Annotated in this window: 206 protein-coding genes and 4 pseudogenes (2 of these 210 cut by a window edge); 134 read left to right on the top strand and 76 right to left on the bottom strand. The window is 66.8% G+C overall.

Going from position 1 to position 225419, the window contains the following annotated elements:
- From ACUZUJ_RS12670 to ACUZUJ_RS12495, 36 genes are all read left to right on the top strand, one after another.
- Window positions 1–283: the 3' portion of a Mor transcription activator family protein gene (locus ACUZUJ_RS12670; protein ID WP_197586733.1), read on the top strand. 134 nt of this gene lie to the left of the window's left edge; the window shows 283 of its 417 coding nt (coding positions 135–417); its start codon lies beyond the left edge, outside the window; it ends in the stop codon at window positions 281–283.
- Between the two features lie 9 nt (window positions 284–292).
- Window positions 293–637 (top strand): hypothetical protein, encoded by a 345-nt coding sequence (locus tag ACUZUJ_RS12665; RefSeq protein WP_197586734.1) that lies wholly within the window; start codon window positions 293–295, stop codon window positions 635–637.
- 168 nt (window positions 638–805) lie between these two features.
- On the top strand, window positions 806–1126 hold the full coding sequence (locus ACUZUJ_RS12660) for a hypothetical protein (RefSeq protein ID WP_197586735.1): 321 nt from the start codon (window positions 806–808) through the stop codon (window positions 1124–1126).
- The gene (locus ACUZUJ_RS12655) at window positions 1123–1809 is read left to right on the top strand and encodes a transglycosylase SLT domain-containing protein (protein WP_458220550.1); all 687 of its coding nucleotides are present in this window, start codon (window positions 1123–1125) and stop codon (window positions 1807–1809) included. Before ACUZUJ_RS12660 ends, ACUZUJ_RS12655 begins: the two co-directional genes overlap by 4 nt.
- Before the next feature lie 270 nt (window positions 1810–2079).
- Entirely contained in the window at window positions 2080–2493 is a 414-nt protein-coding gene (locus ACUZUJ_RS12650) for a hypothetical protein (RefSeq protein WP_201016761.1), read from the top strand.
- Between the two features lie 263 nt (window positions 2494–2756).
- Entirely contained in the window at window positions 2757–2870 is a 114-nt protein-coding gene (locus ACUZUJ_RS12645) for a TraR/DksA C4-type zinc finger protein (protein ID WP_429000180.1), read from the top strand.
- Window positions 2867–3142 carry a hypothetical protein gene (locus ACUZUJ_RS12640; protein WP_197586740.1) on the top strand — a complete coding sequence of 92 codons (276 nt, stop codon included), beginning with the start codon at window positions 2867–2869 and terminating at the stop codon, window positions 3140–3142. Before ACUZUJ_RS12645 ends, ACUZUJ_RS12640 begins: the two co-directional genes overlap by 4 nt.
- Window positions 3142–3447, top strand: coding sequence for a VpaChn25_0724 family phage protein (locus ACUZUJ_RS12635; RefSeq protein WP_049436663.1), 306 nt, complete (start codon window positions 3142–3144; stop codon window positions 3445–3447). Before ACUZUJ_RS12640 ends, ACUZUJ_RS12635 begins: the two co-directional genes overlap by 1 nt.
- A gap of 5 nt (window positions 3448–3452) precedes the next feature.
- Window positions 3453–4031: a phage protein Gp27 family protein gene (locus ACUZUJ_RS12630; RefSeq protein ID WP_197586741.1), complete on the top strand. Its 579-nt coding sequence runs from the start codon at window positions 3453–3455 to the stop codon at window positions 4029–4031.
- On the top strand, window positions 4028–5596 hold the full coding sequence (locus tag ACUZUJ_RS12625; RefSeq protein WP_197586742.1) for a hypothetical protein: 1569 nt from the start codon (window positions 4028–4030) through the stop codon (window positions 5594–5596). Before ACUZUJ_RS12630 ends, ACUZUJ_RS12625 begins: the two co-directional genes overlap by 4 nt.
- On the top strand, window positions 5590–7173 hold the full coding sequence (locus ACUZUJ_RS12620) for a DUF935 domain-containing protein (protein ID WP_197586743.1): 1584 nt from the start codon (window positions 5590–5592) through the stop codon (window positions 7171–7173). The genes ACUZUJ_RS12625 and ACUZUJ_RS12620 overlap by 7 nt, the downstream gene beginning before the upstream one ends.
- On the top strand, window positions 7166–8365 hold the full coding sequence (locus ACUZUJ_RS12615) for a PBECR2 nuclease fold domain-containing protein (RefSeq protein ID WP_458220551.1): 1200 nt from the start codon (window positions 7166–7168) through the stop codon (window positions 8363–8365). Before ACUZUJ_RS12620 ends, ACUZUJ_RS12615 begins: the two co-directional genes overlap by 8 nt.
- 138 nt (window positions 8366–8503) lie before the next feature.
- Window positions 8504–9055 carry a phage virion morphogenesis protein gene (locus tag ACUZUJ_RS12610; protein WP_197586745.1) on the top strand — a complete coding sequence of 184 codons (552 nt, stop codon included), beginning with the start codon at window positions 8504–8506 and terminating at the stop codon, window positions 9053–9055.
- 258 nt (window positions 9056–9313) lie between these two features.
- Complete coding sequence (locus tag ACUZUJ_RS12605; RefSeq protein WP_197586746.1) at window positions 9314–10441, top strand: phage protease; 1128 nt, start codon at window positions 9314–9316, stop codon at window positions 10439–10441.
- Window positions 10442–10472: 31 nt separating this feature from the next.
- Window positions 10473–10880, top strand: a complete 408-nt coding sequence (locus tag ACUZUJ_RS12600) for a hypothetical protein (RefSeq protein WP_197586747.1) — start codon at window positions 10473–10475, stop codon at window positions 10878–10880.
- A gap of 37 nt (window positions 10881–10917) precedes the next feature.
- On the top strand, window positions 10918–11811 hold the full coding sequence (locus ACUZUJ_RS12595; protein WP_197586748.1) for a Mu-like prophage major head subunit gpT family protein: 894 nt from the start codon (window positions 10918–10920) through the stop codon (window positions 11809–11811).
- A 65-nt stretch (window positions 11812–11876) separates the two neighbouring features.
- A complete protein-coding gene (locus ACUZUJ_RS12590; protein WP_197586749.1) occupies window positions 11877–12233 on the top strand; it encodes an HI1506-related protein in 357 nt (118 codons plus the stop codon).
- Complete coding sequence (locus ACUZUJ_RS12585) at window positions 12233–12739, top strand: gp436 family protein (RefSeq protein ID WP_197586750.1); 507 nt, start codon at window positions 12233–12235, stop codon at window positions 12737–12739. Before ACUZUJ_RS12590 ends, ACUZUJ_RS12585 begins: the two co-directional genes overlap by 1 nt.
- Entirely contained in the window at window positions 12736–13188 is a 453-nt protein-coding gene (locus ACUZUJ_RS12580) for a phage tail terminator protein (protein ID WP_197586751.1), read from the top strand. Before ACUZUJ_RS12585 ends, ACUZUJ_RS12580 begins: the two co-directional genes overlap by 4 nt.
- A gap of 172 nt (window positions 13189–13360) precedes the next feature.
- Window positions 13361–14338 (top strand): hypothetical protein, encoded by a 978-nt coding sequence (locus ACUZUJ_RS12575; RefSeq protein WP_197586752.1) that lies wholly within the window; start codon window positions 13361–13363, stop codon window positions 14336–14338.
- 160 nt (window positions 14339–14498) lie between these two features.
- Window positions 14499–14858, top strand: coding sequence for a hypothetical protein (locus ACUZUJ_RS12570; RefSeq protein WP_197586753.1), 360 nt, complete (start codon window positions 14499–14501; stop codon window positions 14856–14858).
- Window positions 14859–15043: 185 nt separating this feature from the next.
- Window positions 15044–15205, top strand: a complete 162-nt coding sequence (locus ACUZUJ_RS12565) for a hypothetical protein (RefSeq protein WP_429000179.1) — start codon at window positions 15044–15046, stop codon at window positions 15203–15205.
- A complete protein-coding gene (locus ACUZUJ_RS12560) occupies window positions 15202–20172 on the top strand; it encodes a tape measure protein (protein WP_197586754.1) in 4971 nt (1656 codons plus the stop codon). Before ACUZUJ_RS12565 ends, ACUZUJ_RS12560 begins: the two co-directional genes overlap by 4 nt.
- 255 nt (window positions 20173–20427) lie before the next feature.
- Entirely contained in the window at window positions 20428–23127 is a 2700-nt protein-coding gene (locus ACUZUJ_RS12555) for a spectrin repeat-containing protein (protein ID WP_197586755.1), read from the top strand.
- Between the two features lie 43 nt (window positions 23128–23170).
- Window positions 23171–24421: a hypothetical protein gene (locus ACUZUJ_RS12550; RefSeq protein WP_197586756.1), complete on the top strand. Its 1251-nt coding sequence runs from the start codon at window positions 23171–23173 to the stop codon at window positions 24419–24421.
- Window positions 24418–24897, top strand: a complete 480-nt coding sequence (locus tag ACUZUJ_RS12545; protein WP_197586757.1) for a hypothetical protein — start codon at window positions 24418–24420, stop codon at window positions 24895–24897. Before ACUZUJ_RS12550 ends, ACUZUJ_RS12545 begins: the two co-directional genes overlap by 4 nt.
- A gap of 98 nt (window positions 24898–24995) precedes the next feature.
- Window positions 24996–26894, top strand: a complete 1899-nt coding sequence (locus tag ACUZUJ_RS12540) for a hypothetical protein (RefSeq protein WP_197586758.1) — start codon at window positions 24996–24998, stop codon at window positions 26892–26894.
- Complete coding sequence (locus tag ACUZUJ_RS12535; protein ID WP_197586759.1) at window positions 26894–27688, top strand: hypothetical protein; 795 nt, start codon at window positions 26894–26896, stop codon at window positions 27686–27688. The genes ACUZUJ_RS12540 and ACUZUJ_RS12535 overlap by 1 nt, the downstream gene beginning before the upstream one ends.
- A 294-nt stretch (window positions 27689–27982) precedes the next feature.
- Complete coding sequence (locus ACUZUJ_RS12530; protein ID WP_049444613.1) at window positions 27983–29179, top strand: MFS transporter; 1197 nt, start codon at window positions 27983–27985, stop codon at window positions 29177–29179.
- Window positions 29176–30369, top strand: a complete 1194-nt coding sequence (locus ACUZUJ_RS12525; protein ID WP_049444614.1) for an isochorismate synthase — start codon at window positions 29176–29178, stop codon at window positions 30367–30369. Before ACUZUJ_RS12530 ends, ACUZUJ_RS12525 begins: the two co-directional genes overlap by 4 nt.
- On the top strand, window positions 30366–32018 hold the full coding sequence (locus ACUZUJ_RS12520; protein WP_458220552.1) for a (2,3-dihydroxybenzoyl)adenylate synthase: 1653 nt from the start codon (window positions 30366–30368) through the stop codon (window positions 32016–32018). The genes ACUZUJ_RS12525 and ACUZUJ_RS12520 overlap by 4 nt, the downstream gene beginning before the upstream one ends.
- Window positions 32018–32650, top strand: a complete 633-nt coding sequence (locus ACUZUJ_RS12515) for an isochorismatase family protein (protein ID WP_049444619.1) — start codon at window positions 32018–32020, stop codon at window positions 32648–32650. The genes ACUZUJ_RS12520 and ACUZUJ_RS12515 overlap by 1 nt, the downstream gene beginning before the upstream one ends.
- Entirely contained in the window at window positions 32650–32907 is a 258-nt protein-coding gene (locus ACUZUJ_RS12510; protein WP_049444621.1) for a phosphopantetheine-binding protein, read from the top strand. The genes ACUZUJ_RS12515 and ACUZUJ_RS12510 overlap by 1 nt, the downstream gene beginning before the upstream one ends.
- Complete coding sequence (locus tag ACUZUJ_RS12505) at window positions 32904–36794, top strand: enterobactin synthase subunit F (RefSeq protein ID WP_458220553.1); 3891 nt, start codon at window positions 32904–32906, stop codon at window positions 36792–36794. Before ACUZUJ_RS12510 ends, ACUZUJ_RS12505 begins: the two co-directional genes overlap by 4 nt.
- Window positions 36785–37543, top strand: coding sequence for a 2,3-dihydro-2,3-dihydroxybenzoate dehydrogenase (locus ACUZUJ_RS12500; RefSeq protein WP_101765618.1), 759 nt, complete (start codon window positions 36785–36787; stop codon window positions 37541–37543). Before ACUZUJ_RS12505 ends, ACUZUJ_RS12500 begins: the two co-directional genes overlap by 10 nt.
- 179 nt (window positions 37544–37722) lie before the next feature.
- A complete protein-coding gene (locus tag ACUZUJ_RS12495; protein WP_458220554.1) occupies window positions 37723–38169 on the top strand; it encodes an REP-associated tyrosine transposase in 447 nt (148 codons plus the stop codon).
- 508 nt (window positions 38170–38677) lie between these two features.
- Here ACUZUJ_RS12495 and ACUZUJ_RS12490 read toward each other — a convergent pair.
- The 6 genes from ACUZUJ_RS12490 to ACUZUJ_RS12465 form a co-directional block, all read right to left on the bottom strand.
- Complete coding sequence (locus ACUZUJ_RS12490) at window positions 38678–40138, bottom strand: esterase-like activity of phytase family protein (protein ID WP_458220922.1); 1461 nt, start codon at window positions 40136–40138, stop codon at window positions 38678–38680.
- Between the two features lie 21 nt (window positions 40139–40159).
- The gene (locus ACUZUJ_RS12485; protein ID WP_458220923.1) at window positions 40160–42478 is read right to left on the bottom strand and encodes a TonB-dependent receptor; all 2319 of its coding nucleotides are present in this window, start codon (window positions 42476–42478) and stop codon (window positions 40160–40162) included.
- Between the two features lie 313 nt (window positions 42479–42791).
- Entirely contained in the window at window positions 42792–43241 is a 450-nt protein-coding gene (locus ACUZUJ_RS12480) for a DUF2894 domain-containing protein (RefSeq protein ID WP_458220924.1), read from the bottom strand.
- Window positions 43159–43797, bottom strand: a complete 639-nt coding sequence (locus ACUZUJ_RS12475) for an OmpA family protein (protein ID WP_458220925.1) — start codon at window positions 43795–43797, stop codon at window positions 43159–43161. Before ACUZUJ_RS12475 ends, ACUZUJ_RS12480 begins: the two co-directional genes overlap by 83 nt.
- Window positions 43794–46058 (bottom strand): DUF802 domain-containing protein, encoded by a 2265-nt coding sequence (locus ACUZUJ_RS12470; RefSeq protein WP_458220926.1) that lies wholly within the window; start codon window positions 46056–46058, stop codon window positions 43794–43796. Before ACUZUJ_RS12470 ends, ACUZUJ_RS12475 begins: the two co-directional genes overlap by 4 nt.
- Before the next feature lie 10 nt (window positions 46059–46068).
- A complete protein-coding gene (locus ACUZUJ_RS12465; protein ID WP_458220927.1) occupies window positions 46069–46722 on the bottom strand; it encodes a DUF3348 family protein in 654 nt (217 codons plus the stop codon).
- A gap of 144 nt (window positions 46723–46866) precedes the next feature.
- Here ACUZUJ_RS12465 and ACUZUJ_RS12460 point away from each other — a divergent pair, with 144 nt between their 5' ends.
- Window positions 46867–47787 (top strand): M14 family metallopeptidase, encoded by a 921-nt coding sequence (locus ACUZUJ_RS12460; protein WP_006371858.1) that lies wholly within the window; start codon window positions 46867–46869, stop codon window positions 47785–47787.
- Window positions 47788–47837: 50 nt separating this feature from the next.
- On the opposite strand, the gene ACUZUJ_RS12455 is transcribed toward ACUZUJ_RS12460, so the two are convergent.
- The 5 genes from ACUZUJ_RS12455 to ACUZUJ_RS12435 all read right to left on the bottom strand — a co-directional run bounded on the left by ACUZUJ_RS12455 (window position 47838) and on the right by ACUZUJ_RS12435 (window position 50189).
- Window positions 47838–48230 (bottom strand): diacylglycerol kinase, encoded by a 393-nt coding sequence (locus ACUZUJ_RS12455; protein ID WP_012511296.1) that lies wholly within the window; start codon window positions 48228–48230, stop codon window positions 47838–47840.
- Window positions 48231–48312: 82 nt separating this feature from the next.
- Window positions 48313–48993: a hypothetical protein gene (locus ACUZUJ_RS12450; protein ID WP_259337391.1), complete on the bottom strand. Its 681-nt coding sequence runs from the start codon at window positions 48991–48993 to the stop codon at window positions 48313–48315.
- On the bottom strand, window positions 48990–49520 hold the full coding sequence (locus ACUZUJ_RS12445; RefSeq protein WP_101765611.1) for a nuclear transport factor 2 family protein: 531 nt from the start codon (window positions 49518–49520) through the stop codon (window positions 48990–48992). The genes ACUZUJ_RS12450 and ACUZUJ_RS12445 overlap by 4 nt, the downstream gene beginning before the upstream one ends.
- A gap of 35 nt (window positions 49521–49555) precedes the next feature.
- The gene (locus ACUZUJ_RS12440) at window positions 49556–50002 is read right to left on the bottom strand and encodes a YbbD-related protein (protein WP_101765610.1); all 447 of its coding nucleotides are present in this window, start codon (window positions 50000–50002) and stop codon (window positions 49556–49558) included.
- Window positions 49995–50189 (bottom strand): hypothetical protein, encoded by a 195-nt coding sequence (locus ACUZUJ_RS12435; protein ID WP_101765609.1) that lies wholly within the window; start codon window positions 50187–50189, stop codon window positions 49995–49997. Before ACUZUJ_RS12435 ends, ACUZUJ_RS12440 begins: the two co-directional genes overlap by 8 nt.
- Before the next feature lie 95 nt (window positions 50190–50284).
- On the opposite strand from ACUZUJ_RS12435, the gene ACUZUJ_RS12430 reads away from it, so the two are divergent.
- Window positions 50285–50665, top strand: coding sequence for a hypothetical protein (locus ACUZUJ_RS12430; RefSeq protein ID WP_510468045.1), 381 nt, complete (start codon window positions 50285–50287; stop codon window positions 50663–50665).
- 17 nt (window positions 50666–50682) lie between these two features.
- A complete protein-coding gene (locus ACUZUJ_RS12425) occupies window positions 50683–51000 on the top strand; it encodes a hypothetical protein (protein WP_101765607.1) in 318 nt (105 codons plus the stop codon).
- 50 nt (window positions 51001–51050) lie between these two features.
- Here ACUZUJ_RS12425 and ACUZUJ_RS12420 read toward each other — a convergent pair whose 3' ends face one another.
- The 4 genes from ACUZUJ_RS12420 to ACUZUJ_RS12405 all read right to left on the bottom strand — a co-directional run bounded on the left by ACUZUJ_RS12420 (window position 51051) and on the right by ACUZUJ_RS12405 (window position 53454).
- Window positions 51051–51398, bottom strand: coding sequence for an RcnB family protein (locus ACUZUJ_RS12420; protein WP_032129966.1), 348 nt, complete (start codon window positions 51396–51398; stop codon window positions 51051–51053).
- 161 nt (window positions 51399–51559) lie between these two features.
- Entirely contained in the window at window positions 51560–52591 is a 1032-nt protein-coding gene (gene arsB / locus ACUZUJ_RS12415) for an ACR3 family arsenite efflux transporter (RefSeq protein WP_458220932.1), read from the bottom strand.
- 14 nt (window positions 52592–52605) lie between these two features.
- On the bottom strand, window positions 52606–53109 hold the full coding sequence (locus ACUZUJ_RS12410) for an arsenate reductase ArsC (protein ID WP_197588457.1): 504 nt from the start codon (window positions 53107–53109) through the stop codon (window positions 52606–52608).
- A 15-nt stretch (window positions 53110–53124) separates the two neighbouring features.
- Complete coding sequence (locus ACUZUJ_RS12405; protein WP_458220929.1) at window positions 53125–53454, bottom strand: ArsR/SmtB family transcription factor; 330 nt, start codon at window positions 53452–53454, stop codon at window positions 53125–53127.
- A 17-nt stretch (window positions 53455–53471) separates the two neighbouring features.
- On the opposite strand from ACUZUJ_RS12405, the gene arsH reads away from it, so the two are divergent.
- Window positions 53472–54200, top strand: coding sequence for an arsenical resistance protein ArsH (arsH, locus tag ACUZUJ_RS12400; RefSeq protein WP_101765603.1), 729 nt, complete (start codon window positions 53472–53474; stop codon window positions 54198–54200).
- Between the two features lie 30 nt (window positions 54201–54230).
- On the opposite strand, the gene ACUZUJ_RS12395 is transcribed toward arsH, so the two are convergent.
- Entirely contained in the window at window positions 54231–54641 is a 411-nt protein-coding gene (locus ACUZUJ_RS12395; RefSeq protein WP_101765602.1) for a MerR family transcriptional regulator, read from the bottom strand.
- Between the two features lie 83 nt (window positions 54642–54724).
- Here ACUZUJ_RS12395 and ACUZUJ_RS12390 point away from each other — a divergent pair, with 83 nt between their 5' ends.
- The gene (locus tag ACUZUJ_RS12390) at window positions 54725–55354 is read left to right on the top strand and encodes a cation efflux transmembrane domain-containing protein (protein WP_101765601.1); all 630 of its coding nucleotides are present in this window, start codon (window positions 54725–54727) and stop codon (window positions 55352–55354) included.
- 1 nt (window position 55355) lies between these two features.
- Here ACUZUJ_RS12390 and ACUZUJ_RS12385 read toward each other — a convergent pair whose 3' ends face one another.
- On the bottom strand, window positions 55356–56297 hold the full coding sequence (locus ACUZUJ_RS12385) for an aspartyl protease family protein (RefSeq protein ID WP_458220930.1): 942 nt from the start codon (window positions 56295–56297) through the stop codon (window positions 55356–55358).
- Window positions 56298–56605: 308 nt separating this feature from the next.
- Between ACUZUJ_RS12385 and ACUZUJ_RS12380 the strand changes: the two genes are divergently transcribed.
- The 4 genes and pseudogenes from ACUZUJ_RS12380 (at window position 56606) to ACUZUJ_RS12365 (ending at window position 63600) form a co-directional block, all read left to right on the top strand.
- Window positions 56606–61285 carry an RHS repeat-associated core domain-containing protein gene (locus ACUZUJ_RS12380; RefSeq protein ID WP_510468044.1) on the top strand — a complete coding sequence of 1560 codons (4680 nt, stop codon included), beginning with the start codon at window positions 56606–56608 and terminating at the stop codon, window positions 61283–61285.
- A 518-nt stretch (window positions 61286–61803) separates the two neighbouring features.
- Window positions 61804–62238, top strand: a pseudogene (locus tag ACUZUJ_RS12375) (RHS repeat-associated core domain-containing protein); the annotation flags it as partial.
- A 440-nt stretch (window positions 62239–62678) separates the two neighbouring features.
- Window positions 62679–63056, top strand: coding sequence for a hypothetical protein (locus tag ACUZUJ_RS12370; protein WP_158298001.1), 378 nt, complete (start codon window positions 62679–62681; stop codon window positions 63054–63056).
- Between the two features lie 208 nt (window positions 63057–63264).
- Complete coding sequence (locus ACUZUJ_RS12365; protein WP_101765599.1) at window positions 63265–63600, top strand: DUF6984 family protein; 336 nt, start codon at window positions 63265–63267, stop codon at window positions 63598–63600.
- Between the two features lie 45 nt (window positions 63601–63645).
- Here ACUZUJ_RS12365 and ACUZUJ_RS12360 read toward each other — a convergent pair whose 3' ends face one another.
- Window positions 63646–64020, bottom strand: coding sequence for a hypothetical protein (locus ACUZUJ_RS12360; RefSeq protein WP_101765598.1), 375 nt, complete (start codon window positions 64018–64020; stop codon window positions 63646–63648).
- A gap of 568 nt (window positions 64021–64588) precedes the next feature.
- Between ACUZUJ_RS12360 and ACUZUJ_RS12355 the strand changes: the two genes are divergently transcribed.
- A complete protein-coding gene (locus ACUZUJ_RS12355) occupies window positions 64589–64918 on the top strand; it encodes a hypothetical protein (protein WP_101765597.1) in 330 nt (109 codons plus the stop codon).
- On the opposite strand, the gene ACUZUJ_RS12350 is transcribed toward ACUZUJ_RS12355, so the two are convergent.
- Complete coding sequence (locus ACUZUJ_RS12350) at window positions 64912–65316, bottom strand: ribonucleotide reductase subunit alpha (protein ID WP_101765596.1); 405 nt, start codon at window positions 65314–65316, stop codon at window positions 64912–64914. The genes ACUZUJ_RS12355 and ACUZUJ_RS12350 overlap by 7 nt on opposite strands.
- A 194-nt stretch (window positions 65317–65510) precedes the next feature.
- On the opposite strand from ACUZUJ_RS12350, the gene moaA reads away from it, so the two are divergent.
- From moaA to ACUZUJ_RS12255, 19 genes are all read left to right on the top strand, one after another.
- Complete coding sequence (moaA, locus tag ACUZUJ_RS12345; protein ID WP_049444670.1) at window positions 65511–66491, top strand: GTP 3',8-cyclase MoaA; 981 nt, start codon at window positions 65511–65513, stop codon at window positions 66489–66491.
- Between the two features lie 8 nt (window positions 66492–66499).
- Entirely contained in the window at window positions 66500–67495 is a 996-nt protein-coding gene (gene moaCB / locus ACUZUJ_RS12340) for a bifunctional molybdenum cofactor biosynthesis protein MoaC/MoaB (RefSeq protein ID WP_135968044.1), read from the top strand.
- Complete coding sequence (locus tag ACUZUJ_RS12335; protein WP_458220830.1) at window positions 67495–68748, top strand: molybdopterin molybdotransferase MoeA; 1254 nt, start codon at window positions 67495–67497, stop codon at window positions 68746–68748. Before moaCB ends, ACUZUJ_RS12335 begins: the two co-directional genes overlap by 1 nt.
- The gene (locus tag ACUZUJ_RS12330; RefSeq protein WP_049444672.1) at window positions 68748–69008 is read left to right on the top strand and encodes a MoaD/ThiS family protein; all 261 of its coding nucleotides are present in this window, start codon (window positions 68748–68750) and stop codon (window positions 69006–69008) included. Before ACUZUJ_RS12335 ends, ACUZUJ_RS12330 begins: the two co-directional genes overlap by 1 nt.
- A gap of 3 nt (window positions 69009–69011) precedes the next feature.
- Complete coding sequence (locus tag ACUZUJ_RS12325) at window positions 69012–69512, top strand: molybdenum cofactor biosynthesis protein MoaE (RefSeq protein ID WP_101765593.1); 501 nt, start codon at window positions 69012–69014, stop codon at window positions 69510–69512.
- Between the two features lie 222 nt (window positions 69513–69734).
- Window positions 69735–70277 carry a molybdenum cofactor guanylyltransferase gene (gene mobA, locus ACUZUJ_RS12320; RefSeq protein ID WP_458220829.1) on the top strand — a complete coding sequence of 181 codons (543 nt, stop codon included), beginning with the start codon at window positions 69735–69737 and terminating at the stop codon, window positions 70275–70277.
- On the top strand, window positions 70274–70639 hold the full coding sequence (locus ACUZUJ_RS12315) for a DUF7009 family protein (RefSeq protein ID WP_458220828.1): 366 nt from the start codon (window positions 70274–70276) through the stop codon (window positions 70637–70639). The genes mobA and ACUZUJ_RS12315 overlap by 4 nt, the downstream gene beginning before the upstream one ends.
- Window positions 70640–70784: 145 nt before the next feature.
- On the top strand, window positions 70785–72203 hold the full coding sequence (locus tag ACUZUJ_RS12310; RefSeq protein ID WP_458220827.1) for a NarK family nitrate/nitrite MFS transporter: 1419 nt from the start codon (window positions 70785–70787) through the stop codon (window positions 72201–72203).
- Between the two features lie 72 nt (window positions 72204–72275).
- Window positions 72276–76031 (top strand): nitrate reductase subunit alpha, encoded by a 3756-nt coding sequence (locus ACUZUJ_RS12305; protein WP_458220826.1) that lies wholly within the window; start codon window positions 72276–72278, stop codon window positions 76029–76031.
- Window positions 76031–77575 carry a nitrate reductase subunit beta gene (narH, locus tag ACUZUJ_RS12300; protein ID WP_012511273.1) on the top strand — a complete coding sequence of 515 codons (1545 nt, stop codon included), beginning with the start codon at window positions 76031–76033 and terminating at the stop codon, window positions 77573–77575. The genes ACUZUJ_RS12305 and narH overlap by 1 nt, the downstream gene beginning before the upstream one ends.
- Window positions 77575–78255 (top strand): nitrate reductase molybdenum cofactor assembly chaperone, encoded by a 681-nt coding sequence (gene narJ, locus ACUZUJ_RS12295; RefSeq protein ID WP_049444677.1) that lies wholly within the window; start codon window positions 77575–77577, stop codon window positions 78253–78255. The genes narH and narJ overlap by 1 nt, the downstream gene beginning before the upstream one ends.
- Complete coding sequence (narI, locus tag ACUZUJ_RS12290) at window positions 78252–78959, top strand: respiratory nitrate reductase subunit gamma (protein WP_010485313.1); 708 nt, start codon at window positions 78252–78254, stop codon at window positions 78957–78959. Before narJ ends, narI begins: the two co-directional genes overlap by 4 nt.
- 3 nt (window positions 78960–78962) lie before the next feature.
- Window positions 78963–79862, top strand: coding sequence for a peptidylprolyl isomerase (locus ACUZUJ_RS12285; protein ID WP_049444679.1), 900 nt, complete (start codon window positions 78963–78965; stop codon window positions 79860–79862).
- Between the two features lie 23 nt (window positions 79863–79885).
- Entirely contained in the window at window positions 79886–81217 is a 1332-nt protein-coding gene (locus tag ACUZUJ_RS12280) for an MFS transporter (RefSeq protein WP_014037437.1), read from the top strand.
- Window positions 81218–81358: 141 nt separating this feature from the next.
- Entirely contained in the window at window positions 81359–82573 is a 1215-nt protein-coding gene (locus ACUZUJ_RS12275; protein ID WP_049444747.1) for an oxygen-independent coproporphyrinogen III oxidase, read from the top strand.
- 11 nt (window positions 82574–82584) lie between these two features.
- Window positions 82585–83361, top strand: coding sequence for a helix-turn-helix domain-containing protein (locus ACUZUJ_RS12270; protein WP_049444749.1), 777 nt, complete (start codon window positions 82585–82587; stop codon window positions 83359–83361).
- Between the two features lie 19 nt (window positions 83362–83380).
- On the top strand, window positions 83381–84124 hold the full coding sequence (gene modA / locus ACUZUJ_RS12265) for a molybdate ABC transporter substrate-binding protein (RefSeq protein WP_049444681.1): 744 nt from the start codon (window positions 83381–83383) through the stop codon (window positions 84122–84124).
- Window positions 84125–84127: 3 nt separating this feature from the next.
- Entirely contained in the window at window positions 84128–84811 is a 684-nt protein-coding gene (gene modB, locus ACUZUJ_RS12260; RefSeq protein ID WP_458220825.1) for a molybdate ABC transporter permease subunit, read from the top strand.
- Window positions 84801–85469 (top strand): sulfate/molybdate ABC transporter ATP-binding protein, encoded by a 669-nt coding sequence (locus ACUZUJ_RS12255; RefSeq protein WP_458220824.1) that lies wholly within the window; start codon window positions 84801–84803, stop codon window positions 85467–85469. The genes modB and ACUZUJ_RS12255 overlap by 11 nt, the downstream gene beginning before the upstream one ends.
- 250 nt (window positions 85470–85719) lie before the next feature.
- Here the strand turns inward: ACUZUJ_RS12255 and ACUZUJ_RS12250 are convergent, their stop codons facing one another.
- The 6 genes from ACUZUJ_RS12250 to ACUZUJ_RS12225 all read right to left on the bottom strand — a co-directional run bounded on the left by ACUZUJ_RS12250 (window position 85720) and on the right by ACUZUJ_RS12225 (window position 90509).
- Window positions 85720–87249, bottom strand: coding sequence for a diflavin oxidoreductase (locus ACUZUJ_RS12250; RefSeq protein WP_458220823.1), 1530 nt, complete (start codon window positions 87247–87249; stop codon window positions 85720–85722).
- The gene (locus ACUZUJ_RS12245; RefSeq protein WP_032128130.1) at window positions 87246–87674 is read right to left on the bottom strand and encodes a PAS domain-containing protein; all 429 of its coding nucleotides are present in this window, start codon (window positions 87672–87674) and stop codon (window positions 87246–87248) included. Before ACUZUJ_RS12245 ends, ACUZUJ_RS12250 begins: the two co-directional genes overlap by 4 nt.
- A gap of 136 nt (window positions 87675–87810) precedes the next feature.
- Entirely contained in the window at window positions 87811–88284 is a 474-nt protein-coding gene (locus ACUZUJ_RS12240) for a hypothetical protein (protein ID WP_101765586.1), read from the bottom strand.
- 380 nt (window positions 88285–88664) lie between these two features.
- The gene (locus ACUZUJ_RS12235) at window positions 88665–89246 is read right to left on the bottom strand and encodes a hypothetical protein (protein ID WP_147416385.1); all 582 of its coding nucleotides are present in this window, start codon (window positions 89244–89246) and stop codon (window positions 88665–88667) included.
- Between the two features lie 220 nt (window positions 89247–89466).
- Complete coding sequence (locus ACUZUJ_RS12230) at window positions 89467–89781, bottom strand: branched-chain amino acid transport AzlD family protein (RefSeq protein ID WP_458220822.1); 315 nt, start codon at window positions 89779–89781, stop codon at window positions 89467–89469.
- On the bottom strand, window positions 89778–90509 hold the full coding sequence (locus ACUZUJ_RS12225) for an AzlC family ABC transporter permease (RefSeq protein ID WP_458220821.1): 732 nt from the start codon (window positions 90507–90509) through the stop codon (window positions 89778–89780). Before ACUZUJ_RS12225 ends, ACUZUJ_RS12230 begins: the two co-directional genes overlap by 4 nt.
- Window positions 90510–90636: 127 nt before the next feature.
- Between ACUZUJ_RS12225 and ACUZUJ_RS12220 the strand changes: the two genes are divergently transcribed.
- From ACUZUJ_RS12220 to ACUZUJ_RS12140, 17 genes and pseudogenes are all read left to right on the top strand, one after another.
- A complete protein-coding gene (locus tag ACUZUJ_RS12220; RefSeq protein WP_005413654.1) occupies window positions 90637–91101 on the top strand; it encodes an Lrp/AsnC family transcriptional regulator in 465 nt (154 codons plus the stop codon).
- Between the two features lie 540 nt (window positions 91102–91641).
- Entirely contained in the window at window positions 91642–92322 is a 681-nt protein-coding gene (locus ACUZUJ_RS12215) for a TonB C-terminal domain-containing protein (RefSeq protein ID WP_458220820.1), read from the top strand.
- A 16-nt stretch (window positions 92323–92338) separates the two neighbouring features.
- On the top strand, window positions 92339–92869 hold the full coding sequence (locus ACUZUJ_RS12210; RefSeq protein WP_032961748.1) for an RNA polymerase sigma factor: 531 nt from the start codon (window positions 92339–92341) through the stop codon (window positions 92867–92869).
- A 69-nt stretch (window positions 92870–92938) separates the two neighbouring features.
- Window positions 92939–93919, top strand: coding sequence for a FecR family protein (locus ACUZUJ_RS12205; RefSeq protein WP_049444695.1), 981 nt, complete (start codon window positions 92939–92941; stop codon window positions 93917–93919).
- 58 nt (window positions 93920–93977) lie between these two features.
- Window positions 93978–94529, top strand: a complete 552-nt coding sequence (locus ACUZUJ_RS12200; protein ID WP_458220819.1) for a hypothetical protein — start codon at window positions 93978–93980, stop codon at window positions 94527–94529.
- A gap of 144 nt (window positions 94530–94673) precedes the next feature.
- Window positions 94674–95231 carry a hypothetical protein gene (locus ACUZUJ_RS12195; protein WP_458220818.1) on the top strand — a complete coding sequence of 186 codons (558 nt, stop codon included), beginning with the start codon at window positions 94674–94676 and terminating at the stop codon, window positions 95229–95231.
- 57 nt (window positions 95232–95288) lie between these two features.
- On the top strand, window positions 95289–95726 hold the full coding sequence (gene gspG, locus ACUZUJ_RS12190) for a type II secretion system major pseudopilin GspG (protein WP_087922756.1): 438 nt from the start codon (window positions 95289–95291) through the stop codon (window positions 95724–95726).
- Window positions 95727–95735: 9 nt separating this feature from the next.
- Window positions 95736–96641, top strand: coding sequence for a type II secretion system minor pseudopilin GspK (gene gspK / locus ACUZUJ_RS12185; protein ID WP_458220817.1), 906 nt, complete (start codon window positions 95736–95738; stop codon window positions 96639–96641).
- On the top strand, window positions 96638–97801 hold the full coding sequence (gene gspL, locus ACUZUJ_RS12180; protein ID WP_101765581.1) for a type II secretion system protein GspL: 1164 nt from the start codon (window positions 96638–96640) through the stop codon (window positions 97799–97801). The genes gspK and gspL overlap by 4 nt, the downstream gene beginning before the upstream one ends.
- Window positions 97798–98325, top strand: a complete 528-nt coding sequence (locus ACUZUJ_RS12175) for a type II secretion system protein M (RefSeq protein ID WP_049444703.1) — start codon at window positions 97798–97800, stop codon at window positions 98323–98325. Before gspL ends, ACUZUJ_RS12175 begins: the two co-directional genes overlap by 4 nt.
- Window positions 98322–100703 carry a type II secretion system secretin GspD gene (gene gspD / locus ACUZUJ_RS12170; protein ID WP_458220816.1) on the top strand — a complete coding sequence of 794 codons (2382 nt, stop codon included), beginning with the start codon at window positions 98322–98324 and terminating at the stop codon, window positions 100701–100703. The genes ACUZUJ_RS12175 and gspD overlap by 4 nt, the downstream gene beginning before the upstream one ends.
- A complete protein-coding gene (gene gspE, locus ACUZUJ_RS12165; RefSeq protein WP_071227951.1) occupies window positions 100700–102133 on the top strand; it encodes a type II secretion system ATPase GspE in 1434 nt (477 codons plus the stop codon). Before gspD ends, gspE begins: the two co-directional genes overlap by 4 nt.
- A 7-nt stretch (window positions 102134–102140) precedes the next feature.
- Complete coding sequence (gene gspF / locus ACUZUJ_RS12160; RefSeq protein WP_049444712.1) at window positions 102141–103340, top strand: type II secretion system inner membrane protein GspF; 1200 nt, start codon at window positions 102141–102143, stop codon at window positions 103338–103340.
- Between the two features lie 110 nt (window positions 103341–103450).
- Window positions 103451–103585 (top strand): annotated as a pseudogene (locus tag ACUZUJ_RS12155) (type II secretion system inner membrane protein GspF); the annotation flags it as partial.
- Window positions 103586–103695: 110 nt separating this feature from the next.
- A pseudogene (locus ACUZUJ_RS12150) lies at window positions 103696–103830 on the top strand (type II secretion system inner membrane protein GspF); the annotation flags it as partial.
- A gap of 268 nt (window positions 103831–104098) precedes the next feature.
- Window positions 104099–105283 (top strand): PstS family phosphate ABC transporter substrate-binding protein, encoded by a 1185-nt coding sequence (locus ACUZUJ_RS12145; RefSeq protein ID WP_101765577.1) that lies wholly within the window; start codon window positions 104099–104101, stop codon window positions 105281–105283.
- A gap of 365 nt (window positions 105284–105648) precedes the next feature.
- Window positions 105649–118017, top strand: a complete 12369-nt coding sequence (locus ACUZUJ_RS12140) for a filamentous hemagglutinin family protein (RefSeq protein ID WP_458220062.1) — start codon at window positions 105649–105651, stop codon at window positions 118015–118017.
- A 515-nt stretch (window positions 118018–118532) separates the two neighbouring features.
- Here ACUZUJ_RS12140 and ACUZUJ_RS12135 read toward each other — a convergent pair.
- The 3 genes from ACUZUJ_RS12135 to gspH are packed head-to-tail and all read right to left on the bottom strand — an operon-like array spanning window position 118533 to window position 119949.
- Window positions 118533–119147, bottom strand: coding sequence for a prepilin-type N-terminal cleavage/methylation domain-containing protein (locus ACUZUJ_RS12135; RefSeq protein WP_049444741.1), 615 nt, complete (start codon window positions 119145–119147; stop codon window positions 118533–118535).
- The gene (gspI, locus tag ACUZUJ_RS12130; RefSeq protein WP_233490770.1) at window positions 119144–119494 is read right to left on the bottom strand and encodes a type II secretion system minor pseudopilin GspI; all 351 of its coding nucleotides are present in this window, start codon (window positions 119492–119494) and stop codon (window positions 119144–119146) included. The genes ACUZUJ_RS12135 and gspI overlap by 4 nt, the downstream gene beginning before the upstream one ends.
- An 8-nt stretch (window positions 119495–119502) precedes the next feature.
- Window positions 119503–119949, bottom strand: coding sequence for a type II secretion system minor pseudopilin GspH (gene gspH / locus ACUZUJ_RS12125; RefSeq protein ID WP_458220061.1), 447 nt, complete (start codon window positions 119947–119949; stop codon window positions 119503–119505).
- 103 nt (window positions 119950–120052) lie between these two features.
- Between gspH and ACUZUJ_RS12120 the strand changes: the two genes are divergently transcribed.
- On the top strand, window positions 120053–120529 hold the full coding sequence (locus tag ACUZUJ_RS12120; RefSeq protein WP_458220060.1) for a hypothetical protein: 477 nt from the start codon (window positions 120053–120055) through the stop codon (window positions 120527–120529).
- A gap of 100 nt (window positions 120530–120629) precedes the next feature.
- Here the strand turns inward: ACUZUJ_RS12120 and ACUZUJ_RS12115 are convergent, their stop codons facing one another.
- Window positions 120630–120965 carry a hypothetical protein gene (locus tag ACUZUJ_RS12115; protein WP_049444737.1) on the bottom strand — a complete coding sequence of 112 codons (336 nt, stop codon included), beginning with the start codon at window positions 120963–120965 and terminating at the stop codon, window positions 120630–120632.
- A 201-nt stretch (window positions 120966–121166) separates the two neighbouring features.
- On the opposite strand from ACUZUJ_RS12115, the gene ACUZUJ_RS12110 reads away from it, so the two are divergent.
- From ACUZUJ_RS12110 to ACUZUJ_RS12085, 6 genes are all read left to right on the top strand, one after another.
- Window positions 121167–122783 carry a ShlB/FhaC/HecB family hemolysin secretion/activation protein gene (locus ACUZUJ_RS12110; RefSeq protein WP_049444735.1) on the top strand — a complete coding sequence of 539 codons (1617 nt, stop codon included), beginning with the start codon at window positions 121167–121169 and terminating at the stop codon, window positions 122781–122783.
- 38 nt (window positions 122784–122821) lie between these two features.
- On the top strand, window positions 122822–124606 hold the full coding sequence (locus tag ACUZUJ_RS12105) for a DUF2341 domain-containing protein (RefSeq protein ID WP_101765574.1): 1785 nt from the start codon (window positions 122822–122824) through the stop codon (window positions 124604–124606).
- Between the two features lie 10 nt (window positions 124607–124616).
- Window positions 124617–125030: an ExbD/TolR family protein gene (locus tag ACUZUJ_RS12100; protein ID WP_005409874.1), complete on the top strand. Its 414-nt coding sequence runs from the start codon at window positions 124617–124619 to the stop codon at window positions 125028–125030.
- A gap of 39 nt (window positions 125031–125069) precedes the next feature.
- Window positions 125070–125735 carry a cell envelope integrity protein TolA gene (tolA, locus tag ACUZUJ_RS12095; protein WP_458220059.1) on the top strand — a complete coding sequence of 222 codons (666 nt, stop codon included), beginning with the start codon at window positions 125070–125072 and terminating at the stop codon, window positions 125733–125735.
- 42 nt (window positions 125736–125777) lie between these two features.
- Window positions 125778–127523, top strand: a complete 1746-nt coding sequence (locus tag ACUZUJ_RS12090; RefSeq protein ID WP_458220058.1) for a putative porin — start codon at window positions 125778–125780, stop codon at window positions 127521–127523.
- Window positions 127524–127621: 98 nt separating this feature from the next.
- Complete coding sequence (locus ACUZUJ_RS12085) at window positions 127622–127951, top strand: hypothetical protein (protein ID WP_005409871.1); 330 nt, start codon at window positions 127622–127624, stop codon at window positions 127949–127951.
- Between the two features lie 94 nt (window positions 127952–128045).
- Here ACUZUJ_RS12085 and ACUZUJ_RS12080 read toward each other — a convergent pair whose 3' ends face one another.
- The 4 genes from ACUZUJ_RS12080 to ACUZUJ_RS12065 form a co-directional block, all read right to left on the bottom strand.
- Window positions 128046–128444, bottom strand: coding sequence for an OsmC family protein (locus ACUZUJ_RS12080; protein WP_049444727.1), 399 nt, complete (start codon window positions 128442–128444; stop codon window positions 128046–128048).
- 117 nt (window positions 128445–128561) lie between these two features.
- Complete coding sequence (locus ACUZUJ_RS12075; protein ID WP_119006357.1) at window positions 128562–129203, bottom strand: hydrolase; 642 nt, start codon at window positions 129201–129203, stop codon at window positions 128562–128564.
- Window positions 129204–129257: 54 nt separating this feature from the next.
- Window positions 129258–129938 carry a hydrolase gene (locus ACUZUJ_RS12070; protein ID WP_049444722.1) on the bottom strand — a complete coding sequence of 227 codons (681 nt, stop codon included), beginning with the start codon at window positions 129936–129938 and terminating at the stop codon, window positions 129258–129260.
- Window positions 129939–130009: 71 nt separating this feature from the next.
- A complete protein-coding gene (locus ACUZUJ_RS12065; protein WP_049444720.1) occupies window positions 130010–130876 on the bottom strand; it encodes a pirin family protein in 867 nt (288 codons plus the stop codon).
- A 151-nt stretch (window positions 130877–131027) separates the two neighbouring features.
- Here ACUZUJ_RS12065 and ACUZUJ_RS12060 point away from each other — a divergent pair, with 151 nt between their 5' ends.
- From ACUZUJ_RS12060 to ACUZUJ_RS12010, 11 genes and pseudogenes are all read left to right on the top strand, one after another.
- Window positions 131028–131954 (top strand): LysR family transcriptional regulator, encoded by a 927-nt coding sequence (locus ACUZUJ_RS12060; protein WP_049444718.1) that lies wholly within the window; start codon window positions 131028–131030, stop codon window positions 131952–131954.
- 185 nt (window positions 131955–132139) lie between these two features.
- Window positions 132140–132643 (top strand): RNA polymerase sigma factor, encoded by a 504-nt coding sequence (locus tag ACUZUJ_RS12055; RefSeq protein WP_119006356.1) that lies wholly within the window; start codon window positions 132140–132142, stop codon window positions 132641–132643.
- An 82-nt stretch (window positions 132644–132725) separates the two neighbouring features.
- Window positions 132726–133682, top strand: a pseudogene (locus ACUZUJ_RS12050) (FecR family protein).
- Window positions 133683–133864: 182 nt separating this feature from the next.
- Window positions 133865–136987: a TonB-dependent receptor gene (locus ACUZUJ_RS12045; RefSeq protein ID WP_458220057.1), complete on the top strand. Its 3123-nt coding sequence runs from the start codon at window positions 133865–133867 to the stop codon at window positions 136985–136987.
- 54 nt (window positions 136988–137041) lie between these two features.
- A complete protein-coding gene (locus ACUZUJ_RS12040; protein WP_014037385.1) occupies window positions 137042–137806 on the top strand; it encodes a Slam-dependent surface lipoprotein in 765 nt (254 codons plus the stop codon).
- A 90-nt stretch (window positions 137807–137896) separates the two neighbouring features.
- The gene (locus ACUZUJ_RS12035; RefSeq protein WP_049447333.1) at window positions 137897–139351 is read left to right on the top strand and encodes a porin family protein; all 1455 of its coding nucleotides are present in this window, start codon (window positions 137897–137899) and stop codon (window positions 139349–139351) included.
- 136 nt (window positions 139352–139487) lie between these two features.
- Window positions 139488–139892 carry a response regulator gene (locus ACUZUJ_RS12030; RefSeq protein ID WP_049447331.1) on the top strand — a complete coding sequence of 135 codons (405 nt, stop codon included), beginning with the start codon at window positions 139488–139490 and terminating at the stop codon, window positions 139890–139892.
- A gap of 9 nt (window positions 139893–139901) precedes the next feature.
- On the top strand, window positions 139902–141485 hold the full coding sequence (locus ACUZUJ_RS12025; protein WP_049447344.1) for a sensor histidine kinase: 1584 nt from the start codon (window positions 139902–139904) through the stop codon (window positions 141483–141485).
- Window positions 141486–141555: 70 nt separating this feature from the next.
- Window positions 141556–141897, top strand: coding sequence for a type II toxin-antitoxin system prevent-host-death family antitoxin (locus ACUZUJ_RS12020; protein WP_049447329.1), 342 nt, complete (start codon window positions 141556–141558; stop codon window positions 141895–141897).
- A gap of 3 nt (window positions 141898–141900) precedes the next feature.
- Window positions 141901–142527: an ATPase gene (locus tag ACUZUJ_RS12015; protein ID WP_049447326.1), complete on the top strand. Its 627-nt coding sequence runs from the start codon at window positions 141901–141903 to the stop codon at window positions 142525–142527.
- 109 nt (window positions 142528–142636) lie between these two features.
- A complete protein-coding gene (locus tag ACUZUJ_RS12010) occupies window positions 142637–143254 on the top strand; it encodes a hypothetical protein (protein WP_049447324.1) in 618 nt (205 codons plus the stop codon).
- Window positions 143255–143338: 84 nt separating this feature from the next.
- Here the strand turns inward: ACUZUJ_RS12010 and proP are convergent, their stop codons facing one another.
- Window positions 143339–144826: a glycine betaine/L-proline transporter ProP gene (gene proP, locus ACUZUJ_RS12005; protein WP_049447321.1), complete on the bottom strand. Its 1488-nt coding sequence runs from the start codon at window positions 144824–144826 to the stop codon at window positions 143339–143341.
- Window positions 144827–145086: 260 nt separating this feature from the next.
- Complete coding sequence (locus tag ACUZUJ_RS12000; protein WP_256202341.1) at window positions 145087–145215, bottom strand: hypothetical protein; 129 nt, start codon at window positions 145213–145215, stop codon at window positions 145087–145089.
- Window positions 145216–145397: 182 nt separating this feature from the next.
- On the opposite strand from ACUZUJ_RS12000, the gene ACUZUJ_RS11995 reads away from it, so the two are divergent.
- Complete coding sequence (locus ACUZUJ_RS11995) at window positions 145398–145814, top strand: host attachment family protein (RefSeq protein ID WP_014037377.1); 417 nt, start codon at window positions 145398–145400, stop codon at window positions 145812–145814.
- 5 nt (window positions 145815–145819) lie between these two features.
- Window positions 145820–146143: a thioredoxin family protein gene (locus tag ACUZUJ_RS11990; RefSeq protein WP_049447319.1), complete on the top strand. Its 324-nt coding sequence runs from the start codon at window positions 145820–145822 to the stop codon at window positions 146141–146143.
- A 57-nt stretch (window positions 146144–146200) separates the two neighbouring features.
- Here ACUZUJ_RS11990 and ACUZUJ_RS11985 read toward each other — a convergent pair whose 3' ends face one another.
- Window positions 146201–146443, bottom strand: coding sequence for a hypothetical protein (locus ACUZUJ_RS11985; protein ID WP_049447317.1), 243 nt, complete (start codon window positions 146441–146443; stop codon window positions 146201–146203).
- Between the two features lie 415 nt (window positions 146444–146858).
- Window positions 146859–149180 carry an autotransporter family protein gene (locus ACUZUJ_RS11980; RefSeq protein ID WP_119006349.1) on the bottom strand — a complete coding sequence of 774 codons (2322 nt, stop codon included), beginning with the start codon at window positions 149178–149180 and terminating at the stop codon, window positions 146859–146861.
- A gap of 12 nt (window positions 149181–149192) precedes the next feature.
- On the opposite strand from ACUZUJ_RS11980, the gene ACUZUJ_RS11975 reads away from it, so the two are divergent.
- The gene (locus ACUZUJ_RS11975; protein ID WP_101765567.1) at window positions 149193–149375 is read left to right on the top strand and encodes a hypothetical protein; all 183 of its coding nucleotides are present in this window, start codon (window positions 149193–149195) and stop codon (window positions 149373–149375) included.
- Between the two features lie 154 nt (window positions 149376–149529).
- Complete coding sequence (locus ACUZUJ_RS11970) at window positions 149530–151881, top strand: GH92 family glycosyl hydrolase (RefSeq protein ID WP_119006347.1); 2352 nt, start codon at window positions 149530–149532, stop codon at window positions 151879–151881.
- A gap of 129 nt (window positions 151882–152010) precedes the next feature.
- On the opposite strand, the gene ACUZUJ_RS11965 is transcribed toward ACUZUJ_RS11970, so the two are convergent.
- Window positions 152011–153393, bottom strand: a complete 1383-nt coding sequence (locus ACUZUJ_RS11965) for a sensor histidine kinase (protein ID WP_197587721.1) — start codon at window positions 153391–153393, stop codon at window positions 152011–152013.
- Complete coding sequence (locus ACUZUJ_RS11960; RefSeq protein WP_049447311.1) at window positions 153386–154060, bottom strand: response regulator; 675 nt, start codon at window positions 154058–154060, stop codon at window positions 153386–153388. Before ACUZUJ_RS11960 ends, ACUZUJ_RS11965 begins: the two co-directional genes overlap by 8 nt.
- 62 nt (window positions 154061–154122) lie before the next feature.
- Here ACUZUJ_RS11960 and ACUZUJ_RS11955 point away from each other — a divergent pair, with 62 nt between their 5' ends.
- Genes ACUZUJ_RS11955 through ACUZUJ_RS11945 form a run of 3 tightly spaced genes read left to right on the top strand, consistent with a single transcriptional unit; the run spans window position 154123 to window position 159613 of the window.
- Window positions 154123–155370 (top strand): TolC family protein, encoded by a 1248-nt coding sequence (locus tag ACUZUJ_RS11955; protein WP_049447309.1) that lies wholly within the window; start codon window positions 154123–154125, stop codon window positions 155368–155370.
- A complete protein-coding gene (locus ACUZUJ_RS11950; protein ID WP_049447307.1) occupies window positions 155367–156539 on the top strand; it encodes an efflux RND transporter periplasmic adaptor subunit in 1173 nt (390 codons plus the stop codon). Before ACUZUJ_RS11955 ends, ACUZUJ_RS11950 begins: the two co-directional genes overlap by 4 nt.
- Window positions 156536–159613 (top strand): efflux RND transporter permease subunit, encoded by a 3078-nt coding sequence (locus tag ACUZUJ_RS11945; protein WP_510468043.1) that lies wholly within the window; start codon window positions 156536–156538, stop codon window positions 159611–159613. The genes ACUZUJ_RS11950 and ACUZUJ_RS11945 overlap by 4 nt, the downstream gene beginning before the upstream one ends.
- Before the next feature lie 113 nt (window positions 159614–159726).
- On the opposite strand, the gene ACUZUJ_RS11940 is transcribed toward ACUZUJ_RS11945, so the two are convergent.
- The gene (locus ACUZUJ_RS11940) at window positions 159727–160470 is read right to left on the bottom strand and encodes an SDR family oxidoreductase (protein ID WP_101765564.1); all 744 of its coding nucleotides are present in this window, start codon (window positions 160468–160470) and stop codon (window positions 159727–159729) included.
- Between the two features lie 105 nt (window positions 160471–160575).
- On the opposite strand from ACUZUJ_RS11940, the gene ACUZUJ_RS11935 reads away from it, so the two are divergent.
- Window positions 160576–161517 carry a LysR family transcriptional regulator gene (locus ACUZUJ_RS11935; RefSeq protein WP_101765563.1) on the top strand — a complete coding sequence of 314 codons (942 nt, stop codon included), beginning with the start codon at window positions 160576–160578 and terminating at the stop codon, window positions 161515–161517.
- Between the two features lie 19 nt (window positions 161518–161536).
- On the opposite strand, the gene ACUZUJ_RS11930 is transcribed toward ACUZUJ_RS11935, so the two are convergent.
- The 5 genes from ACUZUJ_RS11930 to dkgB all read right to left on the bottom strand — a co-directional run bounded on the left by ACUZUJ_RS11930 (window position 161537) and on the right by dkgB (window position 165847).
- Window positions 161537–162904 (bottom strand): heavy metal sensor histidine kinase, encoded by a 1368-nt coding sequence (locus ACUZUJ_RS11930; protein ID WP_458220055.1) that lies wholly within the window; start codon window positions 162902–162904, stop codon window positions 161537–161539.
- Complete coding sequence (locus ACUZUJ_RS11925; protein WP_049444950.1) at window positions 162901–163599, bottom strand: heavy metal response regulator transcription factor; 699 nt, start codon at window positions 163597–163599, stop codon at window positions 162901–162903. The genes ACUZUJ_RS11930 and ACUZUJ_RS11925 overlap by 4 nt, the downstream gene beginning before the upstream one ends.
- Before the next feature lie 45 nt (window positions 163600–163644).
- Complete coding sequence (copD, locus tag ACUZUJ_RS11920) at window positions 163645–164529, bottom strand: copper homeostasis membrane protein CopD (RefSeq protein WP_458220054.1); 885 nt, start codon at window positions 164527–164529, stop codon at window positions 163645–163647.
- A 10-nt stretch (window positions 164530–164539) separates the two neighbouring features.
- Entirely contained in the window at window positions 164540–164917 is a 378-nt protein-coding gene (gene copC, locus ACUZUJ_RS11915) for a copper homeostasis periplasmic binding protein CopC (RefSeq protein WP_049444953.1), read from the bottom strand.
- 126 nt (window positions 164918–165043) lie between these two features.
- Complete coding sequence (gene dkgB, locus ACUZUJ_RS11910; RefSeq protein ID WP_049444956.1) at window positions 165044–165847, bottom strand: 2,5-didehydrogluconate reductase DkgB; 804 nt, start codon at window positions 165845–165847, stop codon at window positions 165044–165046.
- Window positions 165848–165965: 118 nt separating this feature from the next.
- Here dkgB and ACUZUJ_RS11905 point away from each other — a divergent pair, with 118 nt between their 5' ends.
- Window positions 165966–166868: a LysR substrate-binding domain-containing protein gene (locus ACUZUJ_RS11905; RefSeq protein ID WP_458220053.1), complete on the top strand. Its 903-nt coding sequence runs from the start codon at window positions 165966–165968 to the stop codon at window positions 166866–166868.
- Window positions 166869–167035: 167 nt separating this feature from the next.
- Here the strand turns inward: ACUZUJ_RS11905 and ACUZUJ_RS11900 are convergent, their stop codons facing one another.
- Window positions 167036–167512: a MerC domain-containing protein gene (locus tag ACUZUJ_RS11900; protein ID WP_119006339.1), complete on the bottom strand. Its 477-nt coding sequence runs from the start codon at window positions 167510–167512 to the stop codon at window positions 167036–167038.
- Between the two features lie 32 nt (window positions 167513–167544).
- On the opposite strand from ACUZUJ_RS11900, the gene ACUZUJ_RS11895 reads away from it, so the two are divergent.
- The 8 genes from ACUZUJ_RS11895 to ACUZUJ_RS11860 all read left to right on the top strand — a co-directional run bounded on the left by ACUZUJ_RS11895 (window position 167545) and on the right by ACUZUJ_RS11860 (window position 174193).
- Window positions 167545–168078: a ZrgA family zinc uptake protein gene (locus ACUZUJ_RS11895; RefSeq protein ID WP_458220052.1), complete on the top strand. Its 534-nt coding sequence runs from the start codon at window positions 167545–167547 to the stop codon at window positions 168076–168078.
- Window positions 168075–168770 carry an ATP-binding cassette domain-containing protein gene (locus ACUZUJ_RS11890; protein WP_049444965.1) on the top strand — a complete coding sequence of 232 codons (696 nt, stop codon included), beginning with the start codon at window positions 168075–168077 and terminating at the stop codon, window positions 168768–168770. Before ACUZUJ_RS11895 ends, ACUZUJ_RS11890 begins: the two co-directional genes overlap by 4 nt.
- Window positions 168763–170016: an ABC transporter permease gene (locus tag ACUZUJ_RS11885; RefSeq protein ID WP_458220051.1), complete on the top strand. Its 1254-nt coding sequence runs from the start codon at window positions 168763–168765 to the stop codon at window positions 170014–170016. Before ACUZUJ_RS11890 ends, ACUZUJ_RS11885 begins: the two co-directional genes overlap by 8 nt.
- 2 nt (window positions 170017–170018) lie before the next feature.
- Window positions 170019–170570, top strand: a complete 552-nt coding sequence (locus ACUZUJ_RS11880; RefSeq protein WP_049444969.1) for a DUF3299 domain-containing protein — start codon at window positions 170019–170021, stop codon at window positions 170568–170570.
- Window positions 170560–171201 (top strand): DUF3299 domain-containing protein, encoded by a 642-nt coding sequence (locus ACUZUJ_RS11875; RefSeq protein WP_049444971.1) that lies wholly within the window; start codon window positions 170560–170562, stop codon window positions 171199–171201. Before ACUZUJ_RS11880 ends, ACUZUJ_RS11875 begins: the two co-directional genes overlap by 11 nt.
- The gene (locus tag ACUZUJ_RS11870; protein ID WP_119006337.1) at window positions 171201–171947 is read left to right on the top strand and encodes a hypothetical protein; all 747 of its coding nucleotides are present in this window, start codon (window positions 171201–171203) and stop codon (window positions 171945–171947) included. Before ACUZUJ_RS11875 ends, ACUZUJ_RS11870 begins: the two co-directional genes overlap by 1 nt.
- A gap of 151 nt (window positions 171948–172098) precedes the next feature.
- Window positions 172099–173631 carry an MFS transporter gene (locus ACUZUJ_RS11865; protein WP_458220050.1) on the top strand — a complete coding sequence of 511 codons (1533 nt, stop codon included), beginning with the start codon at window positions 172099–172101 and terminating at the stop codon, window positions 173629–173631.
- Window positions 173632–173635: 4 nt separating this feature from the next.
- A complete protein-coding gene (locus ACUZUJ_RS11860; protein ID WP_458220049.1) occupies window positions 173636–174193 on the top strand; it encodes a TetR/AcrR family transcriptional regulator in 558 nt (185 codons plus the stop codon).
- Window positions 174194–174334: 141 nt separating this feature from the next.
- Here the strand turns inward: ACUZUJ_RS11860 and ACUZUJ_RS11855 are convergent, their stop codons facing one another.
- Window positions 174335–175216: an AraC family transcriptional regulator gene (locus ACUZUJ_RS11855; protein ID WP_458220048.1), complete on the bottom strand. Its 882-nt coding sequence runs from the start codon at window positions 175214–175216 to the stop codon at window positions 174335–174337.
- 106 nt (window positions 175217–175322) lie between these two features.
- Here ACUZUJ_RS11855 and ACUZUJ_RS11850 point away from each other — a divergent pair, with 106 nt between their 5' ends.
- Window positions 175323–175859, top strand: a complete 537-nt coding sequence (locus tag ACUZUJ_RS11850; protein WP_049444982.1) for a carboxymuconolactone decarboxylase family protein — start codon at window positions 175323–175325, stop codon at window positions 175857–175859.
- A gap of 38 nt (window positions 175860–175897) precedes the next feature.
- On the opposite strand, the gene fdhD is transcribed toward ACUZUJ_RS11850, so the two are convergent.
- Window positions 175898–176746, bottom strand: coding sequence for a formate dehydrogenase accessory sulfurtransferase FdhD (gene fdhD / locus ACUZUJ_RS11845; RefSeq protein ID WP_049444984.1), 849 nt, complete (start codon window positions 176744–176746; stop codon window positions 175898–175900).
- A gap of 244 nt (window positions 176747–176990) precedes the next feature.
- Here fdhD and ACUZUJ_RS11840 point away from each other — a divergent pair, with 244 nt between their 5' ends.
- The 3 genes from ACUZUJ_RS11840 to ACUZUJ_RS11830 all read left to right on the top strand — a co-directional run bounded on the left by ACUZUJ_RS11840 (window position 176991) and on the right by ACUZUJ_RS11830 (window position 180293).
- Window positions 176991–179276, top strand: coding sequence for an FdhF/YdeP family oxidoreductase (locus ACUZUJ_RS11840; RefSeq protein ID WP_510468042.1), 2286 nt, complete (start codon window positions 176991–176993; stop codon window positions 179274–179276).
- 25 nt (window positions 179277–179301) lie between these two features.
- A complete protein-coding gene (locus ACUZUJ_RS11835; RefSeq protein WP_080347520.1) occupies window positions 179302–179637 on the top strand; it encodes a hypothetical protein in 336 nt (111 codons plus the stop codon).
- Between the two features lie 116 nt (window positions 179638–179753).
- Window positions 179754–180293 (top strand): DUF411 domain-containing protein, encoded by a 540-nt coding sequence (locus ACUZUJ_RS11830; protein WP_101765557.1) that lies wholly within the window; start codon window positions 179754–179756, stop codon window positions 180291–180293.
- A 113-nt stretch (window positions 180294–180406) separates the two neighbouring features.
- Here ACUZUJ_RS11830 and blaL1 read toward each other — a convergent pair whose 3' ends face one another.
- A complete protein-coding gene (gene blaL1 / locus ACUZUJ_RS11825) occupies window positions 180407–181279 on the bottom strand; it encodes a L1 family subclass B3 metallo-beta-lactamase (protein ID WP_101765556.1) in 873 nt (290 codons plus the stop codon).
- A 268-nt stretch (window positions 181280–181547) separates the two neighbouring features.
- Here blaL1 and ACUZUJ_RS11820 point away from each other — a divergent pair, with 268 nt between their 5' ends.
- Window positions 181548–183221, top strand: a complete 1674-nt coding sequence (locus tag ACUZUJ_RS11820; protein WP_458220047.1) for an amidohydrolase — start codon at window positions 181548–181550, stop codon at window positions 183219–183221.
- A 54-nt stretch (window positions 183222–183275) separates the two neighbouring features.
- Here the strand turns inward: ACUZUJ_RS11820 and ACUZUJ_RS11815 are convergent, their stop codons facing one another.
- From ACUZUJ_RS11815 to ACUZUJ_RS11805, 3 genes are all read right to left on the bottom strand, one after another.
- On the bottom strand, window positions 183276–185702 hold the full coding sequence (locus tag ACUZUJ_RS11815; RefSeq protein WP_458220046.1) for a TonB-dependent receptor: 2427 nt from the start codon (window positions 185700–185702) through the stop codon (window positions 183276–183278).
- Between the two features lie 71 nt (window positions 185703–185773).
- Window positions 185774–186619: a FecR family protein gene (locus tag ACUZUJ_RS11810; protein WP_119006331.1), complete on the bottom strand. Its 846-nt coding sequence runs from the start codon at window positions 186617–186619 to the stop codon at window positions 185774–185776.
- Entirely contained in the window at window positions 186616–187140 is a 525-nt protein-coding gene (locus ACUZUJ_RS11805; protein ID WP_119006330.1) for an RNA polymerase sigma factor, read from the bottom strand. The genes ACUZUJ_RS11810 and ACUZUJ_RS11805 overlap by 4 nt, the downstream gene beginning before the upstream one ends.
- 204 nt (window positions 187141–187344) lie before the next feature.
- On the opposite strand from ACUZUJ_RS11805, the gene ACUZUJ_RS11800 reads away from it, so the two are divergent.
- Both ACUZUJ_RS11800 and ACUZUJ_RS11795 read left to right on the top strand, forming a co-directional pair.
- Window positions 187345–187611, top strand: a complete 267-nt coding sequence (locus tag ACUZUJ_RS11800; protein ID WP_014037340.1) for a hypothetical protein — start codon at window positions 187345–187347, stop codon at window positions 187609–187611.
- Between the two features lie 9 nt (window positions 187612–187620).
- Window positions 187621–188799 carry a low temperature requirement protein A gene (locus ACUZUJ_RS11795; protein ID WP_119006329.1) on the top strand — a complete coding sequence of 393 codons (1179 nt, stop codon included), beginning with the start codon at window positions 187621–187623 and terminating at the stop codon, window positions 188797–188799.
- On the opposite strand, the gene ACUZUJ_RS11790 is transcribed toward ACUZUJ_RS11795, so the two are convergent.
- From ACUZUJ_RS11790 to ACUZUJ_RS11775, 4 genes are read right to left on the bottom strand one after another with little or no spacing between them, the layout of a single operon-like run.
- The gene (locus tag ACUZUJ_RS11790; protein WP_458220045.1) at window positions 188796–190217 is read right to left on the bottom strand and encodes a coiled-coil domain-containing protein; all 1422 of its coding nucleotides are present in this window, start codon (window positions 190215–190217) and stop codon (window positions 188796–188798) included. The genes ACUZUJ_RS11795 and ACUZUJ_RS11790 overlap by 4 nt on opposite strands.
- Window positions 190218–190233: 16 nt before the next feature.
- On the bottom strand, window positions 190234–191721 hold the full coding sequence (locus ACUZUJ_RS11785; RefSeq protein WP_101765550.1) for a DUF6384 family protein: 1488 nt from the start codon (window positions 191719–191721) through the stop codon (window positions 190234–190236).
- Window positions 191722–191734: 13 nt separating this feature from the next.
- Window positions 191735–192460 carry a hypothetical protein gene (locus ACUZUJ_RS11780; RefSeq protein WP_458220044.1) on the bottom strand — a complete coding sequence of 242 codons (726 nt, stop codon included), beginning with the start codon at window positions 192458–192460 and terminating at the stop codon, window positions 191735–191737.
- A gap of 18 nt (window positions 192461–192478) precedes the next feature.
- On the bottom strand, window positions 192479–192931 hold the full coding sequence (locus tag ACUZUJ_RS11775; RefSeq protein WP_458220043.1) for a hypothetical protein: 453 nt from the start codon (window positions 192929–192931) through the stop codon (window positions 192479–192481).
- 301 nt (window positions 192932–193232) lie between these two features.
- Between ACUZUJ_RS11775 and ACUZUJ_RS11770 the strand changes: the two genes are divergently transcribed.
- Together ACUZUJ_RS11770 and ACUZUJ_RS11765 are read left to right on the top strand one after the other, a co-directional pair.
- On the top strand, window positions 193233–193667 hold the full coding sequence (locus tag ACUZUJ_RS11770; protein WP_049445505.1) for an EamA family transporter: 435 nt from the start codon (window positions 193233–193235) through the stop codon (window positions 193665–193667).
- 31 nt (window positions 193668–193698) lie between these two features.
- Entirely contained in the window at window positions 193699–194091 is a 393-nt protein-coding gene (locus ACUZUJ_RS11765; RefSeq protein ID WP_458220042.1) for a DUF3224 domain-containing protein, read from the top strand.
- Window positions 194092–194109: 18 nt separating this feature from the next.
- On the opposite strand, the gene ACUZUJ_RS11760 is transcribed toward ACUZUJ_RS11765, so the two are convergent.
- From ACUZUJ_RS11760 to pip, 7 genes are all read right to left on the bottom strand, one after another.
- Window positions 194110–194751: a response regulator transcription factor gene (locus ACUZUJ_RS11760; protein WP_101765548.1), complete on the bottom strand. Its 642-nt coding sequence runs from the start codon at window positions 194749–194751 to the stop codon at window positions 194110–194112.
- Window positions 194744–195799, bottom strand: a complete 1056-nt coding sequence (locus ACUZUJ_RS11755) for a sensor histidine kinase (protein WP_119006326.1) — start codon at window positions 195797–195799, stop codon at window positions 194744–194746. Before ACUZUJ_RS11755 ends, ACUZUJ_RS11760 begins: the two co-directional genes overlap by 8 nt.
- Before the next feature lie 254 nt (window positions 195800–196053).
- Window positions 196054–196791 (bottom strand): MgtC/SapB family protein, encoded by a 738-nt coding sequence (locus tag ACUZUJ_RS11750; protein ID WP_458220041.1) that lies wholly within the window; start codon window positions 196789–196791, stop codon window positions 196054–196056.
- Window positions 196792–196822: 31 nt separating this feature from the next.
- Window positions 196823–199582 (bottom strand): magnesium-translocating P-type ATPase, encoded by a 2760-nt coding sequence (gene mgtA, locus ACUZUJ_RS11745; protein ID WP_049445011.1) that lies wholly within the window; start codon window positions 199580–199582, stop codon window positions 196823–196825.
- A 63-nt stretch (window positions 199583–199645) separates the two neighbouring features.
- The gene (locus tag ACUZUJ_RS11740) at window positions 199646–199945 is read right to left on the bottom strand and encodes a hypothetical protein (RefSeq protein WP_006447714.1); all 300 of its coding nucleotides are present in this window, start codon (window positions 199943–199945) and stop codon (window positions 199646–199648) included.
- 292 nt (window positions 199946–200237) lie between these two features.
- Window positions 200238–200537: an EF-hand domain-containing protein gene (locus tag ACUZUJ_RS11735; protein ID WP_049445012.1), complete on the bottom strand. Its 300-nt coding sequence runs from the start codon at window positions 200535–200537 to the stop codon at window positions 200238–200240.
- 284 nt (window positions 200538–200821) lie between these two features.
- A complete protein-coding gene (gene pip / locus ACUZUJ_RS11730) occupies window positions 200822–201769 on the bottom strand; it encodes a prolyl aminopeptidase (protein WP_458220040.1) in 948 nt (315 codons plus the stop codon).
- A gap of 114 nt (window positions 201770–201883) precedes the next feature.
- Between pip and ACUZUJ_RS11725 the strand changes: the two genes are divergently transcribed.
- Both ACUZUJ_RS11725 and ACUZUJ_RS11720 read left to right on the top strand, forming a co-directional pair.
- Window positions 201884–202549, top strand: coding sequence for a TraX family protein (locus tag ACUZUJ_RS11725; RefSeq protein ID WP_049445016.1), 666 nt, complete (start codon window positions 201884–201886; stop codon window positions 202547–202549).
- A 463-nt stretch (window positions 202550–203012) separates the two neighbouring features.
- Window positions 203013–203369, top strand: coding sequence for a hypothetical protein (locus ACUZUJ_RS11720; protein ID WP_049445018.1), 357 nt, complete (start codon window positions 203013–203015; stop codon window positions 203367–203369).
- A gap of 129 nt (window positions 203370–203498) precedes the next feature.
- On the opposite strand, the gene ACUZUJ_RS11715 is transcribed toward ACUZUJ_RS11720, so the two are convergent.
- Window positions 203499–205694 (bottom strand): TonB-dependent receptor, encoded by a 2196-nt coding sequence (locus ACUZUJ_RS11715; protein WP_458220039.1) that lies wholly within the window; start codon window positions 205692–205694, stop codon window positions 203499–203501.
- A gap of 239 nt (window positions 205695–205933) precedes the next feature.
- Between ACUZUJ_RS11715 and ACUZUJ_RS11710 the strand changes: the two genes are divergently transcribed.
- Window positions 205934–206518, top strand: coding sequence for a TetR/AcrR family transcriptional regulator (locus ACUZUJ_RS11710; RefSeq protein WP_101765542.1), 585 nt, complete (start codon window positions 205934–205936; stop codon window positions 206516–206518).
- Window positions 206519–206595: 77 nt separating this feature from the next.
- The gene (locus tag ACUZUJ_RS11705; protein ID WP_458220038.1) at window positions 206596–207684 is read left to right on the top strand and encodes a DNA glycosylase AlkZ-like family protein; all 1089 of its coding nucleotides are present in this window, start codon (window positions 206596–206598) and stop codon (window positions 207682–207684) included.
- A gap of 276 nt (window positions 207685–207960) precedes the next feature.
- Here ACUZUJ_RS11705 and ACUZUJ_RS11700 read toward each other — a convergent pair whose 3' ends face one another.
- The 4 genes from ACUZUJ_RS11700 to ACUZUJ_RS11685 form a co-directional block, all read right to left on the bottom strand.
- The gene (locus ACUZUJ_RS11700; protein ID WP_101765541.1) at window positions 207961–208887 is read right to left on the bottom strand and encodes an ABC transporter six-transmembrane domain-containing protein; all 927 of its coding nucleotides are present in this window, start codon (window positions 208885–208887) and stop codon (window positions 207961–207963) included.
- Window positions 208888–209088: 201 nt separating this feature from the next.
- Window positions 209089–210165, bottom strand: a complete 1077-nt coding sequence (locus tag ACUZUJ_RS11695; protein WP_049445510.1) for an ATP-binding protein — start codon at window positions 210163–210165, stop codon at window positions 209089–209091.
- Between the two features lie 3 nt (window positions 210166–210168).
- Window positions 210169–210885, bottom strand: a complete 717-nt coding sequence (locus ACUZUJ_RS11690; protein ID WP_101766410.1) for a response regulator — start codon at window positions 210883–210885, stop codon at window positions 210169–210171.
- Window positions 210886–210938: 53 nt separating this feature from the next.
- The gene (locus ACUZUJ_RS11685; protein ID WP_235434901.1) at window positions 210939–211505 is read right to left on the bottom strand and encodes a hypothetical protein; all 567 of its coding nucleotides are present in this window, start codon (window positions 211503–211505) and stop codon (window positions 210939–210941) included.
- Window positions 211506–211741: 236 nt separating this feature from the next.
- Here ACUZUJ_RS11685 and ACUZUJ_RS11680 point away from each other — a divergent pair, with 236 nt between their 5' ends.
- Both ACUZUJ_RS11680 and ACUZUJ_RS11675 read left to right on the top strand, forming a co-directional pair.
- The gene (locus tag ACUZUJ_RS11680) at window positions 211742–212923 is read left to right on the top strand and encodes an efflux RND transporter periplasmic adaptor subunit (protein WP_049445025.1); all 1182 of its coding nucleotides are present in this window, start codon (window positions 211742–211744) and stop codon (window positions 212921–212923) included.
- Between the two features lie 2 nt (window positions 212924–212925).
- The gene (locus ACUZUJ_RS11675; RefSeq protein WP_049445027.1) at window positions 212926–214869 is read left to right on the top strand and encodes a MacB family efflux pump subunit; all 1944 of its coding nucleotides are present in this window, start codon (window positions 212926–212928) and stop codon (window positions 214867–214869) included.
- A 5-nt stretch (window positions 214870–214874) separates the two neighbouring features.
- Here the strand turns inward: ACUZUJ_RS11675 and ACUZUJ_RS11670 are convergent, their stop codons facing one another.
- The 6 genes from ACUZUJ_RS11670 to ACUZUJ_RS11645 form a co-directional block, all read right to left on the bottom strand.
- Complete coding sequence (locus ACUZUJ_RS11670; RefSeq protein ID WP_510468041.1) at window positions 214875–216101, bottom strand: M23 family metallopeptidase; 1227 nt, start codon at window positions 216099–216101, stop codon at window positions 214875–214877.
- 11 nt (window positions 216102–216112) lie between these two features.
- Window positions 216113–217822, bottom strand: coding sequence for a sensor domain-containing diguanylate cyclase (locus ACUZUJ_RS11665; RefSeq protein WP_458220036.1), 1710 nt, complete (start codon window positions 217820–217822; stop codon window positions 216113–216115).
- Between the two features lie 115 nt (window positions 217823–217937).
- Window positions 217938–218564: a DNA-3-methyladenine glycosylase gene (locus ACUZUJ_RS11660; RefSeq protein ID WP_458220035.1), complete on the bottom strand. Its 627-nt coding sequence runs from the start codon at window positions 218562–218564 to the stop codon at window positions 217938–217940.
- A gap of 72 nt (window positions 218565–218636) precedes the next feature.
- Window positions 218637–219596 (bottom strand): cation diffusion facilitator family transporter, encoded by a 960-nt coding sequence (locus tag ACUZUJ_RS11655; RefSeq protein ID WP_458220034.1) that lies wholly within the window; start codon window positions 219594–219596, stop codon window positions 218637–218639.
- A 67-nt stretch (window positions 219597–219663) separates the two neighbouring features.
- Complete coding sequence (locus tag ACUZUJ_RS11650; RefSeq protein ID WP_458220033.1) at window positions 219664–220233, bottom strand: AprI/Inh family metalloprotease inhibitor; 570 nt, start codon at window positions 220231–220233, stop codon at window positions 219664–219666.
- Window positions 220234–220315: 82 nt separating this feature from the next.
- Window positions 220316–220960 carry a TetR/AcrR family transcriptional regulator gene (locus ACUZUJ_RS11645; protein ID WP_119006315.1) on the bottom strand — a complete coding sequence of 215 codons (645 nt, stop codon included), beginning with the start codon at window positions 220958–220960 and terminating at the stop codon, window positions 220316–220318.
- Between the two features lie 123 nt (window positions 220961–221083).
- Between ACUZUJ_RS11645 and ACUZUJ_RS11640 the strand changes: the two genes are divergently transcribed.
- Window positions 221084–223372, top strand: coding sequence for a TonB-dependent receptor (locus tag ACUZUJ_RS11640; RefSeq protein WP_458220032.1), 2289 nt, complete (start codon window positions 221084–221086; stop codon window positions 223370–223372).
- A 17-nt stretch (window positions 223373–223389) separates the two neighbouring features.
- Window positions 223390–224286 (top strand): tyrosine-protein phosphatase, encoded by an 897-nt coding sequence (locus ACUZUJ_RS11635; protein WP_458220031.1) that lies wholly within the window; start codon window positions 223390–223392, stop codon window positions 224284–224286.
- Window positions 224287–224385: 99 nt separating this feature from the next.
- On the opposite strand, the gene ACUZUJ_RS11630 is transcribed toward ACUZUJ_RS11635, so the two are convergent.
- Window positions 224386–224643: a hypothetical protein gene (locus ACUZUJ_RS11630; protein ID WP_049445043.1), complete on the bottom strand. Its 258-nt coding sequence runs from the start codon at window positions 224641–224643 to the stop codon at window positions 224386–224388.
- Window positions 224640–225419 carry the 3' portion of a TFIIB-type zinc ribbon-containing protein gene (locus tag ACUZUJ_RS11625; RefSeq protein ID WP_458220030.1) on the bottom strand. 573 nt of this gene lie beyond the right edge of the window, so the window shows 780 of its 1353 coding nt (coding positions 574–1353); the start codon falls outside the window, past its right edge; it ends in the stop codon at window positions 224640–224642. The genes ACUZUJ_RS11630 and ACUZUJ_RS11625 overlap by 4 nt, the downstream gene beginning before the upstream one ends.

Below are 225419 nucleotides of genomic sequence, written 5' to 3'. Positions count from 1 at the left end.
TGCGTTCCGCCGCGCAGGCCTGGATGAGGAACAGGCGACTCGCCTGGCCCTTGCAGGGATGCTGGCTCAAGCCGAGTATGCCGGTGGCCGCCAAATCTACATTCCGCAGGGAATGCGACTGCGCAACGCGCTGCGGGACGCTGAAATCTATCGCAGGGCCAAGCGGGGTAACATTGCGCAGCTGGTGACCGAGTACGGGCTGACTGAGGTCAGGGTCTACGAGATCATCCGTCAGCAACGCCAGCTGCATCTCGCCAAGGTGCAGCGGAATTTCGAGTTCTAAGGAGAGATGATGAGCCGGCCAGTGCTTGGGAAAGTGGAATGGTCTGTGGGGATCGGGATCGCGGTTGTGGTGCTTGGCGGTCTAGTTTGGTCAATGTGGGGGTACTCAAGCTGGAGGATTGCCTCCGCCAAGAGCGCGATAATGGAGAAGGCGGGCGTAACAGTTGCCGTCTTCGATGATGTCAGGATTGGCAGCGACAAACGGACGGTTTGCGGGCGCGTGTCCGTTGGCCAGGACGGCTATCGTCGCTTCATGGTCGATGCGGTCGCACCTGTCATCGACCCAGGCGTGGATGATGGAAGCACCGATGCCATACTCTGGCGCGACTACCCCCGTAAGTGCATGGCGTCTTAGTCGGCGTTTCATGTTGGATCTGACAAGAAGCCCCGCACCATGCGGGGCTTTTTCATTGAAGTGCTTTAGTCCCCCTCCAGTTTCGCGCGCGCGGAAGCTGTGTGTACCGGGGGGCGAACAACGTGCACTGCACCGACGCACCCCGCTTACCCATACAGCGGAGTGCACATGGAACCCAACAATCGCCGTACCCGAGCCGTCGCATATCTCGGCTCACTGTTCGACCGCATCGGCTACATCTGGCTGTGGCTGGCGCTGAGCCTGTTCCTGCTGGCCAGCGTGGCCATCCTCAATCCCATCCTGGTGGCGTCCTACGCCTGGGCAGCGGCCAAGCTGACGATGGCAGCGGTCATCGGTCACGGTGTTGACCTGACCCTGTTCCGTGGCGCTGATCCGCGCTATCTCGATGGCATCGAGAAATCCATGGCGCAGACTCGGCGAGTGACCCTGATCGCTGCGGCCATGATCGCGGCAGGACTGATCGGATGACTCGGCGCGGCCGTCCCGATCCGGGCGTGCGCCTGGCAATCGCGTTCAGCCTGGTGCTGCTCGCACTGTTCATCTCCGCTTTCTGCGACAAGGCGGAAGCGACACCCACCCGAGCCAGTGTCAAGTTTGCCCCCGCATCCGCCCTGTACCGGCATCGGGTGGAGCAAGCGGCGTCGCGCGCGTGGGGTGTCAATGCGAGCTCCGCACGCCTGGCCGCCCAGTTGCACCAGGAATCCGCATTCCGCGCCAACGCACGCTCACCCGTGGGCGCCCAGGGCATCGCGCAGTTCATGCCGTCCACCGCTCGCTGGATCGCCACGATCTATCCCGCCGACCTGGCAGGGTTCGATCCCTGGAACCCCCAGCAGGCCATCCTGGCAGCCGCTCTCTATGACCGCTGGCTATTCGACCGGGTTGCCGAGTACAGCCAGGGGCGGATGAGCAATTGCAGCCGGTGGGCCTTTACTTTCCGGGCCTACAACGGCGGCGAAAAGGCGCTCAACCGCGAACGCGCCTTGGCCTATACCAGCGGAGTGGATGCGAACGACTGGCGAGCAGTGGAGCGCTTCCGCGCCCGCGCCGATTGGGCGCACCGTGAGAACACCGGCTACCCGAGGCGAATCCTGCTGACGCTGGAGCCGGCATATCTGGCGGCGGGTTGGACGGGGGCGGCCACATGCTGATCGCAGACCCGACACGCCCCTATCGCTTCCTCACGCTGCTGCTGGCGCTGTGCCTGGCCGTCGCCGCACTGCTCGGTGCTGGATTCGCTACCGGCCACCGCTGGGCAACTGGATCGACCGCCATAGAGCAGCGTGAGGGTTTGGAGCGGCAGCTGCAGCAGCTCCAGGAAGCGGCCAAGACGCTGCAGACCCAATCAGCGCAGGCCACGGCCAACTACTACCGCGCAACCCAGCGCCTCAACCACATCGCCGAGCTCCAGGAGCAGGACCGTGAGAACCAACGTCAATTCAACCTGCAGCAACAACAGGAGCTCGCTGCGCTCCTGCGGGCTCGTCCTGATCTGCGCAATGGTCATGCCGGGGTTGATGTCCTGCAGCACTGGAACCGCAGTAACGCAGGCGCCACCGCCCGCCCCGCCCGCCCCGCCGATGCCGGCCACGCTCAAGGCCGAGTGCCCGGAGCTGCCGGCAGCCAAGGACGATCTCTGGGAAACCCTGCTGGGGAATCACGATCAGGTCGCGGCGCTGTACCACGACTGCCGCAACCAGCAGCGAAGGCTGACGCAGGCGGTGGCGGACTGGGAGGCAACCGTCTGGGGCTGGTACTGCACAGCGGTCAGCCAACTGCAGCTGCCCGTGGAGGCCTGCGCCAGTGAAGCCGGAGCCAACAATCAAGGTCGCTGATCTGACCCGTCTGCGGAACGAGTACGAGCAGATGGCTCGTGATGCCGAAAGCGGAAGCCGGCAACCGGGCAATGCAGGGCTCATCAATCGAGGCCGCGTGGCTACGCTGCGCGCCGTGGCGGTGGACCTGAGTGAAATCATCCAAGGAAAGAGGCATCCGAGTGGCAGACGACGCTGACCAGGCCGACGTAGTGACCGAACGCGCCTGGGAACGATTCAGGCACAGCCGCCCGCAGTTCAACCCTCAACCAGTGCCCAAGCCAATGCGCGATGCCGAATGCGAGGAGTGCGGCGCCATCGTCCCAGTCGGTCGCCTGCAGGCAGTGCCAGCCACCCGCCATTGCACCGCCTGCGCAGGCGCAGGGTTCCGCCCATGATCGCCGCCGCATGGGATGCGTCCATCGTCATTGGCCTACTGGTCCTGGTTGCTGGACTGGTGGCTCTCAACCTCCTGGTCGGTGTGGTGCTGTGGTGGCGCCACTCCGGCCTGGCTGATCGAGTCACGAAACTGGAGGTGCAGCACGCCCACCACCTGACCCACAAGGAAACTGGCGAACTGTTCGACCGTATCGCCCGGCTGGAAGGAATGGCAGCCGCCACCAACCGCATGCTCGAAACCGTACAAGAACACCTCATGGAGAAAGACTGATGTCCCACAAGACCTTTGCGGAGCGCCACCGCGAGGACCGCCGCCTGGTGTTGCTGCGGCTGCTCTCGGAACAGAACGGCTACCGCGCCAACAGTTCGGTCCTGCATGCCGGCCTCAACGTCCTGGCCGTGGCCGCCAGCCGCGATGACGTGCTGACCGACCTGACCTGGCTGAGCGAGCAATCGCTGGTGCGCGTTGATGAGCCCGTGCCGGGCGTGATGGTTGCTGAGTTGAGCGCTCGCGGTCACGACGTTTCGCGCGGCATGGCCAGTGTGCCCGGTGTCAGCCGCCCCAGCCCCCGGTAACGACGATGAGCACCACACCACGCCGTCGCGGCAAGTCCAGCATTCAGCGCCTGCCAGCAGAGCAGCGGACGTTCATCGAGAAGCTGTTGCGCGAAGATCGCCTCACGCTGGCCGAGATGATCGAGGCACTGCAACAGCAGTTCCCAGGACAGCCTGCGGCCGACATCTCCCGTTCCGCCTTGCATCGCTACGGGGCGGGGTTTGCCGAGCTGACCGGGCGCATGCGCGAGATCGAGGCCGTGTCCCAAGCCGTGGTTGGGGAGTTGGGCGAAGGTGTTGGCGAGAAGGCGGGCGCGCTCCTCGGCCAGGCCATCACTACTCTGGCCACCAACGCGGCGCTGCGGGCTCACGAAAAGGACAACGTGAGCATCGATGAGATCCGCAAGCTGGCCCGCGCCGCGAAGGATGCGATGGACACCCAGCGCGTCAGCGTCAATGTGCGGCGCGCCATCATGCAGGAAGCGCGCGATGCCTTGGTGCGCGAGCAGGCTACCAAGCTGGAGAAGGTCGTCAAGAGCGGCGGGCTGTCTGCCGCTGCCGCCGCTGACATTCGCTCTCAGATCCTGGGAATCCGCACCGAATGAATGAGCGCGCCCGCCAGCTTGTTCCGAACACTGCCGCCGCCGACGTGCCTGCGGCACTGATGCCGTATCAGCAGCGCTGGATCGCCGATCCCGCCAACCTCAAACTCATGGAGAAGGGACGCCGTACCGGCATCACCTGGGCAGAGGCTTCCGACAACGTGCTGATTGCTGCCAGTGCAAAGAACGCGGGCGGTCAGAACGTGTACTACCTCGGCACCGACAAGGAAATGACCGAGGAGTACATTCAGGCCTGCGCCATGTGGGCCAAGGCGTTCAACTATGCGGCCGGACTGGTGGAGGAAGGCTTTTGGGATGAGGAGGAGGATGACAAGCACATCAAGACCTTCACCATTCGCTTTCCGGAGAGTGGATTCAAGATCACGGCACTGGCCAGCCGGCCGCGCAAGTTGCGTGGTCGCCAGGGCGTGCTGGTGGGAGACGAAGCCGCATTCGTCGATGATCTGCAGGAGCTGCTCAAGGCAGCTGTTGCGTTCCTGGTGTGGGGCGGAAAGGTTCGCCTCATCTCCACCCACGACGGCCATGACAACGCATTCAATGAGCTGATCGAGGAGATCCGCGCGGGTGGTCGTCGCGGATCGATCCACCGCGTGCCCTTCCGTGAGGCCGTCGAAGAAGGCCTTTACCGGCGTGTCTGCATGCGCCTGGGCAAGACCTGGTCACAGGAAGCGGAGGAGGAGTTCATTGCCGAGGTGTACGGCACCTATGGAGATGCAGCCGCCGAGGAGCTCGACTGCATTCCGTCCCAGGGCAGCGGCGCATGGCTCAGTGCGGCGTTGATTGAAGCGCGCATGACCGATGCCCCGGTGCTGCGCTACACCTGCCCAATCGGCTTTGAGCAGGAAAACGACCACTTCCGATGGGAGGCAGTGCAGACGTGGCTGGATGACGAAGTTGGACCACATCTGGACAAGCTGGACCCTGAGCTACAGAGCATCTACGGGCAGGATTTCGGCCGGACAGGCGATCTCACTGTGATGATGCCTGCGCAGATCACGCAGACGCTGGTGCGCAAAGTGCCGTTCATTCTGGAACTGCGCAACATGCCGCACCGGCAGCAGGAACAGGTAGCCAAGTACGTTATCCACCGTTTGCCCAGGTTCGTCAAAGCTGCAGTGGATGCTCGCGGCAATGGCAGCGCCGTCTCTGAGTTCCTCGCTCAGGAATTCGGCTACAGCCGCGTGGCGCTGGTCATGGCCACTGAGGGCTGGTATCGAGAGCACATGCCGCCAGTCAAGAAGGCATTTGAGGACAACACCATTTCCCTGCCGCGTGACAAGGACACGATGGCAGACCTTCGCGTGGTGCGAGTCATAAAGGGCGTGGCCAGGGTGCCCGAGCGCACCACTGGTCGCGATGGTGGCCAGCGGCATGGCGACTCGGCTATCGCGGTTGCCCTCATGTACTACGCCAGCCGCCATCCAGGCGCCGAGATGGACTGGACCCCTGTGCCGCGCTCAGTGCGCGGCTTTGATTCCGTGGCCAGCCACGGGCACGAGCGTCCCGAGGACGACGAATTCAATCTGCCGGAACCGCAAGCATGGTGACCCAAACCCGCATTCTTGGCCCTGATGGCAAGCCCTTCACCGTGGCCGACCTGGCACAACCTCAAACCGCGCACGCAAATTCGCTGCAGCGCGAGTTCCAGGGCCACCCATCGCGTGGCCTCACGCCCAGCCGGTTGGCCTCGATTCTCCTGGCCGCCGAGCAAGGCGATTTGATCCGCCAATACGAGCTGTTTGAGGACATCGAGGAGCGCGACGCCCACATTTTTTCGGAGATGTCCAAGCGCCGCCGCGCAGTGTCGGGGCTGCCGTTCAAGATCAGCGCGCCGCCCAATCCCAGTGCGGCCGAGAAGAAGGCCGCCGAGCAGCTACAGGCGATGGTGCTGGCTATCGATGACTTCGATGGCATCGTGTTCGATACCACCGACGCCATCGGCAAGGGCTTCGCCAACCTGGAAATCGAATGGGATCGAAACGCCCAGGAGTGGCTGCCGAAGTCCATCACCCATCGACCGCAGTCCTGGTTCCAGCTGCACCGCGGCTATCGCCAGGAGATCCGCCTGCGCAACGGAACCGGCGAAGGCGAACCGTTGCGCCCGTTCGGATGGATCACCCACACCCATAGGGCCAAGAGCGGCTATCTGGAGCGAGCAGCGCTGTTCCGGGTTCTGGTGTGGCCCTACCTGTTCAAGAACTACAGCGTCGGTGACCTGGCCGAGTTCCTGGAGGTGTACGGCATCCCGATGCGCATTGGCAAGTACCCGCCGGGCGCGTCCGACCGCGAGAAAATGTCACTTCTGCGCGCGTTGATGGAGATCGGCCATAACGCTGCCGGCATCATCCCCGAGGGGATGAGCATGGAGTTCCCTGCTGTCGCCGAGGGTGACCCGCAAGCCTTCGAGCTGATGATGAACTGGTGCGAGCGCAGCCAGAGCAAGGCGATCCTGGGCGGCACACTGACCAGCCAGGCCGACGGCAAGACCAGCACCAATGCACTGGGGACCGTGCACAACGAAGTGCGAAAGGAGATCAAGGACGCCGATGCTGGCCAGCTGGCCAGCACGCTGTCCCGTGACCTGGTTTACCCCTTGGCGGTTCTCAATGGGCTGATCCGCCCGGGCGACTACCGCCGTTGCCCGCGCCTGGTGTTCGACCTGGCCGAGATCAAGGACATCGGCACCTACGCCACGGCGCTGCCCGCGATGGTCGCCATGGGCATGCAGATCCCTCGCGCCTGGGCGCACACTGAGCTGGGCATCCCCGAGGCCGGCGAAGATGAGCCGGTGCTGGGGCAGGTTCCCCCAGTAACGGATCAGGTGGCGTTGAGCAGTGTGCGGGCTGCGGCGGCAGCCGCCCAGCCTGTCTCGGTGTCGTCGAGCGACCGCGAGGACCAGTTGGCGCGCCTTGTGGCCACCGAGCTCGACCCTGTGGTGGCCGAGTGGGTGGGCGCGATCCGCGAGCTGGTTGACGGCGCACAGGACCTGGAGCAGATCCGCGACGGGCTGCTGGCCCTGCTGCCCAACCTGAGCGTGGCGCAGTTCGGCCAGGCCATGCAGCACGCCCTGGCTATTGCCGGTGCAGCGGGCATGCTCGATGCCCTGGACGAAAGCCGTGGCTGAGATCCGGGGAAACTTCGGCAGCCTGCCGGGGGCGGAGCGCTACTTTCGCGGGAAGGTGAACCTGCCGACGCGACGGTGGGATGACCTGGTGCACGGGCAACACGCGCGGGCGTTTGTCGTTGCCGGCGCCACCCGCGATGCACTGTTGACCGATCTGCGCGAAGCGGTGGATGCGGCCATCACACAGGGCGAGACGCTGGAGGATTTCCGCGCTCGCTTCCAGGACATCGTCCAGCGCAACGGATGGCATGGCTGGACCGGCGAAGGCAGCCCCGGCGGGCAGGCCTGGCGCACGGCGACCATCTACCACACCAATCTGCGAACGGCCTACCAGGCCGGACGCTGGGAGACACTCAAGAACTTCCCGTTCCTGCGCTACAAGCACAACACCGTGCGCAACCCACGCGAGCAGCACAAGGCATGGGATGGCGTCATCCTGCCGTCCGACCATCCCTGGTGGGACACCCACTACACGCCCAATGGCTGGGGCTGTCGCTGCACGGTGCTGGGCGTATCGGCCGCGAAGATGAAAGCGATGGGCTGGAAGGTCAGCGAGCCGCCCGCGCCCATCCAGGGTGACCCGCCACCGGAGTGGGCGTATCACGTCGGCCACGCTGCCAGCGGCCGACACATCGCCGACAGCGCGCTTGCCAAGGACGCAGCGGCCAAGTGGTCGGAGGTGCAAGGGCGAAGCGCCGAGGACTACGGACGCCCCGCCCAGGTTCCCCTGGATGCTGCGATTGCCCGGCCTTTGCCCACGGGTATTCGTGACCCGCAGCAGGTGCGCAAGGCCTGGCAAGAGCTGTACGGCCGCACCACCACGCTGACAGATCCATCCGGCGCGGAGGTGCTGCTAACCGACCAGGTGATTGAGCACTGGCTAGAGAAGCCCTCTCGCCTGGATGGTCGGGAGAAGTATCTGCCGCTGCTGGCCGAGACGATCCAGAGTCCATTCGAGGTGTGGGCCAACTTCGCCCGCAACGAGGCTGGCCAGCTCGGCCTGCGCCGCTACTACGTCAAGCGCGTCGAAGTCATCGAATCCGAGGGCGGTGCGCAGAAGCGCTACGCGCTGACGGTGATTGCCGAGGTGCTGCCAGGCGGCGTGTGGGGGTCGTTCGACTTCTTCCGTGGCAGCAAGGCTCAGCCGCGTTCGCGGCAGGGGCTGCTGGTATGGGGACGGTCGGAGGAATGAGCCTTTGCCTACAGACGCGCCAGTCCGCTCTGCGGCGCTTCCTGCAGGGCCTCGGGGGCTGGCCCACCCTGTGGAAGGATTGCGGCAGAGCCGCTACGCCGGGGGCGGCTTGGCCCCGGCCCGTTTGCGGAGAATACCATGGCCAATGAGCCCCTGATTCTGACTATCGATGCGCGGCAGGCCGAACAGTGGTTCGCCCGTCTCCTGGAGCGCAGCGTCAACCTGTCGGGTCTGATGGCCCAGGTTGGCGAGGATCTGACTGAAAGCACCCAGGCCCGATTCGATACAGGCATTGGACCTGACGGCGTTGCCTGGCAGCCGTTGGCCGATGGGTCAGGCCGGACGCCGCTCAACGATACCCGCCGCACCCGCGACGGCATTCACCCGTTGTCGGGACCCGACTGGGTGGAGATCCGTGCCGATTCCAAGCAGGCGCGCTGGCACCAGGAAGGAACTGCGCCGTATGAGATCCGGGCAAAGAACGGAAAGGCGCTCTACTGGCCCGGCATGGCAACGCGTGCCGGCAAGGGAGGCCAGGAAGGCCCGGCGTTCGTGACCAAGGTGAATCATCCTGGCTTGCCAGCCCGGCCCTTCATGGGTCTGAGTGCTGAGGATGAGCAGAGCATCGAGCGCCTGGCCGTCGCCTGGCTGGAACTGGACGCGGACCCCGCTGGATTGACCCCCGCCTAAAACGGCCTGTACGGCCCGTAGAGCCCCCCTGGGCGCGGCCACCGTCCATGGTCCACCCCAAACGGGCAGCGGCGGTCGATTTAAACGCCTTTCAAACGCCCTTGAAGGCGACTGTTCAAGTGACCACCCCGGCGAAGGACAAAAATCACCCTGTCCGGTGTAGAGTCGCTGCCGACAACGCGCCCATCGGGCCGCGCCTGAAAAGCAGTGAAGGGCTTTAGTCCCGCCGCCTGATCCAGGGCAGCGAATCTGGCGGGGATGAATCAGCCCGCCCGCCGCCTCCATACCGCTGTTGCCCTGGCTGCCTGCAGCTTCCTGCTGCGGGCCGATGCCGTAGGCAATGACCGTCTCATTTCCATCCAGCTGACCCCCGCCGGTCACTTCAAGCCCAGCGACGGGCGAAAGATGGATGTCCCCGCCTGGTACATCGACGCCTCCGTGGCGGCTCGCGTGATCGAGCGATTCAACGCTCGCGTCAACCCGGCAGTGGTCGATTACGAGCATCAGACCCTGCACAAAGAAACCAACGGGCAGCCCGCGCCGGCCGCTGCCTGGATGCGTGCGCTGCAATGGCGCGAGGGATCTGGCCTCTGGGCCACCACCGAGCTGACTCCCCAGGCTGCGGAGCAGATCCGAACCGGCGCCTATCGCTACGTCTCCCCGGTGTTCCTCTACGACAAGACCACCGGCGAGGTGTTGGCCATGCAGATGGCCGCTTTCACCAACGACCCCGCCATTGACGGCATGCAGGCCATGGAGCTGCGCGCAGCGGCTTGCTTTGCCCACGACATCGATCCTGACAAGGAAACCTCCATGAACCCGTTGCTCAAAGCCCTACTGGCTGCCCTGGGCCTGCCTGAATCCACCTCCGAAGCCGACGCCATCGCCGCCTGCAGTTCCCTGGCCACCAGCCTGGGCGTGCTGCGCCGACTGCAGACCGAGCTGGGCGCCGAAGGCGAGCCTGCCATCGCGGCCTGCAGTGCCCTCAAGACCAAGGCCACCGCCACCCCGGACCCTGCCAAGTTCGTCCCCATCGCTGCCCTGGAAGAAGTACGCGGCCAGGTCGCCGCGTTGTCGGCCGAGCGCAATGCCGAGAAGGTCACCGGCCTGGTCGAGGGTGGCCTGGCCAATGGCCGTCTGCTGCCGAGCATGAAGGAGTGGGCCACCGAACTGGGCAATAAGGATCTGGCCGCGCTGTCCTCCTACCTGGACAAGGCCGCTCCGATCGCTGCCCTGGTCGGCACGCAGACGGGCGGCCAGAAGCCGGCCGCCGCCGCCAACGAGCATGGCCTGAACGCGGCAGAGATGGCCGTCTGCAGTGCGACCGGCATCACTCCGGAGGACTTCGCGGCATCCAAGAAGACCACCGCTCAGGCGTCGGCCTGAGCACGCCCCCTATCTCTCACCGGAGTCCCCTATGAGCGCAGCCACCCAGGCTCGCAACACCCCCCGCCGGGAAGCATTCCGCGTCGGTCACCCGACCAACCCCGGCGCCCAGATCCACGCTGGCACGTTGATCGCGCTGCTGGCGTCCAACGGCAACGCCGTGCCGGCAGGCACTGCCGGTTCCGGTAACGCCGTCGGCGTTGCACTCCGCTCCGTCGCCGGCACTGCTGCAGGCGAGCCGGTCGAATGCGAGCGCGGCACTGGCTTCCGTTTCGACAACAGTGCCGGCGCCGATGCCATCGCCCGTGCGGACATCGGCGCAACCGCCTACATCGTCGATGACCAGACCGTGGCCAAGACCGACAACAGCGGCGCCCGAAAGCGCGCTGGTGTCGTCCTGGACGTGGATGCGGCCGGCGTGTGGATCGTAGTCGGCTGAGCCGGCCCACCCGTTCCCCTATCACCAGGACAATCCCATGATCGTCAATCGCGGCAATCTTTCGACGCTTTACGTCGCCTTCAACGCAGCATTCAATGCCGGCCTCGGCCAGGCGCCATCCCAATACCAGCGCATTGCGACGGTGGTGCCGTCCACCACCAAGTCCAACGAGTACGGCTGGCTGGGCAAACTGCCCAACGTGCGCGAGTGGATCGGCGACCGTGTTGTGCACGGACTGCAGAACCATGGTTACACCATCAAGAACAAGCCGTTCGAGCTGACTGTGGGCGTGGACAAGGATGACATCGAGGATGACAACCTCGGCATCTACACCCCGCTCATGCAGAGCATGGGCGAATCGGTCGGCGCCCAGCCGGACCAGCTGACGTTCGAGCTGCTGAAGAACGGTATCTCCACCGTCTGCTACGACGGCCAGAACTTCTTCGACACCGATCACCCGGTGCTGGACAAGGATGGCAAGGAAACCGTGCAGAGCAACGTGGACTCCGGCGGCAGTGGTGCCTACTGGTATCTGCTGTGCACCAAGCGTGCGCTCAAGCCAATCATCTTCCAGGACCGCAAGCAGCCGCAGTTCGTTTCGATGGACACCGAAACAGACGAAGGCGTGTTCACGAAGAAGGAGTTCCGCTACGGCTCCGATTGCCGCCGCAACGTCGGGTTCGGTTTCTGGCAGATGGCCTACGCCAGCAACAAGCCGCTGACCGAGGACAACCTGCAGGCAGCCTATACCGCCTTCACCTCGCGCACGGGTGACCATGGCCGACCGCTGGGCCTGGTGCCGGATCTGCTGGTATGCGTGCCGAACGACAAGTTCAAGGCCGCCAAGATCCTCACCGCCAACCAGATCGCCGGCACTGACAACGTGATGAAGGGCGTTGTGGAGGCGATGGACTGCCCCTGGTTGCTCTGAACCAACAGCCGACCGGCACCGCAGGGTGCCGGTCGTAACTTCCCCGAACACAGAAGGAGCGGCCCATGGCCGAACAGATCCTGGTAAAGGCCCGCCTGGAGCGTGGCCGCTGGCGCGCCGGCATGCACTTCACCCGACAGGGCCAGACTCTGCTTGTCGATGACCTGAGCAAGAAGCAACTCGACGCAATCACCAGCGACCCCGAGCTGATCGTGACCGAGCCGATGGCGTCGGGCGACCCCAACGAGCTGGCTCTGGCCCGCGAACGCAAGGCAACCAAGTCCGGCAATGCCAAGCGCAAGTGGGAAGACGCCGAAGTCCGCGCCCGTACCGCCTCTGGCCTGGCAGAGGATGCCTGGACGAACCAGCCGGCGGCAGACCGCGTGAGCCTGATCGAGGCAGCACTGGAGGCCGGCGCGTAATGGCCTACGTCACCCTCACGCAGCTGGCCGAGCTCCCTGGGGCGCTGGAACTGTCCCAGGTGGCGGGTGGACGCGATGAGCGCCCGGTTGCCTCCGAGCTGATGGATGCCACGTTGCGTGGGGGTGATCGCAGCGCCTTCCCGCCAAGCGAGGTGGCCAAGGCGGATGCGGCCCTGGAGCGCATCCAGGAGGCCATCCGTCAGGCAGATGCGATCATCGACGGCTATCTGGCGCGGCGCTACAGGTTGCCGCTGGCCAAGGCTGTGCCGCTGCTGGCCGTGTGGTCGCGCAGCATCACGCGCTACCTGCTGCACCCGGATCGCCAGACGGACGAACGCACCGATCCCATTGTGCGTGACTACCGTGACGCGATTCGTCTGCTGCAGGAGACGGCACAGGAAAAGTTCCACCTGGGCATTGACGATCCGACCACGTCGCCCGGCTCTGCAGGGGAATTCCTTATCCACCCCGGCAACAAGGTGTTCGGGCGCGAGGGCCGGCCGTGAATGTCGGGCCGTTCCCGATCACTCCCGTCCTGGAGCGTCTGCGCGAGCATGTGCAGGCGCTGCTCCTGGTCGGTGATGCCGCTGACCTGGATACGGCCCTGGAACAGCAGCCGGCGAAGGAATGCGCTGCCTATGTGACGGCCGCCGAGATGGGCGGCCGCGCCAGGTACACGGGCGACCAGCACATCCAGAACGTGGATGTCACGTTGCGCGTGGTCCTCATGGTTCGCAACTACAGCGGCCAAGCCAGCGGCAGCGGTGCGCGCCGCCAGATGGATGAGCAAGTCATCCCCGGCGTCCGTGAGGCGCTCGTCGGATGGACGCCCGTCGATGCTTTCGACGCGCTCAGCTTTCAGGCCGGCCGTGATGAGAAGTTCCGCGCCGGCTGGCTGGTCAGTCAGCAGGTATTCGTCACCAACTACCGCATGCAACACACACCGACCCCATGACCACCAAGCACACCCCAACCAGCGGCGGCGCCTGGCGCGTGATCGATGGCCAGCTCATTGATGAGTCCGTGCCGCCGGCCGAGCCCGCTCCGGTCCCCGAACCGCCGCCACCGCCGGCATCGAGCCAGCCCCGCTCGCGCCGATCCTCACCCACCACACCCGAGAACTGACCATGGCCCAGCCCAACCTGGAATCCTTCAAGCGTCGCGGCCTGGCCCTGGCGCTGCGCGCATCGGCCTCCGTGCCGATTGTCCCCAATGCTGCAGCAGATGGCGTGCTGCTGTTCAACGGCAGCAGCGGCACCGAGTTCGACAAGATCGAGCGCCCGGTTGATCGCCCGTTCTTGACCGGACAGCCCTTCGCTGTGGGCGCCAGGCGTGCCTTTATCGAAGGCGAGTTCGAGCTGTTCCCGCCGACCACACCTGGTGCCGCCACTGAATCCGACGCCATCTGCGCACCACTGCTGCTCCCCGCAGGCATGACCGCCGTCAAGGACGCTGCGGCCAAGACCACCCGCTACAACCCCATCAGCGCCAATGTGCCGATCTCCGATGCCAAGTTCTGGCACGCCGGCACGGTCAAGCAGATTGCCGCCGCCCGCCACAACCTCACCAACCTGGCACTCGCCGTCGGCGAGCGCTTCAAGGGCAACATCCGCATCCAGGGCGACTACGACACCATCGCCGAGGAGAGCCTGCCGAACATCACCACCACCGCCGTGGTGCCAACCGTCGCCCGCGCGGACAACACCCGCACGACGATCATCGTTGATGGGGGCTCGGGCCTGGTTGTGTGGGCCAAGTCGCTGTCGGTGGACGTGGGCAACACGATCACATCGAAGGAGTACACCAGCCACAAGGAAAGTGGCATCAGCGACCGCGCCCCGACATGGACGTTGCGCGTGGCCAAGACCGCCCTGGGTGACTTCAACCCGTGGGCGGTGCGCGATGCGGCGGGCGTGGTGGAGGTGGCGCTGCGTCTGACCGAGAAGAACAAGCTCTACAGCGAGCTGGGCATTCGCGGCCAGATCGAGAACATCAATGAAGTCGAGATCGATGGCGACTACGGCTGGGAGCTCACCGGCCCGTGCGTGGCCAGCGATGCCGGCGGCGACGAGCTTTACATCGAGTTCGGCGACAGCACCCCGTAGCAATTCGCGGGCAACAAGCTACACTCACCCCGGCCCCGCCTCTGTGCGGGGCCTTTCTGTTTCAGTGAAGCGCTTTAGTCCCGCTGGGCAATCACACCCCGGCAAAGTGGTCCCGTCCCCAATCAAGGGGCTGCCAAACCACTTCCCAAGGACTACTCACATGCTTCGTCTCGCTCGTACCAACACCGTGCACCTGCCGGTGGAACTGCGCATCCCCACCGAACAGCCCAACGTCTTCGCCACCGGCTCCATCCAGTGCCAGGTCAAGATCCTCGCGCGCGAGGAAGTCAAGGCACTGCAGGACGGCCCCATTGAAGATGAGGAGTATCTGCGCAAGATCCTGGTCAGCGTCACCGGCCTGGGCGATTCCGACGGCAAGGCCATCGAGGGCGACGCCGCCCTGGAAGAAGTCTTCAATGGCCCGTTCTTCGCGTTCCTGCAGCCGGCAATCATCGGCGCTTACTTCGACCAGTTCGGCCGGGCGCACGTAAAAAACTCCAAGCCGTCGCGCGGGCGCTGATTGGGAAGGGTCCACGCTCTGACGGCGCCGACAGGAACCATGAACCTGCAGGCGCCGTCAGCGCGGCGGACTTTCTGCGCGACGGGGGCGGCGGCGAGGAGCTGCCCAGCCTCATCCCCGTCCTGGAGGAGAACTGGACTGCCGTCCAACTCTTTACGCGCTGCAAGCCTCGTTGGATCACGGGAATGCACGCTCCGATCTACGACGGCATTGAGGCGCGCGAGATCCAAGCTGCTGCCTGCCTCCTGGGAATCGACCAGCGCGAGCTGCCTGACCTTATGCCATCGCTTGACGTGCTGATTGGCACGACAGCAACGGCCCACCGCGAAGCCTCGGACACACCGTGAACCCAACCGTCACCCTCCGCCTTGATGCCGACAATAGCCGCCTGGTGCCTGCCGTCCGGGCATCGGATGCCGAGCTCAAGCGGCTGGGTGCTACGGCTGGAACTACCGGCGACCAGGCACGCCGAGGCGCAGCAGGTATTTCCACAATCGGTACGGCGGCGGATTCCACCGCTCGCCGTGTCTCTGCGGCCTCCAGTGCGCTGTCTTCGGCTCGGGCGACCATCGCCACCTACATCGGCGCTCAGACGGCTGGAGCGCTCATTGGCGTTGCCGACAACTACGCCAACATTTCGGCGCGCCTCAAGCTGGCCACGGACGGACACAAGGCCTATGCGGCCGCGTCCGCCCAGGTGTTCAACATCTCCCAGCGGACGGCCACCGCGCTCGACAGCACCGCAACGCTGTATGCGCGCCTGGCTCAGTCCACGGCTGAGTACGGCATCACCCAGCAGCGGCAGCTGGCACTCACCGAATCGATCAACAAGACGTTTGCCATTTCTGGCGCCAGCAACGTCGCCACCGCCAACACTATCGTTCAGCTCAGCCAGGCACTGGCGGGCGGTGTGCTGCGTGCGGAGGAGTTCAATTCAGTCGTTGAGAATTCCCCACGCCTGGCCAAGGCGCTGGCCGATGGCATGGGCTTGTCGATGGGCGAGCTGCGAAAGCACGTCAACGACGGCAAGGTGACGGTCGATCAGATGGTGGCCGCGCTTGAGAACCAGTCCAGCGTCATCGCTGCCGAGTTTGAGCAGATCCCGCTCACCGTTGGCCGCGCCATGGAACTGTTGCGCAACAGCGTCACGAAGTTCGTCGGCGAAACCTCCCAGGAGCTCGGTGCCAGTGGCGGAATTGCCCAGGGCATCGCGTTCCTGGCCAACAACATGCAGCACCTGGATCAGATTGCTGGCGTCCTGGCCGTCGCCCTGGGCAGCCGCCTGGTGGTCAGCCTGGCCAGGGCCACCGCCGAAAAGATCACGGCTGCCGCCGCCTCGCGGGCGCTCGCGCGTGAGGAGCTGGCCGCAGCCCGTGTGGCCGAGCAGCAGGCCGCAGGCCGTCTGTCGGCCGCCCGCGCCGGCATGAGCGTTGCTGGTGGTGTAGCCGCGGCTGAGCAGGCGCTGGCTACTGCGCAGCTGCGCACCGCTGCTGCCGCCCAGGCTGCATCCGTGGCGCTGACCGCAAAGGCGGCGGCTATGCGTGGCCTCAACGTGGCCATGAGCGCGTTTGGCGGCCCCGCCGGTTTGGCCATCACCGCGTTGTCGTTGTTTGTCGCATGGGCGATGAACAGCAACCAGAAAGCACAGGAGCTGTCAAAGACCGTCACAGCCGGTTTCCAGCCCGCCATGCGGGTGCTGCAGGAGTTCAATCAGCAGACTGCGAACACCTCATTCGCGGAGCTTTCTAGCACGGTTGAAACCATTGAGGCAGCCCGCAAAGAGATTAAGAACCTGAGCGATGAGTACGAGCGCCTTGCGGCAACGCGCCGCTCGTTTGAGGCGCGTGATCGTGCTCTGCCTTTTGGATTCGACAAGGAACTGGAGAGCGCCTCGGAAGCCATTGAGTCTGCGCGGCTTCGCCTGGACAACCTGAGCAAGGGCTATGACAAGGCCATTTCGGTCTCGGCCAACATGGTGCTCAGCGCCGCAGGAGTTACCAACGCGACCAAGGCACAGAGCAGCTCGTTGGAACAGCTGCTGCGTCGGCAGGCGGACCAAGGGCAAACACTGGAGCAGACTCGCCCATTGCTACAACGTTGGGCCGATGAGCAACTCAACGTGGAGCAGCGGAACCGGCTCAGTATTGCCACCTTTGGTGAACTTGGTGCATCCGCCAAGAGCGCTGGCGCCGCGATCAAGGCTGCCCTCCAGTCGGTCAACGAGGGTCTCGATAAGCAGATCCAGAGCGTACAGCTGGACCTGATCGAGAAGACCCAGGGCAAGGCCGCCCGCATGCGAGCGCAGTTCATCACCGAGAGCGCGCAGAAAGGGTTGGACCCGACCAGCGCTGACTATCAGCTGGCGCGAACCAAAAATGAGCAGCTCATCCAGCTCACCCTGACGCTGGACAAGCAGAATGCGGCGACCCGTGACCTGACCCGTACCCAGACCGAGGCAAAGCGTTCCGGCGAGCAGGCGGCCCGCCTGGCCGAGCAGCAGGCTGACTCCCAGGCCAAGTACACGCGCCAGGCAGCGCTGGCTGCTGCCGAGCTGTCCGGCCCGATGGCGGCGGCCCAGGAACAGCACAAGCAGCGCATCGCCGAGCTCGACCGGGAGCTGGCCAAGCACCTCATCACCCAGCAAGCCTATGAAAGCCTGGTGAAGTCATCTGCGGCCGAGCTAGCCAAGAACACCGCCGAGGTGGCCAAGCAGCAGCAGGCCCCTACTGCGCTGCTCGACACTCTGCGCGGAGAGGTCCAGTTGTTGGGCGTGGTCGGCATCGAGCGCGAGCGCCGAGCCAGGCAGCTGCGCAACGAGCAGGACATGCTCCAGGCCATCAACGAGGCCAACAAGGCCGGTGCTGGCATCAATGCGGAGGCGACCGCCGGCCTGATCGCTCAGGCGCGAGCATGGGCGGACACTTCCATTCGGATCGAGCAACAGACGGCCAACCTGGAAGAGTGGGCCAATGTCGGTACGCGTGGCGTTGCGGACGTGGCTGACATGCTTGCCGATATGTTCAGCGGCGGCCTCGACAAGTCGGAGAGCTTCTTTAGCCGCCTCAAGGACATCTTTAAGCGAGGCTGGCGCGACATCGTCCGCACCATGCTGGAACAGAACCTGGTCAGGCCCTTCCAGGATGCGCTCACCAACGCCATCAACGGAGCATTGTCTGGCGCATCGCGTGGGCAGAACGGTGGCAACTGGCTGTCGCAGATCGCCGGCATGTTCGGTGGCGGCAACCAGGGCGGCGCCAGCTCAGGCTGGATGAACAGCCTGGCCAACATCATTGGAGGTGGCCGCAATCTCACTGGCACCAACGCCATGATGGCCGGTGGCGGCTGGCGCGCCGGCATGGCCGATGCCGGCAAGATGATGGGCTTCGGCAACAATGTGGGTGGCTTCATTGGAACGGGGGCTGCAGGTGGCACCGCTGCCTCCGCCTCCATGGCCGTTCCGATCATCGGCTGGGTAGTCGCGGCGATGATGAAGAACGCCGAGCTATTCGATCAGGGCTGGGACATCGCCAACGGCGAGAGCTGGGGCGGCAAGATCGCCACCCTCGGCGCCGTTGGCCATGTCGATTCAATGGCCCGCAAGCTGGGCCTGAACGCCAAGGCAGCGTCCATTCTGTCCGGCTCCTCCATCCATGCCGCGCTGTTCGGTCGCAAGAAACCTCAGATCCAGGCCCAGGGCCTGACCGGCTCCTACGGATTCGACGGGTTCGCCGGGCAGTCCTATGCCGACATCAAGGCCAAGGGTGGTCTGTTCCGCAGCGACAAGAAGTGGACCGAATATGGCCAGGTCGATAGCACCATCACAGATGCTTTCAGCCAGGCCACTGGTCGAGCCCGTGCCGGTGTCGCAAACCTGGCGGAGCAGCTGGGCGTAGACATCAACCGTCAGCTGTCGTCGGTTCGCGTAGACCTCGGCAAGGTCCAGCTCGACGCTGATCCGGACAAGGCGCAGGCGCAGCTGGAGCAGCTGATAACGGGAGCGGCCAAGAATCTCACCGGCCAGGGCGTCTCCATCCTGGGTTTCGGCGAGTTCCTCAATAAGGGGTTCGAGGCTGGCGACGTGATGACCAGCTTGGCGGCCTCTATTGAGCTGATGACCGGCAATGCCCAGGAGCTCGGCCGAGCGCTCAATTCTCAGGAAATCGACCTGGTCAAGCGCACGACATCCATGTTCCAGCAGATGGCCAAGGCTGCCGGAACAACGATGGAGGAGCAGGTTAAGGCCGTCGCCAGCGCAGCCTCCTCATACGGCAGCGTGGTCGGTGCCGCTCAGCAAGAGATCGCCACCGACGGATTCAGCGGTTTTGCCAAGTCTCTGCTGGCCGTGCGCCAGGAGGAGCAGGAGCGCATCCGCACCCTGCAGCAACAGGCCAAGGCCCTGGGCGGCCTCTCGGCTCGCGAGCAGGATCTGGCGAAGGTTCGGCAGGCTGCCCAGCTCAAGGCCGATGCCCTGGCCAAGTCGCTGGAGTCCGAGCTGGTAGGCCTGGCATTGAATCGCGTCAACGATGAGATTCAGCGCCTCGGCGGCTCTGTTGATGGCACCAGCAGCAAGCTGCAGGACTTCATCAACTCGCTCAAGCTGAGCAGCACGCTCTCTCCCGATACCGACATCCAAAAGCGAACCACCGCCTCGGACCTGATGCAAAGCGCGGCCAGTGCCGGCAACCTGGATAGCTTCACCCAGTATGCCCAGCAGTTCCTGGAAGTGAGCCGCAAGCTCAATGCCAGTGGCCAGGGCTACCAGGTTGATTACGCGCAGGTACTGGAACTGGCCAAGAAATTCGGCGGCGACGGCGCCGCAACCTCGCTGCAGCAGCTGTACGCACAAAAGGCCGCGCTGGAGCAGCAGCAGGAGGCGGCCGCACGCCTGGAGCGCGCCCAGCGCATCGCCCAGGGCGTTTCCGACCTGGCCGGTGTGCGTGGCACCGACCCGCTTGAGATCCTGCGCAGTGTTACCGGGATCAGCCCAGAGGCGCTGGCCAAGGATCTCGGCCTGACAACCGATGAACTGGTGAAGTATCTGCAGAACCAGCAAACCGACATCACCGACCTGGCCGAGATCCTTTTTGATCTGCCCAAGCGCATCGCCCAGGAGATGGTGGCGGTGCTGACCGACAACCGGGTTCCCTCAACCGGATCGCCAGGCACTCCCAATGGTACGTCGACATCCCCCACGGTTCCCTCCACGCCTCCGCGCGGAACCTATGACCCCAACTATGAGGTTCTGCTTCAGGTCCGCGACGGCCTGCAGAGGCTGGTCAATCAAGGGGAGAAAACAGCGCTGATGGCCTTGTGACACCGCTCCGTAATGCTTGCGGCTCTGGCCGCTGCACCGCCCCATCCCTGCAAGCCGTGAACGTTGTTTGCAGATCGACCGAATAGACCCAACTGGAGCTCCACCCCTGTGACACGCCCCGTTCTACTGATCGACATTGGTGCTGGTCCGCTGCCCGAGATCACTCCGGCGCCGCGAGCACGCGCCAGCTGGGCGTCGCTTCCCAGGGCGGTGGCAGAGATTGCGCCTCCCACGGATGTCGAAGTGAAACCCGGCATGGAGAGCATCACCATCACCTGGCAGGCGTCGCCTCTGGCAGGCGCTGTGTATGTCGTGTGGCGTGCGTCCGATGTCAGCGGCAAACCGGGCATCTGGACAATCGTGACGCGCACCAGCGATACCCGCTTCACCTATACCGATGTCACCGGCACTGTCAGCTGGTGGAAAGTCACTGTCCTGGTCAACGGAATTTCGTCGGGAGACTCAAGCCAGAACCCCGCGCTGCCGGTCGCCCCCCCGACCACCGCGCAGCTGATTGAGATCCAGCAGAAGCTCGACCAGGAGAAGCTTGACCGATTCAACGCCGATGCGGAGGAAGCACAGAAGCGCGCCGCCGAGGTTGCCGACCTGGCCAACAAGCTCACAGAGGAATCCAACCTTCGCGCACAGGGCCTGCTCGCCCAAGCAGATGCGTTGCAACAGGAGATCGCCGACCGCATCCAGGCGCTGCTCAATGAGCGGCTGGCGTGGCAGGCCGGTGTCAGTCAGGAGGCCGCGATTCGCCAGAACGAGGTGGAATCGCTCGCCTACGCGCTCTCGCTGGTCTCCGCCGGCAGTGGAACCCAGTTCGACAGCAAAGCTATTTGGTATTTTGCCGTTGATCCCGAGGGCTGGACCGGCGCTGACACGCCCACGATTGTGGATGGCTGGCTGCGCCCGGCCGATGCCTCCAGCTTCCCCTATGTCCAGTCGCCGGCAGGCCTGCTGGTGGATGGCACCACGTATCGATTCCTGAAACTGCGGGTTAAGCGCGTTGGGACGCCTGTTTGGGCGGGGCGCCTGCAGTGGAACACCGAGGCTGCTCCGATCTGGAACGAAGCCCGCTCTATGGTTGTTCCAGAGCCGCTGTGGGACGCCCTGGGCGTGGCGACCATCGACTTTCAAGACATCCCCTGGTGGCCAGAACAGATCAACGCCATTCGGCTGCAGGTCGGCGCAGCGCAAGAGGCCAGCAGCTATTTCCTCATCGACTGGGTAGCCATAGGGCGCCCGACGCCTGGTGCGGGCGTGGCGTTCGTGCAGGAGCAAACTGCAGCTCTCGTTCGCGCCGACCTGGCGGAAGCCTCCAAGCGTGAATCTCTCGCAGCGCAGTTGAGGGGCGACTATGAAGGCACTGATCCTGCAGGCGTTACCACGGGCCTGTATGCCGCAGAGCGCAATGCACGCGTGACTGCAGACGAAGCCAATGCCCGCGCCACGGAGCTGCTGCAGGCCCGGATGCCTGCCGGCGATGGGAAGGTTGCCACGGAAGCGAGCGTGTTGGCGGAGAGCGAGGCGCGTGCGGATGGCGACAGCGCCAACGCGACTGCCATCCAGAAGGTGTCCGTGCGCATGCCCGACGGTGAGGGCAAGGTCGCCGGTGTGGACGCCCTGGAATCAGTCAGTGGCCGCGTCGAAGACACCGAGGAAGGACTGCGCGCGGTTGGCGAGCGGGCCACGTCGCTGGAGGCGCAGCTTACCTACCGGCATGTGGGCGAACACGACTGGAATGCCGGCGACCGGGACGTTTACTCAGGCACGCGCACCTGGCAATCAGTGATCGCCCAAGGCGACCGCGCTGTGGCCAAACTGGTGGAGTCCACGAACGTTGAGCTCGGAAAGTTCAAGGCAAGCGCCACCCGATCCATCGAGCTGGTCGCAACCGAGCAGGCCGCGCAGGCTGAGCAGATCGAACACTTCGGCGTGGAGCTCGCCGGCAAGGCCTCAGCCGAGTCTGTGAGCAGGGTCACCACGCGGGTTGAGCAGACCGAGAAAGGTCTGCAGGCGTTCTCCGGCCGCCTGGACTCGGTACGTGTCGAGCTCGACGGGAAAGCCAGCGCCGAGGCGATGCAGGGTATTGAATCCAAGGTCACTCAGAACGCGGACGGCCTTCGCTCAGTCCTGGCACGCGCCTTCATGTACGTCACTGCGGACGCAGGCCAGGGGAAGCTGATCGGCGGCATGGTGATCGACAACAACGGGCAAGTGGTCAATACGCGTTTTGCGAGCAACACCTTTGAGGTGATCTCGCCGGGTGCAGCGGAAGGCATGGAGTGGAGAGCAGGCTACCTCCGTGTATGGAAGGGAGCAGCGCAGCGCATCATCGGCACCGGCTTCGGCCGTGGCGGCGATGACCTGGTTGACTACTTCGGGCCGAACGTGGGCGCCGCAGAGGCTTCCAAGTCCAATGCCGTCATGTGGATGGATGCCTCTGGTAGCGCCTACTTTGGCGGGCAACTGTCAGCCGGCGTGCTCAAGAACGCCGTCCAAACCACGACGACACAGACTGTGGGAGTGGAACTGGTGAACGGCCCGTTCTCCACCAATGGCCGCACCAGGACAGTGACCGTGAGCTTCTCCAGGCGGCACCGTCGCACCAAGACCACGATGGGCTCTGACGGTTTCGTTGCTGGCGGGGGACAGAACACCGCGACGGTTCAGATCTATCGACAGATCGGCACCGACGCTGAGCAACTGTGGCAGACGCTCGTTGCGACAGGCGCGGTGCGCATCATCAATCAATTCGATGGGCCGGACAGCGCTGACTCAAGCTGGGGCGGCTCTTTCACCGTTAACGACAGCAGCCCCAGTGATAAGCAGGTGCGCTATCGAGGCCTCATCACTGGCTTCACCGAGCAGGACGTTCGTCACGAATCAGGCAGCTTCCAAAGCCAGACGATTGACCAGAGCTTGGCCATCATCTCCGTGGAAGCATAACGGCGCCAGTTGCAGCGCGCCTGTCAGATAGCAGGAATCAGAAATGACACAGAAGCACATCGATCAAGAAATCAGGTTGCCGAATGGAAAGATTGGCGTTGATGCCTACGACGCCTTTGCCATCGTCAACGAGAATTCCCAAGACGCCGAGCAGCGGCTTTCCGTGTTGGAGGCCAGTGGCCAGGACGTGGAAGCGTTAAAGGTCGGACTGCAGCAGGAGACGCAGGCCCGAGCGCAGGGCGACGACGCACTGGGGCAGCGGATCGATGCGGAGCAGATCGCGCGGCAGGTACAAGCCGAGGCATTGGGATGGCGCATCATCGGCGACAATGCCTTCATCAACGGCGACTTCCGGTTCTGGGAGCGCGGCACATCCTTTGTCGCTCCAGCCTATACTGCCGATCGCTGGTACTTCAACGCAGGCGGTGTTGAGTCTCCCAACGTCATTCGCAACCCGATTTCCCCTGGCCAGTTCGCCAGCATCCGCGCGCCGGCATTCGCGCGAGTGAGCTATGGCGCAGTTACCGATCCAGCCGGCCACTACGTTGTGTATGAACAGCTGATCGAGGACGCGGGAACCTATGCCGGGGAAGCGGTAACCATCAGCTTCAAGGTCTACAACAGTGGTCAAGCCGGCAGGCAGATTGCGTTGGAGCTGCGCCAGAACTTCGGAGCGGGCGGGAGCACTACGCTTTCCGGCATAGGAGCAAGGAAGTTCACGCTTGCCGCTGGCCTGAACGCCATCACGCATACGGTCCAGGTTCCGTCGGTTGCTGGGAAGACTTTCGGCGCCAACAACTCCCTCGGATTCGCCTTTTGGGCATCGGCTGGGAGCAACTGGAACGCTCGTAGCGATAGCCTGGGAGCGCAGACGGGCGACGTACATTTCACTGAGGTGAAGATTGAGCGTGGGGCCACGGCCACGGCGTTCTACCAGCGCCCGGAAGCATTGGAGAGGCTCCTGTGCCAGCGTTACTGCTACGCCTACGAGGTGACCACTGGCAACGCATTCGTACTTTGCCACGGCCTCGGAAACTCGCAGGTACTGGCGTTCCTCGAAGCCCCGACTGACATGCGCACCATCCCGACGGCGCGAAGTGTTGGCGCGCCGCCGACGTTGACCGGCGTGGGAATGTCGGGTGGTGCATCCATTGTCGGCCAAAGCTACATCCCCGTCTCGAAGCGGACGGTGGCCTTGGTCGCTACCGCCAACCAAGCCACGGCCGGGAGCGCGTCTGGCTACCTGGGCTCTGGAGCACAACCCTATCGCGTTCTCTTTGAGGCAGAGCTGTGAGCATCTATCAACTTACCATCAGCCCGTCTGTCGTTCGGCATTGCCAATCAGACACTTTCATCAACGTCACTGCGACCAGCTCCGAAGCGCAGGCATACAGAGAGTGGCTGGCGGCAGGCGGCGTCCCCGATCCGGCGAACCCACCTTATGCGCTGTACTCCCCGGAACACTTCCGCGCGATCCGGGATGCCGCCTTCACATGGATGGATGCTGAAGTCAGGGCGCGGGGCTACGACGACATTCCGAACTGCGCCAGCTACTACAACAGCAGCGTCACCCGATACCGGCAGGAAGCGCGGGCGCTGGTCGCCTGGCGCGATGCCGTGAATCAGAAGCTGGAGCAGTTGGTGCTGGCGCCGCCCGTCGGCGTCGAGACCTGGGAGCAGGTGCGTGTGCTGCTGCCGCAGCCGGAGGACTTTTCTTGGCCTGAAACAGTGTCGCTGCCGCTGGACAATCGAGAGGTGGCGGGCCTGTGAGTGAATCCGCATCCATCTCGCCCGCAGGCAAGACGTTCGGCATGTGGTCATCCAGTCCGTTGGGAGCTGGCCTCTCGGTGGGTGCTGGTGGCGTGACAATGTCTGCTGCTGCAGCCCTGCCTGTTGCTCGCCTGGCGCGTAGCAACATCGCCCATGACGAAGGCACACATGGCGTCGAATTCTGCTTCTGGGGCGATGATCCGCTTGCCGCGTCCATCGGTGTTGTCATGCCCACCGCGCCGCTGTCGGCAGAGGTCGGATATGCCGGCGGCGTTGGTTGGCGACTGCACAGTGGAGAGGTGATCGCCAATGGCAGCGTGCTGACCACTGGCTTGCCAGTGCCTGCGAAGGGATCAACGGTGGGCCTGGTTGTTTCTGTTGGCTCGCCGTCGCGCATCAGGTTCTTTATTGAAGGCAATCAGGTTGCCGATGTCCTGGCGCCTGTAGCAGGCGCGGTTCATTTCGCAGCTTCTATCACCAGCTCCAAACCGCAAGGGCTGACCTGCGCCGTTAATGCTGGCCAATGGCAGGGGCTGAGTGATGCTGTGGCTACGGGCTGGTTCGTCGAGACCGCTCTGGCCTCGCCGTTCCGACTGGGCAGTGAGGACTACATGAGCAGCGCATCCGACACGCCCGCTAACACACCCTATCTCGGACTGCTCGCCAATGAAGGACTGAGCACGGTGGCCAGCGTAAGTTTCTGGCCTTGGGAAGGCGCCTCGCGCAATGGTACTGCCCAGGTTCGTGTGCTTGATTCGACGGGCCTGCTCGATGCCGCAGCACTTGGCGCTTTGCGCAATCAGCCAGTCGCGGTTCAACAGGTCTACCAGGGCCGGCCTCTATCGGAGGCGGGCGCGGTCGCGCGCTATGTCCTGGACAAGATCGACATCGAGGACGACGGCAGAAAGCTGCTGACGTTCCGTGATGCTCATGGTGACCTGGATACCCCATTGGGTCGAGCCGTGTTCCTTCCTCCTCACGGCGAAAGCAACGCATGGCAGACGATGCCGGCAATCATTGGCACAGTGCGCAGCGCGCCGTGTGTATCCGTGAATAGTGATGGCAGCCAGCAATGGATTGGTGACTATCGGCTGGGCAGTGTGGGGGATGTCATGGATCGCGGTGCAGTCCTGGTTGCCGGCACCGGCTATACGCTGGCGGCAGAGGGGCAGCACCTGGTTCTGACATCGCCACCTGTTGGCCCGGTCATTGCTGACGTGTCCACGCTTCCTGAGATGGCGCCGACTACCCTGCGCCAAGCGGCTGGCGAGGTGTTCTCCCGGATTGGCAAGACGGCATGGGCGTCCTCAGACGCAAGCGCAATCGATGCGCAGACGGGATATGCAGGAGTCGGGTTCTACGCGGCGGGTGGCATAACAGCGCGAGAGGCGCTGGGTCAGATCCTGAGCGCCTATGCAGCCGATTGGTGGCAGGATGAGGCGGGGGTTCTTCGCATCGCTCGCCTCGTAGACCCTGATGCGGTCCACGACGATTCGCTTTCGTTTGATCTCGGCTGGGGCGAGTTTGCTGCTGACTTGATCGTGCTTCCCGACTTGGCCCCGAATCTATCCCGGCGCATGGCCTACCAACCCAACGGCATCGCTCTGAATGACGGTGATCTGATTACTGACCTGGTGCAGCTTCCACCTGAGCGGCGGCAGCAGCTGACTGCTGAGTATCGCGGTCAGGCTTACTCGGGTGGCAGGCTGGCCGAACGCTACGCCCATGCAGACTCGGCGGCTCCTGTGGTATCGAGGTTTGACCGTAGCGAGGATGCGCAGGCAGAGATTGAGCGCATCGTTGCGCTCTACGAGGTTCCCCGGAACTTCTACGCCGTGCGCCTCAGTGGGCGGCCCGATCTTCGTCTGCGGCCTGGCCAGGTGGGCCGAATCACTTACCCGCGCTATGGGCTGGAGCATGGCAGAAAGGTGTTGGTGGCTGGCGTAACCAGCAATCCCGTTACTGGCGATCACGTCTTGAAACTCTGGGGGGCCTGATGCTCATTGGCTTTGGTCAGCCCGTAGGGGCTGCGACGGTGGACGGTGGCGCTGCCATCAACCTTGGAGCGCTGACAGATGGCCGGCCCACAAGCGTGGCCCGCATCCATAGCGATGCCGGCCTGGTGCGCCTGCGTCTTGCTTGGACCGCCCCGGCTGAGATCCGGATCGCGGGTCTGCTGGGGCTCAGCTGCGCTGCGGGTACGCCGGTCAGGCTGGTCGGCCGGCTGGCTGGCCAGGATGGGTTCGATGTCCCCCTCGGGGGCAATAGCGCCCTGCAGCCCGTCATAGCGCTTTCAGACGACAGCTTGGCCGCCTGGTTCATCGTTGACGGGGGCCAGGCACTTACTGGCGTGCAGTTCGAGGTTGAGGCCTCCGACTTTGATGCCGGCGAGCTGGTCGCCATGCCGGCCGTGGAGATTGGCCATCAGATAGGCTGGTCCATGGAAGCGGTTGATCCCAGTGTCAGGGAGCGCACCCTGGGCTCTGGCCTGAACGTTGTTGCCCGTCGCCCCTATAGGGTGCTGCGGGCCGACATGACCCCGCTGAGGGTTGCGGAGGTCCGTGCCGGCGGGCTGGGCGGCGGCATGGATCTTGACCGCCTGCGCCACCGGCTGAGCGGCGGGCGGCGGGTTGTCGCCATTCCCCGTTGGGGCGCAGGCACTGGCGTCCTGGACGTTGCCGAGCTGCATGCAACCGCCTTGTACGGCCAGGCTGCGCTTGGGGGTGCCACTCACCTTGGCGGCGACTACTACGGCGGGGCCTGGACGTTTGAGGAGAGCCCCCCGCTGTAGGCTGGCCGCGCCAGCCCAGGGCCGTTTAGTCCGCCTTGGAATGGGCTTTGAAGGGGGCTTGAGCCCGGCTCAGGCGCTTTTCAAACCCTGAGTCCCGAGTTCGCAGAATCAGTGTCCGCTTACACCTGCGCGCCGTGCGCTGAAGTCGCTGTTGCGTGCCCGTTCAAGAGAATGGGTATCAAATGCAAATACGAGCCGTTATCATTTGAGGCTGGCGTCCGGTCCTGAACAGGGCTGGTGCCAGGCAGGGCGCAGGTGCGCCCGGCGATCCCTCCCTGTTACGGCTGGTGTTCCATGCATGCACGTCCCGTCGTTCCCGGCTTGCCGGCGCTGGTGTTGGCCGCCCTGATCGGCACCATGGCGATGATGTCCTTCGTCGCCGTGATCGGCCCGGTGGTCCGCCTGCTCGGTCTGTCCGAGTGGCACGCCGGACTGTCGGTGACCGCTGCCGGCGTGCTGTGGATGCTGGCGGCCCGTCCGTGGGGCCAGCTCAGCGACCGCATCGGCCGCAAGCGCGTGCTGATGCTGGCGATGAGCGCGTACACCGTGGTCTACATCGCGCTGGCGGTGTTCATCGACGTCGCCCTGCAGACGGTGCCGCCGGTACTGGTATCGGTGCTGGTGCTGGTCGGTGCGCGTGGCCTGATCGGCCTGTTCTACGCGGCGGTGCCGCCTACCGCTGCCGCGCTGATTGCCGACAAGGCGCCGACCGGGCAGCGCGCCCGCTTCCTCGCCCGCCTGGGCAGTGCCAACGCGCTGGGCATGGTGCTGGGTCCGGCCGCTGCCGGCTGGCTGGCCTATACCAATCTTTCGCTGGCGCTGTACGTGGCCGCGTTGCTGCCGTTGCTGGCACTGGCATTGCTGGCCTGGCGGCTGCCAGCGACGCCGCCGGTGCTGGGTGCTTCCGCGCAGCGCCGCGCGCCGATGAGCCGTCTCGACCCGCGCCTGCGCCTGCCGCAGCTCGCGGCGTTCATCGCGATGGTCTCGGTGACCATCGCGCAGGTCACGGTCGGCTTCTTCGCAATCGATCGCCTGGGCCTGGATGCCGCTGCGGGTGCACGCATGGCAGGCATCGCGCTGACTGCGGTCGGTGTCGGCCTGATCCTGGCGCAGGCGCTGGTGATGAAGCTGGAGGTACACCCGCGCCGTTGGATCATTCTTGGCGCCCTCATTTCCGGCATCGGCTTTGCTTCGGTGGCGGGCGTGCAGCAGGCCTGGCAACTGCCTGCGGCCTACGCGCTGGCTGCATTCGGCATGGGCTTCGTATTCCCCTCGTTCCAGGCGTTGGCCGCCGACGCGGTGGAGGCACACGAGCAGGGCGCTGCCGCCGGTACTGTCGCTGCCGCGCAGGGACTGGGCATGGTGGCCGGGCCGATGCTCGGCACGCTGTTGTATCGCGGCGGGCCGAGCCTGCCATACCTGCTGGTCGGTGCACTGCTGCTGTTGCTGTGCGTGCTGGCCGCAGCGCATCGGATGAAGGAGACCCCATGAACGATTCCCTGATGCAGGGCGCGTGGCCGGAGGCTGCGCCGGCGCCGCTGGAAAACACTGACGACGCGTCGCTGTTCCTGCTGCAGCATGCCGGCCAGCACGTGCACGCACGTGGTTGCCGGGCCGCGCTGCCGAATGGCGCGCTGGCAACCCTGGCTGAGCGGGTTGCGGCGTTCTTTGCCCAGCAGCGTGGCGGCCCGGGGCTGCTGGTCGGTGCAGTGCCGTTCGAGCCGCGTGCCGACGATGCGCTGTACCAGCCCGAGCGCCTGTTGCCGGCCCTGCCGCTGCAGCCGCAGGCGGCACCGGCGCTGCAGGGCGTGCTGCAGGCGGAGCCCGCAGCGCAGGACTATGCCGCTGCGGTTGCCGCGGCAGTGAAGGCGCTGCGCGCGCCCGACCAGGACCTGCACAAGGTGGTGCTGGCGCGCAGCCTGTTGGCACGCACCCGCGAGGCGTTGTCTCCGGAGGTGCTGCTGGCGCGGTTGGGCGCGGATCCCTCGGTGGCGACCTATGCGGTGCCGCTGCCGGTCGAACTGGGGCAGACACCGGCCTGGCTGGTCGGTGCAACGCCGGAGTTGCTGCTGCGCAAGCGCGGTGCGGAGCTGCTGTCGCATCCGCTGGCCGGGTCCGCGCGGCGCAGCGCCGATGCCGTCGAGGACGAGCGTGCCGCGCAGGCATTGCTGGCTTCAACCAAGGACCATGACGAGCACCGCCATGTGGTCGAGGCCATCGTCGAGGGCCTGGCACCGTATTGCAGCCACATAGATGCGCAGCCGCGCCCGGCACTGCATGCCACCGCCAGCATGTGGCATCTGGGCACCCGCATCCATGCCACTCTGAAGGATCCGCAGACATCGGCGGCCGAGCTGTTGGCGCAGCTGCATCCCACCCCGGCGGTCTGCGGTACGCCGCGGTTGGCGGCGCTGCAGCGCATTCGCGAGCTGGAGCCGGTGCCGCGTGGCTTCTATGCCGGCGCGGTCGGCTGGCTGGATGCGCAAGGGGATGGCGACTGGTACGTGGCGATCCGCTGCGCACGCCTGCAGGGTACGCAGCTGCGCCTGTACGCCGGCGCCGGCATCGTCGCTGAGTCGCAGCCCGAGGCCGAGGTGGCCGAGACCGCAGCGAAGTTCGCTGCCCTGTTGAACGCGCTGGGTGTCCATGAATCCGCGCCCGCCATCGAGCCTGCTGCATGAACACGCCTACCGTTTCTTCCCGCCTGCCACTGCAGCAGGTGTGGCCTGATGACCTGATGGCGCGCTATCGCGAGGCGGGTCATTGGCGTGGCGAGACCTTCCCGGCATTCCTGCGCGAGCGTGCGGAACGCTACGCGGATGACATCGCGGTGGTCGCTGGTGACGTCCGCCTGAGCTACGCGCAGCTGTGGCACGAAGCCGGTCGCATCGGTGCCGGCCTTCTGGCGCTCGGCCTGCAGCCCGGTGAGCGGGTGCTGGTACAGCTGGGCAACACCGCCGGGTTCATCGCCACCGTATGCGGGCTGTTCCGCGCCGGCCTGGTGCCGGTCTACGCGCTGCCTGCGCACCGCATCACCGAGCTGGTGCACTTCGCCAACAAGGCGGAGGCCAGTGCCTACATCACGACCGACCTGCACGATGGCTTTGATCATCGCGGGCTGGCGCGGGCGCTGCAGGCCGAAGTGCCGGTCGTGCGCCATGTGGTGATCGACGGCGATGCGGCGGAGTTCACCGCGCTGGAGGCGCTGCAGGGAGACCGCAGCCAGCTGCCGGCCGACCCGGACCCGCAGTCGGTGGCGTTCCTGCAGATTTCCGGAGGCAGCACCGGGCTGTCCAAGCTGATTCCGCGCACCCACGACGACTACATCTATTCGTTCCGTGCCAGCAATGACCTCTGCGGCATCGACCGCGACAGCGTCTACCTGGTCGCGCTGCCGGCCGCGCACAATTTTCCGATGAGTTCGCCCGGCTTCTTCGGCGCGCTGTATGCCGGTGCGCGCGTGGTGCTCAGCCCTGGCCCGGGTCCGGATGCGGCGTTCCCGCTGATCGCCCGCGAAAAAGTGACCTGCTGTGGCCTGGTGCCGCCGCTGGCGCTGCTGTGGGCGCAGGCGGCCGCCACCAGCAAGCATGACCTGTCCAGCCTGCAGGTACTGCAGGTAGGCGGCGCCAAACTGGTGCCGGAAGCCGCACGGCGCGTGATCGACGGCCTGGGCTGCACCTTGCAGCAGGTGTTCGGCATGGCCGAGGGACTGGTCAACTACACGCGCCTGGATGATCCGGAGGAACTGATCGTGGCCTGCCAGGGCCGGCCGATCAGTCCGGATGACGAAGTGCGGGTGGTCGACGACCATGATCAGCCGGTGGCCGAAGGCGAAGTGGGCCATCTGCTGACCCGTGGCCCTCACACCATTCGTGGCTACCATAACGATGCGGTGGCCAATGCGAGTTCGTTCACCGACGACGGCTTTTACCGCACCGGCGACCGCGTACAGCAGCTGCCCGGTGGCTACCTGGTGGTGCAGGGCCGCGCGGGCGACCACATCAACCGGGCCGGTGAGAAGATTTCCGCCGAGGAGATCGAAGACCATCTGTTGGCCCACCCGGGCGTGTTCGACGCCGCCGTGGTCTCCATTCCCGACGAGTATCTCGGTGAGCGCAGCTGCGCGTTCGTGATCCAGCACGGTGAGCCGATCAAGGCGCCGGCACTGAAAGCCTGGATGCGTACGCGCGGCCTGGCCGCCTTCAAAGTGCCGGACCAGGTCGTGTTCGTCGACAGTTTCGATACCACCGCGGTCGGCAAGATCAGCCGCCGCGAACTGCGCGCGCAGCTGCGCGCGCGTCATCTGCAACAGACAGGAGGAACGCGCTGATGGCGCTGCCCCGTATTACCGATTACCCCTTGCCGACCGCCGCCGAACTGCCGCAGGCCCGTGGCCCGTGGCGCCCGCAGCGCGATCGAATTGCGTTGCTGGTGCACGACATGCAGCGCTACTTCCTGGCCGCATTCGACGCCGGCAGCACGCCACTGCGGCCGGCGGTGGACAATATCGTGCGCCTGCTGGCGCATTGCCGAGCACACGGCATTCCGGTGTTCTACACCGCCCAGCATGGCGACCAGGATCGCCGTGACCGTGGCCTGCAGGCCGACCTGTGGGGGCCGGGAATGCGCCGCAGCGCCGACCATGAACCGATCATCGAGGCGCTGGCACCGCAGCCGGGCGAGCACGTGCTGGTGAAGCATCGCTACAGCGCATTCCAGCGCAGCAACCTGGAAACGCTGATGCGGGTGCGTGGGCGCGACCAGCTGCTGGTGACCGGCGTGTACGCCCATATCGGCTGCACCGCGACCGTGGTCGAGGCGTTCCAGCGTGATATCGAGGCCTTCATCGCCGCCGATGCGGTGGCGGACTTCTCGCGCGCCGACCACGATCAGGCGCTGCACTGGATCGCGCGCACCTCCGGTGTGCCGATGACCACCGATCAGCTGCTGGAGGTGCTGTGATGGTTGCTACGGGTGAGATGCTGGATCTGGAGCGGATGCGTGCCGACGTGGCGCGCGTTCTGGAATGTACGCCGGCCGAGATCGGTGACGACGACAACCTGATCGATCTGGACCTGGATTCGATGCGCATGCTTGGCCTGGTCCTGGCCTGGGGCAACACCGGCCTGCCGCTGGAGTTCTCGCAGCTGGCCGAACACACCACGCTGCGTCAGTGGTGGGGTGTGGTGCAGCAATTGCAGACCGCGCAGAACGCATGAACGCCGTCGCGCTGGCCACGCCGGTGGCGCTGACCGAGGCCCAGGCCGGACTGTGGTTCGCACAGCGGCTGGCACCGGGCAATCCGTCATTCAATACCGCGCACGCGGTGTGGATCGACGGTCCGTTGGACGTGGCCGCGTTCATTGCAGCGGCAGACCAGGCTGCGGGCGAGGCCCAGGCCTTCGCATTGCGCTTTGCCGAAGGTGCCGATGGCCAGCCGCTGCAGTGGCATGACCCGGCACACGTGCCGTTGCTCTGGGTACGCGATGTTTCCACCGCGGCGGATCCCGCCGCTGTGGCACGCAACCTGATGCACACCGATCGGCTGAGCCCGGTCGATCCCACCCGTGACCGGATCAGTCAGCAGGTGCTGCTTGATCTGGGCGGGCAGCGCTGGGTCTGGTACCTGCGCGTGCATCACCTGGCGGCCGATGGATACGGCATGGCGCTGTTCACTGATCGCGTGTGCGCGGTGTATGCCGGTCGTACCGGTGAGTCCCTGCCGGGGCTGGCGGGCGTGCTGGCCGATGATGCCGCTTATCGTGCCGATCCGCGCCGCGCGCAGGCCGGGCAGTGGTGGCGTGAGCACATGCAGGGCGCACCGGCGGGCGTGGGCCTGGCCGGCACGCTCGCGGCCAGTGACGACGCGCTGCGCTGGGTGCAGCCGCTCGATGCGGCATTCCGTGAGCAGTTGCTGCAGGCATCGGTACGTTGGCTGCAGCCCTGGCCGGATGTGCTGGCCGCGCTGGCGGCCGAGTACCTTCGGCGGATGAGCGCGGCCGATGAAGTGGTGCTGGGCGTGCCTTACATGGGGCGGCTCGGCAATGCGTCGGCGCGGGTGCCGGCGATGGTGATGAATGTGTTGCCGCTGCGCGTGGCGGCTGGCGAGGGCAGCGTCGAGGCCTTTACCCGTGGGCTGGGCCGGCAGCTCAGCCAGGGTCGCAAGCACGGCCGCTACCGCGGAGAGCAGCTGCGTCGTGATCTCGGTCTGGTCGGCACGCAGCAGCGGCTGCATGGTCCGCTGGTGAATGTGCAGCCGTTCTACAAGCCGCTGGCCCTGCCCGGCGTGCAAGCGGCGCTGCAGGTGCTGTGCACCGGGCCGGTGGATGACCTGACGCTGGGTTTCCGTGGCGATGGCCAGGCGCTGCTGGATCTGGAGATCGAGGCCAATCCCGCGCTGTACAGTCGCGAGGATGTCGAGGCGCACGCGGCGCGGCTGTTGCATTTCGTGTCGGCGGCGCTGCAGGCTGACGATATCGCAGCCGTGCCCCTGGCGACGCCCGAGGAGGCGCAGCAGGTGCTGCAGGAATTCAATGCCACCGCGCACGCGCTGCCGGAGACGACCCTGGTCGAGCTGCTGCAACAGGGCATGGACCGCGATCCACACGCACCCGCGCTGGTGTTCGGAGACGCTGCGTTGGATTACGCAACGCTGGAAGCGCGTAGCTTCGCACTCGCCGCGCAGCTGCGCGCGATGGGTGTCGGCCCGGGCAGTGTGGTGGCAGTGGCATTGCCGCGCTCGCTGGAACTGGTGATCGGGCTGGTGGCGGTGCTGCGCGCGGGCGCCGCCTACCTGCCGCTGGATCTGGCGCATCCTGACGAACGCCTTGCCCGCATCCTAGCCTCGGCGCAACCGGCCTGCGTGCTGGCAGCGGCGGACGTGCAGCCGCGACTGGCCGGGGTGCCGGTGCTTGCCCCTGAGCAATGGACCGCGTTGAGTTTCGCAGCGCCGTGGGCCGATCCGGCGCCCAGCGATGCAGCCTATGTGATCTATACCTCCGGCTCGACCGGCGAGCCGAAGGGCGTGGTCATCGAGCACCGTGCCATCGTCAATCGCCTGCTGTGGATGCGCGAGCACTACGGTATGCGCGCAGATGACCGCGTGCTGCAGAAGACCCCGGCGACCTTCGATGTCTCGGTCTGGGAATTCTTCCTGCCCCTGTTGTGCGGGTCTACGCTGGTGGTCGCCGCGCCGGATGCGCATCGCGATCCGACCGAGCTGGCGCGGCTGATCCGCGATCATGGCATCACCACGGCGCACTTCGTGCCCTCGATGCTCGACGCCTTCCTCGCCGCGCCGGCTTCCGAAGGCCTCCAGCTGCGCCGCGTATTCACCAGTGGCGAGGCGCTGGACGCATCGCTGCGCGACCGCTTCCATGCGCGCGTGGACGCCGAACTGCACAACCTGTACGGCCCGACCGAAGCCGCGGTGGACGTCAGCTACTGGCCGGCCTCGGCCCAGGACCATTCGCGGCCAGTGCCGATCGGGTTCCCGGTGTGGAATACCCGCTTGTATGTGCTGGACGCGCGGATGCAGCCGGTGCCGGTCGGTGTGGCCGGCGACCTGTACCTGGGCGGCGTGCAGCTGGCACGTGGCTACCTCGGCCGCGATGATCTGACCGCCGAGCGCTTCCTGGCCGATCCTTTCCTGCCGGGCGAGCGGATCTACCGCACCGGCGACGTGGCGCGCTGGCGCCCCGATGGTGCGGTCGAATACCTCGGCCGCAGCGACCACCAGGTGAAACTGCGCGGCCTGCGCATCGAGCTCGGCGAGATCGAGGCTGCACTGCGCGAGCTGCCGGGAATGGAGCGCGTGGAAGTGCTGCTGCGCCAGGACATGCCGGGCGATGCGCGGCTGGTGGCCTATGTGCCAGCGGCGCTTGCCGATGCCGTGATGCTGCGCAGCCACCTGGCCACCCGCGTGCCGGACTACATGGTGCCCTCGGCGTTCGTCGGTGTGGATCACTGGCCGGTGACCGTCAACGGTAAACTCGACCGCAATGCCTTGCCGAAGCCGCCGCAGAACGAGGTTGCCGGGCTGGCGCCGCGCACGCCGCTGGAACAGGAGCTGGCCGTGCTGTTCGCCCAGGCGCTGGGCCACGATGCGCCCGTGGCGGTGGATGCGGACTTCTTCAGCCTCGGCGGCGACTCGCTGTCCGCGGTGCACCTGCTGCTCGCGATCGAGCAGCGCTGGCGCTGCGACCTTGGCCTGGGCGTTTTGTTCGCGCAGCCGACCGTGGCCGCATTGGCGACGCGCATTGCCGAGCCGCCGGCGCTGGCCGATCACGCATTGGGCCCGGTGATCTCGTTGGCTGCGACTGATGCTGATGGGTCCACTCCGCTGTTCGTGCTGCACCCGGCCGGTGGCATCGCCTGGAACTACCGCAGCCTGGCGCGCGCCCTGCAGCCGGCACGCCCGGTGTACGGCCTGCAGTCGCCCGCGCTGGATCCGAAGCAGCCGTTGCCGTCCAGCATCGAAGCCATGGCCAATGACTATGTGCAGCGGGTGGTTGCGCTGCAATCGAAAGGACCGGTGCATCTGCTGGGCTGGTCGGTGGGCGGCATCCTCGCCCAGGCGATGGCCGTGCGCCTGCATGAAATCGGGCGTGAAGTCGGCGAACTGGTGCTGCTGGACGCCTATCCCAGCGAATGCTGGCGGGCCGAACCTGAGCCCGATGCCATCGCCGCATTGCGCGCACTGCTGGCGATTGCCGGCCATGACCCGGATGCGCATCCGGAGCTGGACAGCCGCGAACACATTCTTGGTTTTCTGCGCCGTGGCGGCAGTGCGCTCGGCAGCCTGCCGGACGTGGTGCTCGATGGCGTGGTGCGCGCGGTGACTGGCACCAACCGGCTGATCCGCGAACACATCCACCGTCCGTTCGACGGCACGCTGGTGCATGTCCGTGCTGGCCGGGACCATCAGGCGCGGGCACAGTTGCAGTCGGCGCTGTGGCGCGAGCACGCACGCAAGGTGCAGGCGCTGGAACTGCCGTTCCTGCATGCCGAGCTGACCGGCCGCGATGCGGTGGCGCAGCTGGCACCGTGGCTGTCGGCGCGCCTGCGCCACTGGGATGAGCAACAGGAGATCGCAACATGCAGTTGACCGGCTTTGAAGGTCGCGTGGCACTGGTGACCGGCGCCGCCGGCGGCATCGGCGAGGCACTGGTACGGCTGTTGGCCGAGGCCGGCTGCACGGTGGTGGCGACCGACCGCGAGGCGCCCGCGGTAGTGGATGCACGTGTGCAGGCGTTTGCGCTCGATGTGACCGACAGCGTAGCGGTGGACGCACTGGTGGATTGTGTAGAAGCCAGCATTGGGCCGATCGGTCTCGCCGCAAGCGTGGCCGGGGTCCTGCACGTGGGCGAGGTGACCGGGACTACCGATGCCGATTGGCGCCGAGTGTTCGCAGTCAATGCCGATGGCGTGTTCCATGTCGGGCGTGCGCTGGCGCGGGTGATGTCACCGCGAGGCCAGGGCGCGATCGTCACCGTCAGTTCGAATGCGGCCGGGGTACCGCGGCACGGCATGGCCGCCTATGCCGCGTCCAAGGCCGCCGCCACGATGTTCACCCGCTGCCTCGGGCTGGAGCTGGCGCCGCTGGGCATCCGCTGCAACATCGTCGCCCCGGGTTCAACGCTGACCCCGATGCAGACCGGCATGTGGCAGGACGAGCATGGCGCAGAGCGGGTGATCGCCGGCAACCTGGAGACGTACAAGGCCGGCATCCCGCTGCGCAAGCTGGCCACCCCGGAAGACATCGCCCATTCGGTGATGTTCCTGCTCTCCGAGCAGGCTGGGCACGTGGCGATGAGTGACCTGTACGTGGACGGCGGCGCCACCCTGCGCGGCTGAGTCCTGTCGATACCGGCCGGCAACCCATGGCCCCGGTAGTGCCGGCCGCTGGCCGGCAATCCAATTTCCCTGGTAGTGCCGGCCGCTGGCCGGCAACCTCATTCAACTTCAGACATCTCCCAACCCCCATCGAGGCAGGGTCCGACAGCCAATGTCCAATGATCGCTCCACCATGGGGCATGAGCAGCGATCGCCTCCGCCTGGGCCGGTGTTCCATTGTCGGTCAGGTCTACGTTCTGACAACGACCACGCATCAGCGCTGCCGCCTCTTTGAAAGCGAAGCTGCAGCAGCATGTGTAATCGACCAGTTGCATTACATCGAACAGCGAGGGCTGGTGCAGTCACTCGCACGGGTTGTCATGCCGGATCATGTTCACTGGATGTTCGAGCTGCGTGCAGCTCATCTTCCAGACATTGCACGTCGAATGAAGTCGTCGAGCGCACTTGCGCTGAATCGCCTGGCTGGCAGTCGAAGTACGGTATGGCAGCCTGGCTACTTCGATCATGCAGTGAGGGCTGAGGAGTCGCTGGCGCGGCAGGCCCTGTACATCCTGGGGAATCCAGTCCGCGCTGGTCTTGCCGGGCAGATTGGCGAGTACCCACATGCGTGGTCGGCCTGGTCGTGATGCCGGCCAGCGGCCGGCACTACCCGTTGCGTTGAGGGCTGAGGAGTCGCTGGCGCGGCAAGCCCTGTACATCCTGGGGAATCCGGTGCGCGCTGGTCTTGCCGGGCAGATTGGCGAGTACCCGCATGCGTGGTCGGTCTGGGCGTGATGCCGGCCAGCGGCCGGCACTACCCGTTGCGTTGAGGGTTGAGGAGTCGCTGGCGCGGCAAGCCCTGTACATCCTCGGGAATCCGGTGCGCGCTGGTCTTGCTGGGCAGATTGGTGAGTACCCACATGCGTGGTCGGTCTGGGCGTGATGCCGGCCAGCGGCCGGCACTACCCGTTGCGTTGAGGGCTGAGGAGTCGCTGGCGCGGCAGGCCCTGTACATCCTGGAGAATCCAGTCCGCGCTGGTCTTGCCGGGCAGATTGGCGAGTATCCACATGTGTGGTCGGCCTGGTTGTGATGCCGGCCAGCGGCCGGCACTACCAGGCTTTCGAGCGAGACGGTTGCGGCAGTACCCGTTGCAGTCAAGGTAGCGTCAGTCGGTAGACCAGCACGCGGTTGTCGTTGTCGTACGGACTGTCACAGGCCTGGCCCTGCATGCGGCAGTGGCGGGCGATGAAGTCGTTGTCGTTGCCGATCAGCAACAGCACGTCGTTCGGATGCTGCGGGTCCAGCGCTGGCAGCACGTCCATGGCTTCCCACTTTTCCGAGAGCAGTCCGGCATGCGGGCCGCGCTTGGTGTCCAGATCCAGCCCGGCACGGGCCAACTGCGGGCGGTCCAGCAGGTTCAGCAGTTCGTCGCTGCGTGCGGGCACGATGCCTGCCTTCAACGTGGTATCCGCTGGATCAGCCAGCACCGAGGTCGTGCCGGTTTCGTAGGTGCTGCTGGCCAGGTTGCTGGCTTCGGCCACATCCACCAGCAGCACCGACTTGTAGACGATCGGGTCGTCGCCATCCTTGCCCAGCCCGTTGCCGTCGCGAGCCAGCAGCAGGAAGCGGTGGGCATCCAGCGCGCGCAGCTCGCTCTGCGCGGCGGTGCGGTCCAGCTTGCCCTTGCCATCGTGTGCATAGGCGGGCAGGGCCATCACGTAATGGCCGATCGGTTGCTGCGGCGTCGGCGAGGCTGTCACGTCGTAGACCAGCACGCGGGTGTTGATGCGCCCGGCCGCATTGCCCTGTGCGCTGTCCTGCAGCGTGGCGCTCTGCAGTGCCACGAACAGGCGGCTGCCGTCGGGCGACAGGCCCATGCCTTCCACGCCCTGGTTGTTGCGTCGGCCGGTCTGCGGTGGCGCCAGTGAACCAAACGCCGGCGTGCCATCGCGCTGCGGACGGATCGCCGGTGGTGCCACGATCACACCCTGCAGCTGACCCTGCGCATCGAAGTAGTAGACGTTGGCGGTGTACTCGTCGCCGATGTAGAAGTGGCCATCGGCGGTGAACTGCAGCGACTCGGCATCCAGCGAGACCTTGCCCGCGCCTGCGCCGCTGGCGGGCGAGGGCAGTACCACATCGCGCTGGGTGATCGTGTGCTCACCCGGGTCGGCACCGGTGAACGGCTGCCCGTTGAAGTCCTTCAGCACCACACCCTTGTCCGGCACCATCGTCAGCGTACCGAGCGCACCGGGCTTTCCACGGGTAACGTCGATGCGCAGCTGCATGCGCTCCACGCGGCCGGTGTAGTCGTAGAACAGGCCGGCCTCTGGATCGTTGCGGCCGCGGTCGGGCAGTGTCCACAGCACACCCTCGTAGCCGTTGGTGGTGCGCTTCCAGGTGCCAGGCTGCACCGCCAGCGACGAGAACGAGCCCAGCGTGTCGCCGAGGAAGTCCACCGTGCCCGCCGGCAGCCGCCCGGCGGCGACCAGGCCTTTATCCACGTAGGTACGACCGCCCAACTGCAGGGTGCGTGGCGGCGCACCACTGGCCTCATGTGGTGCGGAGTATCCGCTGGCGGAGAGGGTGGCCAGCAGCAGGGCGGTCGCGAGCATGGGTGGACTCCGGGCGGTCGATCAGAAGCGAAGGTCGATCGTACCGAACACCTGGCGCGGTGCCGAGGCATGGAACACGTACAGCTTGCCGGCCGGGTCGCTGGGCGCGAACACGCTCGAATCCAGGTTGCTGGCGTAGCGCTTGTTGGTCAGGTTGGTCACGTTGAACGACAGGCGCATGCCCTTGGCGAAGCCGACCTGGCCGAAGTCATAGCCACCGGCCAGGTCGAATACGGTGAAGCCGCCGAAGCCCTGGTCGTTGGTGTAGGTGTAGAAGCGCTCGCCGGTGTACTTGCCACGCAGGCTGGCGAACCAGCCGTTGTCGCGCCAGGTGATCTCGGTGGCCAGCAGCTGCTTGGGCGTATCGGTCTGGATCTTGCCCTTGATCTGCTGCTCGACACCGGCCTGCACGTAGTTGGAGGCGTAGGTCGAACGGTTCAGCGAGGCCGAGGTGTACCAGCTGAAGTGCTCGTTCGGGGTCCACAGCACGGTCAGCTCGGCACCGCGGCTGTCGACGCCGCCGACGTTGTAGAAGCGGTTGCCGCAGGTCGGGCCGACCGGTTGACGCGAGTCACAGGGGTTGTACTGCAGCAGGCGGTTGTCGAAGCGCACGCTGTAGGCCGCAATCGACGCCTGCAGGGTATCGGCGACGAAGCGGTAGCCGGCCTCCAGCGAGCGCGATTCCTCCGGCTTCAGGGTGCCCTGCGCATTCCAAGTAGCCTGGCTGACCGCCTGCGGGCCCAGCTTGAAGCCGCCCTGGAACATGGCGATGTTCTCGGCATAGCTGGCGAAGAGTTCGTGGTGCTCGGCCAGGCGGAAGTTGGCGCCGATGCTGGGCAGGAAATTCTTGCTGGCCTTCAACGAACCGGTGGCGAACTGGTTGTTGGAGGTCGGCGAGATTGGCGTTTTCGCGTCGCCCGGCAGTGCCTGTGCATCGGAGGTGGCGTGCGGGCTCTTGGCGCCGAACTCCAGGGTCAGGCGATCATCAAGCAGGCGCCAGGTGTCCTTCAGGAAGAACTGATGGGTCTTCCAGCGGGTGCGCTGGGCGAACACGCCTACATCGGAGGGCAGGGTGTTCATGCCGCTCAGGTCACGCGGGCCGTCCACGGCGGTCTGGTAGCGCTCGGCGCTGCTGGTGTTGCGTTCGTACCAGACGCCGCCTTCGATGCGGTGCGCGCCCAGCTCCCAGTCGAAGGACAGCGTGCCGCCGTCGCGGTCGATGGTATAGATCGTGTTGCGGAAGATGATCGGGACTTCCTGCGCGGTGCCCTTGTTCGACCACGCGCCGCTGTTCCAGTTGTGCCCTTCGCCGCGGTCATCGTGGTGGTAGGCCAGGGCGCGCAGGCTGAAACCATCGGCCAGGAAGAAATCGCCGGCCAGGTAGTACAGGTTGTCGTCACGCAGGATCTGGCCGGCGGTGAAGGCGCCATCAGCATCCTTGTCCGGGCCGCTGTTGTCGCACTTCTTCGCATTGAAGCTGGCGGTGTTGCAGTAGGCCTTGGCCACCGCCTTGTTCCAGTCCGGCGCGTAGCCGCCCCAGTCCCAACCGAGGCCACGCGACATCTCGTCCTTGGACAGGTAGAAGTAGTCGGCCTGGGTGGTGCGCGAGGTATCGACGAAACCGGTGATCTGGCCGCGGCCAAAGTTCCACACGCCCTTGGCGTTGAACTGTTTGGTGGTGGATCTGTTGTAGGCGGTCTGGTCGTTCCACAGATCGGAGACGGCATTCATGCCGGAAACGTAGCCGGAGAAGCCGTTGTACTCGCCGCTGTCCACGCGCACGAAGGTGCGGCGGTTGGCATCGCTGCCGAAGGTCTGCACCACGCGGCCGCCGAGTTCCTGCGCCGGGCGGTCGGAGGTATAGGAAATGGTGCCGCCGAGGTTGCTGGTGGACGGCGTGCCGAGGCTGCCGATGCCCACCGCCAGTTCGGCGCCGGCCATGTTCTCGCTGATCAGCGCACGGTTGATGGTCAGGCCGTTGTAGTTGTTGTACGCACCATCGCCCAGCGGCACACCGTCCAGCGTGTAGCCGAGGCGGGTGGAGTTGAAGCCGCGCAGGCTGAGGGTCATCGACTGCTCGTTGGTGCCCAGTGCATCGGCCGACTGCGCGTTGACGCCCGGCAGCAGGTTGAGCGTCTTCTGCAGGCTGGTGCCCGGCGGCAGGATGTCGAGGTTCTCGCGGGTGATGCGCTGCACCTGGCGCGCTTCACCGCTGCCGATCACAGAGACCGCATCGAGGTTGGTGGCGGAGGGCGTGCTGGAGGTCGGGGCAGCATCCTGCGCCCAGGCCGCGGGAGCGAGCGCGATCGACAGCGCAGCGGCCAACAAAGTCTTCGTCATGTTACGGACACTCAGGCAGGCACGAGCCACCGCACGGGCGCGGAGCTCATGGAGTTCAAAAGGGGAGGCAACCGATGCGACCGGCGGGCGCTGCAGACGCCGTGGGTCAACGTGAAAATGGTGCGCTAGACAGATGACTGTCTGGTGACACCGCTACACGCGTGCATACCGACGCGTGCATTGGTAGATGCCAACCTTGGTTGGCATGCGCGGTATGTTTGGTGGAGCGCCAACCAAGGTTGGCATCTACCAGGAGCGCGGAACAGGATTGTCGTATCCAGGGGGGCCGAACGAGGTCGGCATCAACGCGCGATCAACCCGCGTTGCGCGGCTTGCGCGTTCGCTTCGGCTTCGCGGTATCACTGCCGCTGGCGGCGCCATCCTGCAGCGCCTGCAACCAGGACAGGGTGTCCACGTAGTCGATGAAGTGACGCAGGTAACCGGGGCTGGTTGCCTGCATGGTGTCCAGCATGCGCTGCACCAGCACCGCCGAGTTCAGCGGGCCGCCGTCGGCCGGGGCTTCGGTGCGCAGCGAACGGCGCACCTGCAGCTCGCTGCGCAGCTCCGACCACTCGCCCTGTACCTGCGCCAGCATCGGCACCTGCGGATAATGCGGCAGCGCGCGCGACCCCGCATCGAGGTCGCGCACCAGTGCGCGCAGGCCTTCCAGTGCGGGCGGCTTACTTGGCATCCGGGGCCTTGGGCTTGGGAATCGGCGCGATTTCCACGCGCCGGTTGCGCGCGCGGCCGTCTTCGCTGGCATTGGAGCTGACCGGCTGCTCGCTGCCGAACGCGGCGGCGAACACCGCGTCGGCCGGTACGCCATCGGCGATCAGGGTGCGGGTCACGGTCAGCGATCGCTGTGCGGACAGCTCCCAGTTGTCGGCAAAGCGACGGTTGCCTTCGCGCACCGGCGCGTCATCGGTGAAGCCGCTGACCATCAGGATCTCTTCGCGCGTGCCCAGGTAGGCGGCGAGCGGTGCGGCCAGGCTGCGCAGCAGCTCCTGGCCTTCCGGCTGCAGCTGGTCGGAGTTCAGCGCAAACAACACGCTGCCACTGATGCCGATGCGGCCATCGACCAGGGTCACGCGACCGGCGGCCAACGGGCCGGCCAGCGCTCGTTCCAGGGTCTGCAGGCGCTTGGCTTCGGCCTGGCGCTGCTTCACTTCCTGGTCCAGCCGCTGCGACAGCTCCAGCTGCACGGCGACCACACCGACCAGTATCAGCACGAACGCACCCAGCAGCACCGACATCAGGTCGCCAAAGGCGGCCCAGATCGGGGCGTGCGAACCGCCGTCGACCTCCAGCTCGTCGCTCATGCGCTGCCGGCCTTGCCGCGGCGCACGGCCAGCTGCTGCAGTTCTTCCATCACCTGCTTCTGCGACAGCAGGCTGAGGTCGACCACCTCGCGTGCCTGCGCCACGTAGTAGGCCAGCTGCTCGTCGCTGCGGGACAGCGAGGCATCCAGTGCGCCGCCGATCTGTTCCAGGCGGCCGGACAACTCGGTGGAGGCGCTGCCGAACTGCGCGACCGCCTCACCGAAGGCGCCGGCCAGCTGGCCAACGTCGCCCGCGCTGCCGCTGAGCGCTGCGGCAATGCCATCCAGCTTGCCGGTCTCGGCGGCGATATGGTCGGTGAAGCGGTTGCCGACGCGTTCCAGCAGCTCGGCCGAACCGCCGACCAGCGCGTCCACCGCGGTGCGCTGCTCGTGCGAAGCGTGATTGATCGCATCCAGCAGGGTCTGCACGGTGGCCAGCAGGCGGCCGCGCTCTTCCAGCATCGCGTTGTCGCGCACCAGGCTCTCGGAGAGCGTGCTGCGCAGCTCGTTGATGACGTCGGCGGCGGCCTTCGGCGCAGCGGCGGCGGTCTGCAGCAGGGTGGACACTTCGGCCAGCGTGGCGCTGGCCTGGGCGCGACCGTTCTCGCCGATCTGCTGCGCGGTTGCTGCCAGCGTGTCGCAGACCTGCTGCTGCTGGGTGGCCAGGCGTTCGCCGTTGGCCTGCAGGCGCTCGGCCAGATCGGTGGAAACATGCTGCAGGGCATCGCTCCAGCGCTGCAGGCGCTGTTCGTCGCCGGCCTGCAGCTGGGCCTGCAGCGCGGCGTGGGCCTGCTGCAGTTCGGCACTGACCGTATCCCAGCGCGCCTGGCGCTGCTGCTCGCGGCTGTCCAGGCGGGCCTGCAGTTCGGCGTGCGCGGTGGCGGCGGCGGCCTGCGCGGCCTGCCAATCCTGCGAACGCTGCAATTCGTGATCCTGCAGCAGCGCCTGGCTGGCGCTGTGGTGCTTTTCCAGTGCCTGCAGCAGCGCCTGCGCACGCGCGTCCAGATGCTCGCTGGCCGCCAGCAACGCCTGCTGCTGGCGTTCGACCAGCGCGCTGTTCAGGGCCTGCTGCTGTTCGGCGGCGGCACGCAAGGCCTCCGCATTGTCCTGTGCATCGGCCTGCAGGCGCTCGCCGATACGTGTGACCAGCGCTTCGGCATGCGTGGCCTGGCCATCGCTGAAGGCCTGCAGGTGCTGGCGCAGATCGCCCACCAGTGCCTGTTGTGCCTGGGTCTGCTCGCTCACCACCTTGGCCCAGCTGGCTTCGGTGGCGACGCGGCTGCGTTCGAAACCGTCGCTCAGGCCGGCCAGCTGCTGCTGCACCGCCTGCTCGACACGGGCATGCAGCGCCTCACCATGGTGGGCCAGGCCGGCCAGCGTGGTTTCGGCCATCGGCTGCAGCGCGCCACCGATGGCGGCGGCGCTGGCCTCGGCGCCTTCGCGCAGCGACTGCTGCAGCGAGACCGCCAGGCGTTCCTGCAGCGCCTGGCTCTGGGTCAGGAACTCGGCCTGGCCGGCCAGCAGGCGCTCATTGGCGGCCGCACTGTGCTGTTCGAAGGTGCTGGTCATCGCCTGCAGGCGGTCAACCAGCGCCGGCAGCGCGGCGGACTGTGCCTGCAGCAGTCGCAGCGATTCGGCGCGCTGCCAGGCCTGCGAGTACGGGTGCAGGTCGCCGGCAATGGCACGGTCCAGCTGCTGCACGGCCTGCAGGCGGTCACGGCGCAGCAGCGCTGCCAGCAGGCCGAGCATGGCCGAGCTCGCCACACCGGCGATCGAGGTGCCGAATGCCACCGCCAGACCCTGTACCGGCGACGCCAGCGAGCCGCGGATGGCGGCCATGTCGGTCGCGCTCTGCAGGGCCAGGCCGGTGCCGCGCAGGGTGTCCATCATGCCCAGCAGGGTGCCGAGCATGCCCAGCAGCACCAACAGGCCAACCAGGTACGGGGTCAGTACCGGCGCGGGCAGCGCGGTGCGCTCGCCTTCCACGCGCAGGCGCACGGCGTTGCGCAGGCCCATCGGCACGCGTTCCAGCCAGGGGGCAAGGCTCTCCTTCGCGCTGGACAGGTCACTCAGTGCGCTGCGCAGGCCGTTGCTGGCCTGGCGGTAACGGTACAGCTCCACGCCGCCGGTGATGTAGCAGGCCGCGATGATCGCCGCCACCGCTGCACCCAGCGGATGCACCGAAACGTAGCCAATGCCGATCCAGCACACGGCCAGCAGGCCGACAAGGAAAACAACGACATGGAAAGCAGTTCTGGACATGGTGTTCCGGTCAGTGGGAGCGCAGGGCGTCTTGCAGCCCTTCGATCGGGTGGAAGCGCAGCTGCAGCTCGGCAAGCAGCAGGGTGCGCATGTCATGGCGGAAGGCCGCGCGCCAGCCGGGCTGGCCGTGCACGCGTTCAAAACGGGCGCCGAGCACCGCCGGCGCAGTGGCCAGCAGGCTGTGCTCGCGCGGGGTGAGGGTCTGTTCCATCACCGCATCGACCTCGGCCAGCCGTGCCAGCTCGGGTGAAACCTGCACCAGCTGGTCGCGCAGGCGGCCGCGCAGGCGCCCGGTGGCGGTCTGGATGGCCTGCTGCAGCACCCGGTAGCGCTGGCGCAACGAGGCGAAATTGGGTGCGGCGGCGGCTTCGGCCAGGTCCAGCAGGCGCTCGGCCTCGGCATCCTCGCGGATCGAGACCAGCAGGCTGGCGTGGGCCTGGGCGCAGTCGTCCAGCACATCCCCGGCCGCTTCGGCGGCCTCGCCCGGCTCGGGCAGACGTCCGCCGAGCGCGCCGGACAGGGCCACGGCGCGGCTCCAGTCCACCCACTGGCCGAGGCGATCGGTCAGGGCGGGACTGGTGGCCGGCATCGCGCCGTCGCTGAGACGGGCGAGCAGGCGGAGGAATTCCGGTCCACCCAGGACCGGCTGCGCTGCGTTCGCCATCAAGGGGTGAGGGGCCAAAAACCGTTGATTTTACAACCAGATGACCCGGCCTGGATGAAGGCGGGGCCGGGGGAGGGTACCCGCAGGCGCGACAGGGCTTAGAATGTCCGGCTGCACCCATCCGTTCGACCCTTGGAGTACCCCATGACTGTTGCGCAGTTCTACCCGATCGGCACCCCCGGACAGCCCTGGGGCGACGCGGAACGCGCACAGTGGCGGGCCCGCCAGCAGCGCCAGCGCAGCTACCACGACGACGTGGTGGCCGCGCTTGAACGCCTGGACGACAGCTTCGACGTGATCCAGTACGGCCAGCTCGACTACGCGCCGGACCATTACCCGCTGTTCGCCGTGGTCAACCACGACTGGAACCCGGCGCTGCCGACCGCGCTGATCACCGGCGGCGTGCATGGCTACGAGACCAGCGGCGTGCATGGCGCCCTGCAGTTCCTTGAACAGCAGGCCGAGCGTTACCTGGGCCGGTTGAACCTGATCGTGGCGCCGTGCGTCAGCCCGTGGGGCTACGAGCGCATCCAGCGCTGGAACCCGGATGCCATCGACCCGAACCGCAGCTTCCGAGACGGCGGCCAGATCGAGGAAGCCGCCGCGCTGATGCGCTGGGTGGCCGAGCGCAAGCCGAACCTGCTGGTGCACCTGGACCTGCACGAGACCACCGACAGCGACCTGCACGAGTTCGATCCGGCGCGCTGCGCCCGCGACGGCAAGCCGTTCGAGCGCGACACCATTCCGGATGGCTTCTACGTGATCGGCAACAGCGAAGACCCGCAGGCCGAGTTCCAGAAGGCACTGATCACCGCCGTGGCCCCGGTCACCCATATCGCCCCGGCCGACGCCGAGGGCAACCTGGTCGGCCTGCCGCTGCAGTCGCCGGGCGTGGTCTGGGGCGAATCGCGCTCGATCGGCGCCTGCGCCGGCTTCACCGACGCGCGCTTTGCCACCACCACCGAGGTCTACCCGGACAGCCCGCGCACCAACCCGCAGGAATGCAACGACGCCCAGGTGGCGGCGGTGTGTGCGGGTCTGGATTTCGCCCTGGCCACGCAGTAACGCATCAACACGAGGTAGCGCCGGGTCATGCCCGGCGGCTCGGGCGTGCGCTAGCCCAGCAGGATCACCCCCCACACTGTGCCGACCATCAGCAGTGCGGTGGTCTGTGCGGCGCTGCCCATGTCCTTGGCGTTCTTGGACAGTGGGTGGTGGTCAAGCGAGATGCGGTCGACCACCGCTTCGATGGCCGAGTTGAGCAGTTCCACCAGCAGGCTGATGAAGCAGACTGCCAGCACCACGGCGCGTTCGACCCGACTGATGTCCAGCAGGAACGCGGTGGCGATCAACAGTGCATGCAGCAGCAACAGCTGCCGGAAGGCCGCTTCGCCACGGAAGGTGGCGATGAAGCCATCGCGCGAATGGATCAGCGTATGGAAGATGCGGCGAATCCCGGTCTTGCCGTGCGGGTACTTGCCGCTGTCCCTGGGGTGAGGTGGCTGCATGCCGGTCCTGCCATGAATTGACCTCACGACAGGATGGGCAGGCGGGCGTCGGGAAAGCGTCGGACGCCCGTTGGATTTTCCTTCAGCCGGCCTGGCGCTGCGCCTGGATGGCCTGGTCGAGGGCATCCAGATCATCCGTCGGCGAGGCCAGCCATGCCGGGTACGCCTCGGTCTCGACGAAGGCGGAGGATCGCAGCACGTCATCGAACGCCGGATTGTCCTTCTCCGCATGGCGCAGCAGGCCGGACATCAGCCCGCAGATGCGGACGGCCGCCTGGAAGGCGCCCTGCAGCGATCCGGCCGGCTCGGTGACCGTATTGAGGAAGGCCGCATAGGCCGGCCCATCGAAGACGAAGTCCTCGCGCTGCTGGAAGGCGTCGCCGCTGAGGTTGGCTTCGCCGGAGACGTGCCGCGAAAACCCCCAGGACCAGATGTCGAGGAAACGGAGGTCATCCAGCATCCGGCGCGCACCGTCATTCAGTGGTACGGCACCGGACAGGGCGTGTTCCAGCGTGGCCGCTGCGAACGGTTCGGTGCCTTCGTGGGCCAGGAAATCGCTCAGGCAGCGCAGGGCGCCGGGATGGTCTGGATCCAGCTGCAACGCCCGGTAGATCACGCGGGCGCCTTCCACGTGGCGGCCCTGGGCGATGAAGATGTTGAGCGCGTGGTGGGCGAGCTGGTCGGCGTTGAGGTCGGCAATCCGGGTCATCGGGGTCTGGCTGGCATGGACGGACGGTGGGTACCAGTCTGACAGATCACTCATTCGGCCGGGCTGCGTGAATCGCGGATCGAATAGATCACCGAGAAGATCTTCCAGCCCTGTTCGGTGCGGATCAGCTGCCACATTTCCTTGCCCCAGTTGGTCTTCACTCCATCGTCGTGGAAGCTGTAGTCAAACGACACCGAGGCTACATCGCCATCCGTCTCGATCTTCGTGTTGGAGAATGTCTCCTCCTTCGGTTTCGGCGAGGCCACCGCCCCGTCGATCAGTGCGATGAAGTTGTTGGCGGGAATCCGCCGCGCCTTGATCGCATCGGGCTTGGCCTTGCGGATGTCCTGCAGGCGCACATCCTCGGAGACGTACTGCCAGCCGATGTCTTCCGGTTTGTCCGAGAAGAACAGGCCCATGTAGGTCGGCTTGTCCTTGTTGATCAGCGAGGTGCGGAAGGACTCGACCACCTGTTCGATCGCCTTGACGTCGGCGGGTGCGTTCTGCGCGGCGTATGCCGGCAGGCACGCCGGGAGCAAAAGGGCGAGGGCGGCGAAGCGTGCACGTGCGTTGGGCATCATGGGGTCCTGGGGAGGAGTGAGGTGGCGCTAACGCATCACCGCGCGTAAGTTCGCCAGAAAAGCACGTGGTCTTCGGTCCTGTTGATGGCGACGAAGACTGATTTTCCGGATTCGGGCGCGCAGTGAAAGACGCGGTACGACGCGCTGAGCGTCGCGTTGCCAGGCCACCAGTATCGATCGAACGCAACAGGATCGCTGTTGTTGAATGTGGTTGCCTGGCAATCCGCAGGCAGCTGCAGTGGTATCGCAGGGGGCTTGGTAAAGGCCAGCGCGCTGGTGTTTGAGTCGAGGTCGTGCACCTCGCGCAGGTCGGTTGCCTCGTGGGGCACCCAGCTGGGAATCCATCCCTTGTTCACCATGTCGGCGTCGATGGCCTGCTGCTGGGTGTCGAACGAACTGTCCATCACCAGTCCGCAGGCGCACAGCACGCTACAGAATGTCACGACGATCGCGCGCCTGGCTATTCCGGCGGGGCTAGTCATCGTCGTCCTCTTCTCCGGAAAGCAGCCTACCCAGTTCTTCCGGTGGCAAGCGCTTGAGCCGCTCTTCCAGTTTCCGATCGTACGGCCGGTCGTTGGGTTCGGTATGGCGCTGCGCCTTGCGCGTGTACTGCTGCATGAACAGGCCGATATCCTGCGCAATCCTGTCCTTCCGGCTCTTGCCTGCCATCGACGGGCGTCCCTGTGTTCATCCTGAATCATCGGTCGGCGCACGCTAGCACGGATGCAGGGCGCTGCAACAGGCCCGCTTGCCGAGGTTTGACGTTGAAGAAGGTCTGCGCGGATGATGCGCGGGCGCGCGGCGCAGGAGGGGATCCGTCAATGAAGACACTGATGTGGGGGCTTGCCGGCCTGTTCGTGGCGTACATTGCCGGTTGCTCGGCAATCTCGGCGTGGCATTCCCATGCGCTTGCCTCGGTTCCGGTCGGGGCGGGCAGGGCACAGGTCGTTCGGGCGCTGGGGCAGCCTGACGTGGTGGAGCACGCCGGTGCTCCCTTCAGCCGCTATGCCAGCAGGGGATGCAGTGGTCGCTGTGCGCAGCGATGGTGGTATGAGAACCGGCTGGGCCTGGATACCGAAGCCTGGTCGGTGGAGCTGGATGCTTCCGATCGCGTGCTCGCAACGTCGCGCTGGACATCGCCCTAGAAGACCGCGACGAGCGCATGCGCATCCATCGACCTTTCATCTTCATCGCAAGCCTGGCCCTGATGGCGTTGTGCGGGCTGATGGGCGTACTGGTGCTCATCTATGGCTTCAACGAACAGGGCCTTCGCTGCGGCAGGCTGTGCTCACTGGAGATATCGATCCGCCTGCTCTTTGGTGATCGGGGATTCGAAATACTGGTGGCGACGGGGCTCTTTGCTGCGGCGCTTATGAGCGGGAGTATCGCACTGCGGCCCGGCATGAATGCCGGGCCGCCTCGCAAGCAGGTGCGGCGCCGTGAGCGCAAGCACCGCCGATCGGGTCGGCCCCGGTCGTAAGGTGTCTGCACCGGGGTAATTCGCCGCGTGTGGAGACGCTGGAAGTCGCTTCAGCGATGCAGCGCGTCGATGATCAAACCGGTGGCGATCTCCACCAACAGGTACTCGTTATCGGACTGGCGCACCCAACGCCGGTCGCGGCCCGGCTCGCGCAGGTGATAGCGCGCGTAGTCGTCCACCCAGTAGCGGCGGTCCACTTCCGCCCATGGCAGGCGCTCGCCGCGACGCCAGGCCTTCTTCTGCCAGCCCGGCGGCGGTGCATCACGGTTGTGCGGGCCACCGGCGTGCGGCGGTGGCCCGTTGCCGCGCGCATGGTGCGGCGGATCGGCGAAGGCGGGTGCCGCGGCCAGTGCGGCAGCCGTGGTCAACGCAATGGCGAACAGGCGTGCAGTGTTCATCGCAACCTCCGGGCTTTGCCGCTGCATGCGGCGTGGTGCCGTGGAGTATGGATCAATGAACGTGAACGGACTTCTGAACTGTCACCTTCGCAGCAGGGCGCTTTCCACTGCGCTGCAACTGGCGGCTCGGGCGCGACGCCGCCGCCTCCGGCATGGCCGCCTCAGGCGCGCTCGCGCGCCTCATACCAGTTGCGTGACCGGTTCACGATCTTCACCACCGAAAGCATCACGGGGACTTCAATCAGCACCCCCACCACCGTAGCCAGCGCCGCACCGGAGTGGACACCGAACAGGCCCACGGCCGTCGCAACCGCCAGTTCGAAGAAGTTGCTGGCGCCGATCAGCGCCGACGGCCCGGCCACGCAATGCGCCACACCCAGGCGCCGGTTGAGCAGGTAGGCCAGGCCGGAGGTGAAATAGACCTGGATCAGGATCGGGACCGCGATCAATGCGATCACCAGCGGCTGCTGCACGATCTGCTGGCCCTGGAACCCGAACAGCAGCACCAGCGTCAGCAGCAGGGCCGACAGTGACAGTGGCCCCAGCCGGCGCAGCGCCGCCTGCAGCCCGGGCTGGCCATGGCGTGACAGGATCCAGCGCCGCAGCAACGCGGCCAGCAGCACCGGCGCCACGATGTACAGGCCGACCGACAGCAGCAACGTATCCCACGGTACGGTGATGGCCGAAAGCCCGAGCAGCAGCGCCACCACCGGCGCATAGGCCACCACCATGATCGCGTCGTTCAGTGCCACCTGGCTCAGCGTGAAGTTGGCATCGCCGCGGCACAGATTGCTCCACACGAACACCATGGCCGTGCACGGCGCGGCCGCCAGCAGGATCAGTCCGGCGATGTAGCTGTCGATCTGGCCGGCGGGCAGCCAGTCCGCAAAGACGTGGCGCAGGAAGAGCCAGCCTAGCAGCGCCATCGAGAACGGCTTCACCGCCCAGTTGATGAACAGCGTCACCCCGATGCCTTTCCAGTGCTGCCCCAGCTGGCGCATCGCACTGAAATCCACCCGCAGCAGCATCGGGATGATCATCAGCCAGATCAGCACCGCCACCGGCAGGTTGACCTTGGCCACTTCAGCCGCCGCCAGGGAGGCGAAGGCGCCGGGCAGGAAGTGCCCGAGCAGCGTGCCGGTGATGATGCACAGCGCGACCCAGAGCGTCAGGTGGCGCTCGAACAGGCCCATGGGTGCCGCTGTGCTCATGGCGTGCGCGCTGCCGGCAGCAGGTGGCCGATCTGGTCCAGCGCCTGCTGGAGCATTCCGCGGTCTTCCCACACGTGCCCGGGCAGCGCCAGCAGGGCCTGCACGCGCGCCTTCACGATGGCATGCGCATGGGCGAAGGCGGCAGCCTTGTCGGCATCGCTGCCCTCTGCCTCGGCCGGGTCCGGCAGGCCCCAATGGCTGCGGATGAAATCACCGAACACCACGGGGCAGGCTTCCGCTGCCGCCGCATCGCAGACGGTGATCACAAGATCCATGGGGGCGGAATCAGCGAACTCATCCCAGGATTTGCTGCGCAGTCCCGCGACCGGGATGCCTTCTGCGCGCAGCTGTGCAAGCGCGAACGGATTGACCTGGCCGGTCGGGTGGCTGCCGGCACTGTAGGCCGTGAAGCGGTCGCCGCCCCATGCGCGCAGGGTGGCTTCGGCCAGCACGCTGCGGGCGCTGTTGCCGGTGCAGAGAAACAGGATGGAGCGGGACATGAAGGCGTTTCCGTATCAGCAGCTGCAGGGATTGCCCGACGGCGCGCACTGTTCGCTGGGCGAACCGGCGCAGCAGTTGTGCGTGAGGTACTCGATCAGGCTGGTCATTGCGCTGAAATTCGCGCGGTAGCAGACGTGGCGGCCCTGGCTCTCGCTCTCGACCAGGCCGGCTTGTACCAGCTCCTTCAGGTGGAAGCTGAGGGTGGCGGGAGGAACCTGGAGGGCTGTGGCGATGTCGCCGGCCATGCGACCGGATGGGCCGGCTTCGACCAGCAGGCGGAAGGCTGCCAGGCGGGTGGCGTGGCCGAGCGCGGTGAGCGCAGCGATTGCATTTGATGTTTCCATATTTCTAGAATAGTCGAATGAATAAGCCGATCACAAGTCCTTCGCTGCCCCATCTGAGGGAGGCTTCGCTTCCCCAGCCAGATCACCAGCGGTTGGCGGCCGAACGCCAGGGGCCGCCACGTATCCTGCTGCTGTATGGCTCACTGCGTCCGCAATCGTTCAGCCGCAAGCTGGCACTGGAGGCCGAACGCCTGCTGCAGCATCTGGGCTGCGAAACGCGCGTGTTCGATCCACATTCCTTGCCGCTGCTGGACAGCGTGGACAAGGAGCACCCGGAAGTGCAGCGGCTGCGCGAGTGGTCGCACTGGTCGGAAGGGCAGGTGTGGGTCAGCCCGGAGCGGCACGGCACGGTGACCGGCGTGTTCAAGAACCAGATCGACTGGCTGCCACTGGAAGACGGCAGCGTGCGGCCGACCCAGGGCCGGACGCTGGCGGTGATGCAGGTCTGCGGCGGCTCGCAGTCGTTCAACACGGTCAATACGCTGCGGGTGCTGGGCCGCTGGATGCGCATGCTGACCATTCCCAACCAGTCGTCGGTGGCCAAAGCCTGGCAGGAGTTCGACGAAGACGGGCGGATGAAGCCTTCGCCCTACTACGATCGTGTGGTGGATGTGGTCGAAGAACTGGTGAAGTTCACGCTGCTCACCCGCGGCCGCGCCGACTACCTCGTGGACCGTTACAGCGAGCGCAAGGGCGATGCGTTGGCGGTGGAGCTGGCGCGGGCGGCGGGAGCGACCGGCGTCTAAGGCGGGTGCCGAATCGCGTGCGGTTCCTGCTCAGCTAGTCGGCGCGGGCTGCAGGGCTTCCAGCACCCGGCAATCGGCCACGCGCCCGCCGGGGCAGTTGCCGATCATCCGCTGCAGTTCACCCTGCAGCGCCTGCAGGTCGGCAATCCTGCGCGCGATGTCGGCAATGTGTGCCTTCACCACGTCATCCACCGAACTGCACTGGTGCTCGCGTTGCTCGCCGAAGGCGATCAGTTCGCGGATCTGCTCGATGGCGAACCCCAGCTCGCGCGCACGGCGCACGAATGCCAGCCGCCGTTGGTCCTGTGCGTCGTAGCAGCGGTAGTTGCCCTGCGAACGCAGCGGCGGCTGCAGCAGCCCGATCTTTTCGTAATAGCGGATGGTTTCTGCCTTGGTGCCGGTCTGGCGGGCCAACTGGCCGATGGTGAGTGGGGCTGTCATGGGCTTGACCTTGTAGGGGCTACAAGGTTGATAAAGGCAGCTCCCTTTCATTTCAAGCCCGGGCACGCCCGGCGGAGCGCCCCATGGACCAGTGCTGCGGCCACAAACGCCAGGAGCTGGCATCGATAGCGCTGCACAGCGCCCAGCGGCGGGTACTGGTGGCGGTGCTGGCAATCAACCTGGCGATGTTCTTCATCGAGTTCGGCGCGGGCCTTGCCGCGCGATCCAGCGCCCTGCAGGCCGACGCGGTCGACATGCTGGGGGATGCCATCGTCTATGGCCTGAGCCTGTGGGCGGTAAACCGGGGCGCGCGCTGGGAGGCGGGCGCGGCGCTGGCCAAGGGCCTGCTGATCCTGGCCTTCTTCGTGTTCATCGTGTTCGAAGTGGCCGGCAAGCTGGTCAATGGGGTGCCACCGTCCAGCACGCTGATGCTGGTGTTCGGTGGCATTGCCCTGGTGGCGAACCTCACCTGCCTGGCGCTGCTATGGCGGTTCCGCAGGTTGAACATCAACATGAAGAGCACGTTCGAGTGCTCGCGCAATGACGTGGCCGCGAACCTGGGGGTGCTGGTGGCCGCAGGTGGCGTGGCCATGACCGGGCGCGGCTGGCCGGACATCGTCGTCGGCGCAGTGATCGCCCTGTTGTTCCTGAGGTCGGCAGTGAGCGTGATGGCTGAAGCGTGGCCGGCATGGCGGGCAGCACGCCGCCAGTGACTCAGTTGCGATGGGGCCTGCTTGGGCAGATTGCCACCCGTTGGCTGCGCTGATCGATCAGCACCACCGCTTCCTGCAGCGCATGGGCACCCACCACCGCTTCGGGATAGTGGTCGGACACCCGTACGTGCAGCCCCTGCAGCGCCAGGCCGCCGATCAACACGGGAACATCCAGCTGTGCATGTCCGCCATCGACCTCGCCGTGACTGAGGGTCAGTCGATCCCCGGTGGTCACTGCGGCACCGGCTGCCCGCCGGAAGAGTGCCGTGGGCAGCACCATCGCGACGTTGGCGCCGGTGTCCAGCTGCGCCTCTGTGGTCACTGTTCCAATCGTCACCTGGATGCGGAAGGCGCGTGAGTAGGCGAGCGTGTCCGGTTGCGCGGGCAGGAGGTCGATGTCGCGGCGGAACTGCAGGCGCCGTTGCGGGTAGTCGATGATCAGCACGCCATCAGCGAAGAATCCGCGTGCAAGGATGCCGTCGAACGCTGCGTCTTTGGATTGGCGTGCGTTGTAGTCGCGGGTGAGCGCGGTCACGTCGCTGTGGCGCAGTCCGCCGAGCGCGAGGGCGTTGATGCGCACCGTATCGGCCCAGGCTGTCTGTACGCCGTCGGAGTGGCGGGTGCTGGCGTCCGCCGGCAGCGCCAGTTGACGGACCAGGCGGGCGTCCGCGCGGGCCATGCCGCTGGCGCCGGTATCGATGGCGAAGCGGTAGGGGCCGCTGCCGTTGACCTGCACCTGCACATGGATGCGCCCGTCGATGACATCGAAGGGAACATCGACAAGGCGCTGGCCCGCGTGGGTGGCCAGGGTGCAGGCGCTCTCCGCCACGGGTGAGGCCAGGGTGGCCACGGGAAGCGTCAGCAGAGTGAGGATGGCGATGGCAGTGCTGCACCAACGGCGAGTGCCCAGTACGGTACGGCGATGCGGGGGAATGCGCCTCATGATCCTGTTCCATGGGTGTCCAGGATCTTCTGATGCGTGAGGGATGCAGGCGGTTGCAGGAGTTTCCTGCTCCGCAGGCTGCTCCGAAAGCTGTCGCGGTAATCGGCTGGATCTGGAATCCGCGCGGGTGGAAATGTGACGGATGTCGCGGGCCTTGACTTGAATATGTCACCGTCTTCAACGATAAAGGCGGCATGTGGCACTGCCGCATTCCGGAGCAGGGACGATCCGAAGCATGACGTGATGGGGCTCTACCCCCGCGTTCTCGTTCCCGCCGGCGCTGTGTTCGTCCAGGAAGGAGAACAGGGATGTTGGAACGACTGAAGAGCTTCTCGCGTGCCGCGCTGACCATTGTTGCCGTCGGCTGCATCGCCCCTGCTGTGGCACAGGCGCAGGAAAGCAAGATTACCTGGCGTATTTCGCAGCCCGGCGGCGATGCGACGCAATACAAGACCCAGCAGGCTGCGGTAGCCGCCATCAAGAACCTGCCGGCGCCCAGCCCGTTCCCGCCGGAGTTCCAGTTCGGCTGGCAATCTGTCGACAAGATCAAGTCGAAAGTCGTGGACTTGAACGGAAACACGTCGATCACCTACTGGATGGGGAAGACGCAGCCCTCCGACCCGGACTGGTCCTACATCGGGCGTGACATATTCCCGACGGAAGAAGCGATGGTGGCCGATTTTCTTGCGGACCAACAAGCCAGCAATCCCGTGTGCCCCGGGGCGGCGGTCACTCCGTCTGGCGATTGGTTTGCGGCTTCGCCCGATCAGGAAGGTGTCATCGAGTCACGCTACTACGATCTGACTTCAATGGCTGGCAACAATACGGCTGAATCGCCCTGCACCCCGTATACCGGGACGGTTGCGGTCGCGCGTACCCGGCGCTTGAACTGCCCGGTTCCGCTCACGCAGTGGTCCAACAAGCACAGCGCCTGCGTCAGCGAAGAGTTCGTTGCGACCATCACCTCGAAGTCGCAAAAGTGCGACAAGGACGGCGGCAACGGTAACTGCCCCATGTCCCGCAACGACACAGCTGCGAACATGAGTCCGATTCCCGACAAGGACCCGGCCTCCAACGGCGGTACCTGCGACGGCAATGTCGGCAACCCATGTGATGTTAAAACGGGCGAGAAGTACGAGATCGCGCAGGACTTCGATCTGGGCTGGATCGCGCTGACGCGCTTCTATCACTCCGGCATCTCCACCTCATCCGGTGGCTTCGGTTATGGCTGGACCCATTCGCTGGGCGCCCACCTGGCATTGGATGGCGTTGACAGTGTGGGCATCATTGAAAGCACCGGCTTCCAGCGTGCATTCAAGAAGATCGGCCAAGCCTATGAGGCGGACGACGACAGTGGTGACCGTCTGGTCCAGAACGGCAACTGGACACTGTACTCGGCGGATTCCATCTCTACCTTCGGCGCGGACGGGCGTCTTGCCTCCAAGCGCTTCGCGGATGGCACGTCGCTGACCTACATCTATGACGACAGCGACCGCCTTGCAGCCGTCACCCACAGCAGTGGCCGCACGCTCGAGTTCGTTTACCAGTCCAACGACTATGAGGCGCTGATCAGTTCGGTGCTGGTCGAAGGCATTGCGCTCGCCACCTACACCTACACGCCGCAGAACCAGGTCGCCACGGTGACCTATGCAGGTGGCGGTGTGCGCACGTATCACTACGAGAACCAGGCTTTCCCCCAGCACCTGACGGGTATCACCGCCGAGGACGGTCGTCGCTACAGCACCTTTACCTACGATTCCATCGGCCGTGTGATCTCCAGTCAGCATGCCGGCGGTGCCGATGGTGTGACACTGGCCTACAGCCCCAACGGCGGTGCAGTGGTGACCGACGCGCTTGGGCGGCAGACCGACTACACCCTGACACCCGGGGGCGACACCGCTCCGTCGCGCAAGGTGACCGGCCTGAGTGATTCGCAGGGAACCGTCAGCCGGACCTACTACGACCAGAGTGTCGACTTTCGTCGGCGCCTGGATACCTACACCGATCGCCGCGGTATCCAGACCAAGCACACCTATGCGCAGGGCACCGATGCGGTGAGCGGCCATGCCGTCAGCATCCATACCGTGACCGAAGCGGTCGGCCTGCCCGAACAGCGGGTGGTGACCACCGCGCGCGACGTCGAAACCAATGCGGTACTGACCACCCGGATCGGCAATCGTGAAACCCGCACTTCCTTCAATGCCCGCCGCCAGCCGACGGCCAACATGGTGACCGACACCGCATCCGGCCAGACGCGCATCACCAGTTACACGTACTGCGAAGCCGCTGATGTGGCGGCGGGCAGCTGCCCGGTGGAAGGGCTGCTGAAGAGTGTGGATGGCCCGCGCACGGATGTGGCCGATGCTGTTACCTATGCCTATTACTCGGCGGATGATGTAGGGTGCGCGACCGGAGGTGCCTGCACCTATCGCAAGGGCGACCTGCGCAGTGTGACCAATGCGTTGGGCCAGACGGTTGAGACCTTGGCCTACGACGCGTTCGGGCGGCCGTTGTCGGTCAAGGATGCCAACGGCGTGGTGACCGATTACACCTACCATGCCCGCGGCTGGCCGACCTCGATCACCGTACGCGGTGCCAGCACGGCCGAGAATCGGGTCACCCAGCTGAGCTATTGGCCGACGGGCCAGGTGCAGAAGATCACCGAGCCGGATGGCAGCAGCGTTTCCTACGTCTACGATGCTGCCCTGCGCTTGACCGACATCGAGGACAACGCAGGCAACACGATTCACTACACACTGGACAACGCCGGCAATCGTCTCAAGGAAGACACGCTGGATACCGGCGGCACGCTGCGCCGTACCCTGGCTCGGACGTTCAACACGCTCGGCCAGCTGACCGCGCTGAAGGACGCAGGCAATCACGCCACCGGCTTTGTCTACGACGCCAACGGCAACCCGCAGACGATCACCGACGCCCTGCAGCGCGTGACCAGCCAGCAGTACGACCCGCTGAACCGCCTGGCGCAGACCCTGCAGGACGTCGGCGGCGTCGCGGCCGAGATCCGCAGCCAGTACAACGCGCTGGACCAGGTCACCCAGGTCACCGACCCGAAGGGCCTGCACACTACCTACGCCTACAACGGTTTCGGTGATCTGACCGGGCAGGTCAGCCCGGACAGTGGCGCCAGCAGCTTCACCGTGGACGCCGCCGGAAACCGCAAGACGGCCACCGATGCGCGTGGCGTCACCGCTACCTATCACTACGATGCACTCAATCGCCTGATCGGCATCGCCTACCCGGACCCCAATCTGGACGTGGGCTACAGCTATGACGTGGCACCGGCTGCCTGTGCCGCCGACGAGCGCTTTGCCAAGGGGCGCCTGGGCCAGGTGCTGCACGCCAATGGCAGCACCCAGTACTGCCATGATCGCTTCGGCCAGGTCACCCGCAAGGTGCAGACCGTCAACGGCGTTGCCAGCACGCTGCGCTACGCCTACAGCAAGTCGGGTCGCCTGACGGCGTTGACCTACCCCGACGGCAGCGTGGCCGACTACGTGCGCGATCCCCAGGGTCGCATCAGCCAGATCGGCCTGACCCGCCCCGGCCAGGCGCGCCAGATCGTGGTGAACAACGTGACCTATGCGGCCTTCGGCCCGGCGACCGGCTGGACCTATGGCAACGGCCGCCAGCTGCAGCGTCCGCTGGACCTGGACTATCGCCCGCAAGCGGTGCACGACCCGGCCGCGGGCGGCCTGTCGCTGGGCTACGGCTACGACCCGGTCGGTTCGATCACCGAGCTGAAGAACGGCACAGGCTCGACGGTGCTGGCCAATTACACCTACGACGCGCTGGGTCGCCTGACCCAGACCCAGGACGGCGCGACCGGCACGCCGATTGAAACCTATGCGTATGACGCCACCGGTAATCGGACCGCGCTGACCACGGCGGCAGGCACCGCCAGCTACACCTATCCCGCAACCAGCCATCGCCTGACTGCGGTGGACGGCGAAGCGCGCACCCATGACGCAGCGGGCAATACCACCAGCATCGGCAGCAAGACGTTCACCTACAACGATGCCAACCGCATGAACGCGGTGAAGCAAGGCAACGCCGTACTGGAAAGCTACGCCTACAACCATCGCGGCGAGCGCGTACTGCGTACCCCGACCGGTGGCGCAACGCAGATCACCTTGTACGACGAAGCAGGGCAGTGGCTGGGCAACTACTCGGCCACGGGGCAGGCGCAGCAGCAGGCCATCTGGCTGGACAACTACCCGGTGGCGCTGATCAATGTGCCGGCTACCGGCGTGCCGGAACTTGCCTACGTGCAGCCGGATCATCTGGGCACACCGCGCGTGGTGATCGATCCGGTACGGAATGTCTCGATCTGGGAGTGGAGCAACAAGAGCGAGGTGTTCGGCAACCAGATTGCGAGTGCCGACCCGGATGGGGATGGTGTGGCGTTCGAGCTGGCGCTGCGCTTCCCGGGCCAGCAGGCGACGAGTGCGAGCGGGTTGTTCTACAACTACCAGCGGGAGTATGACCCTGCGGCGGGGCGGTACTCACAGAGCGATCCATTAGGGATTGCGGGAGGCTTGGCGACGTACGCATACGCTTGGGCGAACCCTGTGATCGACTTCGATAATTTAGGTTTGGCCCCTGCGTCTGGTGCGATGGCAGACTGCTTGGAAATGATATTCGGCCGATCCGTCTCCGGCGTTGATGTCAGGAACAAAGCGGTTGTCAACAATGAATTCATTACGACCCGCAAGAATTCCATTAGACTTCCGCCGAATGTGTCAGTGGACGATTTCTTTGAGGATCGGAAGTTGGTTCTGCATGAGTATTATCATGTGATTCGCCAATGGAACACGGGTGAGCTGTCTCGGAGGGCATATGTTGCAGAGTTTATGAGGAATGGCTCCGCGCAAGGAAATAAGTTCGAAGACGCCGCAACAGCATTTGCAGGTGCGAACGTGAGTGAATTCAATAAGTGCATCGCAAGCAAACAGGAGTGCCAGAAGTGAAGTGTACCGTGGTGGCCATTGCGGGCCTTGCTTTGCTCTCTAGTTGTGCAACGTTCGGTGGGGACATGATTGTGCGTGTCTCGGGACGAGTGCCGGTAGGTCAGAGTGATGATCGCAGTCACGGTTGCGAGCTGAGTATGCTTGGGGAGGCCGAAGACGTGGTTTCGTCGAAGCCCGTTGGGGGTATGTTCTCGGTGCCGATGATGGTTGTAGCCGGGCCAGAACCCAGGAATTACCACTTTGCCGTTCAGTGCAGGGACGGTCGAAGGTTCGAATCCGGCGTAGTTCAGATCAGTAGTAGGCGCTCATATTCCAAGGATATAGAACTGGGGGAGCTTCAGGAGCGGTGACGACAGCCACTTTGCTTGGATGCACGACGCGGGTCACTGCTGCCGACGGCCGACACCAGAAGCCAAATGCTTGTTCATGGGGACAAGCGCGTAGCTTGGTCGGCGGCAGCCGAGCTGGGCAAATGCCTCGAAGCTACGGCGCGTGTAAATCCCCTCGCAGCGGCTGACAACTACTCGGCCACGGGCCAGGCGCAGCAGCAGGCCATCTGGCTGGACAACTATCCGGTAGCGCTGATCAATGTGCCGGCTACCGGCGTGCCTGAACTGACCTACGTGCAGCCGGATCATCTGGGCACACCGCGCGTGGTGATCGATCCGGTACGGAATGTCTCGATATGGGAGTGGAACAACAAGAGCGAAGTGTTCGGTAATCAGATTCCGAGTGCCGACCCGGATGGCGATGGTTTGGTGTTCGAGCTGGCGCTGCGTTTCCCGGGGCAGCAGGCGACGGATACGAGTGGGTTGTTCTACAACTACCAGCGCGAGTACGACCCATCCGTGGGGCGGTACTCGCAGAGTGATCCGATTGGGCTGATGGGCGGTGTGAGCACGTACGCGTATGCGCGTGGGTACCCAGTAGCCGCGCTTGATCCGCTGGGACTTGATACGCTGGTCATCGACTCCGGAGCGGTTGATGGCAATCCTTTTGGCCACATAGCCATAGCTACATCAAGCGGAGGCGTGTTCAGCTACGGTACTGTCCATCCCTACGGAGGGAGTACCTACGAATACTTGAAGTCCCAAGTGAAAGATAGATTTGTTCAGATTGTTAGACTTCGTACTACGCCCCAGCAAGAGGCTGCGATCGCAGCAGAGATGAGGAGGCATAATCCGGGCAACTATTCTGTTATTTCCAATAACTGCGCAACAGCAGTGGACAGTTCTTTGGAGGCTGCCGGAGTGGCTATATCGAGCGGCCATATCCATCCGGGATTTGTCTATGCACACGCGCTGGCTAGTCCATTGCGAATCGGCACTTCCCTCATTCTTCGGGGTGGCGAGATCCCCCCAGAACTTCAGAACTTCGACGGAAAGACTGGGCCGTGAAATTCATTTATATATTAATATTTGCGATTCTCGCTGGCGTCGCGATCTGGTTCTTCAAGGGGCTTTCCAGAGGGGAGCTTGCAGATAAGCCTGTCTATGCGTCTCTGCAAGCAGCGGAGCTGGAATTCAGAGGTAAGCCAGGACCGGATCTGATTTATGACGAAACTGGGGGGAATCTGCTGGCCGGATTCTCAGTGGGGGCACAAGAAAGAGTGTGGGTTGCGCTAAACTCCAAGAAGCATAACGGAGATCTTCTGACGGTTCCCGAGCATGGGGAGGCTAAAATCCCCTGCGGCCTTGTCGATCAGCTTGCATCGTCCAATATCGGCGATTCTGACGTGAAGACTGCTTTGGCAGTTTCATGCATAAAGTGATGTGGTCCGACGCTTCTGCCAAGGGGCGCCTCGGGCAAGTGCCGCAATCCAAAGGTAGCACCCAGGACTGCCCTGACCGCTTCGACCGGTCACCCGCAGTGTTTCCGTATTGAGACCAGCTCAACCGGAAGCGTCATTCTCATCTAGGCCAGGACATGGCGGATCGAGCATCTGCCGATGGCGGATGCAGTGCCCTGAAGGACATCCCGTGCCCAGATTCCTCACCCCCGACGAGGTTTCTCTCATCCACAGGCTGCTGCCCGAGACGACCGAGCTGTCCGAACGGTTGTTGAAGGATCTGGCGCTCGCCCAGGTGGAGGACGTGGAGGTCGTCGGATTCGGGGGCGTGGTGTTCCTGTCCAGCACGACCCAGCTCTTCGGCAGTGACATTGCCACGGCCATGCTTGCCGATGCTGACGGCGTGCCGGTGAGAGTCACCCTGTGCCTGGATAATCACGATCAGCTCTTCGAACTGGAGCTGTGGAAGGTGGACTTCTCGCCGATCATCGGCGTCGATCTGAGAAGCGCTTTCAGCGAGCACTGAAGCCTGCTGAAAGCGGTCCTCGCTGAAGGCCGTGGCGCATGGCATTCACCCTTCGGGCTGTAACCGCCCCACCGCCTGCGCGCACAACGACTGGCAGGCCATCACCAACCCCTCCATCACCCGGTCGCCCACGTATTGCTCGGGTTCGCCGTTCTGGCGGGTGCGCTCCGCCGCCAGCAGCATTTCCAGCACCACCCGCAATCCACTCAACGCGCAATCGGCATCGGCGAGGGCCAGGCAGCGACCGGGCAGCTGATGCCGCTCCGGCCAAGGTTGGCCATCGGCCGCCGCACCGGAGCCGATGCGGTTGAGATTGGCAATGAAGGTGTTCCTGTCCACTGCGGGTGCAGCCTGTAGCGAACCGTCGTCGTGGGCGGTGCTGCGGTACGCGTGCAGGTGGGGGACGTCCGATTCGTTCATGGCAAGGCTCCGTGCAGGGCAATCGGTAGCCGCCACCCGAAAGGTGGCGGGCGGTACGTGGTTCGAATCCGGGTTGGCTTCAAGCCGGCGGGCGCGAACGCCCCCAACGCACCGCCCGCCATAGCCGGCAGACGGATTGCCAGCCGGCGCCACGCTAAGGTGACGCCGGCTGGCAAGCGCACTTACTCAAAGCCAACACGGGATTCGAAGCCCGGCCACCCTTTTCCGGTGGCACGCCATCTGAGCCCCTGGCGCTGTGCAATGCCAATCAGAAGAGTTGCAAACATCGCTCGATTGGAGACGCTTTCGGCATTCTCCCACGCTGTTAAGCACTGCCAGCGCTGGCTGGCGTGGTGATCCGCCCGCACCGTGCAATCTGCGACAGATGTCGAGGTTGGGAAGTGGGAGGGAGCAGGTGGGGAGGGGCGATGGCGACAGGCTCCGCGCGAGCCTGAGTCGAGCCTGGCGGGGCCCCACCGGCGCCAAAGCGTGACGTGCGACTCGGGTTGACGTTCCCAGCCACCAAGCGCAGGCTGGTCCGGCACGTTTCCTGACCAGAAGGAGACTTATGACCGCCACCGCTTCCCTGCACCCGACGCCCGATACCCCGGGGCGTTCACGGCTCTGGAGTGTGTTCTGGCTGCAGGGCGTCATTCCCAGCAACATTCTGTGGGCGGTAGCCCTCTGGGCCCTGGCCAACCAGCGCACCCCGCTGCTGCTGGGGGTCTTTGCCGTGCTGCTGCTCTATACCGGCTGGATCATCCCGGCGGTCTGGCGGGCGGCGCCCACCGCGCGCACCCCCAACCTGGGCGTAGCGGCGCGTGGGCTGACCGTCGCCTGGGGGCTGAACACCGTGCTGGTGATCTTCTTCCTGACCCTGCAGCTGGTGGCTCAATAGAACTGAACAGGCTCGCCGCCCCGGTCGAAGGCGGCGAAGCGGCCGATCTGACCGTCATGGATGGCGTTGACCATCAGCTGCAGCGGGCGGGCGGCTTCGTCGCTGTTGGGTGCGAAACCGGCGCGGCCGTCCAGCGCCGCCACGAAGACCAGGTCCCAGTCGATGCCGGTGGTAGTCGATTCGGTGGCCAGCGCCTGGAAGCTGGCCACCTCGGCCGGCAGCTTGTCCACGCACAGCACCGGCGACAGGGTGCCGCCCTCGCGGCGGTCATGCCGGTCGCGCTGGTCGGCGGTGGGCGATTCGGGCAGCTCGGCGCGCACGAATACGAACAGCAAGCGTTGCGGTTCAGCCTGCTGGCCTGCGGCGTGCAGCAGCTGCTGGAAATCGTTCATCATCATGAGGGTTGTCACACGCCCGCTGCACGGAAAGCCGCATGCTGCCATAACGCCTGCCGCGTGGGGCCGAAGACGATTGATTTAAGTCATGCCCATGGAACTGACGGCCGCGTACTCTGGCAATCGTTCCAGCAGACGAGGGTTTCCGGGCCGTTCCGGGCACAGGCAAGACGGTGGAGCAACAAGGTGGACCAGCCATGAGCCAACTCACCGACGGTTTCGGACGCAGCTTTCCGTACCTGCGCCTGTCGTTGACCGAAGCCTGCAACTTCCGTTGCAGCTACTGCCTGCCCGACGGTTACCAGGCCGATGGCCGCCCGCGCTTCCTGCAGGTGGATGAAATCGCGCGCCTGGTGCGTGCGTTTGCCGCGCTGGGCATGAGCAAGATCCGCCTGACCGGTGGCGAGCCCAGCCTGCGCAAGGACCTGGACGAGATCATCGCCACCGTGGCGGCGGTGCCGGGCATCCGCAAGGTGGCCATCACCACCAATGGCACGCTGCTGCCGCGGCGCCTGCCGGGCTGGCACCGCGCCGGCCTGACCGCGCTGAACGTGAGCATGGACAGCCTGCAGCGCGAACGCTTCAGGACCATCACCGGGCATGACCGCCTGCCGGAGATCGAACAGGGCCTGGCGCTGGCACAGGCGTTGGGCCTGCCCGCGATCAAGCTCAACGCGGTACTGCTGCGTGGCCTGAACGACAACGAGCTGCCGCAGTGGATGGACTACCTGCGCGACCGCCCCTTCAGCGTGCGCTTCATCGAACTGATGCGCACCGGCGACAACGAAGCCTATTTCCAGCGCCACCACCTGCGCGCCGACCTGGTGATCGAGCAGCTGCTGGCGGCCGGCTGGCACGAGCGTCCGCGCGCGGCCGATGCCGGCCCGGCGCGTGAGTTCGGGCATCCGGACCATCGCGGCAGCATCGGCATCATCGCCCCGTATTCGCGTGACTTCTGCAAGGGCTGCAACCGCCTGCGGGTGACCGCCAAGGGCGACCTGCGGCTGTGCCTGTTCGGCGAGTTCGGCGTGCCGCTGCGCCCGCTGCTGCAGCGCGACGATGACCACGACGCGTTGCTGGCACGCATCACCACACAGCTTGGCCTGAAAGCGGCCGGGCATGGACTGCACCAGGGCCAGACCGGGCTGACCCCGCACCTGGCCTCCATCGGAGGATGAGCAACACGATGAGTGGGGAATTGAATGCGGCCTTCCATATGGCCGATGTCCGCGACAAGCGCATCACCCGCCGCCGTGCGGTGGCGGTGGGCGAGCTGCATGCCGGTCCGGTGGCCTATCCGCTGATCGTCGAGCGCCGCCTGCCCAAGGGCGATGCGCTGGTGATGGCCGAGATTGCCGGCCTGCAGGGCGCCAAGATGGCCTCGATGCTGATGCCGCTGTGCCACCCGTTGCCGCTGGAGCTGGTGCAAGTGTTCTGCGCGCCGGTACCGGAGCGGCAGGCGATCCGCGTGTGGTGCGAGTGCGCCAGCGAGGCGCGCACCGGCGTGGAGATGGAGGCGCTGGCTGGCGTCAACGCGGCGCTGCTGACCCTGTACGACCTGAGCAAGCCGGTGGAACCGGCGCTGCGCATCGAAGGCATCCGCCTGCTGTTCAAGGAAGGCGGCAAGCGCGGTGTGTGGCTGCACCCCGACGGCATGGACGATGCCGAGCGCGCGCGCTTCAAGCCGCGTGCGCCGAAGGGCCTGGAGGGCGCGGCCTGCGCGGTGATCACGCTGAGTGATCGCGCCAGCGAGGGTACCTATGAGGATGTGTCCGGCCCGACCCTGGTGACCGGCCTGAAAAAGCTGGGCGGTGAGGTCGTGGCCGCCGAGGTGTTGCCTGATGGCATCGAGCCATTGGCGGGCCGCCTGCAGGCCTTGGCTGCCGAAGGCGTGCGCCTGTGCCTGTGCACCGGCGGTACCGGGCTGGGCCCACGTGACCTGACCCCGGAGGCGCTGCGTTCCTTGAACGCGCGGCCGGTGCATGGCCTGGCGCAGATGGTGCGGGCACTGAGCGCACAGCACACACCGATGGCCTGGCTGAGCCGCGCCGAGGTGGTGCAGCTGGGCAACATGCTGGTGTTCGCGCTGCCGGGCAGCCCGAAGGCGGCGGCGCAGTGCCTGGATATCCTGGCGCCGGTACTGGGCCACGCCCTGGCGATGGTCGAGGGTGGTGGCCACTGATGATTGCTTACAGCGAAGCCCTGCAGCACCTGCTGGATGCGGCCACGCCGCTGCCGGCCGAGCGCCTGCCGCTGCATGAGGCCGGCGGCCGCACTCTGGCCAGTGACATCATCAGTGGGCAGTCGCTGCCGCCGTTCGACAATTCTGCGATGGACGGTTTCGCGCTGCGCGCCAACGGCGCGACGTTCGAAGCCGGTACCGAATTTACCGTGCAGGGCTGGCAGGCCGCCGGCGATGCCGGCGCCGAAGGCGGCGAGGGTGCCTCGGAAATCATGACCGGTGCGCGCATGCCGGTTGGGCTGGATACGGTGGTGCCGGTCGAGAACGTGGACGTCCTCGCCAGCGAGGATGGACGCCCGACCCGCATCGCCTTGAAGGGCACGGTGAAGCCGGGCCAGAACGTGCGCCTGCGCGGCCAGGATGTGAGCGAAGGCGAACGTGTGCTGCAGGCCGGGCAGGTGCTGGACATCAATGCGCGCACCCTGCTGCATGCCATCGGCGTGGGCCAGGTGGCGGTGGTGGCACGGCCGAAGGCGGCGGTGATCGCCACCGGCAAGGAGCTGGTGACCGAGGCGGCGCAGACACTGGAATCCGGCCAGATCCGTGACAGCAACCGGCCGTATCTGGTGGGCCGCCTGCAGGCCGCCGGTGCCGAAGTGGTCTGGCAGGGCACGGTGGGTGATGACGTGGCCGCGTTCAATGCGGTGCTGGATGAAGCGCTGGCTGCCGGCGCGCAGCTGCTGATCAGCACGGGCGCGGTGTCGGCCGGCCGCTACGATTTCGTTCCCGACGCACTGCGTGGCCGTGGTGCGCGCATCGTGTTCCACAAGGTTGCGATCCGCCCGGGCAAGCCGTTGCTGTTCGCGGTGCTGCCCAATGGCGCGCTGTATTTCGGCCTGCCGGGCAACCCGGTGTCGGCCGCCGTGGGCCAGCGCTTCTTCGTGGAGCCGGTGCTGCGGCGCCTGCTGGGGCTGGCACCGGAAACCGTGTTGCAGCTGCCGCTGCAGGCCGACGTGCGCAAGCCGCCGGGCCTGCGCTTCCACGCGCGTGCGCGGGTGGAAGTTGACGGTCAGGGGCGCCTGAGTGCGCGCGTGCTGTCCGGGCAGGAGTCGTTCCGTTTGATGTCCATGCTGCAGGCCAACGCCTGGGTGGTGCTGGAGGCCGAGGGTGACCTGGCCACCGCTGGCACCTACGTGCGCGTGCAGGGCTGGGGTCACCATGACCCGGTGCAGCTGGCGAGCCAGGAGTCATGATGAAACAGGTGAATCTGCAGTTGTTTGGTGCGTTTTCCGATCTGGATGCCAGCCGCGAAATCGCGGTGGAGGTGGCCGGTAGCACCGTGGCCGACTTGCGCCAGGCACTGCGCGAGCTGCTGCCGACGCGTTGGCCCGGCTTCCGCGCCGGCCTGCTGGACTACTCGGCATTTGCCGACCAGCAACGCGTGCTGCGTGACCACGAAGCGCTGCCCGACGATGGCCGGGTGGCGATCCTGCCTCCGGTGAGCGGGGGCTGAGCGATGAGCGAGAAGATCATCGCCAAGGTGGTGGACCGCGCGCAGGCGGCGATCGATCCGGCCGAGGGCATCGCTGCGGTGTCCGATCCGGGGTTCGGTGGCATCGACGTGTTCATCGGCAAGGTGCGCGACGTCAACATCGGCCGGCCGGTGACCGGGATCACCTACGACCTGTTCGAGCCGTTGGTGTTGAACGAGTTCAAGCGCTTGGCCGCCGAGGTTGAGGCTACGTTTGGACCGAAGCTGAAGCTGTATGTGGCCCACGCCAAGGGCCGCCTGGGTATCGGCGATGTGGCGGTGGTGGTGGCGGCGGGCAGCCCGCACCGTGACGAGGCGTTCCGTGCCTGCAGGCAGTTGATCGAGGTGGTGAAGCACCAGTGCCCGATCTGGAAGCAGGAGCATTACGAGGACGGCGACAGCGCGTGGAGCGAGGGCTGCAGCCTGTGCCACGCGGACAGCGAGCCCGCACATGCCCATGACCATGCGCACGACCACCACCATTGAGTCCGCTGCAGCCACGCATGGCGTGGCTCTACTGCGGGGTGCCCGGGCGATGCCATGCGTGGATGCTTCTGCGGTGGATCTGGCCGGTGCAGCCACGCATGGCGTGGCTCTACCACCGAATGTCTGGATGGCTGCGGGGTTCAGTAGATCCACGCCATGCGTGGATGTGGCCTTCCCGATGAATCCGGCCGACGCAGCCACGCATGGCGTGGCTCTACTGCGATGAGCATCCACGGCATCGTGCTGGCCGGCGGCCTGTCCAGCCGGATGGGCCGCGACAAGGCGCTGCTGCCGTGGGAGGGGCGCACGCTGCTGGAACACATGCGTGGCCTGCTGCTGCAGGCCGGCGCCGAACGGGTGTGGGTCAGCGGCGACTATCCGGCCTTCGGCGGCATCCCCGATCAAGTGGCGCGCTGCGGTCCCCTGGGTGGACTGCACAGCGTGATGCAGCAGATGCCCGATGGCCCGGCCTGGGCGGTAGCGGTGGATACGCCGTTGCTGGCGCCGCGGCTGCTGCAACGGCTGGCCGCCGAGGGGCGGGGCGCATGCACGATCTTTGACGGGCATCCCTTTCCCATGCTGTTGAATGTGGACAATGCCACTCGTAGCGTGCTGGCCGCGATGCTGGATGATGCGGACGGACGCCGCTCGGTACAGGCCTTCCAGCGCCGCCTGCAGATGCACGCGCTGCTGCTGGAAAGCGTTGACGAAGCCTGCCTGGTCAACTGCAATACCTCCGAACAATGGGAGGATGTTGCGTCATGAAAGTGCAGTTGCAGGACCAATCAGTACGGCTTCGCCTGGATGAGGCCGAACTGGCGCGCCTGCTGGCCGGTGAATCGGTCGAGAACATGACCCGCTTCGGCGGTATCGAGGGCTGGGGCATGGCGGTGTCGCTGCATGGCGGCGAGCAGCCCGTGCTGCTGGACGGGGGCACCTTCTGCCGCCTGGTACTGCCACGCCCGGACGTCGAGGCCTTGGCGGCGCGGTTGCCGTGCCGGGAGGGCCTGCCATTCGACATTGCCCTGGAAGACGGCAGCCAGCTTCAGCTGCAGTTCGATGTGGACGTGCGCGACAGCGTGCGCCAGCGCGGGGTGACCCGCCGCACCACCGCTTCATCGGTTTGACATTTGTCAGGGGCACGGTGGAAACCGGCCCCTGATTGATCCAGATCAACCCCGTCGTTGTTGCTGCGCGGCCTAATGGCTGCATGACGACGGGTCACAACTTGAAACGCAGTACCCACGTCATTCCACAGCCTTGGAGCCATGTATGACCGTCGGTAGCGATCCTGTTGTCCGCAGCACTGCCCGTCCGGGTCGCGTCATCAGCGACTGGACGCCGGAGGACCCCGGCTACTGGGAGCGCACCGGCAAGCGGGTCGCCACCCGCAACCTGGTCATCTCGATTCCCTCGCTGCTGCTGGCCTTCTCGGTCTGGGTGCTGTTCTCGGCGGTGTCGATCAGCCTGCCGAAGATCGGCTTCAGCTTCAGCACCGACCAGCTGTTCTGGCTGGTGGCGCTGCCCAGCCTGTCCGGCGCCACGCTGCGCATCTTCTATTCCTTCGTGATCCCGATCTTCGGCGGCCGCCGCTGGACCGCGCTGTCGACCGCGTCGTTGCTGGCACCGACGCTCTGGCTCGGCTACGCGGTGCAGGACCCGGCCACGCCGTACGGGGTGTTCGTGGCCATCGCGATCCTGTGTGGGTTCGGTGGCGCGAACTTCTCGTCGTCGATGTCCAACATTTCCTTCTTCTACCCCAAGCAGAAGCAGGGCCTGGCGCTGGGCCTGAACGCCGGCCTGGGCAATGTGGGCGTGTCGGTGGCGCAGGCGGTGATCCCGCTGGTCATCACCGTGGGCGTGTTCGGTGCGCTGGGTGGTGCACCGCAGCCCACGGTGGAGGGTGGGGCGCCGTTGTTCCTGCAGAACGCCGGCTTCATCTGGGTGCCGGCCATCGCGCTGTGCGCCGTCGCGGCCTGGTTCGGCATGAACGACCTGACCAGCGCCCGCTCGTCGTTCTCCGAGCAGGCGGTGATCTTCCGCCGCAAGCACAACTGGCTGATGTGCTGGTTGTACATCGGCACTTTCGGTTCCTACATCGGTTTCTCGGCCGGCTTCCCGATGCTGGTGAAGAGCCAGTTCCCGGATGTGAATCCGCTGGCCTACGCCTTCATCGGCCCGCTGCTGGGCGCATTGATGCGCTCGGTGGGTGGCAGCATGGCCGACCGCTGGGGCGGCGCACGCCTGACCTTCTGGGTGTTCGCGCTGATGATCGCGGCCGTGTTCGGCGTGCTGCACTTCCTGCCCAGTCACGGCCAGGGCGGCAACTTCCATGGCTTCCTGCTCAGCTTCATGGCGCTGTTCGTGCTCAGTGGCATCGGCAACGGCACCACGTTCCGCATGATCCCGGTGATCTTCCGCACCCTGCATGAGCGCTGGTCGGCCAACGACAACGCCGAAGGCAAGGCCACCGCCGCGCACCAGGCCAGCATCGAGTCGGCCGCGGTGGTTGGTTTCTCCGGTGCGATCGGTGCCTATGGCGGCTTCTTCATTCCCAAGAGCTATGGCTCGTCCATCACCTTGACCGGCAGCCCCGACATGGCGCTGTACGGATTCGTTGTTTTCTACGTCACCTGCCTGGCCGTGACCTGGTGGTGGTACTACCGGCGCGGTGCCGAGACACCCTGCTGACGACATGAAAACGCACCGCAGCCAGATGACGCACACAGCCACGATGCCGATGTCCGCAAAGGGAGACCCCCGATGAGTTATTTCCTCGATCGCTTGCAGTTCTTCAAGCGTGACCCCCAGACCTTTGCCGATGGCCACGGATTCGCCAAGAGCGAAGGCCGTGACTGGGAAAACAGCTACCGCGCCCGCTGGCAGTACGACAAGATCGTGCGTTCCACCCACGGCGTGAACTGCACCGGCTCCTGCAGCTGGAAGATCTACGTCAAGAACGGCCTGGTCACCTGGGAAACCCAGCAGACCGACTACCCGCGTACGCGCCCGGACCTGCCCAACCATGAACCGCGTGGCTGCCCGCGTGGCGCCAGCTATTCCTGGTACCTGTACAGCGCCAACCGGCTGAAGTACCCGCTGATCCGCGGCACGCTGCTGCGCCTGTGGCGCGAAGCGCGCAAGAGCAAGGCCCCGGTCGATGCCTGGGCCAGCATCGTGGAGGACAAGCAGAAGGCACGCTCGTACAAGACCCGCCGCGGCATGGGCGGCTTCGTGCGCCTGCAGTGGGAAGAGGCCAACGAGATCATCGCCGCCTCCAACCTGTACACGGTGAAGCAGTATGGCCCTGACCGCGTGGTCGGCTTCTCGCCGATCCCGGCGATGTCGATGGTGTCCTACGCCGCCGGCGCGCGCTACCTGTCACTGCTGGGCGGCGCCTGCCTGTCCTTCTATGACTGGTACTGCGATCTGCCGCCGGCCTCGCCGCAGATCTGGGGCGAGCAGACCGACGTGCCCGAATCAGCCGACTGGTACAACAGCCGCTACATCATCGCCTGGGGCTCGAACGTGCCGCAGACGCGCACGCCCGATGCGCACTTCTTCACCGAGGCGCGCTACAACGGCACCAAGACGGTGGCGATCTGCCCGGACTATTCCGAGCTGGCCAAGCTGACCGACCACTGGCTGCACCCCAAGCAGGGCACCGATGCGGCGCTGGCCTTCGCCTTCGGCCATGTGATCCTGCGCGAGTTCCACGTCGATTCGCCCTCGCAGTACTTCCAGGACTATTGCCGCCAGTACTCGGACATGCCGATGCTGGTGCGCCTGGAACGCCGCGACGACGGCCGCCTGGTGCCGGGCCGCTTCCTGCGTGCCAGTGAGCTGGGCGGGCTGGGTGAAGCCAACAACCCTGACTGGAAGACGCTGGCTTTGGACGAGACCAGCGGCCAGATCGTGGTGCCCAACGGTTCGATCGGCTTCCGCTGGGGCGAGAAGGGCAAGTGGAACATCGAGGAGAAGGAAAGCAACGGCGCCGGTACGCGCCTGCGGCTGAGTCTGTCTGAAACCAATGACGGCATCGAAGCGGTGAGCTTTCCGTACTTCGGTGGCATCGAGACCGATGGCTGGACCGCGGCGCCGGCCGATGACGTGCTTGAGCGCAACATCCCGGTGCGTCGCCTGGCCCTGGCCGAGGGTGGCGAGACCCTGGTGGCCACGGTCTACGACCTGCTGCTGGCCCAGTACGGCGTGGACCGTGGCTTTGGCGGCGGCAACGTGGCATCGAGCTTCGACGACATGGTGCCGGGCACCCCAGCCTGGCAGGAGCGCATCACCGGTGTGTCGCGCGCCGAGGTGATCGAGATCGCCCGCGAGTTCGCACGTACCGCCGACAAGACCCATGGCCGTTCGATGATCATCGTCGGCGCGGGCATGAACCACTGGTTCCACAACGACATGAACTACCGCGGCCTGATCAACATGCTGATCATGTGCGGTTGCGTGGGCCAGACCGGTGGTGGTTGGGCGCACTACGTGGGCCAGGAGAAGCTGCGCCCGCAGACCGGCTGGCAGCCGCTGGCGTTCGGCCTGGACTGGAGCCGCCCGCCGCGCCACATGAACGGCACATCGTTCTTCTACTTCAACACCGGGCAGTGGCGCTACGAGAAGCTGCAGGTGGACGAGCTGCTGTCGCCGCTGGCGGACGCGAGCAAGTACAGCGGCAGTCTGGCCGACCTGAACCTGCGCGCGGTGCGCATGGGCTGGCTGCCGTGTGCGCCACAGCTGGACCGCAACCCGCTGCAGCTGGTACGCGAGGCGGACGCGGCGGGCGTTGCCCCGGCCGACTACGCGCTGGGCAAGTTCAAGGACGGCTCGCTGGACTTCGCCTTCGCTGACCCGGATGCGCAGCAGAACCACCCGCGCATGATGTTCATCTGGCGCTCGAACCTGCTCGGTTCGTCGGGCAAGGGCCACGAGTACATGCTGCGGCACCTGCTCGGCACGCGCCATGGCCTGCAGGGCAAGGACCTGGGCGAGATGGGGGCGATCAAGCCCGAGGAAGTGACGTGGCGTGACGAGGCACCGGAAGGCAAGCTGGACCTGCTGGTCACGCTCGACTTCCGCATGTGCACCACCGCGCTGTACTCGGACATCGTGCTGCCGACCGCGACCTGGTACGAGAAGGACGACCTCAACACCTCGGACATGCACCCGTTCATCCATCCGCTGTCGAAGGCGGTGGACCCCGCGTGGGAATCGCGCAGTGACTGGGAGATCTTCAAGGAGGTCGCCCGTACCGTGAGCGAGATGGCGCCAGGCGTGCTGGGCGTGGAGAAGGACCTGGTGCTGGTGCCGACCCTGCACGACACCCCGAACGAGCTGGGCATGCCGTTCGGCGTGGCCGACTGGAAGAAGGGCGAGTGCGAGGCCATCCCGGGCCAGACCATGCCGTCGATGACGGTGGTGGAACGCGACTACCCGAACCTGTACCGCAAGTTCACCTCGCTGGGCCCGCTGCTGGACACGCTGGGCAACGGCGGCAAGGGCATGAGCTGGGACACGAAGCACGAGGTCGAATTCCTCGGCAAGCTCAACCACACCGTGCACGACGCAGGCGTGAGCCAGGGTCGCCCGGCCATTTCGACCGCGATCGACGCGGCCGAGGTGATCCTGCACCTGGCACCGGAAACCAACGGCCACGTCGCAGTGAAGGCGTGGGAATCGCTGGGGACCTTCACCGGCCGCGAGCACACCCACCTGGCGGTGGGCAAGGAACACGAGGCGATCCGCTTCCGTGACATCCAGGCACAGCCGCGCAAGATCATCTCTTCGCCGATCTGGTCGGGCCTGGAGGACGACAACGTCAGCTACAACGCCGGCTATACCAACGTGCACGAGCTGATTCCGTGGCGCACGGTAACCGGTCGCCAGCAGTTCTACCAGGACCACGAGTGGATGATCGACTTCGGCGAGGCCTTCATGGGCTACCGGCCGCCGGTCAACACGCGCACGGTGGAGCCGCTGCTGAACCAGCGCCCGAACGGCAACAAGGAGATCGTGCTGAACTGGATCACGCCACACCAGAAGTGGGGCATCCACAGCACCTACAGCGACAACCTGATCATGCAGACGCTGTCGCGCGGTGGCCCGATCGTGTGGATCAGCGAGGACGACGCGCGCAGCGCCGGCATCGTCGACAACGACTGGATCGAGCTGTTCAACGTCAACGGTGCGATCGCCGCGCGTGCGGTGGTCAGCCAGCGCGTGATGCCGGGCATGGCGATGATGTACCACGCCCAGGAACGCATCATCAACGTGCCGGGCTCGGAGATTTCCGGGACCCGCGGCGGCATCCACAACTCGGTGACCCGCATCGTGCTCAAGCCCACCCACATGATCGGCGGCTACGCGCAGCTGGCGTACGGCTTCAACTACTACGGCACCTGCGGCACCAACCGCGACGAGTTCGTGATCGTGCGCAAGATGGACAAGATCGATTGGCTGGACGATGAGCAGCCCGCTGGTGCTTCGGCATCGGCCAGCAAGGAGGTGGTGTGATGAAAGTCCGTGCACAGATCGCGATGGTGCTGAACCTGGACAAGTGCATCGGCTGCCATACCTGCTCGATCACCTGCAAGAACGTCTGGACCTCGCGCGAGGGCGTCGAGTACGCCTGGTTCAACAACGTGGAAACCAAGCCGGGCATCGGCTACCCCAAGGAATGGGAGAACCAGGACAAGTGGAACGGCGGCTGGGTGCGCACCCGCGCCGGCAAGCTGGTGCCGCGTGCCGGTGGCCGCTGGCGCATGCTGGCCAAGATCTTCGCCAACCCGGACCTGCCGCAGATCGACGACTACTACGAGCCGTTCGATTTCGACTACCAGAACCTGCACACCGCCAAGGACAGCCAGCACCAGCCCACCGCGCGGCCGCGCTCGCTGATCAGTGGCGAGCGCATGCAGAAGATCGAGTGGGGCCCGAACTGGGAGGAGATCCTGGGTTCGGAGTTCAGCAAGCGCTCGCGCGACTACAACTTCGACCAGGTGCAGAAGGAGATCTACGGCGCCTTCGAGAAGACCTTCATGATGTACCTGCCGCGCCTGTGCGAGCACTGCCTGAACCCGGCGTGCGTGTCGGCGTGCCCGTCGGGTGCGATCTACAAGCGCGAGGAAGACGGCATCGTGCTGATCGACCAGGACAAGTGCCGTGGCTGGCGCATGTGCGTGTCGGCGTGCCCGTACAAGAAGATCTACTACAACTGGAAGAGCGGCAAGTCGGAGAAGTGCATCTTCTGCTACCCGCGCATCGAGATGGGCGAGCCGACGGTGTGTTCGGAAACCTGCGTGGGCCGCATCCGCTACCTGGGCGTGATGCTGTACGACGCCGACCGCATCGCCGAGGCGGCTTCGGTGGCCGCCGAGAAGGACCTCTACCAGGCCCACCTGGACATCTTCCTGGATCCGAACGATCCGGCGGTGATCGCCGCCGCGCGCAAGGAGGGCATCCCGGACAGCTGGCTCGATGCGGCCAAACAGTCGCCGGTGTACAAGCTGGCGATCGACTGGAAGCTGGCGCTGCCACTGCACCCGGAGTACCGCACGCTGCCGATGGTCTGGTACGTGCCGCCGCTGTCGCCGATCCAGTCCGCCGCCGAGCGTGGCCGCGTGGGTATGAGCGGCGAACTGCCGGACGTGGCCTCGCTGCGCATCCCGATGCGCTACCTGGCCAACCTGCTGACGGCGGGTGACGAGGCGCCGGTGGTGCGTGCGCTGGAACGGCTGATGGCGATGCGTGCCTGGCGCCGGGCCAAGAATGTGGACGGCGTGGAAGACACCGCCGTGCTGGAACAGACCGGACTGAGCATCGCCCAGGTGGAAGAGATGTACCGCTACCTGGCCATCGCCAACTACGAGGACCGTTTCGTGATTCCGACCGGCCACCGCGAGTACGCCAACGATGCCTTCGGCGAGCGCGGCGGCTGCGGCTTCACCTTCGGCAACGGCTGCAATGGTGACAGCCCGGCCGATCTGTTCGGCCAGCGCAAGAGCACCACCTTCGTGGTGGACAAGGGCCCGAACCACCGCCGCAAGGAGGTGGTGTGATGAGCGTGCTCAAGCTGGTCGGGGTGCTGCTGGATTACCCACGTGAAGAACTGTGGCAGCACGGCGAGGAACTGCTCGCCGCCTGCGACGACCCGGCGCTGAGCGCCGCCCGCCGCCAGCAGCTGCGCAGCTTCGTGCAGCAGCTGCTGGACACCGATGCGCTGGACGCACAGGCCGCATGGCTGGCCAGCTTCGACCGCGGCCGCTCGATGAGCCTGCTGCTGTTCGAACACATCCATGGCGAGTCGCGCGACCGCGGCCAGGCCATGGTCGATCTGGTCGAGACCTACCGCCGCAACGGCTTCGAACTGGATGCGCGCGAGTTGCCGGACTACCTGCCGCTGCTGCTGGAGTTCCTGGCCCATCGCCCCGGCAGCGAGGCCCGCGAGTGGCTGCATCACATCGGCCACATCGCCGGGATGCTGGCGGCACGTGCCGCCGAGCGCGAGCTGCCGCACCGGGTGCTGTTCGAGATCCTGGTCGAAGCCGGTGACGGCAAGGCCGATCTGCAGGCTCTGCGCCAGCGTGCCAGCGAAGAAGTCCGCGACGATACCGCCGAGGCCATGGACCGCTTGTGGGAGGAGGAGGCGGTGCGCTTCGGCGCCGAAGCCCCTGCCGAAGACTGCAAGCCGCCCGTGCGTTCGCCGGCCCGTCCTTCGCATCGAGAGGTCCAGCCATGAGTTACTCCCTGCATCAATTCGCCTTCCAGTACTACCCGTACATCGCCGTGGCGGTGCTGCTGATCGGCAGCTGGGCGCGCTATGACAAGGCCATGTACACCTGGCGCACCGGCTCCAGCCAGATGCTGTCGGACAAGGGCATGCGGATCGGCAGCAACTGCTTCCACATCGGCATCCTGGCCATCCTCGGTGGCCACCTGGTCGGCCTGCTGACCCCGCACGCGGTGTACGAGCACTTCATCACCTCGTCGCAGAAGCAGATGCTGGCAATGGTGGTCGGCGGTGTGTTCGGCGCACTGTGCTTCATCGGCATCAGCATCCTGCTGGTACGCCGCTTGTTCAATGCGCGGGTACGGGCCACCGGCAGCTTCGGTGACACGCTGGTGCTGGTGCTGCTGTTCGCCCAGCTGTGCCTGGGCCTGTACAGCATCCGCATCTCGTCCGGCCACCTGGACGGTGGGGTGATGGTGCAGCTGGCCGAATGGGCGCAGCACATCGTGACCTTCCGTGCCGGTGCCGCCGACTACATCGAGGGCGTCAGCTGGGTCTACAAGATGCACATCTTCCTGGGCCTGACCCTGTTCCTGATCGCGCCGTTCACCCGCCTGGTGCACGTGTGGAGCATTCCGATCAGCTATCTGTGGCGGCCCTACCAGGTGGTGCGCCGCCGCCAGGCCACGCTGCGCTACGGTCCGCGGGAGTAAACCATGGGCAGCCTGCCGAAATTCCTGCCGATCACCGTGATCGACTCCGCCGCACCGGTGCCTGCCGAGGCGCATTCGCATCACCACGACGCGGCAGAGCAGGGGCCGCGCTCGCTCGGGCAGCCGGCGCCGTGCCGGCTGTTCGTGGACGAGACCGCGATCAGCGAGGCCGACATCGCCCGCGAGATGCAGCACCATCGGGCGATGCGCCCGGAACAGTCACGCGCCGAAGCGGCGCGTGCACTGGTGGTGCGCGAGCTGCTGCGGCTGGAAGCGCAGCGGCTGGGCCTGCAGGCACCGGAGGGCAACCGCGTAAGCGACGAGGAAGTGCTGATCCAGCAGCTGCTGGAAGACGCGATCGAAGACCGCGTGCCGACCGACGAGGACTGCCGCCGCTACTTCGAGCAGAATCCGGAGCGATTCCGCTCGCCCGATCGCGTGCGCCTGCGCCATATCCTGCTGGCCGCGCCGGCCGACGACGTGGCCGGGCGCTTCGCCGCGCGCACCGAAGGCGAGCGGCTGGTCGGACTGCTGAAGGAGTCGCCGCACCTGTTCGCCGATTTCGCCCTGCGCCATTCGCGCTGCCCGTCCAGCAGCGAAGGCGGTGACCTGGGCTGGCTGCAGCGTGGGCAGACCACGCCGGAGTTCGACCGACAGGTGTTCCGCCTGCGCGAAGGCCTGGCCGGTTTCCCGGTGGAATCGCGCTGGGGCTACCACGTGGTCTGCGTCGATGCCCGCGAGGAAGGCCTGCCGCAGCCGTTCGAGACGGTGCTGCCGCAGCTGCGTGACTACCTGGAGCTGCAGGTACGGCAGCGCGAGGTGCAGGCCTACCTGCTGCAGCTGCAGGAGCGCTACCCGGTGCGCGGGCTGGATGAGATCGAAGCCGAAGCGGATATCGGCTGACCCCCTTTGAACGAGGAGAATTCATGAACCAGGCCCTTGCCCCCGCCAGTGCCGGGCAGCAGCAACGTGCGCTGTGGCTGAGCACGTTCGCCTTCACCGTGTGCTTCGCGGTGTGGATGATCTTTTCGATCATCGGCATCCAGATCAGCCAACAGCTTGGCTTGAATGACACCCAGTTCGGCCTGTTGATCGCCACCCCGGTGCTGACCGGTTCGGTCAGCCGGGTCTTCCTCGGCATCTGGTCGGACCAGTTCGGTGGCCGCAAGGTGATGGTGCTGGTGATGCTGTGTGGCGCAGTGGCCACCTGGATGCTCACCTATGCACAGACCTACACCCAGTTCCTGATCGCCGCGCTGTGCGTGGGCATCGCCGGCGGCAACTTCTCGGTGGGCGTGGCCTACGTCTCGAAGTGGTTCCCGGCCAGCAAGCAGGGCACCGCACTGGGGATCTTCGGTGCTGGAAACATCGGCTCGGCGGTGACCAAGCTTCTGGCGCCGCTGGTGATGGTGGCGGCCGGCTGGACCATGGTCGCCAAGGTCTGGGCCGTCGCGCTGGCCGTCACTGCGGTGCTGTTCTTCCTCTTCAGCAAGGAAGACCCGTCGCTGGAGCAGCGCCGTCGCGAAGGCGTGAAGCCGGTGCCGTTCGCCGAGCAGATGGCGCCACTGAAGAACCTGCAGGTGTGGCGGTTCTCGCTGTACTACTTCTTCGTGTTCGGTGGCTTCGTGGCGCTGGCGCTTTGGCTGCCGCACTACCTGGTGGGCGCCTATGGCATGGACGTGGGCCACGCCGGCATGCTGGCGGCGTGCTATTCGATCCCGGCCAGCCTGTTCCGTGTGGTCGGTGGCTGGATGTCGGACCGGATGGGGGCGCGGCGGGTGATGTACTGGACCTTCGGCGTGTCGGCCATCTGCACCTTCCTGCTGGCCTACCCGGATACCGAGTACGTGGTGAAGGGCATCCATGGCCCGATCCATTTCCATCTGGCCATCGGCGTGGTGATGTTCACCGTGCTGGTGTTCGTGCTGGGCTTCTTCATGTCGCTGGGCAAGGCGGCGGTCTACAAGCACATTCCGGTGTACTACCCGCAGCACGTGGGTGCGGTGGGCGGTGTGGTCGGCATGATCGGCGGCCTGGGGGGCTTCATCCTGCCGATCGTGTTCGGGGCATTGAACGATGCCGTGGGCATCTGGAGCAGCTGTTTCATGCTGCTGTTCGTGCTGGTGGCTGCTGCACTGGCGTGGATGCACTTTGCGATCCGTCGCATGGAGCGCCGTCACTTCCCGCAGATCGACCGCGAGACCGACCTGCCAGAAGCCATCGATGCGGCCGCCGCCGAGCGGGTGCGCGGCAGGTGAACGGGGTTGCCGGCCAGCGGCCGGCACTACCGGGTAGCGGGGGAAAGGTAGTGCCGGCCGCTGGTCGGCATGAACCTGCCGATGCGCCACGCTTGATTTCAATCAGGGCCACGCGAAGAGGAACGCCCGAAGATGTGTGCCATGAGCTTCCACGTCGATGAGAGTGAGGACACTGCGCTGCAGGCGGCATTGCTGCGGCAACCCCGGCATGTGCTGTTTCCGGCGGCTGACCAGTTCAGCACTGGGTTTGGTGAAAGCGGCTGGCGCGCCGCCGTGCGTGCCAGCAACGAGCATCTGATCCCGCGTGGCTTGACGCTCGGCTTCCAGGCCGGTCGTGGCGGGCGCGATGTGCCGCCGCAGGCGTATCTGGACACGTTGCTGCTGGCCCTGCAGCTGCAGGCCGATGCCCTGGCCGAGGACCGCGAAGTGGTGGCGATGGTGTTGCAGCTGGGCTTGGCCGAGACCTTGCCGCCGCCCCAGCTGGGCCAGCTGCTGGACGCCGTGCCGCAGCACCTGCGCACGGTAGCGCGCCCGCAGGTGGAAGTGCGGCTGGACGCCGGGAGCGCGCTGTCACCGGCGCAGCTGCGCGCGGTGGGGTGCACCCGCCTGAACGTGATCGACCGTGCGGATGCGCCGGGGCCGACCCTGCTGGCACAGGCGCGGCAGGTTGGCTTCACCGCGCGCTACTACCAGCTGCGCGTGCCCGCCAGTGAGGACATCGGCTTCATCGAGCGTCTGCATGAGGTGCTGGCCGAAGCGCCCGAGCGCATCCTGTTGCCGGCGCCGTGTGCGCTGCCGCAGCATCCGTCCGCCGCAAACTGGCTGCAGGCCTGGCGCCTGCTGCGCGCGGCCGGTTACGAACCGATCGGTGGTGATCACTACCAGCGCGGCGACCTGCCCAACCCGCATGGCCCGGGCGACGGCCAGCGCCATTGCGACCTGGCGGGTGTGCCACGGCGTGACCGCAGTGATTTTATCGGGCTTGGCCTGTCCGCCTGCAGCCAGATCGGCGAAGTGTTCTACCGGCTGGAGGACGAGCTGGGCGAATGGCGGGCGCGGTTGCAGTCCGGTCACATGGGCGTGGCCGCGGGCCTGATCCTGTCCGAGGACGAGCGGATGGCGGCCGAGGTGGCACAGAGCATCGCCTGCGACCATGCGCTCGATGCGGCTGCATTCGAGTGGCGTAATGATGAACCGTTCGAGGACTGCTTCGCCGAGCAGCTGCCGGCGTTGTCGCCGTTGCTGGCGCGCGGCTGGGCGCAGTGGGATGCACGCGTGCTGCGGCTGGCCGAAGAAGGACGGTTGCTGTGGCGTATGATGGCCGCATGCTTCCGGCCGGCGGCCGCCATCGCTTGAGTCCTGCCTCGATGTCTTCGAATCCGCCTTCCCAGGGCCGTCTCGGCCGGGCCACGCCGAACCCCGCTGCCGCCGATGATGGCGACGCGCTGCACTTCTGCAGTACCTGTGCGTTTTCCGATGCCTGCATGTCGCAGGGTTATGACAAGACCGCATTGGGCGACCTGCACGTGTTGGTCGACCACGTCGGCCCGTTCCATGCGGGCGACTACATCTTCCGTGCCGGCGAATCGTTCGATTCGATCGCCGCGGTACGCGCCGGCATGGTCAAGACCTTCGTTGATGACAGCCAGGGCAACGAGCAGGTGCTGGGCTTCAGCCTGCCGGGCGAAGTGATCGGCCTGAATGCGATCCACGGTTCGCGCTTCCCCTGCAATGCGGTGGCGCTGGACACCGTGCACCTGTGCCGCATCTCGTTCCCCAAGTTGAGCCTGCTGGCCACGCGCATGCCGGGGCTGCAGGCCAAGCTGTTCAGCCTGCTCAGTGCGGAGATCGGCAAGGTCGCCACGCTGGCTGCCAACCACCGTACCGAAGAGCGCATGGCGGCGTTCCTGCTGGACATGTCCGAGCGTTACGCGCGGCGCGGCTTTTCCGCCACGCGCTTCAACCTGACGATGGCGCGTACCGAGATCGCCAATTACCTGCGGATGGCGCCGGAAACCGCCAGCCGCGTGCTGCGCCGCCTGAGCGATGATGGGATCATCACGGTGAAGCAGCGCGAGATCCTGCTGCTGCAGCCCGAGCGCCTGGCGGCGCTGGCGGTGGCCGACGAATCCGATCCGAACTGAACCTGGCCGGGAGCCGACGATGATGCGAGCTGGACTGTTGTTGCTGGGACTGCTGGCCACGGTGCCAGCCTGGGCGGCCGAGCTGACGGTGTCGGCGGCATCGAGCCTGACCGAGAGCTTCCGCGAGCTGGGCACCGCCTATGAGAAGGCGCACCCGGGGACCAAGGTCGATTTCAACTTCGCCGCGTCCGGCGTGCTGCTGCAGCAGATCAGCCGCGGCGCGCCGGTGGATGTGTTCGCGTCGGCCGATGAAACCACGATGGACCAGGCCCAGCAGCAGGACCTGCTGGTGGCCGGTACCCGCGAGGTGTTCGCGGTGAACGCGCTGTGGGTGGTGGTGCCGCCGCAGGCCAAGGCCGCGCCGCGTACCTTGAAGGACCTGGCCGGTGCCGGCGTACAGCGCATCGCACTGGGCAATCCGGACAGCGTGCCGGTCGGCCGCTACGCCAAGGGCGCGCTGGAGGCGGCGGGCCTGTGGCCGTCGGTGCAAGGCAAGACCATCACCACGCAGAACGTGCGCCAGTCGCTGGATTACGTGGCGCGCGGTGAGGTGGATGCCGGCTTCGTCTACGCCACCGATGCGCAGGCGATGCCCGACCGGGTACGCCGTGCCTTCGCGGTGCCGGTGGCGGGGCGCATCGCCTATCCGCTGGCGGTGACCAAGGCCAGCGCGCAGCCGGCGGAGGCCAAGCGGTTTGCCGCCTTCGTACGTTCGGCGCAGGGCCAGGCGATCCTGGCCAGGCACGGGTTCGGCAAGCCCTGAGGCATGGATCTCGACTGGAGCGCACTGGGGTTGTCGCTGAAGGTGGCCGGTTGGGCCACCGCGATCAATCTGGTGCTGGGCGTGGCACTGGGCGCGCTGCTGGCGCGGCGGCGATTTCCCGGCCGTGAGCTGCTGGATTCGCTGCTGACCCTGCCGATGGTGCTGCCACCGACGGTGCTGGGGTATTACCTGCTGGTGCTGATCGGCCGCAACGGACCGATCGGTGCGTGGCTGCAGTCGTGGTTCGGCGTCAACCTGGTGTTCACCTGGCAGGCGGCGGTGATCGCTGCGGCGGTGGCTTCGCTGCCGCTGGTGTTCAAGCCGGCGCGCGCGGCGTTCGAGGAAGTGGACGGGCAGCTGGAGCAGGCTGCACGCACGCTCGGGGTATGCGAAGCAGCGGTGTTCTTCCGCATCACGCTGCCCCTGGCCTGGCGTGGCATCCTCGCCGGGCTGCTGCTGGCGTTTGCACGTGCGATGGGCGAGTTCGGCGCGACGCTGATGGTGGCAGGCAGCATTCCCGGCCGCACGCAGACGCTGTCGATCGCCATCTACGAGGCGGTGCAGGCCGGCCAGGACGGCAAGGCCAATGCGCTGGTGATCCTGACCTCGGTGGTGTGCATCGTGATCCTGCTGCTGGCCGCGCGGCTGGTGGGCGGGCATCGCCGGGAGCTGCGCGATGTGGCTTGATCTGCAGGTGCAGCGTCGGCTGCAGGCGGCCGGCCAGGATTTCGTGCTGGACGTGTCGCTGCAGTGCACGCAGCGGCAGGTGGTGCTGTTCGGACCCTCCGGTGCGGGCAAGAGCCTGACCCTGAAGGCAGTGGCCGGGCTGCTGCGGCCGGGCCAGGGCCATGTGCGCCTGCAGGGGCAGACCTTGTTTGACGCGGCGGCCGGCGTGGACTTGCCACCGCAGCGTCGCCGGCTGGGCTATGTCTTCCAGGACTATGCGTTGTTCCCACACCTGAGCGTGCGCCAGAACGTGGCGTTCGGTCTGCAGAAGGGATGGTTGAATCCGAGGGCTGGCCAGCGCTTCGATGCGGTGGAGCAGTGGCTGCACGCATTCCGCATCGACGCGGTGGGCGACCTGCTGCCCTCGCAGGTATCCGGGGGACAGCGCCAGCGCACTGCACTGGCACGCGCCCTGGTGACACAGCCGCAGGCGCTGCTGCTGGATGAGCCGTTCTCCGCGCTGGACCACGACCTGCGCCAGCACCTGCGCCAGGAGCTGGAGACCGTGCTGGACAAGACCGGCATCCCGTTGCTGTTGATCAGCCACGACCCGCAGGATGTGGCCATGTTCGGCCAGCAGGTGGCACGCATGGTGGATGGCCGCATTGTCGGCGGTTGATCGGTGATGGACGCACGGGCGATGGTTGGTTACATCTGATGGTAGTGCCGGCCGCCGGCCGGCAACCGTGGAATCCGGAGCAGCCGGCCAGGGGCCGGCCCTACCGGTTCAGAGGTTCCGCGACGCTCAGGCGATGAATGGTTGCATCTGATGGTAGTGCCGGCCGCTGGCCGGCAACCGTGGAATCCAGAGCAGCCGGCCAGCGGCCGGCTCTACCGATCCAGGGTTCGTACGGTCCAGTGGCGATGGATCAATACAACTCGCAGTGCGTGCGGCCTTCGCCACGCAGCGCGTCCCAATGGCCCTCGCCGAGGATGGCATCGATGGCCCCGCGCACCGCGCCTTCCAGGTGGCTCTTGTTGCCGCACAGGTACAGATGCCCGCCGCGGGCCAGTACGTCGCGCACTTCATCGCCGTGCTGCTGCAGCACATGCTGCACATAGACCTTTTCGGCGCCATCGCGCGAGAACGCGGTATGCAGGCCGGCCAGCACGCCACGCGTGTGCCAGTCCTGCAGCTGCTCGCGATACAGGTAGTCGTGCTGGCTGTGCTTCTCGCCGAACACCAGGTGCACTTCGCGTTCGCAGGCACTGGCCTGCAGCTCCTGCATCAGGCCCATCAACGGTGCGATGCCGGTGCCGGTGCCGACCAGCAGCAGCGGTGCCTCGCCGGTATCGGGCAGATGGAAGCCAGGGTTGGAGCGGCAGTACACACGGGCATGGTCAGCGCCATGCAGCAGGCTGCCGGTGGCAGTGCCGAAGCGCTCGCGCCCGCGGAGGGTGTAGCGCACTTCGCGCACGCACAGGCTCAGCTGGTCGTTGCAGGGGTGCGAGGCAATCGAATAGGCGCGCGGCAGGCGCGGTGACAGCAGTTCGCGCAGGCGGGCCAGCGGCACGCTGTCCGGCGTGGCGTGGTCCTGTAGCACGTCCAGCAGGTCCAGCCCGTGCAGGTAGGCCTCGAGCTCGCGCTTCTGGCTGACCTTCAGCAGGCCCTTCAGCACCTCGCTGCCACCGAGCCTGGCCAGTTCGCGCAGCACGCCCTTGCTCAGCAGGCGCAGCTCGCGGTCGTGCAGGGCGGCCACGGTGGCGGTGTCGCCGTACCAGGTAGCCAATGCCTGCAGCAGGGCGGAATCGTTCTCGGGTACCACGTGCAAGGTGTCACCCGCGCGGTAGGCCATGCCACTGCCGGCAATATCCAGTTGCAGGTGCCAGGCGGCGGGGTCGCTGCTGTTCAGGCGGCGACGTTCGAGAATGGGGGCGGCAAAGGCGTTGTCTTCGCCATAGGCGGTGACCTGCAGGTGCAGGTCCTGGCCAGCGTTGAGGTCGCCATCCAGCACCTGGCCCAGCACCGGCTGCCATTGCTGGAAGAACTGCTCATAGCCCAGGTCGGCGTCCACCCGATGCAGCAACGGCTGCGCCTGGCGCTCGCTCAATGCAGCATCCAGCGCCTTGGTGAAGCCACAGAAGCTGGGGTAGCCGGTGTCACCGAGGCCGAATACTGCATAGCGCAGGCCGCTCAGTGTCGGGGTCTGGCGCAGCGTTTCGAAGAACTGCTCGCCGTTGGCCGGCGGTTCGCCATCGCCGAACGAGCTGGAGATCGCCAGCAGCACATCGCCGTGGCCGAGACTGGCCACGTCGATATCGTTGAACGGGAGCACCTGCGGCCCGTGCGGCTGCAGGTCCGCGCCCAGGCGCTGGGCCAGGGCGCGGGCATTGCCCGACTCGGACGCGAAACCCACCAGCAGGCGGCTGAAGGACGTACTGGTCGGGAGGGCGTTCACGCGGCCTCGTAGAAGTCGTCGAACTTTTCCTTGCTGAACTCGACCAGGTCGTAGTTCTGCATCAGGTCATTCACCACGCGGCGGATGCTGATGTACGAGGTGATGTTGCCCTCGGCGTCGAACAGCGGCTGCACAGTGGTGTCGACCACGTAGAGCACGCCGCCCTTGCCGAGGTTGGGCACGATGCCGGTCCAGGTCTTGCCGGCCTTGATGGTGTCCCACATGTCCTTGTAGACCGCCTTGGGCACGTCCGGGTGGCGCACGATGCTGTGCGGCTGGCCGATCAGCTCCTCGCGGGCGAAGCCGGTGAGCGTGCAGAACAGGTCGTTGGCGTAGGTGATGTTGCCCTGCAGGTCGGTGGTGGAGATCACCATGACGTTCTGCATGGCGTTCAGCAGCTGGGCGTTGTCGGGGGTGTAGCTCATCGCAGGGTCCTTGTGGATGCCGGTAACGCCGGCGTGTTCGGGTCCTGCATAGAAATACGCCCGCACGGCGGCGGGCGGTTTGACATTGATCAAGTAGGTGGCGCGATGACCTGCGACCGGGTGTCGCAGGGAGCGTTCACTGCTGCAGGGGAAATCCGATCGTCTCGTGGCAATGCTGCACGAGGTGGCGACCTCCTTCATTGATGTGCAAGGTGTCTGCGTCACCGAAGAACCGTAGCAGTGCTGCCCCGGTCGTACTGCCGGCATGCGCAGAGCGCCTGGCGGCGGATGGCAGGAACGGATCAGCTCGCGGATCGTGTCCGTCCGGGAGGTTCGCGCGCGCAAGGGTGCCCTCGATCAGTAACTGCGCACATGCACCTGCCAGATAGGCGTCTGGTTCCCGCTGCCCGCTACGCCGCGGCTGCCCTGACAATGCGGTGGCGATATGCTGGAATTCATGCGCGGTGGTGGCGATCACCCGCCTGCGCAGCGAATCAGCGTCCGGGCTGGAGGGAAACCAGAAGCTGACCACCTGGCCCGGCCGCTCTGGTCCTGGCAATTGTCGCCAGATACCGCCGCCGTCACTCACGATCGTGAGCTGATAGCGCACAGGCGTCCGTTCCTGCCCATTGGCCTGGAGCGGCAGTCCAGCGGATCGTGCAGCCGCCTCGCAGAGCCGTGACGCCTGCATGGCCGAAAGCGCTCCATCCGCCCAGAAAACCCGGGTTGCAATGGATGATCGCCCGCACTCGATGGATCGGTTGGGATACTCCGAGCTTTCCGGGCCGGGTAGCACTGACACTGTGCTGATCTTCAGATGCGAGGAAGGGCCTCGCAGCAGGGTGGCATACCCTCCATCGGTGCTGACCAGGTTCCGGGCAGGCAGCTGGAGGGATTGGCACGCACTTGTGGCCACAAGGATTGCCGCCAGCCCAGCGTAGTGCCCGACGATGGAGCCCGGTTGGGTACGCCTGGACTGGCGGCGCTGCATCAGGGGGTCAGCCCGCATTGATACGGCGATGGATACTTCGTACAGACTTGAAATTCCGAGACTGAAGCCGCCCGGGTGGCTCCGCCGTATCGAGAGGCCGCCGCGATGGTGTTTGGTCCAGGGGCTGCACCTACATCGAATGCTGCGAGGTCGTATCTCAACTCGGTCGCTGGACCGGACGCAGATGCGGCCCAGGCGTTCGCACCATCCGGATCGACAAGCCGGAGGACGGTTCCTGTTCGATGCCATTGGAACTGCTTGGCGGCGATGGTGGCTCCTTGCCGGCCATCAAACAACAGCAGGGTTACAGATCCATTGGCTGGGAAGGCTATGGATGAACCCGAGACGTCGATCTCGAACTGCGCGGCATCTGGTACTTCTGATGTCGACGCCAGCAGAACTCGCTCGAACCAAGGTAGGCCATCGCGTTCGCCTCCGCCGATCTTGCCTCCAATCCTGCCTTCTATCCGGCACTTCTTGGTTTCTTCGCACGATGCGCTCAACTGCCACTCCATCGGCCCGCAGCCAGCAGAGACGAGGGTGATACCGATTGCTACCACGACAACTCGCAGATTGCTCATTGGTAATCTCCACGTTGGACGTCGATTGACCGATCAGCTCAACCTGCTGATTCGGCAGTCGATCCGTACCGGCTCAGGCTCGATCAGGCAATCGGAATTGTTTCAAGGACCTCCGGTAGCTGGCTCCGGGCCTCATTCGACGCGCCAGACACATGCGCAGGTCGCGCCAATGGCGACACTTGCGCCTCCAGTCACACCACGTGGGGAACTCGCGGGCGCATCAGCCCATCAGATAGCGCAGCACACCCGCCGAGACCACGCCGATCAGCACCGTCGGCAGCATCGACAGCCGCGTGGCGGCAAGCAGGGTGATCGCCAGCGCGGCGAGGTCGGCGGGCTTGTCGGCGACGAAGTCGGGCGCGATCACCGAGATCAGCACGCAGCCCGGCGCGGCTTCCATCACCGTTACCGCGCGCTTGCTCAGCCTGCGGTTGCGCAGGGCGAGGAAGCCGACGATGCGGGTCAGGTAGGTGGCGGCGGCCATCAGCACGATGGTCAGCACCGAGGTCCAGTGGATCAGGCCGTTGGAGATCATGCTGCGTCCTCCGCCAGCAGCCAGGCCGCGGCCAGGCCCGCCAGTGCGCCGCTGGCCACGTACCACGCACCCGGGATCAGCAGGTAAGTGGCCGCGGCCACCACCAGGCTGACCAGCCACGGCCGCGCCGCCTTCATGCCTTGCCACATGCCGCGTAGCAGCACCAGGAACACGGCTGGGAAGGCCATGTCGAAGCCATAGGCGTGGATGTCGCCCAGCATCGGGCCGACGATCGCGCCCAATGCGGTGCAGGCCACCCAGACCGTGTACAGGCCTGCCGACACGCCCAGGTAATAGGCCAGGCTGAAGCCGAGCGCACGGCGGCGCGCATCGGCCACGCCCATCGCCCAGCTCTCGTCGCACATGAAGAACAGCGCCGGCAGCACGCGGCGGCGCGGCAGGTGCTGCAGCAGCGGGGCCAGGCTGGCGCCCATCAGCAGGTGGCGGCCGTTGACCAGCGCGGTGATCGCCACGATCAGCGCGATGTGCGGCGGCGAGGTCCACAGTTCGACGGCGGCGAACTCCGAGCCGCCGGCGAAGTTGAGGCCGGTCATCAGCGGCACTTCCAGGGCGCTGAGGCCCTTCTGGGCCGCCTGCGCGCCGAGCACCAGGGCGAAGGGGATGAAGCCGATCATCACCGGCACGGCGGCGCGCAGGCCACGCAGGAATTCGGCACGCGGGGCGGTATCGCAGGTGTCGGGCAGGGGGAGGGTGGTACGGGCGTCCATCGAACGGCACAACAAGGTGGGGGTGGCCCATGCTAGCGGCCTGATCGCGAAATCGGGTTGCGTTGATGCCATTCGATTCGGGAATATTGAGATTCCATGCGGCCAATGTCGCCAACGGTGAAATCCCATGCAGTATCAGCTCGACAACCTTGATCGCCGCATCCTCGACGCCCTGCAGCGTGACGGACGGCTGCAGAACCTGGAGCTGGCCCGGCTGGTGGGCCTCTCGCCCTCGGCCTGCCTGCGACGGGTGCGGCTGCTGGAGGAAGGCGGCTACATCGACCGCTACGTCGCCCTGCTGAATGAGGCCAAGGTGGGCCGTGGCTTCACGGTGTTCGTGCGGGTGTGGCTGCGCGGGCAGGACGAGGACACCACCAACCACTTCATCAACAGCATCAAGTCTTTCCCGGAAGTGCTTGAATGCCATCTGATGGCCGGCGACTGCGATTTCCTGCTGCGGGTGGCGGTGGCGGACCTTGATGCCTACCGGCAGTTCCAGATGCAGCACCTGAACCGGATTGCCGGGGTGCAGAACACCAAGACCGAGATCCCGATGCAGCGGATCAAGCAGACCACCCAGCTGCCGCTTTGAGGATGGGGGTTTCCGGCCGGGTTGCACCCGGCACCCGCGGTAGTGCCGGCCGCTGGCCGGCAACCTCAGGAGCAACAGCCGAAGCAACAGCGTGCATTCCGTGGGATGGCGGGGTGGGTCCGGTCGCAGGGGACGCCGTAAACCCGTCCATGGGGGCTTGGCCGCGGCATCCATGCCGCGGACACCCCTGCAACCAGACCCACCCCGCCTTCGACAGATTTCCGCGATCTGTCGGAACGGCATGAACTGCTCTTGGTGGGTGTCGACCTTGGTCGACACGTTCTGGCCGGCACGGGGTCGGATCCCGTTGCTGCGCAACGGGCTCTGACCCCCGTGCGTAGATAGCGTGGTCTGTTCGATTCATTGATGCCCGATGCGTGACTGGCTTCATGGAGCCAGTCACGCCGCCGGCCGTAGGCGGCGGTCATCGCAATGACATGTGTCCCCGGTACGGTTTGAGCCCGCTTGCTGGTCGCGCGCGGGCCGGGGTTCCGGTCGTGCCGCGCGTCCACTGCAGCTGCTGTCGCTGCCGGGGGTCATGTGTTCTACGTCAGGGGGCTGAATGGACACCATGCGGTCAGAACTTGGAAGGTGGCCATCGCCGCATGGCTGCTGCTGTCCTTTGCCGCTGTGGCGCAGGACGGTGTTCATGCCTACGACATCCCCGCGCAACCGCTGGAACAGGCGGTCGAGCGTTTCAGCGTCATCAGCGGGTGGTCGGTGATGTACCCGGGCGACCTTGCCGCAGGCCGCAACAGCCATGCGCTGCGCGCCAGCCTGGCGCCGCTGCCTGCGCTGCAGATGCTGCTGCAGGACACCGGTATCGAGGCCGAGGTGATCGGCGAGCAGCGCGTGGTGCTGCGCCGGGGCGGGCAGTCGGTGGCCGAGGCGGATGTTGGCACCGGCCTTCCCGAGGCCGAGCGTCGGCGCCGCTATGGCGGCCTTCAGCAGCGCCTGCGTGCGGCGTTCTGTGACGACCCCGAGATCGCGCCCGGCCGCTATGCCGCAACGCTGCGCTTCCGCGTCGACGGCGAAGGCCAGGTGCAGCAGCCCGAGCTGCTGTCCGGCAGTGGCAGTGCCCGCCGCGATGCACGCCTGCTGCAGGCGCTGCAGGGCCTGGTGCTGGCGCCGGATGCCGCTGAGCTGCCGCAGCCGGTGACCCTGCAGATTCGTCCTTCCGGCACCGACCACGACTGTGGCCGGCGCGCGCCCCTTCCATGACTTCAAGGATTCGAACATGAGCAACGGTACGGCTGGGGCAGTTGACCTGATGGACCACCTTCTGGGTGCCTACGACGAGCTGAAGCGCCGACTGGTGCGCAAGCTGGGCTCGGAAGAGCTGGCCGGCGACGCGCTGCAGGACACCTGGATGCGCCTGAGTGCGCGCCGTGACCGCCTGGATGCGGTGCAGAACCCCGCGGCCTACCTGCTGCGCATGGCGATGAATACCGTGATCGACCGCCAGCGTGCCGACCACCGCCTGCTGAGCCTGGAAGAGGTGGAGACGCTGATGGACATGGCCGACCCGGCACCGGGCCCGGCGCAGGCGGCCGAACTCGACTTCGCGCTGGAAGACATGGTCGGTCTGCTGCAGCGCATGCCCGAGCGTCGTCGCCGCATCCTGCTGGCGATCCGCGTCGACGGCCTGCAGCAGCGCGACGTCGCCGATCACCTCGGCGTGTCGTTGCGGCTGGTGCAGCGTGAGTTGAAGGCGGCCCAGGACTATCTGGCCGAGCGCAGCGGGCAGGGGCGCCAGGTGCGGTTCTGAGCGGCGGCATCCGTCTACACTTTGACGCCGAGCAGAACCCCGCAGCGTGCGGGTCCGGCATGAGCCCCCATGGATCCTGACGATCGCCCGCAACGCCCGCTGGATGCCGTCGAGCGTCAGGCCCACGCGTGGGTGGTGCGGCTGACCTCGGGCGAGGCCACTGCGGCCGACGGGCGCAGGTTCCGCGCGTGGTGCGAGGCCGATCCGCGTCATCGCGAAGCATTCGGCCGGGCGCGCCAGCAATGGGAACAGGTGCGACTGGCCGGTGAGCAGCTGCCTGCCGCAGCACGGCAACCGGTCGCGCCGACACCGGCCCAGCGCTGGAGCCGGCGTGCCTTCCTGGGCGCCGCGATTGCCGCACCGGCCAGCCTGGTGGTGGTGGCGGCGATCCGCCCGCCGCTGGGATTGTGGCCCTCGGTGACGGCGATGACGGCCGATTTCCACACCGGTACCGGTCAGCGCCTGCAGATCGCACCTTCGCCACAGCTGAAGATCGAGCTGGATACGCAGAGCAGCCTGCGCCGCCGTGCGGATGCGCAGGGCGAAGGCTTCGAACTGGTGCAGGGCCAGGCCGCGATCGAAACCCAGGCCGGCCTGCGCCTGGCTCTGTTCGCGGGGCCGGGCTGCGTGATTGCCGATGAAGGTGCGGTGCGCCTGGACGTGCGCAACACCCACGGCCAGGTACGGGTGACCTGCCTGCAGGGCAGCGCCCGCATCGAGCATCCGCAGGGCCGCCTGCAGCTGCAGGCGGGCCAGCAGACCCAGTACGACGAGCGCCTCAGTGGCGTGGTGGCCGAAGCCGTGGCCTCGGAAGTGAGTGCCTGGACCGAAGGCATGCTGGTATTCCGCCGCGCTCCATTGCGCGAGGTGGTGGATGAAATCAACCGCTACCGCCGCGGCAAGGTGCTGCTGGGCGAATCGGCGTTGGCGCGCGCCCCGGTCAGCGGCCGCTTCCGCATCGATGATCCGGACGCGGCGCTGGAGCAGCTGCGACTGACGATGTCGCTGGATCTGCGTCGCTTTCCGGGTGGCATTGCCGTCCTTGGTTAGGTGAAGACGCTGGCCGTGCGCGCCGCGCAGGGCTGTTGCAAGCAAGGAGACGCCAAGGATGCGCAACGAGAGCATCGGTGTGCTGGATCTGCGCCGCAATCTGTCGGCGTTGCTGGAAACCACGCAGCGACGGCCTTTGATGGTGCACCGCTACGGCTCGCCATGGGTGTGTGTGGTGTCCGACGCGCAGTGGCAGCAACAGGCTGTGCTGCTGGACTTCGATCCGCAGTCGCACCCGCTGGCGATGCTGTTGCGCCTGCAGCAGCAGGTGTTGCCGCTGGCTGAAACCGGTGCGTTGCCGCCTGCGGTCCTTGCACGCGCACTGCTGCTGATGGACATGCATGGCATCGAGGATCTCGCGCAGCTGCACGAGCAGGTGCTGCACCATCGGCTGTGGCACTGGTTCGTGGCGGGCACCCGCGGGGTGATGGACGGCTGGCAGCTGCCGGCGGTGCGCATTGCGATGGCGTCATGGTGCGATCACGTGGACATGACGGATGCACTGGTCGCGTTCGCCGCGCGCAGCGACGTGGCGGTACTGGCCCGCCGCTGCGGCGGTGACGCACCGCGACTGCAGCGCGAAGCCTTCAGGCGCATGACGCTGCGATGACGTTGTCGATGAAGCACCACGCAGCGCACAGAGTTGCATTCGCGCTGTCGCTTCACCTGCCTTGCTGACGTCTTCTCCAGAGTACGACGCACCACGCGTCGCGGAGCACGGGCGACGCAGATGGCAGACAGTCGCAGGATCAGCATGCTGGAGCTGGATCGCCACCTGAGCCAGTCACTGGAGCAGGCGCGGCACACGCCCTTGAACGTGCAACGTTACGGGCACTCGTGGGTCTGGGTGCTGTCCAGTGATGCCTGGGCCGATGCGGCGCGCTGGGCGGCACTGGACAGCAGCGCGCATCCGTTGGCGGCGCTGCGGCGCGCCCTCGATCTGCAGCTGCGGCCCTGGCCCGAAGCGGCCATGAACGCGCTGCCGCTTGATGCAGGCGATGTGCGGCTGCTGCAACGTGCGGCCCTGCTGGTGGTCGTGCGTGATCTCAACAGTGCGCAGCGCGTGTACGACGATCTGCGCTATCACCAGGCCTACCGGACGTTCATCGGCCTCGACCATGGCACCGCGTGGTCGCCGATGCAGTGCGTGCGCCTGCTGCAGGCGTGCGCGCATCCGCTGCTGCGCGGCTGCATCGACGAAACGCTGGCCAGTGTGCCACCCCACCTGTTCGAGGCGGCACGCGTACCGGCTGCCCCTGCGCCCACGCAGGCACATGCGCAGCGAATTGCCGGCGGATGTTTATCGTACTGACACATGCACCGCTGACCATGGCGCAGCGGTCTCTTCCAGGATGACGAGGGCGGAACAATGGCAAGGCAGGTGGGTGGTCGCAGGGCTCGGCAGCAGGGTTTCAGCCTGATCGAGATCATGGTGGTGGTGGTGATCATCGGCATTCTCGCGGCATTGATCGTGCCGCGGTTGATGGACCGTCCCGACCAGGCGCGCGTGGTGGCGGCGCGCCAGGACATCGCCGCGCTGATGCAGGCGCTGAAACTGTTCAAGCTGGACAATGGCCGCTATCCCAGCGCCGAGCAGGGCCTGCAGGCGCTGGTGAAGCCGCCGCAGGGCAGCGGTGCGATGCCGGTGACACCGTATCTAGATCGCCTGCCGAATGACCCATGGGGCCATCCGTACCAGTACCAGAGTCCCGGAACCCATGGCGACATCGATGTGTTCTCGCTGGGTGCGGACAGCAAGCCCGGTGGCGACGCCGGGAACGCGGATATCGGCTCCTGGCAGCTGTGAGGCGTGCTGATGACAGCCCGGACGCGTTCGGTCCCGTGCGCCCGCCAGCGTGGCATGGCGGTGATTGTCGCCCTGCTGGTGGTGGCACTGGTGGCGGTGATTGCCACTGCACTGCTGACCCGGCAGTCGGCGCAGCTGCGCGCGCTGCGTAGTGACCAGCTGCGCGCGCAGGTGCGCATGGCGGTCGATGCCACCCTGGAGCGCGCGGCGCAGCAGCTGCGTGACGATGTAAAGGAGCAGCTGACCACGGTGCGCAGCGGACGCTGGACGCGTCCGCTGACGCTGCAGGCGCCGTTGCCGGTGCAGCTGCAGCTGGTGGATGCGCAGTCGATGTTCAACCTGCGCAACCTGCTGGCGCATGGCCGGCCGGACCCCGAGGCGCGACGCGCGTTCATCGCGTTGTGTGCTGCACAAGGGCTGGGCCAGGGCGCCTGCGCATCCGCGGCGGACCACATCCAGGCGCGCCTGCGCGACGGTGACATCCTGGCGCAGGCCCCACTGCCGCGCGAATCACTGATCGCGCAGGCACTGGCCGGTGCCGATCCGGTGGCACTGCAGGCGCTGGCGCGGCGCACCGTGGTGCTGCCGGCGCAGACCCTGGTCAACGCCAACACCAGCGACCTGAGCGTTCTGCAGGCGGTGACGCCTGCGGTCGAGCCGGCACGGCTGCAGGCGCTGCTCGGTGAGCGCGACGGCGGCCATTGGCTGCTCAACCGCGGCGACATCGCCAATCGACTTCAATTGAGCAACGAACAGATGGCCGTGCTTCCCTTGGGCATCCATAGCGAGTGGTTCCTTGCGGTCGGCCGGGTGCAGGCCGATGGCAGTGCGGTCGAGTTCCGTGCGTTGCTCTGGCGCGAATACCGCGACGATGGAGCGCGCGTGCAGCGCGTGTGGACGAGGATCGGCGCATGAACGTGCAGCTTCGGGTGCGCCTGCCGGCGCTGGAGTGCCTGCGTGCCGACAGCACGGTGGACTGGGTGCAGCTGCACAAGGGCGAGGTAGTGGCACACGGCCGCGACACGCTGACGGCACTGGGTCTGCGTCATCCGAAGGCGACGGTGCGCGCCTGCCTCGATCCGCACGACCTGATCCTGCTGGAACTTCAGCTGCCGCCGTTGTCCGGGCGGCGCCTGCAGTCGGCGCTGCAGGGCGAGGTGGAGGCGATGCTGCTGGATGACCTGCAGGAGGTGGCGCTGGCCCACGGTGCGCAGGCGGCTGACGGCACGGTTCCGGTGGCCTGGCTCGGCCAGCAGGCGGTCCTGCAGGCGCAGCAGCTGCTGGCCTCGTGCGCACTGCAGCTGCAGGCGTTGTATCCGACGCCGCTGCTGCTGCCGTGGCAGGACGGACAGGCCACGCTGCAGGTCAGCGGCGAGCACCTGCTGGTGCGCAGCGGGCGCGATCGTGGGTTCGTCCAATGGTATGGCGGACGCGACGCATGTGCCGTGATGCAGGCCCTGGCGGTGCGCCTGCAGCAGGCCGGCGTGCAGGCCGTGCAATGGATCGACAGCGTGCCGCCGGCGTGGCCGGACAGCCTGCCGGCCACCGCCGTTACGCATGAACGGCAGGCGGGTGGCCCTCTGCCGGGGTGGTCATTGCCGCTGCCCGGTGCGGGTCGGAAAGCGCCACGCCTGGCGATCGGCCTCGCGTTGGCGGCAGTGCTGCTGGCCGCACTCGGCCTGCAGCTGCAGGTCTCGCGCTGGCGGATCGAGGGCGAGGCGCTGCAACAGGACATGGCGCGGCAGTTCAACGCACGCTTCCCGGAGATCACCGATGTGGTGGATCCGGTGCTGCAGGCACGGCGTGCTCTGGCGGTGCCACCGCCGGCGCCGCCGTTGCCGCCGTTGCAACGGCAGGTCGCCAGCACGCTGCAGGCCGTTCCGGAGCTGGCGGGGCAGGTGCGCAGCCTGCATTACCAGCCCGGCCAGCTGGACATGGAGCTGGATGCCGATGCCCAGGCGTTGGCCGATGATCCACAACGCCTGGAGCACTGGCAGCAGGCGGTGCAGGTGCAGGGCCTGCAGCTGGCGCGCGACGCCGGTGGGCGCCTGCGGGTGAGCGGAGCTGGACAGTGACCGCCCGTACCCTGCGGCTGGGCGAGGGAGTGGCGGGCCTGCAGCAGCGCTGGCAGCGCCTGCCACCGCGCGACCGGCTGATGCTGTGGGTGATGGTGGTGGCGCTGCTGGCAGCGGGCCTGTGGTCGTTGTGGCTGGAGCCCCTGCTGAAGCAGCGCACGCACTGGCAGGCCGAACTGCCACGGCTGCAGGCGCAGTCCCGCGCACTGGCGCCGCTGCTTCGCGCCCGTGAGCGCCAGCAGCAGGCGCAGGGCCAGCACCCGACGCTGGCCAGCCTGCGGGACGGAATCAGATCCGCCGGCCTTGCCGACGGCCTGCATATCGAAGCGCGCGACGGGCGCTGGCACCTGCAGGTGCAGGCGGTGCCCGCCGACGCGCTATGGAACTGGCTGCTGCCGCTGCTGGCCGACCCGGCCATCGAGCTGCAGCAGCTGCAACTGACACGCACAGGGGATGCGAACATGCCGGCGGCACGGATTTCCGGAAACATCGTGATGGTGGCCACTGCGGGTGCCCATCCATGAGGGCGATGCGCAGCCTTGCCTGCAGTACTGCATTGGCCCTGATCGTGGGCATGGCCCACGTGCCGGCGCCGGTGGCAGCGCAGGACACCCGCGATGAGCCGGTGCAGCTGAACCTGGTGGATACCGATATCGGTGGCGTGCTGCGCATGGCAGCACGGTTCACCGGCCGCCAGTTCCTGGTCGACCCACGGGTGACCGGCAAGATGACGGTGGTCTCCGATGGCCCGGTCAGCCGTACCCAGGCCTATCAGCTGCTGCTGGGCGCACTGCGCATGCGCGGCTTCGCGGTGGTCGAGAACGGCGGCGTCAGCCGGGTGGTGCCGCAAGCTGACGCCAAGCTGCTCGGTGGGCGCGTGGGCAGCGGCGGTGCAGGGGGCGAGATCGCCACGCGCACCTTCGCGCTGCGCTACGAGAACGCGGCCGCGCTGGTGGCGGTGCTGCGGCCGATGATCAGCCCGGACAATCCGATCACTGCCAACCCGGGCAACAACACCCTGGTGATCACCGACTATGCCGACAACCTGGAGCGCATCGCACACGTGATCGCCAGCGTCGACACGCCGGCCGGCATGGACACCGATGTGGTGAAGCTGCAGCAGGGCATTGCCGTTGACGTGGCGGCGATGGTCGCGCCGCTGCTGGATGCGCAGGGCGCCGAACCGAGCCAGAAAGTGGTGGTGATGGCCGACCCGCGCAGCAACAGCGTGCTGCTGCGTTCCAGCAGTCCCGGCCGCACCCGTCTGGCGCGGCAGCTGGTGGAGAAGCTGGACCGCGCGCAGGACGAGTCCGGCAACCTGCATGTGGTCTACCTGCGCAATGCCCAGGCCAATCAGCTCGCCGGTGTGCTGCGCGGCGTGGTGGCCGGGCAGAGCGATGCACCGGCAATGGGCAGCAACGAAGGCATCACGCCACTGCCCGGCGATGCAAACCGTTCCACACCCGCCCAACCGTCGCAGCCACAGCAGGCCAAGACCGGTGGCAATGCGCTGGAATCGCAGCGGCTGGACCCGAACCGCCGCGACCCGATCGACGCCGGCAGCACCGGCTTCAGCCAGAACGGTATTTCGGTGCAGGCGGACGTGGCCACCAACACGCTGCTGATCTCGGCGCCGGAACCGGTGTACCGCAACCTGCGGCGGGTGATCGACCAGCTGGACCAGCGCCGTGCACAGGTGCTGGTGGAAAGCCTGATCGTGGAGGTCAACCAGACCGACGCGGCCGAACTGGGCGTGCAGTGGATGCTGGGCAATGGCCGCACCTTCGGCGGCACCCACTTCGGCGGCACCACCGGCGGGAGCGGGCTGAACACCACCGCACGCACCACACTGGACGTGCTGCCCAAGGACGGCCTGAAGATCGGCGTCATCGACGGCACCATCAACCTGCCCGGTGTCGGCCAGATCCTCAACATGAAGGCGCTGGCCAACGCGCTGCAGAGCAAGGGCGGCGCCAACATCCTGTCCACGCCGAACCTGATGACGCTGGACAACGAAGCGGCCAGCATCATGGTCGGTCAGACCGTGCCGTTCGTCAGCGGCCGCTACGTGACCGACGGTGGTGGTGGCAGCAACAACCCGTTCCAGACCATCGTGCGCGAGGACGTGGGCCTGAAGCTGCGGGTACGCCCGCAGATTTCCGAGGGCGGCACGGTGAAGCTGGACATCTACCAGGAAGTCAGCAGCATCGACGCGCAGAGCGCGAACAGCACGGCCGGCATCATCACCAACAAGCGGGCCCTGGATACCAGCGTGCTGCTGGACGACGGCCAGATCATGGTGCTGGGCGGCCTGCTGGAAGACAGCGTCAGCCATGGCCGTGATGCGGTGCCGGGGCTGGGAAAGATCCCGGTGCTGGGTGCCTTGTTCCGCAGCGACACGCGCAAGCGCGCCAAGACCAACCTGATGGTGTTCCTGCGCCCGCACGTGGTGCGTGACCCGGCCGCCGGCCAGCGCCTGACCCGCGACCGCTACGACTACATGCGCAACGCGCAGGCCGGCGCGCAACCGGTGCAGAGCTGGGCATTGCCGGCGCTGTCGGCACCGCAGCTGCCGCCGCAGGACCTGTCTGTACTCGGCCAGGGCAATGCGCGCGATGGCCAGGGCCAGCCGCTGCAGAACAGCAGCCTGGCGGCGCTGTACCCGTCCGGTGACGGCGATGCGCAGCTGGTGCAGTTCGCACAGGGGCTGGACCCGGCCCGTGCCAGCCAGGGCGTGGCACAGGTGCGGGCACTGGGTCTGCAGGCCTATGCCGAAGCGACGCCCGGCGAGAGCGGGCAACGCCTGCGGGTGCGATTGCCACGCGATCCGGCGACGCTGGACCCGGCGCTGCAGCAGTTGCGCGGACTCGGCTACACGCCGGAACTGGTGATCGGGCCGTGAGCGCCGCCGCGCCACTGCCGTACGCCTGGGTGCGCAGCCATGGCGTGATGCTGTCCGAAGTTGGCGGCGAGCCGGTGCTGCTGGGCACCGCCGACACCGCGGCGTGGGCCGTGGCCGAACTGCGCCGCCGGCATGGCCCGCTGCCGTTCCAGGCGCTGGATGCCGCGACGTGGCAGCAGCGGCTGGGTGAGCAGTATCGTGACGGCGGCGATGCCGCTGCCGTGGTCGGTGCCGCCGAAAGCGAAGTCGATCTGGACCGGCTGATGCAGGACATGCCGGAAGTCACCGACCTGCTGGATGCGCAGGACGATGCGCCGGTGATCCGCATGATCAACGCGCTGCTGGCACAGGCCGCGCGTGATGGCGCCAGCGACCTGCACATCGAACCCTTCGAGACCCACTCGGTGGTGCGTTACCGGGTGGACGGCACCCTGCGCGACATGGTGCAGCCGCGGCGCGCACTGCACGCGGCACTGGTGTCGCGCATCAAGATCATGGCCCACCTGGACATCGCCGAGAAGCGGCTGCCGCAGGACGGGCGCATCGCGATCCGCGTGGGTGGGCGTCCCTTGGACATCCGTGTCTCCACGGTGCCGACCGGGCATGGCGAGCGTGCTGTGCTGCGCCTGCTGGAAAAGGATGCCGGCCGGCTGCAGCTGCAGCGCCTGGGCATGGCCGATGACACCCTGGCCACGTTCACCGGATTGATCCGGCAGCCGCATGGCATCGTGCTGGTCACCGGGCCGACCGGCAGTGGCAAGACAACGTCGCTGTATGCGGCGCTGGGCCAGCTCGACAGCAGCACCAGCAACATTCTCACCGTGGAGGACCCGGTGGAGTATGACTTCGCCGGCATCGGCCAGATCCAGGTCAACGCGCGTATCGGCATGAGCTTCGGCACGGCGCTGCGCGCGATCCTGCGCCAGGACCCGGACACCATCATGATCGGTGAGATCCGCGACCTGGAGACCGCACAGATTGCGGTGCAGTCGTCGCTGACCGGCCATGGCGTGCTGGCGTCCCTGCACACCAACGACGCGATCTCGGCGGTGACCCGCCTGGCCGATATGGGCGTGGAGCCGTTCCTGCTGGCCTCGTCGCTTCGCGGCGTGCTGGCGCAGCGGCTGGTGCGGCGGCTGTGCACGCAATGCCGGCGTGCCGAGGTGGATGGCGACGGCCGTACCGTGTGGCGCGCGGTGGGCTGCGCGGCCTGTGCCAACAGCGGCTACCGGGGGCGTACCGGCATCCACGAGCTGTTCGTGGTGGACGATCGCGTGCGCGCGCTGATCCATGAAGGGCAGGGTGAACCTGCGCTGCGCGAGGCGGCGCGGCGTGCCGGCATGCGGACCTTGCGGCAGGATGGCCAGCGCTGGGTCGACAGCGGGGTGACCACGCTGGAAGAGATCCTGCGCGTCACCGGCGACGATTGAGGCCTGCATGGCACTGTTCGACTACCAGGCCGCCAACGCGCAGGGCCGCATCGAGAAGGGCCAGCTGGACGCCGACAGCCCGCGCGGCGCGCGCCAGGTGCTGCGCGGTCGTGGGCTGACGCCCGTGCAGGTCAGCGCGGCGCGCAGTGCGGGCAGTGGCTGGGGCACGCGCCGGCTGTCCGCCAGCGAGCTGGCCTGGGCCACGCGCCAGCTGGCCAGCCTGCTGGCCGCGAGCCTGCCGTTGGAAGGTGCATTGAGTGCGGTGATTGAACAGGCCGAGCGCCCGCATGTGGCCCAGGCACTCACCGCCGTACGCGCCGACGTGCGTGCCGGCCAGCGCCTGACCGTGGCATTGGCTGCACGGCCACGTGATTTTCCGCCGATCTACCGGGCGCTGGTGGGCGCCGGTGAGGACTCCGGCGACCTGGCGCGGGTGATGGAGCGCCTTGCCGACTACATCGAAGAGCGCAATGCGCTGCAGGCCAAGGTGCTGACCGCCTTCATCTACCCGGCGGCGATCAGCCTGGTGTCAGTGGCGATCGTGATCTTCCTGCTCAGCTACGTGGTGCCGCAGGTGGTGACCGCGTTCGTGCAGGCGCGGCAGACGCTACCGATGCTGACCCAGGTGATGCTGGCCGCCAGCGCGTTCGTGCGCAGCTGGGGCGTGTGGGTGGGGTTGGCCATCGCTGCGATGGTGGTGGCATGGCGATTGGCGTTGCGCCAGCCCGAACTGCGCCTGCGCTGGGATGCGATGCTGCTGCGGCTGCCGATGGTCGGACGCTTCGTGCTGGGCGTGAACAGTGCGCGCTTCGCCTCGACACTGGCGATCCTGCTGGATGCGGGTGTGCCGCTGCTGCGTGCATTGGAAGCAGCGCGACAGACCCTGGGAAACACGCTGCTGGCGCGCTGTGCCGATGATGTGGCTGCACGCGTACGCGAAGGCGCGGCACTGGGTGCTGCGTTGAAGGTGCAGAAAGTGTATCCGCCGATCCTGGTGCACCTGGTGGCCAGCGGCGAGAAGACCGGTTCGCTGGCGCCACTGCTGGACCGCGCCGCACAGACGATCTCGCGCGAGATCGAGCGCCGCGCGATGGCACTGACTGCACTGCTGGAACCGACCATGATCCTGGTGATGGGCGGCGTGGTGTTGACGATCGTGCTGGCGGTGCTGATGCCGATCATGGAAATGAACCAGCTGGTGCAGTAGATCCACGCCATGCGTGGATGGATCGCGCGACGCGCGCCACATGCGGTGCATCCACGCATGGCGTGGATCTACCGACATCTGGATTCCGCCACACAATCCTCCATGCCTTCGAGATCGAGCGTCGCGCGATGGCGCTCACTGCGCTGCTGGGACCGACCATGATCCTGGTGATGGGTGGCATGGTGCTGATGATCGTGCTGGCCGTGCTGATGCCGATCATGGAAATGAACCAGCTGGTGCAGTAGATCCACGCCATGCGTGGATGGATCGCGCGACAAGCGTCATATGCGGTGCATCCACGCAGGGCGTGGATCTACTGACATCTGGATTCCGCCACACAATCCTCCATGCCTTCGAGATCGAGCGTCGCGCGATGGCACTGACCGCACTGCTGGAACCGACCATGATCCTGGTGATGGGTGGCGTGGTGCTGACGATCGTGCTGGCCGTGCTGATGCCGATCATGGAAATGAACCAGCTGGTGCAGTAGATCCACGCCATGCGTGGATGGATCGCGCGACGCACGTCACATGCGGTGCATCCACGCAGGGCGTGGATCCGATGACATCGATTCTCCACACAATCCTCCACACCTTTTTTCGATCTTCCACAGGTTTCTTAAGCGGCCTGTCATCGGCGCGGACCAGCATGGACACGTCGCCGCAGAGTGGGCTGGGAGGCCCTCGGCGGCAGCAGGCGTGTAGTGACCGTTCCTCCCTTGGTGTTTCCCTTCGCAGTAAACCCTTCAGGAGAAGATCATGAACAAGTACAAGACCCTGGCCGCGCTGGTTGCCACCGCGCTGCTCGCCACCGCCGGTGCTGCTTCGGCGCAGCAGTCCCTCGTCAATGGCGGCGGCGCCTCGCTGCCGGCTGATCTGTACAAGGGCCAGGCCGACAGCATCCTGCCGTCGAACTTCAGCTACGCCGTGACCGGTTCGGGCACCGGCAAGAAGGCGTTCCTGGAAAACAAGATCGCGCTGTTCATCCCGACCGGCACCGGCAACGTCCACTTTGCTGGCAGCGACTCGGTGCTGAGCCAGACCGAAATCGACACCTACAACGCCACCTACAACTCCGCGACCTCGACCACCAAGTTCGGTCCGCTGCTGCAGATGCCGTCCGTCGCCACCTCGGTCACCATTCCGTTCAACAAGGCCGGCTCGGCCGTTGACCTGACCGTGACCCAGGCCTGCGGCATCTTCTCGGGCAAGATCACTGACTGGGCCGACACCGGCACCGGCCGCACCGGCCCGATCCAGGTCATCTATCGTGGCGAGAGCAGCGGCACCAGCGAGCTGCTGACCCGCTTCCTGACCAGCGCCTGCCAGCCGGGCGACGTTGCCGGCACCAACCTGAAGCTGACCAACGGTGCGCCGGCCTTCTCGGTGCAGTCGACCTTCGCCAACCTGTTCACCACCGTGCCGTCGAACTTCGTCGCCGCGCCGGCCACCGGTGGCACCGCGCTGTACAACGCGGTGTACGCTGCTGACGGCCGCATCGGCTATGTCGGCCCGGACGTGATCCCGAACCTGCAGGACGCGACCAAGGTTGCCAAGCTGAAGGGCTACTCGCCGGATGAAGTGAGCGTTGCTGCCACCCTGAACACCATCGCTCCGCCGTCCACGGCTGCCGACATCGCCAACCCGGCCAAGTGGGTGCCGGTGTTCACCAACCCGTCGGCGGGCTATCCGATCGCTGGCTACACCAATCTGGTGTTCGGCCAGTGCTACCGCGTCGCCCTGGCTCGCAATGCGATCCGCGACTTCCTGCAGAACCACTACAACGTGGGCGCTACCGGCAACAACGATGCTGCGGTGCGTGCGCACGGCTTCATCCCGCTGACCCAGGACTGGCGTGAAGCGGTTGCCGCCAACCTGGTTTCCTCCTCGGCCACCACCGGCCTGAGCAACGCCAACACCTGCACCACCGGCGTCGGCCGTTGATCCAGGGGTACTGTTGAAAAGGGCGCCGGCCGCAAGGCCGGCGCCTTCTTGCGTGTCAGTCCCTGGCTGGACCGGCAGACATGATGCGGCGGTCAGCGCGCATCGGTTCGTTCCACCCGGTATCACCTGGGTCGACGCGATCCGCACCCGGTTCGCCGTGGCGGGCGTGCCGACGGGCTTGAACAGCCGAGTACCTGATGAACAGGCGCCGGCGCGATTGCCGGCGCCTTCTTCCATTGTGGCGAGCGCTTTCTTGATGTCGGCTTCACGCCTCCAGCCTCGTCTAACAGGGGCAGGGCACCGATCGCCCCATCCATCAGACAGTGATGCGGCTGCGGCCGCCCAATCAGGTTGACGAGGTTCAGATGTCGCACGCGCTCACGACCGTTTCCCGTCCGTCCATGCTGCGCCGCAGTCACCCGATGGCGTGGGCCGTCGCGGTCGCGCTGGGTACGGTGATCGCCCCCGCCAGCCAGGCCCAGCAGGCGTTCAGCCCGGGCTGGTTCGCTGATCGCGGTGCGGCCCAGGGCGCGGCGGCGCAGAGCGGGCGCATGCCCAACGGGGTGCCGATCCAGTTCCAGTTGCCAGCGCAGCAGCAGGACGCCGCACGCCAGAAGCTGCAACAGTCCATCGACAACCTCGGAACCGCCGCGCAAGCCATCGCGCTGCAGCAGCGGCTGCAGGAACAGGCCCGGCAGGCGCGTCGGGAGGCCGGCTTCATCGTGGCCGACGGGCTGGGCAAGGACGGCCTGAAAGTCGATGAGAACCCGCTGACCCGCGGCTGGTTGAATGCGCGCGAGGCGATCCAGTCCCAGGGCAGCGATGGCCGGGTCCAGGTGAGCGTGGAGCAGACGGCGGACAAGGCAATCCTGAACTGGGAAACCTTCAACATCGGTGGCAACACCACGCTGAGCTTCCAGCAGAATCCGGATTGGGCGGTGTTGAACAGGGTCAACGACCCCAATGCCCGGCCCAGCCAGATCCTCGGCCAGCTGAAGGCCAATGGCACGGTGTTCGTGGCCAACCGTAATGGTGTGGTGTTCGGCAACAACAGCCAGGTCAACGTCCGTAACCTTGTCGCCGCTGCCGCACGCATCAGCGATGGGCAGTTCCGCGACAACGGCCTGTTCAGTGCCGACGGCACCACCGCCGCGCTGACCGAAGCCTTCGGCAAGGTGATGGTGGAGCAGGGCGCACGCATCGCCACCCACGAGCCATCAAGCGCCACCCGCGGCGGCGGCTATGTGCTGCTGGCCGGCAGCAGCGTGGAGAATGCCGGGCAGATCGAGATGCGCAAGGGCCAGGCACAGTTGGCGGCGGGCGACAGTTTCGTGATCCGTCGCGGTGTCGGCACCGCGCAGAACACCGCGTCGACCACGGCCGGCAATGAGATCGCACCACGCTTCGTGCAGGGCAGCAGCGCTGGCGACGTGCGCAACAGCGGCCTGATCCAGGCGCGCGAGGGCGACATCACCCTGGCCGGGCGCAGGGTCGAGCAGGCCGGCGTTGCCGTCGCCACCACCACGCTGGGCCAGCGCGGCACCATCCATCTGCTCAACGCGATCAGTGACCGCCAGGGCCAGGTGACGCTGAACTCGGGCGCGACCACCGCAGTGCTGATCGAGGACGATGGCAAGAGCGTGGTGCTGGACAGCCAGCGTGACGCGTTGATCAAGTCCTCGGCGGAGCAGGATGTGCTGCGCGCGGCAAGCAGTGCTGGCACGTTCGACAACCTGTCGCGGCTGCAGGACCGTCGTGACCAGTCGCGCGTGGAGATCGTCTCCGGTGGCGACATCAATTTCAAGGATGGCTCGTTGACCCTGGCGACCGGTGGCCAGGTGGTCAGCGACGCGGCGCGTCGCAGCTACGTGGGCAACGCGGCGCAGGTCGATGTCTCCGGCGCGGTGGGTGTGCGCGTGGCGATGGAAAGCAACAATGTGCAGGTGAAGGTGCAGGGCAACGAACTGCGCGATTCGCCGGACAACCGCGACAATGGCGCGCTGATCAGCAGCGAGGTCTGGATCGATCGTCGCGAACTGCAGCACGTCGCGGCCGGTACCGGCGGCTATGCTGCTGACCGCTGGTACGCCGGTGGCGGCCTGCTGGAAGTGGGCGGCTACCTGGACAACCAGGGCCACTCGATCGGCGAATGGGCGGCCCAGGGCGGCACCGTGCAGCTGGGCGGCAGCGAAGTGGTGACCCATGGTGGGTCGAAGATCAACCTGGCCGGTGGCAGCCTGGATGTGCAGTCCGGCGTGATCAAGCAGAGCTGGCTGCGCGGCACCGATGGGCAGCTGTACCGCCTGGACGACGCGCCGGCGGAGATGCAGTACGCCGGCCTGTACAAGGGATTCGAGGTCGATCACCAGCGCTGGGGCGTCAATGAGGCCTTCCGCAATCCGCTGGTGGCGCCGGGCGAACGGGTCGACAACGGCTATACCGTCGGGCGTGATGCCGGCCGGCTGGTGGTCTCCGCGCCGACTGTGGTGCTGCAGGGTGACATCAACACCCAGGCGTTCCAGGGCGCACAACAGGCCAAGGCACCGGACCAGGGCAAGGATGGCTACGCGCAGGCACAGACGGCAGTGGCACGCAATGCACAGCTGTGGCTGGGGCGCTATGACAACGCGGGGCGCACTGCGGTCTTTGATACCCAGGTGCGCGTCGTTCAAGGTGCGGTGCCCGTCGCTGACTGGACACTGCAGGCACCGATCCCGGTTCAGCAGCGCAACACCCTGTGGCTGGACGCGGGCCGCCTGAGCGAACAGCAATGGTGGCGCCTGGACCTGGCCACCGCCGGCAGCATCGCCATCGATGGGAAGCTGCGCCTGCAGGATGGCGGGCAGCTGGTGCTGACCGCCAGCGACGTTCGCCTGGGCGGTGATATCGGCATTGCCGGTGGTCAGCTGCGGGCCGGCAATCTGCTGGCCGTGGCTGGCAACCCTGTCACTCCGCTGCTTCAGGCTGGGCGTGGACGGGTGGAGATCGTCGACGGTGCACGCATCGACCTTGCCGGCCGTTGGAGCAATCTGCTGCTGGACCCCAGCGCGGCGCAGGGCCAGGCGTGGAGCGATGGCGGTCGCCTGCAGCTGGAGAACAGCCATGACGTGGTGGTCGGGCGTGGCAGCGAACTGAGTGTTGACGCCGGCGGCCGTGTCGACAGTGCTGGAAAGGCGCGCATCGGCAAGGGCGGCAGCGTCAGCCTGCAGGCCAACACTCTGGACAACGCTGGAGGGGAAGTTGGCCGGCTGACGTTGGCCGAGGACGCACGCATCAGCGCGCTGGGCCAAGGCAGTGGCAGCCTGTCGCTGACGGATGGCGGGCACATCCGCATTGGTGGTGACGACCAGGCGCCCGGCGTGCTGACGCTGCGCAGCGCGCTGTTCGGCAGCGGTTTCAGCCAGTACGACATCAATGCACAGCAGGGTCTGGAAGTGGCCGATGGTGCGCAGATCGAGGTGGTCATGCCGGGCCTGCGCCTGGCCAGCGACGCGCTGAAGGCCGTTACCCGCGAGGGCGCGGTGCAGGCATGGTTGGCCCCGCTTTACAGTGCCGATCCGGTGAGTGGCCGCATCAGCCAGCGTTCCGGTGCGGGTCTCCTGCTGCGCTCGCAGTTCGGTAACCGTGGCGGTGATCTGCGCATCGGCAAGGGTGCAAGCGTGCAGGTTGATCCGGCACAGTCCATTGAACTGCGGGGTGCAGGCAACATCGCCGTGGAGGGGCGCCTGCACGCGGCCGGCGGCCGGATCCGGCTGGATGACGTGCGCACGGCCATCGATCTGTTCGACGGACAGCCCAACAGCCGCACCTATCGCATCGCGGAGGGGGCGGAACTGGATGTCAGTAGCGATGCCTTCAGCGTGAAGGATTCAGCACAGCGGCTGCGCGGGCTGGTGCGCAAGGGCGGCAGCATCGAGATTGGGGGTGCCCTGGACTGGGAAGGTGCCGGCGACGTCAGCGATCGTCCGGTGGATGCGTTCATCGTGGTTGAGCGGGGCGCGCGGTTGCGTGCCGACGGCAGTTCAACGGCGTTGCATATCGACGGCCAAGGCACGCAGCAGGTGGACAGCGATGGTGGCGAGATCGTGCTGCGCTCGGCCAATGCGCTTTACCTGCAGGGCAACCTGCAAGCCGCGGCCGGTGGTGCAGGTGCGCGCGGCGGCACCCTGGGCATCGCCTTCGGCGGCGGTGTCTACGCACCCAACGCAAGCGCTCTGGTGCGGGCACCCAGATTCCTCGCCCTCAGCCAGAAACGGGAGGAGAAGCCCATCCCGGCGACGCCCGCATACGGCGATGCGAGGTTGTCGGTGGAGCAGATCCGCGACGGTGGGTTCGACAACCTGTCGCTGTTCACTGCGGTGCGCAGCGAAGGCGACATCGACCTGCGGATGGGCCAGAGCCTGCGCCTGGCAGGCTCCGTCGGCATCATGCCGGGTGCGGCAGCGGCCCGAACCATCACCCTGCAGGCGCCCTATCTGAAGCTGTCCAGCCCGAGTTGGGCCGTGATACCCGGCGAAACCACCGTGGGCAGCGCCGACGTGCCACTGGCATCGGCACGGCAGCACCGACTGCAGGCCGACGCGCAGCTGATCGATGTGCGCGACACCGTGCGGCTGGATGGGTTTGACGACGTGGCCCTGCACAGCAGCGGTGATGTGCGGCTCCTGAAGGGCAACCCCCGTGCGGGTGCGATCGATGCCGAGCTGCTTGCAGCGCGGCGCATGGAGGTCACCGCGGCACAGATCTATCCGGTGGCCGGTGCGTCCGGTCGCCTCGGCGCCGGCTTGGATCCGGTCGCCGTCTCGTCCGATCCGCGCTGGAAGGATGCGGCCGGCGTGCTGCGCATCAATGGCCTGGGGGGCGCTGCACCGATCACGCCTCCGTCGGCGCTGGGCAGCCTGATGCTCACTGCAGCGACCGTCGAGCAGGCGGGCGTGGTGCGCGCACCGATGGGCAGCATTGTGCTGGGTGGCACCGACAGCAACAGCGTCCTGGCCTCCCGTGTCTCGTTGCTGCCGGGGAGCGTGACCTCGACCAGCGGCGCCGGCCTGAGCCTGCCCTACGGTGGCACGGTGGATGGCATCCAATGGCGCCTGGAGGGTGCAACCGTTGCGCCGAGGAATGTAGGCGGTGGCGCGTTGCCGGTCGGCATCCGCCTGGTCAGCAGCGAGACCGCGGTGGCACCGGGTGCGGTGCTGGACATGTCCGGAGGAGGGGAGCTGACCGGTGCGGCCTTTGTCAGTGGCCGTGGCGGTTCGGTGGACATCCTGCGGAATGCATTGGCCGATGCGAATCCGCGCTATGGCTTCAGCCAGTCGGGCAATGAGGTCTACGCCATCCTGCCGGGCTTTGCAGGCAGCGCTGCCCCGCTGGGCCTGTCCGATGGCTCGGCCGATCCGGCGGTGGGCCAGCAGGTCGTGGTGCCCACGGGTGTACCAGGTCTGGCAGCGGGTACCTATACGCTGCTGCCCGCCAGCTTTGCGTTGCAGCCAGGCGCGTTCCGGGTCGAGCTGGGCGCCAGTGGCGCGACCGGCACCACAACCGCGCTGGCCACCGGGACCGGCTCATGGCGGGTCGCCGGCCATCGCACCAATGCACTGGGCGGTGCGGTGTCACCGTTGCTGACGGACCTGTTGCTGACCCCGGCTGCGGCCGTGCGACGGCACTCCGGATACAACGAAACCAGTTACAACGCCTTCGTGGCCGCCAGCGCGCAGCGACTGGGCCTGCCGCGCGGGTGGCAGACGGTCGATGCGGGCATGCTGCGGCTTGAGCTCGGCGCAGGTGCCGGCCGTCAGGGAACCTCTGCGCTGCGCTTCGAGGGTGAGGCACGCTTCCAGCCCGCCGCCGGCAGTGGCGGCATGGGGGGCAGCGTGGAGGTTGCACGCATCAGCCAGGTCGGCGCGCTGGAGATCATCGCAGCGGGCGGCAAAGCTGCTGCAGACCGGCAGGGTGCGACCATCGAAGCCGACGCGCTCAATGCGCTGCAGCCTTCGCGACTGGTCATCAACGCGCGGGTACGTTCGGTTGCGCCGTCCACCATTGATGTCATGGGCGTTGGCCAGGACGTGGTGGTGCGCAGCGGCGCCGTACTGCGCGCGCCGGAAGTCCTGATTGGTGCGGTTGACGGTGGGCGCGGCATCGTGATCGAGGCCGGGGCGGGAATCGATACGATCGGCCTTGGCGCCGCCGGCCTGCCTTCAAGCCTGGGCTATGTCTACCAGGTGGGTGGCGGGCTGTTGGCCGTCTCCAATGACCACCCCGAAGTACTGGCACCGGCGACTGGAACGACCGGAACCCGCGTCGACATCGACATTGGCGCCTGTGATCCGGGGGTCACCTGCGCCGGCCAGGCCCGGCTGGTGTCGGAGGGAAGCATCAATGTTGCATCGAGTGGGCAGCTGCAGCTGCGCGAGGGCGCCGTGTACGGCACACGCGAGCTGGCGCTGGGCATGGGCAACATCAACCTGGGTACGGCCGAGGCCATCGCCCGCGCGGCAGGGGCATCGGCGCTGCCACCGGGCCTGATGCTCAACCAGCAGGTCCTGCGTGATCTGCTGCGTGGCAATACAGCCGTCGGCGCGCCTGCGCTGGAGACCCTGCGCCTGAATGCGGCCGAGGCGATCAACGTATTCGGCAGTGTGGATCTGGATACACGGGATGCGGCCACGGGCAAGCCGAACCTGCGCAGCCTGGTGCTGGGCGCACCGGCAATCCACGGTTATGGCGACAGCAATGATCGCGCGCGCATCTTTGCTGCGGAACTGACCTGGTCCGGGCAGCAGGGCGCTTCGTCGGTGCTGGGTGATGCGAAGGCACAGCCGGTCGGGCCCGCGATCGCCAACCGGTTGGGCAGCGGGCAACTGGAGATCATCACCGATACGCTGCGATTGGCGCCGTCGCCGCGCTCGCGTCCTTCGTCGGAAGCCCTGGCCGGGCGCCAGGTGCTGGGCTTTGCCGGAGTGAGCCTGCAGGCCTCGCGCCAGCTGGTGTTTGCCGGTAGCGGCGATCTGGCGGTCTACCAGCGCCAAGGCGACTACGAGGCGGGCAAGGGCTGGGCCTTCAGCGGTGGCAACCTGGACATCCAGGCGCCGCTGGTCACCGGTGAGGCCGGTGCCAAGCTGTCGATGAAGACCGGAGGCACACTGGCCGCGCACAGCACCGCTGCCGGTGGCAGCGCCGACGCACTGGGCGCCGAGCTCGACCTGCGCGCCGGCAACATCGTGCTGGATACGCGGTTCGCGCTTGCTTCCGGCCGGTTGTCGGCCAGCGCCGACCATTCATTGCGCCTGGGCAGCAGCGCCGACCTGGACCTTTCAGGGCGCAAGGTCAGCCTGTTTGACGTCGACAACTACAGTTGGGGCGGCGATGCGGTGCTGACCGCAGGCGACGGCAGCGTGCAGACCGACGTGGCATCGCGCATCGATCTGTCTGCCCGCAACAATCGTGCCGGCCGCCTGACCGTGACCGCACTCGGTGCCGGCGACGGGCGCGTCGACCTGGCTGGCCGGATACTTGGCCAGGCCTCGGGCCGCCAGGACATGGGCGGCAGCGTGGTGCCCTACGACAGCGGCGAACTGGTGGTCCGTGCGCAGCAACTGCAGGATTTCAGCGGTCTGAACCAACGCCTGACCCGCGACGGCGTGACCGGCGCACGCAGCTTCCAGCTCAAGCAGGGCGACCTTCTGATCGGCGACGAGGTGAAGGCACGCAAGGTCGATATCAGTGTCGATGGTGGCGCACTGCGGGTTGGCGGGCGAATCGACGCCAGTGGTGAGCAGGTGGGCAGCATCCGCCTGGCGGCGCGTGACGGCCTGCAGGTGGATGGCACGCTGGATGCGCATGGCACCGCGCTGCGTGTGGACAGCTACGGCGGCATCATCGACAGCCCCAACCGTGCCATTGTCGAGCTGGAAAGCCGCACGGGGACGCTGGCACTCGGCCCTGCTGCCAGGATCGACCTGCGCAGCGGCACCGGCGTCGCGGTGGGCACGGTGCCGGGACAGAACGATGGACGGGCGCGCGGTACGCTCGCGCTGAACGTGCCGCGCAGTGGCGGATCGGATGCAGCGATCCGCAGCGATGCAGGGTTGCAGGTGGCGGGCGCACGCGACGTGTTCGTCACCGCGGTACGTCGTTACGAGGATGCACCGCTGGCGACCACGCCGGATGTTAACGGGCATCGCTCACAGATGGTCACGCAGACCTGGCTGGATACCGTGGTGGATCCGGCCAGTACGGCCTGGATGAACGCGGCGCTGGCCAACACTGATCTGTCGGCGCGCCTGGCTGCCCTGGGTAGCGTGCGCCTGCGTCCGGGCGTGGACGTCATTGGCGTGGCGTCGGCCGCCAATCCCGAGGGCGACCTGACCGTCAGTGGTGATCTTGACCTGTCCGGCTACCGCTATGGGCCGCAATCCAACCGCCTGGATCCAGCACGCCGCGGATTCGGTGAAGCTGGTGCGCTGCGCCTGCGTGCGGCGGGCGACCTGAATGTCTACGGCAGCATCAACGACGGCTTTGCGCCGCCGCCGACCAGCCCGGATGATGCGGGCTGGCAACTGGTCGAGGGCGCGGTGTTCGGCCTGGGTGTCACCCCGTTCGGTGCTGACCTGGTGGTTCCCGGCGATGGCGTCGTGCTGGACATCGGCACCCGGTTCCCGGCCAGCGCGGTGCTGAACTACGCCATCCAGGTGCAGGCAGTGAAGTTGCCGGCGGGCACGACGTTGCCGGTCGACATGACGCTGACCGGGCCCCTGGTGTTGCCCGCAGGTACTGTGCTGCCGGCGGCGGTCACGCTCGTTGATGGCCAGGTGCATCCGGCAGGCACCGTGCTGGCGCAAGCGCTGTCGGTGCCGGCCGGAGCAAAGCTGTCTGCGGGCTTCCAGCTTCGCGGGGAAGCCAACGTTGCCGCGCACACCTGGCCGGCCGGCGTGCCGTTGCCGATCGAGCTGCGCCTGGCCGCGCGCACGCCGTTGGCGCGCGGCGCACTCATTCCCTCGATGGCCACGGTCAAACTGCCAGGGGGCACGCCGATCAAACTGCGGCCGACCGGCAGCGATGGACGCCAGGGGCGCAACTGGGCGTTGGCGCAGATGCTGCCCGAAGGCACCAGCTCCTGGGACGTGTCGCTCGTCGCCGGCGCCGACACGGACGCCGCAGACCCGCGTGCGCGCCGCTTCGGTGCAAGCGGTGACCTGACCCTGTCCGACACGCACTATGGTGCGATCCGCGATGCCAGCAAGCAGATGAAGTTCATCCGCGACCGGCTGTTGACCGCGGACGGCGCGCAACGCCTGGGGGTTGACGGCTCCTGGGTGGGCCGGACGATCAAGGACCTGGCCGCGCACCTGGGGCGTGACGAGGATGCACTGTGCAGCGTGGCTGCAAGCTGCATCACCTCGCCGTACATCTTCACCGAACTGGGCGCGGAGGAACTGGCGGGCGATCCGTCCCTCGCGGGAACCAGCGTCAGGGAGTTCGGCGAGATGATCGGCATGACCGAGGAAGCCATCTGCGGGCAGCTCAGCGATGGCTACTGTCTGATGCCGGGCGAGACGCGCGAAGTCACTACGATGGGCCCGCCACGGCATGGCACGCCGATGTGGAGTGTGTTGCGTACCGGCACCGGCGATCTGCAGCTGCTGGCGGCGCGGGATGTGCAGATGCGTTCGGTCTTCGGTGTGTACACGGCAGGCACGCCTGCATCGTTGGGCAACGGACATGACGAGCGCTTCCAGTCCGAGCGCAGTCCCCTGAACGGGCGCAGCGCGCTGCTGGGCCTGCAGCAGGCCACCGGTGACTATGATGCGGCGCTGGCCGCCTACCGCGCGTGGTATCCCGACCACGGTGGCAATCTGAGCGTGATTGCCGGCCGCGACGTGACCGGGGCAACCTGGGCGACCCAGTCGTCCGCAGGTACCGATCGTGACAAGGCGGACAGCGCCAGCAGTGCCGTCGGTGGGTGGTTGTGGCGGCAGGGCACCGGCAATGTGGCCGGCGTGGAACCGGTGGCGAGCAGCTGGTGGGTCAACTTCGGTACCTATGCGATCACGGGAACGACGGCGACGTCGACGCCACGCATGGTTGGATTCACCGGAATCGGCACGCTGGGTGGTGGCAATGTGGATATCGAAGCGGGACGCAACGCGGGCGTCACGGCGGCCAAGGGTGATGCACAGGGAGTGCTCGGCGGTGGACGCTATTCGACGGCGATCAATGCGGCAGTAGCTTCGACCGGTCGTGTCGACGATGGCCGCCTGGTGCAGACCGGTGGCGGCGATCTGCGCCTGCGCAGTGCCGGTGCACTGAATCCGCTGCTGGCTGCCACTTCCTACTCGCAGGCCCAGAACCAGCAGAATCTCGAGCTCAACGGCACGCTGGTGAATCTGCGTGGCCATCTCAGCGTCGAGGCAGCCCGGATCGGCGGCAGCGCCGTGGGGCCGAACGACTACCAGGCCATCGCCAACGGCCTGCGCACGATGGACCCCTATCGTTCGACCACCAGTGCAGCCATGGGTGGGCCGGTGCTGGTGCTGGGAGATTCGGTCGCGGATCTGAGGGCACGCGGCGACGTGGTGCTCTCGGGCGCCGCCGACGCCGGCCGGGTGAGGTTGTTCAATGGGAACGTGGTGACCGCAGATGACGGCACGCGACTGCTGGGTGTTGGCGGATTCTCGCTCTGGACACCGTCGACGGCCATCAACCTGTTCTCTGCCGGCGGCGATGTGGTGCCGATCGCGCAGCGGACCATTGAACCCATAGGCGATGGCAATGCGGAACGGACCGTCAGCGGCGCCACCTATTGGATCTATCCTTCGCGACTGCAGGTAGTGGCTGCGAGCGGCGACATCAAGTTGTCGCGCGCCGATGCGTCGAGCGTGCTGCTGACGGCACCGGGTGCCAACGGCAACCTGCAGATGCTTGCCGGCCGCTCGATCCTGGCCACCAGCGATGCGCCGGCGATCAGCAGTTCCGGTGCTGACACCCGTCTGCCATCGCCGTTTGATCCGGCGTTCAGCGCCTTCACCGCCGGCGGTACGCTGCGGCTGACCAATCTGTCGCAGGATGGCACGGTGGTGCCGTACCAGGCAGGAAGCGCGGACGCCAGCCCGCTGTTCGCCTTTGGTCCGAACCGGCCGATGCTGAGTACGCCGCGATCCGGTGGGACGCAGCCGAACCGCTTCTACGCCGGCAGTGGCGACATCATCGGCCTGCGTACCGGCGGCGAATGGGCGTTGGGCACCAGCCCGGAGATGATGCGCACGGTTGCCACCTGGTACGACGTGGCCGCGCCGGTCCAGCTGCGCGCGGGTACGGACATCCTCGGCAGTGCAGTGATGGCGCTGAACAATGGCAGCACGGACATGACGGTTGTACAGGCGGGTCGCGACATCGTGCACACCAACGTGACCGTGTTCGGCCCAGGGAATGTCGATGTCAGCGCAGGCCGCCAGCTCCGCCAGGAAGACAGTGGCAGCATCGTGAGCCGTGGCGGCCTGATCCAGGGCGACACCCGGCCGGGTGCCAGCATTGCAGTGACCGCCGGCAACCAGTCCATCGCGTTCGACGCCGTGCGCGCCCGCTACCTGGATCCGGCCAACCTCGCCGATCCGGCGCAGTCGCTGGCATCGCAGCCCGGCAAGGCGGTGAAGATCTACGACAAGGAGCTGAAGCAGTGGCTGCAGCAGCGCTTCGGCCTGGCCGTCGATGGCGCCGAGGCCCTGGCTGCGTTCGACCGCTTGCCGCAGGAACAGCAGCGCATCTTCCTGCGCCAGGTCTACTATGCAGAACTGCGCGAGGGTGGCCGCGAGTACAACGATCGGACCGGGCCGCGCGTTGGTTCCTATCTGCGTGGACGCGAGGTCATTGCCACGCTGATGCCGGACAAGGATGCAACGGGAGCGACGATCCAGCGCACCGGCGATATCGTGATGTACGGTGGCTCCGGCGTGCGCACCGAGGCGGGTGGCAACATCGAGCTGATGGCGCCGGGAGGGCAGATCGTGCTGGGCGTTGCCGGTGAAGTGCCGCCGGCCAGCTCTGGCCTCATCACGCAGGGCCAGGGCGACATCCGACTGTTCAGCCAGGACAGCGTGCTGTTGGGCCTGTCGCGTGTCATGACGGCCTTCGGTGGTGACATCCTGGCCTGGACGGAGCAGGGCGACATCAATGCCGGTCGCGGTTCTCGCACCACGCTGCTGTATACGCCGCCGCGACGGATCTACGACAACTGGGGCAATGTGCTGCTGTCGCCGCAGGCACCGGCCACCGGCGCCGGCTTTGCGACGCTGAATCCAATTCCCGAAGTACCGCCGGGCGACGTCGACCTGATCGCGCCGCTGGGCACCATCGACGCGGGCGAGGCCGGTATCCGCGTCTCCGGCAACATCAACCTGGCCGCGCTGCAGGTGCTCAACGCGGCCAACATCCAGGTACAGGGCGAGAGCAAGGGCCTGCCGGTGCTGGCATCGGTGAATGTCAATGCGCTGGCCTCGGCCAGTGCGGCAGCCAACAGCGCCAGCCAGGCGGCACAGGATGTGATGCGCAAGAGCCAGGACGAGGCACGGCGCAACCAGCCGTCGGTGATCAGTGTGCAGATCCTGGGCTTCGGCAGCGGCACCAGCAGCATCAACCCACCGGCGCGTGGCACCACCGCCAACAGCGGTTACGACGCCAACAGTGCTTTCCAGTTCCCGCAGGCCAGCCGCGACGACGGCACGCAGCGCCGGTAGGCATCGCACGATCCCGGTAGGTGCCGACCTTGGTCGGCACACAATGCTGCCGAACGTGGCCGGTAGTAGATCCACGCCATGCGTGGATGCAGCTGAACTGCAGGAACCGACAGCATCGGGCCAGCCGCCAGGGAACGGTGGCGGCCCCAGCCAGGACGGCACGGAGGGCAGGGAGCGGCCATCAGCGGTGAGGATCACCAACACGGCGCCGCCGGGCGCAGGAGTGCGCCCGGCGGCAGGAGGGCAGGGGATCCACGCCATGCCTGGAGCAGGCCCTGCGGTAGATCCACGCCATGCGTGGATGGCTGGGCCAGCCTCAGTGCCGACCAACGGTCGGCACCCACCAGAGCAGGCTCCGCAGTAGAAGCAGCTCGGCAGTAGATCCACGCCATGCGTGGATGGCTGGGCCAGCCTCAATGCCGACCAACGGTCGGCACCCACCAGAGCAGGCCTGGCAGTAGAAGCCGCTCGGCAGTAGATCCACGCCATGCGTGGATGCGCTGCAGGAAAGCGCCCTAAAGCTCCAGCACCCGCCGGTAGCTCAGCGGCCCACGCCCATCGCGCAGGCCAAACCGCAGCTCCAGCCCGGTGGCCGGCAGCACCTCGCCCTCGCTCGGCAGCGTCGCCCAACCGGCTCCGGGCTGCCAGGCGCGCACTTCGAACCGCTGCACATCCCTGGCCACCGCAATGCCCTTCGACGGCTCCGGTGCGGGCAGGGGATAGCGGTCCGTGGCCGCGCCACTGGCCCGCCACAGCGTGTTGCCCTGCCGCCACCAGCGCACCCGCTGCCAGCGCAGCCCATCACTGTCTACGCTGCGGGTGATTTCCAGCGCAAAGCTGCCATCCGGATGCCGTTCGCTCACCAGCGAAGGGGGCAGCAGTCGCTGCGGACGATCTGCCGGGCGCACCGCGCCGTTCATCAGCGCGTCGTCGGCACGCATTTCGATATCGCGCTGGAACTGCTGCAGTACGCGCAGCGCCGTCGTGGTCTCGGCATCGGCCCGGCGCAGGCGCTGGTCGCTGCTGGCCACGCTGTCCAGCGCACGCCAGCAGATCAGTGCAAGCACGCCCATGATGGTGATCGCGATCATCACCTCGATAAGGGTGAAGCCGCGCGCGACCCGCTTCATTGCGTGGCGGTCCACGGCAGCTGCATCCGGGCCAGCGACTGCCGCGGTGCATCTTCGGCCACCACGCTCAGTTCCAGTTGCAGCTGGCTGTCGCTGCCGGTGCCGAGATGTTGCAGCACCAGGAACGTGCTGCGCCCCTGCACGCAGCGCAGTCGCGCATCCCGCGGCGGCTGCCCGGCCAGGCGCAGTTCCTGCCAGCGGTCCTGCGCGCACAACAGCGCCAGGCGACGGTCGCGCAGGCGCGACTGATCGTCGGTGGCCACCGCCACCGAGCGCATGACCGCAGCCAGCGCAATCGAAACGATCGCCAGTGCGATCAGCACCTCGATCAGGGTGAATCCGCGCATGTTCCGCTTCACTGCACGACCTGCAACTGTCCGCTGCCATCATCACGAAGACGCAGCTGGCGGCCCTGCAACGACAACGTCAGTTCCCATGCCACGCCGATCCACTCCGGGCTCAGTTCAATCGGCGTGGCCGGCTGCACCACGATGCCCGCCGGTTGCCAGGGCTGGGGGCGCAGCAGGTCGTCGCGCTGCACATCGACCCAACGGGCACCCTCGCGGCGGCTGAACCGGTAGCCGGCGGCGTCGGCCTGCCAGCGCAGGGGGCGGCCATCGATGCGGGCCTCGTCGCGCGCCACCTGCAGGCGCTGCGCCAGTCGCTCGCCTTCCTGCCGCAGCTGGCGCGCGGGGTCGAGCAGGCTGCCCAGGCCCAGGCCGATGCCCGCCGTGCAGATGCCGATGATCACCAGCACCACCATCAGTTCCAGCAGGGTGAAACCACGCGGCACGTGCTGCATCGACGTTGCCTCCTGTCCGGGTCGATGCCTGCCAGCGTAGGCCTGCATGATGAAACAAAAACGTCAGCGGCAGCTGCTAGCGTGGGCAGACACGAACGTGGCGATGGTGCGGAACATGGATGGCAGACGCTGGGATCGCAATCGCATACTGACGCTACTGGCGGCAACCCTGCTGCTGGCCGTGGTGGCCTATTGGGGCGTGACCCTGTCTGCGGTGGCGCCCACGGCGGCGGCCAGCGAAACGCACGCGGAGGCACCTGCACGCCCCCTGTTCGATGCGGTGGCCAGCCTGCCGCTGGTGCGGCTGCTGTCGCCTGGTGCGGTGCAGACCGAGGTGGTCGTGCTGGGCGTGATGGCCGGCGACCACGCGCCGCTGGCGCTGCTTTCGGTGGATGGTCGTCCTGCCGAAGCCTACGCGCCGGGCCAGCGGTTGGGGCCCTGTACGGTGCTGGCCAGCATCAGCGCCAACGCGGTGGAACTGAACCAGGCGGGGCAATCGCGCAGCCTGCCGGTGCCCGCGCTGCCGCCGGTACCGAGCGATGGCATCGTGCCGGCCGTTCCGCAGGGTGGCGCTCCGTAGCGCCGAGCCCACGCCCGGCTGCGTCTGGAAGAACAGTCGAGCATGGCTCGACTCTACAGAAACCTGCTGAGCGCGGGCCAGGCTCTACAGCTGCGCCGGTTCAGCGCGCCGGTCGCTGCGGCACCACCGACTGCCCGAAGGCATCACCCATGCGCTGTCGCGTGCCCTCCAGGTTGTACTGCATCAGCTGGTTGCCGGGCTGCCGCATCAGGCGTTCGGCTTCAGGCAGCGCCGGTGACTTCGCCGATTTCGGCACCGGGGCCAGTTTGCGTTGCAGGCACTCCCAGGCGGGGATGCGCTCGCCGTTGACCTGTACTTCGATGCACGGCGCGGCATCGTCCTGCTTCTTCGCCTCGTCGGCCCAGGCCGATGGCAACGCCAGCAACAAGGCAAGGGCGAGGGCAGGGCGAACGCCCGCCTTCAACGGCTCACTCATCTCGAATCTCCTGCGACAACCGACGCTCTGCAATGAAGACGTGTGGCGAGGGCAGTCTCCGCCCGCGAATGTTCCGGCGCTGTCAAAAGATGACAGTGCTGTCACAAAACTGTTGGCGGTTTTGACGCGACGTGCACGTCCTGTTGGTAGACCCACGCGCCGCTCCCTGGCCACTCCCTTCGATACGACGCGATGCCTTCGATGACTCCTGTTCCGTGCCGAGCCGTCCGCCTTCCGCTGCGCCTGCATCCGCTGGTGCTGGCCCTGGCCGCGATGCCGCTGCCATTGTTCGCGCAGGAGGCGGCGCCTGCGCCCAGCGTGAACATCAATGAATACATCGTGCGCGGCAACACCGTGCTCGATCCGCGCCAGATCGAACGCGCGGTGGAGCCGTTCCTCGGCCCGGGCAAGACCCTGGCCGATGTCGAGAAGGCGCGCGATGCGGTCCATGCGCTCTACCAGCAGGCCGGCTACCAGTCGGTCTACGTCGAGCTTCCCGAGCAGCAGGTCAGTGGTGGCGTGGTGCTGCTGAAGGTGCAGCAGACGCCGATCGGCCAGCTGCGCGTGGTCGGCACCCGCCACGAGTCGCCCGAACGCATCCGCGAACGCGTGCCGGCGCTCGCCGAGGGCAGGGTGCCTGATTTCGACCAGGCGCAGAAGGAACTGACCGCGCTCAATGAAGGCGGACGTCGCCAGGTGATGCCCCTGGTGCGCGAAGGCCAGGTGCCGGGCACGATGGATGTGGACCTGCAGGTCGAGGAGAAGTCGCCGTGGCGCGCCAGTGCGGCGCTCAACAACGACCACAGCGCCGACACCGAGAAGCTGCGCCTGAGTGCATCGCTGGCCTACGACAACCTGTGGAAGCGTGGGCACAGCGCCAACATCGGCGTGTACCTGGCGCCGGAAGACACGAAGCAGGCCAAGGTGTTCTCGGCCTCGTACACGATGCCGTTCGAAGGCACGCCGTGGAGTCTGGAAGCGTCCGGCTACAAGTCCGACAGCCGCGTGCTGAACGCGGGTGGGCAGGTGGGTACCGGCACCGGTACCAACGTGATCGGCAACGGTCACTCGATCGGCCTCAAGCTCAACTATCGCCTTGCCGGCAGCAGCCAGTGGTGGCGCCAGCTCAGCCTTGGTGTGGATTTCAAGGACACCGAGGAAGACACCCAGATGGGCAAGGACAGCCTGAAGACACCGTTGAAGTACGCGCCGATCACGCTGGCCTTCGTGGGCGTGCGCCAGGGCGAACAGGATCAGCTGAGCATCAATACCCAGCTGGTGGCCGGCACCCGCCGCCTGTTCGGCTACGGCAGCGACGCCACCGCCTTCGGCCAGAAGCGCTATTGGGCCGACCCGAGCTTCGTGGCCTTCAAGGCCGACGTGGCCAACACCCATACCTTCGGCAACGACTGGCAGTGGTACGCGCGTGGCTCGCTGCAGGTGACCGACGCGCCGCTGGTGTCGGCCGAGCAGTTCGCCGCCGGTGGCATGTACACCGTGCGCGGCTATCTGTCGGCCGAGGCGATCGGCGACTACGGCGGCCTGGCCAGCCTGGAATGGCGCACCCCGGCGTGGTCGCTGTGGAGCGGCACTGATCTGCGCGTCTACAGCTTTGCAGACGCCGCCTACCTGCGCCTGCGCCAGCCACTGCCCGAACAGCGTGACAAGTACAACCTGGCCTCGGTCGGCCTGGGCGCGCAGCTGCGCCTGGGCGAGCACCTGCAGCTGCGCCTGGACTACGCCTGGCCCTATGCCGATGGCCCGGTCACGCGCAAGGACGACCCGCGCCTGCATTTCAACATCAGCACCAGTTACTGACCCTTCCCTTGAACATGCGTTCTCCGGAGACCCTTCGCATGGACCGTTTGCTTTCCCGAGTGTTGCTGCTGCTGGCCGCGCTGGTTGCGTTGCCTGCTGCTGCGGCCGATGCCAATTGGTGGCAGGCCGAATGGAAGTACCGCAAGCCGATCACTGTCGACGCCGGCCCCCAGGGCGCGGGCCTGGCCGGTGACCCGGGCCGCACGCCGCTGCTGCTGCGCCTGCATACCGGCAACTTCGGGTTCGACGGTACCCAGGACGCGGGCAATGACCTGCGTTTCGTGTCGGGCGATGGCCGCACCGTGCTGGCCCATCAGATCGAACAGTTCGATCCCAAGCTGGGCCTGGCCCTGGTCTGGGTGGACGTGCCGGCAGTCAGCGCCGCCGCGCCGCAGACGATCTGGATGTACTACGGCAATGAGAAGGCACCGGCCAGCGGCAACGGCCAGCAGGTGTTCGATCCGGATTACACGCTGGTCTACCACTTTGCCGAGGCCAATGCGCCGGCGCGCGACACTACCGCTTACGGCAACAACGCCGGTGCCGTCGTGCCGCCGTCCGAGGGCGCGGTGATCGGTCGTGGCGTGCAGCTGGGTGCGGGCCCGCTGCCACTGCCCGCCAGCGCGTCGCTGGCGCAGGAAGCGGGTGCGCCGCTCACCGTTTCGGCCTGGATCAAGCCGGGCGGCAACACTGCCGCGCAGGCGATCTACGCCCGTCGTGATGGCACGTCCGAGCTGGTGCTGGGTATCGAAAACCGGGTTCCGTTCGTGCAGCTCAACGGCCAGCGCAGTACGCCTGCGCAGCCGATTCCGGAAGGGCAGTGGGCGCACGTCGCGCTGACGGCGGAGAAGGGCGCGTTGCAGTTGTACCTCAACGGCCGTGTGGTGGCCCGGCTGAGTGGCGAGCTGCCGGCGCTGAGCACGGCGCCGGTGGTCGGCGCCGATGCCCCGGGTGCGGCGCAGCCGCTGGCCAACTTCGAAGGTGCGCTGGATGAGCTGCGCGTCTCGCGGGTGGCACGCCCGGCGGCGCTGCTGCTGGCGGATGCCACCGCGCAGGGCGCCGATTCGCGCCTGATCAGCTACGGTGCCGACGAGCAGTCGGCTGGCCAGAGCCACTTCGCCTTCATCCTCAAGGCGATGCCGTTCGATGCCTGGGTGGTGGTCGCCATCCTCGGCCTGATGATGCTGCTGTCGTGGGCGATCATGATCGCCAAGAGCCGCCACTTCGGCCGCACCAGCAAGGCCAATGCGGTATTCACCGAGAGCTTCGGCAAGCTGTCCGGCGTGCCGCTGCGCACCCTGTCGGACATGGATCGCCAGGGCAAGGCACCGACCGCCATGCACGATGGGTCGTTGTGGCGCATCTACCAGGTGGCCATCGATGAAATGCAGCAGCGCCACCAGCGCGACGGCAACAGTGGCTACCTGAGTGGCGCCACCATCGCCGCGATCCGCGCCTCGATGGATGCGGTGATGGTGCGCGAGCAGGAAGCGATGGCGCGACGCATGAACTGGCTGTCGACCACCATCGAAGGTGCGCCGTATGTGGGCCTGTTCGGCACCGTGATCGGCATCATGCTGGTGTTCGTGGTGGCGGCGATGGCCGGCGCGGTGGACATCAACTCGGTGGCGCCAGGCATGGCCGCGGCGCTGCTGTGTACGGCTGCCGGCCTCGGCGTCGCGATCCCGGCACTGTTCGGCTACAACTACCTGGGTGCGCGTGCCGAAGCGATCGGTGCGGACATGGCGGTGTTCATCGACGAGTTCGCCGCGCGCCTGGCCGAAGAGCAGGACGGGCGCGGCCCGGCCGCGGTCCAGGGCTGAGGGGCGCGCCATGGGCCAGAAGGCGAAGTTCGGCATCAAGAAGCGCGAGAAGGGCATCAACGTGACGCCCTTCGTCGACGTGCTGCTGGTGGTGCTGGTGATCTTCATCCTGACCAGCAACGCCTCCATTCCCGGCATCGAGGTCAACCTGCCGAAGGCCAGCAACAGTGTCGCGCTGGAGAAGCCGAAGACCAAGGCGATCACCATCGACCCCAGTGGCCAGGTGTTCCTGGATGCCTACCCGGTGACGATGGCCGAGCTGGAAGACCGGCTGCGTACCGAACGCGCGACCACGCCGGATTTCCCGGTGATCGTGCGCGGTGACGCGCAGGTGCAGTATGCCCGCGTGGTCGAGGTGCTGGACCTGCTGCGGCGCCTGGAGCTGGCCCAGGTGGGCCTGGTCACCGGCAAGGCGCAGGGCTGAGGCATGACGGCCCATCAACCCCCTCGACCGGAGCCCGGCATGCGCGGTCGCGCGTTGCTGGTGACCGTCGCGCTGGTGCTGGTCGCGTTGCTGGTGCTCGGCGTCGCACTGTGGTGGCTGCTGTTCAAGGACACCGCCAGCACCCGCCGGCCGGTGGTGCAGCCGCCGATGCTGGCGCTGCCACCCCCTCCGCCGCCGCCCCCGCCGCCCCCGGAAAAACCACCGGAGCCGGAGACGCCGCCGGAAGAGACGCTGCCCGAACCGGAGCCGCTGGATCAGCCGACGCCGGCCGAAGAGCCGACGCCGACACCGGATAACAGCGATCCGGTGACGATGAATGCCGATGCGCAGGCCGGCGGAGACAACTTCGGCATCCAGTCCGGCAGTGGCGGCGGTTCATCCGGCGTCGGCCGTGGTGGTGCTGGCAACGCCACCTACGGTCGCTACCTGGGCTACCTGATGCAGCAGGCGATCTCGCGCGACGACAAGGTCAAGCGCCTGGCATTCCAGCTGCAGGTGAACGTATGGCTGGCCAGCGATGGCCGTCTGGAGAAGGTCGAGCTGGTACGCGGCAGTGGCAACGAGGAGGCCGACGCGGCCGTGCTCGATGCCCTGCGTCGCATCGGCAAGGTCGACCAGGCACCGCCGCCGTCGCTTGATTTCCCCGCCCGCGTCCTGATCCAGGGCCGCCGGCCCGGGGCCTGATTCCCGACCTCCGTGATTTCCCTTCTTTCGATGAGAACCGTGATGAACGACCACGTCCGCGCACGAACCGACTCCCGCCGCCCGCGGCCGGCCCGACGGGCGCTGCTGTGCTGCGCCGTGCTGCTCAGCCTGGCCGCCCCGGCCGGTGCGATGGCCGCCGAAACCACCATGGTCAAGCTGATCAAGGGCCTGATCGCCAGCGGCGCACTGAAACCCGAAGACGGGCAGGCGCTGCTGGTACAAGCCGAGGCCGAAGCAGCGGCCGCACAGCGCACTGCAGCCACGGGCAGCGCCGCCGCCAGCGGTGGCGTGGCCCTGGAGGCTGGTGACGTGCGCGTGCCGTACGTGCCGCAGAGCGTGCGCGACGGTATCCGTGACGAAGTGCGCCAGGACGTGATGGCGCAGGCCAAGTCCGAAGGCTGGGCGGCACCGAACGAAGTGGCCGAATGGACCAAGCGCATCAAGGTCACCGGTGACATGCGCGTGCGCAGCGAGTCGCGCTTCTTCTCCGAACGCAACAGCGACATCGTGAGCAACTGGTCGTCGATCAATTCCGGCAACGGTTTCGACACCAACACCAACACCAACCTGCAGCTGCCGCCGCTGCTGAACACCCGCCAGGACCGCCGCAACCTGTGGCGCATCCGCGCCCGCCTCGGCATCGAGGCGATGATCGGGCAGCACACCACGGCCGGCGTGCGCCTGGCCAGCGGCAGCAGCAATGGCCCGGTGTCGACCACCGAGCAGCTGGGTGGCGGCCTGAGCAAGAAGGACGTGTGGCTGGACCAGGCCTGGCTGGCCTACAGCCCGGCAGACTGGGTGACGGTGCGTGGCGGCCGCTTCGGCAATCCGTTCTGGACCAGCGACACGCTGTTCTCCAACGACCTCAACTTCGATGGCCTGGCCGCCAACCTCAATTATGACTTCGACGGTGGCGACCTCGACCTGTTCGGTAACCTCGCGGTGGTGCCGCTGGAATACACCTCCGACAGTTCGCCCAGCCAGAGCCGGGTCAAGACCCCGAACGAGAACAAGTGGCTGTCCGGTGCGCAGGTGGGCGTGAACTGGCGCTTCAACGACGACAACGCGCTGCGCGCGGCGCTGGGTTACTACGACTTCAAGAACATCAGCGGCCGCCTGTCCTCGCCGTGCGCACTGTATGCGGGTGCGGTGGGCTGCGACACCGACTGGTCGCGCCCGGCGTTCATGCAGAAGGGCAACACCCTGATGCTGATCCGCGACATCGCGCGCAATCCGCTGGACCCGGCCAACACGCCCACCCCGCAGTATGTCGGCCTGGCCTCGGCGTTCCGCCTGGCCACGTTCAACCTGCGCTGGGATACGCAGCTGGCCCAGGGCGTCGGCCTGCGCCTGGATGGCGACTACATCCGCAACCTGGCCTACGACAAGCAGGCCATGTTCAATCGTGCCAACAACGGCATCGTCAACAACTACGGCGCCGGTGGCACCGCCAGCATCGATACCTTCCGCAGCGGCGACACCGCGTGGATGGTGCAGGCCACCTTCGGTGCCACCGAGCTGAAGGAGAAGGGCCAGTGGCAGGCGCTGCTGGGCTACAAGCACATCGAGGCCGACGCGCTGCCCGATGCCTACAACGACCCGAACTTCCACCTCGGCGGCACCAACGCCCGCGGCTACTACGTGGGTGGTGCCTATGCGCTGGATGCGCGCAGCTGGATCAGCGGCAAGTGGATGGCGGCCAAGGAAGTGTCCGGTGCACCGCTGTCGATCGACGTGTTCCAGCTGGAGTTCAATACCGGGTTCTGAGTGGCCGGCGTGATGCGGATCACGTAGTACGTGGCGGGGGCGCAGCGATGCGCCCGTCTAAGGAAAGGAGACCACGCGTTGTTCAAAAGGAGGAGTGGATGAGCCGTCGCAAGCTGTTCGAGAGTCCCGAACCGTCCAGCCAGATGCTGGGTGTTGGACCGGCCTATGTTTCAGTGGAGGGCCTGCGCCAGCACCTGGCCGAGTTCCTGCTGTATGCGGGCCGGCCGGTGGTGATCATGCGCGGGCGCAGCGAAGTGGGCTATTTCCTGCCGGCGCGCTGCTGGCGCCAGCGTGACGATGATCCGCTGGCGGCGGCTGCCGCCGACCAGCTGCTGGATGCGGCCGGGTTCCAGGCCGAGGACATCCAGCAGGTGGAGCAGGAATTCAACGCGATGCGCCAGCGCACCGTGCTGCATTCACGGCGCTGAGCCTTCGGTAGAGCCGGGCTCATGCCCGGCTTCCAGCCCAGGAGCTGAACATGGGCGTGGCTCTACAGTAGATCCACGCCACGCGTGGATGGGGTTACGCTGCTACCCCGCGCTCACTGGTGATGCGTGCACCTTCGCGCATCACCAGCGTCACCGGGGTCTTTTCCACCACCTCCAGCAACCGCTGCCACTGCGCATCGCTCAGCTCGGCGCTGGCATGCAGCACGCGGTGCACGTGGAAGCGTCCATCCTCATCACGTTCCGAACGCAGCTCGGCATGGAACTCGCCCAGTTCCCAGCCCTTGCGCTGTGCATACATGCGCAGGGTGATGGCGGTGCAGGCCGCCAGCGAGGCCAGGTACAGATCGAACGGGGCGAAGCCCTTGCCCTGGCCGCCCAACGATGCCGGCTCGTCCGCATCCACATCAAAGCCGCCATTGCTGATGTGGTGCAGGTAGTTGTCGCCGGTTGAAACAATGCGTGCGTAGGCCATCAGGGTCTCCTGCAATCTGTAGAGTCGAGCCATGCTCGACCAACCCAACTGTAGAGTCGAGCCATGCTCGACTGCTTCAAAAGACGGCGCGGGCTACCTGCCTGCGCCGCCACGAATTCACTCGGTACGATCGTACGAGAACTGGATGCCCGCCGTACCCCCGGTTTCAATGAAGAGGTTCATGAACGCGGGGACCGTTTCCGAACGCGCCCAGTCGCGCTGCAGCTCGCAGAACAGCTGCGGCACGCTGATCAGCTGGCCACCGGCCTGTTCGATGCGGCGCAGTGCCGCGTCATGCGCCGCCAGCGAGGTACCGCCCACGGCGTCGACCACCACATACACCTCATAGCCTTCCTTCAACGCATCCAGGGCCGGGAAGGTCAGGCACGCCTCGGTCCACAGCGCGGTCATGATCAGCTTGCGGCGGCCGGTGGCTTCCACCGCCCTGCGGAACTCGACGTCCTCCCAGGAGTTGATGGTGGTGCGGTCGTAGGTGGGGTAGTCGCCCAGCACCTTGCGCAGCTGTGGAATCGGCGGCTTGTTCAGGCCGGTCTTGACGTTCACCGTCGAATGCACGATCGGCAGACCGTAAGCCACAGCGGCCCTGGCGGTGCCGACGATGTTGTTGACCAGCAGCTGGCGGTCCATCGAGGCGATGGAGTTCACCTGCACCGGCTGGTAGTCGATGATGATGAAGGTGGAATTCTGCGGCGTCAGCAGATGATCGCTGGCCGGGTCTCGGATCGGTTCACTGGACATGATGGGTCTCCGGTTGAAAGGAGTGCCGACAGCGGGCTGGCACCCGGGGGCAGCTCAGCTGCGCTGCGAATCCAGCTGCTCCTGGTTCTTCTGCACGTCCTGCGCCTTCAGGTAGCTTTCGATCAGCAACTGGTAGTTCGGGAAGATCTTCGTGTAGACCTCGGCCCACTGCTGGGCATCGTCGCGGTTCCAGGTGCGCTGGATCTCCGAGGCCACCGCAGCGGTGTCCATCGGTACCACGCCGGCCTGCACCACGCGGGCCAGGGTGATCTCTTCGGCCATCTTCGAATAGGTGCCCGAGGCATCGATCACCGCGAACACCTGGTAGCCATCGGCGACGGCGGCGATCGACGGGAAGGCCATGCACACGCTGGTGATGGTGCCGGCAATGATCAGCTGCCTGCGGCCGGTGGCCTTCACCGCAGCAACGAATTCCGGGTTGTCCCAGGCGTTGATCTCACCCTTGCGCGCCACGTACTGGGCATGCGGGGCTGCGTCGTGGATCTCCGGGATCAGCGGCCCGTTCGGGCCCTGCGGGACAGAGGCGGTGGTGATCACTGGCATCTTTGCCAGCGTGGCCATCCTGGCAAGCGCGGTGGCGTGGGCGCGCACGCTGGTGAACGGCAGGTCACCGATGGTCTGGAACAGGCCGCTCTGGTGGTCGATCAGCAGCATCGCGGCGTTGTCCGGATCGATCACCGGGCGGGTACCGTTGAAGTTGGCGGGGGTACTCATGGTCAGTCTCCTGGGGAAGTGGGCGATGGCCCGGTGGCTGCGGCGGGTCGAAGCCCGCCGCATTGAGGTGTTCAGTACGCGATCCGGCCGAAGCGGCCGCTGTTGAAGTCGTTGACCGCCTGCGCGATCTCGGCCTGGCTGTTCATCACGAAGGGGCCATAGCCCACCACCGGCTCGTCGATCGGCTCACCGCTGAGCAGCAGCACGGTGGCGTCGCTGTCGGCGTCGACGAACACGTCCTCGCCGCTGCGGTCGAAGGTGACCAGCTGCGCCTCGCCGACCGGCTGGCCGCCGTTGATCCGGACCGTGCCCTTCAGTACTACCAGCGCCAGCGTGCGGCCATCGGCCACCGGCAGTTCGGCGTGGTGGCCCTGCTGCAGGCGGATGTCCCAGACATCCATCGGCGTGTGGGTACGCGCCGGGCCGGCGTGGCCGTCGAAGCGGCCGGCGATGACCCGCACGCGTCCGGCGCCGTCGGCCAGATCCACCGAGGGAATGTCTGCATCGAGCAGGGTCTGGTAGCCCGGTGCACCCATCTTGTCCCGGGCCGGCAGATTGACCCACAGCTGCACCATGTCCAGCGTGCCACCGCGCCTGCTGAATTCCGGCGTATGGAACTCCTCGTGGAGGATCCCGGAGGCCGCAGTCATCCACTGCACGTCACCCGGGCCGATGGTGCCGCCGGCCCCGGTCGAATCGCGGTGGGCGACCTCGCCCTCATAGACGATGGTGACCGTCTCGAAACCGCGGTGCGGATGCTGGCCGACGCCACGCGGCGTATCGCTGGGCGCGAAGGTGTAGGGGCCGGCGTAGTCCAGCAGCAGGAACGGGCTCAGGTGCTGGCCGTGGGTGTTGTAGGAAAACATCGAGCGGGCGGGGAATCCGTCGCCCACCCAGTGCGGGCGGGGGGCGCTGTAGGTGCCGGTGACACGCTTCATGGCGATCTCCTGGCCGGGGCTGCCGGCCGCTGTTCTTCGTTGCGGGAGACGATATCGCCGCGACAATAGGGTCGGTAGACGCCAATATTTGCCGTCATAGTCCTATCTGGTGAACAATGGGTGCGCGCCTTGCGCCACAGGAGATCGCCCCGTGTTCATCGCTGATATCCGCCGTTGCGACCTCAACGACCTGTTCTATTTCGCCATGGTGGTCGAGCACGGTGGCTTCTCGCAGGCCGGCCGGGCGCTGGCCATGCCGAAGTCGAAACTGAGCCGGCGCATCGCGCTGCTGGAGGAACGCCTGGGCGTACGCCTGATCCAGCGTTCGACCCGGCGCTTCTCGGTCACCGAGGTCGGCCAGGACTACTACCGCCATTGCAAGGCGATGCTGGTCGAGGCTGAAGCAGCCGAAGAAGCCATCGCGATGTCACGCGCCGAGCCGCGCGGCACGATCCGCCTGGCGTGCCCGATCGCGATCCTGCACGCGCGCATCGGCCCGATGCTGGCCGACTTCCTGGCCCTGTACCCGCAGGTGACGGTGCAGCTGGACGCCACCAACCGCCGCGTGGACGTGGTGGGCGAGGGTGTGGACGTAGCGATAAGGGTGCGGCCGCCGCCACTGGAGGACAGCGACCTGGTGGTGCGCGTGCTGGCGCGCCGGGTGTGGTGCACCAGTGCCAGCCCGGCGCTGCTGCAGCGGCTGGGCACGCCGCAGGTGCCGGCCGACCTGGCGATGATGCCGACCGTCGACCTGGCCTCGCCCAGCCAGCAGCACGTCTGGGAGTACACCGGGCCGGGCGACGTGCAGGCCAGCGTGCATCACCGCCCGCGGCTGGTCAGCGATGACATGATCGCGCTGCGCGCAGCGGCGGTGGCCGGGGTCGGGCTGTTGATGCTGCCGCGGATGATGATCACCGACGAGCTGGACAGGGGAGCGCTGGTGCCGGTGCTGCCGGAGTGGGTGCCGAAGCACGGCATCGTGCACGCGGTGTTCCCGTCGCGGCGTGGGCTGCTGCCGGCGGTTCGCGCATTGATCGATTACCTTGCCGAGCGTTTCGAGGCGTTGGATGAACCGTAGGCTCCGCATCCACGCATGGCGTGGATCTACTGGATCCGCAGCCGCCTGGTAGATCCACGCCATGCGTGGATGATCCTGGTGCCGCGTGACGGGACTTTGCTTGCCGCCTGCGGCCGCGCAGCCCACAATCCACGTCCGGACCGTCGCCATCACGCCCATCATTCCCCGGTCCGGCCTTGGCACCTATGTCTCCCAATGCCCTGGCGCTGGTCGAGCTGCTGATCCGCGAGCGCCGTGCGTTGTCTCGCTTCATCGCGCGCTACCTCGACCCGGCCAGTACCGAGGACACCCTGCAGAACCTGTACCTGAAGGCCAGCAGCGTGCCCGGTGATCCACCGATCCTGGAGCCGCGCGGCTATCTGTACCGGATGGCCTATCACCATGCGCTCAACCGCAGCCAGGCCGACGCCCGCGAGCGGCGCGCGATGGCCGAGTACGCCACCGACATGGCCGGGGCGGGCCACGACGGCGAGGCTCAGGCGCTGGACCAGGCGCAACTGCGCGAGATCACCCAGACCATCCTCGCGCTGCCGGCGCAGGTGCGCGAGTGCTTCGTGCTCAACCGCTACCTGGGCCTGAGCGAACGCGAGATTGCCGCGCGCCTGGGAATCTCCAAGAGCCTGGTCGGCAAGCATGTGCTGCGCGCGGCGCTGTTGATCCAGCAGCATCAACAGGGAACGCGCCGATGACCGGCGTTTGCCGTGGGCAGATCGCGCCCGCCGTTGTCACAACAGGAAAGCGCACCCGTTCGCGGTGCGGCAGGCCACAACCATGACCACGTCCGAACCCTCGCCGCGTCAGGCCAGGCAGGCGTTGCGCTGGGTGATCCGGTGCAGTGCAGGCCCGCTGCCGGAACGCCAGCAACGAACCCTGCAGCGCTGGCTGCAGGCCGATCCGCGCTACGCGCTGGCCTGGCGCCAGCAGCAGGCGTTCTGGCAGGGGCTGGATGCCGCCGGGCCCGACGTGCTGGCGGCGCTGCCCGGGTTGACGGCTGATCGCCAAGGGCTGCGTCCGATCACGCCGCGCCGCCGCCTGCCGTGGCTGCTGGCCAGTGCTGCCGCGGTGGTGCTGATGGTTGCCGCTGCGCCGCACGCGCTGCTGCTTGCTCGTAGTGACCTGCGCAGCAGCGATGCGCCGCACCTGGTGCAGCTGGACGACGGCAGCACCGCCATACTCGATGCCGGCACCGCACTAGCGATCGAGTTCGATGGCCGGCAGCGCCACCTGCGCCTGCTGCGCGGCCAGGCCTGGTTCCAGGTAGCGCATGAGGCTCGCCCGTTCCAGGTCGAGGCGGCGGGCGGCGTGGTCTGTGACATCGGCACCGCCTTCAGCGTGTAGATGCTGGATACCACGGTCACCACCCAGGTCAGTGAGGGTGTAGTGGATGTGCGCCCGGGCGATGGCAGCGTGCAGCGCCTGCATGCCGGACAGGCACGCGTGTTCCGTGACGGGCGCTGGCTGCAGCCGGTGCAACTGGAAGATCCGGAGAGCATGGCGCCATGGCGGCGTGGCGAGGTGGTGATCGATGATCAGCCGGCCGCGCAGGCCATCGCCGATCTGGCGCGCTACCGTCGTGCGCCGGTCTGGGTACTGGGCGGGCAGGGTGCACGCGTACGGGTCAGTGGCCTGTTCCATCTGCAGCAACCGGAGACCGCCATCGATGCGGTGGCCGCGCAGGCGGGACTGCGCGTGCAGCGCCTTCCTGGCGGCGCGATGGTGCTGTGGTGAGGTGCAGCCGGTTGATGGCAGAAAGCGCCGCATGAAAAAAACATGAAAAAACCGTGGGCACTCGCCGTGCCCCGTTGTCTATAGAGGTATAGCCAGAGCGAAACACCGTTTTTCCTCAAGCCAGACACACCACCGGCACCGGATGTGCCGATGGTCCCGCCCCGCTTGAGGAGTTCCTGTCCATGCCGTCCACGGCATCCGCCTGTCATCGCCGCGCCACTGTCCTGGCCCTGGCCATCTCCACCGCATTGCTGCCGCTGGCCTGTGTGCCGGCCGTGCAGGCGCAAACGGCGATCGTCGCGCCACTGCGCCAGTACACCATTCCGGAACAGCCCCTCGCTGATGCTGTGCGTGCCTTTGGCCGCCAGGCCGATGTGCAGGTGGTGTTCCGCAGTGATCTGGTGGAAGGCCGTCGCTCCAGCGCGGTGAGTGGCGAGTACAGCCAGATGCAGGCCCTGCAGCAGCTGCTGCGCGGCAGCGGCGTGCGTGCGCAGCGCGGCATGGACGGCACCTGGAGCCTGCGTGCCGCAGCGGAGTCGGGTGAAGGGGAAGGGGTGCGGGTGACCGAAACACTGGACGTGGCCGGTCGCCTGCAGTCGGAAGGGGGCGAGGCCCGCGATCGGCGCGGCTACGATGATGTGTTCGCGCTGGACCTGACCACGGCGTATTCGGGGCGCGACCGGGTGGAGCGCTACCGCGGCTCCAACCCGGCCGACGTGGTCAAGGATCTGGTCGGCGTGTTCAGTGGCGATGCGCGCAACAGCGGCGCGCTGGACATCAACATCCGCGGCATCCAGGGGCCGGGGCGGGTGCCGGTCAGCATCGACGGTGGCGAGCAGGCGCTCACGGTCTGGCGCGGCTACAACGGCGTCAGCAACCGCAACTACATCGATCCCAACCTGATTGGTGGCATCCAGGTCATCAAGGGGCCAGGGCTGGTGCGCGATGTGCACAGCGGGATCGGTGGCGCGCTGGTGATCAAGACCATCGACGTCGATGACATCGTGGAAGCGGGTGAGCGCTTCGGCGGGGAGCTGAAGATTGAAGGCAGCAGCAATGCGGTGGCGCCGCGCCTGCCTCGCCTGCACACCGGCGAAGATTACCGCACGGTGCCGGGGTTCCCGCAGGGCTCGCCGAACTCGCCCTACGACGACCGCACCCTGGTGGTGCCGGTGAAGTCACGCAGTGGCAACAACCCCTTCGATGGCGAAGACCAGGCCTGGCGCCTGGCGCTGGGCGTGCGTGGCGACAACGTCGACCTGATGGCCGCCTATGCCTGGCGCAAGCGCGGCAACTACTTCTCCGGCAGCAAGGGCAGCGGCTACTACGACCAGGACCGGCGCGAGCAGTTCGAGTACCAGGGCATCGACTACATCACCACGCTGGCGCGCTACTTCAAGCCGGACGATGAAGTGCCCAATACGTCCAGCGAACAGGAATCGTGGCTGGTCAAGGGCAGCTGGCAGATCAACGACGACCAGCAGTTGAAGGCCACCTGGCGGCGCACGCTGTCGCACTATGGCGAGATCATGCCGTCGCGAATCCTGTCGGCGCCGGACTATGGGCGCATCCAGTGGCCTCTCAGTCGGGTTGCGTCCGATGCGTGGAACCTGGAGTACCGCTTCCAGCCGGCCGGCAGCCGTTGGCTTGATCTGTACGCCAACCTGTGGCGCACCGAGACGGACAGCGATACCTACACCGCCGGTGGGTTTCCCAATTTCGCACCGGGTAATCCGGCGTGGAATCCCGGGGTCAGCCCGATCCTGCGCAACACCGCACTGGCCAATGCGCGCAATGACCGTACCGGGCTGACCCTGAGCAACCGCTTCGCGCTGCATTCCACGCTGGACCTGACCGTGGGCGGCAACTGGCAGTACGAGAAGCTGGGTTCTCGCGACCCGTACTTCGGCACCACCGATGGCTGGCGCATGTTTCCGCGTGCTGGCCGGCGCCAGGAGGGCGAAGGCTATCTCAACCTCGAATGGCGTCCGGTCGATTTCCTGACCCTCAACGCCGGCGTGCGCTACAGTCGTTACTGGGCGTTCGACGACTTCCTGCAGGCCCACCCGGAGCTGCTGACCAAGGGCGTGGGCAGCAAGGAGGCCACCTACCGGACCAATGAGCTGCCCGAGCGGCCGGCCAGCCTGCAGGCGGAGATCGATGCACTGGAGGCCGAACGCGAGTTCTGGGAGAGCATCGGCATGGGTTCGGTGATTGACGATGCACTGCATGGTCTGCTGGCGTACTACGAGACGCCGCAGGCGGTGGAACATCGGCTTCCGTGGTTGCCCGATGCCAACGGCAACTATGCCCGTGCGACCAACCCCTGTCTCAACGGCGAGGTGGCGGGCATACCCGGCGTGCTGCCGATCTACCCCGGCAGCGACCTGGTCTGCACTATCGGCAACACCATGCAGTCGCGGCCGGTGGACGGGCGCAATGACCGCCGCCGCGATCACGCGTGGTTGCCCACTTTCTCGGCCACGGTGAACCTGTCCAAGGCCGCGCGCGTCTACCTGCGCTACAGCGAAGCAGTGCGCTTCCCCAGCATGTTCGAAAGCACCATCGCTTTCTCCAGCAGCCTCAATCCGCTGTACACGCTCAAGCCTGAGCATGCCTACAACTACGAGCTGGGCTACATACACAACCTGTCGGGCCTGTTCGGCAACACCGCCGATGCCGACGTCAAGCTGGCCTATTACGTGCACAAGACCCGCAACGTAATCGAGCGCGACGCCTACTTCCTGTTCGACAACATCGACAAGCAGACCATCCGCGGCATCGAGCTGCAGGCACGCTTCGACAACCGGCGCTTCTTCACCGACCTGGGTATTTCGCGCACGCTGGAAAACGAGGTGTGCGACGAAAGCACGGCCGTGCTGCTGGATGCCAACCGTGGCCTGGTGCCGAACTGCGTGCAGGACGGTTTCGTCAGTGGCTACCTGCTGACCCAGGCGATTCCGAAGTTGTCGGTGAACCTGTCGCTCGGTACGCGCCTGTTCGATGAACGGTTGGAACTGGGCAGCCGCATCGTGCACTACCAGCGCCACGAAAACCCCGATCTACAGGCCTACCGCGACCGGTTGCTGGTCGGTGGCAGCAGCCTGCTGTGGCAGAACGTGCCGTTCACCTGGGGCAACATCACCACCGTCGATGCATACGCGCGCTGGCGCTTCAACGTGCACGCCAGCGTCGAGCTGGTGGGCAGCAACCTCGGCAACCGCTACTACGTCGACCCGGCCACGCGCTCCACGCTGCCGGCGCCGGGCCGCACCCTCAAGCTCGGCATCACCGCGCGCTTCTGACCTCCCGCTTTCAAGCGTTGTACCCGTAGTTCCCACAACCCAAGGAGCAATACCATGAAGATGATCTCCCGTTCGGTTCTCGCCGTTGCTGCCACCTTTGCCCTGGCCGGCGCCGCGCATGCCGCTGACATCGTCGGTGCTGCCAGCCCGGTGACCGACGCCGAGCTGTACGTCGCCGTCGGCGAATCGCAGGTCAACGGTGGCCCGCACCAGGCAGGCAAGGCCGGTATCGGCGTCGGCACCGTCTCCAACGCCAAGCCGGTCGATTTCCAGGGCCTGAGCCTGTATTCGGGCACCACCACCGTCAATGGCACCGCCGTGCGCACGCTGGCCATGCCGATCACCGGCGCACCGGGCAGCCATGCCGGCATGGGCCACTTCAACTTCGTCAAGGTTGGCAGTGGTGACGTGTGGTTCGGCGAGTGGTCCAAGGATGGCGCCGCCGGTGGCTTCAACAACCGCCAGGTCTACTTCGTCGGTGACCGTGCCGGTACCACGCTGCCGGCTGGCGTAGCCACCTACAGCGTCGCGGGCCTGAACAAGTTCAACGGCAGCAACCTGCTGTCCGGCACCTTCCGTGCGGACTTCGGCAGCGGCAAGCTGCTCGGCGGCCTGACCGGTGGCGGCCTGGCGATCAACGTCAACGCCAACATCAACAGCGCCAACGCCTCGTTCGCCGGTACCGCCACCGCCAACGGCAACGTTGCCGGTGCCACCCAGGGCCAGTTCTTCGGCGCCAACGCCGCCACCCTGGCCGGTATCGCCACGTTCGCCGGCAACAGCCAGTACGACACCGCCTTCGGCGGCAGCAAGAACTGATCGCCACGCCCCTGACGGGGCAGGGCAGGGACAAGCCGCGATCCGCCAGTCCCTGCTTCGGCCCGCTGCACGCACCACCACGGATCGACCATGCGCCATTCCATCTTCCTTGTCGTACTGCTGTTGGCTGCCGCTGATGTGCGCGCCCAGCAGGACGATCTTCGACGCGTACTTGAACAGGGCACGGAACTGCGCCACCAGCAGCAGGACCAGCAGCGCCTGCAGCAGGCCGAATCGGAGCGGCCGACCATCACCATCGACGGCCAGACCCTGCGCGTGGAGCGCACCGTCGACGATCTTGGCCAGGCGCTGTACCTGTCACTGCAGCATCAGCAATGGCAGGCCGCCGCTGCGTTCCTCGCGGAGTACATCGAACTGCCGGGGCATGACCCCCTGCTGCGCCACTATGCACAGGGGGCGCTGGCACGGGTGGCCGGCGACCATCGTCGCGCGGCGACGGAGTACGAAGCGCTGCTGGCGGCGCAGCCGGATTTCCTGCCGGCTCGCCTTGAGCTGGCGCGTGTCTATGCCGAGGACCAGCGCGATCGCGATGCGGTCGCGTTGTTCACCGCCATCGCTGCGGGCATCAATGCCGATGATCCGGCCACGGCCGGCGTCCGCGCACGCGTGGACGGCTACCTGGCTGCCCTGCAGGCGCGCCAGCGCTGGAAAGGCGCGCTGTCGGCCGGCCCGGCATGGAGTGACAACATCAACCGCAGCTCGGCCAGCCGCACCTGCCTGTTCGGCGTGGGCGACGCCTGCATCATCGAACGGAAACTGCCCGACGCCCAGCGCGCGGCGGGCCTCGACTACGACGCCAGCCTGGAACGGCGCTGGGTGCTCGGCGGGCATCATGGTCTGTACGTTCGCGGTCTCGCCTTCGGTCAGGCATGGCGCGGGCACAGTGCCTACAACGAGCTCAATGCCAACGTGCAGGCGGGTTACAGCTGGCGCAGCGCACGGCAGACCGTGATGCTGGCCCCCAGCTATGACTACCAGGGCCTGGGAAACCATGCGCTACAGGGCGGTAGTGGCGTGCACGGGGAATGGCAGTACGCCCTGGATGCACGCAGCCTGCTCAAGCTGGAGGCCGACTGGAAGCGCCAGCGGTATCGACAGCAGGGCCTGGCCAGCAACTACGACGGCGAGCTGGCATCGCTGTATGCCACCTGGTTCCGCGCGCTCAATCCGCGCTGGACGGTCTTCGCCGGGCTGGATGTCACCGACAGCAGCGCAGCCGACCCGGCCAACGGCTACCGCCAGCGCGGCCTGCGGGTGGGCGCGGCACGGCAGTGGAGTGGCACTACGGCCACCGTATTCGTGTCGCTGCGCCATCGCGACTACGACGCCTGGAGTCCGCTGCTCGAGGCGCGCAGGCAGGACGACGAACAGAACCTGATCGCCATCGTACGCAGCGAACGCCTGGCCGTGGCCGGGCTGGTGCCCAGCCTGAGCCTGCGCTACGCCCGCGTCGACAGCAACGTCGGCTGGCTGTACAGCCACGACCGCAGCCTGCTCAGCCTGAAATGGGAACGTGCGTTCTGAACGCGCCGCTGCAATGCCGGAGTGAATGCGCCGTGGCGGCGATCTTCATCGATCATCACGCGCCCTTGTAGCCCGCTTCGCGCATCCTGCAGGCGTTGCGGCAGAGGTGGGCCGCGTGTATCGAGGAGCGCCGGTCGTGCTGGAAGCGGGCAATAAACCAGAGGGCCTCAAAGGGCTGAGGGTGCTGGTGGCGGAGGACGAATTCGCCATCGCGATGTTCCTGGTGGACTACCTGGAGCTGAAGGGCGCGCAGGTGGTGGGGCCGGCCGGAGACCTGCAGGCGCTGGGGCGGCTGCTGGATGACAACCCCATTGATGTGGCCCTGCTGGACATCAACCTGGGTGGCGAACAGGTGTACCCGCTGGCCGATCGCCTGGCCGAGGCGGGCACCCCGTTCATGCTGACCTCCGGCTACGACGACAATCTGCCCAGCCGCTTCGCCAGCGCCCCCCGCTGCACCAAGCCCTATCACATCGAGGCCCTGGTCCAGCAGCTGGCGGGGCTGGTGGCGACGCCGCAGGCCCCTGCGGGCATCGCCTGATTGCGCGGCATGTCGCGCCGCATCGAAGGGCTCCATGCTGCCGAGCGCCCGGGCAGGCCGCTCTCGCGGCAGGCGCACACGCGGCATGACGGCATGGCCGCCCGTATTGCCCGCCACGACTGGTCATCCACGTCATTGGGTGCGATCGAACGATGGCAGCCACATCTGCGCGCCACCGTTGACCTCATGCTGGCGCATGGCTTCCCGATGATCGTGCTGTGGGGCGAGCAGCTGGTGCAGCTCTACAACGATGGTTATGCCGAGATCCTGGCCGACAAGCATCCTGGCGGGCTGGGCCAGCCGACCCGCGAGTGCTGGCCCGAGGTCTGGCACATCAACGGCCCGATCTACCGGCGTGTGTGGCAGGGCGAGACCATCACCTATGAGGACAAGCTCTATCCGCTGGCGCGGCGGGGGCGGTTGGAGGATGTCTGGTTCACCATCACCTACAGCCCCATCCGTGGAGAGGAAGGATGCATCAACGGCGTGCTGGTGACCATGTTCGAAACGACATCCGCGCATGTCGCACAGGCGGCTCGCGAGCGCGAAGAGCAGAAGCGCCGTGAGAGCGACCGCCGGTTGGCGCTGGCCTTCAAGGTGCTGCCGGTGGGTGTCTGCATTGTCGACGCAGACGGCAAGCTGCAACTGTCCAACGACCAGATGCGCGCCTACCTGCCCAGTGGCAAGGTCCCCTCGACCGATGCAGAGAACCAGCATCGCTGGCGCGGCTGGCATGCGGACGGTTCGACCATCGGCCCTGAGGACTTCGCCATCGCCCGGGCGTTGCGGGGCGAGACGGTGGTTCCCGGCCTCGAGTTCCAGTTCACCCATGATGACGGTCGAGCACGATGGACACGGGTCGCGGCCGCACCGCTGCGCGATGCCGAGGGCGAGGTGAGTGGCGTGTTCGCGATCGCCGTGGACATCGACGACCTCAAGCGCGCCACCGAGCGCCAGTCGGTGCTGCTGGCCGAGCTGCAGCATCGGGTCCGCAACATCATGTCCACCATCCATGCCATTGCCTGGCGCACCCGCGTATCGGTCGGCAGCGTGGACGAGTATGCCGAGCGCCTGTGTGCGCGGTTGATGTCACTGGCGCGCACGCAGAGCCTGCTGACCCGCGGCGCCAATGTAGGAGTCTGCCTGCGCGGCATGCTCGACGAGGAGATTGCGGCACAGACGCCGGCGGCGACCGCCTATCACCTGCAGGGTGAGGATGTGCTGTTGCCACCGAAGGCGGCCGAAGTGCTGTCGTTGGCCATCCATGAGCTGGCCACCAACGCGCTCCGGCATGGCGCGCTCACCCACGAGGATGGTCGGATCGACGTCTGCTGGCACCTGCAGGTGCAGGACGGGCAGCCGTGGCTGGGCCTGCACTGGTGCGAGCGCCATGCCGAGGTGGAGGGCTGGGAGATGCCGCGCCAGCGTGGCCTGGGCCGGGTCCTGATCGAGCAGCGGGTGCCCTATGAGCTGGCCGGCAGTGGCGAGCTGCGCTTTGCCCCGCAGGGGCTGGACGCCTGGATCCGCTTCCCGCTGCGCGAGCGCGACAGCCTGCTGCAGACCGACGCCCCGGACACCGGCCCCCTGGGGTGAAAGGGGATTTATCCCCAATTTGGCCAATTTGGGTATAGTGGTGCTCATCCACCCTGCCTGGAGCCGTGCCATGACCCTGCCGCTGGATCTGCCTGGCCTCGAAAAGGCCCCGGCCTCGTCGGTGAAGACCCGGGGCTGGCCGAGCCTGATGCGCACCGTGCGCGAGAAGCAGGCACTGGTCATCACCAACCACAATCACCCGGAAGCGGTGATCGTGGACATCCGCACCTACCAGGAACTGCTGGCCAAGGCCGCCGGCAGTGATGCCGGTGAGCGCAACGAGGAACTGCAGCGCCTGCGCAGCGAGTTCGACCAGACCCTGGCCGGGCTGCAGCGTGGGGAAGGGCTGGGCAAGGTGCTGGGCCAGCCGATCCGGCGCGGCCGCAAGGTCACCCTCGGCCGTCCGCTCTGATCGATGGGACGCATCCTGGCGTTGGCCGGTGTCAATGGCGCCGGCAAGAGTTCGCTGCTGGGCACCTGGCTGGACGCCGAAGGGCTGAGCTGGTTCAACCCGGACTCGTTCACCCGCCGCCTGGTCGACGCCGGCTGGCCGCTGCCGGAGGCCAACGCCGAGGCGTGGCAGGAAGGCACCCGTCGCCTGCGCCAGGCCATGGCCGATGGCACCGACTTCGCCTTCGAGACCACACTCGGTGGCAACACCATCCCGCGCCTGCTGCGTGAGGCCTGCGAACGGCATCAGGTGGCGATCTGGTTCTGTGGGCTGGCCGATGTCGAGCTGCACGTCGCCCGTGTTGCCGCACGCGTGGCGGCCGGTGGCCACGATATCCCGGTGGAGAAGATCCACGCGCGTTTCGATTCCGCGCGCGCGAACCTGCTGGAGCTGCTGCCGCACCTGGCCGAGCTGCATGTCTACGACAACAGCGCGCCGGCCGACGCGCAGGGCGGCGTGGTGCCGCTGCCGGTATTGGCCATGGCTGCAGGCGAACTGCAGTACCCGATTGCGGTAGCCGACCTGCTGCACACGCCGGGCTGGGCCAAGCCCATCGTGATGCGCGCGATGGAATTGAACACACCCCAGTAGATCCACGCCATGCGTGGATGCCTTCCGCACATCGCGCGACACTGCGCCGTGCACGACTGGGCGCCACCGGAGCTGCGGTTAGACTGGCCGCACGCTCAAGGAGGACGACATGCACGGACCTGCGATGTTCCGCTTCACTTCGATCTGCCTGCCGCTTGCTGCGCTGGCGCTGTCCAGTTTGACGGCGGTGGCTGCGCCGGCCGCGTCCAAGCGGGTGGTGGCGCCACCCAGCCTTGTACAGGCCTACCGGGCCGCCGAAGCCAGTCTGCGGCGTATTCCCGGTGACGATATCGAATCGGACTTCCGCCCGGTGTGGACGGGTGTTGCCGATCTCGATGGTGATGGTCGCTCCGAAGTTGTGTACTTCTACACGTCGACCTACACCGGTGGCAGCTTCGCGCAAAGCAATGTGGTGGCGGTGATGACGGCGCTGACGGCGAACGATCCACGCGGCCAGGAGAACCCGAAGAGCCTGTCGCGGGTGGATGCCGAGGATTTCGCGGCCATCCGGGAATCAGGTTATGGCGATGATGCCGGCATCCAGATTCCGGGCGCGGTGCAGTCGATCCGAATCGATGGCAACCGGATCATCGTTGCTTTCACCGTTACCGCGGGCGCAACGGTCTGCGAAATTCCCCATGATTTCCGCCACGTCTGTCCGCCGGACGGAAACTACACCTGGACGCTGCGTTGGACGCCGGGGACGCTGGCCCGCATCAGGAAGTAGCGCCAGGCAGCGCCGGGCGTATCTACCCGGCGCCACCTGGCCAGCAGATCCACGTCATGCGTGGATCGCGTTCTGTGCCCAGCCTCAGGCCGGCTTCACCTGCTCGGGCTCCGCAACGTCCGGCAGCGGCGGCAGGGTCGGGTCCACCGTCACCGGTACATCGCTCTTCAACAGCGCGGCCGCTTCCTTGTCGCTGCCGACGGCCGGCGGTGAACCGCGCAGCGGCAGGCCGGCGGTCTCCTTCACGAACAGCATGGTCACCAGGCCGATCACCGCTGCGCCCATCAGGTAATACGCCGGCACCAGCGGGTCGCCGGTACGCTCCACCAGCCACGCGGTCACCAGCGGCGTGGTGCCGCCGAACAGCGACACCGACACATTGAAGGCGATCGACAGCGCGCTGTAGCGCACCGGGGTGTAGAACAGCGCCGGCAGCGTGGACGGCATCGAGCTGGTGAAGCACACCAGCGCCAGCCCCAGCAGCATCAGGCCGAGGAAGATCAGCCAGTCGTTGCCGCTGCCGATCAGCAGCAGGCACGGCACCGCCAGCACCAGCAGCGCGATGCAGGCACCGATGATCATCGGGCGGCGGCCCAGCCTGTCACTGAACAATCCACCCACGATGTTCAACGGCATCATCACCAGCATCACGATGATGATCAGCAGCAGGCCCTTGCTCTCGGCATAGTTCATTGTGACGCTGAGGTAGCTGGGCATGTAGGTCAGCAGCATGTAGTCGGTCACGTTGAACACCAGCACCAGGCCCATGCACACCAGCAGCTGGCGGCCATGCACCTGGAACAGCGCGCCCAGCCCGGGCCGGTCGTGCTCGCGCTTCTCGGCTTCCTCGGCGAAGGCGCGGAACGCCGGTGTTTCCTCCAGCTTCATGCGCATGTACAGGCCGAGCAGACCCAGCGGGCCGGCCACCAGGAACGGAATGCGCCAGCCCCAGTCCAGCATCTGCTCGCTGCTCAACAGCATGTGCAGTGCGGTGACGGTACCGGCGCCGGCGATATAGCCGCCCAGCGTGCCGAACTCCAGCCAGCTGCCCATCAGGCCGCGGTTGCGGTCGGTGGAGTACTCGGCGATGAAGGTGGCCGCGCCGCCGTACTCGCCACCGGTGGAGAAGCCCTGCACCACGCGCGCCAGCAGCAACAGCACCGGCGCCCAGATGCCGATGCGTTCGTAGGCGGGAATCAGGCCGATCGAGAAGGTGCCCAGCGCCATCAGGATCATGGTGAACGCCAGCACTTTCTGGCGGCCGTAGCGATCACCCAGCGGGCCGAACACCAGGCCGCCCAGGGGGCGCACCAGGAACGCCACGGTGAAGGTCGCGAAGGCCGCGATCACCTGTGCGGTGGGATTGCTGGACGGGAAGAACACCTGGCCGATGGTGACGGCCAGATAGCCGTAGACACCGAAGTCGAACCACTCCATGGCATTGCCGAGTGCGGCGGCGCCGACGGCGCGCTTGAGCATGGGCTTGTCGACGACGGTGATCTCATCGACCTTCAGGTGGCGGCGGCGTTTGAACCAGCCGAAATGGGCATGGGAATCGGGCGTGTCCTGCATGGGGCTCCCTTGTAGGTATGGAATAGGGGAATGGGCGGTGCGGTGTGTCCCGGAAATCGGAAACGGCGATGCAGGCGCAGGTGGCGCAGGGGCATCGGAAGGCGGCGTGGGGGCCGGGGAAGGTGTGCAGGCGCAACGCCACGCGCACGGCGAAGCACCGCCGCAAGGGCGGAAACGCGGCAACGGGATCACAGCGGCCGCGCAGTCAGCGGCCGAGGGTCACAGCAGCGTAGGGAATGCAGGCAGCGGGCCTGCGGGCGTCATCCGCCGGGATCCAGCGCGAGGCGATGGAAATGCAGGGCGGGAGCATTCGTGGCAAGCGAAGCGCCGGTCGGCAGTGCTTCCCACGTAACAGGTGCGCCCGTCACGTAGTGGGTCGTGTCGATCATCCGTTCATCATAACGGCATCGGCGTGAGCATGCAGCGAAGCAGACGGAACTGCACGCTGTGTTCCATCGCGCCTGTTCATGCGCGCACGCAACGCAATGACATGCGTTGAACGAACTCTGGTCGCGCCGCTCACGCAACGCTGTCTACGGTGGGGGTGAACGCAATCGAGAAGGAGCATTGCATGACCCGTCGCATTCCCGAAGGTACGCTGATCATCGTCGCCGACGGTGGTTCGGCCCGCGTGTTCACCAACGTCGGCAGCGAACATCAGCTGGCCCTGAAGCAGGAAGGCGAACTGCGCCTGCAGGACATCAGCGAACAGGGTGTATCCGGGCAGGGGCCGGCCGGTGCGGTGCCCAAGGACATGTCCATCTCCCAGCTCAACGAAGCGACGTTCGCCAAGCAGGTGGCCGAGCAGCTCAACGAAGATGCACTGAACAACCGCTATGCGCACCTGGTGCTGGTGGCCGACCCGACCACGCTGGGGCGCATCCGGCCGCTGCTGCACAAGGAAGTCCAGGCGCGCCTGCTCGGTGATATTGCCAAGGACCTGACCAACGCACCGTTGGCGGATATCCAGAAGGCGTTGGCGGCGTAGCGCGCATGCCTTTCATGCGTGATCACCTGTCGGCGGAGCCGGCCCGCGCGGATGTGGAAGCACAGGCGGGCTGGCAACTGCTGGAGTTCGGAGCGCCCTGGTGTGGACATTGCCAAGCGGCGCAACCTGCGCTGCAGGCATTCGTGGATGCCAACGATCTGGTGCACTGGAAGATCGAGGACGGCAAGGGCAAGCCACTGGGACGTGCCTTCCGGGTGAAGCTGTGGCCAACCGTGGTGTTGCTGCATGACGGGCAGGAAGTGGCGCGGGTGGTGAGGCCGGTCGACAGCGCCGACCTCGCCACGTTGCAGGGCGCCTTGCCAGGCTGATGGTGGGGACGGTCGCGCGTGGCCTGTAGATCCGAGCGGGGCTTGGCGACATCGTACCTAGTGGTAGGTCACTTTCTCCGCCTCCTCGCGCAGCGCCCGCAGCAGGCATCGCCCATGCTGGCTCAGCATGACCATCGCATTGGCGATCTGCCTCGGGTTGTATCCCATCGGCGCGGGAGGCTTCGGCTCGGGGCCGTACTGTTCGCCGATGAGGATGGCCATGCCTTCGGCACTGTTGAGGGCATGTTCGATGCGCTGGAACAGCGACTCCATGGCCGGGCTGAGCGGACGTTGGGTCATGCGGGAACTCCTTGGGAAGCGAGGGCCACCGCAAGGGTGGCGGGCGATGCGAGGTTGGAACCCGGAGAGACTGAAGAAGAACTCCGATGGCCAGACGGCCACACGCAGCGCCCGCCATAGTCATGGCAGGCAGATCTTCAGTTTCATCCGGGGGTTCCAATCCCGGCAGCGGCATGTCCGCTGCGGCGCCATCCTGTACGCATCACGACGTGGAACGCTCATTGATGCTTTCTGCCAAACGGGCAGAATCGAAAGGTCATGTCACTCACTGCTGTAGACCCCGGCAAATATGTGTTGGGCGCGACAATCCCTGTCGCGCCCTTCACGCCGTGGCCGGGGACCCCAGTCCGACGGCCACACCTCCCGCCTTGATATCAACCCGCAATCGAAGCGATCACGGGCTGAAGGCGACCGATTACCAGCTGTAACTGACACCCACCTGTGCGGTGGTCTGGTGATAGCCGCTGGCGCGCTGCAGCGACAGCCCGCCCCAGGCGCCGATGCCGTTGGCGAACTTCACCGACGCACCGCCGCTGAACTCGCCACGGCTGCGCGGCACGCGTGCATCGGCGATCTCGTCATCCATGCGGATCCGCGATTCGGCACGGGTATGCAGCCAGTTGGCGGCCAGGTACGGCTGCACCTCGGTGGACCCGTTGCCCCAGCGGGTCACGCCGGACAGGCGCAGGCCCGCACGGCCGAACAGGCCGTTGGCATTCTCAGCACCCACCACCGTGCCGTTGGCCTCGGTGTGGCGGTTGCTGTCCCAGCGGCTGTAGCCCACCTGCAGCTGCGGTTCCAGATAGATGCCGCCGTTGCTGGCGCCACCCACACGGAATGCGTAGCCGGTTTCCACCGCACCCTGCCAAGCGCGGCTGTCGTAGCGCTCGGCAGCCAGGCCGATACCCTCTACGCGGTTACGGAACTGCGCACGCTGCAGCGAGCCGTCCACGTAGAAGCCCGCATACGGGTCGGCACCGTTGCCGCCGCGCCAAGTGCCATAGAGGCCCAGCGCCTCGCCCTTCACCTTGCCGCGGGCGTAGTAGCCCGTCAGTTCATTGGTGGAGGTGCTGGTGGCGTTGCCGGTCGACAACATCACACCCGCACTGCTGCCCGATTCGTGACGCCACAGATCGGCACCGACGGTCAGCGCCTGGCTGTTGCCTCGGATATCCAGCTGCTTGCTGACCGCATCGAAGCCATTGCGCGAGCCGTCCACGCGGGCCCAGGCACGGCCGGAGTTCTGGCCGGCGTTGCGGTCGTGGTAGCCCAGGCGGAACATGCTCTGCGCGGCCTGCAGGTTGGCCAGGTAGGCGCCGGGCTCGGGGCGCAGCACCGGCTCGCCCGGATCCACGGGATCGACCGGTTGGCATTGCGGCAGGCTGGGATCGACCACGCATGGGTCCGGCACGGTCGGCAGCTGCGAACGCAGGTACCAGTTGCCGTCGGCACCGGTGCCCTTGTGCAGGAAGTACTCATACTGGCCACCGACGGCACGGCCGGCTAGGTTGAACTGGCCATTGGACGCGCCGCCGACCTGGATCAGCTGGATGCCCTGGTTGGTCTGCGCACCGGCACCGCCCACGTTGTTGACGCGCACGTTGGCGGTACCGCTGGTGTCGCCACCGATGATCAGCTTGTCGGTGGCTGCATCATCGCCGGCCAGCACGGTGTTGAAGGCGAGGGTGCCGCCATTGCCAGTGAAGTTGCCGGCCACGTTGAGGGTGTGGAAGGCCGAACCGTCGCCGAGGGAGACGGTGCCGTTGCCGAGGTTGAGGGCGCCGACCGTGGAGTTTCCGGTCATGTTCCAGGTGGCGGAATCCAGCGTGGCGCTGGTGACGTTGGTCATCGCGCCGTTCAGTACGGCGCCGTTGGAGAAATTGGCGTGCAACTGCGACGTTGCATCGGCACGAAGCGTGCCCTGCAGTTGCGATGCGTCCACGTTCAGATTCAGGGTGCCCCCGTAAACGGCTTCTGCAATCACGCCATTGCCGCCGCTGACGGTGCTGACGTTGAGAACGTTGACGGTGGTTGGGGCAATGATCCCTGCGCCGCTGACCACAATGCCTGAGCCGTTGCGGCCGATGACGCGCGACTTGTCGACGGTGAGAACGTTGTCAGTGATCGTACTGGTGGGCGTTCCCCCGATGTCCTTCACAAAGATGCCGTTCTCATCTCCGGCAATTGCGGAGCCATTGGTGATGCTGACGTTTGAATTGGAGAAGACTGCCAGACCGGACGAGATTTCGGGTGGAAGAAGCCCGGCTCCGATGCCGGTTCCATCAATCGTTGTGTTGCTCAGCGTCAGCATGCCACCCTGAACATAGCTTCCGATTCCCTGGCCGCTGATGCTCGAGTCAGTAACCGATGCGTTGCCGGCAGCACCACCAGAGCTGCCATTGGTTACCGCCAATCCCGCAGCGCGATTGTTCTGTATCCGGGTGCCGGTGATCGTCGCGCTGGAGGAGGCGATCTGGACGGCAGCAAACGGATTGGTGGCGGTGGCTGTTGCCCCCGTCATGGTGAGCGTGGATCCGTCGCTGATGCCTACGGATGTGGCGGCGCTGCCGGTGCTGAAGGTCAGCGTGGCGCCCTGGGCCGTCCAGCTTTCAACAGGGTCGCCAGCATTCACGATGGCCGACTGGCCAGGCCCGAGAGTTCCGGCCTGGGCGGTGGAGGCGAGGGCGATGCCGGCGGCGATGGCCAGCGGAAGGGAACGACGAACTGCGATCTTCATGACGGGACTCCTGTGGACATCGAACTTCAGGAAAGGGACCGCATTCACTTCGTCGGCGTGAATGAAACGCCGCTATCGTGTGAAGAGAAGGTGATTGCGATGCCATTTCCGGCCCAGGTGGCGCGAAGTGCGATGGCGGTCACGTCGCAGCCGGGGTTGTCGCGGGACGCCTTTTCGCGCCGCTTTTGGGCTTGACGACAGTCTGGTGAGCGCCATGGCGCCGAACCATGCAAATAGTTGCATTGGAAATCAGACAACTCCTGTCGCCTTTGGATTCATTCAGCTGCGCCGCAACATGCGGCGCCTGAGTCCCGGTGCTAGCATCCGGTCACCATCTGAATCGATCCAAATGCCGATGCCCACGCTGGACCGTCGTCTCCTGATCGCCTTCGCCGCTACCGCCATGCTTGCCTCCGGTGCCGCCCTGGCTGCCACACCGAACACCGCTGCCGAACGCGCCTATGCCGCGGTCGATCCCTTCATCGGCACCGGTGGAGAGGGCCATACCTACCCGGGCGCCACGGTACCGTTCGGCATGGTCCAGCTCAGCCCGGACACACGCATCCAGCCGCGCGAGAAGGCCTATGGCTGGGCAGCCGGCTACCGTTACGACGACAGCAGCATCGTCGGCTTCTCGCATACGCATTTTTCCGGCACCGGTCATTCGGACCTGGGCGACATCCTGCTGATGCCGTTCACCGGCAACCCCGGCCTGGAGCGCGGTGATCCGGAGAAGCCGCGCAGCGGCTATGCATCGCGCTTCCGCCACGCTGATGAGAAGGCCGAGCCGGGCTACTACGCGGTCACCCTGGATGACTACAAGGTGCGCGCCGAACTGACCACCAGTGCGCGCGTGGGCGTGCACCGCTATGCCTTCCCCAAGGGCACCGACGCCAAGGTGCTGCTGGACATGCGCACCAGCATGTACGACTACCCGGGCAAGGTGCTGTGGTCGCGGGTGCGGGTGCGCGCCGACGGTACGGTGACCGGCTTCCGCGAGACGCGCGGCTGGGCGCCGGGCCGCCAGCTGTATTTCGCGATGCGTTTCTCGCGGCCGCTTTCCGGGCACGAGCTGCACAACACCGAGCAGGACATCGTCTACAAGGGCTTCCCCCCGCCGGGTGAGAAGGATCCCGCGCAGCGTGCGCAGATCGAGGGCCGTCAGCTGGTCGGTACGTTCGCGTTCGGCAAGCTGGACGCACCACTGGTGGTCAAGGTGGCGATCTCGCCGGTCAGTGAAGCCGGTGCCATCGCCAACCTCGACGCGGAAGTGGCGGACTTCGATTTCGACCGCGTGCGTGCGCAGGCAAAGCAGGAATGGACGCAGGCGCTGTCGGTGCTCGATATCGATGCGCCGGAACACGCCCGGCGCAGCGCCTATACCGCGCTGTACCACACGATGCTGGGGCCGACGCTGTTCATGGATGCCGATGGCCAGTACCGCGGTTCGGACAACGCCGTGCACAAAGCCGATGGTTTCACGAACTATTCGACGTTCTCGCTGTGGGACACCTACCGTGCGCTGCATCCGCTGCTGACGCTTGTGCAGCCGGAGAAGCGCAACAGCGACTTCGTCAATTCGATGCTGGCCCACCATGAGCACAGCCCCTACGGCATGCTGCCGGTGTGGTCGTTCCATGGCCTGGAAGACTGGTGCATGATCGGCTACCACGCGGTGCCGGTGATCGCCGACGCCTACGTGAAGGGCATCCGCGGCTTCGACGCCGACAAGGCGCTGAAGGCAATGGTCGAGACCGCCAACTACGGTCCCTACGACGGCATCGCGCAGTACCGTGAGCTGGGCTACGTACCGATCGACGAGGAAGGCGAAGCGGCCAGCAAGACGCTGGAATACGCCTTTGATGACTGGACCATCGCACGCATGGCGCAGGCCATGGGCAAGACCGATATCGCGGCCACCTTCGACAAGCGCGCCGGCAACTGGCGCAACGCGTTCGACAAGGACACCGGCTTCATGCGTGCGCGCAAGCGTGATGGCAGTTTCCGCACGCCGTTCGATCCCAGCGCCAGTGGTTACGGCACCGACTACACCGAAGGCAATGCCTGGCAGTATTCGTGGTACGTGCCGCAGGACGTTGCCGGTCTGGCGGCAGCGCACGGTGGCAGCGACAAGCTGCTCGCGCGCCTGGACGAGGTGTTCAACGCCAAGGTGGACCCATCCATCTTCGAGCACATGGAAGACATCACCGGCCTGATCGGCTGGTATGCGCACGGCAACGAGCCCAGCCACCACGTGGCCTACCTGTATTCGTACGCGGGCCAGCCGTGGCGCACGCAGGCACGCCTGAAGCAGATCATGGACACCCAGTACGCCGACCGCCCCGATGGCCTGGCTGGCAATGATGACGTCGGCCAGATGTCGGCGTGGTATGTGTTCACCGCGCTGGGCTTCTACCCGGTGGCACCGGGTTCGGGCGAGTACATCCTGGGTCGTCCGTTCCTTCCGAAGACCGCGATGCGACTGCCGAACGGCAAGACGTTCACCATCGTGGCCGACGGGCTGGATGACAGGCACACCTACGTCGGCAGCGTGAGCCTCAACGGCAAGCCGCTGCAGCGCACCTTCCTGCGCCACGACGAGATCCTGGCCGGCGGCGAACTGCGCTTCAGCATGCAGGCTGAGCCCAACAAGGCGTGGCCCGGGCAGGGCGCGCAGGCGCCGTATTCGATGAGCCGGTGATGATGGGCAGCCCCGCATTGCCGCCGTCATTGCCCCGCACTTGGTAGGTGCCAACCTTGGTTGGCATCTACCGGAATCCGCCGGCCGTGGGGCCTTGGTAGGTGCCAACCTTGGTTGGCACGCCGGACGTCAGTGGGAACGAAACCGCAACCCGACCCGCGCGCCACCGATCGGCGCGCCATCAATCACCAGCACCGCACCATGCCGCTGCGCAATCTCGGCCACGATCGCCAGCCCCAGCCCGCAGCCGTCGCCCTCGCTGCTGGCCCGGTAGAAACGTTCCGTGACGCGCGCGCGCTCGGTCTCGGCAATGCCGGTGCCGTCATCGTCCACCCACACCTGCACGCCCTCGGCATCCTGCTGTAGCCCCAGGGTGATCACACCGGGCACGGCACCGTAGCGCAGCGCGTTGTCCAGCAGGTTGCCCAGTGCCTCGCGCAGCAGCTGTGGATCGCCCTGCATCTGCACGCCGTCGTCGGGTCCGTCGTAACCCAGGTCCACGCCCGCCGCCAACGCACGGTCGGCGTAGCGCTCGACCACATCGCGTGCCAGCGCGGCCAGGTCCAGCGGCTGCAGCGGCAGTGCGCTGCCATGCGGATCCTCGGAGCGGCTGAGCATCAGCAGCTGGTTGACCAGGTGCTGCAGCCGCGCCAGCCCGGCCAGCGTGCCGGACAGCGCCAGTTGCTGCGCCTGCGGATCATGCTGGCGCAATGAACTCTCCAGCTCCACCTGCATCGCGGCCAGCGGCGTGCGCAACTGGTGTGCGGCGTTGCTGACAAAGCGCCGTTGCGCGGCCTGCATCGCGTCCAGCCGTTGCAGCAGCGCGTTATAGGCTTCCACCGCTGGCCACAGCTCGCGCGGCGCCTCCTGCGCGGGCTCCAGAGGCGCCAGCGGGTCCGGGCGTGGGCTGGCCAACCGCCGCGCCACCTGGTTGGCATGGCGTGCGGCAGCGCCGGTACCGGACCAGGCCAACCATGCGGCCAGCGCCAGGATCGCGGCCTGGAACGGGATGCTGGTCAGCAGCAGCTTGCGTTCCAGGCGATGGCGCTTGCGCAGCGTTTCGGCCACGCGCAGCCGGATATCGTGGCCCGGCCCGGCACTGACCACCACTTCCACCATGCGCACGGCTTGCCCACGAAGGCGCGCATCGTAGTAGACGGCGTCGTCATCACCTGCAGGGCCGGCCGCAGGGCGTGGCAGCGCCTCAGGCAGGTCGCCATACAGTCGCCCGCCATCGGCATCCACCACCTCGCCGTGCACTTCGTCGGCGGTGTCCCAGGTGAACATGCGCGACACCGCCGGGGTGATCTCGATCGAGGCACGCCCGTCCTGCACCTTCACCAGCTCGGACAACGACATCGCCGAGTCCAGCAGCCAGCGGTCGTAGACCTGGCCGGCGTAGAAGCGCGCCAGCGCGAAGGAACCCACTGCGCTGCACAGCAGCAGTACCAGCAGCGGCAGCCACAGGCGGCGCAGCAGCAGGCCACGCAGGCTGTGCACGCGCTCAGTCACCGCCGGCCTCCAGCCGATAGCCCAGCCCACGCAGCATGCGGATGCCGACGCCGGCGCGCGCCTGTTCCAGCTTGCGGCGCAGGCGGCTGACATGCACTTCGATCACCGACAGGTTGGCCTCGTGATCCCAGCTGTACAGCGCGTCGAACAGGCGCTGCTTGGTGACGGTGCGGCCGGGGTGCTGCATCAGTGCCTCGACCAGCGACAGCTCGCGGGCGGTCAGTTCGATGCGCTGGCCGTCCACCTGCGCTTCATTGCGGATGCTGTCGAAGCACAGGCGGCCCAATCGCTTCTGCGCAGGTGCATCGCTGCGGCGGCGCGACAGTGCACGCAGGCGGGCTTCCAGCTCACCCAGTGCGAACGGCTTGGCCAGGTAATCATCGCCACCGCGGTCCAGGCCAAGAATGCGGTCCTCCACACCATCGCGTGCGGTCAGGATCAGCACCGGCAGGGTGACGCCTTCGTTGCGCAGGCGCGAGAGCAGGTCCAGGCCATCGACGTCGGGCAATGAAAGGTCGAGCACCATCACGTCATACGACGCGCTGGCCAGTGCAGCCGGCGCGTGCAGCCCACGCGAGAGGTGGTCGCACAGATGGCCGGCGCCCTGCAGGGCACGGATCAGTCCATCGGCCAGGGCGGCGTCGTCTTCGATCAGCAGGATTCGCATTGCAAGCTTCGTGCAAGGTTGGGGCAAGTTTGGCGCAAGTGCGTCACCTTACCGTGACGTGCATGAATTTCTCCCCTCGTCTTGCGGCCCTGCTGGCCGCCCTTTCGTGCGCGCCTGCGGCTTCGGCGCTGTCCCTGGCGGATGCGCAGCGTGCAATGGAAGCGCACAACCCGGACCTGCGCGCGGCGGCACTGGAGCTGCGCGGGGTGCAGGGCGATGCGCAGACAGCGGCACTGCGCCCGGCCACCGAGCTGTCGATCGGCACCAGCAAGATCAGCCCCAAGCACGGCATCGGCCCGGGGCGCTGGCAGGACAAGCGGGTGGACAGCACGCTGGGCCTGGGCTGGACCTGGGAGCGCGGCGGCAAGCGCGCATTGCGCATCCGCCAGGCGGACGCGCTGCTGGAAGTGGCCGGGCTGGACATGCTCGACACCCGGCGCCGCCAGCAGGTGGCACTGCATGAAGCCTATTTCGGCCTGAAGGGTGCGCAGGAGCGGGCGCAGATTGCCGACGCCAACCGCCAGAGTTCGGTCGAACAGATGGCGGCGGCCGACAAGCAGGTGGCCACCGGGGCGATGGCGCCGGTGGATCGCGCGCGGCTGGCGGTGGACGATCTGGCGGTGGCCGACGCGGCGCGCGAAGCGGCCCTGGATCTGCGCGACGCGCGGCATGCGCTGGGCCTGCTGCTCGGCAGCGATGACAGCCGCGACCTCAGCGCCGATGACCCCTGGCCGGATGCCAGCAGCGTGGCCGATGTGCGCGCGTTCGATCCGCAGCAGCGCGCCGACCTGCGTGCGGCGCGTTCGCGCCTGGCCGCCGCCGACGCGGGCGTGGCACTGGCGCGTAGCGAGCGCCATCGCGACATCCAGCTGGGCGTGGAGGCGGAGCGCGAGCCCACCGACATCAGCGGTGTCACCTGGGGTGTGTCGTTGACCATTCCACTGGGTGGCCCGTCGCGCGCACGCGGCGCGATCCAGCGTGCCGAGGCCGACCGCGACAGCGCCGCGCTGGAATTGCAGGTGCTGCAACGCGAAGCACGCGCCGAGCTGGACCAGCTGCAGGCCAGCGCGCAGTCCGCCGCACAGCGCCGCAGCGACTACGAGGGGCTGCAGTCCGACGCTGCACGCAAGGCGGTGGAGGGCATCGAACTGGCCTATCGCCGTGGCGCCGCCAGCCTGACCGATCTGCTCGACGCGCGCCGCAGTTGGCGCGATTTCGAGGCCGCGCTGATTGAGGCGCGTGCCGACCATGCCATTGCCCTGGCGCGCTGGGAAGCGGCCACATCCGTTGCTGAAGGAGAGTCCCGATGAAGTCCACCGTCGCCCATTGCCTGCGGGCACGACACGCCCTGCTGCCGGCCTTGCTGGCGCTGGCCCTGCTGGGCGGCTGCGGTCGCGAGCCGGCGTCCTATGCCGAGGACGCGCCCCAGGTCAGTGCCGGCCAGATCCAGTTTCCCGCCGACAGCCGCCAGCTAGACGTGCTGCGCAGCGAGGCGGTGACCGCCGGCGCCAGCGCCAGCCTGCAGCTGCCGGGCCGGGTGGTCTGGGACGAGACGCGCTCCAGCGCGCTGCGCACGCCGCTGGCGGGGCAGGTGGCGCGCATCGAGGCGCAGCCGGGGCAGAAAGTGAAGGCCGGCCAGGTGATCGCCTGGATCACCTCGCCCGAGTTCGGCCAGGCGCAGGCGGAGGGCGTGCGTGGCCGCGCCGAGCTGCAGCAGGCGCGCAAGGAGCTGGACCGTACCCGTGAACTGCATGCCGCGGGCGTGGCTTCCGGCCGTGAGCTGGATGAAGCCGAGGCCAACTTCGCGGGCAGCCAGGCCGATCATGCGCGCGCCACCGCCTTCGCCAGGGCCTATGGCAATGGCCAGCACGTCGACCAGCGCCTGCCGCTGCGCGCGCCCATCGATGGCGTGCTGGTGGAGCGGCGGATGAGCCCGGGCATGTCGGTCAGCCCCGACAGTGAACAACCATTGGCGGTGATCGGCGATCCGGACCGGCTGTGGGTGCTGCTGGACATCCCCGAAAGCCTGGCGGGACGGCTGAAGGCGGGCATGCAGGTGAGTGTGCCCGGTGCCGATGGACAGCCGTTGCAGGCGACCCTGCAGCACGTGGATGACTTCGTCGACAGCGAGCGCCGCGTGGTGCAGGCGCGCGCCGAGCTGGACAACCGTGCGCGTGGTTTCAAGGCAGGGCAATACGTGCGCGCCCAGGTGGTGTTGCCGGCCGAGGGCGGTGTCTCGCTGCCTGATGCCGCGGTGCTGCTGATCGATGGGAAGCAGGTGGTGTTCGTGGAGGAAGGCAAGGGCCGCTTCGTGCGCCATTCCGTGCACGCCGAGGAGCTGGGTGACGGCCGTCTGTGGGTGCGTGAGGGCCTGCCCGTGGGCAGCAGGGTGGTGGTCGAAGGGGGCCTGCTGCTGCAGCAGCTGGTTGACAGTGCGCCGGCAGCGGCCAGCACCGGCACGGGGCATGCGGCCCCATGATCGATCGCCTGATTGCCTATTGCCTGCGCCAGCCGCTGATGGTGATGCTGGCGCTGCTGTTGTTCATCGGCGCTGGCATCGCCGCGTTCCGCGTGCTGCCGGTGGAGGCCTTCCCGGACGTCTCCGACACCCAGGTGACGGTGGTATCGCTGCATCCGGGCCGCGCGGCCGAAGAGGTGGAACGCGAAGTGACGATGCCGCTGGAAGTGGCGCTGTCCGGCATTCCGCATTCGGTGCGGGTGTTCTCGCATACGCAGTTCGGCCTGTCGATGATCATCCTGACCTTCGACGACAAGGCTGATGACTATTTCGCGCGCCAGCAGGTGCTGGAGCGCCTGCAGGGCGTGGAGCTGCCGGAAGGGGTGAGCCCGGAGCTGGAGGCGATGAGTTCGGCGGTGGGCGAGATCTACCGCTACGTGCTCAAGGGCCCGCACATGACACCGACCCAGCTGCGCACCGTGCAGGAATGGACGATGGAGCGCAGCCTGCGCACCGTGCCGGGCGTGGCCGATGTGATCAGCTTCGGCGGCTTCGCGCGCACCTTCCAGGTCAAGCCGGACCTGGACAAGCTGCGTGATTGCGGGATCAGCCTCGGTGAGTTCGCCGAGGCGCTGGAAAAGGGCAGTTCCAACGCCGGCGGCGGCTATGTGGAGCGTGGCCAGCAGCAGTTCCTGATCCGCGGCGTGGGCCTGATGCGTTCGCCGGCCGACATCGGCAACGTGGTGGTGGCGCAGCGTGGTGGCACGCCGATCCTGGTGCGCGACCTGGCCAGCATCGCCGATACCGGCCTGCCACGGCAGGGCCTGGTCGGCCAGGACGACAATGACGATGCGGTGTTCGGCATGGTGCTGATGCGCAAGGGCGAGAATCCGTCCGACGTGCTCGACGCCCTGCATGCCCGCATTGCCGAGATCCAGGCGAACCAGCTACCGGCCGGGGTCAGCATCGAGCCGTTCTACAACCGCTCGTGGCTGGTGTCGACCACGCTGAAGACCGTCTTCCGCAATCTGCTGGAAGGCGCGGTGCTGGTGTTCCTGGTGCTGTGGCTGTTCCTGTACAACGCCCGCGCCGCGCTGATCGTGGCGGCGATGATGCCGCTGGCGCTGCTGTCGACCTTCCTCGGCCTGCACCTGTGGGGCGTGCCGGCCAACCTGCTGTCGTTGGGCGCGATGGACTTCGGCATCATCATCGATGGCGCGGTGATCGTGACCGAGCACATCGTCTCGCGATTGTCGAAGCTGCCACCCACGGCTGATCGGAAGACGCGGTTCTCGACCATTCTTTCTGCCGCATCGGAAGTGGGCCGGCCGACGTTCTTCTCGATGCTGATCATCATCGCCGCGCACATTCCGATCTTCACCCTGCAGCGCCAGGAAGGCCGCATGTTCGCGCCAATGGCGTACTCGGTGACCTCGGCGTTGATCGGTGCGTTGATCCTGGCGCTGACCGTGGTGCCGCTGTTCTGCTACTGGTGGCTGCGGCGTGACCGCATGCGCGACGGCAACCCGCTGATGGACCGCCTGACCGGCTGGTACCGGCCGATCCTGGAGCGCGCACTGGCGCGCCCGCGTGCGGTGGTGCTGACCGCGGTCGCGCTGCTGGTCGGCACGCTGGCACTGGGTACCCGCCTGGGCTCGGAGTTCCTGCCCGAGCTGGACGAAGGATCGATCTGGCTGACCGCCACGCTCGACCCGAGCACCAGCCTGGCCGAAGCGCAGCAGCAGTCGCGGCGCATCCGTGAGCTGGTCGGCACCTTCCCGCAGGTGTCGACGGTGGTGGCCAAGCTGGGGCGGCCGGAGGACGGCTCCGATGCCAAGGGCGCCAACCAGATCGAAGCGCTGGTGGCGTTGAAGCCGGAGAAGGAATGGCCGAAGGGTGTGGACAAGCGGCAGCTGGTCAGTGATCTGCAGCGCACGCTGGAGCAGCGCATTCCGGGGCCGGAGTTCTCGATCTCGCAGCCGGTGCGCGACAACATCCTGGAGAGCATCTCGCAGATCAAGGGTCAGGTGGTGATCAAGGTCAGTGGCTCGGATCTGGACGTGCTCAACCAGCACGCGCAGGCGATCCTGGGGCAGGTGCGTGGCGTGGAGGGCGTGGAGAGTGCCTTCATCGACCGCGACGGCTCCCTGCCGCAGCTGCAGATCGAGATCGACCGTGACCGCGCCGCGCGCTATGGCCTGAACGTGCGCGACATCGACGAGGTGATCGAGACCGCGCTGGGCGGGCGCCAGGTCGGCGAGCTGTGGGAGGGCGACCGCAAGTTCCCGATCACGCTGCGCCTGGACGATGCCGATCGTGACCTGCAGCGGCTGCGCACGGTGCCGGTGGGCATCGGCGATGGCCACACCGTGACGCTGTCCGACGTGGCCGACTTCCGCATGGCCAGCGGCGCGATCAACATTTCGCGCGAGAACGCACAGCGGGTGAAGGCGGTGAGCATCTTCATCGCCGGGCGTGACATGGGCAGCGTGGTGGCCGACATGCGCAAGCGGGTGGACGCCAGCGTGCAGCTGCCGGAAGGCTACCGGCTGGAGTGGTCCGGCGAGTTCGAGAACCAGCAGCGTGCGATGAAGCGGCTGGGCTGGGTGATTCCGCTGTCGGTGCTGATCATCTTCGTGTTGCTGTTCGATGCCTTCAAGGAGATCAGCAGCGCCGCACTGATCCTGGCCAACGTGCCCCTGGCGATGATCGGCGGCATCCTGGCCCTGTGGCTGACCGGCATTCCGCTGTCGGTGTCGGCGGCCATCGGCTTCATTGCATTGTTCGGGCAGGCGGTGCTGAACGGCGTGGTGATGCTCAGTCGCTTCGCGCAGCTGCGCGAGCAGGGCATGGACCTGCTGCAGTCGGTGGTGCAGGGCTCGCTGCAGCGCCTGCGTACGGTGCTGATGACCGCGCTGCTGGCGATGTTCGGCCTGCTGCCGATGGCGACCTCGCACGCGATCGGTGCCGAGACCCAGAAGCCGTTGGCGGTGGTGGTGATCGGCGGCCTGCTGTCGGCGATGCTGCTGACCCTGCTGGTGTTGCCGACGCTGTACTACTGGGTGCACCGCCGCCGCGAGGCGCGCGCCGGATGATCGGCACGGTAGATCCACGCCATGCGCGGATGCGACCCGGCCGCCAGGCATGGCCCGGTAGGTGCCCACCTTGGTGGGCACGCGGCGACGCGCCCACCAAGGTGGGCGACCACCTACACCATCCCGCCATTGGCGCGCAGCACCTGGCCATTGATCCACCGGCCATCGGCACCGGTCAGGAAGGCCACCGCGCCGGCGATGTCCTCCGGCGTACCCAGCCGTTCCAGGGGATTCATCTTCGCCAACCGCTCGATCAGCTCGGGTGACTTGCCCTCCAGGAACAGGTCGGTGGCCGTCGGGCCCGGTGCCACTGCATTGACGGTGATGTTGCGCCCACGCAGTTCCTTGCTGAGGATCGCGCCCATCGTTTCCACTGCAGCCTTGCTGGCGGCATACACGCTGTAGTTCTCCAGCCGGATGCCGACCACGCTGGTCGACAGGCTGATCAGGCGGCCGCCGTCGCGCACCCGTCGCGCACTTTCGCGCAGCACGTTGAAGGCGCCCTTCAGGTTGATCCCGATCACCCGTTCGAACAGGGCATCGTCGCTGTCGGCCAGCGGCGCCAGCTGCAGCACGCCGGCACTGTTGACCACCACGTCGATGCCGCCGAAACGGGCCTCGATGGCGTCGAACAGCTGGCGCACCGCCTGCGGGTCGGCCACATCGGCCTGCAGGGCAAGGGCCTGCGCACCGGCGGCGTTGAGCTCGGCGGCCAATGCCTCGGCATCATCGCGGCGACCGGCATAGTTGATCACCACCGCATGGCCGTCGGCGGCGAGTCGGCGCGAAATGGCGGCACCGATGCCGCGGGAGCCGCCGGTGACCAGGGCAACGGAGCGGGTGGAGGAGAGGGTCATGGTGGCGTCCAGCAGGCACGCCGGAATGGCGCAGGGCCATCTTCGTCATCTTTTCCGCCCGGATAATCATGCATAATCCGCCAACATCATCCGGGTAGCCGAATAATGGACCGTTTCACGGCCATGCGCGCCTTCGTCCGTATCGTCGAGCGCCGCAGCTTCACCCGTGCCTGCGAGGACCTGGGCCTGCCACGGGCCACGGTGACCGACGCGATCAAGGCGCTGGAGCATCGGCTGGGCGTGCGCCTGCTTCACCGGACCACACGGCTGGTGGTGCCCACCCTGGAAGGCGAGGCGTTCTATGGGCGTTGCCTGCGCCTGATCGCCGACATGGACGATGCCGAGGCCGCGTTCCGTGACGTGCCGCCGCGTGGCCCGCTGCGCATTGAAGTGCATGGCACGCTGGGCCGGCACCTGCTGTTTCCGCACCTGCCGGACTTCCTGCAGCGCTACCCGGAGATCGAACTGGAGGTCAGCGAGGGCGATCGCTACGTGGATCTGTTGCGCGAAGGCGTGGATGTGGCGCTGCGTGTCGGCACGCTGGCTGACAGCGATCTGGCGGCGCGGCGGTTGACGCTGCTGCGCGAAGTCACCGTGGCTTCGCCAGATTACGTGCAGGCATATGGCATGCCCGGGACCATCGAATCGCTGGAGCAAGGTCACCGGATGGTCGGCTACCGCTCCAGTGCCACCGGCCAACTGATTCCGCTGGAGTTCCAGCAGGGCGCGCAGGTGCGCCATGTGCCGCTGCCGGTGAGCGTGCGTGTTTCCGGTGCGGATGCCTTCCTGGGTGCAGCGCTCGCGGGGCTGGGCATCATCCAGGCGCCACGCTACCGGATGGACCCGTACATCGGAAGCGGGCAGCTGGTGGAGCTGTTGCCGGACTCGCCGCCGACACCGAGCCCGTTGAGCCTGGTCTACCCGCGCAACCGCACGCCTTCGCCGCGGCTGCGGGTGTTCATCGACTGGGTGGCCGGGGTGTTCGACCCGGCCGGGGTTGCCGGCCAGCGGCCGGCACTACCGAACAGGGGCGTGCGCGCTGGGTAGTGCCGGCCGCTGGCCGGCATTACCGGGCTGATGCGCTAGGCAGCACCAGCTCGAACACGGTGCCGGCTTCATCGGAGGTCACGCTTACCGTTCCGCCATGCGCCTGTGCGATCGCGCGGGTGATTGCCAGGCCCAGTCCGGCGCCCTCGTGGCGGCCGCGCTCGCCGCGGTAGAAGCGATCGAACAGGCGCGGCAGTGCTTCTTCGGCAATCGGCGCGCCGATGTTGTGCACGCTGATCCTGCACAGGTCGCCGTCCTCGACCAGACGCACCCGCACGTCGCTGCCCAACGCCGCGTGCTTCAACGCGTTCGACAGCAGGTTGGCGATCGCCCGGTGCAGCATCAGCCGGTTGCCTTCGACGCGTGCGGTGCCTTCGCGATGCAGGGTCAACTGCCGGTCTTCGGCCAGCAGGTCATAGAACTCCAACAGCGAATCCACCACTACGTCCAGCGCCACCGGCTCGCGCGAAGGCAGCGCGCCGGGCGCCTCGGCCTGCGCCAGGTACAGCAGGTCACCCACGGTCTGCGCCAGCTGCTGCAGCTCCTCGGCACAGGACACCAGCGTCTCGCGATAGGCCTCGTTGCTGCGCGGGTGCGCCAGCACCACCTGCACCTGGGTCAGCATGTTGGTGATCGGCGTGCGCAGTTCATGGGCCAGGTCACCGGAGAACCCGGTCAGCCGCGCGAAGTCCTGCTGCAACCGTGCCAGCATGCCGTTGAGCGTCTGCGCCAGCTGTTCCAGTTCGGTCGGGGCACTGCGCGCACTCAGCCGGCGCTGCAGGCGGCCAGCGGTGATCTGCCGGGCTTCATCGGCCAGCGTGCGCAGCGGCCGCAACGTTCGCCGCACCACATAGCCACCGAGCAGGCTGCTGGCCACGGCGGCACCGATGATCGCGATCGCCAACAGGTGGCGGAAGCGCTGCAGGAAATCGGCATGGCGGTCGTCGTCGATGGCCAGCAGGGTCACCAGCTGGCTGCCATCGGCCAGGGTCAGGCGCAGGTGCAGGGCATGCATGCAGCGGCCATCGGCCAGGATCCAGTCGTGCCGCCGTGGCGCAGCGTCGACCGGCTGGCTGCGCGCATGCTCGCGCAGCAGTGCCGGGGCGGTGGAGAACAGCACCGCACCGCTCCCATCAGCAATGTGGAAGGCGATATCCGGATGGTGGCCCAGCGCCTCTGCCAAGCGCTGCCCGCGCGCGGATACAGGCCCGTTGCCGGCGAGGTCACGGATCAGCGCGACCTTGTTTTCCAGTTCGATGAAATCCTGGGCGACCAGGTCGTGGCGGGCGCTGACATAGATCGCCACGCCCAGCACGGCCAGCACCAGCGTGGCGACGGTGGCGAACAGCAGCGTCAGCCGTACCGCGATGGAGCGGCGCAGGTTCATCCGCTGTGGGCTCCGCCGTCGTCCGGCGCCTCCAGCACGTAGCCCATGCCACGCACGGTGACGATCAGCCTGGCGTCGAAGCCATCGTCGATCTTGGCGCGCAGGCGGCGGATCGCCACGTCGATCACGTTGGTGTCGCTGTCGAAGTTCATGTCCCACACCTGCGAGGCGATCAACGAGCGCGGCAGCACCTCGCCGCGGCGTCGCGCCAGCAGTTCCAGCAGGGTGTACTCCTTCGGACTGAGGGTGATGCGCTGCCCAGCGCGTTCGACCCGGCGGCGCAGGGTGTCCACCACCAGATCGGCGATGACGATGCGCTCGGCCTGCGGCAGCGCCTGGCCCCGACGCAGCAGGGTACGCACGCGCGCCAGCAGCTCGGCGAAGGCGAACGGCTTGCCCAGATAGTCGTCGGCGCCCAGCTCCAGGCCCTGCACGCGGTCGGCAATGCTGCTGCGCGCGGTGAGGAACAGCACCGGCACCTGCCAGCCGGCTTCGCGCAGCCGCGACAGCACGTTCCAGCCATCCAGGCCGGGCAGCATCACGTCGAGGATGACCAGCTGGTACTCGCCGCTGCCGGCCAGATGCAGTCCATCGACGCCGTTGCAGGCGAGATCGACCACGTAGCCGGCTTCGATCAGGCCCTGGCGCAGGTAATTGCCGGTCTTAGGTTCGTCTTCGACGATCAGCAGTTTCATGATGCGCCCATCATCGCAGCTTGCGTGCAGGCCGGCTGCGCAGGCTCATGTCAGGGGATCCAATGTGCCGAGTACCGCCACGCAGGCCAGCACCAGCAGCGCCAGCACCGACTCGCAGGCCAGGCTGTGGCGCAGCGAGCGCAGCGGCCGCGGTTGCCAGCCGCCGCGGATGGAGGTGGCCAGCGCCGGCACCAGCCGCCAGCGATGCAGTGCCGCCAGCCCCAGCATGCCGCCCACCAGCGCCAGCTTGATCAGCAACCATCGTCCATGCGCGGTGCCGGTCAGGGTCTGCAGGGAGCCGCCGAGATCGACATAGGTATAGGTGCCGGTCATCGCCAGCGTGGCGACGATGATCGTGCCGGGCAGGGCGAAGCGGTGCGCGGCCTGCCACAGTTCATGGGTGCGTTCGCGCAGGCGCAGGCCCTGCGGACGCAGCGCCAGCTGCAGGATGGCGGCGATTGCGCCGACCCAAGCACCGGCGGCCAGCAGATGCACGACGCCGGCCACCAGTCGCAAGGTACCGGCGAACCCATCGCCCGCAGCGGCATGCCCATTCCAGGACAGGCTGGCCAGGGCCGTGCCGGAAAGCACCAGCAGGGCTACACGGCGCAGGCCCCGCAGCGGCGCGGCGAATGCCAGCAGCGGCAGCATCGCCAGTAGCGCCAGGAGGCGCAGCAGGCCCGCTTCACCCACCGGCGTACCGGTAAGGAACCAGCGCGCCATGTCGAGGTCGATGTCGGCCGGCGACAGACCGAGCACGCTGGACAACCGGGTCACGGCATCGGTGACCCCCACCAGCAACGCGATCAGGACGAGTGCCAACAGGATGGGACGGGGCAGCGCAGGCCGGGCGAACAGGATCCGCCCGAACAGCAGCATCAGCACCAGGTACAACGCCAGCCGCAGCGCGTACGGCGAGAGCTCGGCCACGACCGCCGCCCTACTTCACGGTGAAGCGGTAGCTGCCGGTGATCGGATGGCTGTCCTGGCCGACCGCGCGCCACTGCAGTGCGTAACTGCCTGCCGGCAGCGGCTTGGCGAAGCGGGCACGCAGGGTGTGCCCGTCTTCGGAGATGTCCTGCGCGGTGGTGGGCATGGCCATCTTCATGCGGCCATGGTCCATGCTCAGTTCGATGCGGGTGGCGCGCGGCATCACCTTTTCACTGAACTGCAGCTCGATCTGGCTGGCCGGAGCCACGCTGGCGTCGGCGGCCGGCGTCGAGCGCACCAGGCTGGGATGGGCCAGGGCCAGCGGTGCAACCGCGAGGCTGGACAGCAGAAGGATGAGCGACGCGGGGCGGAACAGGGAACGGGTCATGCGCAGGCACCGGCAGGGAAGTGGCCCTCAGGGTGGAGGGCGGCGCCTTTCGCTGCCCTGACCCGTACATTACCGATCTGTCATGTTGGCCAGCGCGTCGCATGCCGATACGGGGTCACGCGCCGCTCAGTCCCAGGCCGGTGCCAGGCCCGGCGGATCGACTTCGCGGCCGTTGCGCTCAAGCGCAGCGATCGCGGCCATGTCATCGGCATCCAGGCGCAGGTCCTGGGCGAGCAGGTTGCTGGCCAGGTTCTCGCGCTTGGTCGACGACGGAATGACCGAGTAACCGCGCTGCAGCGCCCACGCCAGCGCGACCTGGGCCACGGTGGCGTGGTGCTTGTCGGCGATGGCGGCCAGCACCGGGTCCTTCAGCACCTTGCCGTAGGCCAGGGTCATGTAGGAGGTGACGGCGATGCCCTGGTCCTGCAGGAAAGCGGTCAGCGCCGGGTTCTGCAGGTAGGGGCTCAGTTCGATCTGGTTGGTGGTGATCTCGCCGGCGCCGACCACCTCGATGGCCTGCCGGGTCAGCGCAATGTTGAAGTTGGACACACCGATCTGGCGGGTCAGGCCCAGCTGCTTGGCTTCGGCCAGCGCGGTCATGTACTCGCGCAGTTCAACGCCATTGCCCGGCGCCGGCCAGTGGATCAGCAGCAGGTCCACATGATCGGTGCGCAGCTTGGCCAGGCTGTCGCGCAGGCTCGGGATCAGTTTGTCGGCGGCGTAATTGTCCACCCAGATCTTGGTGGTCAGGAACAGCTGGTCGCGCGGCACGCCGGATTCGGCGATGGCCTGGCCGACCTCGGCTTCGTTGCCGTAGATCTGCGCGGTGTCGATCGCACGGTAGCCGACCTCGAGGGCGTTGCGTACCGAGTCGATGACGGTCTGGCCGGTCAGGCGGAAAGTGCCGACGCCAAAGGAAGGAACGCTCATGGTGGACTCCAGGGACTTCGTTGAGAGCCGGTGGGCTCGGGACAGGGCGAAGTGTGGGCGCTTTACATTTGTTGATTAAGCTGTGTATACGGGAAATGCTTTTGCGCCGAGGTAAACAATGAAAACCACCCTGGATGAGCTGAAGGCCTTCGTTGCGGTGGTCGACAGTGGCTCGATCACCGCAGCGGCCGAAGGGCTGGAGCTGACCATCTCGGCCACCAGCCGCACCCTGGCGCGGCTGGAGGACAAGCTGCAGACCACGCTGCTGCGGCGGACCACGCGGCGGCTGGAACTGACCGAGGAAGGTGCAGCGTTCCTGGAGTACGCGCGCACGATCCTGGCCACGGTCGACGAGGCCGAGGAGCAGATGGCTGCGCGACACCTGCAACCGGTCGGGCGCCTGCGCGTGGACGCGGCCACGCCGTTCATGCTGCACGTGATCGTGCCGCTGCTGGAAGGCTTCCGCGCGCGCTACCCGCAGGTGGAGCTGGAGCTGAATTCCAATGAGGGCATCACCGACCTGATCGAGAAACGCACCGACGTGGCGTTCCGCATCGGCGTGCTGCGCGATTCCACCCTGCATGCACGGCCGATCGGCCACAGCCGCATCCGCGTGGTGGTCAGCCCCGAGTACCTGCGCCGGCACGGCACGCCGACGCGCGTGGAGCAGCTGCGCACGCATGACCTGCTCGGCTTCACCCAGCCCAGTTCATTGAACGAGTGGCCGCTGCTCGATGACGATGGTGGGCCGTTCGTGATCGAGCCGGCAATCGCTTCGTCCAGCGGCGAGACGCTGCGGCAGATGGCGGTGGCCGGGCTGGGCATCGCCTGCCTGTCCGATTTCCTGACCCGACAGGACAGGCGTGAGGGCCGACTGGTGCAACTGCTCGCCAGGCAGACGCAGGATGTGCGGCAGCCGATCAACGCGGTGTACTACCGCAACACCGCGCTGGCTGCGCGCATTACCTGCTTCGTCGACCACGTGACGCAGACGCTCGGCCAGCGTCCGTTTGACGAATAAGGCGGCGTAGAGCCGGCCGCTGGCCGGCTGCCGGGTCTCTGGGGCTGCCGGCCAGCGGCCGGCACTACCAGCTGTGTATCACCTGATGCGTGGCCCATGCATGGAGGGGGTAGAGCCGGCCGCTGGCCGGCTGCCGGGATCCCGCAGCTGCCGGCCAGCGGCCGGCACTACCGGCGGTTGTGCAGCGCGCGCCGGTTGCCGATGTGTGCGCACGCCAGCAGCACGCCACCGCTGGCCGTCGCCACGCCGTGCCAGAGCAGCGATTCCTTCAACGGCAGGTACAGCGAGGCGGACAACAACAGGATGGCGCCGGCGCAGGCCAACTGCAGGGATCGCCAGTGACCATGCCGGTGCACCCCGGCCGTGGTACTGGCCAATGCCAGCGATGAGGCCAGCAGCGCGAACAGCCATTCCCAGCGCGACATCACCAGCAGCACCGTCATCGCGCCATGGCCGGGGTGCTGGAACGAACGCAGCGCCATCATCGCCGCCGGCACGAAGGCGAGCAGCAGGGGCAGGGCGATGCAGTGGGCGGCGCAGGCCAGGGACAGCCAGGCGCCGGCCAGATCAACGCGGGGATGCCAGCGTGCCGAAGTTGGCGGCTGGGCCAGGGCCCTTGCGGGCGTCGTGGGGATGTGGTCCATAATGTTACATAGTAACAATTGGAGCCTCCCCCATGAAGTGTTCTGCTGCTCTTTTCCTGCTGCTGGCTGCCAGCGCCGCACAGGCCCATGATGTCCGCCAGCTGGGTGCGCACGTACACGGCCAGGCCACCGTTGATCTTGCGCTCGACCAGCAGACGCTGGAATTCGCCCTGCAGGCACCCGGTATCGGCATCCTTGATCTCGAACGGCCGCCGGTCAATGCGACCGAGCAGGCGGCATTGGCGCGTGCGGTTGCGCTGCTGAAGGACGGTCGCTGGGTCACCCTGCCCACCGCTGCGGACTGCCGCCTTTCCAGCAGCGATGCCAAGGCGGAAGGTTTCGATGCGACGGCCACGCCGCCGCCGGCAGGACAGCATCGGCATGCGGGATTCAGCGCAACGCTGCAGTACCACTGCGCCAAGCCGGCCGAGCTGCGGGCCATCGTCGTGCGCCTGCCTGCGCTGTTCCCGGGCCTGCACGAGGTGATCGTCAACAGCGCAACCCCCCATGGCCAGAGCCGCAGCGTGCTGACCCCGGGCAACCTGCGCGTGGTGCTGGCACCGTGAGCATGCGACCGGTGATTGCGCTGGATGATGTGCAGTTCGGCTATGGCCGGCGGCTGGTGCTGGACGTGCCGCGGCTGTGGATCGAGCAGGGCAGCAGTGTGCTGCTGCGCGGGATCAGTGGCGGTGGCAAGAGCACACTGCTGGGGCTGCTGGCGGGGGTGCTACTGCCCGGCAGGGGCAGCGTCGAGGTCGCCGGCCACGGGCTGCAGGCAATGCGCGGGGCCGCACGGGATCGGTTCCGTGCCGATCATCTGGGCGTGATCTTCCAGCAGTTCAACCTGCTGCCGTTCCTCAGCGTGCGCGACAACATTGCGCTGGGCCTGCGCTTCTCGCGCCTGCGTAGCGAACGCATCAGTGGTTCGGTGGATGCCGAGATCGTGCGCCTGCTGCGCGCCCTGCAGCTGGATCCGGCGCTGATGCAGCGGCGCGCGGGTACGCTCAGTGTTGGCCAGCAACAACGCGTGGCGGCAGCACGCGCCCTGATCGGTCGGCCGGCGTTGCTGCTGGCCGATGAGCCCACCTCAGCGCTCGACCGCGAAGCGGCGACCGCCTTCCTGCAGCTGATGTCCGCGCAATGCCAGGCGGCCGGCACCACGGTGCTGGTGGTCAGCCATGACGACAGCCTGCAACCGCTGTTCGATCGCACGATTGCCCTGTCCGAGATCAACCAGGCAGGTGCCGGCCATGCTTGAACTCGCCTGGGCCAGCCTGCGCAGCCGCGCGTTGAGCGTGGGCCTGACCGTACTGGTCATCACCCTCAGCGTGGTGTTGTTGCTGGGTGTCGAACGCGTGCGCACGCAGGCGCACGAGGGGTTCGCCAGCACCGTGTCGGGCACCGACCTGATCGTGGGCGCGCGTTCGGGGCCGGTGAACCTGCTGCTGTACTCGGTGTTCCATATCGGTGACCCGACCAACAACGTGTCCTGGCAGTCCTACCAGGCGCTGTCCGCGATGCCGCAGGTGAAGTGGGCGGTGCCGCTGTCGCTGGGGGATTCCTGGCGCGGCTACCGCGTGGTCGGCACCAGCGGCGGCTACTTCGAGCACTACCGCTACGGCGCAGGGCATGCGCTGGCGTTTGCGCAGGGGCGGGCATTCGACGACCTGTACGACGCGGTGATCGGTGCCGAGGTGGCACGCGCGCAGAAGGTCGGTCTCGGCGATGAGATCGTGCTCGCCCATGGCACCGGTGCGGTCACGCTCGCCACGCATGCCGACAAGCCGTTCCGGGTCTCCGGCATCCTGCAGCGCACCGGCACGCCGGTCGATTCGTCACTGCTGGTCTCGCTGCCGGCCATCGAGGCTATCCACGTCGACTGGCGCTCGGGCGTGCAGCTGCGCAGCCAGAGCGTCAGTGCCGAGCAGGCGCGCCACCTCGACCTGACCCCGACCAGCATCACCGCGTTCATGCTCGGCCTGAACTCGCGCATCGCCACCTTCTGGGTGCAGCGCAGGATCAATGAGTATCCCGAGGAGGCGATGCTGGCCATCCTGCCCGGCGTGACGCTGCAGCAGCTGTGGCAGTCGCTGGGCACGGCCGAGCGCGCCCTGCAGCTGATCAGCGCGATGGTGGTGCTGCTGGGCATGGTCTCGCTGGTGGCGTTGCTGGTATCGACACTGCAGGAGCGGCGGCGCGAGATGGCGATCCTGCGTGCGACCGGCGCACGGCCGGGTTACATCGCCGGCCTGCTGGTGGTGGAAGCGGTGGCGACCAGTGCCGTGGCCTGCGTGCTGGCGTTGGCGCTGCTGGTGGCCGCCAGCATTGCCGGGCGTGGCTGGGCGCTGGCGACCTTCGGTCTGTCGATCACCCATGTGTGGCCGGATGGCCGCGAACTGGCGTGGGTGGCGGGCGTGCTGGCGATCAGCACGGCGGCCGGGCTGGTGCCGGCGTTGCTGGCCTACCGGCGCACGCTGGCCGATGGCCTGTCACCGGGAGGCTGAGCATGCGCTGGTTGCTGTCGCTGCCGATGGTGCTGGCACTGGCCGCCTGCGAGCGGCCGGTGGATACCGGTGTGCAGGCCTTGCCGCCATCGCCGCTGGTTGAACGCGAGCGCCCCGCAGACGCCACGGAGCAGGAGCTGGATTGGCTGCAGATGATGCCGAAGGATGAGCTGGCCGCGCTGGAGCGGGGCGGGGGCCCGGAGGTGGAGCACAACGGCAACCGGCGTATGCCGCAGTTCGGCACGTTCCGCACCGTGGATACGGTGCTACAACGTCCGGTGCGCCTGCCCGGCTACGTGGTACCACTGGCCAACGCGCAGGACGGGCGCCTGACCGAATTCCTGTTCGTGCCGTACTACGGCGCCTGCATCCACGTGCCGCCACCGCCGCCGAACCAGATCGTGCACGTGGTGCTGCCGCGCCCGATCGCGATGCCGGACATGTACTCGCCGTTCTTCCTGGCCGGCACCCTGCGCGCCGAACGGCTGGATGACGAGCTGGCCGGCTCGGCCTACACCATGCGCGATGCGGAGCTGAGGCCGTATGAACCGTAATGTCCTGATGGGAGTGGCGTGCTGCCTGGGCTTGCTGGGGTGCACGCAGGCAGGCGGGAACGCGACGACCGTCACTGCTGCACCGGCCCCCGCGCCGGCACAGCCCGTCGCGGCTGGGCCCGTCGCGGCTGAAGCACCCATCGACCGTTGGGACGCGCTGCGGCCCGATGAGGTGACCTATCAGCGCCCGCCACCGCAGATCGGCCTGTCACGCAATGGCATGGAGGGGGTGGGCGGGCTGATCGACGACACCGGCTCCGGCACGCCGCCGGGTCAGGAGATCGACCATTCCAGCCCGGACCGCGCCAAGCAGTTCGGCTCCTCGCGCGTCGTCGACGCCGTCGACGGTCGCGCGGTGGATCTGGATGGCTACGTGGTACCGCTTGGCACCAACGATGCAGGCCTGGTCGATGAACTGCTGTTCGTGCCGTTCTACGGTGCGTGCATCCACGTGCCGCCGCCGCCACCGAACCAGATCATCCACGTGACCCTGGCCACGCCGATCGCACTGGGTGACCTGTGGGATCCGTACCGGTTGGCCGGTCGCCTGCAAGTGAAGCGCTTCGATGCGGACATTGCCAGCGCGTCCTACGATGCCGCAGCGGCAACGCTGACGGCGATCCACAACTGATGCGTGCGCGCTGGACCATCGTTGCAGCAGCCTTGCTGGTGGCGGTTGCGCTGCTGGTGTGGTGGCAGCGGCAGGCTGCACCCATCGCGCCACCCGCCATCGCATTTCCGCCGCCTTCGTCCGGTGCCAGCCAGCGCATCGAACAACGTCTCGGCGAAGACCATGCCTTTCGCAACGACGTGCTGTTCCTGCTTGCGGCGACCCTGCGCGACCGCTGCCAGCCGGCGCAGGCGGGACTGCTGGCGCGCATGGCCAATCGTGCATCGCTGCCGGTGCTGGCGGCGGTCAGTGCGGTGACCCAGCAGGATCCATCACTGGACCGGCCGATCTACCAGTACATCCAGCATCGGGCGGACGCGACGCCGTGTGGCCAGCCGCTGCAGATGCCGTTGGCCGGTGGGCGCAGCATGGCCGTGGACATCGAGCAGTACGCGCGCACTTTCCCGGACAGCTATTTCGACCCGCAGCGCAGCAGCGAGCCGCGGGATTTCGGCGGACTGTCGCTGCAGCAACGCGCAGGGAATTCCTGCAACAGCGTGGTGTATTCGGTGTTGCCGCTGGGCGGCAGCGATTGGCGGTGCAGCAGCCTGCGCGCCAATGCCCGCGCACGGGTGCGTGGGCTGTGCGAGGACGAACTGCGGCGCCAGCATGGGGGAACGGGCGGGGAACTGGACATGGCCGTGGGGCAGGGCATGCAGGGCGCGGTGGTGTCGGCGATTGCCGCGCTGCCGGACGACTGCCGATAAGCGTTTACCAGTAGAGCCAGGCCATGCCTGGCTGGCGGTTCAGCCAAGCAGGTCCGGCTCTACAAACGCTGAACCGGTGGATCCTGAAGGTCATAACTATACAGGACATCCTGTATAGTTATGGCCGTACTCCACCCCATCAGGTTCTCCCATGGCTTTGTCCCAGCCCCTGGCCGGTGCTCCGGCCCTGTCGCGTGCCCGTCGCTGGGCGCTGTTGTTCACCGTCGCCGCTGGTCTGTTGCTGGTCACGCTCGACAACTCCGTGCTCTACACCGCACTGCCCACCCTGACCGAGGAACTCTCGGCCAGTGCCGGGCAGGCGTTGTGGATCATCAACGCCTACCCGCTGGTGATGGCCGGCCTGCTGCTCGGTGCCGGCACGCTGGGCGACCGCATCGGCCACCGCCGCATTTTCCTGATCGGCCTGGTGGTGTTCGGCCTCGCCTCGCTGGCAGCGGCATTCGCCGACAGCGCCGCGCAGCTGATCGCTGCCCGTGCGTTACTGGCAGTTGGTGCGGCGGCGATGATGCCGGCCACGCTGGCCCTGATCGGCCTGAGCTTCCACGAAGAGCGCGAGCGCAACATCGCCATCGCGATCTGGGGTTCGGTGGCGATCGTCGGTGCGGGTCTCGGCCCGATCATCGGTGGCTGGCTGCTGCAGCACTTCTGGTGGGGTTCGGTGTTCCTGATCAACGTACCGGTGGTGGTGGTGGCCTTCGTCGCTACGCTGCTATTGGCGCCGGAAGGCCAGCGCGACACGTCGCGCCCCTGGGACATGGTGTCCTCGCTGCTGGCGCTGGCCGCACTGTCCGGCCTGGTGCTGGCGATCAAGTCGCTGATCGCTACGCCGCCGTCGTATGCCCTGGGTGCGGGCGCGCTGCTGTTGGCGGTTATTGCGGGTGCGGCGTTCGCGCGCCGCCAGCAGCAGCTGCCGTACCCGCTGCTGGACTTCGCGATCTTCCGCAATCCGGCGTTCCTGGCCGGCACGCTGTCGGCGGTGTTCACCCTGTTTGCCATGGCTGGCCTGCAGCTGGTCACCACCCAGCGCTTCCAGCTGGTGGCGGGCTTCACCCCGCTGCAGGCGGGTCTGCTTGTGTCGGTGGCGGCGCTGGGCAGCCTGCCGAGTGCGCTGCTGGGCGGTAGCATCCTGCACCGTGTCGGCCTGCGCCCGCTGATCTGCGGCGGCCTGGCCGCAGGTGCGCTGGGTGTCGGCGTGGTGGCGTTCGGTTTCCCGCACGGCCTGGGCTGGGTGGTGGCTGGCATGGCGATCACCGGGTTCGGCATGGGCTCGGCCATCTCGGTGGCGTCCACCGCCATCCTCAACAACGTACCGGCGCACCGTGCGGGCATGGCCTCGTCGGTGGAAGAGGTGTCGTACGAATTCGGTGGCCTGCTGGCGGTGGCGATGCTGGGCAGCTTGAGCGCGGCGATGTATGGCGCCTTCCTGCCGGCCTCGGCCGACATGCCCGAGCTTGCCCGCGAAGGCTTCACCCAGGCGCTGCACGTGGCACGCGAAAGCGGGCAGGGCGAGTGGTTCGCGCTGGCTGCGGCCGCGTATGACCGCGGCTACCAGATCGTGCTGCTGGTGATCACGGTGATGCTGGCGCTGGGCGCGACGATCATCGCGCGCCTGCTGCGTGGCCGCGTCGGCAGCCGCGAGGGCGCGGCCGATCGCGTAAAATGACGCGATGAGAACCAGCAAGCGCGACCGCATCCTCGACGCCGCCGTCAACGTGATCAATCGTGACGGCGTGCGTGCGGTGACCTTCGAGTCGGTGGCGGCCGAGGCCAAGCTGACCCGTGGCGGCCTGCTGTACCACTTCCCGTCGCGCGAGGCACTGCTGCGCGGCATCGACGAGCACCTGGTGCAGGCCTGGGAGACGTCGATGGAATCGCTGCTGGGCAAGCGTGCGGAGGAAGCGTCGGCGCTGGAGCGCTACCAGACCTTCGTGCGCGTCTCGGCGCAGAGCGCCACCCGCGCCGAGCTGATGTTCATGCTCGAATCGGCCGACCCGGACGCCGATGAGCGCCCGTGGGGCCCGGCGGTACGGCGCTGGGCGCCGTTGCCGCCGTCGACCGGGCAGAATGACCCGGCCGCGCTCGACAATTTCGTGGCACGGCTGGCTGCCGATGGTCTCTGGATCTACGAGGCGATGTACGAAGGCCAGCTGGATGAAAGCGTGCGCGCCCAAGTGGCCGAACGCATCGCCGGGCTGCTGGCGAAGCCCGATGGAACGTCCAGCTGAGCCGTCGACCGACGCGCGGACATCGCTCTTGGTAGCGCCGACCGCTGGTCGGCTGTCTTGTAGCGTCGAGCCTTGCTCGACTGCCTTCCGGTCACGCCACAGAATCCCGCGCTCCGCGCGATAGTCGACCAGCGGTCGACTCTACCCGACCTGTGCTGCGGTCGCTGCCAACCACGCCCGTGGCGAAGCCCCCAACCGCTTCCGGAACGCCTTCGACAACGACGCGGTATCGGCAAACCCCACCTCGATCGCCACCTGCTTGACCGCCACGCCCGCCCGCAGCTGCGCGCAGGCCAGGCTCAGCCGCCAGTCGAGCAGATAGCTGGCCGGCGTCGCCTGCATCACGTCCTTGAACACGGCCGCGAACGCGCTGCGTGACATGCCGGCGGTCGCGGCCATCCGTGGCAGCGACCATTCGTCGTGCGGCGCCTGGTGCATCGCCACCAGCGTGCGTGCCAGCCGCGCGTCGGACAGCCCACGCATCAGCCCATGGCTGACGCCAGCGGCATCCGGGTGATCGACCACCCAGCGCAGGATCTGGATCAGCGCCACCTCGAACAGGCGGTTGGTCAGCAGCCGTGACCCGCAGCGCTGGCGGTCGGCCTCGGTGAACAGCAGGTGCAGGGTGTCGTCCAGTTCGGTGATCGCGGCCAGCGGCACCACCATCACCGGTGGCAGCGACTGCACGATCGGATTGCGCGCGCCGCCATCGAAGTCCAGCGTTGCGCAGGTGAAATCCGGGCCATCCAGCGGCGCATTGAAGAACACATGGTGCAGCGGTTGCGGGTACAGCAGCAGGCTGGGTGCGTCGATCTTCAACCGGGGCAGCGCGATATCGCCATCGGGATGGCGGACCTCCATTTCACCCCGGCGCAGGATGTGCAGGAACGCACGACCAGGCTGTGGCTCGAAGGCATGGCGCCCGCATAGCGGACCGCTGTGGAACAGCGCGGCCTGCACCCGGAAGCGTTCCAGCAGGGAGGATAGGCGGTCGGGTGGAGAGCTGTCGGCGGGCATGCTCATGGACGGTTGGAGAACATATGAGGCGTATTGAGCCTGATGCGTCCATTGAGTCTACCTAGGATGAGCGGGTCGTCCAATCCCGGGCGCTTTCCCAAGGAGATCCACCATGTCCCGTGTCCCCCTGATCGATGCCGCCAACACCACCGCCGACCGCCAGGCCCTGCTGGGCCAGGTCCACGCCGCGTTCGGCGCCACCCCGGCCATGTTCCGCGCCGTGGCCAACTCGCCGGCCGCCCTGCAGAGCATGTGGGGTTCGTTCGGCGCGCTGGGCGGCGGTCGCCTGTCGCCGCTGCTGGGCGAGCAGATCGCCGTGGCCATCGCCAACCGCAATGCCTGCGAGTACTGCCTCGCGGCGCACACGGCATTGGGCCGCAAGGCCGGCGCCAGCAGCGAGCAGATGGCCGCCGCGCAGATCGGCCAGTCCAGCGATCCGGCCACGTCGGCGGCGCTCGACTTTGCGCTGAAGGTGGTCGAGGAGCGTGCGCAGATCGCCGACGGCGACGTGCAGGCGCTGCGTGCGGCGGGCTTCGATGATGAGCAGATCGTGGAGATCCTCGCGCATGTGGCGCTCAACCTGTTCACCAACTACGTCAACGTCGCGTTCGACGTTCCGGTGGACTTCCCGAAGGTGGCCCTGCGCTGAGGTGTATCAGGCCGGGGGCGCCTTGCTCCCGGCCGTTCTCAGCTGTCGTGGCTGTCGTCCGGCCGAAGCCGTTCGGGATGGGTATACACATTGAACCCGCTCTCCCGCGCGAACCCGACCAGGCACAGGCCGGCGCTGCGGGCCAGGTCGATCGCCAGCGCGGTCGGCGCCGACACCGCAGCCAGCACGCTGGCGCCGGCGCGCACCGCCTTGCTGACCATTTCGTAGCTGGCGCGGCTGGAGATCACCAGCAGGCCGCCGTCGATGGCGTGCTCGTTGTGATGCAGTGCGCCGATCAGCTTGTCCAGCGCATTGTGGCGACCGACGTCCTCGCGCACCCAGCCGATCCGGCCGCTGGCATCGGCCCAGGCCGCGGCATGGGTCGAACCGCTCACCGCATTCATCGGCTGGTGCTGCGCCAAGGTGGCCAACGCCCGCTGCAGGGCGGCGGGCGGGTAACTGCGCCGCTCGCGGATCTGCGGCAACGGGCGCAGCACTTCTTCCAGCTGGCGCGTACCACACAGGCCACAGCCACCACGACCGGGCAGCAGGCGCCCATTGGCCGGGTCCAGGTCGGCGCCGGGCGCCTCGTCGGCCACGGTCATCTGTAGTTCGATGCCTTCCAGCTGCGGGCGGACGTCGATCGACAGCAGCTGTGCCGGGGTGTCGATCAGCCCTTCGCTGAGCGAAAACCCGAGTGCGAAATCTTCCAGGTCACACGGGGTGGCCATCATCACCGCGAAGGCAGCGCCGTTGTAGCGCAGCGCCACCGGCACCTCTTCGGCCACCACGTCGACCTGCTGCTGGTGCCCCTCGTTGCGCCAGCGCTGCAACGGGCGTTGCGCGGTGCCGGCAGGCGGGGTATGCGGCGGGATCGAATCAGGCATGCAACGCGTCCGGACAAGGGAGAAACGCGGGCGGGCCACCGCCTGCGGTTTCGAGAATAGCGCAGTGGTCGCTCGCAGACGCGGCTGTAACCGTTGCCATGGCAGGGTGTGCTGAAAACAGCCTGTCCCCTCTGGCGAAGCGCCGTGGGCCGTGCTTGACTGAGCGGCTGGTCGTGCTACTGAATGTACCGCCGGACCGCATTGTGCCGTTCGTTGCTGCGTTCCTCCCGCCAGGTTCCCGAACATGTCCGAGCAGAAGCCGCCGCGTTACAAGCCCTACAACCAGCCCGCCGGTGGCTGGGGTGCCGCCGGCGCGACCGCCAAGGTGCTGCTGCAGCAGAGCGTGATCGGCAAGGGGTCGAAGGCGTTGCTGGCGATGAACCAGCCCGGCGGCTTCAAGTGCCCGAGCTGCGCGTTCCCTGATGCTGACGAACGAAAGAAGCTGGAGTTCTGTGAGAACGGCGCCAAGGCGCTGGCCTGGGAAGCCACCCAGTTCCGCGCCGGTCGTGAGCTGTTCGCCCAGCACACCGTCACCGAACTGATGGCGCAGACCGATTACTGGCTGGAGATGCAGGGCCGGCTGACCGAGCCGATGCGCTACGACGCGGCGACCGACCATTACGTGCCGTGCAGCTGGGACGAGGCCTTCGCGCTGATCGGCCGCCACCTGCAGGCGCTGGACAGCCCGCACCAGGCCGAGTTCTACACCTCCGGGCGCACGCCCAACGAAGCCGCGTTCCTGTATTCGATCTTCGTGCGCGAGTTCGGCACCAACAATTTCCCGGACTGCTCGAACATGTGCCACGAGCCGACCAGTCGCGGCCTGCCGCCGGCCATCGGGGTGGGCAAGGGCACCATAGTGCTGCAGGATTTCGAGCATGCCGAGGCGATCTTCGTGATCGGCCAGAACACCGGCACCAATTCGCCGCGGATGATGAGCAACCTGGTCGAGGCGCGCAAACGCGGCATCCCGATCGTGGCGGTCAATCCGATGCCCGAGCGCGCGCTGATCCGTTTCGCCGAACCGCAGGACGTGGTGCAGATGGCCACGTTCGGTTCGACCGAGATCACCAGTGAGTTCGTGCACATCCGCATCGGCGGCGACCTGGCCCTGATCAAGGGCATGATGAAGGTGATGTTCGAGCGCGAAGCGCAGGGCGAGCGCGTGCTCGACCACGACTTCCTGGCCGAACACACCGTGGGCCTGGAGGCGCTGCGCGAGGACGTGCTGGCGCAGGACTGGGACCAGATCGTGCAGGTGTCCGGCATTTCGCAGGCGCAGATCCGCCGGTGCGCGGAGATCTACATCCGTTCCAAGGCCACCGTGATCTGCTACGGCATGGGCCTGACCCAGCACCAGTACGGCTCGCGCCTGCTGCAGCAGGTGGCCAACCTGCTGATGCTGCGCGGCAACTTCGGCAAGCCCGGCGCTGGCATCGGTCCGATCCGTGGGCATTCCAATGTGCAGGGCGACCGCACCGTCGGCATCGACGAGAAGCCCAAACCGGCCTACCTGGACCGCGTGCAGCAGGTGTTCGGCTTCGATCCGCCGCGCGAGCACGGCCATCACGTGGTCGAGTCGATCGAAGCGATGCTGGATGGCAGTGCCAAGGTGTTCATCGGCCTCGGCGGCAACTTCATCCATGCGGTGCCCGACACGCCGCGCGCGTACGAGGCGATGCGCGGCCTGGAGCTGACGGTCGGCATCGCCACCAAGCTCAACCGCGGCCATCTGGTGCACGGCCGCGATGCGCTGATCCTGCCGGTGGTGGCGCGCTCGGAGCGCATCATTACGCCGGCCGGCGAGCAGTTCGTCACCATCGAAGACGCGATGTCGAACGTCACCGCCTCGCGCGGTGTGCTGGAACCGGTCAGTGCGGAGGTATTGCCCGAGGTCGAAATCGTCTGCCGCATGGCGATGGCCACGCTGCCGCACAGCAGGGTCGACTGGGCCGGGTGCATGCATGACTACACACCCATCCGCGAACTGATCGCTGCCGTGTACCCGGAGATCTACACCGGCTTCAACGAGCGCATCCAGCAGCCGCACGGCTTCCATCTGGACATTCCACCGCGTCGCCGCGTGTGGCCTACGCCGAACGGCAAGGCCAACATCCTGGTGATGTCCGGTCTGGACGTGGACGATCCGGTGCACGACCCGGACATGCTGCGGCTGGCCACGGTGCGCTCGCACGATCAGTACAACACCACCATCTACAGCTACAACGACCGCTATCGCGGCGTGTACAACGATCGTATGGTGCTGTTCATGAACATCGAGGACCGGCTGGCGCGCGGGCTGGAGAAGGAAGCGCTGGTCAGCCTGGAGACGATCAGTGGCGATGGCGTGCAGCGGCGCATCGAGGGCCTGACCGTACTGGACTACCCGATGCCGCGCGGCGCGCTGGCCGGCTACTACCCCGAACTGAACCCGTTGTTGCCGCTGGGCTACTACAACCGGATCAGCGGCACGCCCGCGGCCAAGTCGATCCCGGTGCGGATGAGTGCAATGGCGGCGGCGATTGCGTGACACGCGCATCGGCTATCATCAACGGGTGAACCTGCCTGGCCTGCTGCTGCGATGGATGTTGCTTGTTGCCCTGGTGCTGAACGCACCGGCGCTGGCGCTTGCCTCATCGCCGTACACCATGGCCGCCGATGCGGATCACTGCGCCGCACCGCAATCCGCTGCCATGCCCGGATGCTGCGACGAGGCGGCATCAACGGTCTGCCAGAGTGGTGAGTGCGAATGCCCCCCGGCCTGTCTCGGCATGCTGGCCTCTCTGAGCGGAATGCCGGCGTCGCCCTGGCGTGAGGCGCCTTTGCCAGCCAGCGCCCAGCAACGCGCATCGCCGCCAATGCCGGACCCGTTGCGGCCGCCCATCGGTTGATTCCCTGCAGGCCTCAAGCGCCTGCCGTAGTTGCTCGTCTTACTTACGACCTTGTCTGCGCCTTCGATGCGCGGGCAGCGGGCCGCATTGCCCGCATCTGCAAAGGAATCAACACCATGAACCGTTCTCTCTCCCTCGGCCTGCTGCTGGGCACCGTGCTGGCCACCACCGCCTGCGCGCGTGCTGCTGAAGAATCGCCTGCTGCGCCGGTCGCCAGCGAAGCCCCGGCGGCACCGATCAAGGCCAGCCCGTCGCAGGCGGACCCGGCGCTGCCGATCGCCATCGTGCACAAGACCGCCAGCTGTGGCTGCTGCGGCATCTGGGTCGACCACCTGAAGGCCGAAGGCTTCCAGGTGGATGTGCGCGATACCGATGACATGAACCCGGTCAAGGTTCGTCTGGGCGTGCCGGTCGGCAAGGCGTCCTGCCATACCGCCGAGATCGGCGGCTATGTGGTCGAAGGCCATATCCCGGCCGAAGACATCAAGCGCCTGCTGGCCGAAAGCCCGGCCGCGCGCGGGCTGGTGCTGCCCGGCATGCCGGCCGGCTCGCCGGGCATGGAAATGCCGGATGGCTACGTGCAGCCGTATACCGTTGAGCTGGTGCGCACCGATGGCAGCACCGAGCCGTTCGCCCAGCACGGCCAGGGCGGCTGACAGGCCGTGGGTGCCGGTCGTCCTGACCGGCACCCTTCGGTGCGCCCCATGTAGAGCCGAGCCTACGCTCGGCTTGCTCTCTGTAGCGTCGAGCATGGCTCGACGCTACAGAATCAGCGGGCCCCGGCGATTTCCTTGGCCAGCTGTGCGTCGAACTTCTGTTCGGCCGCATCCGCGTAGGCCTTGCAGGTCAGTGCCTTGGCACCGGCCTTGGCACCCGCGGCGTAGTCCCAATTGCTGGCGCCCGGGTGCGGGGTCAGCAACAGGTCGCAGGGAAGGCCGCGCACCGTGGTGAAGCTGCGTCGGTAGTCCTCGACCAGGCGTGGATAGCGGGCGTTCTCCTGCAGCTTGTAACCCGGTGCACTCAGGCTGTCGGCATAGGCGATGCGCACCGGCTTGCCATCGCGGGTATCGGCCCAGGTCCAGGCGGTGCTGCCGGGGGTGTGCCCCGGCATGAAGTGCGCGGTGAACGCGATGCCGCCCACTGTCACCACCTCGCCATCCATGATGATGCGGTCGGTGCTGGCCGGTGGAAAGGTGATGCCGTCGCCAAAGTGCAGGTCGTTGCTGCCGCCGCGCGCCAGCAGCACCGCTGATTCGGCGTTGGCCGCCACCTTCGCACCGGTACGGCGCTTCAGTTCCGCCACCGGGCCTGCATGGTCGGCATGCGCGTGGCTGAGCAGGATCAGCCGCAGATCCTGAGGCGTCACGCCGCGCGCCTTCATGTTGTCCAGCAGGTGGCTGGCCATCTGCGGCATGCCGCCGTCGAGCAGCACCGCGCCGTCGGCGGTCTGCACCAGTAGCGCGGTCAGGTCCTGCGTGCCGATCTGCCACGTGTGGTCGGCGATCTGCAGCGGCGCCATCGGCTGCAGCCACGAGGCGTCCACGGTGTAGGCCCGTAGCTGCGGCAGGGGTGCTTCGGCAGCGCTGGCGTGGGTGATCGGAAGTACTGCGGCGAGCATGAGGGCGAGCATGTGCGGGCGCATGTGAAAGGGGTATCGGGAAGGTGGGTCGAGGCTAGCACGGTGCTTTCCGATGCCGTTTCGATCATTCCTCATGCCTGCCATGAGCCCGGGTTGCGGGTGCCGGAATACTGGCGCGACAACTGCCGTGAAAGGGCGATGCAGTTCGCAACGTGTTCGCATTGCACGGGGTAGCCTGCAGCGACCACAAGGAAGGAGCAGGCGCATGTGCATTGTGTGCAATCCAGGGGCCGCAGCATTCCTGCAGGCACGTCGCGAGTTTCTGGGCGGGATGGTCGGGTTGGGGGCGGCGGTGCTGGCCGGGGCGGCCGTACCGCTGGCGGCGTTCTCCGCTACGCCTGCGCCGAACCTGGCAGGGCCGGCGGATCGGATTTTCCATGGCGGTCCGATCCATACGCTCGGGCCCAAGGGCAAGGTGCAGGCGGTCGCGGTTCGCCAGGGGCGGATCCTGGCCACGGGCAGCCACGAGGAAGTCATGCTGCATCGGGGGCGCCAGACCGATGTGGTCGACCTGCGCGGCAGGGCGCTGCTGCCAGGCTTCATCGACCCGCATATGCACTCGGCGATGGCGATGCTGTCCGACTGGGTGGACGTGACACCGTTCAGTACCGGCACGCTGGCCGAGGCGCTGTCGAAGATCGGTGCTGCAGCGAGTGCGAGCAAGCCCGGCGAATGGGTGGTCGCGCAGGGTATCGACCCCTCGCTGATGCCCGGCAAGGCCATCACGATGCAGGCGCTGGACGATGTGGCGGCCCATAATCCGGTGTTCGTGCTGGAGTCCAATGGGCACATCGCCTACAGCAATACGAAAGGATTCGCTGCAGCCGGTGTCACCGATGCAACGCCCGATCCCGACCAGGGGCGCTACGATCGAGCGGACGGGAAGCTCACGGGGCGCATGCAGGAATCTCCTGCGATGAAACCGTTCATGGCGGCAATGCCGATGCCCAGCCCGGAACGCTATGCCGAGCTGATCCAGCAGTTGTTCGCGGACGCGACCAAGGCGGGCTGCACCAGCCTGCATGACGCAGGTATTGGCACCGGCGGCACGACGGACCTGGACGTGCTCAATGGAGTGATGGCGAAGAATCCTCCCATCCGCTACTCGGGATTCCTCACCTCCGATCTGATGGACGACTGGATCAAGCGCGGCCTCAGGCCCGGCGATGGCAATGATCGATTCCGCCTGACCGGTATCAAGTTCTGGTCCGATGGCTCCAACCAGGCGCAGACGGGCTATCAGCGCGAGAATTATCTGGGTTCGGACAAGCGAGGCGCATTGAACTACACCGAAGCCGAGTTGATAGCCGGGGTGCAGCGCGCGCACGACCTCGGTTGGCAGGTGGGAATCCATGCGAATGGTGATGCGGCAATCGACACCACGCTGAACGTCTATCAGGCGGTGCTTGCAAAGACCCCGCGCGCCGATCATCGCCATCGCATCGAGCACTGCAGCGTGCTGCATCCTGAGCAGATCGTCCGCCTGGGCTATCTGAAGGTTTCGCCTTCGTTCCTGATCGGGCACGTGTACTACTGGGGGAAAGCCTTCCGGGACAACATCCTCGGCCCGCAGCGCGCTGATCTCTACGATCCCTGCCGGTCGGCGCTGGCGGGCGGTCTGCGCATTTCGCTGCACTCCGATTTCAACGTCACCACCATCGAACCGTTGCGCTACATCGACAACGCGGTGAACCGGCGCATGCGTGATGGCGGCGAAGTGTTGAACCCGGAAGAGTGCATCAGTGTCGAGCAGGCGCTGCGCGCAGTGACCATCGATGCGGCATGGCAGTGCCGGGTGGACGACATCGTCGGCAGCCTGGAGCACGGCAAATACGCTGACATGGTCATCCTCGACCGCGATCCGCTCACGATCGATCCGGCGAGGATCATCGACCTGAAGGTGATGGAAACCTGGCTGCAGGGTGAGCGGCGCTACGCCGCCTGATCCGGGGCGTGTGGCCTGGGCCCGGGGCAACATCGCCCCGGGCCCCGTGCAGGTTCAGTACCGGTACTGCCACCCCAGCGTCAGCACCCGGCCGCGCCCGGAGAAGTAGCTCGGGTTCGACGGCGTGGTCTGCGAGTAGTAGCTGATGTACTGCTTGTTGGCGAGGTTCTGCACGCCCAGCGTGAAGGCGTGTTTGTCCAGCGCATAGCGCGCGACCAGGTCTACGGTGGTGTAGCCCTTGAACTCGGCCACGCGTGCCCCCTGCAGGTCGAAGTCGCGGTCGAAGGCATGGCTGGCCTGCAGGCGGGTGCTCAGCTGCGGCGTCCAGTTCTGTTCCCAGAACGCGGTCAGTCGGTTCGGTGCGATGTTGACGCCGGCCAGGTCGCTGTCCAGCTGGCCATCGACGTTGGCATCGTAGCGGCCGTTGGCGCGCGCATAGCCCAGGCCAAGGCGACTCCCGCCCAGCCGCAGCCGCAGGTTGCTCTCGAAACCCTCCACGCGGGTGGCCTGGCGCTGCACGTTGTAGGCATCGATGCCTGCGTCGTAGACCAGCACCGAGCCGAGCTTCGATTCAGAGGTGTAGTACGCGATATCGCCGCTGAAGCGTCCATCGTCGTACTCCAGGCCGATCTCGCGGTTGTCCGACACCACCGGTGACAGGTCCACCAGGCTTTCCACGCGCTGGCCGTCCCGGTTGATCGCGCGCAGCACACGGCCGACATCGGCCACGGTGTAACCCTCCGAGTACGAGGCATAGGCATTGAGGCGATCGTTGATGTACCAGACCGCGCCGAAGTTGGGCAGGGTCTCGCTCATGGTCGGCTTGCCGCCGGCCACCTTGCGCGCGCCATAGCGGGGCAGGGTGGTGTAGTCGCCTACTTCCAGTTCGCCCTTTTCGTAGCGCAGGCCGCCGGACAGCATCAGGTGGTCGGTCGGCCACCAGTGCAGCTGCAGCAGCGGCGACAGGCTCTGGTAGGTGGTCAATGGCACCCAGTTCATGCCGCTGGCCAGCAGGACCTGGTGGGTGCGGTCACGCAGGCCGTCCAGGCCCAGGGTCACGTCCAGCGTGGTGCCGGCGATGCGGCTCCAGCTCTGGGTGAGCTTGAAGCCACGCTTGTCCGATTCGTTCTGGGTCTGGTCCCAGGCGGCATTGGCGCCGGTGTTGCCCCACGGGTCCCACTGGCTGGCGCCGTAACGGCCTTCGAAGTCCACCGCGAAGGCCTGGGCCTGGAAGCGGCCACCCAACAGATCGGCGGCGCTGTAGTCCATGGTCAGCGAGCGCGAGCGGTTCATCGGCGGGTCCAGAGGGGTATCGCCGGGCACCGAAAGTGTCGGGCGACCGGTGCGGTAGTCACCGTTCACCGCCAGGTAGTTGTCCAGCCCGCGTAGCTCGTAGCGATTGGCCATCAGCTGCAGGCGGTGGCCCTCGGCAATGTTCCAGCCGAGCTTGGCGAACACGTTCGACGAGGTCGAATCCATCAGTTCGCCCTGCGCGTTGGTGCCGATCGAGCGCCCCTCGCCGTCATGGAACAGGCCCTGGCGCTCGTAGGCCAGGCCGGCCACCAGGTCGAACTGCTCGCCACGCATGCCCACCAGTGCCGACGCGCGCTGGCCGTTGTCGTCGTGGCGGCGGGGCAGCGCGCTGCTGTAGCTGAGGTTGGTGTCGAACAGGAACGCCCCGGGTTCGCTGGGCGCACTGCGGGTGATGATGTTGACGATGCCGCCGGTACCGCCGATGCCCTGCAGGGCGTTGGCACCGTGGATGACTTCGATGCGTTCGATCATCGCCGCATCGATGGTGTGCGAGTCACGCGAGCCATCGCGCAGCGGTGTGGACTGCGGCACGCCGTCCACCATGTACAGGATGCCGCGGCCGCGCATGGTTTCGCCGTAGTTGGACATCTTCTCGCGGGCAGGCGCAAACGCCGGGATCTGTGACGAGAGTACGCGCGAGACATCCGAGCCCAGCGCCAGCTGCTGGGCGATGTCCTCGCGGGTCAGCACGGTGATGGTGTTGGGCATGGCGGTCTCGCCCTGCGGCATGCGTGCGGTGGACGCCGATACCGTGACGCGGGCCAGTGAGGTGGCTGCGGCCTGCGGCGCGGGGCGCGCAGGCGGGGTGGCCTTGGCCGGCGCCGGTGCAGTGGCCGCCACGCTCAGCACGAAGACGCCCGGCGAGAGTTCCTGCAGTGCCAGGCCCTGGCCGGCCAGCAGGCGCTGCAGCGCCTCGTGTGGGGTGTAGCGGCCGTCCAGTGCCGGTGCATTGCGCCCGCCTACGCTTTCCGCGGCGAACAGCAGCTGGATGCCACTCTGCCGGGCCAGCGCGTTGAGCGAGGCCTGCAGGGAGCCTGCGGGCAGGTGGAATTCCACGGCGGCCGGTGTCGATGTCTGAGCGGCGGCGGGCAGTGCCGCACACAGGCAGGCGGCAAGCAGGGTGGGGGCCAACCGGCGCAGTGCGGCAGGCGGAACGGGGCGGGTCATGTGGAGGTCCTTCGGAGGGGTTCAGACACCTGCCGGATGGGAGGGCGCGCAACCCACCCTTGCAACGGCGATCAATCGCGGGCGCGCAGGTGCAGGCTGCCGTCGGCGGCGGTCCGCAGCTGCACCGGCAGGATGTCCGGCAGCAGTGCCACGGCGGTCTCGGCGCGATCGGCATCGAACACGCCCGAGACCAGCAGCGGGCCCAGCGCCGGGTCATCCAGCACGATCGGGCGGTCGTGGTAGCGCTGCAGGATGCGCAGCACCTCCGACAGCGGCAGCCGATCGAACTGCAGCCGCCCGTGGGTCCAGTCGGCCCGGTCCGGGCTGACCGCTTCGGGGGGCGACAGCGATCCTGCCTGGGCCAGCAGGCGCTGGCCCGGCTTCAGCCGTTGCTCGGCCTCGCTGCCGTCGACGCGCACGCCCACCTCGCCGCGCCATAGGGTCACCTCGCTCAGATCACCCTGGCGGTCCACGTCGAACACGGTGCCGTAGTTGCGCACATGCACCGGACCGGCATCGACCTGGAAGCGGCGCCAGGCCGAGTGCTGCACCTCGAAGCGCGCCTGGCCGCGCACCAGCAGCACCTGCCGCGAGCGCAGGTGGCGGCGCACCTGCAGGCGGGTGCCTGCATCGAGCAGCACCTGGCTGCCGTCGGGCAGGGTGACGTTGCGGCGTTCGCCGACGGCGGTCTGGTAATCGCGTATCTGCCAGGCCGGGTCGGCCGCCAGCAGGGTGCCGGCGGCCACCAGCAGCAACGCCAGCGCGGCCTTGGTGGGGCCAGCACTACGCCGGCGCTGCAGTGCTTCAGGGCCCGGCATCGGGAAGCGCTGCTTCAAGGCGTCGCGGTGCTGCTCCAGTACCTGCTCGGTGGAGGTGGATGGCGGTGGCGGTTCGGAAGGGGCGGGCGTGCGGCTCATTGCAGCCCCGCGTGAAGGCGGCAGTTGGCCATTGCCAGGCGCAGGTGGCGTTCCACCGCCTTCAGGCCGATGCCCATGCGCTGGGCGACCTCCGCCTGTGGCAGCTCGTGGATCTTGTGCAGGATGAAAACCTGCTGGCGCCGGCAGGGCATCCGCTCGATGGTGATGCTCAAGTGCTCAAGCGCGTGCATGCCCTGCGCCTGCTGCTCGGGCCCGGGGCGCGGGCAGGCGCCCTCGGGCAGTTCGGCGCGCGGCTCGACCCAGTGCCGGCGCAGGTCTTCGGCGCGGCAGCGGTCCACCGCCGCGTCGTGGGCGATCCGGCGCAGCAGCGCGATCGGTTGCCGTGCGTCGTGCACGGGCGGTCGCTCCAGCAGGCGTACGCAGACATCGTGGACCACTTCGCGGGCCAGCCCGGGCGAGCGGAAGCGGCGACGCAGGTAATCCACCAGTTCCTCGTAGTGGCGCACCAGCGAAGACACCAGCGGCAGCGCAGGCGGGTGGGGTGAAGGCAGCTGGGACATCCGGACCGGCAGCAAGGACGAAGGGCGGGCGCAGGGCGGGCATCCCCGCGCGATGACGCAATACTAATGGGAACCGTTCGCGTTTGCTATGCGGAGCCGGCGACGCCGATTGTTCGTGGCGGCTGGAAAGTGAAACCACGATCATCGGCTGGAGCGCAGAATCGGCCCGGGCTAGCCTGCCTGGGGATTCAAGGAGATCGACGGATGCATGTGATTCTGGTGATCACCGCAGGCGTGCTGCTGCTGGGGGTGTTCCTGCTGTTCGGCCATCTCTGGAGCGTGGGCACCTCGCAGCTGCCCACGGCGCTGATCGCATTCATCGCCACCTGGCTGCTGGTGGCCGTGGCCAACATGTGGGTGGGGGTCAGCAAGGCCGGTTATGCAGTGCGCGAGGAGCTGCCGATCCTGCTGCTGGTATTCGCCGTGCCGGCGCTGCTGGCCGGCTTCCTGTACTGGCGCCTGGCGCGCTGAAGGAGTTCCATGAGTACCCGACTACGCCTGCCCGCGCTGCGCCACCGTGATGGCCATCATGCCCGCGTGACCTACGAAGAACTGTTCTTCGACCTAGTCTACGTGTTCGCGGTCACCCAGCTCAGCCATCACCTGCTGCACCACCTGGACCTGGCCGGCGTGCTGCAGACGCTGGTGCTGTGGTTCGCGGTCTGGCTCGGCTGGCAGTACGCCTGCTGGGTCAGCAACTGGTTCGACCCTCAGGCGCCGCGCATCCGTGGCCTGTTGTTCGCGACCATGCTGCTGGCGCTGTTGATGTCCTCGTCCATTCCCGAGGCATTCGCCGATCGCGCATGGATGTTCGCCGGCGCCTACGCCACGATGCAGGTAGGGCGAACCGCGTTCGTGCTGCTGGAGGTCGGCCGCAACCATCCGTTGGCGCCGAATTTCCGCCGCATGCTGGCCTGGGTCAGCGTCGCGGCCTGCTTCTGGCTGGCCGGCGCCGCAGCCGAAGGCAACCTGCGGCTGGCACTGTGGGCGGTGGCGGTGGCCTGCGAGTACATCTCGCCGATGTTCGGATTTGCGTTCCCGGGCATGGGGCGTTCGCACACCCGCGACTGGACCATCGAGGGCGGTCACCTGGCCGAACGTTGCCAGCTGTTCGTGATCGTCGCGCTGGGCGAGACGTTGCTGGCCACCGGGGGCGTGCTCAGCGAAGTCGAGCACTGGAGCCTGCAGGTGGTATCCGCGGTCCTTGCCACCTTCGCTGGCACGATTGCCATGTGGTGGCTGTACTTCGGCATCTCCAGCCGTGATGCCACCGAGGCCATCACCCACGCCGAAGACCCCGGACGGATGGGCGCCAACTTCCATTACGTGCATGCACTGCTGATCGCCGGCATCATCGCCACGGCAGTGGGCAACGATCTGGTCATGGACCACCCGGCGGCGGCCGTCACCACGGTATACGCCACCGTGATGGTGGCGGGACCGCTGATCTATCTGCTGGGCAGCGCCCTGTACAAGCGCGTGGTCTATGGGCACGCGCCGCGCTCGCATCTGCTGGGCGCCGCCGCGCTGCTGGTGCTGGGCCTGGCGTTGCCATGGATACACCTGCTGGCCGCCGGATGGCTGACCAGCCTGGTGCTGCTGGGCGTTGGACTGCTGGACACGCGGCTGAAGCGGCGCACCCGGCAGGTGCAGGGCTAGAACCCGCCGCCGGTCTTGAAGCCACCACCACCGCTGATGCCGCCGCCGCTGTGGAAGCTGCTGCCGCTGGAACTGGAGCTTGAACTCGAGCTGGAACTGGAACTTGAAGGAGAGCTTGAACTGCTGGATCCACCCGCAAGCAGGTCGAACAGGCTGCCAGAGGAGCGGGTGGTGCTTCGGCTGCTGGTGGTGCTGAAGAAGGACGCGGCGACGGTGGCCGGGGCGGCGGCCCGGTAGCTCGGTGCCTCGTACGCCTGGCGCTCGATATCCGCAGCGGCCTGGTAGCTCCTGCGCGCAGCCTGCAGGCTGTCCAGGCGCTTCTTCAGCACGGCCATTTCGCGGGTGTGCTCGCCCACCATGCCATCGATCTCGCCCAGGCGAAGGCGACTGCGATGGATACGTTCGAGCACGGCATCGTCCTCGCCGGAGGCGGTGGCGGCGACGCGCCGGTACAGGTCGTCCATGCTCTTGGCCGACAGCGTGCGCGCCAGCGCGGTGAGTAGGGCGCCGCCTTCGGCATCGGTCCAGCTGCGGAAACCATCGATCTGTGCCTGCTTGGCATCCACGGTCTGCCGATGCAGCTGCTCGGCCAACAGCGCCTGCGCCACTGCGCTCTGTGCCGTCTGCAACTGCTGGCGCAGCGGGTCGCCGCCGGCATGGGCGAGTGCGGCGTCGCGGGCCTGCTGCACCGGCTGGCGGGCCGCCTCGACGTCGGCACGGGCCCGTCCGGCATGTTCCTGCAGATAGGGCGGAAGCTCGACCAGCGTGGCGTACTCGCGGCGGGCACGGTCGAAGCCGCACAGCTCGGCCAGCCAGCCATCGACGGTGCGCACCAGCGGCCAGCCGCGATAGGCCGCGCTGCCGAAGCTGCGACGGTGCAGGTACATGAAGATCGGGTCGGCCTGATAGGCGCCGGCCTTGGCGTCATGCTCCGACTGCGCAGAGGCGGCCATGCGCTCCACTGTGTCGGCGCGCGCCTCGGCCAGCTGCAGGTCGTCCTGCAGCACCCTGTAGGTGGGTTCCGCTTCCAGCGTGGTGTCCACCTGCTTCTGCAGGGCCTGCCACTGGCCGCCGGCGGCGTCGCGTGTGGCAACGGCCTCCTGCGAGCGCTGCTGCAGTGACTGTTCGATGTCCAGCAGCGCCTGCAGCTCGTCGGCCAGCACCGCCGCTTTGCGATCGCGGCGCTGCAGGTCGGCGCTGGACTGTTGCAGCAGGTCCCTGGCCACCACCGGCGGCGAATCAGTGGCCGCCTCGGCCTGCAGGCGGGCCAGTGCATTGAAGTCCTCGCGGACCCGGCCGTGCAGCGCTTCCTGTTCCTTGATCAGTTCCCGGCACTGGTCGCCACGCGTGGCCAGTTGTGCCTGCACCTGGCCGATATCGGTTTCGACATCGGCAATCGCGTCGTTCAGATCTCTCATGTCAGTTCCTTACCCATCACCATTCGGTGATGTAGCCGCCGGTGGTGGGCATGCGGAAACGCGGCGACAGGCTGCCGCGCGGCTTGCTGCCGATCTGGTCGTCCTCGATGATGCCGTTGTCCTGCTTGTCCGCGGCAACCCGGTTGTAGGTTGCCTCCGGCACGCGCACGGCGAACAGCGAGGCCCATTCGTCCTTGCCGGTTTCCTCATTGCGGATCAGCAGTTCGGTGGCCTTGCCGGCCTCGTCCAGTGCTTCGGTCACCAGGTAGTAATTGCGGCCACCGTTGGCCTTTTCGTTGTAGCGCCAGACGCCGGTGCGCTCATCGTCGCGGTTGACGATGCGGTAGACCAGGGTCTGCGACAGCAACGCCACCAGCTGGGCGACCTCGTCCATCGCCGGTCCGGCCTCGGCCAGTGTCTCGACGCGGATCAGCTGGGCGGCCTGGTCCAGCGCACGTTCCAGCCGTTTGCGGTCCTCGCCAGCAACGCCCGTGGCCAGGCCGTCGGCCTTGAGCTGGGCCAACCGTTCGTTGAGCGCGGCCAGTTTGTCGGCACTGCCGATCAGGTCCTTCAGGGTGGTCACCGCCTGGCCGGCTGCGGCCATGTCCCCGGCGCGAAGTGCGACGTCGCCGCCGGTGTAGGCGCGTGCCCGTACCTTCTCCGCGTCCGGAGTGAGGCGTGCTGCTTTTGCGGCCGCATTGGTGGTGTCCAGCAGTTCGCTGGCATCGATGGCCTGGCCGAGGGTGGTCACCCGCTCGGTCAGTGTGGGCAGGGTTTCCCTGGCCTGCGCCAGCAGCTGCGCGGCGGCCAGCCGGTGCTGTTCCACCTGGGCGGCTGCCTGTTCGCCGGTGGCGCTGCCGCCGCTGCTGATACGCGTGAGCTTGTCCTTGTGGATCAGGGTGGGCAGGTTCGCCATGGCGGCGGGCACGCCGGCAAAGCGCCGCTGTGCTTCGGCCAGCGCGGCCTGTGCGCCTTCGGTCAGTGGCTGCAGGCGCTCGCCGCTGGCCGTGGCACGTGGCAGCAGCCCCTGCAGGGCCTGTTCCTGCCCGGCCAGAAGGGCGCGCGCTGCGGCAGCCTCCTGTTGCTGCGCGGCCACCTTGTCGTTCAGCACCTGCACGTTCTTCTGCACGTTGCTCTCATGCACGAACGCACCGAAGCTGCGCGCCATCACCAGCAGCATGCCGAGCACCAGCAGCAGGAAGGCCGCCAGCAGCGTCCACTTCAACAGCCGGGCCCGATCGATCCAGCGCCGCGCCAGCCAGGCCTTCCAGCCACGCGGCGCGGCATAGAGGTAGCGCTGCTCACGCTGGGCCTGGATGCCGGCCTCGAGGATCTCGTCGGAGACCTCGATGCCCTGCGAGCGGTACAGCTCAAGCAGGCGCTGCTTCAGCGTCGCCCTGTCATGGCCGCTGTCGGCCAGCGCCTTCATTTCGGCATTGCGGTAGCGCAGCTGGTCGACCACATCCATGGTCAGCAGCGCATCCTGCAGCTCGGCAGGGGCCATCGTCGCACTCACCTCAGCGCGACTCCGGGCTCGGCGGTGCCTGCAGCAGCGCGGCGAAGCGCTGCTTGCCCTGTTCGACATACTCGGCGATCTCGGCCGAATCACGGGTGGCCTGGCCGCGCAGCTGCTCGATCTCCTGCAGCGATGTTTCCTGGAAGCGCACCACCGCATCGACCAGCTTGCGCACCGAATCGACGCCGATGGTGGCGCCGTAGCCTGCCTTCAGGCCCTCGTGCAGTACCTCATCACCGATGTTGGCCACCGCTTCCAGGCCCTTGGAGGTGCCCTCGGTCATCGCATTGAGCGCCTGCGTGGACTCGTGCAGGCCCATCTGCGTGGTGAAGGCCAGGTTCAAGGCGGTGAAGCTGGTTTCATTGGTGGAGAAGAACACCACCGAGCGCTCGTTGACGCGGCGCTTGACCTCGTGCGACTGGTGCACGCGCAGCATGATCGCCTCGGAGGTGGCGTAGTTCACCTGCAGGTTCTCGGCCAGGTCCTTGGCCAGCTGGTAGCGCGACTCCTCCGCCTGGTTGTTGCGCAGAGCTTCATCGCGGGCCATCACCAGGCGGCCGGTATCGGCGGCATCGGCGGCCGGGTCGGCCGACTCCACGCGCTGCTGCGCCTGCTTCAGCGCCTCGCGCGCATCGGCCAGCACCTGCTCCTGCAGCTTCAACAGCTCATGCGCCTGGATTTCGGCATCCTTGATCGACAGGCGGAAGTCGCCGTACATCTCCAGCACGCGCGATTCGCGCTGCAGCTACTCGGCCGAATCGCGGCTGACCTCCAGGAACGTACGGCGGATCTTCTCGAACCGGCTCGGGATGTCACCGCGGGTGACCTTCATCCACAGGTTCTGCAGGCGTTCGCCCATGTCGATCTTGCCGTCGCGCACCTGTTCGACCATGGTGCTGGCGTCGTCACGGATGCTGCCGAAGGCGCGGATGATCTCGGTATAGCGGTCGGACACCTTGGCCGAGCTGATTTCATCACGCATCACGGCATTGAAATGGCCGGACTGCTGCAGCACGCGGGCAATGGCCACCACGCGGCCCTGGTCGAGGGTGGACAGCTGCGAGACCAGCGCGATGGCCGGTGCGTTGTTGTCCTGGGGGGCGGCCAGGCCCAGGCTGCGCAGCGTGGCCATGGCGCGGTCGAGGTACTTGATCGGCGCGGTAGCGGCCGGCGTGGCAAGGAGAGTGTTCTCGGGCATTTCGACGGCTCCGGTCAGGACAAGCAATGAGAAACCTGCCGCGCCGAACGGGCAGGTTGCTGCGAAATGAAGGGGAAGGGGAGCGGCAGCCGAGTGCTGCACGGCAGGGCGGCCCGGTCGAGGGCGGCTGGCCCGGCAAGGGCGAGGATGATGTCCTGTTCACGCATGGTGCATTCCCTGCAGATCGCCCCCCTGGCGATTCCGTGCCCATTGTAGCGGCGGTGACGGGCAGGTGAAGCCCCACCGATGGCAGGGTGGAGTAGCGTTGGCGCACATGCCGGTGCAGGCAAGCGAGGCCTTCGTGCAGAACCTACCTCAGTGGTTGATCTGGGCTGGACTGTCTGCCGTGTTCGCGGCGCTGACCGCGCTGTTCGCCAAGGTGGGCGTCAAGGGTGTCGACTCGGACCTGGCCATGGCCATCCGCACCCTGGTGGTGGCGGCGGTGATCCTGCCGCTGGTGGTGGTCACCGGCAAATGGTCCAATCCGTTGCTGCTGCCCGGGCGCACCCAGCTGTTCCTGGTGCTTTCCGCGCTGGCCACTGGCGCGTCGTGGCTGTTCTACTTCCGCGCATTGCAGAGCGGCGAGCTGGCCAAGGTGGCGGTGGTGGACAAGTTCAGCGTGGTGCTGGTGATCGTGCTCGCCTATCTGTTGCTGGGCGAACGGCCGAGCCTGCGGGAGTGGAGCGGCATCGGCCTGGTGCTGGCCGGGGTGATCGTGCTGGCAACGAAGAAGTAGCAGCGTTCAACCGATCAGACGGGAGAGCAGGATGCAGGGCGAAGCACACGGTACGTTTGAAGTGGATCTGCGGCCGATCGGTGGCAACGACGGCCCGATCGCGGTGATGTCGATCAACAAGACCTTCGCCGGCGACCTGCGGGGCAGCAGCGTCGGCCAGATGCTGGCCTTCCGCACGCCGGTGCAGGGCTCGGCCGGCTACGTGGCGATTGGGCGCGTGACGGCCACGCTGGCCGGGCGCGAGGGTGCATTCACCCTGCAGCACAACGGCGTGATGACCCGCGGTGTTCCGGAGCTGAGCGTGATCGTGGTGCCCGATTCCGGCAGCGAAGGGCTGCTCGGCCTGACCGGCACTTTGGAGATCACCATCAGCGACGGTCGCCACGACTACCGGCTGCAGTACACGCTGCCTGACCCGGAGTAGGACTGGCCGGCGTTGCACTCAACTGCTGCCGGCCTGTAAGCGGTCATACATCCGCACCAAGTCGACCAGGGTGCGTGCGCCCATCTTGCGCATCACCTGCGCGCGGCGCACCTTCACGGTGATCTCGCTGACGCCCAGGTCGCCGGCGATCTGCTTGTTGAGACGGCCGCGCACCACGCCATCGACCACTTCGCGCTCGCCGGCATTGAGCGTGTTCCAGCGCTGCTGCAGGGCATCGAGTGCCTCGCCGTCGCGACGGCGCTGGCGGTCGATCTCGATGCCCTTGTGGATCGCATCCAGCAGCTCCTGGTCTCGGAACGGCTTGGTCAGGAACTCGATGGCACCGTCCTTGATCGCGTTGACGCCCATCGCGATGTCGCCGTGGCCGGTGATGAACACCACCGGCAGCTGCAGGCCGTGGCTGCCCATCGTGCGATGGAATTCGAGGCCACTCTGGCCGGGCATGCGCACGTCCAGCACCAGGCAGGCCGGTGCGTCTTCCAGTTCGTGTTCGAGGAACGCCTGGGTGGAGGCGAAGGCCCGTACCTGCAGGCCCATCGAGGCCAGCAGGTCTTCCAGCGCGGCGCGCACCGACGGATCGTCGTCGATCACGTAGACGATGGGGGCCGGGTCGGCAATAGGTGCAGCGGGCTTACGCATGGGGAGAATCCGTGGCGATGGGCAGGTCGAACACGAAGCAGGCACCGCCGCCTGCCGGTCGTTCGGCGCGGATCTGGCCGTCGTTGGCCTCGATCATCGAACGGCTCAGGCTGAGCCCAAGGCCCAGTCCGTGTGACTTGGTGGTCCAGAACGCATCGAACACCCGCTCGGGATGGTCGGCGGGCAGGCCGACGCCGCGGTCACGCACACTGAGACTGACCCGCTGGCCGTCACGCCGGGTCAGCAGCGACAGGCGCCGGTCGGCGGCGGGCACAGCTTCCATCGCGTCCACCGCGTTGAGGATCAGGTTGCCGATCACCTGCTGCACCTGCACGCGATCGGCCTGCACCGGCGGCAGGTCGGCGTCCAGCAGCAGCGCCACGGCCACGCCGTGCTGGTCCAGCTCGCTGCGCGACAATGCCAGCATTTCTTCCACCGCCTGGTTCAGATCGAAGGCGCGTCGTTCCGGTGCCGCGCCCTGGGTCAGGCCGCGGATACGAGCGATCACGTCGCCGGCGCGATGCGCATCGGCCAGGATGCGGGCCACGGTCTGCCGTGCCTTGTCCACGTTTGGTGGGTCCTGCGCCAGCCAGCGCTGGCAGGCTTCGGCGCTGCTGGCGATGGCCGCCAGCGGCTGGTTCACTTCATGCGCAATGGAGGTGGTCAGCTCGCCCACGGTGGAAGCGCGCGCCACCCGCAGCAGGCGGCCCTGCGCTTCCTGCACGGCGGCCTTGGCCGCTTCCATGTTCAGGGCAAGGTAGGTGGTGATGCCGATCACCAGCATGCCGATGACCGAGTTGACCAGGCCGATGCGGTAGGTGCCGAAGCGGGTCAGGAAGAAACTCAGCCCGGTCAGCGCGATGCAGGCGATGGCCAGCGTGATCAGCCCGCGCGCGCTCAGTATGCGCGATGCGGCGAGGATGACCGCTGCGTAGAAGCAGGCGGCGGCGACCGCGTAGTCGGTGACGGTGTCGATCAGGAAGATCGCCGCCATCACGACGATCAGGGCCAGCAGCACCAGGGGGCGACGGGGCGACAGCGATGGCATCGGAACGGCTCCCTGGCGTGGGGGGAAAGGATAGCAAAGCCGCCTTTGGTGGATGCCGGCACGCATCAACGCGATGCCCGGTAGTGCCGGCCGCTGGCCGGCAGCTGCAGGACTTCCCCGGAGATCATGAGGTTGCCAGCCAGCGGCCGGCATAACCGGGGTCTGTGCCGACCAAGGTCGGCACCCACCAAGGCGGTGCACGGTGTTGCCGGCGTCCATGAGGTTGCCGGCCAGCGGCCGGCACTACCGAGCCGCTATTCCTCAAGGCTGGCGTTCCAGAACCCCTGCAACACCCCGGGCGTGGTCGCCAGCGTTGCCAGCACCGCGTCAAGCTCACCGGCATCGACGGTGGTGGCATACAACACCGCTTCAATCTCCACGTCGCGCTCGCCGAACGGGCGCTGGTCCACCGCGCGTACCGGGTAGTGCGCCTGTTCCAGCAGCAGCAACAGCTGGTCCAGCACCTCGGCCTGCTGCTCGCGCTGGCAGACCACGTTGATCGCATAGGTCGCCTCGCTGAACGCCTCCGGCAGCGGCTGCCGCTGGATGCGGTTCACCACTGGCCGCAGCAGGGTGTTGGCGGCCAGCACGAACATCGCCGCCATCACCGCCTCCGGCAGCAGCTTGATGCCCGCACAGGCACCGACCGCCGCCGAGCCCCACAGGGTGGCGGCGGTGTTCAGGCCGGACACCTGCGCACCGTCCTTCATGATCGCGCCCGCGCCGAGGAAGCCGACGCCGGAGATCACATAGGCCACTACATGCAGCGGTGAGGGCGGGCCGCCATACAGGTCATGGAAGCGCACGGCCAGGTCCACGAACACCGCCGCACCGACCGCCACCAGCGTATTGGTACGCAGGCCGGCGGTGCGTTGGCGCAGCTGCCGTTCCAGGCCGATGGCCGTGCCCAGCACGAATGCCACCGACAGGCTGATCAGCGAGCTCAGGGTTGCGCCGGCGTTGAACGCCGGCAGGTTCGGATTGATGTCCATTGTGTTTCTCCCTGGACAAGGCGGCGGGCGCTTACTGCCAGCCGTAGCGACGGATGTAGAACTTCTTCAGTGCGGTGGTCAGCACCGCATAGCCGAACAGGATCGCCACCAGGAACGGCCAGTAGCCGGTCGGCAGGGCCTGCAGCTTGAAGTAGCCAGCCAGCGGGCTCATCGGCAGGGCCACGCCGATGGCCATGATCAGGCCGGTCATCACCAGCAGCGGCGGTGCGGCGATGCTCTGCAGGAACGGCACCTTCGGCGTACGGATCATGTGCACGATCAGGGTCTGGGTCAGCAGGCCCACCACGAACCAGCCGGACTGGAACAGGCCCTGGTCGGCCGGCGTGCGTGCATCGAACACGTACCACATCAAGGCGAAGCAGGTCAGGTCGAAGATCGAGCTGATCGGCCCGAAGAACACCATGAAGCGGCCGATGTCCGCCGGGTTCCACTTCAGCGGCTTGCGCACCAGCTCCTCGTCCACGTTGTCGAACGGAATGGCGATCTGCGAGATGTCATACAGCAGGTTCTGCACCAGCAACTGCAGCGGCAGCATCGGCAGGAACGGCAGGAAGGCCGAGGCCACCAGCACCGAGAACACGTTGCCGAAGTTGGAGCTGGCCGTCATGCGGATGTACTTCAGCATGTTGTTGAACGTGCGCCGGCCCTGGATGACGCCTTCCTCCAGCACCATCAGGTTCTTTTCCAGCAGGATGATGTCGGCGGCCTCCTTGGCGATGTCCACCGCGCTGTCCACGCTGATGCCGATGTCGGCCGCGCGCAGCGCCGGTGCATCGTTGATGCCGTCGCCGAGGAAGCCGACCACCTTGCCCTGTGCGCGCAGCTCGCGCACCAGCCGCTCCTTGTGCAGCGGCGTCAGCCGGGCGAACACGCGGTGGTGGTGCAGCGCCCGCGACAGCGCGCCGTCATCCATGCGCTCGATCTGCGGGCCGGTCAGGATGGTGTCCGCGTCCAGCCCCACCTGCGCGCAGATGCGGGCGGTCACCAGCTCGTTGTCGCCGGTGAAGACCTTCACTTCCACGCCATGCGCGGCCAGCGCCTGCAGCGCCTGCGCAGCCGACTCCTTCGGCGGGTCCAGGAAGGCCACGTAGCCGACCAGGGTCAACCCGCATTCGTCGGCCTGCGAGTAGGCGGTCTGGCTGGCCGCCGTCTCCTTCATCGCCACCGCCACCACGCGCAGGCCCTGTTCGTTCAGTTCCTCGGTGGTCTGCCGCACCCGCGCCAGGCGGCGCTCGTCCAGCGGCATGTCCTGGCCGTTCTCACGCACGGTGCTGCACACCGCCAGCATCTCTTCCACGGCGCCCTTGCAGATCAGCTCATGGTGATCCTCGCGCTCGGACACCACCACCGACATGCGGCGGCGCTCGAAGTCGAACGGGATCTCATCCACCTTGTGGTAGTCCTGCGACAGCCGCAGCGAACTCTGCAGCTCGACATGCTCCAGCACTGCGCGGTCAAGCAGATTGATCAGGCCGGTCTGGAAGTGGCTGTTGAGGTAGGCGAACTTCAGCACATCCTCCGAATCGTGACCGAACACATCGGTATGCCGCTCCAGCGCGATCTTGTCCTGGGTGAGGGTGCCGGTCTTGTCGGTGCACAGCACTTCCATGGCGCCGAAGTTCTGGATCGCATCCAGGCGCTTGACGATCACCTTGCGCCGCGACAGCAGCACCGCGCCCTTGGCCAGGGTGGAGGTGACGATCATCGGCAGCATTTCCGGGGTCAGGCCTACCGCCACGGACAGTGCAAACAGGAACGCCTCGGTCCAGTCGCCCTTGGTCCAGCCGTTGATCAGCAGCACGAACGGCACCATCACCAGCGCGAAGCGGATCAGCAGCCAGCTGACGCTGTTGACGCCGGCCTGGAACGCGGTGGGCGCGCGGTCGGTGGCAGTGCTGCGCTGGGCCAGGGTGCCGAAGTAGGTGCGGTTGCCGGTGGCCAGCACCACGGCGGTCGCGGTGCCGGACACCACGTTGGTGCCCATGAACAGCAGGTTGTGCTGCTCCAGCAGGCCGGCCAGGCCATCGCCGGGGTGCGCGAACTTCTCCACCGGCAGCGACTCGCCGGTCATCGCCGCCTGCGCCACGAACAGATCCTTGGCGGTCAGCACGCGGCAATCGGCCGGAATCATGTCGCCGGCCGACAGCACGATGTGGTCACCGGGCACCAGCTCGCGGATCGGCAGGTCCAGCAGGCGGGCCGGGCGACGGCTGTGCAGGTGCGCACCGAAGTACTGGTCGGCCACATCGGCGGCTTCGGTACCCGGATTGCGGCGCAGCACGCGTGCGGTATTGCCGACCAGTGCCTTCAGCCGCTCGGCGGCACGGTTGGAGCGGCCTTCCTGCACGAAGCGGATCAGCGTGGACAGCAGCACCATCGCGCCGATCACGATCGTGGCCTTGATGTCCTCGGTCAGCCAGGACACCGCCGCCAGTACGGTCAGCAGCAGGTTGAACGGGTTGCGGTAGCACTGCCACAGGTGCCGCCACCACGGCAGCGGCTTTTCATGATCGACCTCGTTGGGGCCGAGCGTGGCCAGCCGCTCCTCGGCCTCATGCGGGCTGAGGCCATCGGCATGCGATTCCAGCGTGGCCAGCAGCTGGGCTTCATCCTGCTGGGCAAGGGTGACCAGGCCGGTGGTGAGCGCGAACGGCGCGGCCTCGGCGCTGCCCGGGCCGAAGCCGGCTTCGGGCATCGCGCGGCGGCGGAACAGGTTGCCTGCGCGACGGCTGCGCAGGAAGGCGTTGAACCAGGCGTTGAGCAGGCTCATGGGACTCTCCTCGAATGTCAGAGCCGGCCGGGGCCGGAACACGAACGGAACGGATGGAACAGGTCAGGCGTGGCGCATCGCCAGCACCGCGGGCGACCACGGCTGCATGTGCAGGCGCTGGCTGCCACCGATGCACAGCGGCTTCATCGCATCGCGCAGCGGGTAGGGCAGGTGGCGCAGCACGTTGATGCGCTCGCTGATCGGCAGCAGCGACAGCGCGTCGGCCACCACGCGTGGCGAGCCGAGCGACAGCGAACGGGCGAACATGACCGGGCCGTGCTGCAGCAGCTGGCTGCGCAGGGCGGCAACATCGCGCTCACCGATCAGGCGGCGCAGGGTGATGTAGAGGATCTTGTAGGACATGGGGGCGATCTCCAGGCAGGCGGCACCTGGCGATCCCCCGTCACTCAGGCAGGCAGGGACCGGCGGGCAGGCGCCAGGAACAGGCAACAAGCGGGCATCCGGGGCGCGGTGCGCCCGGCAGGGTCGGGGTCCATCTGCGTCTCCATGAGGGGAGGGGCCGGCCAGGGTTGCCCTGGCCAGTGGCGCTATTGTCCGCCCCTGAATGGGGCAGTCCTAGAGGCTCGTGGGTTAGCCCGGCTATACCTTGGTATAGCCGGGCACGCGTCACGCCGATCAGGGGCGCATCACGGGATCAATGCGCGGTGCTGGTCTGCTTGCACACGTCGTACTCGCCGCGGGTCAGCTTCTGGTCGCGGTCGGTATCGCAGGCGTGCAGGCGCTCGGCCCAGTCGGGTGCCACGGCATCCACTTCGGCCAGGGTGACGATGCCGTCCTTGTCCTTGTCGAGCGATTCATAGGCAGGGATGAGCTTCACTTCGGTTACGTCCTCGGCCGCGGTAGCCTTGCTGGCCTCCTGCGTTTTGGAACAACCGCCCAGCAGCAGGCCCGCGCAAAGGGCGAGGGCGACGGGGAGATAGCGAACACCGGTCATGGCAGGCTCCAGAAGTAGGGAGGTAGGCCAGGGTTGTCCGTGGCCACGGCCGGATCATCGGCGCCTGCTTGTAAGCGAGCTGCGAAGAATCCGCCTGCCTGGCCGGTGGCGGTGGGCGGCCATTCACCGGGCTGCCGTGATCGACGGCGCAGAGGCGGCTGGGTAGAGTCGACTATCGCGCGCAGCGCGGGGTTTTCGGCTTCCCGCCGAGAGCAGTCGACTGACAGTCGACTCTACCTACAAGCCCCGGGATGCCGGCCAGCGGCCGGCACTACCCCTTGTCTTCAGAAACGGTCGGCGAACGCATCCGTGGCGCGTACCAGCGCATCCACCGTCGCCGGCTCGTTCGCGCTGTGGCCCGAGGTCACCATCTCCAGCTTTGCCTCCGGCCAGGCCTTGGCCAGGTCCCAGGCGCTGCGCGGCGGGCAGATGATGTCGTAGCGGCCCTGCACGATCACGCCGGGCAGGTGGCGGATGCGGTCGATGTCGCGCAGCAGCTGGTCCGGTTCCAGGAAGATGCCGTTGCGGAAGTAGTGCGCTTCGATGCGGGCCTTGGCCAGCGTATCCAGCGGGTCATCGGTGGACACCGCATCCACGTCGTGCTGCAGGGTGGCGGCGTTGTCTTCCCAGCCCAGCCAGGCCTGCGCGGCTTCGATGCGGGTCGCTTCATCCGGGCCATCCATGCGCTTCCAGTAGGCCGCAATCATGTCGCCACGTTCGGCTTCCGGGATATAGGCCTCATAGCGGTCCCAGCGCTCCGGGAAGATCCAGCGCGCACCACCATCGGCCTCGGCAAACCAGCGGTTCTCCATTTCGCGGCCAAGGAACACGCCACGCACGATCAGGCCCGTGGCGCGCTCGGGATGCGCCTGCGCGTAGGCCAGCGACAGGGTTGAACCCCAGGAGCCGCCATAGACCAGCCAGCGTTCGATGCCCAGGTGCTCGCGCACCTTCTCGATGTCGGCCACCAGGTCCTGCGTGGTGTTGTCGCGCAGTTCGCCGAACGGCGTGGAGCGGCCGCTGCCGCGCTGGTCGATCAGCACGATGCGGTAGCGCGCCGGGTCGAAGAAGCGGCGGTGGGTGGGCGAGATGCCGGCGCCGGGGCCACCATGCAGGTACACCACCGGGATGCCCTCGGGCGTGCCGCACTCTTCGATATGCAGGGTGTGCAGATCGCTCACCGGCAGGGTGAACTCGCGGTAGGGTTCGATGGCGGGGTACAGGGTGCGCATGGCGGGCGTCTCACAAGCAGGGGCGGCCAGCATAGCGCCGCCGCCTGCGGCTTGCAGCGGCCGGCTCCTGCGCGGCGCTGGAAATGGGCTGGCCGATGCGCATAAGCTTCCGCGATGCAAGCGACCACGACCGGGACGTCCACCTTCAACCTCACCCTCGGCAGCGGCGCACGCGAGCTGCTGAAGTGGATCGCACTGCTGACCATGACCGGTGATCACGTGGCCAAGGTGGTCTTCGGTGGCTACGTGCCGGTGGTCAGCGAACTTGGGCGCATTGCCTTCCCGCTGTTCGCGCTGGTGATGGCTTGCAACTTGGCCCAGCCCGGGGCCGACCCGCGTAAATCGATACGCCGGCTCGCGCTATGGGGGCTGATCGCGCAGCCATTGCACGCACTCGCGTTCGGTTCCTGGCTGCCGCTCAACATCCTGTTGACCTTCGCTCTGGCCGCGGTGGCCGTGCATGCGTTGGCGAACAATCGGCCGGTGCAGCTGTTGCTGGCCGCAGGTCTGCTGCCGATGCTGGTGGACTATCAGTGGGCCGGTGTGGGCAGCGTACTGCTGGCCTGGATCGCGTTCCGGCATCGGGCCTGGTGGTTGTTGCTGGCCGCGCTTGCAGCGGTGTGCTGGGCCAACCACAACGGCTGGGCGTTGCTGGCCATTCCGATAGTGCTGCTGGCGGCGCGGATGACGTGGCAACTGCCGCGCTGGCGCTGGGTGTTCTACGGGTACTACGTGGGGCATCTGGCGGTGCTGGCGTTGATTGCCCATCTGCTTGCGTAATGTCGGAACTGGCATCTCGCATGTCTCGAATGCCGGATGCAGTCAAGGAATGCGCGGTGCCAATGCGGGTGGGGAATGCCGCAGATGGTATGGCGCAAGTTGTTGAATCTTCGGATCGATTGACGATATGCGACAATGCCATCGCTGCGTAAACGTCGCTGTCTTTGCACGTGGGTTGTTGGCGCCTGCCATCCCGTTGTGCACATGATGGGGTGCCACCGAATAAGGGTGGCCGGGGCCTGGAAACCCCGTTGAGTAAGTGCTGTTTACGCTTGCCAGCCGGCGTCGCCTTGCGCGGCGTCGGCTGGCATTCCGTTCGCGTTCCATGGCGGGCGGTGCGTGGAGGTGGGCGCAAGCCCACCGCCCGGGTATAGCACTGACTCACGGGATTTCCAGCCACGTACCGTCCGCCGCCTTGATTGTTAAGGGCGGTGGTCCCGCATGCCTTGCAAGGAGACCTGCCATGAACGCATCGGAGTTCCCTCATCAGCACGCCCCGGCCAATGCCGATGAAGGGCACGACATCGCGACTGATCCCAACAGCCTGATGGCCCTGCTGCATCGCATCGGGTTGGGCGCGGCCGCCGACGGCCAGCCCTGGCCCGAGCGCCATCAGCTGCCGGGCCGCTGCCTGGCGTTGGCCGACGCCGACGGTGCGCTGGCCGGGCTGCGTATCGTGCAGGAAATCCTGCTGGCGGCCGAACGCGCCCGCCAGAATGGCGGCCCGGATCAGTACGTGGGCGATCGGGTGATGGAGGGGTTGAAGCTGGCCGCATTGGCGTTGACCAATCAGGCGATTTATCGCCTGCACCCGGAATAGAACTACGCCACGCCCAGCGGCATTCGGGTTCTCTGTAGAGTCGAGCCATGCTCGACTCCTCGGGGAAATCGGAGTCGAGCATGGCTCGACTCTACAGGTGAGGCATGTCTGGCGCGGAGGCCGCCCGGCTCAGAAATCCATCGTGGCCGACAACAACACCGTCCTCGGCGCACCCAATGCGAGGCTCGACAACAACGGCATGCCCCAGTACGCCTTGTTGGTCACGTTGTTCACGCTGGCGCGCAGCGCAAGCGGCCGCCCGGCCATCGTGGTGTTGTAGCGCGCACCCACATCAAACAACGTACGCCCCGGCACCGACAGGCGATTGTCGGCACTGATGTACTGCTTTGACATCGCGGTGGCATTGCCGGTCAGGGTCAAGCCCTCCAGCGCCGGCACATCCCATTCCACACCCAGCTTCGCCTGCCGCTGCGCAACGGCAGTAGCAATACGGCCTTCATTCACGCCACCGGCGGTGCGGGTCAGCTTCGGTTGCACGTAGGCCAAACCGCCGAGCAGGCGCACGCCATCCAGTGGCGAGCCGAAGATGCCCCATTCCACGCCACGGTTACGCTGCTCGCCACCGAACGAGAAGATATTCGTGACCGGATCGGTGTAACTGCTCGGGCGCTTGATCTCGTACACGCTGAAGGTATGCGCGAACCTGCCCAGGTCCGGCTTCAGGCCCAGCTCCTTCTGCTTGGTACGGAACGGTGCGAACACATCGCCGGCATTGGCGGCGGTCATCGGCGCGGTGGCGCCCTGGCTGAGGCCTTCGATGTAATTGGTGTAGACCGAGATCGTGTCGGTGGCCTTCACCAGCAGGGCCGCTGCCGGGGTGGTGGCGCTCTCGTCACAGCGCGAGGTGCTCGCACCGCTGGCCACGTTGAAGGTCTCGCTGACCACCTGCTGGCGGCGCACGCCCAGCGTCAGCTGCACGCGGTCATCGGCGAAGGACAACGTGTCGGCGAAGCCGATGCTGTCCAGCCGCAACTCGGTGTGCGAGATATGCGGTGCAACGAACGGCGCGGCAGGGCCCCACACCGGGTTGTACAGGTTGGTGGTCCAGTCCCAGCCCGGCACGCTGCGGCGGCCGTAGTCGTTCTGGGTGTGCTGGTAGTGGGTCACGTTGGCGGCCCATTGATGGCCGACGCTGCCGGTACGGAAGCTGCCGCGCAGCCCGGCATCACCGGATTGCTTCGTGATGTCGAACGCCAGCTGGCCCATCACCGTGGTGAAGTCACCGGCCGGATTGAGGATCTGCGCACTGATCGAACCGTTGTAGCGGTAGTCGGTCTTGCTGGTGCCGTAGGCCAGGTAGGCCATCAGGTGTTCGTTGATGTCCAGCTCGCCGCGCAGCATCGCGCCCTTGTCCTGGCTGTCCACGTAGGCCCAGTCCGGGTTGATCAGGGTGTCGCCACGCGGTGGGCGCGGAATCGCCACGCCCGGTGCCAGGCCGACACCACGGGCGGGGCCATCGACGCGGTCGTCGGCGCTGTACAGATCAGCGGAGAGGCGGGCGCGCTCGCCGCGCCAGTCCAACGCCAGCGAACCCAGCTGCACCTTCTTGCTCTGCTTGCCGACCGCACCGTCACCATCACGGTAAGCGCCGTTGAAGCGGATGCCGAACTGTTTGTCGGCGCCCAAGCGCCGACCCACATCCACGTGGGTGCCGAACTGCGCATCGGAGGCGAAGTTTGCGCTGACCCGCAGCAATGGCTGCTCGCCCGCACGCTTGGGCACCAGGTTGACGCTGCCACCGACCGAGCCGCCCGGCGGCATGCCGTTGAGCAGGGCGGACGGGCCCTTCAAGACCTCGATGCGCTCGAACATTTCCGGCGAGGTGCGGTAGTACGGCGCCATGCCGCTGAGGCCGTTGAAGGTGGTGTCGCTGGTGCTGGAGGCGAAGCCGCGGATGGCGTAGTTCTCGCTCCAGGCGCCGGTGACGCCGTTGCTGAACACCGTGGGGTCGGTGGCGGCGATGACGTCGGTGAGATCCTTGGCCTGACGGTCGCGGATGAAGGCTTCGGTGTAGCTGACCGTACTGAACGGCGTATCCATGAAGTCTTTGTCGCCGAGCAGGCCAACCCGGCCACCCGAGGCCACCTGGCCGCCGGCGTAGTCGCCGGTCACCCGGCGCTGTTCCTGCACCTGCACCGAGGGCAGGGTGGACGGCGCGGAGTCGGCCAGCGCAGCGAACGAGGCCAGCAGCCCCAGCGCCAGAGCCGACATCCGGTAGCGCCGAGCCATCGGCGGATGCATCTGCACGCGGGTCGCGGCGGCCGCTGCAAACTGCAGCGGAGAGGAAAGGTGGTACACGGTCATGCCAGGTTCCTGTGAATCGCAGGTGCGAACGCGCCTGGCGCGCTGCCGACGGCAAGCACGGGGGAGGGCGCAGCGCAGGGTTGTCGGCTGGGTGGGGACCTGGCGGGAAGTGAGCCATGGGCTCGATTGCGGACGGCGGCGGGGTTGCGAACCAGGCGCATTCCGAATTAGTTGAGTAAATTAAACTAAACCATATGAAGCGGACAAGAGGGTCCCTTTGCTGGCACCCTCGCTACGGTATGAACACGCACCCTGAAACCCCGGCGTCGGCCCGTGGCCGTCCGCCCACCATCACTCCCGATCGCCTGGCCGACATCGGCATCAAGCTGGGCCTGCCGAACCTGACCATGGCCAACGTGGCCGCCGAACTGGCGGTGACCCAGGCCGCGCTCTACAAGCGCGTGGCCAACCTGGAGGCCTTGAAGCGGCTGGTGGCCGACACGGTGTTCCAGCGCTGGCAGATTCCGCTTGCCTCGGCCGATGCACCGGGTGGGCTGCAGGCCTACCTGCTGGGGTTCGTCGATTCGCTGTGCGAGGTGGTGAAAGCGCACCCCGGGCTGCCGCCGTACCTGCTGCGCCGTTCGGTGGCGACCGCACCGATGCTGGACAAGATTGCCTCACACCAGGCGCATGTGGCCGAGGTGTTCGGCCTGCCGCTGGACAAGGCACGCTGGCTGCTGGCCACGATCGCGTTCTACTGCATTGCCGGTGCGGATACGGTCTACGGGATTGCCGACGACGAAGAGGGCCAGGTGATCACCGAGTTCAAGCAGGGCATGCGTGCGCTGGTGATCGGTTCGCTGGAGGTATTGGAACTTCGGTAGATCCACGCCATGCGCGGATGCCGTTGCACGGTTCGCCACGGCCCCATCCACGCATGGCGTGGATCTACAATGCGGCCATGCCTGCCACGCCTACCCTCGATGATCTGCGCCGCCACGCGGTGGCGCGCACGCTGTTCAAACCCACCACGCTGCTGACCGCGATCCGGCGCCTGGGCTTCGTGCAGGCCGACCCGATCCGCGCACCGGCACGCGCGCAGGACCTGACCCTGCGCCACCGGGTGAAGGACTACCGCGCCGGTGATCTGGAGCGGCGCTATACGCGCCTGCCGGTGGAAGAAGATTGCCTGGTGAACTACGGCTTCCTGCCGCGCGAGCATCTGGCGTTGATGCATCCGCGCGTGTCCAGGCGCGCATGGGATGCCGAGACCCAGCGCCGAGCGGAGGACGTGCTGGCCTTCGTGCGCGAGCGCGGAAGCGTGCACCCGCGTGAGGTAGAACAGGCGTTCGCGCATGGGCGGGTGACCAACTACTGGGGCGGCACCAGCAATGCCAGCACGCACCTGCTGGACGGCATGCATTACCGCGGCCTGCTGCGCGTGCAGCGGCGCGACAGCGGCACCCGCATCTACGCGGTGGCCGACCACGCGGAGGCGGATGCCAGCGAACAGGCGCAGATCGAACGCGCCGCCGCCTTGATCGATCTGGTGGTGCGCAAGTACGCGCCACTGCCATCGGCCAGCCTGACCTACGTGGTGCGCCTGCTGGGCTACGGCGCACCGCATCTGGCCGAGCAGACCCGGCAGGCCTTGAAGCTGGCCAAGCAACAGCTGGCCAGCTGCACGCTGGACGGCACCACCTGGTACTGGCCGGCGGACGAGAACCCGCGCTCGCGCCGGTATGCACCGGACGAACAGGTGCGCCTGCTGGCGCCGTTCGACCCGGTGGTGTGGGACCGCCGACGTTTCGAGCTGCTGTGGGGCTGGATCTACAAGTTCGAGGCCTACACGCCTGCGCCGAAGCGCCAGTACGGCTACTACGCGCTGCCGGTGCTGTGGCACGACCAGGTGGTGGGCTGGGCCAATCTCAGCGTACGCGACGGTGAACTGGCGTCCAGCGTGGGCTACGCCGGCAAGTCACTGGCCCGCGACAAGGTGTTTCGTGGCGCGCTTGAAGACGAACTGCAGCGCATGGCGGAGTTCCTGTAGCGCCGAGCCATGCTCGGCTGTTCGAGGCAACGTTCATCGCGCCCGGTAGTCGCCAACCTTGGTTGGCGGCCTTGATGCATCGGCGCCCACCAAGGTGGGCATCTACCGGTCAAGTGGCGTCCTTGCGCTCAGCATCTTCGATGCAGGGGCTGACGTGGCGGCCGATGTCCGTCCGCGAGGTGACCGCCAATCCTGGTTGGCACCGTTGCCCCGGTAGTCGCCAACCTTGGTTGGCGCCGTGGTGCATCGTTGCCCACCAAGGTGGGCATCTACCGATCAAGCGGCTTCCTTGTGCTCCGCATCTTCCATGCCCGGGCTGACGCGGCGGCCGATGTCCTTCAACCGCGCCAGCTGATCCACCATCGACGGTGCATCATCCAGGCTGCCGACGAACGTCCACAGGTAGGTCATCACCGCGTACACCTGGCCCGGGGTCACCCCGTCGGTGGTGGCGAGACGGCCGATGGTCAGTGCGAACAGCGCCGCTGCCGCTGCACCAACGACCACGAAGGCACCGGCTTCGCGATCGGAGAGCAGGATGCGCAGCCGCGACAGCGTGGTGTAGTGGCGACGCAGCACCGAGGGACTGACCCGGTCGACCAGGCGGATCTCATGCTCCAACCGATTGTTCAGGCGTCCATGCAGCTGCTCGTTGCGGCGTGCGAACGACGGCAGCAGCAACAGCGCGCCCAACAACGCGACGAGGCTTGCGGCGCCCACCAGCGGTTCGATCGCCAGCAGCATCGCCGCCGCACCGAACATCGATACCAGCGCGGTGGCGATGATCGGCACGTGCTTTTCGAAGAAGTCGACGAACTCACGGGCCAGCACAACGCGCGCAGCCGAGGTGGAGGTGGCCTGGCCCAGCCTGCGCTGCGCCTGCACCACGTTCACCGCCAGGTCGGCATAGATGCGGGTGAAGGTACGGGTATCGACCGCACGGCGGGCAGCACCGACCAGCCAGAACAGCAGGACCACACCGGCGTAGGAGATGGCGTGGCCGATGTTGCCGCGGATGATCGCGTCCACCGCGAAGCCGGCAAACAGCGGATACGCCAGCAGCAGCGCATTCTCCAGCGCCACCAGCGAGAAGGTGCCAGTGAGCTGCCAGGGGTAGGTGCGCAGGATGGCCTTGAGGGTGGCGGCCGCGTTCTGTTGGCCGATGCTCCCGGCCGCGGCCGCTGGATTGTGGGGGTGTTTCATGGGATGTCAGGGTGGGTCGGGGACAGGGCAGGGGACGGATGCCTGCCATCTCCCGGGTCGCGCCCAGTATCTGCAGCCCTTTGGAGCGGGCATGGAGGATCGATGGAGATTGCGTGGAGAAGCCGGCGGCGTTCAGCCACGCGCGTGGTGCCCACCAAGGTGGGCCGCTACCGGAGCAACGTCTTCCGCAATGCTGCGTCCTTAACGACGCGCATGCACCGGCCAGCGGATCTCGAACGAACTGCCACCCCGTTCGGTGGCCCGGCATAGCGCCGTTCCGTGATGGGCCACGGCAATCGCGCGCACCACGGCCAGGCCCAGCCCGGAGCCACCGCTCTGCCGCGAACGCGAGACATCGGTGCGCTGGAACGCTTCGAAAATGCTGTCACGCAGTTCGTCCGGCACGCCGGGGCCACCATCCTCCACAGCCACCGTGCAATGGCCCTGGCCCAGCGTGACGCGCACCCGCAGCGGACAGGGAATGGCATGGCGGCGCGCGTTCTCCAGCAGCGCCAGCACCGCCTGGCGGATGCGCGCCGGATCGCAGTCGGCCAGCGACGGACGCGCATCCAGCGTTACCGAGAACCCGCTTTCGGTCAGTGCCTCGGACATCGCTTCCACCACCGCAGCCACCTGCACGCTGACATCGCTGCGCTGCAGGCGCAGGTCCAGATGACCGCTCTCGGCCAGGCTGACCACGCGCAGGTCTTCGATGATGCGGGTCAGGCCCTCCAGCTGGGTGAGCATGCTGTTGAACTGCTCGGGCCCCGGCTCGAACACGCCTTCGGCGATGCCCTGCAGGCGGCCGCGCAGGATGGTCATCGGCGTGCGCAGTTCATGCGCGATCGCCGCGTTCCAGAACACGCGATTCTCGGACATCCGGCTGAGCCGCTCTGCCATGGAATTGAAATCGCTGACCAGGGTGGCCGCTTCGGCCATCGTGGTGTCGCCGCCGCGCGCACGCGCCTCCAGGTCGCCGCCAGCGACCCGCCGCAGGCTTTCGGCCACCGAGTTCAACGGGGTGATGATGCGCCGGGTCAGGCGCGAGGCGACCAGCGTAGCGAAGATGACGACCACCGTGGCAGTCAAGCCGATCCACAGCCATTCCAGCCCGGATGGCATGATCGTTTCCGGCTCGTCATACCAGCGCGGGTAGAACACCTCCATCAGGTAGTAGAACAGGTAGAAACCGCTGATCGACAGCACCGTCGAACACAGCGAGGCCACCGTGATGGACAGCGTAATCTGGCGGCCGATGCTCTTGCCTTTGGGATTCATCATTCAGTCCAGGAAACGGTAGCCGACGCCGCGGATGGTGGCGGGAATGCCGATCACGCCCACCTCTTCAAGCTTGCGCCGTAGTTTGCTGACATGGCTGTCGACGGTACGTTCCTGCGCATCGCCTTCGGGCAGGCAGGCGTGCAGCAGGTCCACCCGCGCATGTACCTGCCGCGGCGCGCGTGCCATGTGCACCAGCAGCCGGAACTCGGTGAGGGTGAAGTTCAGCGCGTGCACCTGCTCGCCGTTGCGCACCGTTACCTCGTGGCTGCGCAGGTCGATCTCGAACGGGCCCTGGCGGATCAGCCCATTGGGTTCTTCGACCACGGTGCGGGAACTCCGGCGCAGCACGGCCTGGATGCGGGCGACGATCTCGGCCGGATTGAACGGCTTCGCCACGTAGTCGTCGGCGCCGACGCGCAGGCCGGTCAGCTTGTCCACGTCCTGGTCGAGCGCGGTGAGCATGATCACCGGGGTGTTGCCGCGCCGCCGCAGTTCGCTCAGCACCTGCCAGCCATCCAGCTTGGGCATCTGCACATCCAGCAGCACCAGGTCCGGGCGCAGTTGGCGGTGGCTGGCGAGCGCTGCCTCGCCGTCGGCGGCGCGTGCGCTGCGCAGGCCGGAACGGGCCAGGTAGGCACCGAGGATGTCGGCGATTTCGCCTTCATCTTCGGCAATCAGCACCAAGGGGGGCTGTCGGGTACGGAGATCGTGTTTCATTGCGTGCTGCGGGTTCGAGGCCAGGGCGGGCAGGGGCGGGGTCAGGGGCAGGGTCATCGTCGGTATTCCATTTCCTGCGCCTCTTCATTGGCAGCCCAGGCCAGGGTGGCCAGCACCAGCGTGCGCTGCAGGCTGGGTTCCAGCGCACCCGCGCCGCGCAGCTGCTGCAGCATCAGGGTGGACGCCGCCGTCGGCAGCTTGCTCCAGCGCGAGGCCATGGGAGTGGCGTTCACCCGGGCCTGCAGCCGCGAGGCCATGCCCACGAGGGTGCGCAGGCGCACTGCCAGCAGGATGGCGACCACGGCGGTGGCAAGGGCAAGCAGCAGATGCAGGGTGACGTTGGCCGCCGGGTGCGTTGTCGCCCAGACCGCCAGGCCGATCAGCGCCAGCGCTGCGAGGGATCCGGCGCGGCGGGTGCGGCCGGGCCCATCACTGCGGAACCCCACCAGCGCGGCGGCCCCGAAGCCCGCCAGCAATGGCAGTACCGGATGCGGCGCGACCCACATCCATGTGCTGGTCGATGCCAGCACCAGTGCGATCAACCACGGCGAAGGCGCACACCACGCCAGGTAGGCATGGCGTACATCGATGGGTGGCAGGTCTGGGTAGGAAGGGGACACGGCAGGCTGGCAGTCGGCGAGGCCGACGAGGCTAGCGACCGTTGATGGAGACTCGGTCGAGATTGTGTCGAGATTGCGTGGATGCGGGCTGCCACGTTCAGGCGCGAGGCTGATGCCTGAACGGCCGCGGCGCCTCCATGCAATCTCCACGGTGGCTCCAAGAAACGTCCATCCGTGGCTTCCAGACTGCGGCTTCGGCGGTCGCACTGGGCGACTGCACGCAACCGGGCGTTTCGATGAGCAACCGCAGGACCTGGATCATTGCCGCCACCGTGGCCTCGCTGGCCGCCGGCGCTGGATGGTGGGCGTTTGCCGGCAGTGATGATGCCGCGCTGATCACCGCACCTGCAAGGGTGGCGGATCTGGAGAAGACCGTACAGGCGGTCGGCCGGGTCCATCCGAAGGAACTGGTGGCGGTGGGTGCGCAGGTGTCCGGCCAGGTCAAGCGCCTGCATGTAGTGCTGGGCCAGCGCGTGCAGGCCGGCGATCTGATCGCCGAGGTCGATTCGCAACCGCAGCGTATCGCGCTGCGCAGCGCCGAGGCGGCCACCAACACGCTGCGTGCCCAGCATGCCGCCAGCGAGGCCCGCTATGCGCAGGCCAGTCGTGCTTACCAGCGCCAGTCGCAGCTGGTGGCATCGCGCCTGGTGTCTCAGGAAGGCTTCGAAGCCGCGCGCGTGGCACGCGATGCGGCGCGTTCGGAGGTGGCCGCGCTGCAGGCGCAGATCGACCAGGCGGTGACCCAGGTCGAAACCGCACGGATCAACCTGGGCTATACCCGCATCGTGTCGCCCAGCGATGGCTACATCGTGGTCATCGTCACCAAGGCCGGGCAGACGCTGAACTCGATGCAGACCACGCCGACGATCGTGATGCTGGCGCAGATGGATACGATGACCGTGCGTGCCGAGATCGCCGAGGCCGATGTCGAGCTGGTAGCGCCCGGACAGGCGTTGTGGTTCTCGACATTGGGGCCGAGTGGCCGCCGCTATGAATCCCATCTGCAGCAGTTGGAGCCGGCGCCATCCTCGATTGCCGACGTCGCCTCCGGCAGTGCGGGCGGCTCTGCGCAGACGCCGAAGGCGGTGTACTACGCCGGCCTGTTCGACGTGGCCAATCCTGGCCTGAAGCTGAAGCCTTCGATGACGGTGAAAGTGACCCTGCAGCTGGCGCGGGTCGCAAACGCGCTGCAGGTGCCTTTGACGGCGCTGGCCGGGCCGGATGACAAGGACGGCAACCGTGGCACCGTGCGCGTGGTCGATGCCAAGGGCCGCCCCCAGGAGCGTGCGGTGACGACCGGCCTGCGCACCGCCACCGCCGTGCAGATCCTGTCCGGCCTGCGCGAGGGTGAGAACGTGGTGGTCGGCCAGGCACCCAGCGGCGCTGAGCCGGAAGCCGCCAGCCTGTTGGGGATGTGAGCATGGCCGACGCACTGCTTGAACTGCATGGCGTATCGCGCGCCTATCGCTCGGCCGCCGGCGAGGTGGTGGTGCTGAAGGACGTTTCGCTGCGCATCGATGCCGGCGAGTTCATCGCCATCATTGGCCCCTCGGGCTCGGGCAAGTCCACGCTGATGAACATCCTTGGCTGCCTGGACCGGCCGACCGAGGGCAGCTATCGCGTGAACGGCGAGGCCACCGAGCAGATGGCGCCGGACGCGTTGGCGCGACTGCGCCGCGAGCATTTCGGTTTCATCTTCCAGCGCTACAACCTGATGGATAACCTGAGTGCCACCGAGAACGTGGCGCTGCCGGCGGTCTATGCCGGCGTGGACGCAGAGACGCGTAATGCGCGCGCACGCACGCTGCTGGAAACACTGGGGCTGGGCGAACGCACCGGGAATCGACCGAGCCAGCTGTCCGGTGGCCAGCAGCAGCGCGTGTCCATTGCCCGTTCGCTGATGAACGGCGGCGCGATCGTGCTGGCCGATGAGCCGACCGGCGCGCTGGATCACGCCAGTGGCCAGCAGGTGATGGCCGAGCTGAAGCGCCTGCATGCGCAGGGCCACACGGTGATCCTGGTAACCCATGATGCGGCGATCGCCGCCAACGCGGCGCGGGTGATCGAGATCGCCGACGGCCGGGTGGTGGCCGACCGCGGCGACCGGGGCCCGCGTGCTGCGGCTGAAACACCCGAGCCCGAACGCGGCGGTTCGCCGGTCACCGAGCGCCGCGCACGCATCGATGCAGTCCGCGAAGCCGCGCGCATGGCCGTGCGCTCGATGCTGGCCCATCGCCTGCGCACACTGCTGACCATGCTCGGCATCATCATCGGTGTCGCGGCGGTGGTGACCGTGGTTGCGCTGGGCAAGGGCGCGCAGGCGCAGGTCGAATCACAGATCAACGAACTGGGCGCCAGCACGCTGGAAATTTTCCCGGGCGCCGATTTCGGTGACCCGCGTTCGGCGGAGATCGAGACACTGGTGGTGGGCGATGCGGACCATCTTGCGGCGTTGAGTTACGTGGACAGCGTGAGCCCGAACCTGAGCGGATCGGTGGCGGCGCTGCAGGGCAACCGGCGTGCCAACACCCAGGTGCTGGGCGTAGGGGCCGACATGCCGCGCGTGCGTGGGCTGCGGCTGAAGGCCGGCCGCTTCTTCACCGACGCCGAAGTCGATGCGCACCGCGCGGTGGGCGTAGTCGACCAGAAGGCCGCCAAAGCGCTGTTCAGTGGCAGCCCGATCGGCAGCACGGTGCTGCTGGGCGGCATGCCGGTGGAAGTGATCGGTGTGGTCGGGGCCAATGCGTTCGCGGGTGGTGCAACCCCGACGGTCTACGTGCCGTACACCTCGGCGGCCTCGCGGCTGCTGGGCAGCCAGCGGCTGGAGAGCATCACCGTGCGCGTACGCGACAACGTGCCCACCAATGCCGCCGAGGCCTCGCTGGGCACCGAGCTGGAGCGCCTGCATGGCCGCCGCGATTTCTTCATCTACAACGCCGACCAGATCCGCAAGGCGGTGATGAAGTCCAGCCAGACCATGGCCGCGCTGGTTTCGGCCATCGCAGCAGTTGCGCTGGTGGTCGGCGGGGTGGGGGTGATGAACATCATGCTGGTCTCGGTGAAGGAGCGCGTGCGCGAGATCGGCGTGCGGCTGGCGGTGGGCGCGCGGCAGGGCGACATCCTGCGCCAGTTCCTGATCGAGGCCGTGCTGATCTGCCTGTTCGGTGGCGTGCTGGGCGTGCTGTTCGCATTCGGGGTGGGTGCACTGTCCAGCCTGCTGTCGCTGGGTGTGCCGTTCCTGTTCACCGCGGGCCCGGTGCTGGCCGCACTGGCGTGCTCTTCGGCCATCGGACTGGGCTTTGGCTATTTCCCGGCACGCAGCGCGGCGCAGCTGGATCCGATCCAGGCGCTTGCGGCGGAATGAACGTGTCAGCGTGGCGGGAAGGCGATGACGATGTCGTTCAGCGGCAATTGGTTGCCGCGCGGCACGGGCACGCCGGGTTTCCAGGCCTCCCCTTGGCCGAACAGCTGCGCCTCGCTTTCAGGCCCGAAATCGTCGAAGGCCTGGAAGACGTACGGAATGCCCTCGGATCCTTCAAATGTGGCCTTGTTGGAGAGCTGGAAGTGCAGGTGGGGCGCGGCGGAGTTGCCCGACTGGCCGAGCTGGGCCAACGCCTGTCCGCGCTGGACCCGTTGCCCGGGCGCTACCTTGATGCTGCCGGTGCGCAGATGGGCGTAGCTGGCAAAGACGCCTGGCGAAATTTCCAGGACAACGTAGTTGCCGAACAGGCCATCCGCTGTCAGTGAGACGGGTTCCGGCTGCGCGGTCAGCGGCGGGTGTTCGGGTTGCCCATCACGGACCGCGCGCACGAGGCCGTAGGCGACGGCCAGCACGGGCGCCGCATAACCCACCCAGTCCGAATGGCGGGTGTGCTGCAGATCGCGGGTCGTTGGGCGCACGGCACGCCCACGGTCGTCGACGCCGACCAGATCGAGCGCGAAGCGCTGCGGAATGGTCAGATCACCATTCACCGCCACCAGGCTGCCCCAGTGGTGCGACTGCGCCGCGCCAGGCCCTTCGTGGGCGAGCCATCGGCCGCCGTGCAGGGGCGGACCGAGCGCCATCACCGGCGCCGCGTTGATCGCAACCCGGGCGCCATCCAGTTCCACGCTGCCGTGCTGCCCGGTGCCCAGCAGCATGCGGTGGCGAAGGACGTGCGGCACGTTATCGGTGGCCGGCAGTGACAGCCACAGGAACACCACCATGCGCTTTCCCGCTGCAATGGAGATGGCGTCATCCCCTGAAGGCGACGGCCGTACCCAGTGGCGCAGGGCAGGGGCATCCAGGCTCAGCAGCGGCGTCTCGGCATCGTCGCCGAACACCTGCAGCGATTGCGGCTGCAGCGCCCCGGTGTCGCCGTAGTAGTTGGTGATGTGCAGCTCGTAGGCCAGATGGCGCAGGCCGTCGCTGCCAACGAAGGGAGTCGGTGCGAAGGGCACCCGTGCTTCGACCGGCGCTGGCGCGGGTGCTGACAGCGTGAGGGAAGGAAGCACCAACAGCAGCAGAGCCAGGCAGACGCTGCGGGTCATGCGTGTTCCCCCAAGGCCGACGGTGGCCGCTGCCGAGCATAGCGCTACGCCGGGGCGCCGGTACACCGCCGGGCGTATCAGGGCTGCCGACGAGGATGCTGGCGCACGCGTGCGCGCTCGCGATACAGGCGGCTGTCGGCACGCTGCAGGGTATCGGCCACCGATTCGCCCGGGGTGTGGTGGGTCGAGCCGAGCGAGAACGGCGTGGGCGACTGCCCCGCCTGCTGAACATACCACTGCTCCAGTGCGGCCAGCCGTCCTGGTTCCGGCGCGGTCAGCACCACCATGAATTCGTCGCCGCCCATGCGCACCACGTTCTCCGCCGCACCCAGCGGGGCACGCAGGAAGGCGGCGAACTCGACCAGTACCGTGTCACCCCGCGCATGGCCCTGGGTGTCGTTGATCTGCTTGAAATGATCCAGATCGAACATCAGGCAGGCCCAGGGCTGGTCGATCAGTTCGTCCAGGCGTGGCAGGAAGCGGCGGTTGTAGCTCTGGGTGAGCGGATCCTTGAAGGACATCTCGCGCAGTTGCTGTTCCTGCATCCGCAGCGCCGTCACGTCCTGCGCATGGCCCAGCACGTATGGGGGATTGGCCTCGCTGTCGAGCACGTTGTGATAGGCCCAGAAATGCCGGGTACCATCGGCGGCGATCAGCTCGATGACGCCGGCATCGGTGTGGTTGACCGCGATGCGTCCCAGATACGCCTTGAAGGCGGCCCGTTTCTCCGGCGGCATCAGGTCGCACAGGCTGCGCCCGATCATGTAGCTCTCATCGAAGCCCAGCGACTGCACGGCCGCCGGGTTCACCGAGGTCAGCACGCCATCCAGCGTATGCGTGCAGATCAGGCCAAGGCTGTAGTGGAACAGCCGCCGGTAGCGGGTTTCGCTGGCCTCCAGGGCATCCAGCGCGGCACGTTCCTCGGTGATGTCCTGGATGGCGCCGACCAGCCGCGGCCGGCCATTGACCTGCTGCCGGCCTCCAACCACGCGGGTCCAGATGGCGCGGCCATCGGCGGTGGTCATCGGCAACTGCACCTCCCACGACGTGCCTTCATCGATGCAGCGCTGCACGGCCGTGCGGATGATGTTGCGGCTGTCCTCGCGATAGAACGAGAGCGCGGTGTCGAGCGTCGGTTCGAAGTTGCTGCGCACGCCATGGATCTGCTTGGTTTCGCGGGTCCAGCGCACTTCGTTGCTGGCCAGGTCCATTTCCCAGCCGCCCACCCGCGCCGCACGGTTGGTGCGTTCCAGGAAGTCCTCGCTGCGCTTCAGTTCACGATGGAGGGCTTTGGCCTGGCCGACCTGCGCCATCAGCGTGCTGCGCTGCTCCAGTACCTGGGTGGTGACCCGCGCCAGATGCACCATCAGTTCGCGCTGCGAGGGAGACAGCACGCCCGGCATCGGGTCAAGCAGGCACAGCGTTCCTATGCGCGCGCCGTGCGCCGAGCCGAGCGAGATGCCGGCGTAGTGACGGATGCGCGGGCCACCGGTGACCAGCGGATTGGTGGCGAATCGCGGGTCCTGGCGCGCGTCCGGGATCTCGAACAGCGCGTCCTGCTGGATGGCATGCGTACAGAACGAAATCTCGCGTGCGGTTTCGCTGACGCCTTCCAGCCCGATGTTGGCCTTGAACCACTGCCGCTCGTCGGCCACCACCGAGATCAGGCCCATGGTCATGCCGGTGGCGGTGCGGGCGGCGGCGACGATCGCATCAAAAACGGGCTCTGGCGGGGTGTCGAGCAGATGCAGGCGGTCGAGTTCAAGCAGTCGTTCGGCTTCGTCCATGGCGCTTTTCAGGGCAGGGTGGCGAGGGCGGCTTCGGCGGCTGTCGGGCACTACGCTAGTGCTTACCGCGTTATGTATCGCCACGACGGGGTGATGCCGACGTGACGCATCCCGGTCAGGGTTTGCGGGGCACGCGCGAAGGGCGTACCGAAACGTGACGGTGGTCGCGAACATGCCAGCGCCAGGGAAAGTCCACCGCACGGGTGATGCCGATACGGGGCCCGACCACCGGATCCCTGGGGGGAGGCACGCCATCGCTGGCAATGACAATGCCGTGGCTGCCGGTCACCAGGTCTGCGCCATCGAAGCTGCGGTCCAGCCCGAAGGCCTGCGAGAGCTTGCCGGGGCCGCTGGCCAGATCATGGTCACGTCGGGCCGCCGGGCGCAGCTCGCGCATTCGTTCCAGCCCCGCCAATGGTTCGGCGGCGCGCAGCAGGACGGCCACGCCTTCGCCGGTTTCGCCGCAGACCACGTTGCTGCCCCAGTGCATGCCGTAGGTGAAGTACACATACAGATGGCCGGCCTCACCGAACATGCTGGCGGTGCGTGGTGTCTGCCCGCGATAGGAGTGCGCGGCCGGATCGATGCTGCCGGCATAGGCCTCGACCTCGACGATGCGCGCCGCGCGACCATCGTCGCGCACCAGCAGCTTGTTGAGCAGCTCCGGCGCGACGTCAGTGGACGGGCGCTGGTAGAAGCGGTGCGGAAGAATCTGCAGTGAAGGGGGCAACCAGTCCGGCACGGTAGTGGCAGGCTCGGGTGAAAGACCGTGGCACTGTGGCATCGCTCAGGTGAAACGGGCGCAGACCCTGCATCATTCCGGCGCAGGCGGCGCGGCCAGTGCCGCGCGCCGCGCGGCATAGACTTCGGGCGTCTGCGGTTTGATGAACAGTGCGACCAGTTCCGGATACTCCCGCTTCACCGCCGTTTCGATGCGGGTGATGCAGGCTTCAATCTGCGGGGTCCGCCGATCGTCCTCGAACTCGGCGCTGAGCATGGCCACGACCTGTTCCGGCCCCATCTGCATGGTGGTCACGCCGTTCGCACGACGCAGGTCCGGATCGGTTTCGGCCACCGCCATGATCCGCTCGGCCACCGCGGGGTGGGCCGGTTCACCCACCAGCAGCCCCTTGGTTTCGCGTGCGAGAAGAAAGGCAGTAGCGGCAAGTACGCCTGCGATGCAAAGGGACGCCACACCATCAAGCACCGGCATGTCCAGCATCTGGGCAGCCACGAGTCCGATCAGTGCGAAGCCCAGGCCCAGCAGGGCGGCACTGTCCTCCAGCAACACGGTGAAGGTGGACGGGTCCTTGCTGCGGCGGAATGCTTCGAAGTAGCCGAGTTTGCCCTTGGTACGCCGGAATTCCCGCAGCGCCACCCACCAGGAAGCACCCTCGAACAGGATGGAAATGCCCAGCACGCTGTAGCTCAGCGCGTGGTTGCTGGCCGGTTCCGGCCGGCGGATGTGCTGGATGCCCTCGTAGGCCGAGACGCCGGCACCGGCCGCGAACACCAGCAGGGCGACGATGAAGCTCCAGAAGTACAGCTCACGGCCATAGCCGAACGGATGCAGGGAATCCGGCGCCTTGCCTGCACGACGCAGGCCGTACAGCAGCAGCACCTCATTGAGAGTGTCGACCAGTGAATGCACGCCCTCGCTGAGCATGGCCGAGCTGCCGGAGATGCCGGCTGCGATGAATTTGGCCACGGCGATGGCCAGGTTGCCAGCCAGTGCGGCATAGATGACGAGGCGGGAGCCGGTGGGGGCGGACATTCGGATCTGGGGCAGGGAGAATGCCTGATCTTCCCGATCAATGCGTGCCCGCTGCGTGCACGTAAGGTCAGCGCCCCTTGGGGTTCAGATACAGTCGCGCCCCGTCCGACTCGCGATAGCCTGACCAGCGCCCACCTCCCGAGGCACGGAAGCGCCCGAATACGGTGTTGCTGGTATCGGTCAGCAGCAGCTCGTTGCCCGACAGCACCCAGCGGTTGGCCGAGAAGAAGCCATCCGGGCAGCCGGCAGGCACGTAGGCACTGTAGCCGCCGAACCACGCCATGTTCTTCAGCTCGATGGTGCAGGTGCTGCCGTTCTCCTGGCCCAGTGTCCAGCTGCCGAACAGATCGCTGTCGCGTATATCGCGGTCATCGCGCCAGTCGCCGTTGTTGTCATGGACGCCGAAGCCCACCTCGATGCCTTTGCTTTCGCTGCGCGACTCGGACTGCGAGCTGCCACTGCTGGTGGTCTGCGTGGTCATCGAGCCACTGTTCTGGATCTCGGTGCTGCTCGAATGGGTGGTCTGGTCGGTGCGGGTGGTCTGCTGGCCGAAGCCGAACGAGGCGTCCTGGGCGCGGGCGGGCAGGGCCAGGCAGCACAGCGCGAGCAGGCAGGTACGGGCGAGCACGGCGGCCATTGCAGCATCCTCGGCAGGTTGGATCGCGTGAGTATCGAACCGGTAGGGCGGGAGGCGGTGTGATGGCGCGCCTCAACGCCCCTCAATCGGCCATCACCCGCCCAATGGCATCGGCCAGCAGGGCGCGTACCCGTTCCGGCGGCAGGTCCGGATCGCGTACCGCACGCATCGCCAGGCCTTCCACCAGCAGCCGCAGCAGCAGGGTCCGGCCGGCAATCTGCTCTTCGTCCACGATCCGGCCCTGATCGACATCGCGCTGGCGCAGCCAGGCATGGATCGCGGCACTGGTCTGCTTGTCATGGGTGCGCAGCACCCCCGCCAGCACCGGGTCGCGATGCGCCTCGGCGTTGATCTCCGCATACAGCGCCACGCTGGCAATGGCATTGCCATGGATCGGCAGCACCTCGCCGCGTGCCCATTGCTGGTAGCACTCCAGCAGCCCATCAACCAGATCGGACGCCGCCGGCATTTCGCTGATCGAGGCCTGGTCATGGCGCAGCTGGCGCTCGATCAGGGCCAGGATCAGGGCGCGCTTGTTGGCGAAATAGCGGTACATCAGCCCTTGGCTGATCTCGGCCTCGGCAGCGATATCGCCGATCGAACCGGCATGGAAACCACGGGTGATGAAGCACTTCTGGGCGGCGTCGAGGATTCGCCGGCGCTGGGCTTCGGCATGGGCGGCGGCGGGGGCGTCAGCGGGTGCGGCTACGGCGGTTTTCGGCGTCATTGCGTCAGGTCGGGGCGTCCAGAGGCGGGATAGTACGTCACAAAAGGTGTGAATGAACGGTCATTCATTTGTAATTCCCGCCTCCCAGACTGCGCCGGCCTTCTCCTTCCGCGAATGAGTCCGATGCGCCACGCACTGCTGCACCGCCCGCTGCTCACCCTCGCCATTGCCGCCGCTCTGCCGGCGCTGGCCCATGCCGAAGACACGCCCAGCGCCGACGCTGCCACTTCCGCCGATGCCGCGCGCAGCGTGGTCGCCCTCGACCAGGTGATGGTGACTGCGCAGAAACGCGCCACCAACCTGCAGGAGACCCCGATCTCGGTATCGGTGGTCGATGCCGAAGCGCTGAAGGACCGCAGCGCGATTTCGCTGGGCAGCCTGTCCGATGGCTCCATCCCATCGCTGCGGGTCACGCCATTCGCTACCCGCAGTTCGGCGCTGAACATCGGCATCCGCGGCATCGGCGCTTCCGGCGACGCCAACCAGCCGGCCCGCGATGCCGGCGTCGGCATCTACGTCGATGGGGTGTTCATGGGCCGCGCACAGGGCCTGGGCAACATGCTCTACGACGTGGAGCGCATCGAAGTGTTGAAGGGCCCGCAGGGTACGCTGTTCGGCCGCAATACAGAAGGCGGCGCGGTGAGCATCGTGACCAAGGCGCCCACTGGTGAATTTGGCGGCAGCGTCAGCGCTGGCGTGTCCAATTTCAGCGGCTACAACAGTGCGCTGCACCTGGACCTGCCCAAGGTGGGCGATGTCAGCTTCAAGATCGACGCCGTGCAGGCCAAGCGCGGTGGCACCACCGACAACCCGATGCGTGGTGAGCGCGACTTCAACAGCTACGACAAGCGTGGTGCACGCCTGAGTGCGCTGTGGCAGCCGAGCGATGATTTCTCGCTGTTGTACGCGTTCGACCGTTCCTACGACGCCACTACGCCGTACCACACCCAGGTGCTGGTGCCGGGCGCCTACCTCAGCCCGCTGCAGAAGGCGGGTGCCAGCCTGGACCGCCGCGACAGCGCCATCCTCGGTGGACCGCAGGAAGACAACATCGGCCGCACCAGTGGCCATCTGTTGAACCTGTCGTGGACGCTGAATGACAACCTGGAGCTGAAGTCGATCAGTTCCTACCGCGAACTGACTCAAGGCCAGTTCGACATGGGCCTGGTCGATGCGATTTCGGCCTATGGTGGCGCCGGCACGCCGTTCGGGCGTTACAGCCTGGCGCAGGTCTACCAGCACCAGTACAGCCAGGAGTTCCAGCTGATCGGCAACACCTCGCAGGTGCAGTTCCTCGGCGGCGCGTTCTACTACCACGAAACCGCCGGTGACAATGCGCAGACCCCGAACATGCTGGTGTGGGGGCCGGGTGGCAACAGCTACACGGTGAACCCGGCGACCAATCCGCTGGATCTTTCCCGCGTGCGTATCGACCGCGCCAGCAAGGCGTGGACCGACAGCCTGGGCGTGTTCGGCCAGGCCACGTGGACGCCGGAAGCACTGCAGCGCCTGCACCTGACTGCCGGCGGCCGCTACACCCGCGATGACAAGAAGGGCAGCCTGTACATCGTCAATGGCGCGGCGACGAATCTCGCCTTCAAGGATCGCTGGAGCCGCTTCGACCCGATGGTCAACATCGCCTACGACCTTGGCGAGCACGCAATGGTCTACGCCAAATACAGCACCGGCTTCAAGGCCGGCGGTGCCAATTCGCGTTCGACCAACTACACCGCGTTCGGTCCGGAAGAAGTGACCGCCTATGAGCTGGGCTTCAAATCGCAGTTCTGGGACAACCGTGCGCGCCTGAACCTGGCCGTGTTCGATTCGACCATCGCGCACAAGCAGATGGACTTCTCGCTGCCGTTCGACCCGAACAGCGGCGAAACCCGCACCACCATGGTCACGACCAACGCATTGAGCGATGGCAAGTCGCGTGGCGCGGAGCTGGAGTTCAACGTGATGCCGATCGACAACCTCACCCTCGGCCTCAACTACGCCTACACGAAGATCGATGCGCAGACCGCGACGGACCCGTTCGGCGCAGGGGTGCAGGTGACCGTGCAGCCGCTGCTGGCACCGAAGAACGCGGGCAGCCTGTCGCTGGACTATCTGGTGCCATTCGCAAATTTCTCGGCGCTGAAATTCCATGTGGACGGCAACTGGTCCGATGGCTACTACACCAGCGAGTACGACCAGATGCTGACCGACAGCTCGTTCGTGGTGAACGCACGGGTGGCGCTGGTGGACGTTCCGGTCAACAGCACCGGCACCACCATGTCGTTCTCGCTGTGGGCACGCAACCTGCTGGATGAGCAGCACCTGTTCTACAAGCTCAACAGCCCGGCGTTGGGCCAGACCGGCATCTTCAACGATCCGCGCACCTTCGGCCTGGATGTGGCCGTCAACTTCTGATTCGAACGGAGAACCCCATGAAGCACCGCTCTACCGAACTTGCCCTGGCCCTGATGCTCAGCCTGCCGCTGGCCGTGACCGCCGTTGCGGCCGATACACCGCAGGCCACCGCCGCAAAGCCGACGGCCGCTGCCAACGTGAAGCCGGTGGCTGCCGATGCGCAGCGGGTGATCCCGCTGCAGGGGGCCTGGAACGTGCGTACCTTCGCCGGCCTGCAGGGCCGCCACGGTCCGATTCCGGCCGATGCGTTCGTGCGCACCGCCGACCTCGGTCGCCTCACCGATGCCGACCGTGATGCCCTGGCCGCTGCAGGCGTGAAGCTGGACATCGACCTGCGCACCGCCGATGAGGAAACGCAGTCGCCGGACCTGCTGGCCAGGGATGATCGCTTCGACTACCAGCGCATCTCGCTGATGGGCACCGAGAAGATGGACCTGCAGAAGATGATGAGCAGCTTCCCCGATTCGCTGGGCGAAGCCTACGTGCAGTGGCTGGGCCACAGCCAGCCGCAGTTCAAGCAAGTGTTCCAGCGCATCGCCGCGCAGCAGGATGGCGCCGTGCTGTTCCATTGCACGGCCGGCAAGGACCGCACCGGCATCATCGCCGGCCTGCTGCTGGACCTGGCGGGCGTGCCGAAGGCCGAGATCGTGCATAACTACGCGATCTCCGCGCATTACCTGGAAGGGCAGCCGAAGGACAGCGCGATGAACGCGCAGATCATGGCGCTGATCAAGCAGAACCCCGAGATCGCCCGCAAGATGGCTGGCATGTCCGGTACCGCACCGGACAACATGGAACAGTTCCTGGCCGCACTGCACAGCCAGTACGGTGGTGCGGAAGGGTACCTGAAGTCGATCGGGGTCAGCGAGCAGGAGATCCAGCAGCTGAAGGTGCGGCTGGGGCAGGCGGGCTGAGGGTAGTGCCGGCCGCTGGCCGGCTTCCCTTTGACGTCCAGAGACCGAGGGAATGCCGGCCAGCGGCCGGCACTACCCGCAGCCAGGCATGGCCTGGCACTACTGGTCGGGCTTCACCCGCACCACCCGTTTCCGGTACTCGTACACATTGTCACCGCGGATACGCTTCTCCTCGGTGCCGGTAACCCGGCCCACCTGCTGGTCCGAGCCGGTGACTGGCTTGGCCTCGATCTCGGTCTCGTGCTCGAAGGAATGCGATTTGTCGGTGTTGCGGTAATAGCGGTACAGCGCCCAGTACAGCGCGGTTGCGCCGGCTGGGCCTGCCGCCAACAGCCAGAGGCCACTGTCGTCACTCATGTCGATGCCACCAGGAAGGCAATTGCGAGGGCTTCAATGACGGTGCCGGTGGCCAGTGCCGCCAGCAGCATCTTCCATTGCTGCACGGGCACGCTGCCCATGGTTTCGCCGGTACGGCCGTTTACCGCGATGTAGTGCAGCATGCCGCCGTTCCTGCCGGGCTGGTGGTACGAATACAACCACACCGGCAGGTACATCGACACCCAGCGGGTGCCATGCACCTCCAGCTGTTCCTGTTCCCAGCGCACGCCACGGTTGTAGCGCTTCACCGAACCTTCCACCTGCGAGCGGGCGATCGACAGCAGCTGGTCTTCCAGCCGCGGCCGCAGCTTCTCCACGTCCAGGTTGCGCTTCTCAGAGGTGAAGCCGGCCAGGTACGAAGCGTTCCACTTCACCGCGTTCTTGGTATCGAACGGCAGGATGGTGTTGATGATGTTGTTGGTGTTGGCGCGGGTATCCAGGTTGCCGCGCTCTGCCGAGGATTCCAGCGGCAGGTCATCGACGGTGAAATCCACCTGGCGTTCGATCTGGTAGACATCGGCGTCGTACAGGGTGCGCTTGTTCTTCTCGCTGCCGACGGTGTACTCGCGCGTCTTGATCTCGCCCTTGCCGGCCACCGCCGCGCTGACATTGCTGTCGACGATCATGTAGGGCAGGAACACGCCCACCACGTTTTCCGGGGTGAACTGGTCCTTGAACGCCTTCAGCGCGAACATGCGGCGCTTGTCGACGAACTGGCGGATGCGCGCAACCGCATCGTCCTTCCTGATATGGAA

Source organism: Stenotrophomonas sp. S4 (assembly GCF_054187805.2).
This window is presented reverse-complemented; position numbering and strand designations above follow the sequence as displayed.

Excerpts from the sequence above, each read along its gene's own strand:
- ACUZUJ_RS11700 (WP_101765541.1), bottom strand. The coding sequence starts at position 208,887 with ATGAAACACCCCCACAATCCAGCGGCCGCGGCCGGGAGCATCGGCCAA.
- ACUZUJ_RS12550 (WP_197586756.1), top strand. The coding sequence starts at position 23,171 with ATGACACAGAAGCACATCGATCAAGAAATCAGGTTGCCGAATGGAAAG.
- ACUZUJ_RS11750 (WP_458220041.1), bottom strand. The coding sequence starts at position 196,791 with ATGGACATCAATCCGAACCTGCCGGCGTTCAACGCCGGCGCAACCCTG.
- ACUZUJ_RS12335 (WP_458220830.1), top strand. The coding sequence starts at position 67,495 with ATGATTGCTTACAGCGAAGCCCTGCAGCACCTGCTGGATGCGGCCACG.
- gspD (WP_458220816.1), top strand. The coding sequence starts at position 98,322 with ATGAGGGCGATGCGCAGCCTTGCCTGCAGTACTGCATTGGCCCTGATC.
- ACUZUJ_RS12195 (WP_458220818.1), top strand. The coding sequence starts at position 94,674 with ATGCTGGAGCTGGATCGCCACCTGAGCCAGTCACTGGAGCAGGCGCGG.
- ACUZUJ_RS12645 (WP_429000180.1), top strand. The coding sequence starts at position 2,757 with ATGCGCGATGCCGAATGCGAGGAGTGCGGCGCCATCGTCCCAGTCGGT.
- ACUZUJ_RS12205 (WP_049444695.1), top strand. The coding sequence starts at position 92,939 with ATGGATCCTGACGATCGCCCGCAACGCCCGCTGGATGCCGTCGAGCGT.
- ACUZUJ_RS12305 (WP_458220826.1), top strand. The coding sequence starts at position 72,276 with ATGAGTTATTTCCTCGATCGCTTGCAGTTCTTCAAGCGTGACCCCCAG.
- ACUZUJ_RS12460 (WP_006371858.1), top strand. The coding sequence starts at position 46,867 with ATGACTGTTGCGCAGTTCTACCCGATCGGCACCCCCGGACAGCCCTGG.
- ACUZUJ_RS12505 (WP_458220553.1), top strand. The coding sequence starts at position 32,904 with ATGAACGCCGTCGCGCTGGCCACGCCGGTGGCGCTGACCGAGGCCCAG.
- ACUZUJ_RS11905 (WP_458220053.1), top strand. The coding sequence starts at position 165,966 with ATGAAAACCACCCTGGATGAGCTGAAGGCCTTCGTTGCGGTGGTCGAC.
- ACUZUJ_RS12090 (WP_458220058.1), top strand. The coding sequence starts at position 125,778 with ATGAACGACCACGTCCGCGCACGAACCGACTCCCGCCGCCCGCGGCCG.
- ACUZUJ_RS12275 (WP_049444747.1), top strand. The coding sequence starts at position 81,359 with ATGAGCTTCCACGTCGATGAGAGTGAGGACACTGCGCTGCAGGCGGCA.
- moaA (WP_049444670.1), top strand. The coding sequence starts at position 65,511 with ATGAGCCAACTCACCGACGGTTTCGGACGCAGCTTTCCGTACCTGCGC.
- ACUZUJ_RS12665 (WP_197586734.1), top strand. The coding sequence starts at position 293 with ATGAGCCGGCCAGTGCTTGGGAAAGTGGAATGGTCTGTGGGGATCGGG.
- modB (WP_458220825.1), top strand. The coding sequence starts at position 84,128 with ATGGATCTCGACTGGAGCGCACTGGGGTTGTCGCTGAAGGTGGCCGGT.
- ACUZUJ_RS12000 (WP_256202341.1), bottom strand. The coding sequence starts at position 145,215 with ATGATCGACACGACCCACTACGTGACGGGCGCACCTGTTACGTGGGAA.
- ACUZUJ_RS11705 (WP_458220038.1), top strand. The coding sequence starts at position 206,596 with ATGCCTGCCACGCCTACCCTCGATGATCTGCGCCGCCACGCGGTGGCG.
- ACUZUJ_RS11955 (WP_049447309.1), top strand. The coding sequence starts at position 154,123 with ATGAATTTCTCCCCTCGTCTTGCGGCCCTGCTGGCCGCCCTTTCGTGC.
- ACUZUJ_RS12355 (WP_101765597.1), top strand. The coding sequence starts at position 64,589 with ATGACCGCCACCGCTTCCCTGCACCCGACGCCCGATACCCCGGGGCGT.
- ACUZUJ_RS12110 (WP_049444735.1), top strand. The coding sequence starts at position 121,167 with ATGACTCCTGTTCCGTGCCGAGCCGTCCGCCTTCCGCTGCGCCTGCAT.
- ACUZUJ_RS11645 (WP_119006315.1), bottom strand. The coding sequence starts at position 220,960 with ATGACGCCGAAAACCGCCGTAGCCGCACCCGCTGACGCCCCCGCCGCC.
- proP (WP_049447321.1), bottom strand. The coding sequence starts at position 144,826 with ATGCAGGACACGCCCGATTCCCATGCCCATTTCGGCTGGTTCAAACGC.
- ACUZUJ_RS12105 (WP_101765574.1), top strand. The coding sequence starts at position 122,822 with ATGGACCGTTTGCTTTCCCGAGTGTTGCTGCTGCTGGCCGCGCTGGTT.
- ACUZUJ_RS12120 (WP_458220060.1), top strand. The coding sequence starts at position 120,053 with ATGGTGCGGAACATGGATGGCAGACGCTGGGATCGCAATCGCATACTG.
- ACUZUJ_RS11960 (WP_049447311.1), bottom strand. The coding sequence starts at position 154,060 with ATGCGAATCCTGCTGATCGAAGACGACGCCGCCCTGGCCGATGGACTG.
- ACUZUJ_RS12310 (WP_458220827.1), top strand. The coding sequence starts at position 70,785 with ATGACCGTCGGTAGCGATCCTGTTGTCCGCAGCACTGCCCGTCCGGGT.
- ACUZUJ_RS12440 (WP_101765610.1), bottom strand. The coding sequence starts at position 50,002 with ATGACTAGCCCCGCCGGAATAGCCAGGCGCGCGATCGTCGTGACATTC.
- ACUZUJ_RS12015 (WP_049447326.1), top strand. The coding sequence starts at position 141,901 with ATGGGACGCATCCTGGCGTTGGCCGGTGTCAATGGCGCCGGCAAGAGT.
- ACUZUJ_RS12235 (WP_147416385.1), bottom strand. The coding sequence starts at position 89,246 with ATGAGCAATCTGCGAGTTGTCGTGGTAGCAATCGGTATCACCCTCGTC.
- ACUZUJ_RS12535 (WP_197586759.1), top strand. The coding sequence starts at position 26,894 with ATGCTCATTGGCTTTGGTCAGCCCGTAGGGGCTGCGACGGTGGACGGT.
- ACUZUJ_RS12525 (WP_049444614.1), top strand. The coding sequence starts at position 29,176 with ATGAACGATTCCCTGATGCAGGGCGCGTGGCCGGAGGCTGCGCCGGCG.
- ACUZUJ_RS11740 (WP_006447714.1), bottom strand. The coding sequence starts at position 199,945 with ATGTCCTACAAGATCCTCTACATCACCCTGCGCCGCCTGATCGGTGAG.
- ACUZUJ_RS12425 (WP_101765607.1), top strand. The coding sequence starts at position 50,683 with ATGCGCATCCATCGACCTTTCATCTTCATCGCAAGCCTGGCCCTGATG.
- ACUZUJ_RS12360 (WP_101765598.1), bottom strand. The coding sequence starts at position 64,020 with ATGAACGAATCGGACGTCCCCCACCTGCACGCGTACCGCAGCACCGCC.
- ACUZUJ_RS11720 (WP_049445018.1), top strand. The coding sequence starts at position 203,013 with ATGAACGCATCGGAGTTCCCTCATCAGCACGCCCCGGCCAATGCCGAT.
- ACUZUJ_RS12135 (WP_049444741.1), bottom strand. The coding sequence starts at position 119,147 with ATGAAGCGGGTCGCGCGCGGCTTCACCCTTATCGAGGTGATGATCGCG.
- ACUZUJ_RS12285 (WP_049444679.1), top strand. The coding sequence starts at position 78,963 with ATGGGCAGCCTGCCGAAATTCCTGCCGATCACCGTGATCGACTCCGCC.
- ACUZUJ_RS12075 (WP_119006357.1), bottom strand. The coding sequence starts at position 129,203 with ATGTCCAGTGAACCGATCCGAGACCCGGCCAGCGATCATCTGCTGACG.
- ACUZUJ_RS11785 (WP_101765550.1), bottom strand. The coding sequence starts at position 191,721 with ATGGCCCCTGCCGAGCTGCAGGATGCGCTGCTGACCATGGATGTGGTC.
- mobA (WP_458220829.1), top strand. The coding sequence starts at position 69,735 with ATGAGCATCCACGGCATCGTGCTGGCCGGCGGCCTGTCCAGCCGGATG.
- fdhD (WP_049444984.1), bottom strand. The coding sequence starts at position 176,746 with ATGCCTGATTCGATCCCGCCGCATACCCCGCCTGCCGGCACCGCGCAA.
- narH (WP_012511273.1), top strand. The coding sequence starts at position 76,031 with ATGAAAGTCCGTGCACAGATCGCGATGGTGCTGAACCTGGACAAGTGC.
- ACUZUJ_RS12445 (WP_101765611.1), bottom strand. The coding sequence starts at position 49,520 with ATGATGCCCAACGCACGTGCACGCTTCGCCGCCCTCGCCCTTTTGCTC.
- ACUZUJ_RS12470 (WP_458220926.1), bottom strand. The coding sequence starts at position 46,058 with ATGTCCAGAACTGCTTTCCATGTCGTTGTTTTCCTTGTCGGCCTGCTG.
- ACUZUJ_RS12085 (WP_005409871.1), top strand. The coding sequence starts at position 127,622 with ATGAGCCGTCGCAAGCTGTTCGAGAGTCCCGAACCGTCCAGCCAGATG.
- ACUZUJ_RS11800 (WP_014037340.1), top strand. The coding sequence starts at position 187,345 with ATGCATGTGATTCTGGTGATCACCGCAGGCGTGCTGCTGCTGGGGGTG.
- ACUZUJ_RS11815 (WP_458220046.1), bottom strand. The coding sequence starts at position 185,702 with ATGACCCGCCCCGTTCCGCCTGCCGCACTGCGCCGGTTGGCCCCCACC.
- ACUZUJ_RS11945 (WP_510468043.1), top strand. The coding sequence starts at position 156,536 with ATGATCGATCGCCTGATTGCCTATTGCCTGCGCCAGCCGCTGATGGTG.
- ACUZUJ_RS11940 (WP_101765564.1), bottom strand. The coding sequence starts at position 160,470 with ATGACCCTCTCCTCCACCCGCTCCGTTGCCCTGGTCACCGGCGGCTCC.
- ACUZUJ_RS11935 (WP_101765563.1), top strand. The coding sequence starts at position 160,576 with ATGGACCGTTTCACGGCCATGCGCGCCTTCGTCCGTATCGTCGAGCGC.
- ACUZUJ_RS12380 (WP_510468044.1), top strand. The coding sequence starts at position 56,606 with ATGTTGGAACGACTGAAGAGCTTCTCGCGTGCCGCGCTGACCATTGTT.
- ACUZUJ_RS11765 (WP_458220042.1), top strand. The coding sequence starts at position 193,699 with ATGCAGGGCGAAGCACACGGTACGTTTGAAGTGGATCTGCGGCCGATC.
- ACUZUJ_RS11820 (WP_458220047.1), top strand. The coding sequence starts at position 181,548 with ATGGTCGGGTTGGGGGCGGCGGTGCTGGCCGGGGCGGCCGTACCGCTG.
- ACUZUJ_RS11630 (WP_049445043.1), bottom strand. The coding sequence starts at position 224,643 with ATGAGTGACGACAGTGGCCTCTGGCTGTTGGCGGCAGGCCCAGCCGGC.
- gspF (WP_049444712.1), top strand. The coding sequence starts at position 102,141 with ATGGCACTGTTCGACTACCAGGCCGCCAACGCGCAGGGCCGCATCGAG.
- ACUZUJ_RS12040 (WP_014037385.1), top strand. The coding sequence starts at position 137,042 with ATGAAGATGATCTCCCGTTCGGTTCTCGCCGTTGCTGCCACCTTTGCC.
- ACUZUJ_RS12480 (WP_458220924.1), bottom strand. The coding sequence starts at position 43,241 with ATGCCAGCGAAGACGGCCGCGCGCGCAACCGGCGCGTGGAAATCGCGC.
- ACUZUJ_RS12555 (WP_197586755.1), top strand. The coding sequence starts at position 20,428 with ATGGAGAGCATCACCATCACCTGGCAGGCGTCGCCTCTGGCAGGCGCT.
- mgtA (WP_049445011.1), bottom strand. The coding sequence starts at position 199,582 with ATGAGCCTGCTCAACGCCTGGTTCAACGCCTTCCTGCGCAGCCGTCGC.
- ACUZUJ_RS12200 (WP_458220819.1), top strand. The coding sequence starts at position 93,978 with ATGCGCAACGAGAGCATCGGTGTGCTGGATCTGCGCCGCAATCTGTCG.
- ACUZUJ_RS12625 (WP_197586742.1), top strand. The coding sequence starts at position 4,028 with ATGAATGAGCGCGCCCGCCAGCTTGTTCCGAACACTGCCGCCGCCGAC.
- ACUZUJ_RS12145 (WP_101765577.1), top strand. The coding sequence starts at position 104,099 with ATGAACAAGTACAAGACCCTGGCCGCGCTGGTTGCCACCGCGCTGCTC.
- ACUZUJ_RS11970 (WP_119006347.1), top strand. The coding sequence starts at position 149,530 with ATGCCGATGCCCACGCTGGACCGTCGTCTCCTGATCGCCTTCGCCGCT.
- ACUZUJ_RS12315 (WP_458220828.1), top strand. The coding sequence starts at position 70,274 with ATGAAAGTGCAGTTGCAGGACCAATCAGTACGGCTTCGCCTGGATGAG.
- ACUZUJ_RS12210 (WP_032961748.1), top strand. The coding sequence starts at position 92,339 with ATGAGCAACGGTACGGCTGGGGCAGTTGACCTGATGGACCACCTTCTG.
- ACUZUJ_RS12055 (WP_119006356.1), top strand. The coding sequence starts at position 132,140 with ATGTCTCCCAATGCCCTGGCGCTGGTCGAGCTGCTGATCCGCGAGCGC.
- ACUZUJ_RS11760 (WP_101765548.1), bottom strand. The coding sequence starts at position 194,751 with ATGCGTAAGCCCGCTGCACCTATTGCCGACCCGGCCCCCATCGTCTAC.
- gspH (WP_458220061.1), bottom strand. The coding sequence starts at position 119,949 with ATGCAGCACGTGCCGCGTGGTTTCACCCTGCTGGAACTGATGGTGGTG.
- arsB (WP_458220932.1), bottom strand. The coding sequence starts at position 52,591 with ATGGGCCTGTTCGAGCGCCACCTGACGCTCTGGGTCGCGCTGTGCATC.
- ACUZUJ_RS12510 (WP_049444621.1), top strand. The coding sequence starts at position 32,650 with ATGGTTGCTACGGGTGAGATGCTGGATCTGGAGCGGATGCGTGCCGAC.
- ACUZUJ_RS12635 (WP_049436663.1), top strand. The coding sequence starts at position 3,142 with ATGTCCCACAAGACCTTTGCGGAGCGCCACCGCGAGGACCGCCGCCTG.
- ACUZUJ_RS12465 (WP_458220927.1), bottom strand. The coding sequence starts at position 46,722 with ATGGCGAACGCAGCGCAGCCGGTCCTGGGTGGACCGGAATTCCTCCGC.
- ACUZUJ_RS11840 (WP_510468042.1), top strand. The coding sequence starts at position 176,991 with ATGTCCGAGCAGAAGCCGCCGCGTTACAAGCCCTACAACCAGCCCGCC.
- arsH (WP_101765603.1), top strand. The coding sequence starts at position 53,472 with ATGAATAAGCCGATCACAAGTCCTTCGCTGCCCCATCTGAGGGAGGCT.
- ACUZUJ_RS12420 (WP_032129966.1), bottom strand. The coding sequence starts at position 51,398 with ATGAACACTGCACGCCTGTTCGCCATTGCGTTGACCACGGCTGCCGCA.
- ACUZUJ_RS12435 (WP_101765609.1), bottom strand. The coding sequence starts at position 50,189 with ATGGCAGGCAAGAGCCGGAAGGACAGGATTGCGCAGGATATCGGCCTG.
- ACUZUJ_RS11690 (WP_101766410.1), bottom strand. The coding sequence starts at position 210,885 with ATGAAACACGATCTCCGTACCCGACAGCCCCCCTTGGTGCTGATTGCC.
- ACUZUJ_RS12325 (WP_101765593.1), top strand. The coding sequence starts at position 69,012 with ATGAGCGAGAAGATCATCGCCAAGGTGGTGGACCGCGCGCAGGCGGCG.
- ACUZUJ_RS11995 (WP_014037377.1), top strand. The coding sequence starts at position 145,398 with ATGACCCGTCGCATTCCCGAAGGTACGCTGATCATCGTCGCCGACGGT.
- ACUZUJ_RS12270 (WP_049444749.1), top strand. The coding sequence starts at position 82,585 with ATGTCTTCGAATCCGCCTTCCCAGGGCCGTCTCGGCCGGGCCACGCCG.
- ACUZUJ_RS12610 (WP_197586745.1), top strand. The coding sequence starts at position 8,504 with ATGGCCAATGAGCCCCTGATTCTGACTATCGATGCGCGGCAGGCCGAA.
- moaCB (WP_135968044.1), top strand. The coding sequence starts at position 66,500 with ATGAGTGGGGAATTGAATGCGGCCTTCCATATGGCCGATGTCCGCGAC.
- ACUZUJ_RS12640 (WP_197586740.1), top strand. The coding sequence starts at position 2,867 with ATGATCGCCGCCGCATGGGATGCGTCCATCGTCATTGGCCTACTGGTC.
- ACUZUJ_RS12255 (WP_458220824.1), top strand. The coding sequence starts at position 84,801 with ATGTGGCTTGATCTGCAGGTGCAGCGTCGGCTGCAGGCGGCCGGCCAG.
- ACUZUJ_RS12065 (WP_049444720.1), bottom strand. The coding sequence starts at position 130,876 with ATGAAGCGTGTCACCGGCACCTACAGCGCCCCCCGCCCGCACTGGGTG.
- ACUZUJ_RS11990 (WP_049447319.1), top strand. The coding sequence starts at position 145,820 with ATGCCTTTCATGCGTGATCACCTGTCGGCGGAGCCGGCCCGCGCGGAT.
- ACUZUJ_RS12330 (WP_049444672.1), top strand. The coding sequence starts at position 68,748 with ATGAAACAGGTGAATCTGCAGTTGTTTGGTGCGTTTTCCGATCTGGAT.
- ACUZUJ_RS12025 (WP_049447344.1), top strand. The coding sequence starts at position 139,902 with ATGTCGCGCCGCATCGAAGGGCTCCATGCTGCCGAGCGCCCGGGCAGG.
- ACUZUJ_RS11755 (WP_119006326.1), bottom strand. The coding sequence starts at position 195,799 with ATGCCATCGCTGTCGCCCCGTCGCCCCCTGGTGCTGCTGGCCCTGATC.
- ACUZUJ_RS12595 (WP_197586748.1), top strand. The coding sequence starts at position 10,918 with ATGATCGTCAATCGCGGCAATCTTTCGACGCTTTACGTCGCCTTCAAC.
- ACUZUJ_RS11930 (WP_458220055.1), bottom strand. The coding sequence starts at position 162,904 with ATGAACCTGCGCCGCTCCATCGCGGTACGGCTGACGCTGCTGTTCGCC.
- ACUZUJ_RS12045 (WP_458220057.1), top strand. The coding sequence starts at position 133,865 with ATGCCGTCCACGGCATCCGCCTGTCATCGCCGCGCCACTGTCCTGGCC.
- narI (WP_010485313.1), top strand. The coding sequence starts at position 78,252 with ATGAGTTACTCCCTGCATCAATTCGCCTTCCAGTACTACCCGTACATC.
- ACUZUJ_RS11925 (WP_049444950.1), bottom strand. The coding sequence starts at position 163,599 with ATGAAACTGCTGATCGTCGAAGACGAACCTAAGACCGGCAATTACCTG.
- ACUZUJ_RS12225 (WP_458220821.1), bottom strand. The coding sequence starts at position 90,509 with ATGGACGCCCGTACCACCCTCCCCCTGCCCGACACCTGCGATACCGCC.
- ACUZUJ_RS11715 (WP_458220039.1), bottom strand. The coding sequence starts at position 205,694 with ATGACCGTGTACCACCTTTCCTCTCCGCTGCAGTTTGCAGCGGCCGCC.
- ACUZUJ_RS12450 (WP_259337391.1), bottom strand. The coding sequence starts at position 48,993 with ATGAGTGATCTGTCAGACTGGTACCCACCGTCCGTCCATGCCAGCCAG.
- ACUZUJ_RS12070 (WP_049444722.1), bottom strand. The coding sequence starts at position 129,938 with ATGAGTACCCCCGCCAACTTCAACGGTACCCGCCCGGTGATCGATCCG.
- ACUZUJ_RS11880 (WP_049444969.1), top strand. The coding sequence starts at position 170,019 with ATGCGCTGGTTGCTGTCGCTGCCGATGGTGCTGGCACTGGCCGCCTGC.
- ACUZUJ_RS11950 (WP_049447307.1), top strand. The coding sequence starts at position 155,367 with ATGAAGTCCACCGTCGCCCATTGCCTGCGGGCACGACACGCCCTGCTG.
- ACUZUJ_RS11775 (WP_458220043.1), bottom strand. The coding sequence starts at position 192,931 with ATGCCCGAGAACACTCTCCTTGCCACGCCGGCCGCTACCGCGCCGATC.
- tolA (WP_458220059.1), top strand. The coding sequence starts at position 125,070 with ATGCGCGGTCGCGCGTTGCTGGTGACCGTCGCGCTGGTGCTGGTCGCG.
- ACUZUJ_RS11655 (WP_458220034.1), bottom strand. The coding sequence starts at position 219,596 with ATGTCCGCCCCCACCGGCTCCCGCCTCGTCATCTATGCCGCACTGGCT.
- modA (WP_049444681.1), top strand. The coding sequence starts at position 83,381 with ATGATGCGAGCTGGACTGTTGTTGCTGGGACTGCTGGCCACGGTGCCA.
- ACUZUJ_RS12410 (WP_197588457.1), bottom strand. The coding sequence starts at position 53,109 with ATGTCCCGCTCCATCCTGTTTCTCTGCACCGGCAACAGCGCCCGCAGC.
- ACUZUJ_RS12500 (WP_101765618.1), top strand. The coding sequence starts at position 36,785 with ATGCAGTTGACCGGCTTTGAAGGTCGCGTGGCACTGGTGACCGGCGCC.
- ACUZUJ_RS12660 (WP_197586735.1), top strand. The coding sequence starts at position 806 with ATGGAACCCAACAATCGCCGTACCCGAGCCGTCGCATATCTCGGCTCA.
- ACUZUJ_RS12405 (WP_458220929.1), bottom strand. The coding sequence starts at position 53,454 with ATGGAAACATCAAATGCAATCGCTGCGCTCACCGCGCTCGGCCACGCC.
- ACUZUJ_RS11710 (WP_101765542.1), top strand. The coding sequence starts at position 205,934 with ATGAACACGCACCCTGAAACCCCGGCGTCGGCCCGTGGCCGTCCGCCC.
- ACUZUJ_RS11870 (WP_119006337.1), top strand. The coding sequence starts at position 171,201 with ATGCGTGCGCGCTGGACCATCGTTGCAGCAGCCTTGCTGGTGGCGGTT.
- ACUZUJ_RS12115 (WP_049444737.1), bottom strand. The coding sequence starts at position 120,965 with ATGAGTGAGCCGTTGAAGGCGGGCGTTCGCCCTGCCCTCGCCCTTGCC.
- ACUZUJ_RS12570 (WP_197586753.1), top strand. The coding sequence starts at position 14,499 with ATGCTTCGTCTCGCTCGTACCAACACCGTGCACCTGCCGGTGGAACTG.
- ACUZUJ_RS12530 (WP_049444613.1), top strand. The coding sequence starts at position 27,983 with ATGCATGCACGTCCCGTCGTTCCCGGCTTGCCGGCGCTGGTGTTGGCC.
- ACUZUJ_RS11805 (WP_119006330.1), bottom strand. The coding sequence starts at position 187,140 with ATGTCCCAGCTGCCTTCACCCCACCCGCCTGCGCTGCCGCTGGTGTCT.
- ACUZUJ_RS12220 (WP_005413654.1), top strand. The coding sequence starts at position 90,637 with ATGCAGTATCAGCTCGACAACCTTGATCGCCGCATCCTCGACGCCCTG.
- ACUZUJ_RS11810 (WP_119006331.1), bottom strand. The coding sequence starts at position 186,619 with ATGAGCCGCACGCCCGCCCCTTCCGAACCGCCACCGCCATCCACCTCC.
- ACUZUJ_RS11790 (WP_458220045.1), bottom strand. The coding sequence starts at position 190,217 with ATGAGAGATCTGAACGACGCGATTGCCGATGTCGAAACCGATATCGGC.
- ACUZUJ_RS11650 (WP_458220033.1), bottom strand. The coding sequence starts at position 220,233 with ATGGCCGCCGTGCTCGCCCGTACCTGCCTGCTCGCGCTGTGCTGCCTG.
- ACUZUJ_RS11725 (WP_049445016.1), top strand. The coding sequence starts at position 201,884 with ATGCAAGCGACCACGACCGGGACGTCCACCTTCAACCTCACCCTCGGC.
- ACUZUJ_RS11985 (WP_049447317.1), bottom strand. The coding sequence starts at position 146,443 with ATGACCCAACGTCCGCTCAGCCCGGCCATGGAGTCGCTGTTCCAGCGC.
- ACUZUJ_RS11830 (WP_101765557.1), top strand. The coding sequence starts at position 179,754 with ATGAACCGTTCTCTCTCCCTCGGCCTGCTGCTGGGCACCGTGCTGGCC.
- ACUZUJ_RS11885 (WP_458220051.1), top strand. The coding sequence starts at position 168,763 with ATGCTTGAACTCGCCTGGGCCAGCCTGCGCAGCCGCGCGTTGAGCGTG.
- gspK (WP_458220817.1), top strand. The coding sequence starts at position 95,736 with ATGACAGCCCGGACGCGTTCGGTCCCGTGCGCCCGCCAGCGTGGCATG.
- ACUZUJ_RS12600 (WP_197586747.1), top strand. The coding sequence starts at position 10,473 with ATGAGCGCAGCCACCCAGGCTCGCAACACCCCCCGCCGGGAAGCATTC.
- ACUZUJ_RS12485 (WP_458220923.1), bottom strand. The coding sequence starts at position 42,478 with ATGACGAAGACTTTGTTGGCCGCTGCGCTGTCGATCGCGCTCGCTCCC.
- ACUZUJ_RS11695 (WP_049445510.1), bottom strand. The coding sequence starts at position 210,165 with ATGAATCCCAAAGGCAAGAGCATCGGCCGCCAGATTACGCTGTCCATC.
- ACUZUJ_RS11795 (WP_119006329.1), top strand. The coding sequence starts at position 187,621 with ATGAGTACCCGACTACGCCTGCCCGCGCTGCGCCACCGTGATGGCCAT.
- ACUZUJ_RS12655 (WP_458220550.1), top strand. The coding sequence starts at position 1,123 with ATGACTCGGCGCGGCCGTCCCGATCCGGGCGTGCGCCTGGCAATCGCG.
- ACUZUJ_RS12565 (WP_429000179.1), top strand. The coding sequence starts at position 15,044 with ATGCACGCTCCGATCTACGACGGCATTGAGGCGCGCGAGATCCAAGCT.
- ACUZUJ_RS11875 (WP_049444971.1), top strand. The coding sequence starts at position 170,560 with ATGAACCGTAATGTCCTGATGGGAGTGGCGTGCTGCCTGGGCTTGCTG.
- ACUZUJ_RS11735 (WP_049445012.1), bottom strand. The coding sequence starts at position 200,537 with ATGACCGGTGTTCGCTATCTCCCCGTCGCCCTCGCCCTTTGCGCGGGC.
- ACUZUJ_RS12020 (WP_049447329.1), top strand. The coding sequence starts at position 141,556 with ATGACCCTGCCGCTGGATCTGCCTGGCCTCGAAAAGGCCCCGGCCTCG.
- ACUZUJ_RS11860 (WP_458220049.1), top strand. The coding sequence starts at position 173,636 with ATGAGAACCAGCAAGCGCGACCGCATCCTCGACGCCGCCGTCAACGTG.
- ACUZUJ_RS11895 (WP_458220052.1), top strand. The coding sequence starts at position 167,545 with ATGAAGTGTTCTGCTGCTCTTTTCCTGCTGCTGGCTGCCAGCGCCGCA.
- ACUZUJ_RS12280 (WP_014037437.1), top strand. The coding sequence starts at position 79,886 with ATGAACCAGGCCCTTGCCCCCGCCAGTGCCGGGCAGCAGCAACGTGCG.
- ACUZUJ_RS11665 (WP_458220036.1), bottom strand. The coding sequence starts at position 217,822 with ATGGACGAAGCCGAACGACTGCTTGAACTCGACCGCCTGCATCTGCTC.
- ACUZUJ_RS12080 (WP_049444727.1), bottom strand. The coding sequence starts at position 128,444 with ATGGCCTACGCACGCATTGTTTCAACCGGCGACAACTACCTGCACCAC.
- ACUZUJ_RS12035 (WP_049447333.1), top strand. The coding sequence starts at position 137,897 with ATGCGCCATTCCATCTTCCTTGTCGTACTGCTGTTGGCTGCCGCTGAT.
- ACUZUJ_RS11675 (WP_049445027.1), top strand. The coding sequence starts at position 212,926 with ATGGCCGACGCACTGCTTGAACTGCATGGCGTATCGCGCGCCTATCGC.
- narJ (WP_049444677.1), top strand. The coding sequence starts at position 77,575 with ATGAGCGTGCTCAAGCTGGTCGGGGTGCTGCTGGATTACCCACGTGAA.
- ACUZUJ_RS12475 (WP_458220925.1), bottom strand. The coding sequence starts at position 43,797 with ATGAGCGACGAGCTGGAGGTCGACGGCGGTTCGCACGCCCCGATCTGG.
- ACUZUJ_RS12520 (WP_458220552.1), top strand. The coding sequence starts at position 30,366 with ATGAACACGCCTACCGTTTCTTCCCGCCTGCCACTGCAGCAGGTGTGG.
- ACUZUJ_RS12540 (WP_197586758.1), top strand. The coding sequence starts at position 24,996 with ATGTCTGCTGCTGCAGCCCTGCCTGTTGCTCGCCTGGCGCGTAGCAAC.
- ACUZUJ_RS12455 (WP_012511296.1), bottom strand. The coding sequence starts at position 48,230 with ATGCAGCCACCTCACCCCAGGGACAGCGGCAAGTACCCGCACGGCAAG.
- ACUZUJ_RS12515 (WP_049444619.1), top strand. The coding sequence starts at position 32,018 with ATGGCGCTGCCCCGTATTACCGATTACCCCTTGCCGACCGCCGCCGAA.
- ACUZUJ_RS12390 (WP_101765601.1), top strand. The coding sequence starts at position 54,725 with ATGGACCAGTGCTGCGGCCACAAACGCCAGGAGCTGGCATCGATAGCG.
- ACUZUJ_RS12590 (WP_197586749.1), top strand. The coding sequence starts at position 11,877 with ATGGCCGAACAGATCCTGGTAAAGGCCCGCCTGGAGCGTGGCCGCTGG.
- ACUZUJ_RS12100 (WP_005409874.1), top strand. The coding sequence starts at position 124,617 with ATGGGCCAGAAGGCGAAGTTCGGCATCAAGAAGCGCGAGAAGGGCATC.
- ACUZUJ_RS12350 (WP_101765596.1), bottom strand. The coding sequence starts at position 65,316 with ATGATGATGAACGATTTCCAGCAGCTGCTGCACGCCGCAGGCCAGCAG.
- ACUZUJ_RS11850 (WP_049444982.1), top strand. The coding sequence starts at position 175,323 with ATGTCCCGTGTCCCCCTGATCGATGCCGCCAACACCACCGCCGACCGC.
- ACUZUJ_RS12585 (WP_197586750.1), top strand. The coding sequence starts at position 12,233 with ATGGCCTACGTCACCCTCACGCAGCTGGCCGAGCTCCCTGGGGCGCTG.
- gspG (WP_087922756.1), top strand. The coding sequence starts at position 95,289 with ATGGCAAGGCAGGTGGGTGGTCGCAGGGCTCGGCAGCAGGGTTTCAGC.
- ACUZUJ_RS12385 (WP_458220930.1), bottom strand. The coding sequence starts at position 56,297 with ATGAGGCGCATTCCCCCGCATCGCCGTACCGTACTGGGCACTCGCCGT.
- ACUZUJ_RS11680 (WP_049445025.1), top strand. The coding sequence starts at position 211,742 with ATGAGCAACCGCAGGACCTGGATCATTGCCGCCACCGTGGCCTCGCTG.
- ACUZUJ_RS12605 (WP_197586746.1), top strand. The coding sequence starts at position 9,314 with ATGAATCAGCCCGCCCGCCGCCTCCATACCGCTGTTGCCCTGGCTGCC.
- ACUZUJ_RS12140 (WP_458220062.1), top strand. The coding sequence starts at position 105,649 with ATGTCGCACGCGCTCACGACCGTTTCCCGTCCGTCCATGCTGCGCCGC.
- dkgB (WP_049444956.1), bottom strand. The coding sequence starts at position 165,847 with ATGAGCGTTCCTTCCTTTGGCGTCGGCACTTTCCGCCTGACCGGCCAG.
- ACUZUJ_RS12010 (WP_049447324.1), top strand. The coding sequence starts at position 142,637 with ATGCACGGACCTGCGATGTTCCGCTTCACTTCGATCTGCCTGCCGCTT.
- ACUZUJ_RS12620 (WP_197586743.1), top strand. The coding sequence starts at position 5,590 with ATGGTGACCCAAACCCGCATTCTTGGCCCTGATGGCAAGCCCTTCACC.
- ACUZUJ_RS11635 (WP_458220031.1), top strand. The coding sequence starts at position 223,390 with ATGAAGCACCGCTCTACCGAACTTGCCCTGGCCCTGATGCTCAGCCTG.
- ACUZUJ_RS11900 (WP_119006339.1), bottom strand. The coding sequence starts at position 167,512 with ATGGACCACATCCCCACGACGCCCGCAAGGGCCCTGGCCCAGCCGCCA.
- ACUZUJ_RS12490 (WP_458220922.1), bottom strand. The coding sequence starts at position 40,138 with ATGCTCGCGACCGCCCTGCTGCTGGCCACCCTCTCCGCCAGCGGATAC.
- gspI (WP_233490770.1), bottom strand. The coding sequence starts at position 119,494 with ATGCGCGGATTCACCCTGATCGAGGTGCTGATCGCACTGGCGATCGTT.
- ACUZUJ_RS11640 (WP_458220032.1), top strand. The coding sequence starts at position 221,084 with ATGCGCCACGCACTGCTGCACCGCCCGCTGCTCACCCTCGCCATTGCC.
- copC (WP_049444953.1), bottom strand. The coding sequence starts at position 164,917 with ATGACCCGTTCCCTGTTCCGCCCCGCGTCGCTCATCCTTCTGCTGTCC.
- gspL (WP_101765581.1), top strand. The coding sequence starts at position 96,638 with ATGAACGTGCAGCTTCGGGTGCGCCTGCCGGCGCTGGAGTGCCTGCGT.
- ACUZUJ_RS12395 (WP_101765602.1), bottom strand. The coding sequence starts at position 54,641 with ATGACAGCCCCACTCACCATCGGCCAGTTGGCCCGCCAGACCGGCACC.
- ACUZUJ_RS12230 (WP_458220822.1), bottom strand. The coding sequence starts at position 89,781 with ATGATCTCCAACGGCCTGATCCACTGGACCTCGGTGCTGACCATCGTG.
- ACUZUJ_RS12630 (WP_197586741.1), top strand. The coding sequence starts at position 3,453 with ATGAGCACCACACCACGCCGTCGCGGCAAGTCCAGCATTCAGCGCCTG.
- pip (WP_458220040.1), bottom strand. The coding sequence starts at position 201,769 with ATGCGCACCCTGTACCCCGCCATCGAACCCTACCGCGAGTTCACCCTG.
- ACUZUJ_RS11855 (WP_458220048.1), bottom strand. The coding sequence starts at position 175,216 with ATGAGCATGCCCGCCGACAGCTCTCCACCCGACCGCCTATCCTCCCTG.
- ACUZUJ_RS12495 (WP_458220554.1), top strand. The coding sequence starts at position 37,723 with ATGAGCAGCGATCGCCTCCGCCTGGGCCGGTGTTCCATTGTCGGTCAG.
- ACUZUJ_RS11865 (WP_458220050.1), top strand. The coding sequence starts at position 172,099 with ATGGCTTTGTCCCAGCCCCTGGCCGGTGCTCCGGCCCTGTCGCGTGCC.
- ACUZUJ_RS12245 (WP_032128130.1), bottom strand. The coding sequence starts at position 87,674 with ATGAGCTACACCCCCGACAACGCCCAGCTGCTGAACGCCATGCAGAAC.
- ACUZUJ_RS11980 (WP_119006349.1), bottom strand. The coding sequence starts at position 149,180 with ATGAAGATCGCAGTTCGTCGTTCCCTTCCGCTGGCCATCGCCGCCGGC.
- ACUZUJ_RS12575 (WP_197586752.1), top strand. The coding sequence starts at position 13,361 with ATGGCCCAGCCCAACCTGGAATCCTTCAAGCGTCGCGGCCTGGCCCTG.
- blaL1 (WP_101765556.1), bottom strand. The coding sequence starts at position 181,279 with ATGCGCCCGCACATGCTCGCCCTCATGCTCGCCGCAGTACTTCCGATC.